We start from the raw sequence: 197,255 nt of genomic DNA, 5'->3' as shown, positions 1-197,255 counted from the left end.
GCTGGCCAACGGCACAGTGGTCAACGCCGTGGCCCATGACCCGGCCGGCAATGCCAGCGGGCCGAGCAGCGTCACCGTTGACGCTATCGCCCCGGGCGCGCCGACCATCGAGCCGAGCAATGGTGTGGTCCTCACGGGTACCGCTGAGCCCGGCGCCACCGTCATCCTCACCGATGGTGGCGGCAACCCGATCGGCGAGACGACCGCCGACGGCAGTGGCGACTGGAGCTTCACCCCGGCCACGCCGCTGGCCAATGGCACGGTGGTCAACGCGGTGGCCGAGGACGCCGCCGGTAACACCAGCGGTCCGGCCAGTACCACGGTCGACACGGTGGCACCGTCGGCGCCGCTGCTGAGCATCAGTGCCGATGGTGCGCTGCTGACTGGTACCGCCGAGCCGAACAGCCAGGTACGCCTCGTGATCGACGGCGATACCGCCAACCCGATCACGGTAAATGTCGACGGTAGTGGCAACTTCAGCCTGCCGTTCGCGCCACCGCTTATCACTGGCGAGTTGATCAGCGGGGTCACCGCTGACGCTGCCGGCAACCTCAGCGGCCCGGCGACGATCAATGCGCCGGACCTGGCGCCGCCGACGATCAGCGTGCCGGAGGCAGCCGATACCTGGATCAATGCTGCCGAGATCAGCGACGGCATCCAGGTCGACGTGACGATCCGCCCGACCATGCAGGTCGGCCAGGTGATCACGGTCGCCTTCGCCGGGCAGAACGGCTACGAGACGCAGGCAACGCACACCATCACCGCCGGCGATATCCTGGCCGGCAGCGTCACCGTGACCATTCCCCCGGGCAGTGGCATGGGGCCATTCCCGGAAGGCGCCTCCACCGTCACCGCAGACATCAATGGCGGTACTGCCTCGACCTCGGTGCCGTTCACTGTCGACACCATCCCGCCTGCGACCCCGGTGTTGTCGCTGGTGGGCAGCATCCTGACCATCTCCACCGATCCGGGAACCGAACTGACGGTCGAAGTGGACATCGGCGGCGTCACTGCCACCGCCACGGTGACTGCCGACAACAGCGGGCTGGCTTCGCTGAACCTGCTTACCGACCTGGACATTGACCTTACCCTGGACCAGTTGCTCAATGCCCAGGTCTCGGTGACCGGCGAGGACCCGGCCGGCAACCCGAGCAATGTGGCGACCATCGGCGTCGGCAGCAGCATCGAGCAGCCAGTGACCATCGGCAACTTCGGCGTCGATGTCAGCCTCAACCCGCTGAACCCGCGGTTCGGTTTCAGCGGCACCACCGAGCCGGACTCCAGCGTGGTGATCCGTGTCATCACCCCGGCGCTGAACGTCGAGCTGCTGCCGATTCAGGCGGACAGTTCCGGCAATTTCTCGCTGAACCTGCTGAGCCCGACCGTCCTCACCCAGTTGGGGTTGAACATCACCGATATCCTCAACCTGGGTTCGCAGATCTCGTTCAACGTTGTCTCCACCGACACCAACGGCAATGACAGCTCGGCCTACGGCATTACCCTTGCCCCTAACGGGCTGTCGCTGAATATCGGCCAGATCGACGTCAACGGCACCTCGGGGGACGATGTCATGTCCGGGGCGGACGGCAGTTCGGAGCACATCAATGGAGGCGATGGCAGCGACCTGATCTTCAACGTGGGGACCGGCGATCAGGTAGTGGCAGGCGATGGCAACGACGCCATCCAGATCACCTCGACCGACTTCACCAGCATCGACGGCGGTGCAGGCTTCGACACCCTGATCCTGGCCGACGGCATCGACCTTGACTACAACGCCGTCGGCGTCGGTACGCTCTCCAACATCGAGCGCATCGACCTCGGCAAGGGCGACTCGGGAAGCGTGCTGACATTGACGGCGGCGGAGGTCGACGCCATCACCGATGGCAACAACATCCTGCAGATCACTGGCGAGAGCAACGACACCCTCAACGTGGTGGGTGCCGTGAACACAGGAACCACCCAGCAGGTCAACGGCATTACCTACGACGTCTATAACTTTGGCAGCAGTACCCTGCTGATCGAGGACAACACGGTACAGGTCGTGGTCTGATGCGCGGCCTGTCCGTGCTCAAGGGAAGGCGCCGTGGCGCGGGAGCCCTTTGGCTCCTGTGCTTCGGGCTGCCGCTGTCCGCGCCGGCCATCCCTCTCGACCAGGCGGTGCGGGCGGGGTTGGCGATCCACCCGCAGGTGCGTTCGGCGATGGCCGAAGCGGACCGTGCGGGTACCGAAGTAGAGATCGCCAAGGGTGGTTACTACCCCTCCGTCACCATGTCCGGGGGGCCGCAGGAGTTCGACGTTGGCGAGGTCGTCTACGACGTCACCGTATCGCAGATGCTGTATGACTGGGGAAGGGTGACGAGCAAGGTCGACAGCGCCAGCGCCACCCGGCGCAAACTGTCCGAGGCGGTGCTGGTGGCGCGCGACGATGCTGCGCTGGATATCGTCGAGACCTACCTCGATGTGCTTGCCTCGGAGCGCCGGGTGGAGACGGTGCGCCAGCACATCCAGCGCCTCGACGGCATCCGCGAGATGACCCAGGCGCGCGGCAGCGATGGATACGCCGACCGCAGCGAACTGGACCGCGCCAACCTCGAACTGTCACGTGCCCAGGAACAGCTGTCGCTGGAGAAGGGCAACCTGCAGGACGCGCGCAACCAGTACGCGATCCTGGTTGGCCAGGACCCCTCCGAACTGGTGGAGCCAGAGCCGATGTCGCTGCAGCGCTACCTGGCTGCCAGCGACGTGGCGCGGGTGATCCGTGAGTCGCCGTTGCAGCGCAAGGCGCTGGAGGACGCCAATGTCGCCGAGGCGCAAGTCCGCGAGGCCAAGGCTTCGTTGCTGCCGCAGTTGAATCTGGAGGCCTCCGCGTTGCGCCGGGAGATCGGCGGTCGTCCGGAAAGCGACTCGGTGATGTCGCTGCGCTTTCGCATGGATACCTTCCAGGGGCTTTCCAACTTCCGTCGGCCGACTGCTGCGCAACAGCGTCTGGAGTCGGCGCAATGGACGGCCGATGCGATGCAGCGTGACATCCGCCGGCAGTTGCAGACGCTGTTCGACAACGGTGACACGCTACGGTGGCGGGAACAGTCCCTGAGCCAGCAGGTGACGGAGTCGGAGCAGGTTGGCGAGCTGTACCGCGAGCAATTCGAGGTCGGCCGGCGCGACGTGATCGACTTGCTCAACGTGCAGCGCGAACGCTTCGAGGCCGAGCGGCAGTTGATCAATCTGCACATAGAGCGCAAGCGTATCGAGTATCGAGCGGCCGCGCAGGTCGGGTTGTTGGGGGCATTACTGGAGAATCGGTTGAATCATGGAAGTTGAACAATCCCCGGATAATGTCGTGACCCTGAACCACGACGACCCGCTGCGCCAGGGCCTGTTGCTGCTGTGCCGGCAATTGGGCCGGCCGCTGGGCGACGCCGAGCTGGTCGACGGCTTGGCACTGGAGCACGGACGCCTGCCGCTGCGCTTGGTCGCCCGCGCCCTGCGTCGCGCCGACATCACTGCCAGGGTCGCGGAACTCCCGTTGCGGCAGATGGACGCCTACCTGCTGCCGGCCCTGCTGTTGCTTGACGATGGCCGCAGCCTGCTGCTGGTTGGCATCGAGGGTGAGCAGTACGAGGTGCTGGTGCCGCAGAGCGACGGCGGCCGTGAGTGCCTGGTGCTGCCCGCTCTGGAGGCGCTTTACAGCGGCACGGCGGTGTTCGCCAAGTGCCGCTACCGCCCCGATGGGCGGGTGGGCGACTACGCCAGCGGCCTGCCGGAGCACTGGTTCTTCGGGCCGCTAAAGCGGCTTTGGCGCTCCTATGCGGAAGTCACGGCGGCGGCCCTGGTGGCCAACGTCCTGGCCGTCGCCTCGGCGCTGTTCGCCATGCAGGTTTACGACCGAGTGGTGCCCAACGCAGCCTTCGATACCCTATGGATACTCGCCAGCGGCGTGGCCCTGGCGATCATCGTCGACGGGGTATTGCGGATCCTTCGCGGGCACCTGCTGAACGTTCTCGGCAAGCGCCTGGACCTGCAGTTGTCGAGCCTGCTGTTCGCGCGCGTGCTAAGTACCCGGATTGCCGCCAAACCGGCGTCGATGGGCGCGTTCAGCACCCAGGTGCGTGAGTTCGAGTCGGTCCGAGAGTTCTTCACTTCGTCCAGCGCCGCACTGATCAGCGACCTGCCGTTCGTGGCGATCTTCCTGTTGATCATTGCCGTGATCGGCGGCCATGTGGTCTGGGTGCCGCTGGTGGCCTGTGTGCTGATGCTGCTGCCAGGGCTTCTGACCCAGCGCCTGCTGGGGCACCTGTCGCGGCAGAACCTGCGCGAAGGGGCGCTGAAGAACAGCGTGCTGCTGGAAGCCTTCGAACACCTGGAGACGGTCAAGGCTGCGCGTGCCGAAGGCCGCTGCCAACAGCAGTGGGAGACGCTCACCGGGGAACTGGCCGGTACTGCAATGAAGACCCATGCGTTGGCCTCGACCCTCAGCTATTCGGCGAGTATCGTTCAGCAGCTGTGCTATGTCGGGGTGGTGGTGTTCGGCGTCTACCGGATAAGCGACGGCGCGATGACCGTCGGTGCCCTGGTGGCCTGTTCGATCCTGGCCTCGCGGGCCATCGCACCACTGTCCCAGGCTGCCGCCATCCTTGGCCGCTGGCAACATACCAAGGTGGCGCTGGAGGGGCTCGACCAGCTGATGTCCGCCGAGCAGGAGCGGCCCGCCGGCAAGCGCTTCGTGCACCGCGACCGGCTCCACGGGCATTACCGCCTGGAGGCGCTGCGCCTGGCCCATGGCGACAGCCCACCGGTGGTCGACGTGCAGGCGCTGAACATCCAGGCCGGCGAGCGGGTAGCGCTGCTCGGTGGCAACGGCGCCGGCAAGTCGACCCTGCTGCGGCTGCTCAGCGGCCTGCTCGAAGCGCAATCCGGCCGGCTGCTGCTGGACGACATCGCCCTGAGCCAGCTCGACCCGGCCGACCGCCAGCGCGGCATCGGCTACTTGCCGCAGGATGTGGCGCTGTTCCACGGCAGCCTGCGGGAAAACCTCAACCTGGCCAACGCCGCGCTGGGCGACGAGGAATTGCTGGAAGCCCTCGATGGCGTGGGGCTGGGCACTTTCGTGCGCGCCCACCCGTTGGGCCTGGACATGCCGATCCAGGGCAATGCCAGCCTCTCCGGCGGCCAGCGCCAGGCGGTGGGGTTGGCCCGCGTACTGTTGCAGGACCCGCCGATCCTGCTGCTTGACGAGCCGACCGCGGCCTTCGACCAGAACAGCGAGAAGCAGGTCATCGACTACCTGCAGAAATGGCTGGGCCGGCGCACCCTGATCATCACCACCCACAAGAAAAGCGTCTTGGCGCTGGTGGACCGTGCAGTGGTGCTGCGCAACGGCCAGGTGATCATGGACGGCCCGCTGAACCAGGTGGTGCTGGGCAACCAGGTACAGGCGCCGCAGGTCGCCGAAGGAGCCGGCCATGGCAACTGAAAAAAGTTCTGTAGTGCTGCGCCGGCAACTGGCCGATCCCTTGCTGGCGACCACTCACCCGGTCTATCGCCCGCTGCTCTGGACCCTGCTCGGCAGCGTCTTGCTGTTCGTTGCCTGGGCTGCCTGGGCGGAGCTCGATGAAGTGACGCGCGGCGATGGGCGTGTGGTGCCGTTCAGCCGCATCCAGAAGATCCAGAGCCTGGAAGGGGGCATTCTCGACCGCCTGCTGGTGCAGGAGGGTGACCTGGTGGAGGTCGGCCAGCCGCTGCTGCGCCTGGACGAGACGCGCTTTCTCACCAATTTCCAGGAGTCGGCCAACCAGGCCGGCGTGCTGCGCGCGGCCATCGCCCGGCTGGACGCCGAGGTGCTGGGCAAGGCGGCCATCGAGTTCCCGCCGGACATCGACCCGCAAGGGCCGCTGGCGCGTTCCGAGCGCGAGCTGTTCAAGTCGCGGCGGGACAAGCTGCTCGAAGGCAGCCAGGCGATCCAGAGGCAGATCAGCCTGGCCCAGAGCCAGCTCGACCTGGTCCGCCCGCTGGTGGCCAAGCGTGCGGTGAGCCAGATGGAGGCGCTGCGCCTGAGCCAGGACATCGCTACCCTCAACGGCAAGCTGACCGAGCTGAAGAGCAGCTACTTCCAGGATGCCTATACCGAACGCTCACAGCGCAAGGCCGACCTCAGTGCCCTGGAGCCGATCGTCCAGCAGCGCCAGGACCAGCTGCGCCGCACCGGGATCGTTTCGCCGGTGCGTGGGCGGGTGAACACCGTGCTGATCAACACCCGTGGCGGGGTGATCCAGCCCGGCGAAGCGATCATGGAGGTGATCCCGGTGGAGGACCGCCTGCTGGTAGAGGCCAGGATCAAGCCGCGCGACGTGGCCTTCCTGGTACCGGGCATGCCGGCCAAGGTGAAGATCACCGCCTACGATTTCAGCATCTATGGCGACCTCAAGGGCACCCTGGAGCAGATCAGCGCCGACACCATTGAGGAGGACACGCCCCACGGCAAGGAGTCGTACTATCAGGTGCTGATTCGCACTGACGGCAGCCAGCTCAAGCGCGGCGAGGAGGTGCTGCCGATCATCCCCGGCATGGTTGCCGAGGTGGATATCCTCAGCGGCAAGCGCAGCGTGCTCAATTACTTGCTGCGCCCACTGATCAAGGCCCGTCTGTACTGAGTCGGAGCGTCAGGCCATCAGTACGGATGCCAGCAGCTTGATTGCCGAGGTGCGGTGATGGCCGGCACTGTAGGCCAGCACTATGTCGCGGCAGTATCTTGGTTCTTCGCTCAGAATCCGGGCGTTTGGCGATTGCTCCAGCAATGACGGCCATTGCGGTACCAAGGAAACGCCTTGCCCCAGCGACACCAGCAGGCTGATGGCTTCGAGCGCATCAAGGTCGCAAGCCACGCTTGGCGCGAGGCCCAGATCGTCCAGATAGCGCTGGGTTATCAGGCCGCCCCAGGAATCGACGGCATATCGGATATAGGGCCCGGTGGCCAGCATTGCCTGCGCTTCAGCCCGGGAGGCCGCGGCAGGTGCCAACAAGCACAGCGGTTCGCTGCGCAACGTGAGCGTTCTCAACGATTTTGCGGTCTTGAAGGGGGGCGCGACCAGGATTCCCGCATCCAGTTCCTGATTGATCAGCTTGTCATGAAGCAGTTTCGAGTCACCGGGCGTGATGGTGAGCTTGAGGTCGGGCGCGGAGGAAGACAAATGCTCCAGTGCTGCCGGTACAAGGCCGGTGAGGGCGGTTGATATGGCGCCAATGCGCAGTTCCCCGGTCAGCGTGTCGGCGTTGAGGTCGTTCCTCAGCTGATTGGCATGCTCGATGATGCAACGTATCCGTGGAATCAATGCCAGCAGCTGTTCTGTCGGCCTTATCGCGTGTGCTTCTCTATTGAAGAGAGTGCAGCCCAAGTGTTTCTCCAAATTTCGAATACGCAAACTTATTGCAGCGGCTGAAACATTTGCTTTCTTTGCCGCACCCGCAATGGAGCCGCACTCCACAACAGATATGAGGCTTTCCAGATTTTGAATGTCCATAAGTAATGCTTATGCTCAGGCCAAGTGTCAGTTGGTGTACATGAGTGCCGGGCGGTGTGAGGATAGTGGCTCCGTTCGAGGAGTACCATCATGTTGACACCCTTTCATGTTGCTTATCATGTCAGCGATCTGGATGTGGCAAGAAAATTCTATAAAGAAGTTCTTGGTTGCGTCGAGGGACGTAGCACTGAGACCTGGGTAGACTTCGAGTTCTTTGGTCACCAGATATCTCTGCATGTGGGCAAGCCCTTTGAAACCAGCCGCACTGGCAAGGTGGGCCCGCACCTTGTACTGATGCCCCATATCGGGGTGATATTGCCTCTGGATCGCTGGCAAGCCTTGGCTGAGCGCCTTGGAGTTCTGGGCGTGCAGTTCGAAATCCCGCCGGTCGTTCGTTTCGAGGGTGAGCCTGGCGAGCAGAGGACGATGTTTTTCCTGGATCCCAGTGGTAACCCGATCGAGATCAAGGGGTTCAAGAATTTGAGTGCAGTATTTGCTTCCTAGTATTTTATAAAACAGAGATCAGTCCCGTGAGAATAAAAATAAATTTAATCACGCAAATTGCAATTGGTCTGGCTGTCGGTATATGCGTTGGCGTGTTGTTGAATCATTTTCCCGATTACAAGGGGTGGTGGATCGAACAAGTGCTACAGCCGGCGGGCGACGCGTTTATAAAACTGATGAAAATGATCATCGTGCCGCTGGTGTTTTCCTGCATGGTGGTAGGCATAGCCGGCTCTGGCAAACGCGCATTGGGGCGGGTGGGAACAAAAAGCCTTGTCTATTTCTTTGTTGTCACCGGGGTCGCAATCATTTTCGGTTTGTTGATCGGTAATGTGCTCCAGCCAGGCGCCGGTGCGGGCTTCGCCGTTTCATCGGCGAGTGAAGCAGTGCCACCGGTGCAAAATGGTTCGGCAGGGCTCGGCAAGGTACTGTTGGACATCATTCCTGATAACGTAGTGGCCGCAATGGCAGAGGCGAAGCTGTTGTCGGTACTGTTCTTCGCAATCTTGTTCGGGGTGGCACTGTCTACGCTGGATGAACCCAGGAAAAAGCCGTTGGTTGCGGTGCTGCAGACGGTGGTGGATACCATGTTCAAGGTCACTCATATGGTCATGGCCTACTCACCGATCGGCATCTTTGCCCTGATCGCCGTCACCGTGTCCACCTTCGGGATTGACTCACTGCTGCCGTTGGCAAAACTGATTGCCATCACTTATGTGGCGGTACTGTTCTTTGCAATTGTCGTGCTGGGGCTTGTTGCCAGGGCTGTTGGAGAGAATATCTTCGAGATCATCAAGGCCTTCAAGGGTGAACTGATACTGGCGTTCAGCAGCGCGAGTTCTGCCACCGTCATGCCGCAATTGATGGCCAAGACCGAAGCAAGGGGTATACCGCGTACGATCACTTCGCTGGTGATCCCATTGGGTTATTCATTCAACCTGGATGGCGCGTCGCTGTTTGCGGGCTTGGGTACACTGTTTATCGCGCAGGCCTACCATATTGAACTGGCCTTGGCAGACCAGGTCATGCTGGTATTCATCATGGTATTGACGTCCAAAGGGGCTGCCGGAGTGCCCGGGTTCATGTTCGTGATTCTCACTGCAACCCTGACGGCGGCAGGTTTGCCTTTGGAAGGCGTGGCCTTGATTGCAGGGGTATATCGATTGATGGACATGCCCGTTACGGCACTGAATGTGCTCGGCAATGCGCTGGCGCCGATCGTGATTGCAAAATGGGAAAGCCGTTCTGGCTCTCTACCGGCTGAATCGCGTGTTCATGGCGGTGATGTCGTGGTTATGGAGCAACCATCTCGATAAAAGAGGGGCAGGTTCGTTCAGCGAGGCGTCAGGAACGGGAATTGCAGTATCCCTGCAAACCTGCCTATTCGGGGATACGGCCATGCTTCCTGAAGATCTTTATTTCATGTTTCTCTTCGCCATTGGCGTGCTGGCCCTTGATGTGGCAGCCATCATGCTCTATCGGAGTGCCAAGCCTTGACCCGTGTTTGGGGACTTTCACCCTGAACCGGGTTTTGGTCTAAAGTGCAGGGACGTCTCTCGTGTAAGGAAACAGCTATGGCAAAGCGTCGATGGGCAGTTATCGCTACCTCGATCGCGCTGGCAGTGGGGCCGGCGCTCACTTATGCCGACCCGGGTAATGGTAAAGGGCAGGGCCACGGCAAGGACAAGGGCCAGCATGGTCAAGGTCACGGAGGCTCGTATGGTGGCCCGTCGATAAACCGTGGCGATGTGCTTGGCATTCTTGACGGGCACCGTGGCTACTGGAGCGCAGGGCCGGCGCTGCCCCCCGGCATTCAGAAGAACCTGGCCCGTGGCAAACCTCTACCGCCAGGTATCGCCAAGAAGCTGGATGGCAGGCTGTTGGGGCAACTCCCTCATTATGATGGCTATGAGTGGATGCAGGCGGGGGCGGACCTGATCCTGGTAGCAGTCGCTACGGGGATCATCTACGAGGTGTTGAACGGCGCACTGGATTGAAGCCTGGCGCTGGTGTCAGCCAGCGCCTTCATTCTTGTCATCCTTGCCGCTACTATTTTCCAGAACGTTAAGTACTGAGCCTTTGTCGTCCGTCACCAGCAGTTCGCTCGAGTGCGTGCCCTCTGTTTGTAGTTCGGCCAGTGGCATATCTGCATTACGAAAAATGCTGCGACCTTGTTCACCAACACTCAAGGTGATGAGTTTTCCATTCTGATAGAAGAAGTGCGTGCGGTTGGTGTTCTTTTGCATGGTGCGTGCTCCGAAGGCTATTGGCAGGGTTCACTTTCCCAGCCTTCACGCACCCAGGCTACTGGCAGAAATATCAGGTGGGCCTGTGCTGCGAGACTTTGGTTGATTGGTAAGCCAATACAACCCCCGTTAGAATGCAGCGTATCCTTGATGGCTAATTGCAAATGTCTATGTTTCGTATCTTTCTCTTCGCCGTGCTGGTCACCGGTGTTGCCGGCTGCGCAACCCCTGGCAAACCCACTGCCAGCAAACTGACTCACAAATCGCCCCAGCAATACGCCGCTTGCGTACTACCCAAATGGCAAGCACTGGCGCCTCAAGCCACGCAGAAATCGATCGCCCACGGCTACCGGCTGACGGCACCCAGCCCCGTGGCATCCGATGATGTGCTGGACGTAGTCGATTCCCACGAGGGCAGCCGCGCGACCTTCTACAAGGGCAGCTTCCTGTCTGGCGACAAATTGCGCCAGGCAGCCAGGGAATGCCTGGACTGACTCAGTAACCCGATCCGCTAGAGCCGCCCATGCTGGGCAGGCGGGCCCTGCGCTGAGCATTGCTCCACTCGGCGCAGGTCATGAAAGCGGTATTGTCCACTTTGCCGGTGCCGTCGAAACTTACGCTGTAGGGCTGCCGGTTGTCGGCCTTGGTCAGCATGTAGTCGAAACAGGTGCCGGGCACCACGGTGCGTTCGGTCTCGGCATCGGGCTTGCCGCCTACCTGCATGACCTGGTCTCTGCTCATGCCGTTGGTGACTTTCGCCACCAGCGGCTGATCGTGGTACAGCGTGGAATTGGACGAACAGGCAGACAGCGCTGCCAGTGCAAGGATCAGCGCGTGAAAGGGTTTGTTCATGGCAGTGCTCCGGTAGAGGACGCCGACCGGCGATATCAATTCGCTCGGCTTTCAATCATACGCCTGCACTGCCGCACCCGCAGTAACGTGCCCCCATGTGGGAGCGGCTTTAGCCGCGAACACCGGCGCAGCCGGTGCCATTTGGATTCTTCGCGGCTAAAGCCGCTCCCACAGATTACGCGGACTGCTTCCGAACTCAGTTCTCTACATGACAGCGCAACCCGAAAGGCTGGGCGATCTCCCACAGGGATCGAGCAAGGCTATTGCTTGCGCGATCAGCCTGCATCACCGCGCTTGTTCATCTGCTCACACTGCGTCTGCGCAGCCGTCCTGCTTGGATAACTGGGCTTGAGCCGCTCCTTCGCTTGGTTATCGTAGATGTCGAAACCTCCACATACGGTAGCGGCGTAATAGCGGCTACCCACGCGGAACGACTCCTTTTCGATCGGCACAGCGGGAACGATAACGAATCTTGGTTGCATTTTTCGTGCCTCCCCAGGCAGAGACTTAAGTATTAGTCTGACCATTGGCAAGCATCAAGGAGGCTCATGAATAAAACACAGTTTTCGTGATCGGCAGGTCGACGCTCGTACTGTCATCAAATGAAAACCCGCTGTCGTCCGATGCGAAGCACCCCACACACTAAGGGCATACAGTCCAATTACCCAGAACTGACGCCATGCGTCCAGATCGATGATTGGAGAGACAAGCATGTCCAAAGTCGTACGTTTCCATCAGACCGGTGGCCCCGAGGTGCTGCGCTACGAGGACGCCGAGGTCGGCGAGCCCGGCCCGGGGCAGGTGCGTTTGCGCCAGGTGGCTGTGGGCCTGAACTACGCCGATACCTATTTCCGCAACGGCACCTACCCGATCCCGCTGCCCAACGGCATTGGCGTGGAAGCGGCCGGGGTGGTCGAGGCACTGGGCGAGGGTGTGACCCAGGTGGCAGTCGGTGACCGGGTCACCTACACCGGTTTCCTTAACACCTTGGGCGCCTATTGCACCGAGCGCCTGATCCCCGCGGCCGCGCTGATCAAGCTGCCCGATACCATCGCCTTCGAAACCGCCGCTGCCATGACCATGCGCGGCCTGACCTCGGCCTATCTGCTGCGTCGGCTGCATGACTTCAAACCCGGCGACAGCGTGCTGCTGCATGCCGCTGCTGGCGGGGTCGGCCTGATCGTCGCGCAGTGGGCGCATCTGCTGGGGCTTAACGTGATCGGCACGGTGTCCACCGAGGCCAAGGCCGAAGTGGCTCGCGCCCATGGCTGCAACCACGTCATCAACTACAGCGTCGAGGACGTTGCCACGCGCGTGCGTGAGCTGACCGACGGGGTGGGGGTGAACGTGGTGTTCGACAGCGTTGGCAAGAACACCTTCATGGGCTCGCTCGATTCGCTCAAGCGCCGCGGCCTGATGGTTTGCGTCGGCACGGCGTCGGGCACCATTCCGCCGTTCGACCCGCAGTTGCTGGCGATCAAGGGCTCGCTGCAGCTCACCCGCCCGGCACTGGCCGACTTCATCGCCGACCCGGCGGAAAAGGCTGACCTGGCCGGTGAGCTGTTCGATCACGTCGGCAGCGGGCGCATCCGTATCGAGATCAACCAGCACTACGCACTGCAGGATGCCGTCCAGGCCCACCGTGACCTGGAAGCGCGCAAGACCACCGGCTCGTCGATCTTCGTCATCTGAAGAGGGCAACAGCATGCACATCGAACAACTGACCTGCGCGATTGGTGCCGAGGTAAGTGGGGTCAACCTGGCCGACGCGATCCACGACGACGACCTGTTCGCCCAGCTTCGCGCGCAGTTGCTCCGGCACCGTGTGCTGTTCCTGCGCGACCAGCACTTCAGCCGCGCCGAACACGTGGCGTTCGCCCGCCGCTTCGGCGACCTGGAGGATCACCCGGTGGCCGGTAGCGACCCGGAGCATCCGGGCCTGGTACAGATCTACAAGCGCCCGGACCAGCCCAACGACCGCTATGAAAATGCCTGGCACACCGACGCCACCTGGCGCGAGGCCCCGCCGATGGGCTGTGTGCTGCGCTGCATCGAATGCCCGCCCGTGGGCGGCGACACGATGTGGGCGAACATGGTGCTGGCCTATGAAAACCTGCCAGGCGATGTGAAGGCCAAGATCGAAGGCCTGCGCGCCCGCCACAGCATCGAGGCGAGCTTTGGCGCTGCCATGCCGCTAGAGAAGCGCCTGGCGCTGAAGGCGCAGTTCCCCGATGCCGAGCACCCGGTTGTGCGCACCCACCCGGAAACCGGCGAGCAGGTGCTGTTCGTCAATGCCTTCACCACCCATTTCAGCAACTACCACACCCCGCAGCGGGTGCGCTTCGGCCAGGACGCCAACCCCGGCGCCAGCGACCTGCTGCGCTACCTCATCAGCCAGGCCTACCTGCCGGAGTACCAGGTGCGCTGGCGCTGGAAGCCCAACAGCGTGGCGATCTGGGACAACCGCAGCACACAGCATTACGCCGTCATGGACTACCCGCCGTGCCATCGCAAGATGGAGCGCGCCGGGATCAAGGGCAGCCCCACGTTCTGAGTTCGTCGCCGTCGCTGGCGGCAACCGCACAATAACAATAGCGAGGACTACAGCATGCAATTCTTCGACGATTCGTTGCACCCGGAAAACATGGAAAAGGTGGTGATCACCGTGGCGCCCTATGGCCCGGAGTGGATGCCCGAAGACTTCCCTGAAGACATTCCCCTGACCATGGACGAGCAGGTGCAGAAGGCTGTCGACTGCTTTGATGCAGGTGCCACCGTACTGCACCTGCACGTGCGCGAACTGGACGGCAAGGGCTCCAAGCGCCTGTCCAAGTTCAACGAGCTGATCGCCGGGGTGCGCGAAGCGGTGCCGGACATGATCATCCAGGTTGGCGGATCGATTTCCTTTGCCCCGGAAAGCGAGGGCGAGGCGGCCAAGTGGCTGTCGGACGACACCCGGCACATGCTCGCCGAGCTGACGCCGCGCCCCGACCAGGTGACCGTGGCCATCAACACCACGCAGATGAACATCATGGAGTTGCTGTACCCCGAGTACCTGGAAGGCACCTCGCTGGCCAGCCCGGCGATTCATGCCGCCTACAGCGAAATGACCGTGCCGGCCGGCCCGGCCTGGGTCCGCGAGCACCTGCGCCGCCTGCAGGCCAGCAACATCCAGCCGCATTTCCAGCTGACCGGCATGCATGCCCTGGAGACGCTCGAGCGCATCGTGCGTCGCGGTGACTACATGGGCCCGCTGAACCTGACCTGGATCGGCATCGGCGGCGGTTTCGACGGCCCCAACCCGTTCAACTTCTTCAACTTCATCCACCGCGCGCCGGACGGCTGCACCCTGACCGCCGAATCGTTGCTGAAGAACGTGCTGCCGTTCAACACCATGGCCCTGGCCATGGGCTTGCACCCACGCTGCGGCAACGAAGACACCATCATCGACCAGCATGGCAAGCGCTTCACCTCGGTGCAGCAGATCCAGCAGACCGTGCGTGTGGCCCATGAGCTGGGCCGCGAGATTGCCAGCGGCAAGGAAGCACGCGCCATTTATCGCATCGGGCAGCAGTACGACAGCATCGAGCAGACCCTCGAGGCCAACGGCATGGCGCCGAATCGCCAGCCGGGCGTGAAGGGCGTGCCGCAGCGCTGACTTCACTGGCCTGCGCTGGCCTTTGTAGGAGCGGCCTTGTGTCGCGACAGGGCTGCACAGCAGCCCCGGCAATAGTTGAGTTGACGCTTCAATCGGGGGCCGCTTTGCGGCCCATCGCGACACAAGGCCGCTCCTACAGGGGGCGTGCCAATACATAAGAACAAGAAAAACCCACATCACCCCAAGGAGGCAACATGGCCACCTATCTCGCCAGTGCCGAAGATTCCGGCACCGACACCGCCCACAGCGTCCCCCGACGCTATGCCTGGGTGGTCTTCGCCCTGACCTTTGGCCTGTTGATCTCCGACTACATGTCGCGCCAGGTGCTCAATGCGGTTTTCCCGCTGCTCAAGGGCGAATGGGCATTGAGCGACAGCCAGCTCGGCCTGCTCAGCGGTATCGTCGCGCTGATGGTCGGCCTGCTGACCTTCCCGCTGTCGCTGCTGGCCGACCGCTTCGGCCGGGTGCGCAGCCTGGTGCTGATGGCAGTACTGTGGAGCCTGGCCACCCTCGGCTGCGCCCTGGCGGAAAACTACCCGCAAATGTTCGTCGCGCGTTTTCTGGTGGGGGTGGGCGAGGCTGCCTACGGCAGTGTCGGCATCGCCGTGGTGGTCGCCGTGTTCCCCCGCGACATGCGCTCGACCCTGGCCGGCGCGTTCATGGCCGGTGGCATGTTCGGCTCGGTGCTGGGCATGGCCCTGGGCGGTGTACTGGCCCAGCACCTGGGCTGGCGCTGGGCATTCGCTGGCATGGCGCTGTTCGGCCTGGTGCTGGCGACGCTGTACCCGCTGATCGTCAAGGAGGCACGTATTGCGCCTCGGTGCGCGCAGCAGTCGCAAGGCAGGGCCGGCCGCCCGCTGCGCACCCTGTACAGCAGCCGTTCGGTCATCGCGGCCTACGTCGGCAGCGGGCTGCAGCTGTTCGTCGGCGGCACCGTGATCGTGTGGATGCCAAGCTACCTGAACCGCTATTACGCCATGAGCACCGACCGCGCCGGGGCAATTGCCGCAGTCATCGTGCTGTGCAGCGGCATCGGCATGATCCTCTGCGCCATGCTCTGCGACCGCCTCGGGCGGCAGCGCCCGGACCGCAAGATCAGCCTTGCCATCGCCTACTGCCTGGGCAGTTGCGCGCTGTTGTCCATCGCCTTCGCACTGCCGGCCGGCACCGCCCAACTGGTACTGATCTGCCTGGGCATGATGATAGCCGCCGGCACCAACGGCCCGTCCAGTGCCATGGTCGCCAACCTCACCCACGCCTCGGTGCACGGCACCGCGTTTGCCACCCTGACCCTGGCCAACAACCTGTTGGGCCTGGCGACCGGGCCGCTGATCACTGGGCGCGTTTCCGACCTGATCGGCTTGCATGCCGCCTTCCAGCTGGTACCGCTGATGAGCATCGGCGCGGCGGCGGTGTTTTTCCTTGCCAAACGTCATTACCACCGCGACATGGAGCGTCTGCATGCACCGGCAGGCGACGCTGCCGCACCCCGGGAGTTGAAACCGTGAAACAGCTGTTGTCCGTCGAAGTGTTCTTCGATTTCGTCTGCCCCTGGTGCCTGATTGGCCAGCGACACCTGCAGGCCGCGCTCTTGCACTTGCAGCGTGAACAACCGCAAGTGCAGGTACAACTGCAATGGCGAGGTGTGCAGTTGTTGCCGGGCTTGCCAGCCAGTGGCGTGCCGTTCCATGCCTTCTATCTGCAACGCCTGGGCAGCGAGGAAGCGGTACGTGAGCGCCAGGCCCAGGTGCGCGCCGCTGCCCGCGTGGTGGGCGAGGACATCGACTTCTCGCGTATTCGCCGCATGCCCAACACCGGCAATGCCCATCGGCTGCTGCAACGGGCTGCTCAGTTGCTCGAAGCAGCGCAACTGGAAGCCTTGCTGGCACAGCTGTTCATCGCCTATTTCCACCAGGGGCGCGACCTGGGGGATAGCCGCACCTTGCTCGACATCGCCCAATGTTGTGGGCTGGAAGCCGTGCAGGTTGTCGACTGCCTGCGTGACGACGGCAGCCCGTTCCTCGATGGGGCAGGTCGCGCCGGCAGTGCAGTGCCGCGTTTCCGTTTCAATCAAGGGCCGCTCATTGCAGGTGCGCAGCCTGCCGAGGTCTTGTATGCGGCCATGACCGAAGCGCTGCAAGAGGTTGAGAGGGCATGACCCGGCGCATTGCATTGGCCCCCCATCAGGTGCCGGAACGTGACGGCCGTGTGCTGTTGGCCTGTGAAGGGCGCAGCGTGGCACTGTTCAACGTTGCCGACTCGCTCTATGCCATTGACGACAGCTGCCCGCACCAGGGCGCGTCGTTGTGTGGCGGCCGGCTGGAAGGCCGTGTCATCCAGTGCTGCGCGCACGGCCTGCGCTTTGACCTGGCCAGCGGCTACCTGGTCAATTCCAGGGCCTTGAAGGTTGCCAGCTACCCGGTCGAGCAGCAGGGCGGGCAGGTTTACATCGTGTTTGACTGTGAGGAAGCGGGGCAATGAATACACTGGCACTTGGCGCTACCCATCAGCGTATCCGCACCCTCGCCCCGGGGGTGGTGGTCAGCCTCATCGTCGGTGCGGCCGCCAGTTTCCTCAGTGAGCATTACGCAGCGCCGGTCATGCTGTTTGCCTTGTTACTCGGGATGGCGCTGAACTTTCTCGCGGTCGATGGCCCCTGCAAAGCCGGTATCGAGTTCACCGCCCGCACAGTACTGCGCCTGGGCGTGGCGCTACTTGGCATGCGCATCACCCTGGACCAGATCGCCAGCCTGGGCTGGAAGCCCGTGGCCCTGGTCGTGACCCTGGTGGTGGTGACCATCCTGGTTTCGGTGGTGGTGGCCAAGGCGCTGGGGTTTTCACGGCTGTTCGGCATGCTCACCGGCGGTGCCACGGCCATTTGCGGTGCCTCGGCGGCGCTGGCGCTGGCAGCTGCCTTGCCCCAGCACCCGCGCAAGGAGCATGCAACGCTGTTTACCGTGATCGGCGTGTCGGCGCTGTCGACCCTGGCGATGATCCTGTACCCGATGATTGCCCAGTGGCTGCACCTGTCCCCAGCCCAGGCCGGGGTGTTCCTCGGTGCGACCATCCACGATGTGGCGCAGGTGGTGGGCGCGGGCTACAGCATGTCTACCGAGACCGGCGACATCGCCACGGTGGTCAAGCTGATGCGGGTGGCCATGTTGTTGCCGGTCATTGTCTGCGCGGCCATGATCACCCGGCGCCAGGGCCTCGAGGCAGGCGGGCAGCGGCCGCCCTTGTTGCCATGGTTCGCGGTCGGCTTCCTGCTGCTGGCGTGCGTCAACAGCACAGGCTGGGTACCCGCCGCGGTGCAGGGCGGTATCAACGACCTGTCGCGCGGCTGCCTGGTGGTGGCGATCAGTGCCCTGGGCATGAAAACCCAACTCAAGGCGCTGGCCTCGGTCGGGGTGAAACCCATTGCGCTGATGGTGGGGGAGAGCGTGTTTCTTGTGCTTTTGGTTCTGGCGTTGATGCATTGGGTGGGTTCGGCTTGAGATGTGTGGCGCCTGTGAGATCGAGCGCCGCCCGCGCGGCGCTCGATCTCACAGGCACCGCAAATCCAAGCTCAGGCGCCTGGCGGCCCTGACGCGATCTGATCAAAATTCTGTGCCCGCCAACTGGCCGGCGGCATGCCGAACTGGGCGATGAACCAGCGGGTGAACGAGCTGGGCATCGAATAACCCAGCATGTCGGCGATACGCCCCAGCGAGTAGCCGGGGTTCTCCAGGTAGCGCATCACCAGGTCACGGCGCACGCTGTTGATCAGGTCCTTGAAGGTCAACCCGCTTTCTTCCAGGCGCCGCTGCAGGGTGCGCACGTTCATGCCCTGGGTCTGTGCCACCTGTTCGATGGTGGCGCGGCCCATGGGCAGCAGCAGGTAGATGGTCTTGCGCAACTCCAGCTCCAGGGACGGCGTGCCGCCCGCCGGCAGGCTGTCCAGATAGCGCTGCGCCAGGCGCGCCATGGCCTCGTTGGCCTGCGGGCTGGCGCTGTCGAGGTCGGCGGCTGGGCAGACGATACCGTTGAACTCGCTGCCGAACACCAGCGTGCAGCCGAAAATGCGCCGGTGGGTGGCCAGGTCGGCGGGAGGCGCGTGGGTGAAGTTGGCGCTGATCGGGTGCCAATGCGCACCTAGCAGCGCCGCGCACAGGCGCATCATCACGCCGATCGCCAGCTCGGTGGCCTGGCGGCTGCAGGGCGCGCGTTCGTTGATCACCTCCTCACGGATGACCACGGTCTTGCCGGCTTCCTCGATATGAATGGCCAGGGCGTCATTGAGCAGGTGACGGTACTGCACGATCACCTGCAGCGCATCACGTAGGGTGCGCTGGTGGCTGAGCAACAGGCTTATTTCGCCGAAGTCCGACAGTTGCCGCAACTCGGCCATGCGCAGGCCGAAGCTTTCGCAGCGGGTGGCGCTGGCGGAGGCTTCCAGCAAGGCGATGACGCTGGCAACCGGAATACGCCGATTGGGGTCTTCGAGCAACGCGGCGCTGAGGCCAACCTGTGCCAGCAGTGCATGGGGATTGAGGCCGAGGTGGCGGGACACCTCAAGGTAATTGGTCAAGCTGGCGGCACGGACTAGGGCAGGCATTTTTTGTTGTTATCCATGTTTTCCAGGCTAACTGCTGTTTTTTTGTAGGAGCAGCCTTGTGCTGCGAAGAGGCCGGTACGACGAACATTACTGTTATGGCCTTTACGGCCTCTTCGCAGCACAAGGCTGCTCCTACAAAAAGTGAGCGGCTGATTGGTTTTATAGCCTGCGTGTCATGAATTGAAAAGCAAAGCCCTGTCTTGGCCATTGTCATCAAATGAAAAGCCCCTGACGCCCAATGTGAAGCACCCGGTGGGTGGGCTGTTTACTGTGAACCTCAAGAGCAACACCGCACACGAGGTTCACCGTGGAAAAACTGCAAACCACCGCCACCGTGCTGATCGTCCCCGGCCTGCGCGACCATGTCGCCGAACACTGGCAGACCCTGCTCGCAGGCCGCCTGGCCAAGGTGCGCAGCGTACCGCCGCTGCAGGTCGACGGCCTGAGCTGCACAGCCCGGGTCGAGGCGATCCAGCGCGAACTGGACCAGATCGATGGTGAAGTGATCCTGGTGGCGCACAGCGCCGGCGTGCTGATGGTCGCCCACTGGGCGGCGCGCTACCGGCGGCCGATCAAGGGTGCATTGTTGGCGGCGCCGCCCGACCTGAACGCGCAATGGCCGGCCCACTACCCAAGCCCGGCCAGCCTGGCCGAGCACGGCTGGTCGCCATTGCCCCAGGCGCCGCTGCCGTTCCCCAGCATTGTCGCGGCCAGCAGCAACGACCACCTGGCCAGCTTTGCCGCAGCCAGCAGCCTGGCCCAAGGCTGGGGTAGCGAGCTGGTCGAGCTGGGGGCCGTCGGCCACCTCAACCCGGCCTCCGGCTTCGGCCCCTGGCCGCAGGCCGAGGCGTTCATCCAGCGACTGGACCAGCCCAACCTGCAATAGCGCATGGACGCCCCAGCCACGCTCGCAAAAGACGGGCGGCGAAAAAAACAATAACAATACGTGGAGCCATCGTAATGCCAGAACACCGCATTTACCGTGCTGTGAAACCACAGCGCTGCCTGCTCGCCTGCGCCATCGGCCTGCTCACGCTGCCCGCCGCCCAGGCGTTCGAAGTCGATACCGGCAATGAAAACTGGGCCGTGCGCTTCGACAACACCGTCAAGTACAACTATGGCGTGCGCACCGAAAGCGCCGACAAGCGCATGCTGGGCACGCCCAACAGCAACGACGGTGACTACAACTTCCGCAAGGCCGGCACCAACATCACCAACCGGGTCGACCTGCTGACCGAACTGGATGTGGTCTACCAGGGCAACACCGGGTTCCGCGTCAGCACCGCCAGCTGGTACGACAAGGCCTATGACAACACCGGCTCCAATAGCAACCCGTTCGTCAACGGCAACGGTGACCAGTCCGGCATCAACCCCAGCCTCAATGGCCTGCCCGGCACCGGTGTGCCGCTGGGCAGCCCGCACCTGAGCAACTACGCCCAGCGTTACTACAGCGGCCCGTCCGGTGAAGTGCTGGATGCCTTCGTGTTCTTCAGCCGTGAAGTCGGCGAGGCCTCGCAGGTCAGCGCCAAGCTGGGCCAGCACAACCTGTTCTGGGGTGAAACCCTGCTCAACCCGGTCCATTCGCTGAGCTACGGCCAGTCGGGCCTCGACCTGGCCAAGCTGGCCGCTTCGCCGGGCACCGAGGCCAAGGAGCTGTTCGTGCCGCGCAACCAGCTGTCGACCTCGTTCCTGGTCAACTCTGAACTGACCCTGGGCGCCCAGTACTTCTTCGACTGGGACGCCGCCCGCCTGCCCGAAGCCGGTACCTATTATGGCGGCTCGGACGTGGTAGGCGAGGGCGCCCAAAGCTTCCTGCTCGGCCACACTGGTACCCCCGGGTTGATCCCGGTGCGCGGTGCGCTGACCACCATCCGCCGTGGCCATGACCTGAACCCAGGCAAGAGCGGCGACTGGGGCATCATGGCCAAGTGGTCGCCGGAGTGGCTGGGCGGCACTCTCGGTTTCTACTACCGCAAGACCTCCGAGATCCTCCCGCAGGCCTGGCTCGACGCGCGCGGCATGACCGTCGCCAACGGCCCGTTCGGCAACCCGCCGGGCAGCCGCCAAGGTGCAGTCGGCAACCTGTACAACTCGCTGCAAAGCACTACCTACCAGTTTGCCTATTCCGACGACATCGACATCTATGGCCTGAGCCTGTCCAAGGATGTGGGCGGCATCAGTGTCGGCAGCGACCTGAACATCCGCCACAACATGCCGCTGGCGAGCATCCCGGCAATCGTCAGCGCCCCCGGCCAGGGTGGCCTGGGCGGCGGCTTCGGCCTGCTGCCGGCACGCCTGCCCAGCAGCGGGGTGATCTACGACGTGCCCAAGGATGGCGACGGCCTGAGCGCCACCGGCGACACCTTGCACTGGACCTTGAACGGCCTGATGACCATTGGCGATACGCCGCTGTTCGATTCGGCAACCCTGCTTGGCGAGCTGTTCTACAGCAACCTGCTCAAGCTCGATAGCCACAACGAGGCCTTGTACAAGGGCAAGAGCAGCTACCGCGGCATCGACAAGGCCACCCGCGACAACTGGGGCATCGCGGTCAACTTCACCCCTACCTGGTACCAGGTGCTGCCGGGCATGGACCTGAGCATGCCGCTGTCGGTCAACGTCGGCCTCGACGGCGTGTCGCCGGTGCAGGGCGGTGGCGCCGAGAACACCGGCAACTATGCGGTGGGCGTGAGCGCCGCGATCTACAACCAGTACTTCGTCGACCTCAAGTACGTCGACAGTTTCGGTGAGACCAAGGCCTGCAAGGACGGCCAGACCGACGGCAGCACCCCCAACGCCCTGGACGGCGAACAGGATTACACCTGCTACGGCGGCGGCTACGCCTCCTTCTCCGGCGGTGGTGCCACCACCGAGGACCGTGGCGCTCTGTACCTGACCGTCAAGACGACCTTCTGAGTCATGTTTCCTACAGCCTACACAGGAAGACAACCATCATGAATTTCGTACGTACCCTGCTGGCCTCGTGCCTGTCGCTGGCCGCCCTGAATGCTGCCCAGGCCGCCGTTTCCACTGACCAGGCCGCGCGCCTGGGCACCAGCCTGACCGCCATCGGCGCGGAAAAGGCCGGCAATGCCGATGGCTCCATCCCGGCCTACCAGGGCGGCCTGCTGACGCCGCCAGCCAGCTACCAGAGCGGCGCCAGCATGCGCCCCGACCCGTTCGCCAGCGACAAGCCGCTGCTGGTCATCGATGGCAAGAACGCCGAGCAGTACAAGGGCCAACTGACCGCCACCACCCTGGAACTGCTCAAACGCTACCCCAGCTACCGCGTCGATGTGTACCCGACCCACCGTAGCGTGGCGCTGCCGCAAGCGGTACTGGACAACACCCGCAAGAACGCCACTGCCGCCAACAGCAAGGAGGGCGGTACGGCAGTGGACAACGTGCTGCCGGGTATCCCGTTCCCCATTCCGCAGAACGGCGCCGAGGCCATGTGGAACTTCCTGCTGCGCTATCAGGGCGTGAGCATGACTGCCAAGTACGACTCGTGGAACGTCGACGCTGCCGGCAAGCCATCGCTGTCGACCACCGGCCAGGCCAATATCAGCTACCCGATCTACGAGGACATGACGAAGCCGATCGGTGCCAAGGACACCTACTACCAGATGAAACTGGTGTACACCGGGCCCGCACGCCGTGCCGGCGAAGCGATGATGCTGCGCGATGCCGCCAACCCGCTGGTGCAGCCACGCAGCGCCTGGCAGTACCTGCCGGGCCAGCGCCGGGTCAAGCTGGCACCGAACCTCGCCTACGACACGCCCAACCCGGGCACTTCGGGTTCGGGTACCTACGATGACGTGTTCGTCTTCAACGGTGCACTGGACCGCTACGACTGGACCCTGGTCGGCAAGCAGGAAATGTACGTGCCGTACAACACCTACCAGCTGACCTACAACACCGACGTCAAGCAGGTGATCACCCCCAACCACCTGGCGCCGCAGTTCGTGCGTTGGGAGAAGCACCGGGTGTGGGTGGTGGAAGGCAAGCTCAAGGACGGTGCGCGCCATATCTACCACAAGCGCCGCTTCTACCTCGACGAAGACAGCTGGATCGCCCTGGCCTCGGACCAGTACGACGCCCGTGGTCAGCTGTACCGCGGCTCGTTCGCCTTCCTCACCCAGAGCTATGACAAGCAGACCCCGGACGCCACGCCGTTCATGATCTACGACCTGATCGGCGGCACCTACAACCTCAATGGCGTGGTCGGTGCCTACGGCGGTATCCGCTATATCGACCCACTGTCGAAAACCCAGTGGTCGCCCGAGTCGCTGGCCGGCAACGGCATTCGCTGAACGCACGGAGCAGAGGTGGCAATGTCTGTCTTCAAACGATGCAGCGTGGTGGTTCTGGCTTTGGCCGCGCTGCAGGGCGCGGCCCAGGCTGCGCCCTTCACCGATGTGCTGGACCTGCCCGCCAGGCCCAGCGCCCTGGTCGCCAGCAGCGCCTTGCGCGATGTCACCCTGGCCGGCCAGCGCCTGGTCGCAGTGGGCCCGCGAGGGCACATCCTGTACTCCGACGATCACGGCGCGCACTGGCAGCAGGCCCAGGTGCCGGTCAGCGCCGACCTGAATGCCGTGAGCTTCGCCACGCCCGAGCTGGGCTGGGCGGTTGGCCACGATGGCGTGGTGCTGCACAGCCGCGATGGTGGCGTGCACTGGCAAAAGCAGCTGGATGGCCGGGCACTGGCCGAGCAACTGCCGGGCACGGGTAGCGACAATGCCTTGCTCGACGTGTGGTTCAGCGATGCCCGCAATGGCTATGCGGTCGGCGTGTTCAACCTGCTGTTGCGCACCGTTGATGGCGGCGAGCACTGGCAGCCCTGGCTCGACCACAGCGATAACCCGCAAGGCCTGCACCTGACCAGCCTCGCCGCGGTGGGTGACGAGCTGTACATCACCGGCGAGCAAGGCCTGCTGCTGAAGCAGGACGGTGAGCGCTTCAGCCGTGTCGAGACACCCTACGCCGGCACACTGTTCGGTGCTGTCGGCAAGCCTGGCGTACTGGTGGTCTACGGCCTGCGTGGGCATGCCTACCGCAGCACCGATGGCGGCCGGCAGTGGCAACCGGTCAGCACGGGTGTGAACACCAGCCTCACCGCCGCCGGTGTCGACCGTGACGGCCAGCTATGGCTGGCCAGCCAGGCTGGCGACCTGCTGCTCAGCCGGGATGATGGCGCCAGCTTCAGCCCGGTGCCGCAAAGCGCCCGTGGCCCGGTGACCGCGCTCGCCACCGATACCGGCAACGGCCTGGTACTGGTCGGCGAGCGGGGCGTGCGCAACCAGCCCGGCAACCCCACGCTGCACCCATAACAAGAGAAGACCCTGATGGCCGCTACCCGCCAAGACACCCTGCCGGTAATCCGCAACCTCGACGATTTCGACCCACGCTCGGGCAATTGCCTGGAGCGCCTGGTGTTCAACCATCGCCTGCCGTTCCTGCTGTGCATGCTATTGGCGACCCTGGTGCTGGGCTACATGGCGCTGACCCGCCTGGAGCTGCGCCCCAGTTTCGACAAGATGCTGCCGCAGAGCCACCCCTACATCCAGAACTACCTGGAAAACCGCCCATCACTGCGTGGCTTGGGCAACGCGGTGCGGGTGGTGGTGGAGAACACCCAGGGCGACATCTTCGACCCGGGCTACCTGCAGACCCTGCGCCACATCAACGACGAGCTGTTCCTCAGCCAGGGCGTGGACCGGGCCTGGGTGAAGTCGCTGTGGAGCCCGGCGGTGCGCTGGACCGAGGTGACCGAGGAGGGCTTCCAGGGCGGCCCGGTGATGCCCGACAGCTACCAGGGCGCTGCGGGTGACATCGAGCAGCTGCGGCAGAACATCGAGCGCGCCAACATTGTCGGCAGCCTGGTGGCGCGCGACTTCAAATCGAGCATGCTGGTCGTGCCGCTGCTCGACCAGGATTCGGCTACCGGCAAAGGCCTCGACTACCACGCCTTCTCGCAGAAGCTCGAACAACTGCGCAGCCAGTACCAGGCCAGCGGCCAGTACCGCATCCATGTGATCGGCTTCGCCAAGCTGATGGGCGACCTGATCGACGGGCTGATCCAGGTGATGGCGTTCTTCGCCCTGGCGGTGCTGACCAGCCTGCTGATCATCTACTGCTACACCCGTTGCGTGCGCAGCACCCTGCTGGTGGTGCTGTGTTCGCTGACCGCGGTGGTGTGGCAGCTGGGCATCGTCGCCTGGCTGGGCTATGCCATCGACCCGTATTCGATCCTGGTGCCATTCCTGATCTTTGCCATCGGCGTATCCCACGCGGCGCAGAAGATGAACGGCATCCTTCAGGACATCGGCCGTGGCACTCACCGCCAGGTGGCAGCGCGCTATACCTTCCGCCGCCTGTTCGTGGCCGGGGTGACTGCGTTGCTGGCGGATGCGGTGGGCTTTGCCGTGCTGATGCTGATCGACATCCCGGTGATCCAGGACCTGGCCATCACCGCCAGCATCGGCGTGGCGGTGCTGATCTTCACCTCGCTGCTGCTGATGCCGGTGGCGCTGTCTTATGTTGGTGTTGGCCGCAAGGCTGCCGAACGGGCCCTGCATATCGACGCCCGCGCAGCCCAACACCGAGGTTTCGGCCGGCTGTGGGACCTGCTCGACCGCTTCACCGAACGCAAATGTGCCAGCGCCGCATTGCTGGCGGCCCTGGCCCTGGGCGCCCTCGGCATCTGGGGCAGCCTGCAACTGAAAATCGGCGACCTCGACAGCGGAGCCCCCGAACTGCGCGCCGACTCCCGCTACAACCTCGACAACGCCTACATCACCCAGCACTACGCGCTGTCCAGCGACACCTTCGCGGTCATGGTCAAGACCGCGCCGGAAGGCTGCCTGCAATACCAGACGCTGGTGCTTGCCGACCGCCTGGCCTGGGAGCTGCAGCAATTGCCGGGTGTGCAGACCACCGTGTCGCTGGCCAACGCCGTGCGCCAGATCACCGCCGGCACCTATGAAGGCAACCCGCGCCTGAACAGCCTGCAGCGCAACCAGGACGTGCTCAACTACGCCGCCCAGCAGGCCTCGGTCAACGCCCCCGAGTTGTTCAACAACGACTGCTCGCTGATGCCGGTAATCGCCTACCTCAAGGACCACCGCGCCGACACCCTGGCCCAGGTGGCCGCCGTGGCCGAGCGTTTTGCCCAGGCCAACAGCAGCGCCGAACAGCAGTTCCTGCTGGCCGCCGGCAGTGCCGGCATCGAGGCTGCCACCAACGTGGTGGTCCGCGAGGCCAACCACCGCATGCTGTTGCTGGTGTACCTGGCGGTCACGCTGTTCTGCCTGTTCACCTTCCGTAGCTGGCGCGCCACGCTGGTGGCGATCCTGCCGCTGATGCTCACCTCGGTGCTGTGCGAAGCGCTGATGGTAGCCATGGGCATTGGCGTCAAGGTCGCCACCTTGCCGGTGATCGCCCTGGGCGTAGGTATTGGCGTGGATTACGCGCTGTATCTGCTCAGCGTGCAACTGCACTACCAGCGCGCCGGGTTGAGCCTGGCCCAGGCCTACCAGAAAGCCGTGGCTTTCACCGGCCGGGTGGTCGGGCTGGTCGGCATTACCCTGGCGGCCGGTGTGGTCGGCTGGGCCTGGTCGCCGATCAAGTTCCAGGCCGACATGGGCCTGCTGCTGACCTTCATGTTCCTGTGGAACATGCTCGGTGCGCTGGTGTTGATCCCCGCGTTGTCGCATTTCCTCCTGCGTGGCCAGGCCGCCCCGGCACCTGCCGAGGTCCAGGCCACGTCGCTTCCGCAAACCCAAGAAACCGAGTGTTCGCCTCATGTCTGATTACCTTCCGCCACTGCGCGACATGGATTTTCTGTTCAACGAAGTGTTCGACATCCCGGCCTGGTGGGCGCAAACGCCCGCGCTGGCCGAGCAGGTCGATGGCGACACAGCCCGGGCCGTGCTCGAACAGGCCGGCCGGCTGATTGCCGAGGTGGTGGCGCCGCTCAACCGCAGTGGCGACGAGCAGGGCTGCCGCTGGGAGGCCGGCCAGGTACACACCCCGGATGGCTTCGCCGACGCCTACCGGGCATTTGCCGCGGATGGCTGGGTGGGTGTGGCCGGTGCCCCGGAATATGGGGGCATGGGCATGCCGAAAGTGATCGGTGCCCAGCTCGAAGAAATGCTCAATGCCGCCAACCTGTCGTTCGGCCTGTACCCGATGCTGACTGCCGGGGCCTGCCTGGCGCTGCTCAACCATGCCAGCGAGCCGTTGAAGGCGCTGTACCTGCCGCCCATGTACCAAGGGCGCTGGACCGGTTCGATGTGCCTGACCGAGCCGCACGCTGGCACCGACCTTGGCCTGATTCGCACCCGCGCCGAGCCGGTTGCCGATGGCCGCTACCGCATCAGCGGGACCAAGATCTTCATCACTGGCGGTGAGCAGGACCTGACCGAGAACATCATCCACCTGGTGCTGGCGCGGCTGCCGGATGCGCCCGCCGGGCCCAAGGGCATATCGCTGTTCCTGGTGCCCAAGGTGCTGGTTGACGCCGACGGCGTGCTGGGCGAGGCCAATGCGGTGAGTTGCGGGTCGATCGAGCACAAGATGGGCATCAAGGCCTCTGCCACCTGTGTGATGAACTTCGACGGTGCAATCGGCTACCTGGTCGGCGAGCCGAACAAGGGCCTCAACGCGATGTTCACCATGATGAATTACGAGCGCCTTGGCGTAGGTATCCAGGGCCTGGCCCTGGGCGAACGCTCCTACCAGGGCGCCATTGCCTATGCCCGTGATCGCCAGCAGGGCCGTGCGCCGACGGGGGCCGAAGCGCCGGGGCAAGCCGCTGACCCGATCGTCGTCCACCCGGATGTGCGGCGCATGCTGCTGACCATGAAAGCGCTGAACGAAGGCGGGCGGGCCTTCTCTACCTATGTGGCACTGCAGCTGGACCTGGCCAGATACAGCGAGGCCCCGGTCGCACGCGCCCAGGCCGAGGCCAAGGTGGCATTGCTCACGCCAGTGGCCAAGGCCTTCCTAACCGACATGGGGCTGGAAACCACCGTGCACGGCCAGCAGGTGCTGGGCGGTCATGGCTATATCCGCGAATGGGGCCAGGAGCAGTTGATCCGCGACTGCCGCATTACCCAGATCTACGAAGGCACCAATGGCATCCAGGCCCTCGACCTGGTGGGGCGTAAACTGTTTGCCGATGGCGGCCAGGCCTATCGCAGCGTGTCCGATGAAATTACTGCCTTTGTCGAGACGCTGCCCGCGGCGTGCGCCGAGTTCGGCGCGCCGCTGCTGGCTGCCGTGCGCAACCTCGACGAGCTGACCGCCTGGTTGCTCGATCGGGCCCAGGGCAACCCGCGTGAGCTGGGCGCGGCGGCGGTGGAATACCTGCAGGTGTTTGGCTACACCTTCTACGCCTACCTGTGGGCACGCATGGCCGTGGTATGCCAGTGCCATGCGGCCCCCGAGCCGTTCCACCTGAGCAAGCTGGCCACCGCGCGGTTCTACTTTGCCCGCCTGCTGCCACGCATTCATTCGCTGAGCGCCAGCGTCAGGGCCGGTAGCGACAGCCTGTACCTGCTCGAGGCCGGGCAACTGTGAAGGCCGCCGACATGATCACCACTCGCATCATGCCTGCGGCAGAGCAGGCCTACGCCTATCCGCTGCTGATCAAGCGCCTGCTGCTGTCGGGCGTGCGCTACCAGCCCAACCAGGAAATCGTCTACGCCGACAAGCTGCGCTACACCTACACCACGCTGCTCGAACGCATCCAGCGGCTGGCCAATGTACTGACCGCCGCCGGGGTCAAGCCTGGCGACACCGTGGCCTTGCTCGACTGGGACAGCCATCGGGCCCTTGAATGCTTCTTCGCCGTACCGATGCTGGGTGCGGTGCTGCACACGGTAAACGTACGGCTGTCCACCGAGCAGGTGCGCTACACCATGAACCATGCCGAGGACCGCCTGGTACTGGTGCATGACGACTTCCTGCCGTTGATGGCGCAACTGCGCGATGACTTGCCGACGGTCGAGGGTTTCATTCGCCTCGGCGAAGGCGGCCCGGCAACGCAAGATGTGCCGTTGCTGGGTGAGTACGAAGCGCTGCTGGCGGCTGCCGAGCCACAGTTCGACTTCGCCGATTTCGACGAGCACTCGCTGGCCACGCTGTTCTACACCAGCGGTACCACCGGCAACCCCAAGGGCGTGTACTTCAGCCACCGGCAACTGGTGCTGCATACCCTGGTCGAGCAGGGCACCCTGGCTGCCTGTGGCGAGGTACCGCTGCTGCGCAGCGGCGACGTGTACATGCCCATTACGCCGATGTTCCATGTGCATGCCTGGGGCGTGCCCTATGTGGCCACGGCACTGGGCATCAAGCAGGTCTACCCGGGGCGCTACGAGCCCAACCGCCTGGTGCGCCTGTACCGCGACGAGGGCGTGACGTTCTCCCATTGCGTGCCCACGGTGCTGCAGATGATGCTCGACAGCGAGGAAGGGCGCCGCGCCGACCTGAGCGGTTGGAAGATGCTGCTGGGCGGCAGCGCCCTGACCCTGGGCCTGGCGCAGCGTGCCAGCGAGCGCGGCATCAGCGTGCATTGTGGCTACGGCATGTCGGAAAGCTGCCCGCTGCTCAGCATCACCCACCTGAGTGCCGAGCTGCTGGCATTGCCGATGGCGCAACAACTGCCGCTGCGTATCGATGCTGGCGTGCCGATCGCCCTGGTGGACCTGCGCATCGTCGACGCTGAAGGCATTGATGTGCCCCGCGACGGCGAGAGCCTGGGTGAAATCGTGGTGCGTGCCCCGTGGCTGACCCAGGGCTATCTGCATGAACCGGAGCAGGGTGCCGCGTTGTGGCTGGGGGGCTGGATGCATACTGGCGACCTGGCCTGCATCGACCCTGCGGGTGTGGTGCGCATTCGTGACCGGATCAAGGATGTGATCAAGACCGGAGGCGAGTGGGTCAGCTCGGTGGCGCTGGAAAACCTGATCAGCCAGCACCCGGCTGTCGCTTCGGTGGCAGTGATCGGCATCCCGGACCCGCAGTGGGGTGAGCAACCCTTGGCCTTGGTGGTCCGTTGTGACGGCATGCAGTTCGACCAGGCGGCATTGGCAGGGCATCTGCAGCCGTTTGTCGATAGCGGGCACCTGAACAAATGGGCGATACCGTGGCATTTGCGTTGCGTGGACGAGATCCCCAAGACCAGCGTTGGCAAGATCGACAAGAAGCGGATCCGCCAGACATTTCTCTGAATACTGGCGGGACCCGGCTGATGGCACCGGCTGCGCCGGTGTTCGCGGGTAAACCCGCTCCCACAGGTACAGCGTATTCCTTCAGTTGATGGGGTCCCTGTGGGAGCGGGCAGGCCCGCGAAGCAGGCGACGCGGAGGATGGCACCGGCTACGCCGGTGTTCGCGGGCGCGCCCGCTCCTACAGGTACGGCGCATTCCTTCAGCTGATGGGGTCCCTGTGGGAGCGGGCATGCCCGCGAAGCAGGCGACGCGGTGGATGGCACCGGCTACGCCGGTGTTCGCGGGCGCGCCCGCTCCTACAGGTATGGCGCATTCCTTCAGCTGGTGGGGGCCCTGTGGGAGCGGGTTCACCCGCGAAGCAGGCGACGCGGTGGAGGGCACTCTGGTCCGGGCAATATGCCGACGCCGATGTTCCGCTTGCGTGATTGCCTGAGCAAGAAAGCGGATGCAGGCAGAACTGGGGATGCGTACAGTAGGTTGATCGCAACCTGGCAGGGGCCTGCTTATGTCCAGCGCATTCACCTTCATGCAGTCACCCGTCGGCACCTTGACCCTGGTAGCCCGTGGCGAGTGCCTGGCAGCCGTACTGTGGGAAGAGGAGCGGGAAAACCGCGTGCGCCTTGGTGCCCTGCACCGTGATGACCAGTGCCCGGTACTGCTGGAAACCGCTCGCCAGCTCGGCGAGTACTTTGCCGGCAAGCGCCAGCGCTTCGACCTGGCGCTGGATTTTGCCGGTACCGAATTCCAGCGTCAGGTGTGGGCTGCGCTGCTGGCGATACCGTTCGGTGAAACCCGCAGCTACAGCGACATCGCCCGGCAGATCGGCAACCCTAGCGCGGTGCGCGCGGTAGGCGCCGCCAATGGCCGCAACCCGATTTCGATCATCGCCCCGTGTCATCGGGTAATCGGTGCATCTGGCAGCCTGACCGGCTTTGCCGGTGGCCTCGCGGCAAAGCAGTACCTGCTGGCGCTGGAAGGCCGGCAAAGCCTGGCACTGGACCTGTAGATGTCAGCAGAACCAGCTGGCGGCCAGACAGACCAGCAGGGCCAACGCCGAGCCGGCCATCAGGGTGTACTGACGATGGGCCCGGCGCGCATGCGGCTTGACTGCACGCAGATACTCGCCGGGTGTCGGCGCATCAGGCCGGTGGCGCAAGCCCTCGGCTATATCGGCCAGTTGCCCATGGATGAGCAGCCCCGTCAGGTAGTAGGTACAGGCGTAGCTCAGCAACGCCAGGAACAGATAGATCATGACGGGTGCGGGACCAAGGGCACCGCAATGGCACTGGCGCTGGCGGTGTCCAGCACGATCAGCCCTTCGCTGTGGTCGTCCAGGCTGGCCAGCAAGCGCCCCTGGCTGTCCCACGCCGCCGAGCCGCCAGCGCCGATGAAGGTGTCGGCCGGCCCCACGCAGTTGGCCAGCAACACTGCCATGCCCAGCTCTCGAGCCACCTCGGAGTAGTGCAGGTAACCCTCGCGAATGCCCTTGGCAGTTTTAGCCACACTGACCAGGTACAGGTCGGCGCCGTGTTCCCGCGCGGCTGCCGCATGCGCCATGAACATCGATTCGTAGCAGATCGCAGGCGCTACCCGGTGCACGCCCACCTGCAGCAGCAAGGCTTGATCGCCTGGGGTGAACCAGGGCAGTTCATCATCATGCAGGCGCCGCTTGGCATAGGCTTGGCGCGGTACACCGGGGCTGAGGATTGGCATGCCGATACGAATGCCATCAGGGGTCGGCAGTGGCAGGCCCGCTGCGACAGTGATACCAAACCGGTCGCAGGCTGCCTGCAGCGGGTCCAGCCGTGCCGAACTGACTGGCAGGGCGGCCTGGCGCGCGAGGGTTGGTTCATAGCCGGTCAGCGACAGTTCGGGAAATACCACCAGTTCGGCACCAACGGCCGCGGCCTGTTCGATGCAGACCAGGTGGCGTTCGAGGTTGGCTTGCACATCGCCCTTGAGCGACGCCAGTTGCACGGCGCACAACTTCATGAAAAACCCTTCCCTGGTACAGGTTGAAGGGCCGAGCATACTACCGTCACCAACGCCTGTACCAGTGAAGGGATTTTCAGGATGCCGGGTGGACGGCGAAACGCTGGCGGAACCAGTCGTCGAGCATGGCCTTTTCGGCATACAGGCGGTCGCTGCTGCTCGTGACCCGGCCCGGGCGGCTGAGGTACATCTTGTCGCTGACCCTTTCCTGCGCCTGCTGGTCGGGTTTGCCCGGTTGGCTGAGGGTGTAGCTGAGGTCGATGGTCGGCCAGGTGATTTCGCGCATGAAGCGTACATCGTAGGCCTGGCTGTGCCAGGGTTCGAAACGCCCGGCCAGGTCGATGTCGCGGATGTCGATGACCAGTTGCTGGCCAGGTTGCAGGTAGCGCTGGCCAAGCTTCTGCAGGTACTGGGTCAAGGTTTTCATCACATAGGCGTCGGCGCCACGCTCGTACCCGTGGCTGTCGAGGCTGGCATCGCGGAATTTTTCCGGATGCTCGAAACGTACCTCGACCTGCGCGGCCGGGGCACCTTGTGCCATGCTGTCCAGTGACAGCGCCATGAGCACGGCACACACGAGGGCGGTACGCATGATGCACCTCCGGGGGCAGACTGCATGTGCCTCCATTTTACCCCTGGCATGGCGGCACCAGCAGAGGAAGATTGTAATGGCACGGTTTCGGCGTCTGATTGCCAATCTGCGGGGGCGTGACCTGGCGGTGGGCGATATCCATGGTCACTTCCAGCGCCTGCAGGAATGCCTGGATGGGGTGGGGTTCGATCCGGCCGTGGACCGCCTGTTCAGCGTGGGGGACCTGGTCGACCGTGGCCCGGACAGCGAGGCGGCGCTGGATTGGCTGGCGCAGCCCTGGTTCCATGCCGTGCAAGGTAATCATGAGGCCCTGGCGATTACCCGCGTGCGCGGCGGGCGGCTCGATCTGGACATGTACCGCGCCGCCGGGGGGGGCTGGTTTCTGGACCTGCCGAGGGCTCGGCAGTTACGTTTCGTGGAGCGCTTCGAGCAGCTGCCGATCGCGATAGAGGTTGAAAGTGCGGCCGGCCTGGTAGGCCTGCTGCATGCCGACAGCCCGTACGCCGACTGGACGGTGTTGAGGACCTGGCTGGAACTGGATGACGACCCGCAGGTACGGGAAGTGTGCCAATGGTCGCGGCGGCGCCTGAAGGTAGGCGATACCGCGCCCGTGCAGGGCCTGCGTGCCTTGTTGGTGGGCCACACACCGGTGCTGGAGGCCAAGCTGCTTGGCAACGTCTGGCACCTGGACACTGGCGGCTGGGCCAGTGGCCATTTCACCTTGATGGACATGCGCACCCTGCAACTGGTCAGCCCCAGGCCAGGTGAAACAACAGTGCCATAGCCAATAGCACCAGCATGGCCCCGGAGGCCCGTTCCAGCCAGGGCAGGCTGCGGGCGAAGCGCCGCAGCACCAGCGGGTTGCCGATGGCCACGGCAACCAGCAAGTCCCACAGCAGCACGATGCTGAACATCCACAGGGCACAGGTTGCCTTCCAGGCAATGCTGGCGCTGGCGACCATGCTGACCAGGCTGGCATAGAACAGAGCATTCTTGGGATTGAGGATACCGGACAGGAACCCCATGCCCAATCCCCGCCACCACCCTTGGGCGGTCTGTTTGCCAGCGACTGTGCCCAGGCTGGTTTGCCCGGCATGGCGCAGGAACAGGGTGCCGATGTACAGCAGGTAGCTGGCGCCGGCCAGTTGCAGGGTTGTGAACAGGAGGCTGCCTTCCTGCAGTACCGACAGGCCGGTGAAAGCCATGGCGATGAACACGCCATTGGCGAGGGCGATACCCAGACAGGCGCCGCTCGCGACGCGCCAGCCGGCGCTGACCGAGGTGCGTGCGACCAGGAAGAAGTCCGGGCCGGGAGAGAGCAGGGCGAGGAAGTGGGCGAGGGCGATGATCAGAAACTGTTGCATTGGGTGAGGTTGCTCTGGCGTAAAGCCTGACTCTGCCCCTCGGCGCTCATGCCGTATTGAACAATATTGCAGGCCTGACCAGCAGGCGCGGTCCCTGTAGGAGCGGCCTTGTGTCGCGATGGGGCGCGAAGCGGCCCCAGGTTTTCAGCTCCGCGGCACAGATTGCCGGGGCTGCTGCGCAGCCCTTTCGCGACACAAGGCCGCTCCTACACAGACCGCGCAGGCCTTCAGTCTCCCCGATACTGCCCCGGTGTCACCCCCACATGGGCTTTGAACACCCGCTGGAAATGGCTTTGGTCGGCAAAACCGAGCCGATAGGCCACCTCCGCCAGGGCCTGCCCTTCACCCAGCAATTGCCGCCCACGGTTGACCCGGGCATTGAGCAGGTAGGCATGCGGCGTAAACCCGGTGGCCGCGCGAAATGCGCGAATCAACTGGTAGCGCCCAAGCCCGGCCTGCCGCGCGAGTACCGCCAGGCTCAACTGCGCCGGGTCCTGGCCTTCGATGTGCGCAATCAGCCCACTCAACGCGGTCGCCCCCAGGGCCGGTGCCGGTGCCAGCGGCGCGTGCCTGGCAAAGTCCAGGTCACCCAGAAAGGCAATCAGCGCGGCATCCTTCTCACCATTGCTGGCGTTGGAAAACAGCAGACTGTTCAGTTCGCAGAACTGCCGATACACCTCCGGCACCTGGCAGATACGTGCCGGCTCGCCGGGCCCGGCACCATCCAGCCCGGACTCCAGGTGCAGCTGTGCCAGCCAGTCGGCATCCACATGCAGCATCTGGTAGCTCCACGCCTGCCCGGGCTCGGGGTTGCAGGCATGTACCCGGCGGGCCGGGACCAGCACCAGAGTGCCAGGCGTCAGGCGTTGCTGGCCGTTGCCGGCACCGGTGAAATGACTGTGGCCGGCATCCACCACACCGATGGAAAACGTTGGGTGGCTGTGGGCCTTGTAGCAGGCGCGGCTATGGCAGGCGCGGCGGCTTTCGACATGCGGCAGGGCCGGGTCGCGCCACAGCGCGGCATGGGAACGGGGCATCACAGGGTCCTCGATATGCCCGGCAGCTTATCAGGCGCCGCGCACCCATACAGTTTTTTCCGCTGGCTGTAACTTGACCACCAGGCCAGCTAACCGCCGAAATAGGCGCCTGTTGCCAAAGGAAAACGATAATGGACCTTTCAAGCCTGCTGCTTTTCATCCCCGCCTGTTTCGCCCTGAACATGGCGCCGGGGCCGAACAACCTGCTGTCGTTGCACAATGCCAGCCGTTACGGCCTGCGTACGGCCTGCGTGGCCGGTGGCGGGCGCATCGTCGCCTTCAGCGGCATGATCGCCCTGGCGGCCATGGGCCTGGCAGTGGTGCTGCACACCAGCGAATACCTGTTCCTGGCCATCAAATTGGCGGGGGCGGCGTACCTGTTCTATATCGCCTGGCAACTGTGGCGGGCACCAGTGGGCGAGGCCGCGGTTGCAGGTGATCAGCCGCACGGCACCTGGCGTCTGGTACGCCAGGAGTTCTGGATGGCTGCTGGTAAACCTAACGATGGCCAATATATAAAGTAATGGCGGGAATTTATTGGCCAGCAGCAGTCATTCGAAGCGTCTTCGAACGCCGGTGCGGTTTCCTTCCCTGCTTTCACCTCCTTTGAGCTGATCGATGATCTGGAGTAGGCTGAATAGTTTGGCATTGCTATGATTACAGCCCTCTTCACGCGAGCAAGGAAGCAAAGATGGCGGCAGTAAGTAACTCTGTTGTTCACCTAACGATGCGGTTCGAAAAAACTACTCTCGCTATCGGGACGGGCGTAGTTTATGAACGTGATGGGAAGTACTATATCGTGACCGCTTGGCACAATTTGACAGGTCGCCATCCCGACAATCTGAAATTTCAGAGTATTCAGAATGCAGTACCTGATAACGTGGTTGTTAACCTTGTAGTGAGCCATCCCCCGCTTGGCGCGACTCGAATGTCAATCATCGTCCCCCTGGCGGATGAAGAAAAGTCGTTATTTCTTATTCACCCAACGAGATGGCCGCGTGTTGATGTCGCGGCCATTCCCTTCGATCCAATGGGTAATTTCAAGTTTGAGTACCGGCAATCTGATAATGAGATTGTAGAAGGGCTAATTTCGCCTCTTAATAATCCTATTCCTGCTGAGCTTTGCCCTATACAGCGCTATTTGGCTCCTAGCGAAGCTGTTATTGAAAAATGGATGGACGATGTTGAAGTTACTGAGGAGCTCTTTATTCCTGGTTACCCGCACAATGTTCAGGATGACTACTCACAGCCTATATGGAAACGGGCAACGATAGCTACATCTGTTCAGAATGGGTTTAATGGTCAGCCAAAGTTCCTCATAGATAGTGCCTCGAAGAGCGGTATGTCTGGCTCTCCGGTTCTTTACTACAGTCCTAAAGGTAGCGTCTCGATTAGAGGTGGGAGTTATCGATTTGGGACTGACGTTGCCATACTTGTAGGGATTTACGTAGGGCGAGAGGGAGTGACCGATAAAGCAGACCCGCAAATTGGTATTGTATGGCATCGCTCGGTGATTGACGAAATTATTGATGGCGGGTGTTTTGAGCGGCTTCCTTACGACATTGAGGTCAAGTCCAGTGAACTCGATGAAGCCATTAATGAAGAGCTTAAGACTTGCTCGAGGAAAGGGCTGGATAACATTATAAATCCGGATTTGCCATCTCGATTTTTTGTCCGCGACAGGGTGCTTCAGAAGTTGCAGGGGCGTGCAGTGCCTAAAGAGGTTGTTGACGCTACCGTTAGGTTGGCAAAGATTTATGAAGGACCACTTGTTCCTGATGACGATATTTAGAGGTTAGGCTTTCGAAGCTTCGGCCCGAACTGCTGTCTCTGGCTTGGTCGAACGACCATCATTGCCCGTTAACTACCGTAGAAAGTGAGGGGACATGGAAACGCAGCACTGTGAAACACTTGAAGAACTCAAAGTGGCTATCCAACAATACGGGCCGGGCGTTCTTTACAGAGGGCAAACCCAGCACTATCTTGATTCCAACGGCCACCCTTCGTTGTCAACCTCATTTCAGCGTCAGGGGTGCGTGCCCGACCTGATGATTAAGTGGACCTATTACGCAAAGAGAGCCTTGCAGCATTTAGTACGCGGTTGGAAGGAGACCGAAGATACAGCCACCAACCAAGCGATCCTGCAGCACTATGGGTTTCGCTCATTCTTCCTTGATGCTACCGGTGATCCGCGTGTTGCCGCTTGGTTCGCAAGTAATAGGTTTGAGTCAAAGATCGCAGTCAATTTGGTTGAGGATTGCTTTGAAGACCCGATCTGGCTGCGCACATGCAATGCGTGGTTTGTCCCGACTGAGGACGTAGGTCATCTTTACCTGATAAGCCAGAAGTCGCTCCGACGGTCTGGAATTCAAGCGGTTCACCTTTCAGAGATTGCTACACATCAAGGAGCGCCGCGATACGTACGACAAGACGCTTACATGGTTGGCCCTTTGATCCAGGGTGGCCTACGTAGTGATTGCATTCTTTGTCATATCACCGCGCCGGCAGAGGTTCTGCGAAACTTCGCGGGGGGATATAGCGCTGGCTGGCTATTCCCTGAGCCCTCGGATGACCCCGTGTATTACGAGCTGCTGGCGATGCCATGGGAAAAGATGCGGCACATCCCGGATGATGGTCTCGAAGCATTCTGGCGATCACTGGAGCTTCCAGAGTATTCCGGGCACCTTCAAAAGCATATGCCACCTCGGAGCGCGATGTATCGCCCATTCTGGACAAGAGATCTTCCGCCTCTGCCAAATTGCCAGACCGCGACCGCCAGACAAATCGCCCAGCTTTTATGCGGTAGCTCTTTGTATCACGGAGCTAGCACGCCTCGCTTCATCCTTCCGGAGATTAACAAGCTGCTCGAAGAGTACGACGAGATCTCTATCGAGCTTGATGGCCTTGTTTACCATGGGATGGACACAAAATATGGGAAGGGCGTGGGAATTGTGAAGGTTTCCGGAGGCATCGTCTGTGTTTTTGAGTATGGCGTCGACCATCCGGGGCTGCGCATCATGGGCATGGGACGCTTCTATGGATTGCATTACCGGATCGACAGCCTTGGGATCTGGGAGCGTGTTTTGCATGAAGACGATTGTACGTGCGGGTCGGATCACACCGAGAATTTCAGTTTACTTGGCCGTGTTGATCGTTCGTTGAAGGACGGTTTTTTGGAATGTGTTGAGCCTGGTTTGTACGTTCAGAGCGGTGTTGACCGTACCTCTGATCCACGGGCTACTTGGGGCGAGCCTTACTAGCGAGTTCGAGCGAACAAAGAGTGGCCGATTGCCCACTCAGCTCTACTCTTATGCCATCGGCGCTAAAAATCGAGGTTGATCCCGATGATTAAAGAAATTCCGACGAGCGAAGAATTCGCGTCGGCAGCATACGCGCAGTTTGATTTTGCCTGGGACATCGTCATTTCGTTTATAACGACCCTGGATGAAGCGGGTCAGTACGTCGAAGTGGACAAAGATGATGAGGCGCAGTTTTGGGAGGCTGCCCGGCAACGGATTCTGACCTCACTTATCATTGCCCAGCAGGGCGTCGAGCTCGCTATCAAGGGTAAGCTCGTAGCTTTCAGCCCATACTTGTTACTCGGATCTCCGTCAGACTGGCCTAAGGACAAGACAGGTCAGGGCGTCGAGTTCTCCGAATTCAAAACCATCGATGCTCATGATCTAATCAAAGCTTATAACATGGTGAGTCCTCAACCTTTCGATGCGAAATTTGTGGAGTTATTCGATCGAGTGCGAAAGGTTCGAAACTCAGCAATGCATTCAGTAAATGCGAAGCTTCGAATTTCGCCCAAAGAAGTAATTTTGATCATTCTCGAAGCACACGAGCACCTATTCCCTGATCAAAACTGGGTAAAGACTCGGAAGGAATTTCTATTTTCAGCGCCGGATGCTCAAGTTTATTTTGATAACGATCACATTGAAGGCGTTCTGGTCCGAGAGTGCTGGGCAGTTTACAAACTACTTTCCAAGTCTGAGCGACAGCGATTCTTCAAGGTTGCTGCAGGGGTCCGCAAATATATTTGCCCGGCTTGCAGCTACGAGTCTGTAAAGGTAGACGGTCCCGTACCTCGTTATGCTGTGCTAGAACCCAACAAGCCTACGTCCACTACGCTGTGGTGCTTTGTCTGTGACGACACCCACTTGGTAAGCCGCACGCATTGTTATGATGCTGCGTGTAAGGGCAACATCATCAGTGATGAATACGGCTCTTGCTGCACCTGTGGTGAGGAACAGTTTTAGAGCTGTTGGGCTAGCATGGATGGGGTCATCACCTAGGCGCTAGTGGTCTTAGGCACGCCGGGTGACGAGCAATACGGAGGCTGCGCCCGACAGCAGTACCGAGCAGATGCGGTTGAAGAGACGTTTTCCATCGGGGTTATTGAACCAGCGTCGCAAGTGCAGCCCGATTAAGGCATAGCCTGCCAGAGCGATCATCTCCAATACCAGGAATAGAACACCCAGCATTGCAAACTGCGGCGCGACATCATGCGCTGGGTCTACGAATTGCGGTAGGAATGCTGTGAATATCAATATTGCTTTTGGATTTCCAGCTGCAATAAGAAACTCTTGTTTCGCTAGGCCCACAAGGTTTCTTGATTTTGCATCATTCGAATCCTGATTCTGAATATTTGCTGTCCAAAGTTTAAAAGCTAAGTAGAATAGATAAGCAGCGCCAAGAAGCTTGATGCCAAGAAATACCAGTTCGGACGTTTCAAGTACAGCAGTTAACCCCGCTGCTGCGAGCGCTATCATTGCTGCAAAAGCAATTAGCCTTCCGGCGCCTGCAAGACATGAAGCCCAGAAGCCATAATGTGTGGCGTTATTAACTGAAAGCAAGTTATTTGGTCCGGGAGCCATGTTCAGTGCAAAGCAAGCCGGTATGAATATGAGAAGTGTGGAGATGTTCATGATTCCTCGTTATTTTTGTGAATGTTTGTGTGGGCATCATTGATGAAGTCGTTTCTTTTTTCAATCCCCTGCGTGCTGAGCGCGGACTAGCAGCGTCATCACAGCATGGTCATGTGTCCATTGGCGAGCCCTTTGAGTGGTAATATATACTTCAGGTTTTCACGGTTAGAGTGGAATCAAGGGTATGCAAGCGTCTCAAGGATTGGTCTACAGCTATCTGCGGTTCTCTGACCCGCGCCAAGCGGCAGGAAACAGTGCGGACAGGCAGGCTGAGTATGCGAAGTCATGGGCTGCGGCAAGGGGTCTCACACTAGACCAGTCGCTTTCCTTGAGGGATGAGGGCCTCTCCGCCTTTCACCAGCGGCACATAAAACAGGGCGCCTTGGGCGTCTTCCTGCAGGCTGTTGATGAGGGGCGTATCCCGGCCGGCTCTGTATTGGTCGTTGAGGGCCTGGACCGTCTCAGCCGGGCAGAACCAATACAAGCGCAAGCGCAGTTGGCCCAGATCATCAATGCGGGCATTACCGTGGTCACCGCGAGTGACGGCCGTGAGTACAACAGGGAAAGGTTGAAGGCGCAGCCAATGGACCTGGTCTATAGCCTTCTGGTCATGATCCGGGCTCATGAAGAGAGCGACACCAAAAGTAAGCGCGTGAAGGCCTCAATCAAGCGCTTGTGTGAAGACTGGATCGCTGGACACTACCGTGGTTTGATCCGCAATGGCAGCGACCCTCGCTGGGTCCGCTTCGTCGACGGTCGCTGGGAGTTGATTCCTGAACGTACCGAAGTTGTGCGATTTGCCATCGAGAAGTATCGCGAAGGATATGGCGCTGATCGAGCCTTCAGTATGATCCAGGAACGGGGCTTCGATACATCTTATCTCGGGATCTCTCCACAGCAGATTTATCGCCTGATCAAGTTAGTGGCTTTGAAAGGTGCGAAGCATATCTGTGTTGACGGTGAAGATTACCTGCTGGAGGACTATTATCCTCGGTTACTCTCGGATGTTGAGTTTGAGGAATTACAGCTATTGCGAGGTCAGCGAAGTCGTCGGCGAGGGAAGGGAGCCATTCCTGGGATAGTGACTGGTATCGGTATTACCTACTGTGGCTACTGCGGCACGGCAATGACCGCGCAGAATGTGATGCATAAGGTTCGACCTGATGGGACTTTGACGGATGGGCATAGGCGTATCATGTGCATGTCCTACATGAACAAAGGTGGGTGCGATGTGGGCGGAAGTTGTAGCGTTGCACCTGTCGAACGGGCTGTTATGTCGTTTTGCTCAGATCAGATGAACCTGCTGCGTTTACAGCAGCCAGCAGGACCGAGTGGCGACCTACAGCAAGGGGTTATGAGCTCGCGAAAGCAGGTGGCTGATCTCGAAGCCCAGCTCGGCCGGCTTACTGAAGCGTTGGCATTGGGGGAGGGTGATGGCGTTCTGCCGATTACGTTCCTGCGTAAAGCCCGTGATCTCGAAGAGCAGCTGACTAAGGCTAAAGCAAAGCTGCTCCAGGCTGAACGAGAGCTAGCCGGCATCGCCTCCAGGCAGAGGCCAGCAGATGCAAGGCTATGGTCGGATCTAACCGCCGGAGTTGAGGCGCAGGAGGTCGAGGCGCGGGATAAGGTTCGGCAATTGATGATCGATACTTTCGAGCGCATCGTGGTTTACATGCGTGGTGTATTGCCAGAGGGGCGCAGGGCTTGGTACATCGATGTCCTGCTGATTTCCAAGGCGGGGCAGCGCCGATGGCTTAGGGTCGAGAGGAAGTCTGGAAAGTGGGCGGCCGGTATCGACCGCCCAGGTTGAATCTTTAAGCTGACTTTTTGTTGTCCAGTGGGAGGCCAGGTGGGCTAGTGTGGACCACCAGGTGCCCTTGTCCCTCCCAGAAGTTTTCCTGTACCTCCACACATACGCGCCAGGCCGCCCATGCCACGTCTTGTCCGGCTGCAAGGATGTTGCCGTACTCATCAATGATCGCCAACTGGGCGGGGGCGCCTGACTCGCTCTTGGCGGTGAAGCCAGTGCTGATTGTCGCTGATAGCTTTGCACCCGCCAGTTTTGGGTTAGGTACTACTGTCTTCATTCAATATCTCCCCGGCGGGCGATGGCCCGTTTACCCAATGCGCGTTTAGCGGCCACGTTGGCCATGTAGGCTGCCCACTTGTCGCCTTCCCGCTGTTGGCGGATCTGGCTGCACTTCGTGTGTCGTCGTGTCGATCTGCCTTTACCGCAGACATCACAGATGGCGGGCAGGTCGAGGCTGTGTGAGGCCATGGGTGGGCGGATGCGCTCAGTCATGGTGTGCCTCGCCGGATAACGCGGTTTTGATGCGCTCGCGCAAGGGCTTCGAGTAACCACCTTTCAGCATGGCGGTGAAGCAATCGCGTAGTAGCCCATCACACTCAGCCAGCTGGGCGCGGAGGGACTTGATCAGATCGTCGGCCTTGATCTGAAGGTTGCGGTGCTGCAGATTTTCCTCCGCCAGCCGAGCAACCTCGACGCTGTCGACGGCAAGTCCCGCGAGATCCGATTCGTCGATCAGAATGGCCGATTCGATCCGTTGCTCGCCGTTTCCAACAGCCTCCATCTTGGATTGGTACAAACCGCCTTGGCCGCACCAAACTGTCACTGGGGTCAGTTGATAGGTAGCCAGTTCCGACAATTGCCGGAATACATCTCCAGCGATCAGATCAGTGCTCATGTTGTGAAGCCCGCAAACGGCGGAAAGTGCATGTTCCAGCGACATCTCGTTGAAAATGATGCGTTGAATGCGGCTCATGCTGCCTCCACACTGTCGACGCTCGCCGAAGTTTTTCGCAGTTGGACGTGCACGCGAATTGCGAGTGCCAAGATATCCTGCTGTTGCTGCATGGCTCGTTTCCGGCCTGGTTCGGTGCCTGGGAGGGCTTTCCAAGTCTTCTCGGCCAGGCGCAATGTCTCGGCCGCATTCATCAGCAGGTCATAGTCCGATCTTGTCACCGGCATGCTCTGGTAGGACTGATCAGCAGGCATCATGAACCCGGCTTGCTTCAGTGCGGCTTCAATTGCCTGTGCCATCTGCTCGGAGGTGGCGTACGTACCGTTCTGCTCGGCCAGTATCGCTTCGATCGCGGCCCCAATGCAGCTGGCGGCGGAAGGGTGCGTATACCCCATGGCAGGCTGCGCGTGCGGGCGATTTTTAGCGATTAGCGTTGCATCAGCGGGCGCTGCCTCGCGCAGCTTGTCGTGGGGTATCAGTCCCTCGGTGGGGTTGCTGAAAGGGGGAATAATGCCTGCTGCTTCGCAGCAGAGACTTTCTGTTTTTTGCGCGTCGACAACACGAACTTCGCGGAGCGAAGCGGGAGTGGCTTCGATTGATTCCTGTGCTCTCGCGTGCCCGCTTCCCTCCGGGGTCGAACCCTGTGGTGGTATCCCCATGATGGCGGTGCGACTGGCATCGCTCGGCAGGAGATCAAAAAGCAAGCCGCGTTGGTGGTGGGCGCGACCTGCTTTTCGGCCAAGGAAATAGGCGTAGGCATACAATCCGACTATGAACGCACTGATAACGATGAGGGCTATGACCTGTTGGCTGGTCATGGGTCTAACTCCTTGTGGTGTGCGGGCCGGTGGTGGCGGCCCTCGCTGGGGTGTTACTGCTTTTCTTGCTCAGGTTGTCGAGATTGCTTTTCGTCCGCCAGGTAAGCCCTGCTATCGATCAGAGCGGCGATATGGCGGATGTGGGCGAACTTCAGGGCTTTCTGACTGTTGTCCAGAGTGGTGATGGGCAAGCAGATCCGTCCTACCTTCAGTTGCTCGGCAAAGGTGTCTTCGTTGAGGTTGCGGAAGTACTGCACACGCACCTTGTCGAGTGGAATGAGCACATCGCCAAAGGTCCGGTACAGCAGCTCCACAGTGGTTGCATCAGGTGCGTGCGGCAGGCGCAGCGCGATTTGGTTTGTATTGCTCATCAGGCGTCGGGCTCTCCCTGAGCTTGTGGCGTGACGGATGGTTCCAGGTGATTTCGCAGTGTTTGCGGACCAGGTCCTGCAGCTCTTTTGGTACCTGCTGAAGCGCAGCGTTGCGCTCTGCGCGGGTCTTGAGCTGCATGATCTGATTCGCATACTCCCTAGGCCGCATGTCGCTTATCTTCTGGTGGTGTCGGAAGTTGCAGATTGAGCCGTTCCGCTAGCCAGGGGATCCCGGTCTGCTTCACCCGGGTCGACTCGCTGTACTGCATCCCGGCCTCTGGATGAAACCAGCTCCCCTCTTTTGTCCGCAGGTATTGGCGGTCGCGAGTGGGGTAACGGGGTAGATTGCGTTCGTTCAACAGCTCGCTTTCACGCATTCGGCGAATCAGCTCGTTGCGGCTAATACCGAAATGCTTCGCGGTTTGTGCAAGTGTGCGCTCCACATTCACCTCCTAAGCCACGTCAGCGAGCACGGACTCGATCTGTGGCATGTCGGCTGTATCCAGCTTGCCGTTGGCGATGGCTTCGAGGTGCGCCGCGACCTTTCTCGCGCTGGCGAGGTTGTTCGCTGGCAAGGTTAGGTTGTTCACCGTCGAGCCCATTCGGATTACCACGTTGACCTGGTCGAGATACACCTCGGTCTGTAACGTTGCCTTGGCGCGTGCGCCGTTCGACTCGTCGCGAAGGATGTGGGTGAATTGCCCAGTCAGGTTGGTCTGCGCCTTGAGGCAGACAAAAGCGTTGTGGCTAAGTGCGAAGCTCATGCGGACAGCTCCTCGAAGGCGACGTTTTGCTGCAGGGCGTAGCCCCACGGGCGGATGCCATTTGGTGTGCTGGCTGGCAGGCGGACGCGGCGATAACCGAGCAGGGGCAGGCACTGACCAACTGCCATCTGGTTGGCGCGGTCTTCAGTCAGTCCGAGCGCCTCAATCAGGCTTGGTCCGGTCACCATTAGGGGCCAGTCATTTTCGGCTAGGTGAGTGCGGAGCTGTTGCTGAAGCTGGTACTGGCGGCGATTCGGCGTAGGAGTATCGGCACTGTCTATCCAGTCGCTAGCGCCCAGCTCGGCAACCAGGTCGACCCCGGTGGAGCGATGAGTGGCTTGGTTGGCGCGGGACGCTGCCATGCGGCGGTTCATGCCGATGCTCCGGCCGGTGCGGAACATAGCATTGAAGACACGGCCTGCGCTGACGATGCGGTCGGCTTCGATGTGGTCGGCCATGGGCGCCGGTGGCTGTACGTAGGTGGTGCCGGTAATGGAGTACGAGCCATGTTTGCGGAGGCTCGGCAGCACTTCGCTAGTAACCCATTTCTTGAAACGCTTGGCTTCTGGCTTGCGGCTGGTGAGGATCAACGAGAACAGGCCGGACTCATTGATGATGCCCAGGTTTTGGGGCCCGCCAGGGGTGTTCATACTGTGAATACCCTTTTCGTCATCATCAAGGCGGCTCAAGGCACGAGCGGTATTGATAATGGCCAGCGCGTCGCAAGTATCAGCTGCCACGAACCACGGTTTGCCGTCGATCAACAGCAGGCGGATGTTGTGGTTTTCAAAGGTGCGATGGATTGGGTGGTTCACGCCGCGTGCCCTCCATCGTAAGGATTTATAGGGCGGGGTGCGGTGGCTACTGTCGGGCGTTTGGTGGTGGCGAACGTGCAGCCGTGTTGCTTAGCCAAGCGGCGGATTTTGAAGATCAGATCGGTGGATGCGGCGGCCGGATGTACGTGTAGTGATGCGGTGGTGTGCATGGTATTGCCTCACTCTGTGGTGAAAGAGTGAGGCAAGTAAACGTTATGTTTGCTTTTTGGTCAACACATTTTGTTTGGTTAGATGAGTGATGGTCCCTTGAGGGGGCGAATCGATGACCACCAGAATATCCGGCCTAGAATAACGATGCGCTGGGCGAGGATTTCATCGAAGTCATAGTCCTCATCTGCGTACTCTGCCGAGTTGAAGCTTCGCATGCGAATGCCGTTGGGCAGCCGCTGCAAGAATTTGATGCGAAAGTGCCCGTCGTGGTCAATCGCATAGATTTCCCCGTCGATGATGCGTGTCATGCCTTTATCAATCCCCACCGTGGCGCCGGACAGGATGAGGGGATGGTTACTGTTGCCGCTGTTGGTGGCGAAGACGGCATTGCATGGATCCACCCCGCATGTTCGCATTGTGGCTCTCGAAAACCGAAGCTTTGGTCCGGATACCTCTTGGACTTCCGTGCGGGCAACCATGCCAGGGCCGGAAGATAGCTCGACTTCCTTGTACAGCCTCAACTCAACCTCATCATCGTCTAGTGGGGTGTCAGAGTCCCACGGGGCCATTGGCTCTAGGACATAAAGCTGGGCGTCATTAGCGGCTGGGCGAGTGGGATTGCGCTCCGTGCTGTCGGTGCGCATGACCACATCCTTGCCTTCCAGCCACTCCCGTTCAACAACCAGGGTCGCTGCCACCTGGCCCACCATGTATGCGGGAACGCCTCTGGCTTTCCAGTTGGTGATGTTCTGTTCATTTTCCAGGTCTAGGAGACGAGCAAGCTCGGCGCCTGACAGTCCTGAGTCCTTCAGGGCCTCCCGGAACCGCTGGCCTTTTAAGGTGTTTGAGTGTTTGTTCATAAACAGGATGTTACAGGGCTTGCATTCGGATGATAACAAACGTAATGTTTGCTTATGTCACTCACATTGTTTGTATTGGTAACGGTATGAATACGCCTGATCAGGTCTTCGAATTGATTTTGCGAGCGGCCAAAGAGGCGGGCAAAACCCCTTCCCAGCTTGCGCGCGAATGTCAGGTAAGCCCTCAGCGGCTCTTCAATTGGCGCCGGCGGGGTGTTCCGGTGGCTCAGGTGCGTTTGCTTTCGAAAGCCCTGTCCGAAGTTCTTTTGCCGCATCAATTGCGTCCGGATCTACCTGATGTTTTTCCGGCTCCTGAGGCAATTCCTACTCATGATGCTGCTTAGAAAAAAGGCGACCCGAAGGTCGCCTCGTTTCCCCCAGTAGTACCACCACAGTGCTACCGGGCCGCATTCAAGGACGTGGCGCACACCACGAGACAACTGTCCTTGACCACGTAATGCCTGGCACGGATGCCAGGAGCCGCTTCTCCACCACAGAGGGGCGGCGTTACCGGAAGAGTCCATGGACAGTACCGGTAGTGACTCTCTCAAGACACGCGGCGAGTGTAACACCACCCCTCGTCGCTGGCACTGGCAGCCTTCAAGGTGTAATGCCATGTGCCACAACGGAGGCGAGTGATCGCCTCCAAAGCCCAGCAGTAGCACCACGATGCTGCCGGGCTGCGTGATAGGTAAGCGGGCACACCACATAGGTCCGTTTGCCTTGATCGCACCGCCCAGGCAGGGAGCCTGGGTGTCACCTCCTTCACCACGGGAGGTGGCTGTTTCGCTTGGGGCAGTCGATGGATAGACGCCCCGGCCTGAGGCCGTAACAGCCTCCGCGACCCGCTATTTACTCTCTCAACCGCTATGCGGCGCATGCACCACCACTGTATGCCGCAGGCACTGGCTACCGAAAAGGACCACGCCATGAGCCGAATTGCAATGAGTTGCACCGAGCGCGCCAAGCGCGAAGTGCTGCCTCTCGAACTCGCGCTGTACCACGCTGTGCGGGACTACACAGGCGGTGCTGCCGCCATTGCCGCCACCACCGGTCGTAATGCCACCACGCTCCAGCACAAACTGTCTCCCACCCACCCCACCCATATCGTCAACGTTCAAGAATTCTGTGAGATCTTGGAACTGACCAGGGACCCGCGCATCCTTGACTCGATTCACGCCCTTGTTGGCGACACCATCTGGCAAGAGCTGTCTGACGTATACACCCATGACATTCCTGAAACTCTGACGATGGGCCTTGCCGCTTTCTTCCGGCAGGTTGCCGATCTGTCCGAAACCTGGGCTCGGAGCATCGGTGACGGGAAGGTCGACGATCAGGAACTTGCCGAGATTCAGCACCAGGTGTTCCGAGGGATTCAGGGCTTATTGGGCATGTATCGCCGGGCCGAATACGTCAACCAGACTACTCGGGGGGCTCGCCGTGGCTGACATTGCTGACCTGGCGAATGATCGCGCCCAGTGGCACCTGGATCTGGTTCTGTCTGCTCGTGCGCCTGCGCCCGCGAGTGATTCACTCGAAGAGTGCCTTGGATGTGGTGACCCCATTCCGGAGCCGCGCCGGTTAGCTGCTAAAGGCTGCCAGCGCTGTATCGAGTGCCAGGGGCACTTCGAGAAGAAGGGGGCTCGCTATGCTGGATAAGGTACTAGACCAGTTGCTCGACTATGGCCTGCAGCCTGATCAGCCCTTGATCTTCGGCAAGCTGACTCGCTGCCGCACAAAGGACGACAAGGGTAAGGAGAAGAATGGCTGGTATGTCCTGCATGAGCATTTGGCCGAGAAGGGACAAACTCTGATCTTCGGCAGCTTTGGTGATTGGCGCCTAGGCGAAACGCAGAAGGTGAAGACTGATGGTCGAGGGCTAACCCCGGAAGAGCGTGAGGTGATGCGCGCCCGGCAGGCCGATGCCAAACGACGTGCTGCAGAGATCGCGGCCAACGCTGCGCGCCGTGCAGCCAAGCGGGCGGAAGCTCTGTTCAAGCGTATGCCTGAGAAGGGGCGTAGTGCTTACCTTGATCGAAAGCAGGTGGTCGGCTTTGGCGTTCGTTACGCACCCAAGTCTGGCGCGGTACTCGTCCCGATGCAGAATGCTCAGGGCGCCATTGTCGGCTTGCAGGTGATTTTCCCGGCTGTCCAAGAGGATACTGGGCGCGACAAGTCCTACTGGCCGCACGGCATGGCCAAGGATGGTGCGTTCCACATGATCGGTGGCCATCCTGAGCCAGGGGAGCCTGTACTAGTGTGTGAGGGTTACGCCACCGGCGCTAGCCTGCACATGGCAACCTCCCAAGCAGTCGCTATCGCATTCGATGCGGGCAACCTGATGGCGGTAGCCAAGCACATGCGTGAGCGCTTCCCTGGCCGGTCCATCATCATCTGCCGGGATGACGACTGGAAGACCAAGCGGCCAACGGGCGAGCCCTGGAACCCGGGTGAGGAAAAGGCCAATAACGCGGCTGTGGTGGTCGGCGGCCAGGTGGTAGGCCCGATCTTTTCGGGCGACCGCGAGGTCAAGTGGACTGACTTCAACGACCTGCACTGCGCGGAAGGTCTCGAGGCGGTTCGCCGGCAAGTCACGGCGGTGATCAAGCCACCGGCTACCGGTGGCTGGAAGGACATGCTGGCCAGGACCGAGAGCGGTGCCCTGATCGCGCACATGCAGAACGTCGAGCTGATCCTGGCCAACGATGAACGGTGGAGCGGGGTGATCGGCTACAACGCCTTCAGCTCGAAGATCATGCGCCGCCGGGCGGCGCCCTATGGTGGCGTGCCGGGGGAGTGGAGCGACATCGACGACATGCGTGTAATGAAGTGGCTTGCCCAGCAGGGCCTCCGCGTCAAGGCCTCGCATGTGGTCGAGGCTGTCAGTGTTGTGGCGCACGACAACGCCTTCCATCCGGTCTGCACCTACCTGGCCAAGCTGGAATGGGATCGCGTGCCACGCCTTGAGCGCTGGCTGCATGAAATCTTCGGTGTGCCCCGCAATGAGTACAGCGCCAAGGTCGGTAAGCGCTGGATGATCTCGGCGGTGGCCCGAGTGATGAAGCCCGGTTGCAAGGCGGATGCGGTGATGATCCTCGAGGGTGCGCAGGGCGCGGGTAAGTCCACAGCGCTGGGCATCCTTGGTGGCGAATGGTTCATGGACACGCCGTTTACCTTGGGCGACAAGGATGCGTTCCAGGCGATCCGGGGCAAATGGATCGTCGAGCTGGGCGAACTGGACAGCTTCAACAAGGCTGAGAGCACCAAGGCCAAGCAGTTCTTCTCGGCCTCCATCGACACCTACCGCGAAAGCTATGGGCGAAGAACGAGCGACGTGCCACGCCAGTGTGTTTTCGCGGGCACCACCAACCAAGATGAATACCTCAAGGACGCCACCGGTAACCGGCGTTATTGGCCGGTCGCCTGCGTCAAGGTCGACCTGGAGGCGTTGCGCCGGGTCCGTGACCAGCTGTGGGCCGAGGCCATGTTCTGCTACCAGGCCGGTGACATCTGGTGGGTCACCCGCGAAGAGGAAGAACTGTTCACTACAGAGCAGGAAGAGCGCTTCGTGGTGGATGAATGGGAAGGACCGATCCTCAAATGGCTGGAGGAATCGCAGGCCGGGGAGACGGTCACCGGGAGCGAGGTGTTGGGTCAGGCGCTCAACCTGGACCCCGGCCATTGGGGCAAGCCTGAGCAGATGCGTGTGGGGTCGATCATGCACCGCTTGGGTTGGCGGCGTCGACGGCTCGCCGCGCTTCCGAAGAGTGGCAAGCGGCCCTGGGCGTACCAGAAGCCCGAGGGCTGGGGCCGCACCAGCGCCCTGGAGCAACAACCGCCAGCGCCGAAGGAGGACTGCTTTTGATCAAGCATATCGATGAGATGCTGAAGCTGTGGGCGCAAGAGCTGCACACGCCAGATGTTCACGGTGGTGGTTCGGGTGGTGGTAGCATGCTCGGGCTCCTCATGGACTGCCGGGGTGATCTGATCCGAGGTACCAGAGGAAGTCGGGTACTGCTTGATGAGTCTGCGGACATCGAGATCATCGTGAACAAACATCTGGCCCCTCAGTTGTACGTCATTGTGAAAGAGCACTACTGCAATCAGGACAGCCTGCTCGAGCAGAAAATGGCGTATTGCAGGTGCAGTAGGAAGACGTACTATGAGCGCCTGCACCAAGCCCATGTGGCTATCCAGGGGTTTTTGAAAGGGAAGAAGGCTGCATGATCCGCCACCTTTGGTCCTACCGTCCCGCTGCGGTCCTGCCGTGTTTTTCGCAGGTTAGCCCAGCCCCAGCCCGCGCAGTTCGCGGGCTGTCCCACCGTCCCACTGCTCACACGAAGGCGCGCACATAGGGCGCATGCAACGCGTTACGCGCGCGTTGCGCGCAGCGTGCTTTTAATATTTCTCTTTACACGGGAAAAGGTTAATAACAGTTAGACAGTGGGACAGCCCTTAATTTTCGGGGGTTCCACAGGTCCCACTATCGCCTCCCCCTTTGGGACCTATGGGGCAGCACCAAAGTAAAGCTAAGCCGGGAAGGTGTATTCCCCCGAGATTCGCCAGACATTCCCTAGACGTTTACCCCTTATTGCCGGGTGGCATTAAAACCCTCTTGCTGCCAGGAAACTCGGCCTGCAAAATGTATCCATCTTCGAGACGTGCGGGCGCACAAAGCGGCCCGCCAAACACTGAAAACCCCGGCCTTGGTGCCGGGGTTTTTGCATTTGGGGGATTCGATGAACAGCGAGCAGCAAGCGTTAGTTGAGATGCCAATTTGGTTGGTGATCTTCCTGTCCTTGGTGGGCGGCGTCTCAGGCGAGATGTGGCGGGCCGACATGGCCGGCGTTAGCGGCTGGTTCATTTTCCGTCAGGTGCTGCTGCGCTCAGGCGCCTGTGTCGTATGCGGGCTGTCGACCATCATGCTGCTGTACTCGGCCGGTATGTCCATGTGGTCGGCAAGCGCCATTGGTTGCCTCACCGCTACTGCTGGTGCGGATGTCGCCATCGGCTTGTACAAGCGCTGGGTCGCCAAGCGTCTGGGCGTCTGCGATGTCCAGCCCCGGAGCGGTGAACCTGGTCAGTGATCCGACCGCCAGCCCCGGCGGGGCCGGGGACCCTGGTGATCTGGCCGGGGTACGGGGCAGGAAACCCGCGGCTTTTTGTTAGCGGGAGGTTCACCAGCTTAGTGAACTGCGGTGAACTGGTTAACCCCCTGAATTCATTGGGTGAACTGGACTTTTCGACATGACGTACCTGACGAAATCGGAGTTCGCTGCCCGTCACGGATGGTCGAAATCCTATGTCTCTAAACTGACCAAGCAGGAACGGCTGGTGCTGACCGACGACGGCAAGGTCGACGTCGAAGCCACTGAGCTGCTGCTGACTGAGTCCGCCGATCCGAGCAAGGCAGCTGTGGCTGCCCGACATGAAGAAAACCGCGTTGAGCGGGATGTCCGAAGCCAGCTCCAGCCCGGCCTCGGCCCACGAGCGGTGTTGCAGCCGGATCCAGCACCTGGCGGGGCTCACAATTTCCAGAAGGCGAAGGCGCACCGCGAGTACTACCTCGCCCAGTTGGCCGAGGCTGAGTTCAACAAAGTTCAAGGCAATCTGGTCGAGCGAAAAGCGGTGGAAGATGCTGCCTACACGGCAGGCCGGATGCTGCGCGACCAGTTATTTGGGCTCGCCCCGCAGCTCGCCGCCGAGCTGGTCGGTATGAGTGATCCGTGGGAGATCGAAAAGCATCTCGCGAGCGCCTTCCGCCGCGTTCTAACCGAGGTCAGCAAGATGAGCGATGCCGACCTCAACCTAGCCATCACAAAGAGCTGAGCCTATGCCCACCGGATACGCAGACGGTGCCGAGGTGTACCGCGAAGCGTATTGCCGAGGGCTGACGCCTGACCCCGAACTGTGGGTTGATGAATGGGCGGACGAGTACATGCGGATCCCGCGTGACACCGGCGCCGCCGAACCCGGCAAATACCGCACCGCGCGCACACCCTACGCACGTGAACCAATGCGCTGCCTTTCTCCCGCGCACCCGTGCAAACGGGTGGTGACCAAGGTCGCCTCGCAACTGATGAAAACGCAGATCGCCCTAAACTGGATAGGCGCCCTGATTCACATGGCCCCATCCAACATCCTGACACTGCTGCCCAGCCTGGGGCTGGCCAAGCGCGTGTCGTCCCGTATCGGCAAGACAATCGACGCAACGCCCGAACTCAAGGCGCGCGTGGCAGCTAACCGCTCCAGGGATGCCCGCAACACCATGGACACCAAAGAGTTCGAGGGTGGCACGTTGTACGCCACCACCGCTGGCTCGGCGGCGAACCTGTCTGAGCTGTCGGCGCGGTACATCTACGGCGATGAGGTTGACCGCTGGGACGTTGACGTAGACCAAGAGGGCGATGGCATCAAGCTGGCCGAAGCGCGCGGCAGTACCTTCGGCCGTAACGCAAAGTTCTATTTCTCCAGTTCCCCGCTCATCAAGGGGGCCTCGCGGATCGATGACCTCTTCATGATGGGGGATCAGCGGCACTACTACGTGCCATGTCCCACCTGTGGGCATATGCAGATCTTGAAGTGGGAGCGCCTGCTTTACTCGGCAGACTTCAGCACGGTGCATTACCAGTGCGAAGGAACTGAGTGTGATGTGCTGATTGATGAGCATCACAAGGCAGAGATGTTGGCCAAGGGTGAGTGGCGAGCCCATGCCCAGGGAGACGGCGAGACAGTGAGCTTCCACCTTAATGCGCTCTATGCGCCTCTTGGTTGGCATTCTTGGACCATGCTGGCCCGCGAGTTCGAGGGGGCAAAGCGCGCCCAGGATCGCGGCGACTTGGAGCCGATGCAGGTGTTCTACAACACCCGTTTGGCAGAGGTCTGGGACAGTGCAGTCGAGCAAACCAAGGCCGAGGTGCTTCAGGCCCGTGCGATTCAAGAGGACTACGTTCTTGGAACCTTGCCCGTGGGGGCGCTTGCCTTAACGGCCTCCGTCGATGTCCAGGCCAATCGCCTGGAGCTGATGGTGATGGCTTGGGGGATTGGTATGGAGCGCTGGGTGGTCGATCACCAGGTGATCCCCGGCGACCCGGCCGACGAGCGCACTTGGTCCCTGCTGGACGAGCGGTTGAAAGTCCGGTACCGGCATCCCTGCGGCGTGAACCTCGGCATCCTGGCTACCGGCATTGACTCCGGCGGTCACCACACCCACGAGGTCTACCAGTTCACCCGTGTCCGCCGTTGGCGCAACGTGTTCGCGCTTAAGGGCGCAAGCAAGCCGGGGCGGCCCGTAATCGCCCAGCGGCCGTCGCAGGTGGATGTCACTTGGAAAGGCCAAACCGAGCGCAATGGTGCGGAGCTTTGGATCGTCGGTACCGATACGGCCAAGGATTGGATCTACAACCGTTACAGCTTTGAGAAAGGTCCTGGTGCGTTGCACTTCGCCAAGGACTTGCCCGACGAGTTTTTCCAGCAGTGCGTGGCCGAGCGAAAGGTCGCTCGCTACGTGAAGGGCTATAAGCGGATTGAGTGGGTCAAGGGCAAGGCCGACCGCAACGAGGCGCTCGACCTGATGGTTTACAACCTGGCCATGGCCAACTTCCTTGGCCTTCACCGCTACGGCGAACAGGACTGGGACAAGCTGCGGCAGGCGCTCGCGCAGGCCAACTTGTTCGAGCAAAGCGAACCGGAGCCAGCCCGGCCCCAGGTCAGCGAGCCGGACGACGACCAGGGCGACGAGATCGATTCGCCGGCTCCTGTACCTGCTCCGGTCAAGCGAAACGATCCGCCACCACTGCCGGCTCCACGAGCCGCACCCCAACCCATGCAACGCCGCAGCTCCAGCAGCGGCTATCTCAAGAGACGCTGACATGGCATACACAAAGGCACACCTCGACGCTGTCGAGCGGGCGATTGCGCGTGGTGAAAAGACCGTCCGGTATACCGACCGCACCGTTGAATACCGGACGGTCGACGAGCTGATCAAGGCTCGTGACCTTATCCGCACTGAATTGACCGCTGCCGCAGGCCCCCGCTCGCGGGTGACCCGTATCTACCACGGGGGCAAGGGGCTGTGAGCGGACGCTACCTGTCCCTCGGTCGTTCAGGCATTTTGGTGCCCGAGCGGATCAAGGCCAGCTACGAGGGCGCCGCCGAGGGACGGCGCTCATCAGGATGGGATGCGCCTGACACTGGCGTGAACAGCTTGATTATGCCTGCCTTGCGTAACCTGCGCTCCCGCTCCCGCAGCGCGGTGCGCAATGACCCTTATGCTGCCAATGTCATCGACAAGCGCGTCAGCAACCTGATCGGTACCGGCATCACGCCGCACCCTCGGCTGCTCGACAAGGCGGTCCGCAAGGTGATGCAAGAGCTGTGGGAGGACTGGGTTGATGAGGCTGATGCCGATCAGCTCACCGACTTCTATGGCCTGCAGGCGCTGGTAGCCCGCACGGTAGAGCAGTCGGGCGAGTGCTTCATTCGTCTGCGTCCGCGCCGGCTGGAGGACGGCTACGCGGTACCGCTGCAGCTGCAGTGCCTATCGCCAGAGTTTGTCCCCCATGACAAGTTCGAGATTACCCGTTTCGGCAATGTCATTCGGGCAGGCATCGAGTTCAACGCCTTGGGCCGGCGCGTGGCGTATTGGTGCTACCGCAACCATCCCAGCGACAAGTCCTCTCTCAATGTCGGCTACAACCAGCTGGTGCGGATCCCGGCTGAGCAGATGCTGCATGTGTTTGAGCCCTTGGAACCCGGGCAACTGCGCGGCGTACCGCGCTTGGCGCCGGTTCTGAAGCGTCTGCGTAGCCTGGATAACTTCGACGACGCGGTGTTGTTCCGCCAAGAGGTTGCCAACCTGTTTGCCGGCTTCGTTCGCAAGCCAACCCCGGACGGCCCGCCGCAACTCGACCCGCTCACCGGGGCGCCTGTCAGGTACGACCGGGACGGCTTCACCCCAATGGTAGGGCTGGAACCCGGCACGATGCAGGAGCTGTTGCCTGGTGAGCAGGTCGAGTTCTCAGACCCGCCGGACGCCGGCAACAATTACCCAGACTTCATACGGCAGCAGCTGATGGCCGCTGCCGCCGGCTCGGGGCTGCCGTACGAACTCATGACCGGCGACATGCAAGGCGTGAATGACCGCGCGATCCGCGTCGTACTGACCGAGTTCCGTCGTCGGTTGGAGCAGCTCCAGTTCCAGGTGTACGTCCATCAATTGTGTCGGCCGGTGCGCAAAGCTTGGTTGGACATGGCCGTGCTTGCCGGGGCGCTAGACCTGCCGGACTACGCGCAGCGTCGCCGCGAGTACCAGCGTACCCGTTGGGTACCGCAGGGCTGGGCCTACATCCACCCGGTACAGGATGTTCAGTCACGCAGCATGGAGATCGCCGCGGGCTTCGCATCGCGCAGTGAGGTGTGCCTGCGTAACGGTACGGATGCGGAGGTGGTCGACGAAGAGAACGCCGCCGATATCGCCCGGGCGAAGGCTTTGGGCATCAACTACAGCAGCTTGCCGGCCGTCGAGGATGACCCTGATGAGTCCGGCGACAAGGGGAAGATATGAAAAAGCTGATGCCGTTTCGCATCTTTAACAAGGCGCCCTCGGGGCAGCAGATCGAAGACCAGCATTGGTACAAGATCAGCGCGGCGGCTGAGGGGCAGGGCGATGCTAAGGCCGATACCACTCCCATAGAGATCTACATCTACGGTGAGATCGGGGGCTGGGGCATCACCGCGAACGATTTCATTCAGGACCTGAAAGCGATCGATGATGGTGTTTCCCCGGTGGTTGTGGCGTTCAACACCATCGGCGGCGATCTGTTCGACGGCTTGGCCATTCACAACGCGCTGAATCGGCTGGGTGAGCGTTGTACCGCGCGTGTTGATGCTCTGGCGGCCAGCGCAGGGAGCGTCGCTGCGTGCGGCGCCCACCGTCTGGTGATGGCTTCGAATGCGATGCTGATGGTGCACAACCCGTGGACCTGGACCAGCGGTGATGCCGAGGACTTGCGCCGGGTTGCTGACGTCCTCGACCAGACCTTCGAGGCAATCATCGCGGCTTACAAGGCCAAGGCGCCGGGCATCGCCGATGCTGAGCTGCGCCGTATGGTCAATGATGAAACCTGGTTGACTGCCCAGGAAGCCCTCGCGCTGGGTCTGGCTGACGACGTGGGCAGCGGCGTCGAGGTCAAGGCGTGCCTTGGCCAGGGCGCGGCGATGCAGCGCTACCGCCAGACGCCCAAGGCGCTGCTGGATCAATTGGCCGACCAGCCGGAGGCAGCGGGTGGCCAGCCGGCAACACCCCCTGACCTGCCAGCCGATGACCCAGGCGACTCTACTGCGCTGGCTTTGATGATCGCCCAGTATTGCTCCAAGGCGGGAATCAGCAACCTGGTCGAGCCCTTGATTGCCTCCACCAAACTGGCCGACAAGGCCACTGTGCAGGCTGCCTTGACGCGTGCCAAGGGTGTCCGTGATCTCTGCGTAGCCGCTCGGCTGCCAGAGCTAACCGTTGAATTTGTGCAGGCCGGCTTGGAGCCTGATGCGGTGCGGGCGCGGCTATTCGAGAAGCTGGTCAGCTCCGGCAAGGGTTTTGAGATCGACAACAGCCTGCCGCCGGCCGATGACGAACCAGAGAAAGTCAAAGCGCAGTTACCCAATCCATCCAGCATCTGGGCTGCCCGCCGGCAGGCCGCCAATAAAGGAGCACGACCATGAGTAACATCCGCCAGGAGCCGGTGCATGCCGGTGAGTTCCTGCTTTCCGAGGGAGCAGGAAAGATTTCCCGCGAAGCCATCAACGTCGCTGCTGGTCCTGGTCTGGTCGCTGGCCAACTGCTTGGTCTGGTAACGGCCAGTGGCGAATTCACAGCCTACGACCCCGCTGCAGAAGACGGCAGCGAAAAAGCCGTGTGCATTCTCTATGCCTCTCTCGGCGAGTCCGAAACCGTTCGGCGTGGCCGCGCGGTGGTGCGGCTGGCCGAGGTCAGTGAGGCCCTGCTGACCGGCATCGACGCTGATGCGGAACAGGCATTGGCAGCGCATTTCATCATCCTGCGCTGACCCGACTCTCTTTCATCCTAACCCCGCCCTGAGCGGGGTTCTTACTTTTTGGAGTACCTCATGGCTGAGATTGCCATTTTCCAAGACGACGCTTTCGGCGTTGCAGCCCTGACCGCTGCTATCAACGAGCAGGAGTACGTACCAGGACGCCTTGCGGCTCTTGGCCTGTTCCAGGAGGAGGGTGTCGCGACCCTTACCGTGCAGATCGAGAAAGACGGTGACACGCTCGCTCTGGTGCCGGCAGGAGAGCGCGGCACCTCTGGCCTGGTGGTGGGTGGTAGCAAGCGCACGCTGATCCCGTTCAATACCGTTCACCTGCCGCAGCGCTTTGCGATCAAGGCGGACGAGATCCAGGGTATTCGCGCGTTCGGTACGCTGACGGAGCTGCAGGCCGTACAGGATGTGGTTAACAAGCGTCTGGCCAAGGCGAAACGCCAGCTGGATGCCACTCACGAGTTTCATCGGATGGGGGCCATCAACGGCAAGGTGCTCGACGCAGACGGCTCTTCAGTGCTGCTGGACATCTACAAGGTTTTCGGGGTGTCGCAGCAGAAGCAGTCGATGGGGCTGAATGACCCGAACGCCAACATTCAGGTGCAGTGCGTGGACGCCTTGGACATGCAAGAAGATGCGCTCGGCAACGTGACCACCACCGGCGCCCGCGCTTTCTGCGGCAAGACCTTCTGGAAGAAACTCATCGCCCACTCATCGGTTGTTGATACCTACAAGGGTAGCCAGCAGGCCGCAGCGCTTCGTGGCGACGGGCGTGAAACGTTCGAGTTCGGTGGTATCAGCTGGGAGCGTTACCGGGGCAAGGTAGCGGGTGTTCCATTCGTTCCTGACGATGAAGCGCGCTTGGTGCCAGAGGGGGTTTCTGAACTGTTCCTGTCGGTCTATGCGCCGGCAGACTACATGGAAACCGTCAACACCGAAGGCCTGCCGTATTACAGCAAGCTGGAGGAGATGCCCTTCGGTAAGGGTGTTGCGGGTGAAGCTCAGTCCAACCCGTTGCACATCTGCACGCGTCCCCGTGCAGTCATCCGCCTGACCGCTTGATCATGGCCTTCCGCGACCTGATCGATGATCTGGACGAGGTGGTGTTCGATGTCCTCGGCGATCTTGCGCATATCGAAGGTCGCGAGGTTCTCGGGATGTTCTCGGCGCCGTGGCTGCAGCCCAAGCTCGGCCAGATTAATACCGGCCTGCGTGAGCCGCACCTGGTCATCCGCGTTGGTGACACCGCGGGTGTCGATACGCGGCAGAGCGTGATGATCGATCTGCCGCCCGAGGACGGTGGTGGGAATTTCACCATCGCCCGAATTGAGCCTGGTGGCGACGGGCTTGTAACCCTGGTGCTGAGGAAATCGGTATGAGCGTAGGCAGTTACCAGAAACAGTCGTCTAGTTCAGGTCTCATTACACTCCAGGCGAACGCGCAGCAGGCTTCAAACTTCGCACAGTTCGCCGCTTTGATGCCGAAAGCTATCAAGGCGGCTGAAAGACGGGCAATCAATAAGACCATTCGTTGGTTGCGCACGCACATTGCCAGATCGGTGAGCCAACAAGAGCGAATCGCGGTTACGGCGGTCCGTCAGCGTTTGAGAGCTTTCCCAGTGGCCAGCAATGGCCAAGGCAAGCTGTGGTTCGGTTTGAATCCCATTGAAGCCAGTCGAGCGGGCCGCCCTCGGCAATCCCGCTCAGGTGTGTCCGTAGCCGGACGTTCGTACCAGGGTGCTTTTTTCCGGACAGTGTATGGCAGTAAGCCGGATATCTGGATCCGTACTGCCAGTAAGCACTTCAACGCTGATGATTATCCCACCAGCCAAGTCTCTGCTAGAGGCGGTGCGAGTTCAGGATGGGTCGGTGAGAACGGCAGCCGATTTCCATTAGCTAAGGCAAAGATCTCGCTGGAAGAGGTGAGGCCGCATTTCGAGTCATGGACGAGAAAGGCGCATCAGCGGTTGCTTGTGGTGATGGAGCAGGAGCTGAACTTCGAGCTGTTGAAGTATCTACGGAGATTGGGCAATGGGTGATGAACCGATACCACTCGAGCAGCTATATGCCGCTATCGAGCAACATATCAAAGACGCCATTCCAGGGCTGGCGTACGTCGGTACCATGCCTGACGGGATTGAGGTAGTTCCACCTCCTGCCGTTGTACTGGAGCTGGCCGGATTCGAGCGTGCAGACATGGATCCGGGGACTGGCGAGACCGCCGTGGAGGCGCGTTTTGAGGCCCGTGCAATTGTTCCGGTAGAGGAGAAAAACTGCCTTCACGTTGCTGCCTTTGTTGCCGCGCAGCTTGCGGTTCTACTTCGTGGGCAATCGTGGGGGCTCCCTATCGGCTTTGCTGACTTTGTCCGTGCAGAGCGTGACTGGAGCCGTCCTGAGCTGGATACCTTCGCGGTCTGGGTCGTCGAGTGGACTCAAGTCATCTATCTCGGGGAAGAGGAGTGGCCGTGGCCCACTGAGCTCGGCCCGGCCGCTGCAGGCACTACTGCAGATGGGGGACCGCTTTCCCAAGGTTATGTCGAGATTGGGAGGATTACGGATGAGCTACCCGCTGGCTGAGCATGACCGAATGATCGCCGGCATGATTCGCAAATGCCGGGTCGTCGCGCTTGACCTCGCCGCCGATCCGCCGGTGTGCCGGGTTTCGGATGGCGAATGGACCAGCGCCTGGGTGCGCTGGCATAGCTTGGGGGCCGCTCCTGGTGCGCGGCACTGGCTTGCCCCTGGCATGCATGAGCAGGGGGTGTTGATCAGTACCAGCGGTGATGTAAGCCAGGGCACATTCCTGCCGGGGCTGTACAGCGGCCCTGCGCCGGCGCCGGATGACCGCGACCATGTCCAGCGCTGGCTGTTCGAGGACGGCGGTTCACTGACCTATGACTGGCAGGCCAAGCGCTACAGCATCGAGCTGCCGGCCGGCCAGGTGGATATCAAGGTGGGCGGGTCGGTCGTTACCGTAACGGAGTCGGCCATTGAAGCGATGGCGCCCATGCTGCGCTTCATTGGACCGATGCTGATTCAGGGCGCGTTACGCGTAACGGGCGATATCTACGGTGACGCCCGAATCATCGACACGGCCGGCAACACCGCCAACCACAAGCACTGACTCACAGCGGGCGTGCGCTCATGCGCCGCAGCCCTGATAACTACCAGCCCGCCGCGCGCGGGCTTTTTCATGTCTGGAGGAAACCATGGCGCCTAAAAAGGACGCTGTCGCAGCCCAGGAGGCACCTGTGACCGACGAAACCCCTCAAGTGCTGTACCGAGACGCGGCGTTCCGCTCCCGCTCCATTTTCACCCCCAGCGGCGCCCAGTTCGATGTAGTCAATTTCGAGGTGCGCGTGCCGGCCTCGGACGACGAGGCGCTGGCCACCTTCGATGAGCATCCGGATTTCCAGCGCGTGCAGGAGTAACCCCCGATGATCGGAATGGACCGCCACACCGGCGCCGTGCTGTCCGGGGTCGATCACTTGCGGCAGTCCATCGTGGACATTCTGACCACCCCGGTAGGGTCACGGCTGATGCGGCCGGAGTACGGCAGCAAGCTGCGCCGGTTTGTCGACCAGCCAGTTAACGCAGGCTGGAAAAGCGCGGTGCAGGCCGAGGCGGCGCGGGCACTGCAGCGCTGGGAGCCGCGCCTGGTTCTGCAGAGCGTGCAGGTGGTTTCTGCGGTGGGTGGCCAGATCGGCTTTCGCATCACGGGCACCTATTCCGAGGACAGCGTGAACCTTGAGGTAAGCATATGAGCACCATCGACCTGGCCAGCCTGCCGGCGCCTACGGTGATCGAGGAACTGGACTTTGAGACGTTCTATCAGGAAGGCCTGACGGGCTTTCGCGCCCTGATGGGCAACAACTGGAACGCCGAGTTGCTATCGGATCCGGTGGTCAAGCTGCTGGAGCGTGCGGCCTATGAAAAGGTGATGACCCGCGCCCGTATCAACGATGCGGCCAAGTCGCAGTTCATTGCCTTCGCCCAGGGCGCCGACCTCGATCAGCTGGCCGCCAACTACAACGTCAAGCGCCTGGTGATCGTGGCGGAGGACCTGAGCGCGGTACCGCCGGTGGCCGAGCAGCTGGAAAGCGACGAATCTTTGGCCGAGCGCACCTTGCTGGCCTTCGAGGGCATGGCGGTGGCCGGGCCGGCCGGCGCGTATGAGTTTCACGCCCGATCCGCTGATGGGAGGGTGGCCGATGTGAAGGCCAGCAGCCCGTCGCCGGCCACCGTGCTGGTCAGCGTCCTTAGCCGGGTGAATGGCGGGGTGGCTACCCAGGACTTGCTCAACAAGGTTGCTCAGGCGCTGACGCCTGAGAATATCCGGCCGGTGGGCGACCGGGTACTGGTGAAGTCGGCCGAGCTGGTCGACTACGAGATCGAGGCGGTGCTGTACATGTTTCCGGGTGCCGAGAACGAGCTGGCCCTGGCGCAGGCCAAGATTTCCTTGGATACCTACATCAACGCGCAGCGCCGACTGGGCCGGGACATTCGCCGCTCGGCCATCCATGCCGCGCTGCATGTGTCACGCGTGCAGCGGGTGGAGCTGGTCAAGCCGGCGGCAGACTATGTGATCGAGGACCACCAGGCATCCAACTGCATCGGCTCCAGCGTCGTGATGGGCGGTACCGATGAGTGACACCAGCCTGCTGCCGATCAACCGCACCGCGCTGGAGGATGCCCTGGCGCAGGTGGGGCTGGAGCCGGCCGACCTGGCCAACGTGCTGCGCTCGATGAAGCGGCCAGAAACCTGCCCGACCGATATGCTGCCGTGGCTGGCGATTGAGCGCAGCGTGGACCGCTGGGACCCGGCATGGTCCGAGGAAATCAAACGCAAGACGGTGCGCGACTCGTTCGAGGTCCACCAGCGCAAAGGCACCATCGCCTCGCTGCGGCAGGTCATTTCGCCGTTTGCCGACATTATCGACATTGTCGAGTGGTTTGACCTCACCCCCATGGGGCCGCCCGGCACTTTCAGCCTGAGCCTGGCGCTACTGAATACCGGCCTCAGTGACCGTGGGATTGCCGAGCTGGAGCGCATGATTCTGTCGACCAAGCCGGTTAGCCGGCACCTGGTCGGTTTGAGCATCACCTACAGCCCCAACGGCCAGTTCTACCTCGGCGCGGCCGTGTCCTCGGGTGACGAAACCGAGATTCTGTCGGCCGAACTGCAGGCCGAGGCCTTTGCTGACTTGGAGCTGATGATGCTGGCCAATGACCTGCATTACTTCGCCAACCACCGAATGCCTGAACTACTGGAAAAGCCATGAGCGAACTATCCGACCGCCAGGCGGCCGCCATCGCCCTGATGGAAGCCGCCGCAAAGACGGCCCATGACATTGTGCATGGGCCTGCTGACGCCACGGTCGAGACGGCTTCGGGGCCGTCTCCGACCTACCTGGCGCTGGCCAAAATGATCACCGACCTGACCGGCGGGTTGCTGCTGCCGCGCCGCAAGGCCATTACCGCTGCTGGCAGCGCTTTGGCGCTGGATGTGGCCTATACCGCCGGGGTGTCCTTTTTCGATGTGACGCTAGACCAGCCGCAGTGCGCGCTGACCTTCACCAACTCGGCAGTGCCACCGGGCTACACCTGGTCGTTCTCGGTGCGCCTGCAGCAGGGCACCGGAGCGAACCGGGTGACATTCCCGAGCAACGTCCGCTGGCCGGCCAACCGTCCGCCGGTGCTGTCGTTTGAAAAGGGCTCGGCCGACCTGCTGACGTTCCTGTGGGACGGGGTGCGCTGGTCCGGGTTCTATGACGGGGGATGGCTCAATGTTTCTTAATCCGCTCAACAGCCGGCGGCCGGTCAGCCAGCGCACGGCGCTGGCCAATGCCGTCAGCCTGATCGAGGGCCATCACCGTTTTCTGCGCAACAACACCGGCGACACCGTCGATGCGACGGTGCAGCACTTTGTGCAAAACAATCAGGGCGTCCTCTCGAACAACCGGCATTTCATCGCCCATTCGCAGATGGAGTACCAGCCCAACGGCGACGGCACCACCGAGGGCCAGGCGCTGCATATCCTGGGCTATGCCCATGCCTACCTGGCCACTCAGGACCCGCGCTATCTGGAGGCCGCCATATGGCACTGGGAGGCCTACGAGCAGTATTTCTATGCGGGCCAGCCGATCCCTGACACGCCGCAGCGGCGTATCTGTAACTGGATCATCAATTCAAAGGAGCCGGTGCTGGCCAACTGGCCGGTGGACCCTGTCGAGCCGACGCACAGCGGATTCAAGGGTGTGCCCTTCGCCTTCACCAATGGCGCCCTGTCGATTCCGCACGGTGCGCCGCACTGGGGCGAATACCTGGACAAGGCGACGTTTGCCTTTGACGGGGCGCTGGCCTGGGGGGCGATCAATGCCGGCGTGCGTGCGCTGCGTGAAGACGGATCGACCGACTGGGACAAGGACGGCACGGTGTATGAGGTGGATTGGATCATTGCCCATACCGGCCAGAAAATTACCGATGACGGCCGTGTGTTGTCAGAGGGGCACACCGGCGCTGATATCGGCCGGGTGCAACTCAAGGACACCAGTCTGAACGGTACCCACCTGTTCAACTATGCCACCCGGCAACCGGTCGAGCATGGCGGCTACCTGATCCCGCGCAACGCCGTGCAGCACAATCGCCCGCTGCATGTGCCCCTGCTGGGCGGCGTCAACCAGATGGGCAACGCTGCAGACGGCGAGCTGTGGTACATGGACGCCTGTTATCTGCTGTGGCGTATCACCGGCGAGGAACGCTACAAGAAAGCCATGGACGCCTGCCTGTTCACGGCCCATGAGTACACCCTGATCGACTCGACCGACCGCTTTTTCCGGCAGAGCACGGTGGCCGCCACGCCGTTTACAGACGGCATTTCCTACGAGTTCGCCTACCCCAGCGAGGCGAAACGGGAGTACGGCCGCGACTCGCAGGGCTACATCACGCTGCAGACCGATATGGGCGCCCAGGTGTCCATCGAGCAGCAATCGGTGTGGTTCCGGGTTAGCAAAGACTCCAAGGTGCGGACCAGTTTCGGCGGGGTCGACCAGGCAAACGGCGCTCTGACAGCCAAGGTCGAGGTCACGATTGCCCCGGAGAAAGTCGAAAACACCGGCACCCGTTACTGCTACATGCTGCCGGAGTCGACCTCCAGCTGGCAGGTGCTGCAGCACGATATCCCGCTGTCGCAGTTCTACCGGGTGGCCAAGGATGATGGGGCCGAATACATCATGGCGGACCTGCGCGCGGTGGTGCACTCGGCCGACATTACGTCGCAAGAGCGGCATGTGCCGGTGATCTTTCCCGGTCGGGCGGGCAACGTGGTGCGCTCGTTCTTCCCGGGCGGCGGTAATGGCGGCTGGTATGTGATCGGCAATTACCTGCAGCCGAGCAAAAAGGCGCCGCTCAAAAGCATCACCTACCGGGCGGACGGCAATTTCAACGTCCGTATTCAGGACAAGGACGGTTGGCGGTGGTGGTGGATGCTGCCGGCCACGGATGGCGCGTTTTCCACTGTGCAGATTCGCCCCCAGGACGGTACGCTGTCAGGCTACCAGCCCAACGCGGCCGGCCGGCCGAACCCGTCAGCGCCGAACTACGACGAGCTGGCGGAAATGGACATTCTGTTGGACAACGATGCCGACACGAACCTGACGTTTGAGTATTACTGCATCAACGAGCTGCCCGACCTGTACGACGGGGTCGACGGCTACACGATGCTGTACCGGCTGACCCTCAACGGTCAGCAGGCGTTTCGCGGCCTGGTGGGCGATTGCACGGTGGTTGGCTATCGCAACGACTCGTTGGCCTACAGTCCTGGGGTGATTCCGTTTTCCAATATCTACTCGGACGGCACCGAGCAGATTGGCGCGTGGCACGGCATGCCCTATCCCGGTTATCAATACCCGCTGATCTTCTGCCTGGACCCTGACACTTACAGCGTCGAGCTGGGGAACATGGTTGATTTCCTGTACGACTCCCAGCAGTGGTACCAGCAGAAATTCGGTGTCCTCGGACCTGGTGCGGCGGCGTACATCTGGAACCGCTGGGACAACTACCGCTACGGCCCGGCCGACACCTGGACCCAGTATCACTGGGGCGATGGCAACGCCTGGGCCGGCTACCAGCCCAGGGCGATGATGGGCGCCTGCAGGGCGTGGTACGAGCTGGTGCACCGGGGCAAGCCCGTGCCGCCCAAGCTGGTCGCCTACGCCGAGAACTGGCTGCGCTGGCTGGTGCAGTTCGTCAAGGACTCCAAGGGCATCTTGCCGACCGACTTCCCGACCAACAGCGTGCCCAAACCGGTGGAGGATGACTTCACCGGGCACATGACCGGGCTGTGGCTGGCCGGCGCCTGCCTGGCGGCGATGGCCGGCAGTCAGGTGGCTGACCTGGATGTGCTGATCGAGGCGTGCATGGACGAGCTGCAGGCGAACTACACGGTAACGCCCATTCCTGGTCATGCCATGAACGGCAGTTGGACCCCCGACCCGCGCCTGGGTACCGATAACGGCATGTTCTTTGGCTTCTGGGCCGGGGAAATCCTGCGCGGCCTGGGCCTGTACATCCAGTACCGGACCTTGGGCGTCGGGGCCAACATCTACGGCGGGCCTGTGCCCGCTTAGCGCTTCACGGCCTGCCGCGAGGGCAGGCCCCTTACTTCAAGAGCGAACCAATGGCAGATACAGACGCGATTTACGTCGCCATGCTGACTGACGCGGGCGCGGCTGCGCTGGCGAAAGCCATCGCCACCAAGACCACCCTCAAGATCACCCGCATGGCGGTAGGGGATGGCAACGGCAGTACGCCGCTACCCTCCAAGCTGCAGAAAAAGCTGATTCATGAGGTGTTCCGGGTCAACCTCAACCGCCTCTCGGTGGAGAGCGGCAGGCCGGTTATCGTGGCCGAGGGCATCCTGCAGCCGGAGGTCGGCGGCTGGTGGGTGCGCGAGGTCGGCCTGTACGACGACACCGGCGTGCTGATTGCGGTGGCCAGCTACCCGGCGACCTTCAAGCCGCTGCAGGAGCAGGGCAGCGGCCGCACCCAGGTGATCCGCCTGCTGATACAGGTGAGCAGCACCGCCAATGTGCAGATTCTGCAGGACCCCAACACGGTAACGGCCACCCTGGCGGTGGTGCAGGAGGCCATCAGCCAGGGCGAGGCCGCTACGGCCCGCGCACTGGCCACCGAGCGCACCATTTCGCTCAAGGGTGATGCCACCGGTGCGGCCAAGTTTAACGGCGCCGGTGACGCGGCGATCAATGTCACCCTGGCCAACTCGGGGGTGCAGGCTGGGACCTATTCCAAGGTGCGGGTCAGCGCCAAGGGTCTGGTACTGGAGGGGGCGGAGCTGACAGCCGCTGATATTCCCAGCCTGGACGCGACCAAGATCACCACCGGCACCCTGAGCCGGCCGACCACCGGCAACGCCGGCAGTGCGACCAAGCTGCAGACACCGCGCCTGTTCACCTTTGACGGTGATGTGGGCGGGCAGGCTCAATTTGACGGCGCCAAGGATGTGGCCATTACCCTCAGCCTGGGCAGCACCGGTGTGCAGGCCGGTACCTATTCCAAGGTGCGGGTCAGCGCCAAGGGCTTGGTGCTGGAGGGCGCGGCGCTGACGGCTGCGGATATCCCCAGTCTGGACGCGACCAAGATCACCACCGGCACCCTGAGCCGGCCGACCACTGGCAACGCCGGTACCGCGACCAAGCTGCAGACGGGGCGTACGTTGAGTTTCACCGGTGACGCAACCGGGCAGGGGGTGTTTGACGGCTCGCAGAATCTGTCGATTGCCCTGTCTCTGGCAGGCCTGAACGCGGGCAAGATCAATAGCGGCATCCTGCCTATTGTCCGGGGCGGTACCGGTGGCGGCACAGCCGCAGATGCGCGACAGGCGCTGAATGCGGCGATTCGTTCGCAGTTCTCGGGAGCGCCTAACGGCTTCTATTGGGACACGGACAACGGTTTTATGGCCCAGTGGGGGCGCGTGGGGATAGGGGATTTGCCCACCCAGTTTTATGAGTACCAAATCTGGTTCCACTCGGGTGGATTCTCGGCCGCGCCGTTCATTGTCATTCCGGTGATCTACCACAACAGCAATCCGGGGGTGCCGGCGGCAACCCTGACGCCGGCCATCATGGCGGGCAAAACCACGGGGGAAAGCTTCAACATCATGATTGGTGAATGGGCGGGTTCACAGCAGGATTTCAGCCTGTACTGGTTCGCCATCGGCTTCCGAGCGGGCTAGCGCTCAATACATTTCACGCTGTTCAACACGACCGCCCACTGGCGGTTTTTTCGTTTCTATAGGGAGCATTTATGGCTAACTTTTTTCATGGCGTGACGACCTCGCTGGTCAATTTGGGGGGGCGCACCATCAGCGTGCCCTCGTCGTCGGTGATCGGCATTGTCGACATTTACACCCCTGGGGTGGGCTTGGCTGAGCCCAATACGCCGGTGATGGTCGTTAGCGACCGAGAGGCCAAAGCGGCGTTCGGACCTAACTCGCCGCTGACCAAGGCCTGCCTGCAGATTTTCGACCAAGCCAAGGCCGTGATCATCGCCGTGGGTGTTACGTCTGCCGGCACGCCGGCCAGCATCACCAGCGCCGTGATTGGCGGTGTGGCGGCCGATGGCAAGCGCAGCGGCCTGCAGGCCTTGCTCGATGCCAAAAGCCTGTTCAACCAGCACCCACGGCTGTTGTTGGCTCCCAAGCACTCGGCCACCAAGGCGGTGGCCACCGCCATGGATACCTTGGCAGACAAGCTGGAAGCCTTGGGCCTGATCGACGGGCCGGGTACTACTGACGAGGCGGCCATTGCCTATGCCACCGGGTTTGGCAGCAAGCGGCTGTACATGGTCGACCCCGGCGTCAAAAAGTGGAGCGTTACCAGTAACGGCGACGAGGACCTGGCGGCGTCGCCAGTGGCGGCCGGCCTGTTCGCGCAGACCGATGCCAACATCGGTTTCTGGGCTTCGCCGTCCAACAAGGAAATCAAGAACATTACCGGCACCGTGCGGGCGGTCGAGTACCTGGACAACGACCCGACTTGCCGGGCCAACCTGCTCAACAACGCCAATATCACCACCATCATTCGCGACGGCGGTTATCGCCTGTGGGGCAACCGCACGCTGTCCAGCGATAGCAAGTGGGCATTCGTCACGCGGGTGCGCACCGTGGACATGGTGATGGCGGCCGTGCGTGCCGGCATGAAATGGGCCGTCGACCTCGGGATCACCAAAAGCTATGTCAAGGATGTGACCGAGACGGTGCAGGCCTTCATGCGCGACCTCAAGGCCGCCGGGGCGGTGATCGACTTCGAGGTCTACGCCGACGCCGAGCGCAACACGGCCAGCCAGCTGGCCCAAGGCAAAATCATCTGGGTGATCCGCTTCACCGATGTGCCGCCTGCCGAGAACCCGATTTTTGAAATCGAGGTGACCGATGAATACCTCACCCAAGTTCTCGACGTAGCCTAAGGAGGCGCGCAATGGCTGTTATTCCAGAAGTTCTGTTCAACATGAGTGCCTCGGTGGGCGGTGTCAGCCTGCAGGGCGATGTGCCGTCACTGACCTTGCCCAAGCTCACGATGAAGACCGACGAATATCGCGGCGGCGGCATGGACGCGCCGATTGAGATGGACATGGGCCTGGAGAAGCTGGAGGCCAGCTTTACCTCCAACGGCATGCGCCGGGAAACCCTCAAGTATTTCGGTGACTTTGACCTGTCCGGCTTCAACTGCGTGTTCCGGGGCAGTTTCAAAGGGCGTGGAGGGGCCACCAAGGCGGTGGTCGCCACCTTGCGCGGTGCGCTCAAGGAAGTCGATCCGGGGGACTGGAAGGTTGGCGAGAAGGCCGAAATGAAGCACAGCATCGCGGTGAGCTACTACAAGCTGGAAGTCGGCGGCCGCGTCATCTACGAAATCGATCCTGTGAACTGCATCCGCGTTATCGACGGTGTCGACCAACTGGCCAGCGTTCGCGCTGACCTCGCCATTTAAGGAGCCTGAGCATGTCCATTACCAACACTACCCCTTCCTGGCTCAACATCGAGGGCGGTCGCGCCGTGGTATCCCTGAGCGTGCCCCTGGACGTTTACGGCGAGGTGCGCCAAGCGCTGACCATGCGCTGTCCAACCGTGCGCGAAGACCTCATGGTGGCGCATCAGGCCGGGGACAACGACGAGCAGCGCGAATTACTCATGCTGGGGTCGCTGTGCGAGCTGACCGAGGATCAATTGACGGCCCTGCAGGTGCGCGACTACCGCCGCCTGCAGCGGGCCTACAAGGAATTGCTGGGCGATGACAGCGGCGAGAATCCGGCATGGCTCAAGCTGACCCTGGAGCATGCGGTGGTGCGCCTGATGGAGCCTATCGAGCGCGATGGCGTGAAGGTCGACCACCTGACGCTGCAATCGCCCTCGATCCGTCTGAGCCGCGAGGTGGAGGCCGAGGCCGGCGACGACAACAGCAAGCTGGAAATGCTGCTGTTCCAGCGCCTGACCGAAACCACCCCGGCCGAGCTGCATTCGCTGACCATCCGCGATTACAACCGTGTGCGCGCGGCCTACTTTCGCCTGGTCCACCAAGACGGGGTTTAACACCCCCGGATTCCAAAAGTCGCTTGCCAAGCGCCTGGCGCGAGAACTGGGGTTCTCGGCCAGCGAGCTGGAGCAAATGCCATTCGCGCGCATGGTCTGGTGGCTCTCTGAGTGAGCCGCCGGGCTGTGCCTGCGTGGGAGTGAGAAACCATGGCCAACAACAAGTTTTCCATTGGCCTTGTGATCGGCGGGGTGGTCAGCGCGACGGTCGGCGCCGCGTTCAAGGACGTTGAGGGCCGCATCGGCAAACTCAAGAAGCGCGGCGAAGACGCCAAGGTGCTGCAGGGCGTCATTGGCGAAACCATGCGCCTGCGCGATGAGTGGAAGAAAGCCAGCGAGGCGGGAGAGGCCAGCGCTCGCGGCTTGCGCAACCAGCTGGACCGCAACCTTGATGCATTGCGAAAACAAGGCGTTGAGGTCGGCCGGCTGGAGGATCACTACCGCACGCTGGGTCGCACGGCTCAAACCGCTGCCCGTCAGGCCAAGGGGCTGCAGCAGATCGAGGCGGGCAAAGCCAGCCTGCGGTCCACCGTTGTGCAGGCCACGGTGGGCACCGCGGCCTTGGCTGTGCCCACCAAGGTCAGTGCTGATTATCAGGCGATAGTGCGTGATATCGCGATCAAGGCAGGGGTGGCCAACAAGGCCGAGGAAGTCGAGCTAAACCGGGGCATCATCACCACGGCCAAGGACACGGGCCTGGCGCGCAACGAGGTGGCCGGTGTCCTCAACAACCTGGTGGGTGCCGGTATGGACCTGCAGGAGGCGGCGCGTTATTCCAGCGTGGCCGCCAAGTTTGTGGTGGGTCAGGGCGCGGACGGTAACGACACCGCGCGAATGATCAATGCCCTGGGGCAGAACGCCAAGATTACCGACCCGCAGGAGATGCAGCGGGCACTGGAGGCCATTGCCTACCAGGGGCAGGCCGGTAGTTTCGAGGCCAGCGACATGGCCAAGTGGTTCCCTGAGCTGCTGGCCGGTATGGCGAAGCAGGGTATCTACGGCATGGACGCCGTCACCCAGCTGGGTTCGATGCTGCAGGTGCAGATCAAATCCGCCGGCAGCGCCGACGAGGCGGCCAACAACCTCAAGAACTGGATGGAAAAGATCGGCTCAAGCGAGACGGTCAAGGCGTACAAGGACGCCGGTATCGACTACCAGAAGTCGCTCAACACCGGGCTACAGAATGGCATGTCGACACTGGAGTCGAGCTTTGCGCTTGCCCAGCAGTACATCCAGAAGACCGACCCCAAAAAGGCCGCAGCCATGGCCGAGGCGGCGGCCAAGATCAACCAGGAGACGGACCCCGAGAAAGCAAAGCGCATGATGCAGGCGCTGGAAGAGTCCATGCGTACCGGCGACCTGTTCGCGGATATGCAGGTCAAATCCGCGCTCATGGCTTACATGCAAAACAAAGCGCTGTATGAGGACCTGAAAACCAAGTCTGCAGACGCGGCGGGCATTCTCGACCAGAACCTGGCCGAGCGCCGCGAAACGTCATCGCAGAAGTGGAAAGAAGCCGCCAACGCGATTGACGACGCATTCCGTGCCATCGGTGACGGTCTGCGGCCGCTGACAGATGGCGCCGCCGATGTACTGCGGACGACGGCCAACGGCATCGGCTGGATTGCTGAAAAAGTACCTTCGTTGGCTCTTGGGGCTACAGCGCTGGCTGCAGGTGGCTTTGCCATCACCAAGGCCGTGGCAGCTATCCGGGTGGCCCGAGGCTTGTACAACGTCGCCAAAGGGGCTGCAGGTGCTGCCGGGGTGCAGCGTGTGTTCGTCACCAATCCCCAGGCAGGCGGCGGTAAGGGCAGCGGTCCGGTTGAGAGCGGCGTGGGCGACACCGCACGACGCAACCCACGGCGCAGTCGGTGGGGGCGTGTCGGCGGCTTCGTGGGGCGCGCTGGACGCCTGGCCAGTCTTGGCAAGGGGGTGCCGGTGCTGGGCACTGCGTTGGCAGCGCTACAGGTTGGTAGCGCTATGGCCAGCGATCAGCCGCCTGAGCAAAAGGCCGAAAGTGTCGGCGGAGCGGTAGGAGGTTTGGCCGGAGGTATCGCCGGCGCAGCCACGGGCGCTGCCCTGGGCTCGATCATTCCTGTGGTCGGCACGGCCATTGGCGGCCTGGTGGGCGGCATCCTTGGGAGCTTGGGCGGTGACGCGCTGGGCGCCAAGGTCGGCAGTCTGTTTGCCAGCAAGGTGCAGCCTGACCCAGCGGCAGCGCCGGCGGAGCAGGGGGAACCTGCAGAAGGGCGAGAAGGGAATGGGCAGGTTGAGCCAGTTTCTTCTGATTCGCCTGTTACGCGTAACGACCCTGAGGCGCTGCGGGTGGTGCCGGCGCCTGCCGGGTCGGCGGTTTCCTACGATCCGAAGGACCCCAATTCCAAGGACCCGTTCCTGGTGCCGGCGCTGGCCGTCAACCAGGTGCGGTTCCCTGGCGCGCCGCTCACCCGGCCGTCGGCTGACCCGGTCGTTACGCGTAACGACTCTGAGTCGCTGCGAGTGGTGCCGGCTCCTGCAGCACCGACGGTTTCCTACGCCCCGAAGGAGCCCGAATCCAAGGACCCGCTCCTGGTGCCGGCGCTGACCGTCGACCAGGTGCGTTTCCCCGGTGCGCCCCTCACGCAGCTGCCGGCCGGCGTTTCTGCGGCCTTGCTGGGCAACCTGCAGTCAGCTGGCGTCGTTGCGCCAGGTCTGGCTCAGGCGGGGCAAATGCTGGGCGACTACCAGCGTGCAGCGGATAAGCCGGCACCGGCTAAGGCTGAGCCGGTATCACTCAAGCTCGACCAGCGGTTTGAGCTGAACATGCCGGTGACGGTGAAAGGCGATGTGTCAGACCGCCAAGCGCTGGCCTATGAGCTGCGGCCTTATTTTATGCAAATGATCGAGGACGCGACCCGCGACCTCAACGCGCGTCAGCTGTACGACGCACCGCACCTGTAGGGAGGATAACCAATGGCTTACATGGAGCAGCTGCAGGGCAGCTTAAAGTCGCTTGCCGCTGCGGGAGAGGCTGGCCGCCGCACGGTGGACGGCATGATTGGCCCCATGAATGGGGCCGTTACTCAAATGAAAGGCGCGGTTTCCGAACTGGAAACCCTGCCTGTGGTGGGGGAGCTGATCGGCGGCCAGCTCAATCGGGTCATGGGCGGTATCGCTCAGGCTCAAGCCAAGGTCGGCAAGGTGTTGGCCGTTTACAACCAGGCCAGCAACGCGGTCACGCAAGTGCAGGAGCGAGTGGCCGAGTTTGGCGAGCAGGCGGAGAGGGCCAAGAAGGCCATTTCCAACATTGCGGACAAGTACAACCAGGCCGGCGGTATCAGCGGCATGCTGTCCAATTTTTCGCTGTCGGAAATGTTCTCCAGCGCCTCGATCCGCCCCAAGGAAGACCCGCCCAAAGAAGCTATTAAGGCGTTTCCCCACCTGCTTATCCTGCAGCCTCAGAGCGTCAAGGCGGAGCCGTTCTACTTCAACCTGGACACGGCGGCATTTGAGGAGCTGCGGCGCAAAACCTCGTTCCGCTGGGCTGCTCAGGAGCGCCTGACCCGACGCTCTGCGCAGCAGGCGGTAGGCATTGGCGATGAGCGCCTGACGCTCAAGGGGGTTATTTTCCCCTCGTTCCGTGGAGGCCTCGGCCAGCTCGACACCTTGCGCAGCATCGGCGGCCAGCTGCAGCCGCTGGGGCTGACCACCGGTTACGGCCAGGTGCTGGGTAATTGGTGCCTGACCGATATCGAGGAAGAACAACCTACGCTCCTGCAGGGCGGAATCCCGCGCAAGCAGGCATTCACCTTGGAGTTCACACGCTATGGCGATGATCTGTCGAACGTCTGATGGCGATGTTCTCGACGCTATCTGTTTCCACTACTACGGGCACCTGAGTGGCACGGTGGAGGCGGTGCTGAGCGCCAATCCGGGGCTTGCTGTCGAGTCTCAGCCCTACCGTGCCGGGGTTCTGATCACCCTTCCCGAACTGGCTAAAACTGACCAGCTGACCGTCCAGCTGTGGGACTAGCATCCCGCCTAACTGGAGCTATCCATGAAACCGCAATTTCGTATCGTCGCTGACGGTACCGATATCACGCGCCTGATCAATGACCGCCTGCTGATGCTGCGCACACTCGACAAGCCCGGCATGGAGTCGGACGAGTTCGAGCTGCGTATTGATGACCGGGACCAGGTTGTTTCGCTGCCGTCGCGGGGCGCCAAGATCGAGGTGTTTTTAGGCTATGGCGGCGCGCAACTGACCCGCATCAACAGCTATACGGTTGATGAGGTTGAGCTGACCGGACCGCCGGATACGCTGGTGATCCGAGGTAAGGCCAGCGACATGCGCGGCAGCGGCAAGACCACCCGCAACGGCAGTTTCGAGGGCAAGACCTTGGCCGAGATTGTCGCCACGGTGGCTCGCCGCAATGGCTGGGTACCGGCCTGCGATGTGCAGACTGTTGTGCCGCGAGCGGACCAGCTGGGCGAGTCGGACTACAACTTCATTACCCGCATTGCCCGGTTGCATGACTGTACCGCCAAGGTGGCCAACGGCAAGCTGCTGGTCCTCAAGCGGCAGGCGGGTGTCACTGCCAGCGGTAAAACGTTGCCGGCGGTCACCATTCGCCGCTCGGACGTTAGCCGCTACTCGTTCCGCCTCGGGGACCGCTCGACCCACAAGAGCGTCAAGGCCACCCACCACAATGCAAAGACCGGCACCCTGGACGTTATCGAACTGAAAAACGACGACGCCCCGGACGGCCTGCCGCCGGTGCATACGGACCGCCATATACACCCGAACAAGACCGCTGCCGAGCAGGCCGCCAAGGCGCGCCTGGCGGCGTTCAATCGCTCGACCGCGGGGGTGCGCCTGGAAATGCCGGGCCGTGTCGACCTGTTCGCAGAACGCCAGATCAACGCCCAAGGCTTCAAGGATGGCTTTGATGGCGAGTACCTGGTGGATTCCCTGGAGCAGGTATTCACCCAGTCCGGGTGGTCGACCACCGTTGAATGCAATGGCGGCAAGAAGGGCAAGGCCAAGGCTGCTGGCAAGAACAAGAAAACCTCAACACCTCTCGAAGTCGTGCAGCTTTAACCGCACAGACAAACAGACCATCACTGGAGACTTAAATGGCTATCTCTGTACATCAGCTGCAACAGATCCTCCCCAACGCCGGCCGAAAAGCCGGCGTTTTTGTTCCCGGCCTCAACGCAACAATGGGTAAGTACTCGATCATCACACCTCGGCGTATGGCTGCGTTCCTTGCGCAAGTTGGCCATGAGTCGGGCCAGCTGCTGTATGTGCGAGAGCTCGGTAACGATGCCTACCTGGCCAAGTACGATACTGGGCGTCTGGCGCAGCGTCTCGGCAATACCCCGGAGGCTGACGGTGATGGTCAGCGGTACCGTGGCCGCGGGCTTATCCAGATCACCGGCCGTGACAACTACGAGGCCTGCAGCGAAGCGCTGTTCGGTGACAGCCGCTTGCTCAACACTCCCGACCTGCTCGAGCAGCCGGTCTACGCGTCGCTGTCGGCCGGCTGGTACTGGCAACGGGCGGGGCTCAATAGCCTCGCTGACAAGGTGCTGCAGGCCGATGACTCGGTGTTCGAGCTGATCACCCGTCGTATCAATGGTGGCCTGAATGGCTTGAAGGATCGCCAGGCGCTCTACAAGCGTGCGCTTGAGGTGCTGCAGTAATGCCGTTGAATTGGCGTATCGCACTTCTGGCGGTGGCGGTCGGGCTCTATGTCGGCGGGCGTGGGGCTTGGGTGTGGCAGGCTAGTGATTACGGAAAGCAGTTGGCTGAACAGGCTGCAGGTTATGTCCAGCAGTTGGCGGCCAAAGATCGGGCTTACGGTCGTGAGCGTGAGGAAGCTGCAGTTGCAGCCCTGGAGCAGTTGGCTGAACAGAAAAGTCAGCGCAAAGACCTGGAAGATCGCCTGCAGGAGCAGGGCAAAACACATTGGAAGGAGATGAACGATGCACAACAGACTCAAGCTCGCCTGCGTGACAGGCTGGCTACTGCTGACTTACGGCTGTCAGTCCTTGTCGACGTCGGAGCCTTTGCCGCCACGGGTTGTGACGGTGGGATGCGAGAAACCGCCGGCACCGGAGGCGTGGTTCATGGAGCCGTTCGCGCCCGACTTGACCCAGCGCATGCTCAACGAGTTATCGGCATCACCGACGACGGTGACCGAGGACTGATCGCACTGCAGGCCTGCCAGGCCTACGTCCGCGAAGTGACCAAATGAAAAGAGGCGAGCCGGGTGGATGCGCCAACATCCAGCCCGGCCCGCCGAACCCGCAGACCCTTCCTGCAAGTCCAGCCGTGGCCTCTGCCTTGTGCACAAAGCGCGGCGAGCCTATCACCTGTTTATCCATACAGTAAAGACTTGCATACCTATGACCTCTCCAATCATTCCCTGGATGGGTGGCAAACGCCGCCTGGCCGACCGCTTGATCCCTCTCTTTCCCCCTCATGAGTGCTACGTCGAAGTCTTCGCCGGCGGTGCCGCGTTGTTCTTCATGCGTCCCCAGCCAGCCCCAGTGGAGGTGCTGAACGATCTGAATGGTGACCTGGTCACCCTTTATCGTGTTGTACAGAACCACCTGGAGGAGTTCGTGCGCCAGTTCAAATGGGCGCTGAGCTCCCGGCAGATCTTCGAGTGGCAGAAAATGACACGGCCGGAGACGCTAACCGACATCCAGCGTGCTGCCCGGTTCTTCTACCTGCAGCAGCACGCTTTCGGTGGGAAGGTCACTGGCCAGACATTCGGCACCGCCACCACGGGACCGGCTATCAATCTGTTGCGTATCGAGGAGAATCTTTCCGCTGCGTGGCAGCGCCTCGCTGGTACCTACGTCGAGAATCTTTCCTGGCTCGACTGTGCTGAACGGTACGACCGGGCGCATACGTTCTTCTACATGGATCCACCTTACTGGCAGACAGCCGGCTACGGCGTAGACTTCTCCTTCGAGGAGTACGAGTGCATGGCCGACTTTATGCGTCGTTGCAAGGGTAGGGTGATGGTCAGCATTAACGACCACCCGGATATCCGCCGAGCGTTTGAGGGTTTCCATTTCGAGTACCTGGATATCCGTTACAGCAACACGAACCAGCGGCAGGGCAAGGCTGAAGTGACCGCTGAGCTGGTGATCACGAATTGGGAGCCGGCATCACTAGGCGGCTTGTTCTGAGCCCGTTTTAGGATCGTTTACAGCGCGCGTCGCCAGCCAAGTTGGCCAGTCGGTCGCTGGCGACCTTGTTGGGTAGATATCCAATAATTCATGGGAGGCTCCTTTTTCCAGAACCAATTTTTCTCTAGCTGACGAATTTTAAAACGGATTTGAGTTTTTTAATTTGGCTCTGAATATTTTCTGCTTCGGTGTTTAGTGAGATAAAAGCGATTGCGTCCTCTGCTGTTTTGTATCGAAATGGGTTGCTGATGAAGAACTGAAGTGCGTGTTCAAAGAATCGACATAGTTGAAATAATTTCAGTTCGATGTTTGTGGGGCGTTTTCCTCCATGGATATGGTGGTTTCTAGCGAGGCGTAATGAGCGCAGTATAGATCTTTGCAGATGTGTTTCTCGATAAAAGAACGACAGTCTTCTAATTAGGGTTTCAGTGTCATCTGTTGCCAGAAGCTGCTCGATGGCAACCCATAGCTTTAAAAAGCGAAGTTCGGTATCTTTTGAAGCTAACGCGTTGCTGTAGTTGAGAAGAGCTTTCTCTACGTGGTCGCTGAAAGTAAGTCTTGCGATTTGTCTAAATCTTTTTTGTGTGTGGGAAATGGTGTTTTTATAATTCTTTAAGCTTGTCGGTTGTCTTGGTTCGTAGTCTGTATTTATCCATATGGCCTCCTGATGGCAGCTGCCTGACCTGAGGTGCAATGTCTGAAGTTTTCCTTGGTCTATGGCTAATTTCGAAGGGTATTTTCCCTCGTTGCTTATAGCGAAAAAGTTAATGTTTTTTTTAAAGCCCAACTGCATGAGTCCAGATAGTATGGCTAGTGCATCGTTGGCTTTCGCGACAGCGGACTCTGGGCTCTTAGCGTTGGTGAATATGATGGCGTAGGCCAGGTCTGTATGGTCTTCTATTGTTTCTTGCTGTTCTTGAAGAGCTCGAGCCCTACTTTTTAAGTATTTCTTTGGAAGGCTGTTTGTGATTTTTATTCGGCATTCGTTTGTGTGAAACTGCGGGAAGGTATAGATGTTTTTCAGTTGAATTGTAGTGACAAGTGTGAATTGCTTGTCGTTTAATTGGGTGTGGCATAGTTTATCGAATTCGGTGAGAATTCGATTGTGCTCGTTTGATTTTTTTGCGGCGTACACGTTTAGGATGGACTGCCTGAAAAGTCTGAATGCAGTATTGTTATCGAGCAAGTGATGGTGTTCGATTAAGCCGAAAAGACCATCGAAGAAAAACTCTGCAGCTATCTGATAGCCAACCCTTCCGTCAGAATTGATGGACAATAGTTGCATGGTTTCGGCTATCAGTTCGGCTGGTGTGCCTTTAATCCATTTTGATTTCATTAGGGGCTCGCGTGAGTCATTTACAGGTGCGGTCTGTTACTTCCGGAGGCGTGCTATTCCAGATGATATCGCCTCAGCATGGATGTCGAGGGTCGTTAGGGCGGCCATCACGTTTTCATGAATGTTGACTGAGCCGCGATGGCTCACCCACAGCGAAAGCTCCTCCAGCGCTGCTCTAATGGCGACCTGGTTCAGAAACAACAGCTCAAAGGTGTCGGCTGTGGTCGAGGCTTGTTCATCCATGAGCGTGCTCCAGATTCGAGAATTCTTAGGGCAAATTTAGGGCAAATTCTAGGGCGTTTCAGGCCTAAACGGGCCATCTGCCAATGCCATAGTAGCCGGTCATGCTGGCCTGCGGCGGCCTATTGAGAGCGTCGGGCGGGTTCAAATCCCTATGTCGAAAGCTCGTGGGTGTGTAGAGATTAAATGGCCCTGCAATTCGTTTGGTATCCAAAAAGGCGTGTCGAGTTACAGGATTACTGATTTGTCAACAAGGGTGGGGGCTGCTGCCCCCAGCTACCGTATTATGAGAATCGTACACAATCACCCGAGAATTCAAGTGTCTCGGTAGAGGTCCCTACACCGAATGCCTCCAAAAACCTCCTGGCGAAAACATCTTTTGGACCTTCCTTGCCTTCCTCTTTGTTCATAATTCGGGATATGGAGCTGACAAAAAGGTCTGCAACTTGCATGAGCGGTGATATAGCTGAGTCTTCGGACTCAACAAGGTCGATGTAGACATTGTCATTAAATAGGCTTTTGGCTGCGCTCTTTAGTTGGAGCTCTATCTCGAACATGGTGATCTTATCTTTAGACTCTTCTTCCGAGTCTTTTCTGAACTGCAGGTTTCGAGGCAGCACAGCTCGGCCTGACTTGTTCTCATCCTTAATACCTTGAATGGTCATGTGATAAAACATTTTCACTAAGGTGTCATCGACGCTCTTGAGACCTTTGCGCTCCACCGCCAGTCCCTTAAAAGAGACTGCTTCTGAATTTCTAACAATTGCCCCGAGGAGCTCCAAGTAATCATTTAAATTGTGATTGTTGATTTCCTTGAAGTGCATCTCTCCTTTGAATTCTAAGTCTTGTTTCTTTTGATTGATGGCACGTGTGATTTTCATCGTGTCATAACTGCGCAGAACCCAAAGACTACCAACAAGTAAGTATTTGCTGGTTTTTCCGCTTTCATCAGCGTAAATACAATACACTGGATGAGCAGGTCTAGCGTCTAGAATTTTTTGCTTTTCCTCTTCTTCCAGTTTGCCTCTGGTCCGCCGGACCTCAGGGGATGCTATGAACAGCCCATGTGTGTTCTGGATAAAAGCACGCGAGCGAGCGATTGAATGGAGTCGCTCAAGTTTTGGGTAGTTCTCTATTAAAATATTTCCACCGCTGTATAAGTCGGCTTGGAAGGTTTTCCAATATTGCAATTGGCAGTTGATATCAGAGTCACGTGCTTTCGGGTAGTGGTTCAAAATCCACGCCACCCGATCAATAACGCGGGTAGGGCTGTTGCCGGCTATAGCAGAAATGATTCGGTTCTTCTCGGCCTCATTCTTGGCTTTGACTGCAAGGTCCTTCAGATCCTGCTCTTCATCGGGGTCTAACTCTACCTGCTGGTTCATCGATCCACTTCCTTGGTTGATGGCTGAGTGCTATCAGAACGAAGTTGGAGGGTGCTCGTCAATAGCGGGTTCGAGCTTGTATATATTAATAATCATTGGGAAATCCGAAGGCTATCCTGATCTTCACCGCGTTCCTGCCGCAGTTCGTTTCGGTCGGCAGTACCACTCCGGTGAGCGAGCAGTTCCTCTGGCTGGGTGCGTTGTTCCTGTTGCTGGAATGGGCCGCCATCGCCATCTACGCCGGCCTGGGGACGTACATGCAGCGTTGGTTCAGCCAGCCCGGCCCACGCCGGCTGTTCAACCGGGTCAGCGCCTCATTGCTGGGCTGCGCCGGCCTCGGGCTGCTGGCTGCGCGGCGCTAGAACTGCCAGCGCAGGCCCAGGTTCACGCCGCTGGCTTCCTGCTGGCGGCTGTCCAGGTTGGCGGTGTACTGCACGCCGCCATGCAGGCTCAGCGCTTCGTTGACCTGCGCTACCACGCCGCTTTCAAGTTGCACCGAGGTATAGCGGTAATCGGTCTTGATCTTGTCGACGCCATCGAAGGTCAAGGTATCGCGGCCACCGTCGCCGTGCCACAGGTTGACTTGCGCATAGGGTTGCAACAGGCGGTCGCTGCTGCCTTTGAAGGCCCCCTCGAGCCGAACGCCCAGTCGGCCGGTCAGCTCGACCTGGGCGTCGTGGCTGATGTGCGAGACGCTATCGCTGGCGCTGTCGAGCGAGACTTTTTGCGCGATCACCTGAGCCTGCGGCTCCAGTACCCAGCGTTCGGACAGGGCGATGGGATAGCCGGACTCCAGTGAAGCGGTCCAGGCGTGGCCGTCGATGTTCAGCTTGTCACCACGGTCCGAACGCGCCCGGCCATCCAGGTTGGTGTACTGCAGCACGGCGTCGAGGTAGCCGCCTTGCGGTCCGACCAGCGTCCAGTAGGCGCCGACGCTGTCGCCATCAAGCTCCAGGTCACCGACGCTGCGGTTCTCCACGGCGAGGGCGAAGCCTTTGACGTCGGCGTCCAGACGGCTATGGCTGACGTAGATACCGATGTGCTGGCGATAACCGCTGTCGCCAACCTTGGCATACAGGTCCTGGCCCACCTTGAAGCCGTACAGGTCGCCATCCAGGCTCGGGCTGACCGTGCCGCTCCATTGCTGACGTAACGCGCCGCCGTAGGCCTGGCCCCAACTGGCGGGTAGGGCGCCGTCACCCTGCAGCAGCTGCTGGTCGCCCTGACGCTGGTGGAACGTGCCCAAGGCCTGGCGGGCGATGATCGCGGCGCCCCGTGGCGCTGCAGCATACACCGCAACTTCCGGGCGATACAGCGGCAGGCCTTCGCCTTGCACCGGTGCTGGCAGGTCGACCTGGCCGGGCGCCGGGGCCGCGACAGGCGGGGTAGCGGCGGGTGCGATCACCACTGGCTCGCCAGGTTGCGTTGGCTGTGTCGGCTCGCCCGGTTCCGGCGCAGGGGCCGGAGCGGGTGGCGCAACCAGGGTGGAGCGCAGGTACCAGCTGTTTTCACTGCCTGCAGTCACGCCGCCCTTGAACAACCGGTAGTCGTAGGCGCCGGCTGAAAGGGTCTGGGTCTGGACAAATGCGGTGGCCGTGCTGACCGCGCCGTCACGCGCTTCAACGACTTGAATGCCGTTCTGCGCGGTGGTTGCACCGGCGCCATCGAGGTTGTTGATGAGCAACTGGGTAGAGCCGCCAATCGCACCACGGCTGACCACCAGGCGATCGGAGGCAGCGCCGTCGCCGGCCAGCACGCTGTTCAGACGCAGGGTGCCGTTGTTGCCGGTGTAGTTGCCCTGGATGGTCAGGCGACCCTGAGCGTCGTTGCCACTGCTCAGGTCTATGGTGCCGGCGTTTACCACGGATGCCTTGCTGCCATTCTGGATGCTGACGATGCTGACGATGCTGACGATGCTGCCGTGGCGACTTGTCAGTGTGCTGGTCGCGTCGATTTGCAGGGTACCGGTGCCCGTGGCTGCGGCTATTGGTGGCTGATCGGAGCCCAGGTCACCCAGGGCCAAGCTGTCGTTCAGGGTCAGCTGGCTGCCCTGGTTCAGGTTGATGGACTCCCAGTTGACATACAAGGCACCCTGACCGACCTTGGCTTGCTGAAACGTCAGGGTATCCGTGCCCGTACCGCCGTCCAACAGCACTGTTGAACTGCTCAAGTCGAGTGTGCTGACGGTGGCCGTGTCATTGTCGGCGCCCATGTCGACTTTCTTGCCGATCTTGCCGCTCGTCCAGTTGAAGTTATCGTCGCCCTGGCCGGCACGTATCTCGCCTTTGAGATTGACGCCTTCGACATTGATCTTGTCTTTGCCGCTGCTGGTACTGAGATCTCTACCGATGGTGCCGCCAGCCAGGATGTAAGTATCGTTGCCAAGGCCGCTGACCACGTTGCCAACAACGATGGTTTCCACACCAAGGTTTTCGGACATTTCAAGGAAGTTATCAGCCATCTTGAGGTCGATGCGGCCAATGCTGCCACCCTTGAATCGGGCCGTGTCGCCATCTTCGAAGGCACCCCTGATGGCCCCCTCGGTCATGAGGAAAACGTCCATGGCACCGCCTTGATTGAGCGACCCGAGTTCGCCACCAGACATGTTGAACGTGTCCTGCCCCTCGCCTTGTTGCAACGATGTGACCTTGCCGCCGGTGATGATGAACTGATCTGCAGCTGGCGTCTGAACGATGGCGCCCAGGTCGTCGCCTGCTGCAACGGTCAGGGATTGGGCGTGAGACAGCAAAGGCAAAGTGAGCAGAGGGAGTGCGGCAGGCAAAAGCAGGCGAGGGCAGCGCATAGGCAGGTCTCCATTAGAGGGGCCACTGCCTGAGTTGTATGTTTTGTACGGTAGGGGGACAACTGGCAAAAATGTCAGGTGGCCCGGGGCTATCAGTCGCGGTAGAACGTCTGCACCAGGTGGTAGCCGAACTTGCTCTTGATCGGCCCGTGCACCACGCGCAGGGGCTTCTTGAAGATCACCTGGTCGATGGCGCCGACCATCTGCCCGGGGCGGATTTCACCCAGGTCGCCGCCACGTTTGCCCGAAGGGCAGGTGGAGAACTTTTTTGCGAGCACGTCGAAAGCCTCGCCATTGGCGATGCGCTGCTTGAGCTTTTCGGCTTCGTCAGCGGTCTTGACCAGGATGTGGCGGGCTTGGGCTTTCATGGGGTACCTGTGCTTCGGGGGCGAAAAAGGTCAGCATTATGCCTGATCGAGTCGAGTGGAGGCCATTGTGGGAGCGGCCTTGCGTCGCGAAAGGGCCGCAAAGCGGTGCCAGAAATCTATGCTTCGCTGCTGAAATCCCGGGGCTGCTTTGCAGCCCTTTCGCGACGCAAGGCCGCTCCCACAATGACGGTGAATACCTTCATTACGGGGTGCGCAACTCCTCCCGATCCCGGAACTGCTCCAGCGCCTCGGGGTTGGCCAGGGCGTCGGTGTTCTTCACCGGCAAGCCATGCACCACATTGCGAATCGCCAACTCCACCAGCTTGCCGCTGATGGTACGCGGGATGTCATCGACCTGGGCGATCACCGCCGGTACATGGCGGGGCGTGGTGAACTGGCGGATCACCTGGCGGATGTGCTGGCGCAGGGCCTCATCCAGCTGCAGGCCGTCCCGCAGGCGAACGAACAGCACCACCCGCACATCGCCTTGCCAGTCCTGACCGATGGCCACGCTTTCCAGCACCTGCTCGACCTTTTCCACCTGGCGGTAGATCTCCGCCGTGCCAATGCGCACGCCACCGGGGTTGAGCACGGCATCGGAGCGGCCATGAATCACCAGCCCGCCGTCGGCACGCTGTTCGGCGTAGTCGCCCTGAGCCCACACTCCCGGAAACTGGCTGAAGTAGGCGTCGTGATAGCGGCTGCCGTCCGTGTCCTTCCAGAACCCCAGCGGCATGGACGGGAAGTTGCGCGTGCACACCAGCTCGCCTTTTTCGCCCAGCACCGGCTGGCCATGCTCGTTCCACACCTCCACCGCCATGCCCAGGCCCTTGCACTGGATCTCGCCACGGCGCACTGGAAGGGTCGGGTTGCCCAGCACGAAGCAAGAGACGATATCGGTACCGCCGGACATCGACGCCAGGCACAGGTCGGCCTTGATCTTGCGGTACACGTAGTCGTAGCTGTGTGGCGACAGTGGCGAGCCGGTGGACAGTAGCAGGCGCAAGCGCGCCAGGCGGTGGCTTGCCGCAGGCTCCAGGCCCGCCTGCTCCAGCGCCGCCAGGTACTTGGCGCTGGTACCGAAGGCCTGGATATCCTCGGCGTCGATCAGGTCCAGCAGCCGCTCGGGGCCGGGATGGAAGGGCGAGCCGTCATACAGCACCAGCGTGGCACCCACCGCCAGGCCGCTGGCCAGCCAGTTCCACATCATCCAGCCGCAGGTGGTGTAGTAGAACAGTACGTCATCGGCTTTCAGGTCATTGTGCAGGCCATGTTCCTTCAGGTGCTGCAACAACACGCCGCCAGCGCGGTGGACAATGCACTTGGGCACGCCGGTGGTGCCGCTGGAATACAGGATGTACAGCGGGTGGTCGAAGGGCAGCGGGGTGAAGCGGGGCTCGCCGCCGGGCTGATAGAACTCGTCCCACAGGCTGACATTGGCGGCCTGGAATTCGTCGACACGCGTTCCGCTACGGGTGTGGGGGACCACGATCAGCTGTTCCAGCCCGGGCAGCTGCGCGCACACCTGGTTGACCTTGTCCACCTGGTCGATGGCTTTGCCGGCGTACTGGTACCCGGCGCAGGCGATCAGCAGCTTGGGCTCGATCTGACCGAAGCGGTCGATGATGCCGTGCACGCCAAACTCGGGCGAGGAGCTGGACCACACCGCACCGAGGCTGGTGCAGGCAAGCATGGCGACCAGTGTCTGCCAGGTATTGGGCATGATGGCGGCTACGCGGTCGCCGGGGACGATGCCGGTGGCCTTCAAGGCTGTTTGCAGGCCGGCCACCTGGGCGGCCAGCTGGGCATGGGTGAACAGCTGACGCTGGCCGTCTTCGCGCACGGCGACCAGGGCCGGGCGGTCGTCACGGCGGCGCAGCAGGTGTTCGGCAAAGTTGAGGGTGGCGTTGGCGAACCACTGGGCATCGGGCATCTGCGGCCCTTCGCTGAGCACCTGGCTTGGCGGGTTATGCCAGTGAACGTGGAAGTAGTCGGCAACGGTTTGCCAGAAGGCAGGGCGCTGCTCGATGCTCCAGCGGTGCAGCGCGTGGTAGTCGTCGAGTTGCAAGTTGTAACGCAGGTTGACCCGGCGGCGGAAGGCATCCATCCGGCTGGCCTCGATCTGCGCCGTGGAGGGGCGCCAGAGCACATCGTTCATGCCGAACCTCCAGATGATCATTTGGATTCGAGGGCGCCTTCGCGGGCTCGCCCGCTCCCACAGGTACAGCGTAGATGTCCAGCCTGGTGATAGCCTGTGGGAGCGGGCGTGCCCGCGAAGAAGCCCCTTGGCAGCAGGGGCTTGCGCGTTACTCTACTTTAGCCTTTTGCACGTCCTGCGACGCGGTCCACACGCGGTAGCGCACTTCGACGTCCTTGGGCACATACACCACCACCGGCAGCTTGCTGTTGTAGCGCAGCATGAAGCCTTCACCGACCACTGGCACGAAGGCCTCGGTCTTCTTGCCATCGGGGCAGGCCATCAGTGTGCTGGCCGGGCCGCTGACCTTGTCCAGGCGGTAGTAGCTGTAGCCCCAACCTTCCAGGGTACGTTCCTCCAGGCTGCCGCCCAGGCGCTGGCGATTGCAGTCCACCTTCAGGGTCTTGCCGGCGAGGATTTCCAGTTGATAGGCCGACTCATCAGCCTGGGCCGGCAGGTGGATGACCTGCCGGGTGAAGCCTTTTTCCGCCTCGGGGTAGGGCGCGACGTCCTTCAGGCTGGCTGCCATCGCGGGTGCGGCGGCAGCCAGGGTCAGGGCCAGAATCGCAGTCATCGGGGTTGGGCGCATAGGGCCTCCTTGCAGATAAACGAATGCAAGACCGCCGCCAGGCCCAGGCCGCCCGTCACTGGGCCAACCAGCCACCATCGACGTTCCAGGCGGCACCGCGAACCTGGCTACCGGCCTCGCTGCACAGGAATAGTACCAGCTCACCCAGGTGCTCGGGGGTGACGAAGGCCAGCGATGGCTGTTTTTCTGCCAGCAGATCGTGCTGCGCTTGCAGCGGATCGCCACCGTTGGCAGCACGATCGTCGATCTGCTTCTGCACCAGCGGGGTCAACACCCAGCCAGGGCAGATGGCATTGCAGGTGACGTTGCTTGTGGCGGTTTCCAGGCCCACCACTTTGGTCAGGCCGACCACGCCGTGCTTGGCTGCCACATAGGCCGCCTTGCCGGTGGAGCCGACCAGGCCGTGCACCGAGGCGATGTTGATGATGCGCCCCCAGTTGCGTGTGCGCATGCCGGGCAGGGCCAGGCGCGTACCATGGAACACGGCCGACAGGTTGAGGGCGATGATCTTGTCCCAACTTTCCAGCGGGAACTGCTCCACCGGCGCCACGTGCTGGATACCGGCGTTGTTGACCAGGATGTCGACACCGCCGAACTCGCGCTCGGCCAGGGCGAACAGCGCTTCGATCTGGGCTACGTCCGAGAGGTCGGCCGGGTGATGGACTACCTTCACCCCGTGCCGGGCGATCTCCGCCAGCGCCGGGGCAGGGTCGCCGAAGCCGTTGAGCACGATGTTGGCGCCTGCGCGGGCCAGTACCTGGGCAATGCCCAGGCCGATGCCGCTGGTGGAACCGGTGACGAGTGCGGTCTTGCCTTCGATGGTCATGCAAAGCTCCTTAGACGATGCCGGTGGCGTAGAACGTGGCGATGACCACGAACACCGCCAGGGTCTTGATCAGGGTAATACCGAAAATGTCCTTGTAGGCCTCGCGGTGGGTCAGCCCGGTCACGGCCAGCAGGGTGATGACCGCACCGTTGTGCGGCAGGGTGTCCATGCCACCGCTGGCCATGGCGGCCACGCGGTGCAGTACTTCGAGCGGGATGTTGGCGGCATTGGCGGCGGCGATGAAGGTGTCGCCCATGGCCGCCAGGGCGATGCTCATGCCGCCCGAGGCAGAGCCGGTGATGCCGGCCAGCAAGGTCACGGTAATCGCTTCGTTGACCAGTGGGTTGGGGATGCCGCGCAGGGCGTCGGCCAATACCAGGAAGCCCGGCAGCGAGGCGATCACCGCACCAAAGCCGTATTCCGAGGCGGTGTTCATGGCCGCCAGCAAGGCGCCGCCCACGGCGCTTTTGGTGCCTTCGGCCAGGCGGGCACGGATGGCGCCGAAGGCACACACCAGCACCATCAGGATGCCCACCAGCAACGCTGCCTGCACCGCCCAGATGGCCGTGAGCTTGGCCACATCGCTTTGCACCGGTGCGCTCATGCCGGGCAGTTGCAGGCTGTGACTTGGGCCGTACCACTGCGGGATCCAGTGGGTGAACAGCAGGTTCATCACCCCCACCAGCAGCAGCGGCGACAGGGCCAGCCAAGGGTTGGGCAGCGCCAGGTCGGCAGCGGTCTCCGGTTCGTTGCGCAAATCGCTGCCATAGCCTTCACCGGCGCGCTGGGCCTTGTTGCGCTGGCGCTGCAGGTAGGCCATGCCGGCGCAGAACACGAACAATGTGCCGATCAGGCCCAGCCATGGCGCGGCCCAGGCGGTGGTGTTGAAGAAGGTGCTGGGGATGATGTTCTGGATCTGCGGGGTGCCGGGCAGGGCATCCATGGTGAACGAGAACGCGCCCAGGGCGATGGTTGCCGGAATCAGGCGTTTGGGGATATTGCTCTGGCGGAACATCTCGGCGGCGAACGGGTACACCGCGAACACCACCACGAACAGCGAAACGCCGCCGTAGGTGAGCAGCGCGCAGACCAGCACGATCACCAGCATCGCCTGGCGGGTGCCGAGCACGCGGATGGCGGCGGCGACGATCGAGCGCGAGAAACCGGACAGCTCGATCAGCTTGCCGAACACGGCGCCCAGCAGGAACACCGGGAAGTAGAGCTTGATGAAGCCGACCATTTTCTCCATGAATACCCCGGTGAATGCGGGGGCCACGGCGGACGGGTCGGTGAGCAGTACCGCACCGAGGGCGGCGATGGGGGCGAAGAGGATTACGCTGTAGCCGCGGTAGGCAGCCAGCATCAGCAGGGCCAGAGCGGCGAGGGCGATGAGCACGGTCATCGGGGTGGGTCTCCTGGGTGAGTCTTGTTTTTATCGGTGAGCAGGAGATAGCGGGAATCGTGCCAGTTTTTAACTTATTGATTTATATGAGTATTTTGTTTTCTTCTGAATTTTTGTCTCTGTCTTGAGATTTTGGGGCCGCTTTGCGGCCCATCGCGACACAAGGCCGCTCCTACATGTGCACCGCGATCTCCTGCAGGAGCGGCCTTGTGTCGCGATCGAGGGCAAAGCCCTCGCGACAGTCTCTAAATGGAAACAAAAGTCTCCACTCAGAGACCGAGCGCTACCATCTTCTTATATAGCGTTGACCGCCCCAGTCCTAACGCCGACGCAGCTTCCGGCACATTTCCCCCATGTTCGGCCAGTGCCCCAACAATCAGCTCGCGCTCAAATGCCTCACAGGCCTCACGGTAAGTCTGCCGCATAGGTTCACCCGCCACCGGGCTCAACGGCCCCAATGCCGCCCGCAGATCCGCCACCCCCAGCCGCGGCTGATCTGCCAGCAGCGTGGCCCGCTCCAGCACATTGCGCAGCTCGCGAATGTTCCCCGGCCATGCATGCCGCGCCAGTAGCTGCTGCGCTTCGGCCTCCAGCTCATACTGGCTGCCCAGTTCGCCCAGGATGGCCTCGCACAGCGCCGGCAGATCCTCCAGCCGTTGCCGCAGTGGTGGCACCTCGATCGGCAGCACATTCAGCCGGTAATACAGATCGGCGCGGAATGCCCCGCGGGCGATGGCGGCCTGCAGGTCGATGGAGGTGGCGGCAATGATGCGCACATCACTGCGCAGCATCTGGTTCGAGCCTACCGGCTCGTACTCTTTCTCCTGCAACACCCGCAGCAGCTTGCTCTGCAGGGCCAGCGGCATGTCGCCGATCTCGTCGAGGAACAGTGTGCCGCCTTCGGCCAGTTGCAGCTTGCCGCTGCGGCCCTTGCGGTCGGCGCCGGTAAAGGCGCCGGGGGCGGTGCCGAAAAATTCGGCTTCCAGCAGTGTTTCGGGGATTGCCGCACTGTTGATGCTGACAAACGCCTTGTGCGCCCGCGCCGACGCCGCATGGATGGCATGGGCCAGCAGTTCCTTGCCGGTGCCGGTTTCGCCCAGCAGCAACACCGGCGAATCACTGCTCGCGCCACGCCGGGCGCGGCGCTTGGCCTCCAGGCTGGCGGCGCTGCTGCCGACGAACTGGGCGAAGCTGTACTTGGCCTGGCGAGCGCGCAACTGCGAGCGGGTCGAGGCCAGTTCCTGCTGCATGCTGGAGTAGCGTTTGAGCAGCGGCGACAGGCTGCGCAACTCATCGAACAGGGCAAAGCCGATGGCGCCGATCAGTGCGCCCTGGTCGTCGTGGATGGGCAGGCGCATTACCACCAGCGGCTCGTTCGGGGTGTCGAGCATGTCCAGCAGGATTGGCCGGCCATTGCTCACTACTTCGCGCATCAGGCTGCCCGGGATCACCGCCTCGCATGGCTGGCCGATGGCACTGGCGGCGTTGGCCAGGCCAAAGCGCCGGGCGTAGCGCTCGTTCATCCAGACGATGCGCGCCTGGCGGTCGACGATTACCGTGCCCTCGCTGGACTGCTCGATGATCTCGAACAACGAGCGGATCGCCAGTTGCCGTACCTGGGGGTAGTCCTTGAGGCTGTCGCTGTCGTGCATGGGTAGAAATCCTGAAATCTGTGTAAGCAGGGCTGGCCTCTTCGCGGGTAAACCCGCTCCTACAGGGTCACCACAAACCTTGAGGCGGGTTTACCCGCGAATGGGCCAGACCTGAAAACCTATCCCCTGGGGTCGAACGCCTCGCGCAAGGCATCCCCGATAAACACCAGCAGCGACAGGATCACCGCCAGGGCAAAGAACGCGGTAAAGCCCAGCCACGGCGCCTCCAGGTGCTGTTTGCCCTGGGTCACCAGCTCTCCCAGTGAAGCACTCCCTGCCGGCATGCCGAAACCGAGAAAATCCAGTGCAGTCAGGGTGGTGATCGCCCCGGTCAGCATGAACGGCACATAGGTCAACGTTGCGTTCATGGCATTGGGCAGGATGTGCCGCAGCATCACCTGGCTGTCTGGCAACCCCAGTGCCCTTGCGGCCTTCACGTACTCCAGGTTACGACCGCGCAGGAACTCTGCGCGCACCACGTCGACCAGCGTCAGCCAGGAGAACAGCGCCATGATCCCCAGCAGCCACCAGAAGTCCGGCTCGACGAACCCGCTGAGGATGATCAGCAGGTACAGCACCGGCAACCCCGACCACACCTCCAGCAGGCGCTGGCCGACCAGGTCGACCCAGCCGCCGTGGTAGCCCTGCAAAGCACCGGCCGCCACCCCGATCAGCACGCTGACTACGGTCAGGGCGAAAGCGAACAGCAAGGATACCCGGGTGCCATACAGCACCCGGGCCAGCACGTCGCGGCCTTGGTCGTCGGTACCCAGCCAGTTGCTCGCGCTCGGCGGGCTGGGGGTGGGCACCTGCAGGTCGTAGTTGGGGGTATCGGCGCTGAACGGGATGGGGGCGAACAGCATCCAGCCACCTTGCTGCTCGATCAGCTGGCGTACATAGGCGCTGCGGTAGTCTGGCTGGAACGGCAGCTGGCCGCCGAACTGCTGCTCGGTGTAACGCTTGAGCGCCGGCACGTAGAGGTCGCCCTTGTAGCCCAGCAGCAGCGGTTTGTCGTTGGCCACCAGCTCGGCGCACAGGCTCAGCAGCAGAAGGGCGGCGAACAGCCACAGCGAAACCCAGCCGAGGCGGTTGCGGCGAAAGCGTTGCAGGCGACGACGCGAGATCGGTGAAAGCATCAGCGCGCCCTCGCGTCGAAGTCGATACGCGGGTCGAGCAGGGTGTACGACAGGTCACCGATCAGGCGGATCAGCAGGCCCGCCAGGGTAAAGATGAACAGCGTGCCGAACACCACCGGGTAATCCCGCGACACGGCCGCCTCGTAACTCATGCGGCCCAGGCCATCGAGCGAGAAGATCACCTCGATCAGCAAAGAGCCGGCGAAGAACACCGTGATCAATGCCTGCGGCAACCCCGCTACCACCAGCAGCATGGCATTGCGCAGCACGTGGCCATACAGCACCCGGCGTTCGCTCAGGCCCTTGGCTCGGGCGGTAACCACGTATTGCCGGGAAATCTCGTCCAGGAAGGCGTTCTTGGTCAGCAGCGTCAGGGTGGCGAAGCCGCCGATCACCAGGGCGCCGACCGGCAGCACCAGGTGCCAGAAGTAGTCGGCGACCTTGCCCAGCAGGCTGAGCTCGTCGAAGTTGTCCGAGACCAGGCCGCGCACCGGGAACCAGCTGAGCGAGGTGCCGCCGGCGAACAGCACGATCAGCAACAGGGCGAACAGGAACGAGGGCAGGGCATAGCCGACCACGATCAGTGCACTGCTCCAGGCATCGAAGCGGCTGCCATGGCGCACCGCCTTGCGGATGCCCAGCGGGATCGACACCAGGTAGGTGATCAGCGTGGCCCAGAAGCCCAGCGACAGGGTGACCGGCAACTTGTCGAGGATCAGGTCGGTGACCTTGGCGCCGCGGAAGAAGCTGTTGCCGAAGTCCAGCCGGGCGTACTGGCCCAGCATCAGCCACAGGCGCTCGGGGGCGGACTTGTCGAAGCCGTACTGGCGTTTGATCTCCTCGATCAGTTTCGGGTCCAGGCCACGGGTGGCACGTGACTCGCCGTGCACCACCTCGGCCCGGGCACCGGGAGCGCCACCGCCGATACCTTGCAGGCGTGCCACCGCCTGCTCCACCGGGCCTCCCGGTGCGGCCTGGACGATCAGGAAGTTGACCAACAGGATCGCCAGCAGGGTCGGGACGATCAGCAGCAGGCGGCGCAGTATGTAAGTGGTCATGGCGAGAATTTCCGGCGTTCGGCCATTTGCGCGTTGGTCAGCGCGGCAGGGCTGACTTCCCACCAGGTGTCCAGGCCTTCGTCATAGGCAGCCTGGACCTTGGGCAGGCCGAAGCGGTTCCACCAGACAGTGGAGCTGCCCGGTGGGTAGTAGTTGGGGATCCAGTAGTAGTTCCATTGCAGCACCCGGTCCAGGGCATGGGCGTGGTACAGCATGTCGGCCTGGGTGTCGGCGCGCACCAGGCCGTCGATCAGGCGGTCCACGGCAGGGTCCTGCAGCACCATCAGGTTGTTCGACCCAGGGTCGTTGGCCGCCGCCGAACCGAAATAGTTGTACAGCTCGGCGCCAGGCGACAGGGTGACCGGGTAGCCAGTGACGATCATGTCGTAGTCACGTGCCATCAGGCGGTTGACGTACTGGGCCGAATCGACGTTGCGGATGTCCAGGGTCACGCCAATCTGGGCCAGGTTGCGCTTCCACGGCAGCAGCAGGCGCTCCATGCCTGCCTGGCCGTTGAGGAAGGTGAACGCCAGCGGCGTGCCCTGGCTGTTCACCAGGTGGTCGCCTTCGGGGCGCCAGCCGGCTTGTTCGAGCAGCGCCAGTGCCTGCAGCTGCTGCTTGCGGATTATCCCCGAACCATCGGTGACCGGGGCGGTGAACACGGTGCTGAACACTTCGTCCGGCACCTTGCCGCGCAACGGTTCGAGCAGTTTCAACTCGCCGGCATCCGGCAGTTGGCGGGCGGCCAGCGGGGTATTGGAGAACACGCTCTGCTGGCGGATGTACATGTTGCGCATCATCTGCCGGTTGCTCCACTCGTAGTCCCACAGCATGCCCAGCGCCTGGCGCACGCGACGGTCCTTGAACTGCGGCCGGTCGAGGTTGAACACGAAGCCTTGGGCCACCTGCGGTTTGGCCGGGCCCAAGTGGGCGCGCTGCAGGCGGCCGTCGTCCAGTTGCGCGCCGTTGTAGCCCAGGGTGTAGGCGGTGGCGGAGAATTCGCGGTTGTAGTCGTAGCCGCCGCCTTTGAGCACCTGCCGCGCCACTTCGGTATCACCGAAGTACTCGATGCGCAGCTTGTCGAAATTGTAGCGGCCACGGCTGACCGGCAGATCGCGCGCCCACCAGTTGGCGTCGCGCTGGAAGGTGATGCTGCGGCCGTTGTCGATGCTCCCGATACGGTACGGCCCGCTGCCGACCGGCTTGTCGAAGCCGGCGCCGTTGGCAAAATCGCGCTGCTGCCAGTCGTGTTCGGGCAGAACCGGCAGGCTGGCGAGGTCCAGTGGCAGGGTGCGGCCGTGGTCAGGCTTGAAGTCGAAACGCACGCTGTGTGGGCTTTCCACCACGACGGCAGCAACATCGGCGAACTGGGTGCGATACCTCAGGCTGCCCTTGCTCATCAGCAGCTCGAAGGTAAAGCGTACGTCCTCGGCGCGCACCGGCTTGCCATCGGCGAAGGTGGCGCGCGGGTCGATCTCGAACCGCAGCCAGGCATCCTCCGGGCCGCGCTCCATGCGCCGGGCGATCAGGCCGTAGACGGTGTAGGGTTCATCGAACGAGCGCACGGCCAGTGGCGCGTACAGCAGGCCATCGACCTCGCTGACACCGATGCCTTTGTCGATGTACGGCAGGATATGGTCGAACTGGCCAATCTCGATGGCCGAGCGGCGCAGGATGCCGCCTTTGGGGGCGTCGGGGTTGACGTAGTCGAAATGCTGGAAGCTGGCGCTGTAACGGGGGGCTTCGCCGTAGACGGTGAGGGCGTGGGTGGGTGCAGCCTGGCTATTGAAGGAAAAACAAAGCAGAAAAAGGTAACACAGGGCCTGTGGGAGCGGGTTCACCCGCGAATGCGTCCGTTCACGCAACGTCGTTGCCTGATCTGGCGCTTTCGCGGGTGAACCCGCTCCCACAGGGGACATGAGCAGCTACTGGCTACTTAGTCCTGGCGGCTGGTCACTTCCAGCAGGTGGTAGCCGAACTGGGTCTTGACCGGGCCTTGCACGGTATTGACCGGCGCGCTGAACACCACGGTGTCGAACTCCTTGACCATCTGGCCCGGGCCGAACGAGCCCAGGTCACCGCCCTGGCGGCTGGACGGGCAGGTGGAGTTGGCTTTGGCGATTTCAGCGAAGTCGGCGCCTGCTTCGATCTGGGCTTTCAGTTCGTTGCATTTCTCTTCGCTGCTGACCAGGATGTGGCGGGCGGTTGCACGGGCCATGGGTACTGCTCCTTGGGGTAAAAAAGGCAAGCCTAGCGCACTTGTCCGGGGTATGTCTCGCCAGGCTTGCGTCCCGCTACCTAGAGTTTTTGTGCCGCCTCGCGCAACAGGGTTTCGGTCGAGGCCCAACCCAGGCAACCGTCGGTGATCGACACGCCGTATTTCAGCGCGCCCTTGCCCAGCGCCTGGCAGCCGTCGAACAGGTGCCCTTCGATCATCACGCCGACGATAGAGCGGTCGCCGGCCAGGCGCTGCTCCAGCACATCGTTGAAAACGGCCGGCTGACGCGCCGGGTCCTTGCCGCTGTTGGCATGGCTGCAATCGACCATGATCCGCGCCTGCAGCCCGGCCTTGGCCAGCGCCTGGCGGGCCATGGCGATGCTGTTGGCGTCGAAGTTCGGGCCCTTGTGGCCGCCGCGCAGCACCAGGTGGGTGTCCGGGTTGCCCAAGGTCTCGATGATGGCCGGGTAGCCCTGCGCATCCATGCCGAAGTGGCGGTGCGAGTGGGCGGCGCTACGCATGGCGTCGCTGGCGATGGCGATGCCGCCGTCGGTGCCGTTCTTGAAGCCGACCGGCAGCTCCAGGCCACTGACCATTTCGCGGTGGATCTGCGACTCGGTGGTGCGCGCGCCAATCGCGGCCCAGGCCAGAAGGTCATCGAAGTAGCCGGCGGCCATTGGCTGCAGCAGTTCGGTGGCAACCGGCAGGCCGCGTTCGATCATGTTCAGCATCAGCCCGCGGGACAGGGCGATGCCGGCGTGCATGTCGTCGCTGCCATCGAGGTGCGGGTCGTAGGCCAGGCCCTTCCAGCCGACCGTGGTGCGGGGTTTTTCGACGTAGGCGCGCATCACCAGCAGCAGCTTGTCGTCGACTTCGCGGCTGAGGGCTGCCAGGCGGTCGGCGTATTCCAGGGCCGAGCGCGGGTCGTGGATCGAGCACGGGCCAACGATCACCAGCAGGCGCTGGTCGCGGCCTTCGAGGATGTCGCGGATGGCCTGGCGGTGGGCATGGACTTGCTGGGTAAGTTCGCTGGACAGCGGCATTTGCTGCTTGAGCAGGTGCGGGCTGGGCAGGCGCTGGCTGACGGTGGTGTTGGCTGCTTGCGGCTGGGTCAGGGCGAGGCTGGAAGCGTGCATGGCGTTTTTTCCCTGGGCGGACGGCGGGTTCTGGCCCGCGTCGTCGGCCCTATCGAGGTGTTCGACAAGTCGTTGAATTCGTATTGGCTGCTGCATTGCCACCTGTGGAAGACCGAACGGAGGCGGCAGGCTGGCCCGAACGGGATTGGCTAAATCGCCAGGCGTAGGTGTTTGCGTAGTAATAAGTGGCGTAGTTCATGAATCTGTCCTCAATGTGAATCGGTGTTGTTCAAAGGCCTGAAAAGCAAAACCCCCGGTCGGGAAGCCGACCGGGGGTTTGAGTATTCTCATGTTCGGCGGCCCCTCGAAGGTGGGCGCCGTGTGGGTATCGGCGCCTAGTGGCTAAACCAATACCCAAAGTAATAGCTGGCAGGTGCCACGCAGCCGACAACGGCCAGCACAGGGCGCAGGGTGCGACCGGTGTGGTTGGCGTGGTTGCGGGTGTGTTTCGGCATGTTGCTCTCCAGTGAATGAGCCCGAGCTTACTTCAGTTCGACTGGGCCATTCAATGGATAAATGCTATGGGGGTGTTTAATTGTTCCGGTACGGCCAGGCTCAGTGGCCATAGCGCCCGACCAGGCTCTGCGCCCCCAGCGCGTGGCCTTGCAGCAGTTGCAGCAGGCCGCTGCGGTCCAGGCCTTCGGGCAGGGTGCCCAATGGCAGGTCGGTGGCGATCAGCGTCAGCGCGTAGTGGTGCGGGTTGTCGCCGGCGGGTGGGCAGGGGCCGCGGTAGCTGAGCGTGCCCCGCGAGTTGCGCCCCACGGTCACGCCTTGCCCGGTCAGCCCGGCGACGCCTTCCTTCAGCCCATCCTGGGCCGGGTCGATGTTGTAGGCGATCCAGTGGACCACGCCAATACCCTTGCCGCCGTCCGGATCGAACATGATCAGTGCCAGCGACTGAGTGCCTGCGGGGAGGTTGTCCCAGCTCAGTTGCGGGGTGCGCTCTTCGCCAGCACCACAGGCCGGGTCCGGGCCAACCTGCTGCAAGGCGATCACGCCGCCATCGGTGAAGGACGATGAGCTGATCGACAGCGCGCCCTGGCTGCCAGCGACGGCCAAGGCGCTGCAAGGCAGCAGGGCGGCGAGCAGCCAGGGTTTGAGGTTCATGGTGAATCCTTGGCAGGGCGTTCCGGCGCAGTGTAGCCCAGGCCGGCCTCAATGGCTGTCCTGGTCCTCGGCGGTGCCACCGGTGTGCCCGGCGCCGGAGCCGGTGGCTTCGCCGGTGCTGTTCGAGCCGCCAGCGGCGCCGTCGGCGGCATCGCTGTTGCTGCCGGTGTCGCTGCTGTCATTGGTTTTGCTGCTGCCTGGGCTGTTTACGCTGCTGTCTTCACCGGCGGTCTTGCCACCGTGCTGGTCGGTTTGCGGGCGGCTGTCGGTGTCTGTGTCAGTGGCGGCGAAGCTGGTGCCAGTGACGCTGACCAGGGCGAGGGCAAGGCACAGTGAAAGTGGGCGAATGCGGATCATGGAACCTCTCCTTTACGGATGATCTGTCATTCGTTGGGCTGGGGGCGGGGAGTGGGGTGCCGTCTGGGCGACGGATGGTCATTGTTGCGGGCTGCCGTGCAGCCCGCTCGATTGCAAGGGGGCCGCGCAGGCCCCTAGGAAGGCGATCAGCGGCAGTTGCCCGCCTTTCGATAACCCGCTGCCTGCGCCTCACCCTCTGTGGCGAAGGTGACCTGGTTCTTCGCGGTAACCTGGGTATAGCCCGGGCAACCAACGGAAAGGTGATAGACATGGCTGTTGCGGTTGCCAAGCACCGCGCCCACCGACCCGGCACTGGCCAGGCTCGGCTTGGATTCGGGCTTGGCGGCCTTTTCCGGCACCGCCTGCACCACGCCACTGCCGACCGGCTTGTAGTTGGCGGTCCATTTGCGTTCCCCGGTCACGAAGGGGTTGGCATGCCCCATGATCGCGGCAATGCGCCGGTCACGCTCTTTCTCCCAGGCCGACACCGGGTGCTGTTTGTCCCAGGCCATCAGCAACTGCTGCTGTTGGCGCGACATGCTCAGCTTGTAACGGTCGTACATGTAGAAGGTGGTGCGGGCGACCAGGCCTTTCACTTCGTCGCGTGGTTCGGCAGCACGCTGCACGAAGTCCACCTTGGTGGTGCACTGCCCGTATTGCCCTGCATTGCCAGCAACCATGCCGTAGTTGAAATTGCTGCGATCACCGTTTACCTCGCCCACTGCCGGGTACAGGTTGAACAGGTCGGCCTCCATGGCGCGGAACACCGGGTCGTCATCCACGCAATGCTCGCGGCCGCCATTCTTCCAGCACTGGCGCTGGTTGCCGAAGGTGTAGGCCGGCACGATGTGTTCCCATTCGGTGCGTTCGGCGCGGTTCTGCTGCTTGCGGGTCTGGTAGCCGCACGAGGCGGCATCGATACGCCCGCCAGACTTGCCCACCCAGGCCCATTTGCAACCGCAGTACAGGTCGCCCATGGCACTGCTGGCCTGGTCCATGTACACCTTCTGCTTGGCCACCACCTTGGCCTCGGTGAAGGTCGCCGGCGGGTTGGCCAGGGCAGGGAGGGTGAAGGAAAACAGTAAGGATACGGCGTAAAGCAGTGATTTCATGGGAAAAACATATTTCAGGTTGGGGCATGCATTGTAATCATTTCCTTGGGGCTGGCCAGCTCGCTGATCCACACCAGTGGGCGGCGCGGGTCGTCGCTGCCCATGCTGCTGAACGTGGCCGAGTCGAGCATCGCCTTGAGCTGGGTGGCCATGCGCAGCAGGCGCTCGATGAAGCCGGTACCGACGGCGCCGGTGTCCTCCATGGAAACACCGCTCTGGTTGTGCTGGATTGCCAGGTGGTAGTGGCTGACCCCGGCACCGTTGCCACTGCCGCCCAGTACCACGGTGAAGCGAGGGCCGAGCAGCCCGGCCAGGCGCTGCTGGACCAGGTCGAGTAGCGCGAGCGGGACTTCGTCGGGGCGCAGTGAAGTGGGGAAGCATGGCGTGAAGGGGGGCATGGGCATGTCCTGCTGGGCGGGGTACGAGTCCTGGCCAGCTTAAGCAAGGTCACTGTCAACTTGGGTTAAGCAGGGGTAAAAGCGGGTAATGCTCAACGCCAGGCCGTTACGGAGTCAGGCATCAGAAGGTCTGCCCCAGCGAGAACTGGAAGATCTGGGTTTCTGCCCCATCCGGCTTCTTCAGCGGTGCCGCCAGGCTGAAACTCAACGGCCCCATTGGGCTGTACCAGGTCACGCCAACCCCCAGCGACACGGCCATCTGTGCCAGGTCCACGCTGCCGCAGCCCTGGGTGGTCGACAGGTAGCAGGTGTCGGCGTACACGTTGCCGGCATCGACGAACACCGAGCTGCGCAGCTGGCTCTGGTCCTTCACGAACGGCAACGGGAAAATGTACTCGGCGCCGCCGGCAATCAGGATGTTGCCGCCCAGCACGTCGGTGTCACGGTCGGAGTAATAGGCCTGTCCGGCGCTGGCGTAGGTGCCGGTGGCCGGGGTATTGCGCGGGCCGAGGCTGCCGTCCTTGAACCCGCGCACCGAACCCAGCCCACCTGCGGTGTAGCTTTCATAGAACGGCAGCCCGTCGGTGGAACCGTAGCCGTTGCCGTAGCCCAGGCTGGTATGCAGGCGCAGCGAGGTTTTGCTGGTTAGCGGCAGGTAGGTCTGGCCGCTGTAGTCCAGCTTGTAGAACGACAGGTCGCTGCCAGGGGTGGTGGCCATCAGCGTCAGGCTCTGCGAGTGGCCGCGGGTAGCCAGCACGCCTTTGTTCAAGGTCGATTCCGACCAGCCGATCGAGGCCTTGAGGTTGTTGAAGCTCTTGCCTTCGCGGGCGATGAAGTCGTAGATCTCGTCGGCGCTGTAGGTGCCGGGCGAGATATTGTCGTGCTGCAGGGTCAGGCCATAGGTCAGGCGCGAGGTTTCGTTGATCGGGTAGCCAAAGCTGACCCCGGCACCGTAGCTGTCGATCGCGTAATAGGAAACGCCGTCGTCGTAGTAATCGCTGTAGTCGGTGCTGTTGTAGAACAGGTTGTAGCCCAGGCTGACGCCATCGGCGGTGAAGTAGGGGTCGGTGAAGCCGAAGTTGTACTTGGTCTGGTACTCGCTGCGGGTCAGTCCGATGGACACCTTGTTACCAGTACCGAGGAAGTTGCTCTGGCTGATCGAGCCACCGAGGATCAAGCCGGCGCTCTGGGCGAAACCGACGCTGGCGGTGATCGAGCCGGAGGCCTGCTCCTCGACGCTGTAGTTGACGTCGACCTGGTCGTCGGTGCCCGGCACCGGCGGGGTCTCGACGTTCACTTCCTTGAAGAAGCCCAGACGCTCCAGACGGGTCTTGGACTGGTCGATCAGGTAGGTCGAGGCCCAGCCGCCTTCCATCTGGCGCATTTCGCGACGCAGCACTTCGTCTTCGGTCTTGGTGTTGCCGCGGTAGTTGATGCGGTTGACGTAGGCACGCTTGCCCGGGTCGACCACGAACATGATGTCGACGGTGTGGTCTTCATCGTTCGGCTGCGGCACGCCGTTGACGTTGGCGAAGGTATAGCCTTCGTTACCCAGGCGGCGGGTGATCAGCTCGGAGGTGCTGGTCATCACCTTGCGCGAGAACACCTGGCCAGGCTGCACCAGCAGCAGCGACTTGACCTGGTCTTCCGGCACCTTCAGGTCACCGGACAGCTTCACGTCACGGACGGTGTACTTCTCGCCTTCGTTGATATTGACGGTGATGTAGACGTGTTTCTTGTCCGGCGTGATGGACACCTGGGTGGAGGCGATGTCCATGTTGATGTAGCCGCGGTCCAGGTAGTAGGAACGCAGGCGCTCCAGGTCACCGGAGAGCTTTTCGCGGGCGTATTTGTCGTCGTTCTTGAAGAACGACAGCCAGTTGGTGGTCTTCAGCTCGAACAGCTGCGCCAGGGTCTCGTCGTCGAACACGTTGTTGCCAACGATGTTGATGTGCTGGATGGCGGCGACGGTGCCTTCGTTGATCTTGATCTTCAGCGCCACGCGGTTGCGCGGCTGCGGCACCACCTCGGCGTCAACCTCGGCCGAATAGCGGCCCTGGGCCACGTACTGGCGCTGCAGCTCGTTACGCACACCTTCGAGGGTGGCACGCTGGAAGATCTCGCCTTCGGCCAGGCCGGATTGCTTCAGGCCTTTCATCAGGTCGTCGGTGCTGATCGCCTTGTTGCCTTCGATCTCGATGCTCGACACCGACGGGCGTTCGACCACGTTGATGATCAGGACATTGCCATCGCGGTTCAGCTGAATGTCCTGGAAGAAGCCGGTCTTGAACAGGGAACGGGTCGACTCCACCAGTCGGCGGTCATCGGCCTGGTCGCCGACGTTCAGCGGCAAGGCACCGAAGACACTGCCGGCGGAAACCCGCTGCAGGCCGTTGACGCGGATATCGGCGATCCTGAAGGGGGAGGCCTGGGCCAGCGTGGCGTTCAGCAGCAGGACGGAGAGCAACAGGCGCGGGTAGTTCATCGAGGGTTCCAGACAAGCGGATTCGGAGGGAGCAAGCGCGGGCAACCCGCATGCAGCGGGCGATGAGGATACGGGCGGGCTGTGTTCGGCGCGGTTAGCCGAGGGTAAAGATGTGTAAAGTCCGACCGGCCCGCGGTGACAGTGCCGGCCTCCGGGGCGATCATTGCAACCCCTGCAATCACGATTCCTGGCCCTGATGATCCCTGTGCTGCTGGTCGACGATGACCGCGAACTCACCGAAATGCTCTCTTTGTACCTGGCCCGCGAAGGCTTCCAGGCCACCGCCGTAGGTACTGGCGAGGAGGGCGAAGCCCAGGCATTGACCGGCAACTATCAGGTGGTGGTGCTGGACGTGATGTTGCCGGGCATTTCGGGCATCGAAGTGCTGCGGCGCGTGCGCGCGCGCAGCCAGGTACCGGTGCTGTTGCTAACTGCCCGTGGCGACAACATCGACCGCATCGCCGGCCTGGAGCTGGGTGCCGATGACTATGTGCCCAAGCCCAGTTCCCCCGGCGAACTGGTGGCGCGCCTGCGGGCGATCCTGCGCCGTGTTCAGCCGCAACTGATGGGCGAAGCCATGGTGCCCGAGGCGCCCGAACAGGTGCGCAGTGGTGCCCTGAAAATGTGGCCCGGTCGACGCGAGGCGCATTGGAACGCTGCCATCCTCGAGCTGACCGGCTCCGAGTTCAGCCTGCTCGAAGCGTTGGCCCGCCAGGCCGGCCAGCTGGTCAGCAAGCAGGACCTGTCGCTCAATGCCCTGGGTCGGCCGCTGACCCGTTACGACCGGCGCATCGACGTGCACATCAGCAGCATCCGGCAAAAGCTCGGGCCGCGCGCCGATGGCAGCAGCTGGATCCAGAGCGTGCGCGGCATGGGCTACATGCTGATCGTCGAATGATGCGCCGGCGCCTGTTCTGGAAGCTGTTCCTGGCCTTCTGGCTGGCCAACATTCTGACCTTCCTGGTGGGCGCGGGCGCCTTCATGCTCAATGACCTGCGTGGTGACACCCCGGCGCTGCGCTCGCTGCTGGCCACCGAACTGCAGCTGTTGCAACGTTACGGCGAGCAGGCTGGCCGACAGTTGCTCGAGGTCTCGCCACAGCCGCCGGATGTGCAGGTGGGCCTTTACGATAGCCAGGGCCGGTTGCTGGCCGGCAGGGCGGTGCCAGTGGCCCGGTTCGAGCAGGCGCTGAGCGACCACGACGGCCGCCCGCTGGTGCTGCGCGCTTCGGTGGCCACGACCATTGGCGAGCCACCACGCCCGCGCGGCATGGTCCCGCTGTTTACCGGCACGCTGATGAGTGCGCTGTTCGCCTTCCTGTGCAGCCTGTACCTGACCCGCCCGCTTGCCTGGCTGCGCGAAGCCATGGGCCAGGTCGCCCAAGGGCGTTTCGAGGTGCGGGTCAAACCCAGGCTGGGCAAACGCCGTGACGAAATCGTCGAACTGGCCGAAGACTGCGACCGCATGGCCGGTCAGCTCAAGGCGTTGGTGCAGGCGCAGCAGAACCTGCTGCACGACATTTCCCACGAACTGCGCTCGCCTCTGACCCGCATGCATGCCGCCATCGGTCTGATGCGCCAGCAACCGGACCGGCTTGACATGCTTGAACGGGTGGAGCGCGAATCGCGGCGCATGGACGACCTGATCGAGCAACTGCTGACCTTGGCCCGCGCCCAGTCCCGGCAGGGCGACGACTTCGCCACCCTCGATGTGGTCGAACTGCTGGCGCAGATCGTCGAAGACGCCCGCTTCGAGGCTGGCATGAAGCAGTGCCAGGTTTGCTTGCAGGCCCAGGGCACGTTTATCACTCATGGGCATGAAGAACTGCTGTACCGGGCGTTCGAGAACATCATCCGTAATGCAGTGCGCTACACCGCAGCGGGCACCGAGGTGTTGGTCGAGGCCGCGCTGGCGCCGGGCGGGCAATGGTTGCAGGTCAGCGTCAGCGACCATGGCCCGGGCGTCGAACCGGCGCGCCTGCAGCGCATCTTCGAGCCATTCGACCGCGGCACCGACAGTAACGGTGACGGCTTTGGCCTGGGCCTGGCGATAGCCCAGCGGGCCGTTGCCTTGCACGGCGGCAGCATCACTGCATTGGCCGCCGCGAGTGGCGGGTTGCGGGTGCGCATCGAGCTGCCGCAGGCAAACCCTGCCTGAGCAAGGCCGACTTCATGGAACTGCACTTATTGAATTTGCAGGGACCCTGTGGGAGCGGCTTTAGCCGCGAACACCGGCGCAGCCGGTGCCATGCGCCGCGTTGGATTCTTCGCGGCTAAAGCCGCTTCTATAGTGGACCGCAACAGGCTTCAAGGCGTGAGGGTCGGCACGAACATGCCCGTCTTCACATTGCTCATCGACACCAGCGTCTTGAAGCGCTTGACGTTGTTGTTCTCAAAGAACAGTTCACGGGTCAGCTGGGTGTACTGCTCCATGTGCCGCACCAGCATGATCAGCACGAAATCGCACTCCCCGGCCACGTAGTAGCACTGCTGCACCTGCGGGCAGGCGAGGAAGGTGCGTTTCATCTCGTCCAGCAGGTCCAGCCGCTCGTTCTCCACTTCAACCTCGGTGATCACCGTCAGCGTGTACCCAAGCTGCTCCGGGTTCACCTGTGCCACCGTGCCACGGATCACACCGTCGGCCGCCAGCTTCTTCAACCGCCGATTGACCGCTGCCGAGGACAGGTTGACCTGCGCACCGAGGTCCAGCTGTGAAGTACCAGCGTCGCGCTGCACGGCATCGAGCAAGGCCAGGTCGAAGTGATCGAGGGGCATGAAGGGGCCTCTGTAGGTAAACAGCGGTAAACGCCGGTAATGCGTAATAAAAGTGCGCGCAAAGGCTAAAAATCAAGCTTTTCGTACATGGCGAGCGAATAGAATTCTCCCATGAACAAGAACGGCGGTGTAGAGCCAGGGCTTTGCACCCAGGGAGAAACGGTTGATGAATGCGAGTACGCCAATGCAACTGAACGGCGCTTTGCTGCTGCAGCAGATCCGTGCACTCGGCCAGGTAGGCGCTGACGCCATCCACGGCGGGCGCACCCGGATCGCCCTGAGCGATGCCGAAAAGGCCGGGCGCGACCTGCTGGTCGGCTGGATGCGCGAACTTGACCTCGACGTGCAGGTCGACCGCATCGGCAACATTTTCGGTACTTTGCGCGCTGCCGCCGACAGCGGTGAGCAACGCCCACTGATGATGGGTTCGCACATCGATACCGTCACCAACGCTGGAGCCCTGGATGGCTGCTATGGCGTGCTGGCCGGGTTGGCGGTGATTCGGGCCTACCGTGATGCCGGGCGCTTGCCTGAGCGTTCGATCACGGTCGGCGCATTCACCAATGAAGAGGGTGTGCGCTACCAGCCCGACATGATGGGCTCACTGGTGTATGCCGGCGGCCTGCCCTTGCAGCAGGCGCTGGACACCCTTGGCACCGACGGTACGCGGCTTGGCGATGAACTGGCGCGCATCGGCTATGCCGGCACGCTGGAGCCTGGCGCCATCGTGCCGCACGAATATCTCGAACTGCATATCGAGCAAGGGCCGATCCTCGAAGCCGAGAACACCCTGATTGGCGTGGTCGAGAACCTGCAGGGCATTTCCTGGCAGCAGGTAGAGGTGAAAGGGCACGCCAACCATGCCGGCACCACGCCGACCCACCTGCGCCATGATGCAGGCTTCGTCGCCAGTGCCATCGTTGCCGAGTTGCGCGCCATGGCCGTGGATTCCGGCACGACCCTGGCCACGGTGGGCTGCATGCAGTTCGAGCCGAACGTGATCAACGTCATCCCGCGCAAGGCCACCTTCACCGTCGACCTGCGCGACCCCGACGAAACTTGCCTGGCTTACGCCGAAAACCGCCTGAGCCAATACCTGGAGGCGCTTGCCGAGCGTGAAGGGGTGACCATTACCACCGAGCGCCTGGTGCGTTTCGAACCAGTGATCTTCGACGCAGGCCTGGCCGATGCCATAGAAGCCTCGGCGCAGCGTTTCGGCTTCAGCCACCGGCGCATGACCTCCGGTGCTGGCCACGACGCGCAAATGATCGCCCGCATCGCCCCCGCCGCGATGATCTTCGTGCCCAGCCAGGGCGGCATCAGCCACAACCCGCGCGAGCATACCGACGACGAGCAACTGATCCAGGGCGCCCAGGTGCTTCTGGATGTTGTCAGCCGTCGCCTGACCCACCCCTGATCCCCACTGTAATGCCCCGCCCGCTGAAGCCTGGTTTCAGCGGCATGGGCTTCCTGTTGCCTGCAGAAAGGAGTACCGCATGTTTGTTTCCAACCCCAAGGCCGGTCGCCAGCCTTACCCGCAAGCGTTGCAAGAGGTGATGAGCATTGCCAGGGCTGAAGAAAGCCGCCAGTGGCTGGCCGGCTGGGCGCGCTTGAGCGCTGGCGCTACGCCGCTGTACAGCCTGCCTGACCTGGCCGCCGAGCTGGGTGTTGCCCAGGCGTGGGTGAAGGACGAATCGGTGCGCTCGGAACTGGGCAGTTTCAAGGCCCTGGGCGCGCCGATTGCCCTGGTCCGGCTGATCCGGCGTACCTTCCCCGCGCAGCAGTTCGACCCGCGTGGTTTGCTGCAAGGCCAACACGCCGACCTGCTGGCGCAGTTCACCGTGGTCAGCGCCACCGATGGCAACCATGGCAAGGGCCTGGCGGCCGCCGCACAAAGCATCGGCTGCCGCTGCGTGATCGTGCTGCATGCCAACGTCAGCATCGAGCGCGAACAGGCGATTGCGGCCTATGGCGCGCAGATCGTGCGCATTGCCGGCAATTACGACGAGTCGGTCGAGCACGCTGCGGAGCTGGCGACCAGCAATGGCTGGACCGTGGTTTCCGATACCTCCTACGAAGGATACGAAGTGATCCCGCGTGACGTGATGCAGGGCTACGGCACCATCGCTGCGGAAATCATCGAAGCCACTGCTGGGCAACCGCCGTTCACCCACGTGTTCCTGCAGGGTGGGGTGGGTGGCCTGGCGGCCGGTGTCGTCAGCTACCTGTGGGAGCACTACGGCGCACAGCGCCCGCTGTTGGTCATGGTCGAACCGGAGCAGGCGGACTGCCTGTACCAGAGCGCCTTGCTCGGCAAACCGGCCAGGGCGACCGGCTCGGTGGACTCGGTAATGGCAGGCCTGGCGTGCGGCGAGACATCGCCGCTGGCCTGGCGCTTCCTGGAGCCGAGCGTCGATTACTTCATGACCATCAGCGATGACCAAGCTGTGGCCGCCATGCGCCGCCTGGCGGCTGGCAGCGCTCGCGACATTCCGCTGGTGGCCGGTGAGTCCGGCGTCGCCGGCCTGGCCGGGCTTGCCCGCCTGGTAACGGATGCTGGCGCAGCTGCCGACCTGGGTATCGACGGCAACGCCCGCATCCTCTTCATCAGTACCGAAGGCGCCACTGCGCCTGGCATATATGCCGACCTGCTGGGTGAGACAGCCAGCTCGGTACTGGCCCGCCAGCAAGCCTGGCGCGTTGAAGTTTGATTCGGGGGCCGCTTTGCGGCCCTTTCGCGACGCAAGGCCGCTCCCACAAAGATGGCATCGTCCTAGAGGGCAATGCAGAACCTGTAGGAGCGGCCTTGTGTCGCGATAGGGCTGCGCAGCAGCCCCAAAGTTCAGAACCGCATTCGGTCCTAATGCCCGCCCTTCATCCGCCGTGCCACCAGGTAGATCCCCAGCCCGACCAGCGCCGTAGCCGCGCCGATGTAACCGGTGCTGGTCCAGCCCATGCCTGCGGTAATCGCCATGCCACCCAGCCACGGCCCCAGCGCATTGGCCAGGTTGAACGCCGCATGGTTGGACGCCGCCGCCAGGCTTGGCGCTTCATGGGCAATGTCCATCAGGCGGATCTGCAACGGCGCCGCCAGGGCAATCATGGTGCCGACCAGGCCAATGCCCAGCAGCAGGCTCCACAGCGCCTGGGCGGCAAAGCTGAAGAACAGCAGCACGGCAATCGACCACACCAGCACCAGCCCGACGGCGCGGAACTGCAGGCGGTCGAACAGCTTGCCACCGGCGATGTTGCCGACGATGCCGCCGACGCCGAATGCCGCCAGGCCGAATGGAATCCACTGCGGCGACACCTGGGTCACCTGCAACATGGTCGGCGCCAGGTAGCTGAATACACAGAACATGCCGGCAAAGCCGATCGAGGCGATGCCCAGCGCCATCCACACTTGCGGCAGGGTGAAGGCTTGCAGTTCCTTGCGCGGGTCGCTGCGCACTTCATCGTGGCGCTGGGGCACGAAGCGCCAGACCAGGGCGATGGTGCACAGGGCGATCACGCCGACCAGTACGAATGCCGAGCGCCAGCCGAAGTACTGGCCCAGCAAGGTGGCAACCGGGTTGCCGAGCAACATGGCCACGGTCAGCCCCATCATCACCCGGGCCACGGCCCCCGCCCGCTGGTCCTTGGCCACCATGCTCGACGCCACTACCGCCGCGATGCCGAAGTAGGCGCCATGGGGCAGGCCGCTGATGAAGCGGAAGGCGACCAGGCCTCCGAACGAGGGGGCAAAGGCGGTAGCCAGGTTGCCTATCGCATACAGCGCCATCAACAACAGCAGCATGTGCTTGCGCAACAGCCGGGCACCGATGATCGCCAGTGTCGGGGCGCCGACCATCACGCCCAGTGCATAAGCGCTGATGGCATGGCCCACCTGGGGCTCGCTCAATTGCAGGTTGCTGGCGATATCGGGCATCAGGCCCATGATGGCGAACTCGCCGGTGCCAATGGCAAAGCTGCCCAGCGCCATGGCGGCTTCCATCTTCGCGACGGTACTTTTGCTAGGGAGAGGGGGTAATTCCTGAACTGACATCTGGATCCTTGTTGAAACATGCTGAAACGTTCAAGGCGGGATCATAGTCAATCCGTGCTGGTGACGTCGAGGAAGCTGGCCAGCTTCCTGAACCTGCGGCATAAGCAGCACCTGTGGGAGCGGGCATGCCCGCGAAGAATCCAGCGCGGAGGATGGCACCGGCTGCGCCGGTGTTCGCGGGCGCGCCCGCTCCCACAGCAGATCTGCGTAATGACTGTGGCAGCGGAGCAGGGTGGAGTCAGCGCTCCAGGTAATGAGTCTGCGCGGCAAAATCGATGAAGCGCTTGCTGGCCAGCGACAGGTATTCCCCCGAGCGCCAGCACAAGCGGAAGCTCATCTGCTGCGCTGGCTGAAAAGGTACGCCGACGATGCCCGGTGTGCGCTGTTGCACCGAGCGCAGCAGGGTCGCCACGCCCATGTTGTCCAGCGCGGCCTGTACCACCAGCGATACGAAGTTGCTTTGCAGCGCTACCCGGTAGGTGATGCCATGTTCGGCAAAGAACGCATCCAGCAGGTGACGTTGCACGAAGGTGCGGTCGAACACCACCATGTCGGTATTGCGCAGATCCTCGGCTGTGAGGAAGGCCTTGCCAGCATAGGGATGGTCAGGGTGCATGCACGCCAGCATCTCATCGCTGCCCAAGAGGATCGATTCCTTGTCGGGCGGCACGCGCCGGGACTCCAGCAGCGCCAGGTCGATCTCCCGTTGTTCCAGGCGATGGCCAATGTCCTCGGCACTGCCTTCGAACACGGTCATGCCAATACCCGGGTACAGCTGGCGGAAGGCGTTCATCAGGCCGGGCACATAGTGCAGGCCGAACATCGGCGGGATACCCAGGCGCACTTCGCCGCGCTTCAGGTCGGCCATGTCACGCAGTTCTTGCCGCGCCACATCCATTTCGCGCAGGGCCGCTGCGATACGTGGCAGGAAGCGTTCGCCCTCGGCCGTCAGTATCACTTTGCGCGTGGTGCGGTTGAACAGGGTGACGCCCAGTTCTTCTTCCAGGCGGGTAACGGCCATGCTCAGTGCCGGCTGGGCGATATGCAGGTGCTGCGCGGCTTTGGTGAAGCTGCCTTGGCGCACGATCTCGACGCAGCAGCGCAATGCCTTGAGGTTCATTGAGGGGGGTTACCGTTCATAACAAACTGTGATGCCAAGCATCATAACAATATATTTATTATTATTAACCAGAGGGCCTACGATGCGCGCCACTGAGACATCCTGCAACATCTCAGTCACGCAGCTTAATAAATCTGCAATCCCACAAAGATTTTGAGGTAGTACCCCAAATGGCCAAGGCCGCCGATGTCGTTGTGCAATGCCTGGAAAACGAAGGTGTCGAGTATGTGTTCGGCATTCCTGGTGAGGAAAACCTCGACCTGCTCGAATCCCTGCGCAAGTCGAAGATCAAGCTGGTACTTACCCGTCACGAGCAGTCCGCAGGTTTCATGGCTGCCACCTATGGTCGCCTGACCGGCAAGACCGGCGTCAGCCTGTCGACCCTCGGCCCTGGCGCCACCAACCTGGTCACCGCCAGCGCCTACGCCTACCTGGGCGGCATGCCGATGATGATGATCACCGGCCAGAAGCCGATCAAGAAGTCCAAGCAGGGCCGTTTCCAGATCATCGACGTGTGCGGCATGATGGACCCCATCACCAAGTACACCCACCAGTTCGCCTCCGCCGACAACATCCCTTCGCGCATGCGCGAAGCCTTCCGCCTGGCTGAAGAAGAAAAGCCGGGTGCCGTGCACCTGGAGCTGCCGGAAGACATCGCCGCCGAGCAGACCGACGCACTGCCGATCCCGCCAAGCCTGCACCGCCGCCCGTTGGCCGAGCACGTGGCGATCGACGCCGCCGTACAAAAGCTGCTGAACGCCCGTAACCCGATCCTGGTGATCGGCGCCGGCGCCAACCGCAAGATGACCGCCAAGGTCCTCAAGCAGCTGATCGACAAGACCGGTATCCCGTTCATCACCACCCAGATGGGCAAAGGTGTGGTCGACGAGCGCCACCCGCGCTTCCTGGGCAACGCCGCACTGTCGTCGGGTGACTTCGTGCACCGCGCCGTCGAAGCCGCCGACCTGATCGTCAACATCGGCCACGACGTGATCGAGAAGCCGCCGTTCTTCATGGTCCGTGGCGGCACCGAGGTCATCCACATCAACTTCCGCTCCGCCGAAGTCGATGCCGTGTACTTCCCGCAGGTTGAAGTGATCGGCGACATCGCCAACGCCGTATGGCAGATCAGCGAAGCGCTGAACGACACTTCGCACTGGGACTTCACCCGCCTGATGGCGATCCGTGAAGCCAACGAAGCACAGATCGCCGAAGGTGCTGACGACAACCGCTTCCCGGTCTACCCGCAGCGCATGGTCGCCGACATCCGTCGCGTGCTGCCGTCCGAAGGCATCGTTGCCCTGGACAACGGCATCTACAAGATCTGGTTCGCCCGCAACTACAAGGCGCACAAGCCGAACACCGTGCTGCTGGACAACGCCCTGGCGACCATGGGTGCCGGCCTGCCATCGGCCATGGCCGCGCACCTGGTGCACCCGGACCGCCCGGTGATCTCGGTTTGCGGCGACGGCGGCTTCATGATGAACAGCCAGGAGCTGGAGACTGCGGTACGCCTGGGCATGCACATCACCGTGGTGATCCTGCGTGACGACGGCTACGGCATGATCCGCTGGAAGCAGGCGAACATGGGCTTCACCGATTTCGGCCTGGACTACGGCAACCCGGACTTCGTCAAATACGCCGAAGCCTACGGTGCCAACGGCCACCGCGTGGAAAGCGCCGAAGGCCTGCTGCCGCTGCTGGAGCACTGCATCAAGACCCCGGGCGTGCACGTGATCGACTGCCCGGTCGATTACAGCGAGAACGACCGCATCCTCAACAGCGAGCTGCGTGAGCGCGCGCTGGCGGTGTAAGGCCTGACAGGATCGGCGCCACCTCAAGGCTGGCGCCGATCCGACCTGCCTCAGAATCCGCAACCGCAAACACCGGCGCCGCCGGTGCCATCCAGAACATCACTCAAAGCGTCTTACTGACCTGAGTGGACAGCTCAGGCTTCCTCGAAGTGCATCTCCGGGGGCTTGCGCTTGAAACCACGGGTAATCACCGTCAGGTAGAGCACGCCGAGGCAGAGCCAGCCTGCCCCCAGGTAGATCGCCAGGTGATCAAGACTTGCCATCAGCCACAACGTGGATGCAAAGCCCACCAGGGGGAACGCGAGGTACATCAGTAGCGCGTTGGCACCACGCTGCTGCATGGCGACCCAGTAGTGGAAGATCACCGCCAGGTTGACCAGGCTGAACGCGAGAAATGCACCGAAGTTGATGAACGAGGTGGAGGTCGTCACGTCCATGCGCAAGGCAAGCAGGGCGACCACCCCGCACAGGATGATGCTGGGCACCGGCGTGCTGAAGCGTTCGCTCAACCTTCCGAAGAATGACCTGGGCAGCACTCCGTCACGCCCCATCGCATACAGCAGCCGGGAGGCGCTGGCTTGCGCCGACAGGCCAGAAGTGAACTGGCCGACGATCAGCCCCAGCAGGAAGATGCTGACGAAGATGTCGCCACCGATGTTCTGGGCGATTTCATAAGCCGCCGCGTCGGCGTTGGCAAAGTCGGTGGACGGGTGAGCGAGCTGAACGAAGTAGCTGCAGGCGATGAACAGCCCGCCACCGATCAGGGTGATCAGCAGGATGGCTTTCGGGATGTTCTTGCGTGGTTCTCTGGTTTCTTCAGTCAGGGTACTGACCGCGTCGAAGCCCAGGAATGAATAGCAGGCAATCGCCGCACCGCTCATGATCAGCGGCAACTGGGTACCTTCCTTGTAGAACGGCTCGAGTGTCCACAGCGGTACCGTGGGGTCGCCCCAGACATAGTGCACAGCCAGTGCAACGAACGCCGCCAGCACCAGCAGCTGAATGAACATCAACAGGCCATTGACGGTCTTGGCCAGCCGCAGGCCGATCACATTGATCGTTGTGGTGATGCCGATGAATGCCAGCACCCAAATGGCTTGTGGCACGCCCGGGAACGCCGAGTGCAGATAGGCCGCGCCAATGAGCCAGATCGCCATGGGCAGGAACAGGTAGTCGAGCAACACCGCCCAACCGGTGATGAAGCCCAGCTGCGGGCTGATCGATTTGCGCACATAGGTATAGGCGGACCCGGCGACCGGGAAGGCGCGCGCCATGTGGCCGTAGCTCAAGGCGGTAAAGAGCATGGCGATGGCTGCAGCGAGGTAGGCTGCAGGTACCCTCCCTCCCGTGGTCTCGGCCAGGATACCGAATGTGCCCAGGACGATGATGGGGGTCATGTAGGCGATGCCGAAAAGCACCACCGAGCCCAGCGAAAGCGTTCGCTTGAGTGTGGCCATTACTGCTTGCTCCAGCTTGTGATTGTTATTCAGAGTCGAACACGCTGCCGTCCCTGGCGGCCTTGCATTCCAGTAATAGAGCCTGGAAGGGTGGAATTTTCAGGAGGGGATGATCAGTTCGCGAAGACCGTTGGCGTGCTCGACCTGTTCACCCGGCAGCTGGATGCGGCGCTGGGCGATGTAGGTGTAATCGCGCCGTGACTGCTGCAGTTGGTCCATGGCCAGCTCGACGGTTATCCGGCACTCGCCACGGCCGGCTTCGCACAGCAACTGGCCGTACGGGTCGACGACGGCACTGCCGCCGGCGAAGACCAGGCCGCCATCACCATCACCCACGCGGTTGACCATGACCGCAAAGGCCTGGTTTTCCATGGCGCGTGCGGTGATGGCGGTTCTGTGGGTGGGCCCGTACGGGTCCATGTTGCCATTGGTGATGATGATCAGTTCTGCGCCCAGCTGCCCCAGGGCACGGGCGGTTTCCGGGAACTCGATGTCAAAGCAGATCAGCAGGCCGACACGGATGCCTTTGAACAGGGCTGTCGCAAAACGGTCGCCTGGGGTGAAAACCCCGCAGTCCGATGCCCAAAGGTGGGTTTTGCGATAGGTGAGCGCTACGCCTTCAGGCGTGACCAGCACGGTGGTGTTGTAGAAACGACCGTCGTCTGCGGCTTCGGCCATCCCGACGACCACGGCAACATTCCGCGCTTGTGCGGCCTGTTGGACTGCCGTGATGCTCGGGCCACCCAGTGGCTCGGCGATGCGGCCGATGTTTTCTTCGGTTGGGAAGCCCATCAGCTGGGTTTCCGGGAAGACCAGCAGATCGGTATCGGCGCCGCAGTTGCCGATCGCCTCGATGGTACGCTGCAGGTTGTACGCGGTATCGCCATCGCGACCGGCCAGTTGGACAAGCTCTACCTTCATTTCCAATCCTCGACTAACAGCTTCGACCGCCATGCCCTGGCGGCATGAGGTGTAAAAAACGATCCCGGTACAGGTTCGCTCAGCGTAAGCTAGCCCGGATTATGGGGTGGTCATCATGGCGGGGGGTATTACGCCCACGTGGTAACCCAACAGGGGTAGAGGATGAATTTTACGCTGCACGACATCGCCTGGCACCGATCGGTAGGCCAATTGATCGAAACCCTCGACAAGGACCACTTCTGGACAGCCTTGGTGCGGTTGCTGAACGAGTACGTTGCCTGCGACAGCTGGGTTGCGCTGCTGTTTTCCGCAGGGCGCCCGCAGGTGTTCGCCGAATGCCCCAGTGCAGACGGCAACCCTGACCCGCTGTTCCAGGACTACCTGAAGGGCTTGTACCTGCTGGACCCTTTCTACGTGGCCAGCCGAGAATCCGGGGGAACTGGCCTGGTACGCCTGTCGGATGTGGCCCCTGAGTGTTTCGAGCAGACGGACTACTACCAGCGCTATTTCCGACTTAACGTGGTTGCCGATGAAATTCAGTTCAACGTGCAGCTGGATGCGCAGCGCACGCTGTGCCTGTCGTTGGGTAGCAAGCGCCGGTTCAGCATCGAACAGGTCACCCTGCTTGAACTGTTGCGGCCGTGGGTCACTGCGCTGATGCGCCAGCGGATGACGTTCGAGCGGGAGTTGCTGGAAGAGGCCACCAAGCCTGCGCCGCACTGGCAAAGCCGCATGGAGGACAGGGTCGAGCAGATGGAGTCGCCGCTGACCGGGCGTGAGCTGGAGGTGGGGCGGCTGATGCTGAGCGGGTGTTCCAGCAAAGAAATTGCGCGCAAGCTTGAAATCTCCGTGGAGACAGTGAAAGTGCACCGCAAGCATATGTACAGCAAGTTGGGTATCAAATCGCAGTCGGAGCTTTTTTCGCTGTTTCTTCAGGCCCAGCTGGGTTGATTCCAGCCAACTGCATGCCCCCTCACATGGGACTGCACATGACTTGTTGCCTTGGCAGGGATTCTGTGGGAGCGGGTTTACCCGCGAACACCGGCATAGCCGGTGCCATCCACCGCGTCGCCTGCTTCGCGGGCATGCCCGCTCCCACAAAGACCGTGGCTGGCACACAGGCCAGCGCTGCATCTTCAGATTCGACTGGTAATGAAAAATGACCCGCCCGCTGTTTGTTTCCATCGATGGGCCCAAGGGCACCGGCAAGACCACGCTTCTGGAGGCGGTTACCAAGGCCTTGCGGGCTGACAACAAGAAAGTGATCCGGCTTTGCGAGAAAAAAAGCGACCCCTACCGGGGGGAAACCATGGCCCTTGTCAATCAACTGGTCAGAAACCCCTCCCGGGACCTGGAGTTGAGGGTATGCGAGCGCTTCGCCGAAAGCCGTGCCTGGATTTCCCGAAACGTGCTGCCCAGGCAGCCAGCGGGCAGCATCATCCTGATCGATCGCTGGTACCCGTCTGATGCCGCATTTCGCCGCAGCGTGGCGTTCGACGAGATCCTGCGCCTGAACCTCGAGCGAAATGTACAAGTGCCCGATTTGCATGTCGGGGTCGTCACGGCCCCCGATACTTCATGGGCAAGAGCCGCGGCTCGGACGCGCGGGCTGGGCAGTACGGTGATCCATAGCCTGGACGAGCAGGTTGCCTGTACCGAGGCGTTCGAGCGTGCGGTTGCGGAACACGGCTGGGTATTGTGCCGTAATGAAGGGGCCATCGAGGATGCAACGCGTCAGATAGTGGCCGAGATCGATGGCGTGCTTCGACCACGCCATCGACCGCAGTGCGATCAGTGCTGAAACAACAGCAAGTACTGGTTACTGCTTCATGGGCATATTCATCATCGACGACTGCTGATCCATCATCTTCATCATCATGTCCATCATTCCGTCGCCCATACCCATGCCACCCTTGGCTCCCGACATTCCCATGCCCGAACCCATGCAGCCCGCAGCATGTTGCTGGTGCAGCATGGCCATGCTCTCCTTCATTGTCTTCATGCCCTCGCGCATGGCGGCCTGGCGCTCGGCAGGGGTCTTCGCGGCTGCGGCTTTGTCATGAGCAACCTGCATCTTGTGCATTTGCTCGCTCATCGCCTTGTGCATGGGCGACTCGGAAGTTGTACTGGCGGCTGGGGCGCTGGTGGAGGCGTCGCCAGCCTGATTTTTGTCTTCGGCATGCGCCATGAGTGCACTACCGGCCAGAACAACAGCAAGAACCAACTTCAATTGCGTTTGCATGGCGAACTCCACTTTTATGGATATATACGACGTGCCTTGAGGCCTTGGTATGCCTGGATGATTGCAGTGTAGGCAGCCATCTGGTCGCGAATTTGACCTGCATCAAACAAATGCAGCTTCATGCACTTTGAATAGGCTGGCTAATCTCATTGAAATTGTCGGCATAGGGTCGTGATATTCTTCAACTTTCTTACTGAACCGTTAATTGTTCTCTTGTTCCTGTTCCGGGAGAAATACGATGGCAATTGATTGGCTGGCCTTTACACCATGGTCCGCGCTGGCCGGTGGTGTGTTGATCGGGCTGGGGGCTGGGCTGTTCGCCGTGGTGAATGGCCGTATTGCAGGAATCAGTGGTTTGCTCGGTTCGATGCTGCAGCGAGGCGGGGAAGGGCGCAGAGAAAAGCTTGCCTTTCTTTTGGGGCTGCTGGCAGCCCCGTTGCTTTGGGGGATATTTGCCACGCTGCCGTCAGCCCGTTTCACCACGGCATCCTGGACACTTATCGCGGCGGGCCTTCTGGTAGGGCTGGGGACGCGCTACGGCAGCGGTTGTACCAGCGGCCACGGCGTCTGTGGCCTGTCGCGCCTGTCACCCCGTTCGGCGGTGGCAACGCTGTGCTTCATGGCTACCGGTTTTGCCACGGTGTATGTGGTCCGCCATCTCGTACAAGGGGCCTGACATGCCAGTGTTCAGTGGTTTCATCGCCGGGCTGCTGTTCGGCGTGGGGTTGTTGCTTGCAGGCATGGCCGACCCTGCCAAGGTGCTCGGTTTCCTCGACATTGCCGGGCAATGGGACCCTTCATTGGCGCTGGTGATGATCGGGGCGATTGCCGCAGCATGGATACCGATGCGCTGGGCGAGCGGTCATCCAACGGCCCTGCTGGGTGGGGCGATGCAATTGCCTGGCCGACGTGATGTGGACCGCCGCCTTATCGGCGGCAGCCTGGTATTCGGCATTGGCTGGGGGCTTGCGGGCATCTGCCCGGGGCCGGCCCTGGTGCTGCTGCCTGCAGGGTACTGGCAGGCCTGGCTGTTCGTAGCTGCGATGCTGGTTGGCATGGGGTTGTTCCAGTGGCTTGAGGCGCGTCGTGGTAGCTGACATCCAGCTTTCCAGCCCAGACCGCTGTATGTACGCACCTTGGTGGATGCTGCATCATGCCAGGCCATTTACCGCCCCACGGAGAAAACGATGATCAAGACCGGCGATACACTGCCCGACGTAACGCTTTACCAGTACAGCAACGGCGAGGGCGGCTGTGCAATCGGCCCGAACGCGTTTTCCCTGCACGAGCGCTGCAAGCAGAAAAAAGTGGTGATCTTCGGCTTGCCTGGTGCCTTCACGCCTACCTGTTCGCAGCGGCATGTACCGGGCTACGTGGCCGCGGCCCAGGACCTGTTCGCTGCCGGGGTTGCCGAAATTCTCTGTGTTTCGGTCAATGATGCATTCGTCATGAATGCCTGGGGCGCGAGCCTGCAGGTGGGCGAGGCGGTCAGGATGATTGGCGATGGCAATGGTGAATTCAGCGAGGCGCTGGGCCTGATCCAGGACCTATCGGCACGCGGCATGGGTCGGCGTTCGCAACGCTATGCCATGTTGGTCGACGACTTGGTGGTCAGGCACATTGCGGTCGAAGCACCCGGCAAGTTCGAGTGCAGCGACGCTGCGAGCATGTTGGCCTTGCTGCGTTAGTTCGTGAGCACTGAAGGCATGCGCTGTCTCGCTGAAAACTGAGCATGCGGGTGTTTCGCGTACCGCTGTGGGAGCGGGTTTACCCGCGAAGAATCCAATGCGGTGCTTGGCACCGGCTTCGCCGGTGTTCGCGGGTGAACCCGCTCCCACAGGGCCCTGCTAAATCAATGATTCATGTGTTGTTCTATGAGAACGGGTACTAAATAGGCCCATCAACCTCCGCTGGGCGCCTCACTCCGGGATGGCTTCAACTGAACCCCCTCCCAACGGGCAATCACCAGTGGTGCGATTGCATTGCCTAGCACGTTCAGCGTGGTAGTCCCGCTTTCAATCACTCGGAAGATGCCTGCGCTACGATCGCTCGTCATTTGGTGGGCGCCAGGTCGACCGCTTCATTGGCCTGGTTCACCCTGCAAACGTTGCCTTGAGCGTGCAGGTTACGCTCTTGGTCCAGCTGATTGTCGAGGCGGCTGTTCAATGCCACTGACAACCTGAACCGGCGCCCCCGGTTCAGGTTTGGCACGCCAGCGACGGCTACGCGGCAAAGTCGGTAGAGAGCGACAGGTCCCGCCACTGGGCCAGCTCTTGCTCTACCGCGCTGTTCTTGGCCTCGATGCGCGCGACGGCGTCGCTGCCCAGCGCCAGGCGCAGTGGTGGGTTTGTTGCATTGGCCAGGGCCAGCAGGGCTTCGGCCAGCTTCGCAGGGTTGCCGGGCTGGGCATGGTTGGCCGCCTCGGCGTGGTGGCGCATGACGCCGACGGTGGCTGCGTAGTCAGGCAGCTCCAAGGCTGTCTTCACCAGCGATTGGTCATCCAGGAAGTCGGTACGGAAGAAGCCCGGCTCGACCACGGTCACCTTGATCCCCAAGGGGGCCAGCTCCTGATGCATCGCTTCGCTGATGCCTTCGACCGCGAACTTGGTCGAACCGTACACCCCCCAGCCCATGTAGGCCTGGTAGCCGCCGAGCGACGAGATGTTGATCACGTGGCCGCTGCGTTGGCGACGCATGTGGGGCAGTACGGCGCGGGTTACGTTGAGCAGCCCGAAAACGTTGGTGGCGAACAGCCGTTCGGTTTCGCTGGCGCTGGTTTCTTCTACCGCGCCGAGCACGCCATAACCGGCATTGTTGACCAGCACGTCGATTTGCCCGAAATGCTTGATGCCAGCAGCGACCGCCGCATGGGCGTCCTCTTCGCGGGTCACATCCAGGCGCACGGCCAACAGGTTCGGGTGCCGGCCAAGGCGAGCCTCGATGTCTTCCGGGTTACGCGCCGTTGCGATGACGGCGTCACCCGCTGCCAGGGCCTGTTGGGCGATCAGGGTGCCGAAACCGCGGGAAGCGCCAGTAATGAGCCAGGTACGCATGTCAACTCCTCCTGTATCCGACCCTGCACCATGCGGGCCTTCTCGATGAGTTGAGCGAACTTTAAAATCTGCGGATTGCTGTGATAATCCCATGAATATTACATAGGCCTTTGAGTAGATTTCAGTAATGAAGCCAACCAGCACCGCCGACCTGTCCCTGTTCCTGTACATTGCCCGCCACCTGAACTTCAGCCGCGCGGCAGTCGAGCTGGGCCTTACGCCCTCGGCCCTGAGCCATGCGCTGCGGGCTCTGGAAACCCGTCTTGATGTTCGCCTGTTCAACCGCACCACGCGCAGTGTGGCGCTTACCGAGGCCGGGGAGCGTCTTTACCAGAGGCTGCAACCGGCCTTTCGGGACATCGCCGACGCGCTGGAGGACCTCAACAACTTCCGCGACAAACCGTCAGGCAACCTGCGTATCACTGCCGGGCGCGCCGCAGTAGAGCTCGCGCTACTGCCACTGGCCAATCGCTTTCTGCTGGCGTATCCGGATATACGCCTGGAAATCGTCAGTGACGATGCGCTGGTGGACATGGTGGGCACCGGCTTTGACGCTGGCGTGCGCCTGGGGGAGCGACTCCAGGCGGACATGGTTTCGCTGCCCATCGGCCCTTACCTTCGTTCGGTGGTGGTAGCGGCGCCCGCGTTTTTTGATCGATATCCTGTTCCACAGCACCCGCAAGACTTGAAGCAACTACCTTGCATCGGGCACCGCTTCCCTGGTGGCGCACTTTATCGATGGGAGTTCGAGCGCGGGGGTGTGCAACTGGAGGTCGATGTCCAGGGGCCCTTGGTATTGGGTGACGTCAGCCTGATGCTGGCGCCTGCCTTGCAAGGGCTCGGCCTGGCCTACGTGTTCGAAGACATGGCCAAGGAGCACCTGGAGCGTGGCCATTTGCAGCAGGTGCTGGAGGACTGGTGTCACTACTACCCGGGGCTGTATCTGTACTACCCGAGCCGCCGCCAGGTGCCTGCGGCGTTGAGGGCCTTCATCGAGTTCGTACGGGAGCAGCGCTAGCGTGAGCGTGGCTTTTGGAGGCAGGTAGGGAAGGGCTAAACTGGCGCCAGTTCCAGACGTTCGCTTTGCCGTTGCTGCCTGCATACCCCGGAGGTAACTCATGGCTTCTGCACCTGAAAGGCTCTTTTTCGAGGACTTGCAAGTAGGTGAGTCCTTCATGAGCGGCTCGTATGAAATGACCCAGGAGCGGATCCTGAGTTTCGCCTCGGAGTTCGACCCCCAGCCATTCCATACGGACCCCGATGCTGCCCAGGAAACCTTTTTTGCTGGGCTGGCTGCTAGCGGCTGGCATACCTGCGCAGTCACGATGCGGTTGTTGGTAGAGAGTGTTCCAGTGGCTGGAGGGCTCATCGGCGCCGGCAGCGAAATCAGCTGGCCAAGGGCCGTGCGACCAGGTGACCTGTTGCGAGTGACCACAACCATAAGGGAGCTTGCCGCGTCGAAGTCGAAGCCTGACCGGGGCTTCGCTGTCCTTGAGAGCATCACGCTCAATCAGGACGATGCCGTATGCCAAACCACTGTTTCAAGGGTATTGGTGTTTCGCCGGGCAGATGCGTAAGGCCCCGAACTGTCCACATCATTCAATACTCATGGGCATGCGAGTGAACGGTCAGGGCACCCGGCACCTTGGTCCGTTCGAGCCCGCCGTGGTCCAGCCACCGAAGCGTCTGCTCATAGGCCCGCTCCAGCAATGACTCGGTCTGGTCGAAGTTGAATACCGAGACATCGACCGGGCACAAGGGCGGGACGATATGCAGGCTGGTGAGCGTGCGGAAGTGTTCGATGTCACTCACAAGCTGGCGCATGCTCATCAGGTTGACAGTGTGCAAGGCCAAGGCGACAAGGCCGCGGGGCGGTTGAGTCAAGGCGCAGCTGAGCCCGGTGGGGATTACCACGACATTGCTGGCGCCCAGCGCTACGGCTGTCGAAATAGGCGTGTTGCTTGCCACACCGCCATCCACCAGGAACTGGCCGCCGATCTGCACGCAAGGGAACACCAGCGGGATCGCGGCGCTGGCCAGTAGCGCCTGCTCGAGTTCGCCATTGCACAGCACTGTCTCGGCACCACTTAGCAGGTCGGTGGTGACGATATGCAGGGGCAGTTTCGCATCCTCGATGCGATGGATCGGTAGCGCCTTGCCAAGCAATCGGTGCAAGGCCGCTGGCTGCAGAAGGAAACCACGCCGTTTGAGCAGGCCTCGGCAGGTATCGAGCCAGGACAGGGGGAAGATGTCGGTTCTGCTCAGGCCTCGCCAGAATTCGGCGAGTGTCTCGACACCCTGAGCGTTGGGCCTCGCTGCAAAGTAGGCACCGTTGATGGCGCCTACCGAGGCGCCAACCACCATGTCGAACTGGACTTCGGCTTCGACGAGGGCCCGCAGCATCCCCACCTGGACCGCACCCAGACTGCCGCCGCCAGCGAACACGATTGCGGTTTGCGTAGGCATGATTGCTGTCTCTGCGCAGACGTGTGTCGACTGAGTGTAGTTGGCCGGGTGCCGGCGGGGCTTGTTGCTGCCAGTGCCGCCCACCTATCATTTCTTGCCCGGCAATACCGAACCGAGAACTTGCCTGGCCGTCTGCACGATGACCCCAGCCTGGTCCGGGTCGCCCTTGATCAGGCTGCTGGCGAACTTCTTTGCCTGTTCAAGCTTGATGTGCGGCGGCAAGGGAGGAACGTCCGGATCGGTCTTGAACTCGATCAACACCGGTCGGTCAGCCGCCAGGGCTCGCTCCCAGGCGCCAGCAATGTCTTCTTCGCGTTCCACATAGATGCCTTGCAAGCCGATGGAGATGGCGAACAGATGGTAGGGAACATCAGGAATCGCCTGTGAGGCCTCGAACTTGGGGTCGCCCTCCATTACCCGTTGTTCCCAGGTCACCTGGTTGAGGTCTTCGTTGTTGAACACCGCGCAGATCCACTGGGGGTTTTCCCACTGGCGCCAGTACTTGGCGACGGTGATCAGCTCGGCCAGATTGTTCATCTGCATCGCCCCGTCACCCACCAATGCCACCACGCTGCGCTGCGGATGGGCGAACTTGGCGGCGATGGCATAGGGTACCGCCGCGCCCATGCTGGCCAGGCCGCCGGACAACGAGCACTGCATGCCCTGGCGTATCTGCAGGTCGCGGGCAAACCAGTTGGCGCAGGACCCGGAGTCGCTGGTGACGATGGCGTGGTCGGGCAGGCGAGGGGAGAGTTCGTGCACCACGCGCTGGGGGTTGATCGGGTCGGCCTTGACCAAGGCGCGTTTCTGCAGGGTCTTGTCCCAGTCTGCGCGCCAGCCTTCGACCTTGTTGCGCCAACGGCGCTCGGTCTTGTGTTCGAGCAATGGCAGCAGTGCCCGCAGCGTTTCGCTGGCGTCGCCGACCAGGTTGACCTCCATGGGGTAGCGCAGACTGAGCATGTCTGGCTGCAAATCGATCTGCACGCCACGGGCCTGGCCTTCCTCAGGCAGGAATTCGGCGTAGGGGAAACCAGAGCCGATCATTAGCAAGGTGTCGCATTCGCTCATCAACCGATAACTCGGTTCGGTACCTAGCAGCCCGATGGCGCCGGTGACCCAGGGCAGGTCGTCTGGCACTACGGCCTTGCCCAGCAGCGCCTTGGCCACGCCTGCACCAAGCGTTTCAGCTACCGCGATCACCTGTTCGGTGGCTTGCAGTGCACCGGCACCGACCAGGATCGCCACTTTTCGTCCGGCGTTGAGTACCTCGGCGGCACGTTGCAGGTCCTGCTCGAAAGGCACCACCCTGGGCCTGCTGTAGCCGATGCCGGAATGCACCGTGCCATGGGCTTTCGGTGGTTCGTGGTAGGGCAGGTCCTGCAGGTCGTTGGGCAGGATGATGGCGGTGACCCGGCGTTCGCCGACGGCGGTACGTACAGCGCGATCGAGCAAGTGGCGCACCTGTTCCGGGGTCGAAGCCTGCTGGACGAAGGCACCTGCGACGTCCTTGAACATCGACAGCAGGTCCAGCTCCTGCTGGTAATGCCCGCCAAGCGCTGCTCGCGCCTGCTGACCGACGATGGCCAGCACCGGCTGGTGATCCATGCGCGCGTCATACAGGCCGGTAAGCAGATGTGAAGCGCCGGGGCCGGAGGTGGCAATGCACACGCCCAATTCGCCGGTGAACTTGGCATGGGCGCTGGCCATGAAGGCTGCCATTTCCTCGTGGCGTGTCTGGATGAACTGGATCTTGCCCTCGGCCCGGCTCAACGCCCCGAATACTCCGTTGATGCCGTCGCCGGGGTAACCGAAGATGCGCCGCACCCCCCATTGATACAAGCGTTCCACCAGAAAGTCGCCTACCGTGCTGGTCATTGCCTTCTCCCGTCCTGTGACCGATAGGGGTCTGGACTTGGCTCGGATCGGGAAAGTTTCAAGCGTGTGCGCACTGGTCTACCGACTGGAACCTTGCATGAGCCATCGGGTTCGCAAGTGAACGGACAACAGGATCAGGATGCTCGACATGAATGCCACAGACACTGCGGGTGCCACCGTGCAGACCTTGTATTTCAAGGACGACGGTGCAACACCGAACAGCCGTTTCCCGGTATTGCTGTACCGTTTGCAACTCAACCCGTCGCAAGACTGCGCCAGTGCCTTCGAGGCGCTGTTTACCGCACACCAGTGGGTGCCGCTGTGGCGCGGCGGGATCTTCGATTACCATCACTTTCACCCCAATGCTCATGAAGTTCTGGGCATCGCATGCGGCCGGGCGCGGGTGACGCTGGGCGGCGAAGCGGGGCAGACCATAAGCGTGAAATGCGGCGACGTACTGGTACTGCCGGCAGGAACTGGCCATCGCTGCGTCGAGAGCAGCGATGATTTTCTGGTGGTCGGCGCCTATCCCAAGGGGCAGGAAAACTACGATATCCAGCGGCCAGAAAGCGCAGCGCACCAGCAGGCGCTGGCGCGAATCGCTTCCGTGCCCGCCCCCGCACAAGACCCGGTCAACGGCACGCGTGGTGTCCTGATGGCGGCCTGGCGCTGAGTGCCTGAGCCGGTCGTCGTCGCTGCTGAACGGCTGCACTCAAGCCGGGATCAATCGAGCTGAGTCGCCCGATTTCACTCAGCCAGCAGGAGTTACAGCGATGGCCAAGTACCTGTACCTGATCAGCTACATCCTCGACAACCAACCCGGCACCTGCGAGTTGCGCAGCGACCAGGAGGATCTGAGCCGCGAAGCGGCGCGCGATTACCTGCAAGGCATGCACCGCAACGAAGCGTCATCTTTCACTGACGTGCAGGTGCAGCGTCTGGAGCACGACCATGAGCCAGGCACATCGCCGGGGCATTATCAGCAGCCATGAAAAGGTGAGGGCTGGCAGATGAAAAGAAGAGGTGAAACCTATAGAAAGTGGTGCGACCCGATCCTGCACCATCAAATCCATGAGGAAACGCTGGGCACCGGCACTTGCCTGGAAGTGCAGACGCGCTTGTCACGCACAGGCGCCACGCAGTTGTTCATTGGTGTCTATCGCACCGACGGTTCGGTGCTATACGAACGGATCTACGACCAGCGCGCAGGGGAAACCATGAGGCGGGCGCTGCTGTGGGGTGTTGGGTATGCCCGGCGCGTCGCGGGTGAGGGCGAGGCGTTGCGTGGCGAACCAGCAGGTAGTTGAATGATTCATCTGGGTTGCGCTGGCTGGAGCCTGTCGAGCCGTTACGTCGAGGCATTTGCGCAGCCCGGCAGCCACCTGCAACGCTACGCCAGCCGCTTCAATGCGGTGGAAATCAACAGCTCCTTCTACCGACCCCATCGCCCCGAAACCTACGCCCGTTGGGCTGCGTCCGTACCAGAGCATTTCCGCTTTGCGGTGAAGGTGCCAAAGGCCATCAGCCATGAGCAGCGGCTCTGCGGGTGCGAGGAGGCGCTGGACAGGTTTCTTGCTCAATGCGGGCAGTTGGGCGACCGCCTGGGTTGCCTGCTGGTACAACTGCCGCCATCGCTTGGCCATGACCCCCAGCATGCGCGACGTTTCTTCGAAAGCCTGCGGCAACGGTATGACGGGCCGGTAGCGCTGGAGCCCAGGCACGCCAGCTGGCAATCGGCGCAGCCGATGCTGGTCGATTTGCGTATCGCCCAGGTTGCCGCGAGCCCGTCGCGCTTCGTTACCGATGCGCAACCGGGAGGTTGGCCGGGGCTGGTCTACTGGCGCCTGCATGGTGAACCGAGGATCTACCACAGCGAGTATCCCGACGAATATCTGCAGCGTCTGGCTGAACGCTTGCAGCACAGCCTTGCCGCCGGCGTGCCCACCTGGTGCATTTTCGACAACACCGCCTCCGGTGCTGCGATAGCCAATGCACTGGCTCTGGAGCGGCATTTGCGCTGAGGAAGTGATGGAAGCATGGCGATGGAAAAGAGCGATGACCAACCAGTCAAAATTAATGAATCTTTTTACACGTTGCTCGCTCCATTAGTCTGAATTGGTGAAGGAGAGTGCAATGGCTGGACAGCAGTTGTATGTGATCGAGTACGAGCTACATGGGGAATTTCGCACCTTCATCATCCGGCTCGAGCGTATGGACAACGCCGAAGCCTGGCACTGGGCAAGTTGCGATGCCGGCGTGGGTATCATTCCACGGTTCGGCCAGCACAAGATCAAGAAGGTCAGCCGGCCGATGGCTGAGCGCTACGGCATCAACAATGTGCGCTGGCGGGTATCGGGCGACGGGCCGGAGTTCGTCGCACCGACCATTGATGTAAAGAAGTTCTCCAATAGCGGTACCGGCAATACCTGAAGCTTGTTGTGCGCAAGCCCTGCCTGAAATCTTCAGGCAGGCTTGCGCTCATGGGTTCGCTTCTCAAGTTTCGAGACACGATCATCCTCACTTTCTTTCAGGAGCCAGCACGTGCCGCGAATCATCACTCCCGCCACCCCTGAACACGAAATCAGTGAGCAGAACGCCCGCATGTTCGGTTCGCCGAAAGAGCGCCTGGATTTCTACCGCTGTGAAATCCAGTACGAGACCAGCATCCTCGCCAACCGCACAGACGCCTATCTTGCCGCGCAGTCGTTTCTGGTGATCGCCTTCGTATCGTCGATGGGTAACCTCAACCAGAGCTGGGGCGAGATGTTCACGCTGGTGGTTCCGCCGTTTCTTGCCTTGCTGGGCGTATTGAGTTCACTCAATGCCTGGCCGGGTATTCGCGCGGCCTACAAGATCATCGAGCATTGGCAAGTGAAACAGAGCCACCTGCTGCGCAGCGAGCCGTTGATGGGGCTGGCGTATGACGAATCGCCATTGTTCAGTGAGGCGGAAATTTCAGAGGCCGGGCACCGCAAGTCGTTGTTGTTTTCGCTGCGTACGCCTTGGATATTCCTGGTCTTCTGGATGATTCTCGGTATCTACGCGGTCTTCATCCAGCTGGCGTGAGCAGCACAGCCGCACCCCGTTACAAGGCGGTGCTGCGATGGTTGTCAACGCTGATTACCGCCACATGCAAAGCCTTTGCTCCGGTACCAGCAACCAAGATTGATTGCGCTATTTTCTTTGGTCCTCCGGACAAATGTCATAGATCACAAACGCTGAACTCCTGCCGCCTCACCTGCGTCCCTCGAATGAATGCCCCAATAAAAGTGGCACTCACCCAACATTCAGCTTCGAGGGCGAAACGATGGACAAGACCAATCAAAGTTCGACATCTCCACCCGGTAGCACCCAGGAGCATGCCTTTATCGATGACGCCGGTGCGCTGCTTGGCGAGGCCAGGCACAAAGGCAGCGAGCAGTTCGAACATTACCGCGATAACGCAGCCGATCAGCTTGATTCGCTCGAGGAAGGTGCGCGTTCGGCGGCAGCTGCACTGCAAGGCAAGGAGAGTCTCGGGCTGTCGCAGTACCTGAACCAGGCAGCAGAGTGCGTGGGTGAGTTTGCCGAACAGGTACGCCATGAAAGTGCCGAAAGCCTGCTGCAGCGTGGTGCTCAGTTGGCCAGGAGCAACCCGGCGCTATTCCTGGCCGGTAGCGTCGCCATCGGGTTTGCCGTATCGCGTTTCATGCGAGCCAGCACCAGCCATGAGTCCACCACCCCTACGTCGTCCGGTGATTGGCAACAGTCCCACCCCGCGCAGCCAGTGCCTGATCGTGGTAGCGACGTATCCACCCGTGAACCTTTCACCCCAGTCGACCCAGTCGGCCCTGGTGCAGGCACGCCGGTCAGTGGCAGCCCGTTCGAACGCGATCCACTCAAAGGAGGTGAATGATGAACAAAGAACCCTTGCATACCACCCCGAGCTTGCATACGGCGGAAGACGACGCCGTCGGTGTTGGCGGTTTGTTGCGCCAGCTGATGCGGGAAGTACCAGACCTGTTCACCAAGGAGCTGGCGCTGGCCAAGGCAGAGCTGCAGCAGAACCTCGCCACCCTCAAGGCCGGCACGGCTGCGGTGGCAGCGGGTGCGATCGTGATGCTGGCGGGCTTCGTCATCCTGTTGCTGGCGGCAGTCTACGCCTTGGCGATGGTGCTCGAACCCTGGCTGGCAGCCCTGATCGTGGGCGCGGTCACCTTGGTAATCGGGTTCATCATGTTGCAGTCGGGCAAGAAACGGTTCGAACCCACGCATCTGGCCCCTGATCGCACCTTGCATGCCATGCAGCAGGACAAGGACACGCTGAAGAGGAAACTGCCATGACCACTTCCTTCGAACATGAAGCGCACAAAGACCCGGACTTGCTCGAGCAGGAAATCAACGCCAAGCGCGAGCACATCAGCGATCTGGTGGACGCCCTCGAACAGCGCCTGAGCCCGGGCCAGATGGTCGACCGGGTCCTGGCCTATGCCAAGGGCAATGGCGGCGAGTTCTTCGAGAACCTTGGCACCACCCTCAAGAACAACCCCGTACCCGCAACCCTGACGGTATTGGGCCTGGCCTGGCTGGGCCTGAACCAGAACCGCCCCTTCAACCCCGGGCCTGCGCACCACGGGCCTGGGTTGGGCGAAAAGCTCGGCGACGCGGTGGACACGGTGAAGGGCGCTTTCGCGCAGGCGGGGGAGGCAGTGCACGACGCCAGCCAGAAGGTGCGCATGAAAGCCCATGACATGCGCGATCGGGCCAGCGACCTTGGCAGCGGCGCCCGCGACTCCGTGGGGGCTTCGGCGGATACCTTGCGCCATTCGGCACATAAGGCCGCAGATCAGGCCACGGCACTGAAGGGCCAGTTCGATCACCTGCTTCAGGAGCAACCTCTGGTATTGGCCGCTTTGGGCATAGCGCTGGGTGCGGCATTGGGGGCCGCATTACCCACTACCCGCAAGGAAGACCAGCTGATGGGCGCCAGCAGTGATCGTTTGACCGACACACTCAAGGCCAAGGGCCGCGAGGTGAAGGCGTCGGTCGAAGAGTCGTTCGATCAGGTGGGTGGTAAAGCGTCTACACAGGCAGAGCGCAAGCCCGGAAACTCCGACCTTTCCTCAGGGTTGGGCTTCAATTCCTGATCCCGTGGGATGTGCGTCGCCGGCCCCTCTGCCTGCGCAGAGGGCTGGCGGCTCATCACGAATGTTGTAGACCCAGGCTGGGAATGGCTGCGCAATGTCGCTACGCTTTGGCCCACGCGCCAGGTCAAGAATTCGCCACAGTGAAGAAAACAGTTCGGTTTGATGATCTTCAGGTCTTCGTCACAACAGCCTTTGCCGGCAGCTTCTCGGCAGCGGCCAGGTTGTTGGATATTTCACCGGCCTTGGCCAGCGGGGCTGTCCAGCGACTGGAAAGCAGCCTGGGTGCCAGGTTGTTCGTGCGCTCCACGAGGCGTTTGCGGCTCTCGGATGATGGCGAGCGATATCTGCCCCATGCCCGTCAGGCCTTGGACGCACTGGACGCCGGTGAGGTGGCGCTGACCGAAGGGCGAGATGAGATCGCGGGTACACTTCGCCTGTCCATCCCTTCGGATATTGGCAGGAATCTGCTGCTGCCCTGGCTCGACGATTTCCAGCGGTTGTACCCCAAGGTGACGCTGCAACTGCGGGTCAGCGATCAGGTGGCCGACCTTGTCGGCCAGCAACTGGATGCGAGTATCAGGTATGGGCAACTGGCAGACTCCAGCCTCGTTGCACTGATGCTCGCCCCAGGGAATCGCAGAACGGTCTGCGCCTCACCTCAATACTTGTCACGACATGGGGCGCCAGACGCTCTGGAAGACCTGGGCAGGCATAATTGCCTGCGCTATGTGATGGGCGAGCAGACTTACGAGCGATGGAGCTTCCATTTGCCCGATGGAATCAAGACCGTCCAGGTTACAGGCGACCGCTTGAGCGATGACGCCGATGTCGTTCGGCGCTGGGGTGTTGAAGGATTGGGGATCGTTTACAAATCCAGGCTGGACGTTCTGGCGGACATACGCGCTGGGCGGCTGGTCGAGTTGTTTCCTCGGGATTACGGCCAACCTGCGCCGTTGCAACTGGTGTGCGCTCATCGAACCTCGCTCACACCTGCTGTGCAGGTGCTCAGAGCGTTTCTGGCGGAGCGTTTCGAGCAGCTCATCGCTGCTGATGGATAAGCTGACGGGGCTCATGGCCCCGCCTTGGTTACCTTGACTGGATGAATGCTCAGAAGCCTTCCAGGACAATCTTGCCTTTTGCCTTGCCGCTTTCGATCAGGGCATGGGCGCGTTTGAGGTTGCTGGCATTGATGCTGCCGAAGTGCTCGCCAACGGTGGTCTTGATGACCCCTTCGTCGACCAGCGTCGAGACTTTTTCCAGCAGATGGTGCTGCTTGATCATGTCCTCGGTCTGGTACAGCGAGCGTGTGAACATGAGCTCCCAGTGCACCGACAGCGATTTGCGCTTGAACGGCACGACATCAAGATGCTCAGGGTCATCGATCAGCGCGAGCTTGCCCTGTGGGCGCAGGACTTCGACGATCTGCGCGAGGTACGCATCGGTGTGAGTCAGGCTGATCACGTAATCCACTGGGTTGAGCTGGAGTTGCTCCAGTTGCAGGGCAAAGGATGCCGAATGGTCGATGACGTGATGTGCCCCGAGTTCGCTGACCCAGGCCTGGGTTTCAGGCCGCGACGCGGTACCGATCACCTTGAGCTGGGTACGCTTGCGTGCAAGCTGTACCAGGATCGAACCAACCCCGCCGCCGGCACCGATGATCAGCAGGCTCTTGCCAGCGCCGCCATTTTCCTCAACACCCAGGCGGTCGAACAGCAGCTCCCAGGCGGTGATGGACGTCAGCGGCAAGGCTGCGGCACTGGCATTGTCCAGAGTACGAGGCTTGTGCCCGACGATGCGTTCGTCGACCAGGTGAAACTCGCTGTAAGTGCCCGGGCGGTCGATCGCGCCGGCGTAGAACACTTCGTCGCCAGGCTGGAACAACGACACCTCGGCGCCGACCTCGCGAACGACGCCCACGGCATCCCATCCCAACACCTGGGGATGGGCGCCGCCGCGGCTGGCTCTGACCTTGGTATCGACCGGGTTTACTGCGATAGCTTTGACTTCCACCAACAGGTCCCTGGCGCCGGGCGTGGGTTTGGGCAGTTCGTGCTCGTACAACGATCGGGAATCCTGGATCGGGAGGCCGGGGGTGTCGTAGACGATTGCTTTCATTGGGATGTGACCTTTCAGGTAAACAGTGGTAACAGGCTAATCGTGTCGGCCCCCCTGAAAAACCGGGCTATTGCCGGAACACTTTCCGCGTTTCGCTGAAAATCGGCTAGCTGCCGCCCGGGTTGAAAGGGCTCCCTTGGACCGGGCGGCAGCAATCGGCAGCCTTGTGGTGGAACGTTGCCAACAGACTGCGCAACGTTGTCGGGATTCGGGAATTGGGTTCAGGCAACAGGGATCGGGTTCTCAACCAGCGCCAGGTTGAACTGGTGAATCAGTTCGTGTTCGTTCAGGCCCTGGTTGGCTCGCAGCGGGACGACACGATCCACCAGGACTTCCGTGGTTGCGGATTCGAGCTTGACCAAGGTTTCCTGGATAAAATCATCCAGCGGCATGGCACGCTCATCACCGCTCTTGTGAATCAGATCGGTGTCCACCCAAGGTGGCGCAATTTCCAGTACCTTGACGCTGGTGTCACGCAGGCTGAACCGCTGCGACAGTGAGTAGGAGTGGATGGCAGCCTTGGTCGCCGAATACAAAGCGGTGGCCGCCAGCGGCAGGTAGGCCAGAACCGAACTGTTGTTGATGATGCAAGCATCCGGTTGGCGCTTGAGGTGCTCGACGAAGGCTGCGCTGACGCGCACCGGGCCGAGCAGGTTGGTCTGCAGCAAGCTCACTGCTTGTTCGTCGTCGAGGTCCCCGGAAGCCGGATTGTCGAACGGCATGACGCCGGCATTGTTGATGATCACGTTCAATGCAGGATGGCGGCGGATCACATCCTGGGCCACCTCCTTGATCTGCTGCGGATCATTGATGTCCAGGCGCACTGTATCGATCCCCGGGTTGGCCTGGGCGATTTCATCCAACAGTGCCTGACGGCGCCCCGCAACGATCACTTTATTGCCACGTTGGTGGAATGCCTCGGCCAGGGCGCGGCCGATGCCTGAGGTACCGCCGGTAATGAAAATGGTGTTTGCGCTAAGTTTCATGATCCGTCTCCTTGCATTGTTCAGTTGGCGTTGTAGCGAGGGGCAAGCTGATTGCTGGACAACTGGCCGAACAGGGCTTGCCGGCTGGCCTCGTAGCGTTCGAAGGACTTCAGGTCATGCATCGAGGGGATAGAGATCAGTACCTCGTCGTCAAAGTCCTGCAGGGCACCGTCCACCAGGTCCTGGGCTGACATCACGATGCCCGGATCGAGGTTTTCGACCGGCAAGCCGCCGATCTGCCAGAAGTCGGTGGCGGTGGCTCCTGGCAGCACTGCCTGGATCCTTATGCCTTTGTCCGCAAGCTCTTTGTGCAGGGACTGGGTAAAGGCGGTGACATACGCCTTGCTGCCCCCGTACACACCATTGAGCAGCTCCGGCGCCAGGCTGACAACGGACGAGATGTTGATCACGGCGCCTTGTGCACGGGCGACAAATCCGGGGATGGCCGCGTAGGTGAGGCGGGTGAGGGCGGTGACGTTGAGGGTGATCATTTCAGCCATGCGCTCGACATCACTTTCCAGCAGGCTGGTGTGGGTGCCTATGCCTGCGTTGTTCACCAACAGGCTGATACTGGCGTCCTCGCGCAATTTGCGTTCTACCTTGGCCAGGTCATCCGTGTTTGCCAGGTCTGCCGGAAACACCTCCACGTTCTGCCGGGTTTCCGTAGTCAGCCGGCTGGCCAACGTATTGAGGCGCTCCCGGTTGCGGGCCACCAGCACCAGGTCGTAACCCCGACGCGCCAAGCGTTCTGCGTAGATCGAACCGATGCCGGTAGAGGCGCCAGTGATGAGGGCAGTGCCTTTGAATTGCTGCTTCATGGTCATGCTCCGTTGTTGGATGTGGAGCCCATGATGCAGAAGGTCGCCTTTGTCTTAAACGACACATATGGTACGTTTTCAGGACATCCAATGTGGAGCTCCAACCATGCACCGGGTCGGCTATCTCATCACCGAAGGTTTCCAGATCATGTCGCTGGCGACGCAGGCCGTGTTCGAGTTCGCGAACATTGTCGCGGGCGAAACGGTTTACAAGATCCAGAATTTTTCCATCGGCGGCGGCACGGTGCGTTCTTCCCTGGGCATGTACATGGACACGCTGCCGTTGGGCGCTCCTGGTCTGGCTGATACCTGGATGATCACGGGAACCCTGACGCCGCTGACTCCGCCAGGCGAGGAAGTGCTGGCAAGCGTCAGAGGCTTTGTCGATGGCGCTCGACGCACTGCCGGTCTGTGCACCGGCTGTTTCGTGTTGGCCCAGGCAGGCGTGCTGGACAACCGGCGGGCCACGACACATTGGGCCTATGCGAAAAAGTTGCGGGAACTGCACCCGAAGATCGAAGTGGAAGAAGACCGAATCTTCATTGTGGACGGGCAGATCTGGACGTCCGCCGGGATGACCGCCGCCCTGGACATGGCACTGGGTATGGTGGAAAAAGACCTGGGAACCGAGATGGCCAGGTCAGTGGCACGCAAGCTGGTGATGCATCAGCGCCGCTCCGGAGGGCAATCGCAGCATTCCGAGTTGCTGGCGCTTTCGCCGAAGTCTGATCGGATACAAAGCGCCCTGGATTACGCGCGCAAGCATTTGAGCCGTCCATTGAGTGTCGAAGAGCTCGCCGAGTCCGTGCATTTGAGCCCCCGACAATTTACCCGCGTTTTCACTGCCGAGACAGGTCAGTCACCCGCCAAGGCTGTGGAAAGCCTGCGTCTTGAGGCTGCCCGCCTGATGATCGAGCAGAGTCGCCACAGCCTGGATGTGGTGGCGAAGGAAACCGGGTTCAGGGACCGTCGGCACATGCGGGAGGTGTTCATTCGTGGTTTTGGTGTCCCGCCTCAAGCCGTGCGAAGAGATGCCCGGCGGGTCGTATTGGTTGAATGACAACGCACGCAGCCCGGTGGATGTGCGCTTTCTTGCTCTGATCCACTACACAGGAAGCAGGTGCTCTCGTTCAAGCAACTCGATGTTGGACGGCTTGACCCGAACTTCGTGAAGCTCTGGGGCAGTGAACCAGCGGCACTCGACTATCTCGTGATCTGCAGCAGGCTTTGCTCCCGCTTCCACAGGCAGCTGATAGAGGTAGTGCTCCTCACCTGCGAGCACGTAATGGTTGAGGAATCGAGCACCATTGAAGGGTAGGCAAGTTTCCTCCATCAGCTCGCGCTGCGCTGTATCCAGGTGATGCTCGCCTGGGTCAATTTTCCCGCCTGGCAACGCCCATTCAGCGCCTTGCTTGCGCACGAAAAGGATGCGTCCTGCTTGCAGGCAAATGACAGTCGAGTGTCGTTCTCGGGCGTTGTTCATCATGCCCCTCCCGGACCATGGAGGTGGCATCAGGGCAGCAATCACCCTGATGCCAGCTGCTGATTATCAGCGCTCTTTATCCCACTTCTGCTGATCATCTGCCTGGTTTTGCTGACCACCCATGCGGTCCTTGTCTTGCATGTTCTGGTTCTGCTTGTCGGTTGTACCCTGGCCGCCCTGGCTGCCCGTATCACGGGAACGTTCCCAGTCCTTGTTCATCTTGTCCTCAGGTTTTTGGCCGGATTGGCTGCCACCTTGCTGCTGACCGGGCATCCGCCCCCCCGAACCTTGGCCGCCTTGCTGGCCAGCTCCGGCAGTATTGTTGCCCATGCTGGTGTCAGCATTGCCCTGGTTGCCACCTTTGTCTTGATTGTTTGCCATGATCGCTTACCTCGGGTCAGACACAGGAAGATCTGTGTGTACTGTTATGACCGAGGCCCGTTCGCGCGGTATGCAAGGAATATCTGGCTAGCTGACTAAACGCATGAATTTCAGGGGTACGAGATTTTGGTGTGTGAACAGGAAGGTGCCTGAAGGGCAGCGCCATCTGTGAATCCCTGTTCGGGGCGATCGGTGATCGCCCCTTTTACGGTTCAGGGGCGGTCCTTGAGGGTTTCGAAGGCTTTGACGCTTTTGATCAGGCTTTTGTTGCTGGCGGAGCCGGCACTGTTGAACAGGAAAGAGAAATCCGAGGCCAATGACGGGCTGCCGGCAATCGTCGCGTACTGATGGCACTGATTGCAGTCATCACCCTGCACGTAGGTCTCCATGGTGGTGTTGGCCACCGGCACGTTGCCCTGGCTGATGAACGGCCCGTACGACAGCGGCACTTGCGCGTTGGCGCCCGGTTCCGGGCTGGGCGGATTGGGGGCGAGGGTCCAGAGTACGTTGATCAGCTTGTAGTACTGAAACACCGACTTGCCTTGGCTGTGCTGCGCGAAGTTGGCTTGTACCGCGCTGTTGAGGGCTTGCAGGTCGCCGGGCACGGGGTGTACGCGGGTGGTCTGTACCGGCTGGTCGCGTGGGAAGAGATCGGTGCAGTCCTTGTCGGGATGCGTTTGCTTGCACTGGATACGGGCTTGGTTCGGTGTGCACTCGGGGCCGTCGCCACAGTCAGGGTTGTTGAAGGCGAACCCGTTCGGCGGGGTTTGTTGCGGCGGGACCTGGGCCGGTTCGGGCACGTTGTCCACCTGCTCGAAGGTGGTCCAGATGAAGTTGGGCGAAGCCTGGGTCTTGTTGATGATATGCAGGCCCACCAGCCCCACCACCTCCTGGGTGCACTCCAGCGTGTCGGGGCGTTTGAGCCAGGCGACGGTAGTCAGGTAGCGCCCGAACAGCTCGGGTTTGCCGGTCAGCACCCGCCAGGCGGCCTTGAGCTCGATCGCGCCCAGTTGCTCCTGTGGCACTGGGGAGGTCGGCAGTGAGCGCATCGGTTCGCCGATGGGCAGCGACAGGCCCTCCGGTGTCTGGCCGTCGAGGTTTTGCGCGACCTTCAACTGGTTGGCAGCATCGTAGAGCCCCTTGTCGACGATGTAGTCGAACTCGGCCTTGCCCACCTTGCGTTCGAAAAACACCAGCTTGCCCGCCTGGTCCGTCAGCCAGCCGCCGGACGCCTCCATGACCGGGTCGGGAATGGACGCAAGTGTCCCGGTCGACAGGTGGAAACCGTGCAAGGCATTGATCGCGCCTTCGGAGGTGGCGTTCATGAACTTGCGTGCGCCCACCTTGAGCGCCTCGAGGCTACCCTGGGTGCTGCAGCCGGAAGGCACCAGGGTTTGCACGCCCCAGCCGGTAGGCGTGGGTGCGCCGGGCAGGAAAATGTCGTTGGCGTCCTTGTAGCTGGCCCATACCGGGGCCACGCTCATGGGTTGACCCGGTGCGGAGGGGACCCCGAACTGCGCCAGCGTGCTTTGCATGTCGGGTTCACCCGCCAGGCTGGCGGTGGCTGGCCAACCGGGGTTCACCGGCCAGTTCAAGGCAATGAACAACTGCCAGCCAAAGCAGTTCATGAACGCCTGGCTGGTGGCATTGAAGTTGTTGACCGGCAGGAATCCCCCGCTGGCCGGGTTGAACACCAATTGCTGCTGTACACAGGTATCGGCGTCCGACAGCGTGGCCGCCGTGGCGGGTAGCGGGGTCGACAGGCACAGTAGAATGCCGCACAGCAGCGACAGAAGACTCAAGCGTGACCTGGACATCATTGCGCTCCTTGCAAGCTGTGAAGCCGCACCCGAAGGTGCGGCGGTAGAAGGGCGTAAGTGGCGTAAGTGGCGTGGCTCAGGCGCCAGGCACCAGTGCCAGGCCAGACTCCCAAGGGTGGTCTGTCGCGCTCACGTTAACGTCTTCACCCGGGTTGAGGGCACGCACTGCCACCAGGCCGGGTGCTGCGGAGGGGCTGACCGTGATGGTCAGAATGTAGGCCTGGGTGCCGCCCGAGTTGGTCTGGCCAGGAATGGCCGATGCGTCGGGCAGGTACTGGGTGACCTGCGCCGTCACCCCGGGGTTGGAGAATTGCACCCTTGCATTCTGCGCCGTGGTAGTCGGGTCGGCACCTTGCACCACCAGCACGAACTGGTTGCTGCTACCCGGTGCAAGCCAGGCGGGCAGGTCGGTGGGGGATTGCCCGTAGAACAGGTCCAGCGGCAGCAGTTGCACTGGCCAGGGTTGCAGGCCGGCCACCCGGTCCTGCACGCATGGGAATGCTTGTGGCGTGGCGCTGAGCGGCTTGACGGTGACGCTCAGGCCGACCAGCAGTTGTTGGGCGATGACCCACACATAGTTGACCTTCTGGTTGTTGATGGTGATGTCATTGATCGAGAAGCCGGCGCTTTCCGGCACCTCGAACACCGCCTGCAGGATCTGGTCGGAACCGTTGGCAGCCGACTTGGCCGTACCACGCGTGATGCGCCAGTACTGGCTCACGTCCTGGCCTTGCGGGCCCTTCCAGGCGCTGAAATCGGTGGGCTGCTGCAAGTACAGGCCAATGGGGTTGGTCAGCGACAGTCGGTTGTTCACCGCCGTGGTATTGGCCATGAAACCGATGTGCGGATCAGAGTTGCGATAGTTTTGCCCGTACTGCGCGCAGCAGATCAACGACTGGGCGTTCTGGCTGCTGCTCACCGGGCGCAGGATGGTGGCGGCGGCGGCCAGGTACACCTCGGCGCTGAGGGTATTGGGGCCGGAGGTCAGGTGCATCGCACCGCCGTACTGGCCGGGCACACAGGCCGTTCCGGCGTTCCATTTGTTGACGGTGTCATAGGCCGGCTTGCCGGTGGTGGGGTCGATGACCGGGTCGCCGGCTTTGCCGGTCGGGCAGTCGACGGTGTAGCGCAGGTACAGGTCTTCGAGTTGCACGTTCGGGTCGATGTAGTCGCGGTACAGGCCCAGTACTGCGTTCGGGTCGATGCGCCACATGGTCAGGAAGTACGCGGGGTTTTCGCAGGTGAAGGTGATCTTGCGCATGTTGCCGTTGGCATCGCGTACGATCGACCACTCGCAGTACTCGTCGAGCCAGCCCCGCGGGCCGGAAGGCGAGAACGCCGTGTACTTGCCGTTCCAGTCGATGCTCGGGCAGCGCTTGGCCGGCAGTTGCAGCACGGTACCTTGTTTGTTGGGGTCGTAGAGCATGTAGAGGGTGTTGTCGAGGGTGATCTGGCCGTGGTCGGTCAACTCCATCACCTGGTCCAGGGTCATGGCCTTGCCACCCAGCTGGGGAATGACCGCCGCACCGTTGTTGTAGAAGAACGTCCAGAGCCGGTTGGGGAAGGGCGCCCAGGTGATCGCCGGGGCGGTCACGTCGCCGAAACCTTCCACCAGCGGGTTGTAGTAACCCGAGCGGGGGGCGTCGTTCAGGCCCGACCAGGGGTTGCCGATGATCGACGATTCGGTCCAGCCGGTGAGGTTGTTGTTCCAGTCGGTTTCAAACTGCGGCAACTGGTCTTCCAGGCCCAGCTTGTTGTAATCCTTGGGGGCTTGGCCGGCGGGAGAGGTGAACTGCTTGAAGGGCGTGCTCATGTCGGTTCTCCTGATGTGCGTGAGGTGGAAGCAGAGCAGCAGCCGGCGACCGGGGGCGGGCCGGCGAGGGTCTGGCGCGGGTCGTCCCACACCAGTTGGGCGATGAAACCGGGCAAGGTCATGTATTCGTCAGGCGTCAGCACGCGGCCGCTGTCGAGGTGGGTCACCACCAGCGACAACTGCACCGCGTCGCCGCGGGCAAGGCCCAGCGCAGCGGCGTTGCGGGCCGCATTCAGTGCGCGGGACACGCCGTGGGTGATGCATCGGCCCTTGTCGTCCACCAGCCCCATGCCGATACGGCTGAAGCGCCCCACGTAATGGGGGTTGTCGGCGCTGATGTGCTGCGTGGCAGCGTCGGGCTGGTCGAGAAAGACATCGATCAGATAGGTGTCATGGGTGCAGCGCACATGATCGAACACCACCCACGGCCCGGGCCCTGCGGCGTTGCCCGCGGCAGGCCCGGCTGTTGCGCTGTGCTTGCAGCAGGCGCCGGTGGCCGCCTTGGGCGCACCGAACTGTGGGGCCACCGGCACTCCGTAGTCGTAGCCGATGTGCCGGCTGTCCTGGGCCATGTCGCCGATGGTGGTGTAGCGCCAGGCGTCGGCGCTGGTGAATGTGAGCTGCGTGGCATCGTGACCGGAGAACGGCTGGAGCAGGCACTGCGTGGTGAATTGCGCCCCGGGGTTGGCTCTGATCCAGACTTCGAGCATGCGGTCGATGTTGGCGTGGTAGGAGCAGAACACCGGGTCGAAGGCGGTGTAGGCGTTGTCGGCCATGTCGCCGCCGATCCAGCCGTGATAGTTGTCGTGGGGTTGCTCGTACAGGCCGTCGAAGTTGAGGGCACGATTGGGGTACAGGCTGTCCTTCTGGGGCGGGTCGAACACCGGGATGTTGGCCCACGGATAACCGGGCACACCCTGTGGTTGGCTGAAGGTGGTGAACTTCAGGGCATCTACCACCTGTTGCTGGAAAATCCGGCTCATGCCGAACAAACGGGTGCGCTCCGAACGCGAGTCGTCACCGTGGGTGTAGAACAACCGGTCGCGCTGCACATACCGGCAGTCCACCCCTTTGACCGCACCGCTGGCGCACACTTTCGAACAACCATCCTTGGCGGCCGCGTAGCGCAAGGGGTTGGGCCGGGTTTCGCCGGTGTGCGGGTGCACATAGGTTTCATCGAGAAAAGCCTGGGGCAGGCCGGCCTGTGGGCTGCCGTCGACGCTGGCGTCTTCGGCCATCCAGTCCCAATAGGGAATGGCACAGTCGATCAGTTGTTCCAGATACAACAGGTAGGCCCGGTGCCAGAGGGCAAACGCCTCCTGATAATGCAGGCACCAGTTGGTGTGGATGTAGGCGTAACGTTGCCAGGGCGAACCACTGTCGGGGTCGCCCACCTGCATTACATCGTCCAGGCGGGCGCGGTACAGGTTCAGTTCCTCAAGGGTCAGGGCGCGGATGTCCTTTCTCACCCGCCTGACCGATTGGGGCAGGTCCGGTGGTGGGATGCGTTCGGCCAGGTCGAAGGGAGAATCGGCGTTCAGGCGCCAGCCCTGGTTGACCCACAACCTGAAGGTTTCCAGCGCATCGATCGGCCAGAACTGTTGCTGGTCGAGGGTCAGCGGCATGTTGCGCGAGGCCAGGTGCTGGTAGATGGTTTCTGACCAGGTTTTGACCGAGTCCGGGTCGTCCAGGTAGACGAAATAGGCGTTCATGCACCCGGTCCAGGAGGCTGCCACGGCCGCGCGCTGCGCAGCAGGAATCCAGTAGGGAGCGGTAAAAAGGCCGTGGATGTCCGCGGTCCATGTCGGTTTCGCGATGATCATAAGGTCCCTCTCATGCGCCCCGCAGGCCATATTCGGCCGGGCTGCTAAGCTCAGTTGATGGTAAAGAGCTGGCGCGCAGGGAATCGTGCAAATTGGCGCGTCCTTGCGGCGGATTCATTGCAGTTTTTCAGGGAAGACACGTGAAAAATGACAGACGCCATGGATCTGAAGATTCTGGGAAAGCTGCAAAAGGATTGCAGCCAGAATCTGGAGTTGCTCAGCGACAGCGTTGGGCTGTCTTCCACCAGTTGCTACCGGCGTATCAGGCGCCTGGAGAGCGCAGGCATCATCAAGGCCAAGGTCGCGATACTGGACGAGCGCAAGCTTGGCATTCAGGTGACTGCCTTCTTTTTGGTGAAGCTGGACCGCGACAGCAACGACATCGACCGCAAGATGCAGCACATCCTGGCCAGCCACCCGGAGATTCAGGACTGCTACCTGATGACGGGCGAGTTCGACTTCGTGATGGTTGCCAAGTTTCGCGATGCCACCGAGTACACCGACTATATCTACCGGTTTCTCGACACCTACCGAGATATTCCGATTCGCACTTATTCCTCGACGTTGGTGGTGCGCACGGTAAAGAAATCGTACGAATTGCCGCTGGGAGGAGGGCTGCAGCAGGCTGTCGATGCCTGACAAAGCTAGCGCGGTACCTTGAACCGCTCGTGATACTCAGCATTTATTCAGAGGTAGATTGGTGCCGTAGCGTCGGAAGAGTACAGATGTGCTCCTTGATTGAGCAAAGGCTCAGTTTGAATGGACGCTTGTCGCTGCCAGGCCTGCGGCGACATCCCCTCGGCCTTCACGAATGTGCGACAAAAGTGGGACTGATCGCAGAAACCGCACTCCAGTGCGATCTCAGCGAGCATCATTCCCGAGCCCCCCAGTAGTTCCTTGCTTTTGCGCAACCGTTGTTCACGCATCCACTGCTGCGGGGGCACGTGCATGGTATCCCTGAACATTCGTGTGAAATGGCTACGCGACAGCGAGCAGGCTTGGGCGAGTTCCGTAACAGTTATGCCAGTGTCCAGGTTCTCCAGCATCAACCTCTTGGCAGTCGTGACCTGCCAGGGCTTGAGGAGCCCGGTCGTTTTCAGTGCGACAGTCGCCAGCACAGTGCAGTGATCGCTGTTCATACAAATCCATTAATCAATGAAGTGGGCACGCACGTATCGAGTGGGCAGAGCAGGCCACTGCAGCCTCGGGCGGGCTACAGACGATAACGCTCGATTCGATGGCCTGGCTCAGCCAGCCGGCGTACCCATCAGCGGGTCAATGAACAGCCCCTGGATGCAGGGGCTGGCAATGGTCAGACAGCGGCAGCAACCGGGGCCAGGGTTGGGCCGTGCTGAACGCGCTCTGGTGCTTTGTGCACCATGGTGTAGGCATAGTCGACACCCATGCCGTAGGCGCCGGAGTGTTCTTTCACCAGTGCCATGACGGCATCGTAGGTATCGCGGTTTTTCCAGTCGCGCTGCCACTCCAGCAGCACTTGTTGCCAGGTCACCGGAACCACGCCTGCCTGAATCATGCGCTGCATGGCGTAGTCGTGGGCTTCCTTGGTGGTGCCACCGGAGGCGTCGGCAACCATGTAGATTTCATAGCCGGCATCGTTCATCGCCGACAGCGCGAAGGTGGTGTTGCACACCTCCGTCCACAGGCCGGAAACGATGATCTTGTTGCGCCCGTTTTTCTTCAGCGCGTCACGCACCTTCTGGTCATCCCAGGAGTTCATGGAGGTTCGCTCCAGCAGCGGAGCGTCGGGGAAGACGGCGAGCAGCTCGGGGTAGGTGTGCCCAGAGAAGCTTTCAGTCTCGACCGTCGTGATGGTGGTGGGCACATTGAAAATCCTGGCTGCCTTGGCCAGGCCCACGGTGTTGTTCTTCAGCGTCTGGCGGTCGATGCTCTGGACGCCGAAGGCCATCTGTGGCTGCTGATCGATGAAGATCAGCTGGCTGTTGAATGGGGTCAGTACTTCAGTTTTCGGATTGTTCATTTGTGTTCCCTGTCAGCTGGATGATGGTCATCGCACAAGTCACGGCGCCTGCTTTCTGCAGGCTGTGCTGAGGCACTGGATGACGTCCTCAGTGATGCCCGTTGCTTGAGTCCGAGAACAAGATAGCCAATCGCAGAGCGAAGCGGTGGCGCACTTTTGCGCTCTCAAAGGCGCATTAATGCGCCCTTCGTTTGTTCATCCTGTTGCTAGTATTCGCACGCAAACGCGGGTCTACCTGATCCGGTTTACGCCAGGAGAAAGCGATGGCAGCTTCACAACCACTCAACAAACAAACCGCCTATTGGGGCGTCCCGTGGGAGAGTTCTTACGGGTATCCGCAGGCACGGCGGGTAGGGGGTGAGATCTACGTATCGGGCCAGTTCAATCATGACGAAGAAGGGAACCTGGTCGCGCCGGCACCCTTGGATCGTGACGGCAGGCCCTGTGATTTCTCTTCGATGGGGGATCAGATGCGCGCCGCCTACGACAATATTGCCAAGCTGCTCGCGCTATACGGAGCGACGCTTGAAGATGTCGTGGAAGAGACGCTCTACGTACTGGACATGGACGCGGCCTTTGCCGTGGTCGGCAAGGTGCGCAAGGCCGCCTACGGCACGGAACGGCCTCAATGCGCCAGCAACATCATCGGCGTATCGAGGCTTGCCCAGCGCCCACAGCTGATCGAAATCGCCTGCAAAGCGGTACTTGGCTCACACGCAGAGTGACCCGCACTCCCGGTTTCGCTCTACGTGACCGGGAGTACCAGTTGGCCCTCGATCAACGGCTTCTGGTTGGCAACGGCAGCTGCACAGAACGTCATGAATGCTTTGACCCGCCACGATTTACGGATGTCCTGGTGCGTCAGCAGCCACAGCTCATCCTGCAGCTCCGGCACCACCGGGCCGACGCGTTCAAGCCCAGGCGTGATATCACCCAACATGCAGGGCAAAAAACCCACTCCCAGGCCTGCCGCGATTGCAGCACTTGCCGCAGCAACCGAATCAGTGCGGTACGAGATGCACTCGGCAGCGACCCTGTCTTCGACATAGCTCGTTGCCTTGAGGCCGCGTAGCGCTGCGGAATAGGAAACCCATGCCTGGCCTTCAGTGAACAGAGGAGTAGGCAATGTGTGGTTGCTGCTGCCGTAGGGAGCCCAGGCGATTGTGGCCAGTTTGCGGCCCACCAGGCTTTCGGCGGGTTTCCTGGTCGCCCGAACCGCTATATCCGATTCGTCTCGCGCAAGGCTCAGTGATTCGTTGCCCACCAGCACCTCAATCGTGATGCCTTCATTGAGGGCCTTGAAGTCCGCGATGATGGGGGTGAGGAAGTAAAGCAGCAGTGAGTCGCTGGTAGTGATACGAAGCTTTCCGAGTGGCCCCTGGCCGGCGCGCGAAACGCGTCGCGTCACGCTGACGATGTCCAGCTCCACGCGCTCGGCGAGGGCACGCAATTCCGCGCCCTCGATGGTGAGCAGATAGCCCGATTTGCGGTGATCGAACAAGGCTACGCCAAGTGTTTTTTCAACCTGGGAGACCCTGCGGGAGACGGTGGACACGTTGATGCCGAGCTTCTTGGCTGTGGCAGCGCGATTGCCACACTCACTGAGCGTTTTGATGATCCGCAGGTCGTCCCAGGAGAGCTGGTTGGCAGCCTCGCCCACGTTCCATTTCACGTCCTTGGGGGTAGCCGGGGCAGTTGGGGCATTTCCAGGTAACGACTTCACGAAATCCGTTCCAGATCAGATTGCAGCGATCATACGAGAAGGGGCTGCGTGAACCAAGTATCAGCATGAAGGCGAAGGAGGGGGCTTCGGTCGTCCCTTCATGCACACTCAACACTTGTCGGCGTTATCCTGTCTGTTGAGCCGAGAGCCTTTGGGAAACTAATAATGCGCAAGTTGACACTGTTGTTGGCGATCGCTGCATTTGCGGGTTGCCAGGCGCCGATGCCAACTGCCAACCCACAGATGGCTTGGGTCGATCTCTCGACGCCATTCCCGAATGACCGTGTGCTGTTGGCCGAACGCCTGGATAAACAACGCCTGCGTGATGGGCGCTTCTTTGAGGTCAGCCCCGGCAGCCATGAATTGGTCGTCAGGTTCGACTACGAAGTAAATGGTGGCGGTGGCATCAGCCTGATGGGAGGTACCACGGTAAGGCAATGCTACCTGACCATCGACTACGAGCATTTCAAGGCTGGGCAGCGCTACGTGCTCGAGGCCCGCTCCATGGCCATGACGCCAGAGGCGAGGCTTTATGATGCGAAGGGAGAGATTGTGGCAGAGGTTACGGAATTCTATTGCCTGATGTGATGGTGAATCGTTCATAGTTCATTGATTACAACTAGCCTCGAAAAATCAGATTTTTTCGCTTTCTTGTAGGGCATTTCCCAAAGATACTGTTGCCGCCTATTTTCCGTTGCGGGTGCTCTGGCACGGCTCTAGTCTGGGCCTGTCGCTGCTCATCAGTGACACGGCTTTGACAGGCCGTAACGGTTTAAGCATTCGGCTTTCCCTTTATGGTGGCTGTGCGTGGGGCACGCTTGCGTGCGCCGGAACTTGCTTATTCCGCCGGTCTGTCAACCTACGTACAGCTGCCACCCTTCTGTTTGACAGCAGTCAGGTGGCGCACTCATAAAGGTAATAAGCAATGCAAGAGCGCTCGGGAGCAGTCTTCGGAATTGATGGGGTACGTGCGGGAACTGACGATTGTCGGGTTGATGGATGAAAAGCCGATGATGATCTGGGCTGCGCATTACCTGAGCGCGTTGGCCAAGGCGCTTATGGACGATGCCGAACTGGGTATGATGTGCTGACTTCATTCCACCCGCGGCGGTACGCGAAACGCGGCCGCCTTCACATCAGTGTATGTCTTACGTCCGCCCCGGATGTAGGCATACGCTCAAACGGCGATGAGCTTCCGGTTCGGATCTTGCTGCATGAAGAGCAGGATGTCGAAGACCCGACCAGGCTCGAATTGAAGGGCAGGGTGATCGCTCTTCAAAACGGCTTCAGTCAGTAGCTCCTTGTTTTGCTCCCAGCATTGACCAAGCGAGAAAGGCAGCCTGCAGAGCTTTTGTCCGGCAGCTTTTTGGGTGTCGCTGGGGAGCAGGTAGCGAGAACTGCTGAATCCTTGAAAACCCGCGTGCTGCAATCCTTTTCTTACCTGGCTATCCAATGCAGGCATGAATCCCGTTATCAGCAGTAATGCTTTCATGGGGTAAGTGACATTGGTGTTATTAACGAACAGAGCCTCGGCCAGCATCTTCAAGACCCCGAGCAGATCTGCATCAAAATGAGCCGCTGACGGATAAAGCCCCTCGGTGGTGAAGATCCGTTTATCTGCGGATGACAGCGCGAATCCACGCAGTTGGTGACTGTCAAAACGGACAAGCTTGGCGTGTAGGTTCGGGTCGCAAAGCCTTGCTGCGGCTTGAGAAGGCAGGTGCAGCATCGGGGCCTTTCTCGCGCCTGCGCCCCAGTTCATCAAAGCACTTCGAAGCGCGTCGGCCAGCGCTGTGGCGTTTTGCGTCGTGAGAGCAGTCAGGTAGGCTGCTGAAATTTTCCTCACCCGAGAAAAGTCTTCATGGTAAGAGGAATTGAATCTGTTGATCGCGGAACGGATGTCTATCTCTTCACCAACCACTCTAAGCATGTTCGATCCATTGGGTAAGGCGGCTAGGCACCCGGACGTGAGTCTGACCAGCGGTGCCAGATTGTATTAGCGGCCAGAATACCATCAAATGGCCATCTTTGAGCTTCGGTCTCTCGGATCGAGCAGACTTCCCGGATTGCTTGGCGAGCCTGGATAATGGAGGGAATCACAAGGGCCATGCCATGCTGACCATCTCTAATAACGTGCATCTGCCAGATGCCGACATCGAACTGACATACATCCGCGCGCAAGGCGCAGGTGGGCAGAATGTCAACAAGGTGTCCAGCGCCGTGCACCTGCGCTTCGACATTCCCGCCTCGTCGCTGCCCGAGTTTTACAAGGAGCGGCTGTTGGCGCTGCGTGACAGTCGCATTACCGGCGACGGCGTGTTGATCATCAAGGCACAACAATACCGCACACAAGAGCAGAACCGTGCTGACGCACTGGCGCGACTTGCCGAGTTGATCATCAATGCCGGCAAGACCGAGAAGAAACGCCGTCCCACCAAGCCAACCCTCGGCTCGAAGACCCGTCGTCTCGAAGGAAAAGCCAGGCGCAGCACTGTCAAGGCGGGTCGGGGTAAGGTGGAGTTCTAGGCTCTGTACAAAATGAGATGTCTCAAGCCAGTGAGATCATGGCGGCGTGGTTTTGCGAGCTTGTGGAAGCGTGGGGGCTTGATAGACGAATGGGGACAGAATACGGACGGGCACTTCCAAATACGTCATTTAACATAATACTCATTATGCGCTAGTCTATATTTGGTCACCGGACCACGAGTGAGGCACTTTGGGACCAGGGAAAGCTCCCTGGTCTAGATAATCCGTCCTGATCCATCGCCCGCTTCGCCGACTTTGGTGCTGGATGCGTTAGCCTTGCCTTTTGACTGCTGGCTACCGCGACTTGGACATCAGGCCAGCCATTTGCACCTGTACCCTGAGTGCTTGAAAGAAACCTGGTACGGTCACCCTCGACCTTGTTTACCAAGACAAATCCGGCGCATGCATGACCACACTGACGACTAGCACCTGTCAGCCAGCGCCATCGAGGTTGCCACGCTGCCCATCGCCGGCAACCCAACTCCCGGTCGATCGGTTAACGCGGTCAATTGTAGGAGCGGCCTTGTGTCGCGATGGGCTGCAAGGCAGCCCCAGCAATTCATGCGTTTGCTTTGAAACCTTGGGGTGCTGCGCAGCCCATCGCGACGCAAGGCCGCTCCTACAAGGGCCAGCAGGATTGGGAAGACAGTTGTTTACATCTCACGCAGACCTCAAACCACGAACCATCCCTGTGGGTGCTGGCCTGCAAGCGATGTGACCAATACAAGCGACAAAAAATACATGAGGACCGCGCGATACCTGAGGGCCAGGCATACCCCCCATTTGCCATGCTGTATATGCAAATAAGGTATAACTACACTAAATACTCATTTAGCGTAGTTATATAGAACCCGCCTCTGCACCCAATCCTCAAACAAGCCCGCCAAAACGCCTGTAAAAGCCTTCATTCACATCCGGCAACGGCCCATCAGCCGTCTCCAGCGCTGCATTCAGCCATTCTTCCGCCTTGGCAAACACCAGCCGATAGAGGTTACGGCACAACTGTCGCGCGGCCCTTCCCTCCCAATCCCCAGGCAGCAGCTCGTCCGGCAGTTGCGGGTCGCGCAGCAGCAGCCGGCGGTATTCGTGAATCAGCAGCGTACGTGCCAGGAAACAATCCTGCGCATCGAGCTGTTGCTGCTCTTTCAAACCTTGCCACAGCGGCCTGAACAGCTGGATGAACTCGCTGTACTGCTGCCCCAGTTCGTCGATGCGCCAGCTTTCCCGCACCTGGGCACGCATGGCCTTGGATGCCAGCACTTCCTGGGTGTGGGTTTCGAAGACGATGCTGTCGTCGCTCGCCTCCAGGTCACGCAAGGTGGCGGCCAGGTCGGCGCGGTCTGCCCGTGGGCAGCCCAGCAGGTTCGGCGCAATGGTCCCGAAGCCCTGCCACTCCAACTCTTCCCGCAAAGCCTTGCGCTTGCCGGCCTCCAGTTGCGAGAGCAAAACCAGTGTCCAGGCACCGTCCCAGGCTGGCTGGCTGGGGCTGTAGACCCGCTTGAAGGCCTTCTCGAAACGCCGGCGGCCGGTACCTGTCAGGCTGTAGTAGCTGCGGCGGCCAACCTTTTCGGCAGTGAGCCAGCCTTCCTTGGTAAGGCGGAAGATCGATGTGCGGATCAGGCGCTCGTTGATGCCGATCGGTTCCAGCAGGTTGATCAGGCTACCCAGCCAGACGGTTCCGCCGTGGGGCTCGATGGCGTCGCCGTACAAAGTGATGATCAGGGAACTGGCGCGGATCGGCGTCTGTTCCTGGAAGCGGGTGATCAGGTTGTTCAGTGGGGCGAGATTGCTCATGGGCGAACTGTGCGCGGTTAAAGCACCGACTATACCTGCGCGGCAGGCCGCCTGACCATTGCGTGACGCTGCCAGGCTCATGCCGATGCCTGGCCTTTGGGCCTGACGCCGGTGTCTTCCATGCGTGGGCGCTCGGGCTCGACCTCGGTCAGTGGCGAGCATTCGACCATGCTGTTCATGCAGCGTTGCGCCAGGTGCTGGTACTCCGCCGTGCCGCGTTGCTTCCAGACCAGTTCCTGTTCGGTCAGTGGGCGCTTGACCTGAGCTGGCGAGCCCATCACCAGGCTTTGTGCCGCACATTCGAAACCCGCCTTGACGAATGCCGTGGCCGCGACGATGCAGCGCGGTGCCACATGGGCGCCATCCATCACCACCGCGTTCATGCCGATCAAGGCGTCTTCACCGACGCGGCAGCCGTGCAGCACGGCGCCATGCCCGACATGCCCGTTGCGTTCGACCACCGTATCGCCGCCCGGAAAACCATGCATCACGCAGGTGTCCTGCAGGTTGGCACCCTCCTCCAGCACGATACGGCCGAAATCCCCCCTTAGTGACGCCAGTGGGCCGACGTAGCAACGAGGGCCGACGATGACATCACCAATCAGCACGGCGCTGGGGTGCACGTAGGCTGTCGGATGAACCACGGGCGTCAGGCCGTCCAGTCGATAGCAAGGCATGGCAAAGCTCCTGAAATGATTTCAAATGCGCCTTGATCTTGTATCACAATCTTGTGATGCGTCAATCGCCATGGTCGTGTATCGCTTTTGCTGGGGTCATCGCGCTCCATTAAAATCAGCGTAATTCGTTGATTAAAATATGATGAAGCGATTCAACATCATAAAACCCTTTGCTGAGGCAGGTGTCACCCCTGCAAAAAGAGATACATGAAACAATTTTGAATGTTGCATTATTGTATCGCGTAATGCATATACTGGTTCCACCTGGACGTGACCCCCGCATCACGCCCCTGCAAACAATTCCAAGAAATGCCGGCCCCACGATGTGCCGTGCGTGCAGCCAGAGGAACCCGACATGCCGCGATATCTCGATGTGCAGGCGCCTGAACACGGCGTCCAGCTCATTACCCTGCAACGGCCCGAGGCGCTCAACGCCCTGTGCACCGAGCTACTGGCAGAGCTGGCCGCTGCGCTGGAAGCGGCCGGGCAAGACGAACAGACCCGCGCGGTGGTCATCACCGGCAGCCGCAAGGCATTCGCCGCAGGCGCCGATATCCGCGAGATGGCCGAGCGCGACCTGGTCGGCATCCTCAACGACCCCCGGGTGGCCCACTGGCAAAGCATCGCCGCCTTCGCCAAGCCACTCATCGCCGCCGTCAACGGCTACGCCCTGGGTGGCGGCTGCGAACTGGTGATGTGTGCCGACATCGTCATCGCCGGCAGCGACGCCCGTTTCGGCCAGCCGGAAATCAACCTCGGCATCATCCCCGGTGCCGGTGGCACCCAACGCCTGCTGCGGGCAGTAGGCAAGCCGCTGGCCATGCAAATGGTGCTGACCGGTGAAGCCATCACCGCCCCTCATGCATTGCAGGCCGGGCTGGTCAGCGAAATCACCCAGCCGGAACTCACCGTAGAACGCGCCCTGCACATCGCCCGCAGCATCGCCGCCAAGGCCCCGCTGGCAGTGCGCCTGGCCAAGGAAGCGTTGCTCAAGGCCGGCGATACCGACCTGGCCAGCGGCCTGCGTTTCGAACGCCATGCCTTCACCTTGCTGGCCGGCACCGCCGACCGCGACGAAGGTATCCGTGCCTTCCAGGAAAAACGCCAGGCCCGCTTCCAGGGCCGCTGATCATCTTTCCCTCGACTGACGGAGCGAGTCTGTCATGACTTTCCAGCACATCCTGTTTTCCATCGAGGACGGCGTCGCCCTCCTCTCGTTGAATCGCCCCGAGCAGCTGAACAGCTTCAATACCGCCATGCACCTGGAAGTGCGCGAGGCGCTCAAGCAAGTACGCCAGAGCAGCGAAGCCCGGGTGTTGTTGCTGACTGCCGAAGGCCGGGGTTTCTGCGCCGGCCAGGACCTGTCCGATCGCAACGTCGCCCCGGGTGCCGAGATGCCGGACCTGGGCGAATCGATCGACAAGTTCTACAACCCGCTGGTGCGCACCCTGCGCGACCTGCCGCTGCCGGTGATCTGTGCGGTGAACGGCGTGGCAGCCGGCGCCGGTGCCAACATCCCGCTGGCCTGCGACCTGGTGCTGGCGGCCCGCTCGGCCAGCTTCATCCAGGCCTTCTGCAAGATCGGCCTGGTACCCGACTCCGGCGGCACCTGGCTGCTGCCGCGCCTGGTCGGCATGGCACGGGCCAAGGCCCTGGCCATGCTGGGCGAGCGCCTGGGCGCCGAACAGGCTCAGCAATGGGGGCTGATCCACCGCGTGGTGGACGATGCCGCGCTGCGTGACGAAGCCCTCACCCTCGCCCGCCAGCTCGCCACCCAGCCCACTTACGGCCTGGCCCTGATCAAGCGCAGCCTGAACGCCAGTTTCGACAACGGTTTCGATGAACAGCTGGAGCTGGAGCGCGACCTGCAGCGCCTGGCCGGGCGCAGCGAGGACTATCGCGAAGGCGTTAGTGCCTTCATGAACAAGCGCACGCCGGCATTCAAGGGGCGTTGATCATGAGCGCACTCGCAAGCAATGCCCAGGTGGCGGTGATCGGTGCAGGTGCCATGGGCGCAGGCATTGCCCAAGTTGCGGCCCAGGCCGGCCACCCGGTAAAGCTCTACGACAACCGCCCGGGCGCTGCCGCCCAGGCGGTGGCCGGCATAGACCGGCAACTTGCCCGCCTGGTGGAAAAAGGCAAGTTGCAGGCTGCCGAGCGGGAAGCCATAAGCGCCCGGCTGTGCCCGGTAGACGCCCTCGAAGCCCTGGCCGATGCTCGCCTGGTGATCGAGGCCATCGTCGAGAGCCTACAGGTCAAGCAGACGCTGTTCAGTCAGCTGGAAGCCTTGTGCGCCACCGACTGCATCCTCGCCAGCAATACTTCGTCGCTGTCCATCACCAGCCTCGCCGCCGGGCTGCAACGCCCGCACCAGGTGGTTGGCATGCACTTCTTCAACCCGGCGCCGCTGATGGCCCTGGTCGAAGTGGTCTCGGGCCTGGCCACCGCCCCGGCCGTTGCCGCGTGCATTCATGCCACCGCCCAGGCCTGGGGCAAGCAGCCGGTGCACACGCGCTCCACGCCGGGCTTCATCGTCAACCGCGTGGCGCGGCCGTTCTACGCCGAAAGCCTGCGCCTGCTGCAGGAAGGCGCAGCCGATTGCGCCAGCCTCGATGCGCTGCTGCGTGATGCCGGTGGCTTCCGCATGGGCGCGTTCGAACTCACCGACCTGATCGGCCATGATGTCAATTACGCGGTTACCTGTTCGGTCTTCGATGCGTTCTATGGCGACTTCCGCTTCCAGCCTTCGCTGGTGCAAAAAGAACTGGTGGACGCGGGCCGCCTCGGGCGCAAGACCGGCCAAGGCTTCTATAGCTATGCCGAAGGCGCCGAACGCCCGCAGCCAGCCGAACTGCATAGCCCCGCCAGCGTCGATGCTTGCGTCGTCGAAGGAGACCTGGGGGTGATGCAGCCTCTGGCCGAACGCCTGCGCCAAAGCGGCGTCGCCGTGACCCAACGCGCCGGCAGCGGCCTGATCCAGGTGGGCGATGCCACCCTGGCGTTGTCCGATGGCCGCCTGGCCAGCCAGCGCGCCCGGGAAGACGGCCTGCGCAATCTGGTGCTGCTCGACCTGGCCCTGGACTACGGCACCGCCACCCGCCTCGCCATCAGTTGGTCGGCCGACACCAGCGACAACGCTCGCGACCAGGCGGTGGCCTTGCTGCGGCGTGCCGGCCTGAAGGTAACGGCGGTCGCCGACCTGCCCGGCCTGGTGGTGCTGCGTACCGTGGTGATGCTGGCCAACGAGGCCGCCGATGCCGTGCTGCAAGGTGTCGGCAGCGCCGCCGACATCGACCTGGCCATGCGCGCCGGCGTCAACTACCCCTGCGGCCCGCTGGCCTGGGCCGCGAACCTCGGCATCCCCCACACCCTGCGCGTGCTCGACAACCTGCAGCGCAGCTACGGCGAGAGCCGCTACCGCCCTTCCCTGCTGTTACGCCGCTGCGAAGCCAAAGGAGGCACCCTGCATGACTGAAGTCGAACTGGCACAAGCCTGTGCCGAGGCCATGTACGCCCGCGACCAGGCCACCCAGGGCCTGGGCATCCGCCTGCTGGAAGCCGGCCCGGGCCAGGCATGCCTGCGCATGCCGGTACGCGCCGACATGATCCAGGGGCATGGCACCTGCCATGGCGGCTTCCTGTTCGCCCTGGCCGACTCGGCGTTTGCCTTCGCCTGCAACAGTCACGACCAGGCCACCGTCGCCCTGGGCTGCAGCATCGACTATCTGGCCCCGGCGCTGCGCGATGACGTGCTTACCGCTCGCGCCAGCGAGGTCAGCCGCAAGGGCCGCACCGGCCTGTACCACGTCCGCATCGAGAACCAGCGCGGTGAGCTGGTGGCGATGTTCCATGGCAAATCCTACAAAGTGCGCGGCACCGTGCTGGCGCAGGAGACGCAAGATGACTGAACACACCCTGGCCGATGCCTTGATCATCGACGCCGTGCGCACCCCCATCGGCCGTTATGCCGGCGCCTTGAGCGGCGTGCGCGCCGATGACCTGGCCGCCATCCCGCTCAAGGCCCTGATCCAGCGCCACCCCGAACTGGACTGGAAAGCCATCGACGACGTCATCCTCGGCTGCGCCAACCAGGCTGGCGAGGACAACCGCAACGTCGCGCACATGGCCAGCTTGCTGGCCGGGCTGCCGATCGAAGTGCCGGGCACCACCATCAACCGCCTGTGTGGCTCCGGCCTGGACGCCATCGGCAATGCGGCCCGCGCCCTGCGCTGCGGCGAAGCCGGGCTGATGCTGGCCGGCGGCGTGGAGTCGATGTCACGCGCGCCGTTCGTCATGGGCAAGTCGGAGCAGGCGTTCGGCCGTGCGGCCGAACTGTTCGACACCACCATCGGCTGGCGTTTCGTCAACCCACTGATGAAGGCGGCCTTCGGCACCGATTCGATGCCGGAAACGGCCGAGAACGTTGCGCAGCAGTTCGGTATTTCTCGCGCCGATCAGGACGCCTTCGCCCTACGCAGCCAGCACAAGGCCGCCGCTGCACAGGCACGCGGGCGCCTGGCACAGGAAATCGTGCCGGTCGAGATCCCGCAGCGCAAAGGGCCGGCCAAAGTGGTCGAGCACGACGAACATCCCCGCGGCGACACCACCCTGGAGCAACTGGCCAGGCTGGGTACCCCGTTCCGCGACGGCGGCAGCGTCACCGCCGGCAATGCCTCCGGGGTCAACGATGGTGCCTGCGCCCTGCTGCTCGCCAGCAGCGCCGCCGCCCGCCGTCATGGCCTGAAGGCTCGCGGCCGCATCGTCGGCATGGCGGTGGCCGGGGTCGAACCACGGCTGATGGGCATCGGCCCGGTACCGGCTACCCGCAAGGTGCTGGAGCTTGTCGGGCTGTCGCTGGCCGACATGGACGTCATCGAGCTCAACGAGGCCTTTGCCGCCCAAGGCCTTGCGGTACTGCGCGAGCTCGGCCTGGCCGACGACGACGCGCGGGTCAACCGCAACGGCGGTGCCATCGCCCTTGGCCACCCGTTGGGCATGAGCGGTGCACGCCTGGTCACCACCGCGTTGCACGAGCTGGAAGAAACCGCCGGACGCTACGCCCTGTGCACCATGTGCATCGGCGTTGGCCAAGGCATCGCGATGGTCATCGAACGCCTCTGAGCGGTTCAGACCATCGGCTTGTTACCGAACCGAACGCAGCCGTATATGCTGCTTCCATGACACTCACCACGCGGCCTGCAACCGGTACCGCGCGGCGTACAAGAACAATTCGAGTGAAGCCATGAACATGTACCATGATGCCGATCGTGCCCTGCTGGACCCGATGGAAACCGCCAGTGTCGACGCCCTGCGCCAGCACCAGCTGGAGCGCCTGCGCTGGAGCCTGAAGCACGCCTACGACAACGTACCGCTGTACCGCCAGCGCTTTGCCGAGTGCGGTGCCCACCCCGACGACCTCAAGTGCCTGGAAGACCTGGCGAAGTTCCCCTTCACCGGCAAGAACGACCTGCGCGACAACTACCCCTACGGCATGTTCGCCGTGCCCCAGCAAGAGGTGGTGCGCCTGCACGCCTCCAGTGGCACCACCGGCAAGCCGACGGTGGTGGGCTACACCCAGAACGACATCGATACCTGGGCCAATGTGGTCGCCCGCTCGATCCGTGCCGCGGGTGGGCGCAAGGGCGACAAGGTGCATGTCTCCTACGGCTACGGCCTGTTCACCGGCGGGCTTGGCGCGCATTACGGTGCCGAGCGCCTGGGCTGCACGGTGATCCCCATGTCCGGTGGCCAGACCGAGAAGCAGGTGCAGCTGATTCGCGACTTCCAGCCCGACATCATCATGGTCACCCCCTCCTACATGCTCAACCTGGCCGACGAGATCGAGCGCCAGGGCATCGACCCGCAAGACCTCAAGCTGCGCCTGGGCATATTCGGCGCAGAGCCGTGGACCGACGAGCTGCGCCGCTCGATCGAGCAAAGGCTGGGCATCGATGCCCTCGACATTTATGGCCTGTCGGAAATCATGGGGCCTGGGGTGGCGATGGAGTGCCTTGAAACCAAGGATGGCCCGACCATCTGGGAGGACCATTTCTACCCCGAGATCATCGACCCGGTCACCGGCGCGGTGCTGCCGGACGGCCAACTGGGCGAACTGGTGTTCACCTCGCTGAGCAAGGAAGCGTTGCCCATGGTGCGCTACCGCACCCGCGACCTCACCCGCCTGCTGCCCGGTACCGCCAGGCCAATGCGGCGGATCGGCAAGATCACCGGCCGCAGCGATGACATGCTGATCATTCGCGGGGTCAACGTGTTCCCGACCCAGATCGAGGAACAGGTGCTAAAAATAAAACAGCTTTCCGAGCTTTATGAGATTCATCTGTATCGCAATGGCAACCTGGATAGCGTCGAGGTGCATGTGGAACTGCGTGCGGAGTGTCAGCACCTCGATGAAGGCCAGCGCAAGCTGTTGACCGGGGAGCTGACCAAGCAGATCAAGACCTATATCGGCATCAGCACCCAGGTGCGCCTGCAGCCCTGCGGCACGCTCAAGCGTTCCGAGGGCAAGGCCTGCCACGTGTTCGACAAACGGTTGGCCAGCTGATTCATTCGGCTGCCTTTTCGGCCCCGGCATCGTCCGGGGCTTTTTTTGCTTTTTTTCGGCTGGCCTCTTCGCGGGTAAACCCGCTCCTACAGGAATTGCATGATGCCTGGGGGCTGCACATGACCTGTGGGAGCGGGTTTACCCGCGAAAGTGATACACAAATCTCATGCGATACACATAAAACCGTTTGACGTTATGTTTTGTATCGCTTACAAATGACTCATGCCTTAGCAGGAGTCGGAACACATGTACGCACAGCTAGTGGAAACCGGAGTCAAGCGCGTCAAGTCGCTGGAAGAGATGTCGCCCGAGGAGCGCAACTTCCAGGAAAAGATCGACGCCGAAATCAAGATCGAAGCCAAGAACTGGATGCCCGAGGCCTACCGCCAGACCCTGATCCGGCAGATCTCCCAGCACGCCCACTCGGAAATCGTCGGCATGCTGCCCGAAGGCAACTGGGTCACCCGTGCCCCCAGCCTCAAGCGCAAGCTGCAGCTGATGGCCAAGATCCAGGACGAAGCCGGCCACGGCCTGTACCTGTACAGCGCCATGGAAACCCTGGGCGCCGACCGTGATGAGGAAATCGCCAAGCTGCACAGCGGCAAGGCCAAGTACTCGAGCATCTTCAACTACCCCACCCTCAGCTGGGCCGACATGGGCGCAGTGGGCTGGCTGGTGGACGGCGCCGCCATCGTCAACCAGGTGGTGCTGCAGCGCACCTCCTACGGCCCGTATTCGCGCGCGATGATCCGTATCTGCAAGGAAGAGAGCTTCCACCAGCGCCAAGGCTACGAAATCCTCCTGACCATGATGCGCCACGGCACCCAGGCCCAGCGCGACATGGTCCAGGACGCGATCAACCGCCTGTGGTGGCCGGCACTGATGATGTTCGGCCCTAGCGACGAGCACTCCCCCAACAGCGCCCAGTCCATGGCCTGGAAGATCAAGCGCCAGACCAACGATGAACTGCGCCAGCGCTTCATCGACCAGACCGTGCCGCAGCTCGAACTGCTCGGCTGCACCGCCCCCGACCCCGAACTGAAGTGGAATGCCGAGCGCGGTCACTACGACTTCGGCGAAATCCAGTGGGACGAGTTCTACGAAGTGATCAAGGGCAATGGCCCGTGCAACCAGGAACGCGTCGCCACCCGGCGCAAGGCCATCGAGGACGGCGCCTGGGTACGCGAGGCCGCCGTGGCCTACGCGCGCAAGCAACAGAACAAGAACGCCGCCTGAGCGGCGATTGATGCGGAGATCGAAAATGTCTGTCTGGACCCTCTACGAAGTGTTCGTGCGCAGCAAGCACGGCCTCAACCACAAGCATGTTGGCAGCGTGCACGCCGCCGATGCCGCCATGGCCATCGAAAACGCCCGCGAGCTGTACACCCGCCGCAGCGAAGGCGTGAGCCTGTGGGTGGTGCCCTCGGCACTGATCACCGCCTCTTCCCCGGACGAGAAAGACCCGCTGTTCGCCCCTGCGGACGACAAGGTCTACCGCCATGCCAGCTTCTACGAACTGCCCGACGAAGTCGGACACATGTGAGGTTGGCCATGCACAACGAAACCCTTGTCCCTTACCTGCTGCTGCTCGGCGACAGTGCCCTGGTGCAGGGCCAGCGCCTCTGCGAATGGTGTGGCCGCGCCCCGGCCATCGAAGAAGAGCTGGCCCTGATGAACGTCGGCCTCGACCTGGTAGGCCAGGCGCGCAACTGGCTGGAGTACGCCGCCGAGCTGCTCGATGATGGCCGTGACGCCGACGCCCTGGCCTTCCGCCGTGACGAGCGCGCCTATCGCAACCTGTTGCTGGTCGAGCAGCCCAACGGCGATTTCGCCGTGACCATGACCAAGCAGTTCTTCTATGACGCCTGGCATTTCGCCGTGCTTCAGGGCCTGGCCGGCTCGAACGACGAGCGTATCGCCGGTATCGCCGCCAAGGCCCTGAAGGAAGTCACCTACCACCTGCGCCGCTCCAGCGAGTGGGTGCAACGCCTGGGCGGTGGCACCGAAGAAAGCCGCCAACGCATGCTCGCGGCCATCCCGGCACTGTGGCGCTTCACCGTCGAACTGGCCGCAGGTAGCGACAATGAAGTGCACCTGGCGCAAGCGGGTATCGCCGCCGACCCCGCTGCCGTCGGCGCGGCCTGGCTCAAGCAGGTTGGCGAGACCTTCGCTTCGGTCGAACTGCCGTTGCCCAAGGCCGCCAGCCACTTCTACCTGGACGGCCGCAAAGGCCTGCACACCGAGCACCTGGGCCTGCTGCTGGCCGAGATGCAGTTCCTGCCAAGGGCGTACCCCGATGCAACCTGGTGAGCTGATTGCCGGCGACCGTGGCGCCCGCGCGCCACGCGGCGATGACCTGGCCCGGGCCTGGGCGGTACTGGCCCAGGTCATGGACCCGGAAGTGCCCGTGGTCAGCGTGGTCGACCTGGGCATCGTGCGCGACCTCGACTGGCGCGCCGGGCACCTGCATCTGGTCGTCACACCGACCTACTCCGGCTGCCCTGCCACCGAGGTGATCGAAGGGGATATCCGCCAGGCGCTGGAGCAGGCCGGCTTCCCCGCGCCGCTGCTCGAGCGCCGACTGACCCCGGCCTGGAGCACCGACTGGATCAGCGAACTGGGCCGCGAGCGCCTGCGCGCCTACGGCATCGCCCCGCCACAGGGCAGCACCAGCAAACGCAGCCTGCTCGGCGAGGCGCCGCAGGTGTGCTGCCCGCAGTGCGGCAGCGCCCATACCGAATTGCTCAGCCAGTTCGGCTCCACGGCTTGCAAGGCGCTTTACCGCTGCCGCGAGTGCCTGGAGCCGTTCGACTATTTCAAATGCATTTGAGCCGTGGAGAACGCCATGAGCCAGTTTCACAGCCTGACCATCAAGCAAGTGCGCAACGAGACCCGCGATGCGGTGTCGATTGCCTTCGACGTGCCCGAGCACCTGCAGGCGCAGTTCCGTTTCACCCAGGGCCAGTACCTGGTCATGCGCACCCAACTGGATAACGAAGAAGTCCGCCGTTCCTATTCCATCTGCAGCGCCGTGCAGGATGGCGAACTGCGTGTGGCGGTGAAGCGCGTGCCAGGCGGGCGCTTCTCGGCCTTTGCCAACGACGTGCTCAAGGCAGGCCAGCAACTGGAAGTGATGCCGCCGTCGGGCAGCTTCTTCGTGCCACTGGAGCCGGCCCGCCAGGGCAACTACCTGGGCGTGGCTGCCGGCAGCGGCATCACGCCGATCCTGTCGATCATCGCCACTACTTTGGCCAGCGAGCCGCACAGCCGCTTCACCCTGCTGTACGGCAACCGTTCCAGCTCTGGCGCACTGTTCCGCGACAGGCTGGAAGACCTGAAGAACCGTTACCTCGACCGCCTGAACCTGATTTTCGTGTTCAGCCGCGAGCAGCAGGATGTCGACCTGTACAACGGCCGCATCGACGCCGACAAGTGCGCGCAGCTGTTCTCCCGCTGGATGGACGTTGCCAACCTGGACGCTGCATTCATCTGCGGCCCACAGGCGATGACCGAGACGGTGCGCGACAGCCTGCAGGCCAATGGCCTGGCCAAGGACCGTATCCATTTCGAGCTGTTCGCTGCAGCCGGCAGCGAAGCCCGCCGGGAGGCCCGCGAGGCGGCGCGTCAGGTGGACTCGGCGCTCAGCCACATCACCGTGATCAGCGACGGCCGCGCCCTCACCTTCGACCTGCCACGCAACACCCAGAACGTGCTGGACGCCGGCAATGCAATCGGCGCCGAGCTGCCGTACTCGTGCAAGGCCGGCGTGTGCTCGACCTGCAAGTGCCGGGTAATCGAGGGCGAAGTGGAGATGGACAGCAACCATGCCCTGGAGGATTACGAAGTGGCGGCCGGGTATGTGCTGTCGTGCCAGACCTACCCGGTGAGCGACAAGGTGGTGCTCGATTTCGACCAACTCTGAGACCGCGTCGCCTGCTTCGCGGGCGCGCCCGCTCCCACAGGGATAGCACAAGTCTCAAGCACGCCGCCGCACCTGTGGGAGCGGGCATGCCCGCGAAGAGGCCCTAAGCAACACCGCAACACCCGCGTGACCTCAACAAAACAATTACAACACCCAGAGATCGCAACCCATGACACCCGAACGCATCGAAAGCATCGCCAACCACCCCGACTTCCAGCACCTGGTGCAGCGCAAACGCCGCCTCAACGGCAGCCTGACCCTGGCCATGCTGGTGATCTACTACGGCTTCGTCCTGCTTGTGGCGTTTTCCCCCAGCACCCTCGGCCAGTCCCTCAGCGGTGGCGTGACCACCGTTGGCATGCTGGTGGGCGTGCTGATGGTACTGCTGTCCTTCGCCTTGACCGGCATCTACGTGCACCGCGCCAACAACGTGCTCGACCCGCTCAACGACAAGGTCAAGCAGGAGTGCGCACAATGAACTGGACTGCCATCTCGATGTTCATGGTGTTCGTCTGCTTCACCCTGCTGGTCACCCGCTGGGCTGCCATGCGCACCCGCTCGGCCAGCGATTTCTACACCGCCGGCGGGGGCCTGACCGGCATGCAGAACGGCTTGGCGATCGCCGGCGACATGATCAGCGCCGCCTCGTTCCTGGGCATTTCGGCAATGATGTTCATGAACGGCTATGACGGCCTGCTGTATGCCCTGGGCGTACTGGCCGGCTGGCCTATCATCCTGTTCCTGATCGCCGAGCGCCTGCGCAACCTGGGCAAGTACACCTTCGCCGACGTGGTCAGCTACCGCCTGGCGCAAACCCCGGTGCGCCTGACATCGGCCTTCGGCACCCTGGTGGTGGCGCTGATGTACCTGGTGGCACAGATGGTCGGTGCCGGCAAGCTGATCGAACTGCTGTTCGGCATCAGCTACCTGTACGCGGTGATGCTGGTCGGTGTGCTGATGGTCGCCTACGTCACCTTCGGCGGCATGCTCGCCACCACCTGGGTGCAGATCATCAAGGCGGTGATGCTGCTTTCAGGTACCAGCTTCATGGCCTTCATGGTGCTAAAGCATTTCGGCTTCAGCACCGAAGCGATGTTCGCCAGCGCCGTGGCCGTGCATGCCAAGGGCCAGGCGATCATGGCCCCGGGCGGCCTGCTGTCCAACCCGGTGGATGCCATTTCCCTGGGCCTGGGCATGATGTTCGGTACTGCCGGCCTGCCGCATATCCTGATGCGCTTCTTCACCGTCAGCGACGCCAAGGAAGCGCGCAAGAGCGTGTTCTATGCGACCGGGTTCATCGGTTACTTCTACCTGCTGCTGATCGTCATCGGCTTTGGTGCGATCGTCATGGTCGGCACCGAACCGTCCTACCGTGATGCCACCGGCGCCATTATCGGCGGCGGCAACATGGTCGCCGTGCACCTTGCCCAGGCCGTAGGTGGCAATCTGTTCCTCGGCTTCATCTCCGCCGTGGCCTTCGCCACCATCCTGGCAGTGGTCGCGGGCCTGGCGCTGTCCGGTGCATCGGCGGTTTCCCACGACCTGTATGCCTGCGTGGTGCGCCAGGGCAAGGCCAGTGAACAGGAGGAAATGCGCGTGTCGCGTATCGCCACGCTGCTGATCGGCCTGCTGGCGGTAATCCTCGGCCTGATGTTCGAGTCGCAGAACATCGCCTTCCTCTCGGGGCTGGTGCTGGCCGTGGCCGCCTCGGTCAACTTCCCGGTGCTGCTGCTTTCGATGTTCTGGAAAGGCCTGACCACCCGCGGCGCAGTGTGCGGCAGCATGGCCGGCCTGGTTTCGGCGGTGCTGCTGGTGGTACTGGGCCCGGCGGTGTGGGTCAACGTGCTGCATCACGAAACGGCGCTGTTCCCCTACAGCAACCCGGCACTGTTCTCCATGAGCCTGGCCTTCCTCGGCGCCTGGGTGTTCTCGGTTACTGACAGCTCCGAACGCGCCAACCAGGAACGTGGCCGCTACCTGGCCCAGTTCATCCGTTCCATGACCGGAATCGGCGCCGCCGGCGCCAGCAAGCACTGACTCTCAGGGAAGAACAACCATGTCGGGTAAAACAACAACAATGAACCGCACGCACTTCATTTCGGCCGCCTGGCTGGCGACCCTCGCCCTGCCGATGCCGGCGATGGCAGACTTCATCGGCGACAGCCACGCCCGGTTGGAGCTGCGCAACCATTACCTCAACCGCGACTTCCGCCAAAGCAATGCACCGCAGGCCAAGGCCGAGGAATGGGGCCAGGGCTTTACCGCCAAGCTGGAGTCGGGCTTCACCGAAGGCCCGGTCGGCTTTGGTGTCGACGCCATGGGCCAACTGGGAATCAAGCTCGACTCCAGCCGCGACCGGCGCAATACCGGCCTGCTGCCTTTCGGCCCGAACAGCCATGAACCGGTCGACGACTACAGCGAACTGGGCCTGACCGGCAAGGTGCGGGTGGCCAAGAGCACCCTGCGCCTGGGGACCTTGCAACCGATCCTGCCGGTGGTGGTGTACAACGACACCCGCCTGCTGGCCTCCACCTTCCAGGGTGGCCTGCTCACCAGCCAGGACCTGGCCGGCCTGACCTTCAACGCCGGCCGCCTGACCAAGGCCAACCTGCGTGATTCCTCGGGCCGCGACGACATCGGCTACGGCGCCGCCAGCAGCGACCACCTGGACTTCGGCGGCGGCAGCTACGCCATCACCCCGCAAACCAGCGTCAGTTACTACTACGCCAAGCTCGAGGACATCTACCGCCAGCAGTTCGTCGGCCTGATCGATACCCGCCCGCTGGGCGAAGGCCTGAGCCTGCGCACCGACCTGCGCTACTTCGACAGCCGCAACGACGGCGTCGAGCGTGCCGGCAACATCGACAACCGCAACTTCAACGCCATGTTCACCCTTGGCGTACGGGCCCACAAGTTCACCGCCGCCTGGCAGCAGATGTCCGGCGACAGTGCCTTCCCGTTCGTGAACGGCGGCGACCCGTTCACCGTCAACCTGGTCACCTACAACACCTTCACCCGCGCCGGGCTGGACTCGTGGCAGGTGCGCTACGACTACGACTTCGTAGCCATGGGTATCCCCGGCCTGAGCTTCATGACCCGCTACACCGATGGCCGCCACGCCGAAACCGCCACGGTCAGCAACGGCCGTGAGCGTGAGCGCGACACCGACATCACCTATGTCATCCAGAGCGGCCCGTTCAAGGACGTCAGCCTGCGCTGGCGCAACGTCACCTTCCGTTCCGGCAATGGCCTGACCAACGCCGTGGACGAAAACCGCCTGATCATCGGCTACACCGTGGCGCTGTGGTAACAGCGCCCCCCTCTACATTGGAGAACAGCATGTCTGCCGCCCCTACCCTGCAAAGCTTCATCGCCGGCCGCTGGCTTGGCCAGCACGGCGCCCAGGCCCTGCGTAGCGCCCTGGATGGCCACGTCCTGGCCTACAGCCACGAAGAGCGCCCGGATTTTGCCGAGGCCGTGGACTTTGCCCGCGCCCGTGGCCTGGCCACGCTGATGGCCATGGACTTCCAACAACGCGCTGCCCGCCTTAAGGCACTGGCCCTGTACCTGGCCGAGCGCAAGGAGCAGCTCTACTCCCTGTCCCACCACAGCGGTGCTACCCGTGCCGACAGCTGGATCGACATCGAAGGCGGCAACGCCACGCTGTTCTCCTATGCGGGCATCGGCAGCCGTGAACTGCCGTCGGGCAACCTGGTGCACGAAGGCCCGGCCATCCCGCTGGGCAAGCAAGGCCATTTCGCCGGCAGCCACATCCTGGTGCCGCGCGCCGGCGTGGCGGTGCACATCAACGCCTTCAACTTCCCCATCTGGGGCATGCTGGAGAAGTTCGCCCCGACCTTCCTGGCCGGCATGCCGTGCATCGTCAAGCCGGCGACCTCGACCAGCTACCTGACCGAGGCTGTGGTGCGGCTGATGAATGCATCCGGGCTGTTGCCCGAAGGCAGCCTGCAACTGGTGATCGGCAGCACCGGCGACCTGCTCGACCGCCTGCAAGGCCAGGACGTGGTGACCTTCACCGGCTCCGCCGACACCGCCGCCAAGTTGCGCGTCACGCCGAACCTGGTGCGCAACTCGGTGCCGTTCACCGCCGAAGCCGATTCGCTCAACTGCGCCATCCTCGGCCCGGACGTGACCCCGGACAGCGAAGAGTTCGACCTGTATATCAAAGAGGTGGTCCGCGAAATGACCACCAAGGCCGGGCAGAAGTGCACCGCCATCCGCCGCGCCATCGTACCGGCCAAACACATCGACGCGGTTGCCACGCGCCTGCGCGAGCGGCTGGCCAAGGTGGTGGTCGGTGACCCGTCGCTGGAAGGCGTGCGCATGGGCGCCCTGGCCTCCCACGACCAGCAGCACGATGTGGCCGAGCGAGTGCGCAGCCTGCTGCAGAGCTGCGACCAGCTGTTCGGTGCCAGCGATGGCTTTGCGCCGCGTGGCGAGGGCGTGGCCGAGGGCGCGTTCTTTGCTCCGACCTTGCTGCAGGCCCGTGACCCGCATGCCGAAGGCGGTGCCCACGATATCGAAGCGTTCGGCCCGGTCAGCACGCTGATGGCCTATGACGACCTCGATGAAGCCCTGGCGCTGGCCGCGCGGGGCAAAGGCAGCCTGGTGGCGACCCTGGTCACCGCCGACCGCAGCGTGGCAGCCAAGGCCATTCCAGTGGCTGCCGCCTGGCACGGCCGCCTGCTGGTACTCGACAGCGAGGCGGCCAAGGAATCCACCGGGCATGGCTCGCCATTGCCGCAACTCAAGCACGGCGGCCCGGGCCGCGCTGGTGGTGGTGAAGAGCTGGGTGGCCTGCGTGCCGTCAAGCACTACCTGCAGCGTGCCGCTGTACAGGGTTCGCCAAGCATGCTCACGGCGGTAACCGGCGAATACGTGCGCGGTGGCGAAGTGATCGAAACCGAAGTACACCCGTTCCGCCGCTATTTCGAGCAGTTGCGCATCGGCGAGTCGCTGCTCACCCACCGGCGCACCGTGACCGAAGCCGACCTGGTCAACTTCGGTTGCCTGTCGGGTGACCATTTCTACATGCACTTCGACGAGATCGCCGCCAAGGAATCGCAGTTCGGCAAGCGCATCGCCCACGGCTATTTCGTGTTGTCGGCAGCAGCCGGGCTGTTCGTCTCCCCAGGTGCAGGCCCGGTACTGGCCAACTACGGCCTGGATACCCTGCGTTTCATCAACCCGGTCGGCATCGGCGACACCATCCAGGCGCGCCTGACCTGCAAGCGCAAGATCGACCAGGGCAAGACCAGCCCGCTGGGCCAGCCCCAAGGCGTGGTGGCGTGGGATGTGGAGGTGACCAACCAACTGGGCGAGCTGGTCGCCAGCTACGACATTCTCACCCTGATGCTGAAACAGCCCTGACAGTGCCGTTGGTCAGGGGCGGTGGATATCCAACCGACCTCCCCTGGCTGTTGCCGCTCTCATTCAATGAGGGGTGGTCAATGGCTTCGCCTCTCACTCCTGTATTGGGCCCGCCTGATCGCGGGCCTTTTTTTCATCGAGAGCGAGGGTTGCGAGATGAAAGAGTTTACTGCGATGGGTGGCGGCAGCGCACAGGATGACTGGCCGGAGCTCGAGCCGGACCGGCGCAATGACCGGGCAGATGACCCGGATACCGACCCCAATGTGACTGATGACGAAGAAAACCGCCCGGGCGTACCGGCCAGCGACCCCGAGTCCGGTGCCTGACCGTCATGCAGACGGTCTGCGCGATCCCCTGTGGGAGATTGCCCAGCCCTTTGGGCCGCGCTTTCGCACAGATAACTGAATTCGCAAGCGATCCTCGTACCCTGTGGGAGCGGCTTTAGCCGCGAAGAATCCAACGCGGTGCATGGCACCGGCTGCGCCGGTGTTCGCGGCTAAAGCCGCTCCCACAGAGGATCGTGCCAACTTTTAGAATTTGAGCAGGACCTTTGTTCCCGCACGGATTGTGCAGTCGGGGAATCACATTGTCGCCGCAGACTGGTTCGGCTTGCCGCCGGATAACCGCCAGCTCACCGCGGTAATCCCGTAGCGCTCGGCCATCGGCCTGCTGACTTTCCTGATTTTTTCGCGCCCGAACTTCGGAATGATGCCGATGCCCGCATCACAACTTGCCCAATGCCAGGCCTCGGCGTTGTCCAGCGTCTCCAGACGGATGATGAAACTGCGCGGCTTGCCATGCAGTTGGTAATCGATGATGTATAGCTGTGGGCCAGGCATCGCAGGGGCCTCCTCTTCTCCATGGATGACACCCTGATTGATCGGGGTACGGCCAGAAGATTCAAAAAAATGTCGAGCAACAGGTACTAAAGGCCATTGCAGCCCCGGTACACAGGAGGTAGCCGGCACCCGGCATTGTGGGTACCGGGTGCCCAGAAGCACTCAACTCACTGTTGGCGGCCCCCGCCGTGGCTGTTCTGGCCGCCCTTGCGACCGGCCTCCGATGCCCGTTGGCGGTCGTTGGCGAAGTTGCCGCCAGAAGCCTGCCCACCCTTGTGCCCCGCGCGGGAGGCCCGTTCCCGGTCATTGGCAAAATTGCCAGGGTTGGTTTCCTTGGTGCCGCCGCGCTGGCTGGTTCGCTCTTGATCCTGCGCCATGTGGTATCTCCTTGCGATGGATTGGCTGCTCGCATGGATGTTTGCCATGCCTTGGTTCCGAGCCGCCGATCACAGACTTTGCTCAATGGTTTTGCCAGCAACTGACCAACGGCACCAAACGTGTGTCGGCAAAAGGTTTGGGCGGCGGATGCAGGCGGGTCGCACTTTACTTCGCAAGCAGAGGTCTCAATAACATGGCGACGGCCTATAATCCCGCCACACACACGCCCGATGATGCTGCTGAGGGCTGAACGTTCCGGTCTGCACAAGGCTCCGTCCATGAAGTCGTCCCCCAAGCAACCTGCCTCGCCCCAAAACCCGGCACTCAGCACCAGCCACCTGGATTTCCCGGTGGTGGGCATCGGTGCATCGGCAGGCGGCCTGGAAGCGATCTGTACGCTGTTCCGGCAAATGCCCAGCGATTGCGGCATGGCCTTCGTCGTGGTCCTGCACCTGTCCCCCGACCACCAGAGCGTCGCCGACCGCATCATCCAGGACACCACGCAAATGCCGGTGCGCCAGGTGACCGAGCCGGTGCCGATCGAGCGTAACCATATCTACGTGATTTCACCGGCCAATCGCCTGTCCACCAACGACGGCTACCTGCGGGTGACCCCGGCCAACCGGCGCCGTGGCGACCACGTGGCCATCGACCTGTTCTTCCGTGACCTGGCTGACGTGCACAAGGACCACGCCTTCTGCGTGGTGTTGTCCGGTACCGGTGCCGATGGCGCCGTGGGCCTGTCGCGGATCAAGGAGCAAGGCGGTGTGACCCTGGCGCAGACACCGGACGACGCCCAGTACGACAGCATGCCCCGTGCTGCCATCGAGACCGGCATGGTCGACCTGGTGCTGCCGGCGGCAGAAATGCCGCAGAAGCTGCTGGAGCTGTGGCGCAATGCCCGCCAGGTCCGGCTCCCGGAAATCGAAGACGATACCCTGCCTCCGGCCTTGGGCACCCGTGTCGGCGATGCCCAGGCCAGCGAGCCGATGCTCGAAGAGATCCTGCTGCAGTTGCGCAGCAATACCGGCCACGACTTCCAGCACTACAAGCGCGCCACGGTACTGCGACGCATCGAGCGCCGCCTGCATGTGACCGGCCAGGCAGACCTTGCGGCCTACCTGCATTACCTGGAACAGCATCCAGCGGAATCCCGGGCGTTGCTGGCCGACATGCTGATTGGCGTGACCAATTTCTTCCGCGACCGCGAAGCCTTCGAAGCCCTGGAGCGCCATGTGCTGCCGCAGCTGGTCTGCGAACGCGACCCGGCCGAGGGCGCAGACGAGATACGCGTGTGGTCGGCCGGCTGCTCCACCGGAGAAGAGGCGTACAGCCTCGCCATGCTGGTTTGCGAGCAGCTGGCACTGGAGCAGCGCTCGCACAAGGTGCAGGTTTTCGCCACCGACCTGGACGAACGCGCCATCGGCATCGCCCGCAGTGGCTCATACCCCGAGGCGATCGTCACCGACGTGCCGCCAAGCCGGCTGCGCCAGTTCTTCCTCAAGGAAGACCAGCATTACCGGGTGCGCAAAGAGGTTCGCGAAAAGGTGCTGTTCGCCCGGCACAACCTGCTGTCGGACCCACCGTTCTCGCAGATCGACCTGATTGTCTGCCGTAACCTGCTGATCTACCTGGACCGCGAGGTGCAGCGTGACATCCTGCAGATGTTCCACTTTGCCCTGCGCCCGGGTGGCTACCTGTTCCTCGGTTCGTCGGAGTCGGCCGACGTGGCCAATGAACTGTTCGCCCCGGTGGACAAGCGCAATCGCATTTTCCGCGCACTCGATGCCAGCAATACCGGCCGCCGTTCCGGCCGTCAGCTGCCCGGCACTTCTGCCGCCGGCAGGCCCCAGGAAGCGCTGGCCAAGGCCAAGCCGGGGCGCAAGCCATCGTTCGCCGACCTGCACTACCGCGCCCTGGCGCGTCGCATGCCGCCCAGCCTGATCATCGATATCGATGGCAATATCCTGCACATGAGCGAAGGCGTGGGGCGTTTCCTGCAAGTGGCCGGTGGCGAACCGAGCCGCAGCTTGCTCAACCTGGTGCTGCCGCCCCTGCGCCTGGCCCTGCGCAGCACCTTGTTCCAGGCGCGCCAGGGGACCGAGGCGGTCACCTCGCGCCCTGTCGACCTGGCGGAAACCATGGGCAAGCTGCAGGTGGAAATCACCGTGCAGCCATACAGAGACGACCTCAGCGGTAGCGATTGCCTGCTGGTGGTATTCGAGGAGCGCGCGCCTGATCCGTCCCTGCCGATGCCTGGTGTCATCCGCCAGACCGACAGCATGGTCTTGCACAACCTCGAGCGCGAACTGCAGCGTACCCGCCTGCAACTGCAGGAAACCATCGAGCAGTCAGAGGTCTCCAGCGAGGAACTGACGGCTTCCAACGAAGAGATGCAGGCCATCAACGAGGAGTTGCGGTCGGCCAGCGAAGAGCTGGAAACCAGCAAGGAAGAGCTGCAGTCGATCAACGAGGAGTTGCTCACGGTCAACTACGAGCTGAAGAACAAGGTCGAGGAAACCGACAAGGTCAACGACTACCTCAGCAACCTGATCGCCTGCACCGAGATCGCCACGGTGTTCGTCGACCGCAACTTGCATATCCGTTGGTTCACGCCGCGCGCCACCGACCTGTTCAACATGCTGCCGGTCGATACCGGCCGTTCCCTGCTCGACATCACCCACCGCCTGGATTACCCGGCACTTGCCGACGATGCCCGCGCCGTGGCTCAGGGCGAGGCCATCATCGAGCGTGAAATCGGCGGCCAGGGCGATCACTGGTACCTGGCACGCCTGCTGCCCTACCGCTCCAGCGAGCAGAAAATCGACGGCACGGTGCTGACCTTCATCGACATCAGTAGCAGCCATGCCGCCGAAGAGCGCGTGCGCCTGGGCGAAGAGCGCCTGAGCAAGCAGCTGGCCGAGACGCAGAGCACCAGCCACATGAAGGACGAGTTCTTCGCCGTCATGTCCCATGAACTCAAGCACCCGCTCAACCTGATTCAGCTCAATGCCGAAATCCTGCGCCGCCTGCCGTCGCTGCGGAACATCAGTGCAGCGAGCAAAGCCGTGGGTACCATCTGCGACGCGGTAACCAGCCAGGCGCGGATCATCGACGACCTGCTGGATGTGGCGCGCATTCGGACCGGCAAGCTTAAGCTCAAGACCGGACCTGTGGATCTGCTCGCCCTCCTGCAGGGCATCCACGATGTGGTGGTGAGCGAGCAACACCCCTGCCCGGTTCGCCTGGAACTGCCCGCCGACACCCTGCCGGTGATGATCGAAGGTGACGTGACCCGCCTGGAGCAGATCATCTGGAACCTGCTCAACAACGCGCTGAAGTTCAGCCCGGCGGGCAATGAGATACGCCTGGTGCTGAGCCACGACGAAGACCACGCGCGGCTGAAGGTGATCGACCATGGCGTAGGCCTGAGCCACGACAGCCTCGAGCACATCTTCGACCTGTTCAGCCAGGCTACGCCGCAACAGGCCAGCCACAGCCGCGAGGGCCTGGGCATCGGCCTGTCGCTGGTACGGCAACTGGTCGAGGCCCATGGCGGTACCGTACGCGCCAAGTCACCGGGGCTTGGCCTGGGCTGCACCTTTGAGGTCACCCTGCCACTTTGCGATACGCAACTCCCGCAGCGTGAGCAAGGCTCGGAGCCACTGAGCGAGGGCCGCCTTAATGGAATTCGCGTGTTGCTGGTGGACGATTCCGTAGAAGTGCTGGCGGTAATGCAGGAGCTGCTGGAAATGGAGAGCGCCACTGTCAATGCCTTCAGCAAGCCACGTGAGGCCCTGGACGCCGCTGCGGGTGAGGAATACGACATCATCCTGTCCGATATCGGCATGCCGGTGATGGACGGCCATGCGTTGATCAAGGCCCTGCGTGGTTACGTGCACCTGCGCCATACCCCGGCCATCGCCCTGACCGGTTATGGCGCCAGTGCCGACCAGTACAAGTCGCGCCAGTCGGGCTTCGATCGGCACCTGAGCAAGCCGGTGGGCTATGACGAGCTGGTGGAGGCCATTGAGGCGCTAAGCGGCTCGGTGCCCTACTGACCGTTGGTCGCTTTCAACGCAACGTTCATTGCCACCGGGGGCCGAATATACATGGAATGAGGGATTCGCCCGGGAGCCTGAATGAAACCAGTCAAGCATCGCGCAACGATCATCTGCCGGCATGGCAAACAAACCCATAAATGGCTGTGGGTGAGAAAGCCCAACGCCGCCTGGACTCTGCCCGGCGGCAAGATCGAGCCCGGCGAGACGCCAATACAGGCAGCGGAGCGTGAATTGCTTGAGGAAACCGGGTTGCAGGCAGAATCGCTGACCTTGTTGATGCGCCATGAGGCGGCAGAGCGCATGCATTATGTGTTCGAGGCGGAGTTCTCCGACGCCCCACATCCCAAGGCCCTGCATGAAATTGCTGATTGCCGGTTCGCCCACCCGGACCAGGTGCCCATGCTCAAGGACGAGATCAAGCTGCTGATCCGCTCGTTGCTGGCGTGTGACCGGGCAATGGCAGCGTCGGTCAGATAGATCTTCTTGACCTGTGCCGGCCCTTTCGCGGGTGAACCCGCTCCCACAGGTTGGACTGCCCCCGAAAAGTTGGACAGTTTTAGCCAGTGGCCTGAGTCCTGTAGCTGACAGGGCTCAGGCCATTGAGTTTCAGCCTGATGCGGTCATGGTTGTAGTAATGGATGTACTCCTCCAGGCCCGCCTTCAGCTGTTCGACGCTTTCAAAGCGCTTCAGGTAGAAGAACTCTGACTTCAGTGTGCCGAAGAAGCTTTCCATCGCTGCATTATCCAGACAATTGCCCTTGCGAGACATGCTCTGCTTCACACCGCGCGCTGCGAGTTTATGGCGGTATTGGGGCTGCTGGTAATGCCATCCCTGGTCTGAGTGGATCACTAGCTTGGGCTTTTCACCCAACCCATCGAGCGCCTTTTCCAGCATGTTCCCGACCAAGCCATAGGTAGGCCTGCAAGCTGTTTCATAGGCGATGATCTCACCGTTGTACAAGTCCATCACGGGCGACAGGTAGAGCTTTTGTTGGGCCACTTTGAACTCAGTGACATCGGTCACCCACTTCTGGTTGGGGCGTTGCGCGACGAAATTACGCTCCAGCAAATTCATTGCCACCTTGCCGACAATGCCGCGATAGGATCGATATTTCTTCGGGCGTACAACGGACTGCAAACCAAGCTCAGCCATCAATCGTTCAATGACCTTCTTGTTGACCAAGGTCCCCTGATTCCTGATGGCAAGGGCAATGCGGCGGTAGCCATACAGCCCTTTCTCCTCGTGATAGACACGCTGCACCAACTCCTTGAGCGAGGCGTGCCTGTCCGGCTTTTGCTGGCACTTGATCTGGTAATAAAAGGTACTGCGTGCCAACCCCACCATCTGCAAGAGGTCAGGCAGCGGATATTTATGTCTGAACTTGCAGACGATCAGGGCTTTTTCGTCCGTGTTCGCTCCTTCTCCTCTCGCAGAGCCTTTAACTCCTTTAGGACATCATTCTCCATGCGCAGATACTCGAGCTCGCTCAACAACTGCTCACGAGATTTCTCTGCGTCATTGGTATCTGTCGGCTTGATGGGCTTAATTTTCTTCGGCACGGCTGATTTTCTTTGTTTGGCGAGAGTGGCTACAGGACTGCCACTGTAGTGCTGCCGCAGCCAAATGCCTATCTGTGAGGACTGTCCAAGGTCAAAGTGCGCCGCTGTTTGGCGCAGGGACAGGCGATGCTCAAGCATGTACTTGAGCACCCGCCGCTTGAATTCCTCGGTGTAGCGGCGACCATGCGAGCGAGGGCTGAGGCTGGCATCGACTTGGTAGCCAGCAACCCAGCGCCGAAGCAGGCTGAAATCGATGCCAAAGTGTTGTGCCACCTTGCGAAAGCCTTGGCTGCCCTCTAGGTAAGCGGTGATAGCCGTGAGCTTGAACTGCTCTGTGTATTTACCCATAGATCCCCCAACGGTTGGATTGGTGTCCAACTTCTTGGGGGCAGTCCAGGTTCGGTGGAATGCCTGTGGGAGCGGGTTCACCCGCGAAAGGGCCGGCACAGGAATCAGCTAGGCATGCACACTCCACTGACACGCCTCCACCTCGATCGGCATCTCGTCTATGGCATGGATCATCCCGTTCGCCAAGGCCTCCCGGGGCCCGAGTATCCGCGGGTACGCCATCAGGTACCGTGGTACATCCAGCACCTCGTCTGCCCCTTCGGTCCGCTCGGCGACGATTTGCGCGTACAGCCGCAGGTCATAATCCAGGCTCATCGCATATTCAGCCATGCGTGAGTGGTCGACCGAGCCATGCAAGGTCCAGTGGAAAGGATGAAACAGGAACTTGCTGTAACTGCATGCCGTGCGCCGTTCCCCGGCCAGGAAGATGATGTTGCCCATGGATTCCACCGTGCCCAGGTTGTGGGTATGCACCTCGACCGGTAACGCCCGCAGAAAGTTGTACAAGGTAAACCCGTAGCTGCACTCGCCGCCCATGGTGGCGATGTTCAGTTGCAGGACTTCGGCCCCCTGCTGCAACGCCCGCGAACAGGTGTTGATCAAATTGCCGCAGGTGGATGAATTGATAGGCCCGGTGAAGTGGACGATATGTCTGGCCATGCTTGCCTCCAGGGTTGGCAGGTCATTCCTTGGTTGAATGCGCATCGTCACCCTGCCCGGCCATCTGCCGGTATTGCTTGCGCAGGGCATGCAGCTCGGCCGGATCCATGTCTTCAAGGTCCAGCAGCGCCTTGTGCGCCTTTTGGGTGGTGCGCAACAGCTCATCGATCTTGATGTGCAGTTCGTCGTTGTCGCGGTTCTGGGTGTTCTGGATCAGGAACACCATGAGGAAGGTGATGATGGTGGTCGAGGTGTTGATCACCAGTTGCCAGGTGTCGTTGAAGCCGAACAGCGGCCCGGTCACTGCCCAGATCAGGATCAGCAGGCAGGCGATGCCAAAGGTCAGCGGGCGGCCGGCCCAATTGGCCAGCCATTGGGCGAAACGGTCGAATTTCATCCTGGTGCCCTTCCTCGTAGCAGGTATGCGGTGGAAACGCCGCGGGCCGCAAAGTTCCGCGCCGCATCAGCCTTTTCCGTTGGTCAACCGTGCTGAACCCTGGCCGCTGTTCACCAGTCGCACCTTCAGAGTGACCGAACAAGGACTGGCAATGAGGAAGGCAGCGTGAGCGATATCCGCATCGGCATCTCCGGTTGGCGCTACGGCCCGTGGCGCAAGGATTTTTACCCGAAGGGCCTACCCCAGGACGACGAACTGGCGTTCGCTTCGCGGGCGGTCAACAGCATTGAAATCAACGGCTCGTTCTACAGCCTGCAAACACCCGAACGCTACCAGGGCTGGCATGACCAGACGCCGCCCGGCTTCGTGTTCGCGGTAAAAGCCCCGCGCTACATCACCCATGTACGCCGGCTCAATAACATCGAAGAAGCAGTGGCCAATTTTTTCGCTTCCGGGCCGCTGCTGCTCGGCAAGAAGCTCGGGCCATTCCTCTGGCAGTTTCCACCCAACATGAAGTTCGACGAGGCCCGCTTCGCCCGTTTTCTCGAACTGTTGCCGCACAGTCGCAAGGCTGCCCGCGAATGCGCGCAGGGGTGTGCGCAACAACTGCGGGACAACGGCAGCACCGATATCAAGGGCAACGCTCGGCTGCGCCACGCTGTGGAGATTCGCAACGAAAGCTTTTTGTGCGAAGCCTTCATCAAGCTGCTGCGCAAGCACCGGGTAGCGCTGGTCGTGGCCGACAGCGCCGGGAAATGGCCGTATGTCGAAGACCTTACCGCCGACTTCGTGTACATGCGCCTGCATGGCGATGTCGAGCTGTACAGCAGTGGCTATACCGCCCAAGCGCTGCGGCGCTGGAAGCAGCGCATCCAGCACTGGAGCCAGGGCCGCCAGGCCGACGATGCCCAGCTGGTGGTGCAAGGCCCGCCACCACGGCGCGCTGCCCGGGACGTCTACTGCTATTTCGACAACGACCAGAAAGTCCATGCGCCTTATGACGCCCGGCGCCTGTTGCAGAAGCTGTCGCTGGACCATGAACTGATGACCGAGCCTGGCGTGGTGCCGGAGGTGCCCCTGTGAACAGGACCCTGCCTGCGCCGCACGGCATCATCGACAAGATCACCGCCGTGCGTCGGCTGAATGTGCTGACGTTGAACGTGCACAAGGGTTTCACCTTCTTCAACCGGCGCTTCATCCTGCCCGAGTTGCGCGAAGCCGTGCGCGCCACCGGCGCCGACCTGGTGTTCCTGCAGGAAGTGCACGGCAGCCACCAGCAACATGCCCTGCGCCACCCGGCCTGGCCAGATACGCCGCAGTACGAGTTCCTGGCCGACAGCATGTGGCCGCAGTTCGCCTACGGCCGCAATGCGGTGTACCCCCATGGGGACCACGGCAATGCGCTGCTGTCGAAATTCCCCATCAGCCGCTTCGACAACCTGGATGTCTCGGTGCAGGGCAACGAGCAGCGCGGGCTGCTGCATTGCCAGCTGGAGGTGCCGGGCCATGACCAGGTGCATGCGGTGTGCGTGCACCTCGGCCTGCGCGAGGCCCATCGGCAACGCCAGGTAAAGCTGCTGCTGGACCTGCTCGACAGCCTGCCGCCCAAGGCGCCGGTAATCATCGCCGGCGATTTCAACGATTGGCGGCTGAAGGCCGATGCCGTGCTGAGCGAACACCTGGTAGAGGCTTTCGGCGAACATTTCGGCACCCCGGCGCGCAGTTTTCCGGCGCGTCTGCCGCTGTTGCGCCTGGACCGCATCTACCTGCGCAATGCCATGCCCGGCACGGCCCAGGTGCTGTCGAAGTACCCGTGGTCGCACCTTTCCGACCACGCCCCTCTGGCTGCGGAGATCAAACTGTGAACCGACCCTGGGTAGACGGCAACAGCGTGCAGTTGCTGATCAATGGCGAGCAATACTACCCCCGCGTGTTCGAGGCCATGGCCCAGGCACGGGAGGAAATCCTGCTGGAGACCTTCATCATTTTCGATGACAAGGTTGGCCAGCAATTGCAGCAGGTGCTGATCGATGCCGCCCAACGCGGCGTACGTGTCGAAGTGGCCGTGGATGGCTATGGCACGGCCGACCTGCCCGACTCCTTCATTGCGGCCATGACCGATGCCGGGGTCAGTTTCCACGCCTTCGACCCTCAGCCGAGGCTGGTGGGCATGCGCACCAACCTGTTCCGGCGCCTGCACCGCAAGATCGTGGTCGTCGATGGCGAGCGGGCCTTCATTGGCGGCATCAACTACAGCGCCGACCACCTGGGCGACTTTGGTGCCATGGCCAAGCAGGACTATGCCGTGGAAGTCGCCGGCCCCGTGGTGGCGCAGGTGCATGCCGCCAGCAAGCGCCTGATGTCGCCGGTACTGCAGCCGCCCAGCGCGGTACGGCCGCTGACCGAGCCTGCCGGTACCTGCAGCGCCGTGCTGGTCGAGCGCGACAACGGGGTGCGCAGCACCGATATCGAAGCCCACTACCTGCAGGCGTTTCGCAGCGCCCGGCAGCGCATCGTGGTGGCCAACGCGTATTTCTTCCCGGGCTACCGGTTGATGCGTGAACTGCGCAATGCGTCCCGGCGTGGCGTGGAGGTGCGGCTGATCCTGCAGGGCCAGCCAGACATGCGCTGGGTGCGGGCGCTGTCGCGGCTGTTGTACAACTACCTGCTGCGCGATGGTGTGGCCATTCACGAGTATTGCCAGCGGCCGCTGCACGGCAAGGTGGCGCTGGTGGACGATGAGTGGGCCACGGTCGGCTCCAGCAACCTGGACCCGCTCAGCCTGTCGTTCAACCTGGAAGCCAACCTGTTCATCCGTGACCGCGCCTTCAACCAGCAGCTCAACCAGCACCTGCAGCAGCTGGCCCGCGAACAATGCAAGCCGGTCACCCTGGAACGCATGGTTCGCGGCTACTGGTGGCGGGCGCCGCTGATATTCGTGTGCTTCCACGTGATCCGCCATTTCCCGCGGATTGCCGGCTGGTTCCCGGCGCACCGCCAGCAGCTGCGCTCGGTGCAGCCGGAGGCCGAGGCACAGGGTGACTACCACGAGGGCCAAACCTGATGGCGCGTAAGAACTGGCAAACCTGGGGCAAGCGGCTGTTCACCCTGGCATTCCTGATCCTGATCCCTGCGCTGTTGTACCTGCTGGCGCGCAACCTGGACTGGAACGAGGTGCGCCAGTCGTTGCTGGCCTACAAGCCCGGCACCCTGGCCATAGGCCTGGCGCTGGCCGGGTGCAGTTACCTGACGTTCGCCAGCTACGACCTGCTGGCCCGAGCCTACACCGGCCACCACCTGCCGGCACGCCAGGTGTTGCCAGTGGCCTTCGTGTGCTATGCCTTCAACCTCAACTTCACCACCTGGGTGGGTGGCGTTGCCTTGCGCTACCGGCTGTACAGCCGCCTGGGCCTGGACACGGCTACCATCACCCGCATCCTCACCCTGGGCCTGCTGACCAACTGGATGGGCTACATGCTGCTGGCTGGCACCGTGTTCGCCTTGCGCCTGGTCGAGCTGCCCGCCAACTGGGCGGTCGGTGCCAGCGGCCTGCAGCTGATCGGCGTGTTGTTGCTGGCGATTGCCGCTGGCTACCTGCTGGCCTGTGGCTTCGCCAAAAAGCGCACCTGGCGCTGGCGCGACCATGAGGTAACGCTGCCGTCGCTGCGCCTGGCGCTGTGCCAGGTTGTACTGGGTGCCAGCAACTGGGCGCTGATGGCGCTGCTGATCTTCTGGTTGCTGCCTGGCGAAGCCTTTTACCCGTCGATTCTCGGCATCCTGCTGATCAGCTGCGTTGCTGGTGTGGTTGCGCATATCCCGGCCGGGCTGGGTGTGCTGGAAACGGTGTTCCTGGCCCTGCTGCATGGGCAGCTTGCCCAGGGCACGCTGGTGGCGGCCCTGCTGGGCTACCGCACGCTGTACTACCTGGTGCCGCTGTTGCTGGCGGTGCTTGTCTACCTGATCCTCGAGAAACGCGCCAAGGCCATGCGCCGGCGCGACAAGCCTGCCTAGACCTGACAAGGGCCATTGGCCCGGGAGGTGGCAAATGCGTGGCGCTGTCTTGAAGCCGATGTTGATACTGATGATGGCCAGCCTGCTCAGCGGCCAGGCCCTGGCCGAAGCCTGCAACGTACTCACTCGCTCCTCCAGCGAGGCGGTAACGCCGGTGGAGCGACACAGCTGCTACAGCTACAGCAACCTACCCGCCGAAGCGATCAACTGGTCGTGCAGCAATGAGAGCAAGGACATGCTCAACAGCGAAAAGCACAAGGTCGCGCGCTGTGCCGATGGCAGCGTTGGCAGTTGCATCGCGCCATTGACCCAGGAGGCATTGGCCAACCCCAAGGCAACTGGCGGTGACAAGCCGTCGTTGCCCAAGGATGCGCGGGTGATCACCTACTACTACGACACTCCCAGCCTGGGCCAGGCCCGCACCGATTGCGAGCGTAGCAACGGCATCTGGCAGACTCACTGATTCTGCCGGCTTGGCGCGTGTTTTGTAGGAGCGGCCTTGTGTCGCGAAAGGGCCGCAAAGCGGCCCCGGCAATTTTCCGTGCGAAGCTGAAATTCTGGGGCCGCCTCGCGGCCCGTTCGCGACACAAGGCCGCTCCTACAGGATCATCACCGCCCCATAGACCTATGCAGAACCTATGGGACGGCGATGTTTCAGGGCGAAATCGGGTCACTCGCCGGGAAAGTCTCGTCCAGCGCATTGTCCACGGCGCTTTCCTTGGTTTTTTCCCCGCAGTGGCAATCCGGCATCCGGCACGGCTCGCCATTGCGATGCCCGTTGGCACAGGCCTCGCAGCAATACACCTTGCCTTCGAGCCGCAAGGCATTGGCATCCACGGTGCAGGAACAATCTGCACAGGCACAACGCAACTCGTTCATGGCTTGCTCTCCTCGTCATCGATCACATCATCGGTCCACGGTTCGCCATCAAGCGGTGCGGAGCGGGCCAGTTCGGCTTCGTCCAGGCCTATGCCGCCGCCAATCTCATTGGCCTCTACCCGCCTAAGGGTCTTGTCTGCAGGGCCACCGCTGCCACCGGGTTCGTGCGGGTCACGGGCACCGGTCTCGTCCAGCAAGGTGTCCGGGCTCAGGTCGTCGTAGGTGACGTTGTCCTCGTGCAGGCTGTCGCTCAACGCCTCGCCGCCAGTCATGCCGCTTTCGGCCACGCGACGAGGCGGGAACTCGCGGGCCACGTCCGCGGCCGGTCGCTCGTCACCCGCACGCCCCTCGCGCTCGTCCAGGCGCTCGTCGAAGTCCAGTTCATGCACGCTGCCCATGCGGTCTTCGGTGTCGTCGATTTCAGTGGGGGTATAGGGCTTCGGTTTATCTGTTTGGGCCATGTGCGTTCTCCGTCAGGTGGCTTCATTCGGTCGACTGCACTTGCTGTTTGAAGATTCAGAGTTTTTTTGAACTACCGCCCGGGCCGTTGCCTCCCAGATTAGAGACTGCGAACCGCCCGGAGCCCGCCATGGCCAAGCCCCTGCAGGAATATGCGCGCAAGCGCGACTTCAATGCCACGCCCGAGCCCAGCGGCAAGCGCAGCCGTGGCAAGCGGGCCCACGCGCTGCAGTTCTGCATCCAGAAGCACGATGCCAGCCACCTGCACTACGACTTCCGCCTGGAACTCGATGGCACGCTGAAAAGCTGGGCCATCCCCAAAGGGCCGTCGCTGGACCCCAAGGTGCGCCGCCTGGCCGTGCACGTAGAGGACCACCCGCTGGACTACGCCGACTTCGAAGGCCATATCCCCGAAGGCCATTACGGCGCGGGCGACGTGATCGTCTGGGACCGGGGCATCTGGGAGCCCGAAGGTGATGCGCGTGAGGCCTATGCCAAGGGCAAACTGCGTTTCCGCCTGCAAGGCGAAAAGCTCGGCGGTGTATGGAACCTGTTCCGCACCCACCTGGCCGGCAAGAAGGAGCAGTGGATGCTGGTCAAGTCGCACGACGGCCAGGCGCGTAGCGAAGCCGACTACAGCATCGTCGACGCCCAGCCCGACAGCGTGCTCAGCGACCGCACGCTGGTGCCGCGCAAGCCGACAGCAAAAAAGGCCGCCGCGCCACGTCGCAAAGCCGCCAGCAAAGGCCGGAAGGTGCCGTTGCCGGCGCAGCTGCAGCCACAACTGGCGACCTTGGTCGACTCCCCGCCCAGTGGCGACTGGCGCTACGAGGTCAAGTTCGACGGTTACCGCATCCTTGCCCGCATCGACGGTGATGACGTGCGCCTGTTCACCCGCAATGGCCATGACTGGAGCGGCAAGATGCCCAGGCAGGTTGCCGCTTTGCGTGCGCTGGGCCTCGATTCGGCCTGGCTCGATGGCGAGGTGGTGGTGGCTGGCGAAAACGGCGCGGCGGACTTCCAGGCGCTGCAGAACGCTTTCGACACCGAGCATGACGACCACATCACCTATTACCTGTTCGACCTGCCCTTCCTGGGCGGCCAGGACCTGCGCCAGTTACCGCTGCAGGCCCGGCGCGACACCTTGCAGCGCTTGCTGGAACACAACGAATCGGACGTGCTCAAGTACTCCGACGATTTTGACCAGCCGGTCGAGTCCCTGCTCGACAGCGCCTGCAGGCTGCAACTCGAAGGCCTGATCGGCAAGCGCGTCAACAGCCCCTACAGCGGCCGCCGCAGCCCCGACTGGATCAAGCTCAAGTGCAAGCAGCGCCAGGAGTTCGTGATCGTCGGCTACACCGACCCCAAAGGCAGCCGCAGCGGCTTTGGTGCCCTGCTGCTGGCCTTGCACGACAACGACAGCGGCGAGTTGCGCTATGCCGGCAAGGTCGGCACCGGCTTCAGTACAACCACGCTGGCCAGCATCCATGCCCGGCTCAAACCATTGGAAACCGCCAAGCCGGCCCTGCCCAACCCGCCCACCGGGGCCGAAGCCCGGGGCGTGCACTGGCTGAAACCGCAACTGCTGGCCGAAGTCGCCTATGCCCAGATGACCCGTGACGGCATCGTGCGCCACTCGGAGTTCCACGGCCTGCGCGATGACAAACCGGCTACCGCCATCGACCTGGAGCGCAGCATGCCCGCCAAGACCCTGCCCAAGCGCAAGCAGGCCAAGGCCCCCGAGGCTTTGGGCGAGCTGCGCCTGACCCACCCCGAGCGGGTGGTCGACGCCACCAGCGGCGTTACCAAGCGCGAGGTCGCCGAGTACTACGCCGCTGTCAGCCAATGGATACTGCCCCAGCTCAAGAATCGCCCGGTGGCACTGGTACGTGCTCCGGACGGGCTGGCCGGAGAGCTGTTCTTCCAGAAGAACGCCGGCCAGTTGCATCTGCCCAACGTGCTCAGCTATGACAAGGCCGAGGCCGGCCAGGCGGCGATGGTCATCAATCGCGCCGACACCTTGATCGGCGCAGTGCAGATGAACATGCTCGAACTGCACACCTGGAACGCCACCGACAAGGACTTCGACAAGCCCGACCGCTTCGTCCTCGACCTTGACCCGGACCCGGCACTGCCGTGGAAGGCCATGCTGGAAGCCACCCAACTGGCCCTCACCTTGCTGGATGAGCTGGGCCTGAAGGTGTTTCTCAAGACCAGTGGCGGCAAAGGCATGCACCTGGTAGTGCCCCTGACCCGGCGTGCCAGCTGGGATGAAGTCAAGGCATTCAGCCACGGCATCGTCGATTACCTGGCCAGGTTGTTCCCCGACAGGCTCAGTGCCGTGTCCGGGCCCAAAAATCGCATCGGGCGCATCTTCATCGACTACCTGCGCAACGGCAAGGGGGCTACCACCGCCTGCGCGTATACCCTGCGCGCCCGCGAAGGTCTGCCGGTATCCGTGCCGATCTGGCGCGAGGAACTGCCGCAACTCAAGGGCGCCAACCAGTGGCACATCGGCAACGTGCTTGAACGCCTGGGTGATGTCGACGACCCCTGGGCCGATTATGGCAAGACCAGGCAATCGATCACCGTGGGCATGCGCAAGCAGCTGGGGCTGGCCTGATGACGACTTGCCTTCAGCGCTACGCCCGCAATGCCTGACCAAGGAGCCGAGCCCATGAGCATTGTCCAGGATTTTGACCTGACCAACCTCGATCGCCTGTTGCGAGCCTTCGGCGAGCGGCAGCAACCGCTCAACCTCGATACCCAGTTGCCGCAGCTGATTCAGGCACTGCAAGCCGACCACCTCGACCTGCTGCCCCTGCCCGGCCAGGGCAATACGCTACGGCGCTGGCAAACCCTCGCCCGGGTGGCAGGCTGTGACCTGGCCTTGGCCAAGCTGTACGAGGGCCACACCGACGCGTTGGCGATCCTTGCCGAATGCGCGGCTGCACACCACGCTGCCGAGGGTATATGGGGCGTGTGGGCCGCCGAACCGCCGGATGCCCGCGCCTGCATTGTCGCCCGTGACGGCGACCAGGTCCGCCTGGAGGGTCGCAAGGCCTGGTGTTCGGGCGCACTGCAGATCGATCGGGCGCTGGTCACGGCCTGGGACCAGCATGACCAACCCCAGCTGGTGGCCATCGAACTGTCCCATCCCAGCCAGGGCCTTGCCATAGACCGCTGGCAGGCCATTGGCATGGCCACCACCGCCAGTGTCGAAGTCGAGTTCAACCACACCCCTGGCATCGCCATCGGCCGCCCCGGGCAATACCTGTCACGCCCCGGCTTCTGGCATGGCGGTGCTGGCATTGCAGCCTGCTGGTACGGCGCCGCCGAGGCGTTGGCCGATTACCTGCGCGAACACTGCCGCAACCCCCGCCCCGACCCACATGCCGACGCTCACCTGGGCGCAGTCGACGCCGCCTTGTACGGCGCCAGGGCGGCACTGCGCGAATGCGCGGCATGGATCGACCGCCAGCCAGGCGCAGACGCCAGCTTCGAAGTGCGCCGCACCCGCGCCCAGGTGGAACAGGCCGTTGAACAGGTGATCCACCACGTTGGCCGGGCGCTGGGCGCCACTCCTTTCTGCCGTGACAACCACTTTGCCCGGCTGAGTGCCGACTTGCCGGTGTTCCTGCGCCAGAGCCATGCCGAGCGCGACCTGGCGGCGCTCGGGGAGCAGTTGGCAAAACAGCCGGCGGGAGTCTGGCAACTATGAGCGAGAACCTGATCCAGGCGAACAGCGGTACACCGTGGGCGGACTGGCAGCAGGCCGCGCACCTGGCCAGGGCCACCTGGATCACCCCTCAGCAATTGTGCCCACCGGGCCGCCGCCTGGTGCTGCTGGCACCGCACCCCGATGACGAGATTCTCATGGCCGGCGGGCTGCTGGCGGGCTTTCATGGCCGGGAAGACGACCTGATATTGATCTCCGCCACCGATGGTGAAGCCAGCCACCCTGGCTCTACCCACTGGAGCGAACACCGCCTGCGCCGGCAAAGGCCACTGGAGAGCCGCCATGCCCTGCAACAGCTTGACCTCGACCTCGGTCGCCTGGACTGGCGGCGGCTCCACCTCAAGGACGGCGCGTTGCCACGTGACGAGGCGTTTCTGCTCAACCACCTGAGCCAGTTGCTCAGGCCTGACGACCTGCTGATGGCTACCTGGAGCGGCGATGGCCACTGTGACCACGAAGCCGTAGGCCGAGCTGCCGCGCAGGCGGCCCGGATGCGCAAGGCGCAATGCCTGGAAGTACCCGTGTGGGCGTGGCACTGGGCACGACCGGACGACCCGCGTCTGCCGTGGCCGCGTGCCCACCGTATTCAGCTGGACGAGGCCAGCCTGGCCCGCAAGCGCAAGGCCCTGGCCGCCCATGTCAGCCAACTCGAACCGGACGGCCAGCGCCCGCCCGTACTGCCGCCGAACTTGCTGGATTGTCTGCTGCAACCTTTCGAACTGGTGTTCCTGTAAAAGGAGTTGTCATGAGCCTCGACCCACAGTATTTCGCCGACCTGTACGCCACCAGTGAAGACCCTTGGGCCTTTCGCACCCGCTGGTACGAAAAGCGCAAGCGCGAGCTGGTCATGGCCTGCCTGCCGCGCCAGTGCTACCAACGCGTGTTCGAGCCCGCTTGCGCCAATGGCGAGCTCAGCGCCTTGCTGGCCGAGCGTTGTGCCAACCTGGTGTGCCAGGACCTGGACCCTACTGCGGTAGCGCTGGCCGGTGAACGCTTGGCTGGGCTGCGCAATGTCTCGGTGGAACTGGCGCGGCTGCCGGCGGACTGGCCAGGTGGGCGTTTCGACCTGATCGTGCTGAGCGAGGTGGGTTACTACCTCGACCCGACCGACTGGTTGCAGGTGATCGAACAGTCGGTGGCCAGCCTGACCTACGACGGCGGGCTGCTGGCCTGCCACTGGAAGCATCCCATCGCCGGCTGCCCGCAGGACGGGCGTGAAGTGCACCGCATGCTGGCCCGGCACCTTCCGCTGTATCTGCAGTTCCAGCATGACGAGGCGGACTTCTTGCTGGAGTACTGGTCCTCTCAGCCCAGCGTGGTCGACCTCGATGAGACCTGCCCATGATTGCCGTGGTGATCCCGGCCCACAACGAGGCCCGGCGCCTTGGGCGCTGCCTGCGGGCAGTACTGGCTGCCGCCCTGCAGGCGCAGCAGGCGGGGCACCAGGTGGAGGTGCTGGTGGTGCTGGACCGCTGCAGCGATGGCAGCGCCGCCGTGGCAAGGCGGTTCGGTGTACAGGTGCTGACCGTGGATGCCGGCAACGTCGGTATGGCCCGCCGGGTGGGCGCGGCATACATGCTCGAGCGCGGCGCGCAGTGGCTGGCGTGCACCGATGCCGACAGCCGGGTGCCGGCGCACTGGCTGCTGTCGCAACTGGCCTGCAGGGCCGAGGTAGTGTGCGGCACGGTGCACGTCGAGTACTGGCAACCCTGGCAGACAGCGGCATTGCGCAAGCTGTACCACAGCCGCTACCAGGCACATGAGGGGCATCGGCATGTGCATGGGGCCAATCTGGGGGTGTGTGCCGACGCCTATGATCGTGTGGGCGGCTTCCAGCCACTGGCGGCGCATGAGGATGTGCAACTGGTCAGCGACCTGCAGGCCAGTGGTGCGCAGATCGTATGGACCGCCAGGCACAGCGTGGCCACCAGCAGCCGGCGCGACAGCCGCGCCCGCGAAGGGTTTGGTGATTATCTGGCGGGGTTGCAGACACAGATCTGATGCTGATTCGCAAGCGGCGCGTACCCTGTGGGAGCAACTGTCTTGCTCAAATTCTAAAAGTTGGCGCGATCCCTGTGGGAGCGGCTTTAGCCGCGAAGAATTCAACGCGGTGCATGGCACCGGCTGCGCCGGTGTTCGCGGCTAAAGCCGCTCCCACAGGGGCCCGAGTTATGAACAGTTCCATGCGAGCTGGCTTGCGGGGACGATCCCTTTCACGACGCCTTGCGTGTCTTCTTCGCCGGCTTCTTGCCACCGAGGCTGCGCTTGAGCAGTTCGGTGAGGTCGAGGATGTCTGCGCCTTTCCCTGCTTCCGTCGCCTCGCCCTTCTCCACGGTCTCGATCTTGCCCTTGCTGGCCTTTTCTTCCACCAGGTCCATGATGGTCTGGCGGAAGGCATCGTGGTAATCCGCAGGCTTCCACTGCCCGCTCATGTCCTCGACCAACCGCTTGGCCATGTCCAGTTCGCGCTTGTCCACTTTGGCCTCGGTGACGCTGCTGTCCAGCTCCAGCGTTTCCAGCCCACGCACTTCTTCGGGCCAGCGCAAGGTGATCATCACCAGCGCATCATCCAGCGGCCGCAACAACGCCAGGTGCTGGCGGGTGTGCAGCACTACCGTGGCCAGCGCCACCTTGCCGGTCTTCGCCAGGGTTTCGCGCAGCAAGGCGTATACCTTGCCGCCACGGCGGTCGGGGGTAAGGTAATACGGCGTGTCGAAGTGCTGCAGCGGGATCTCGCCAGCCTCCACGAAGGAGAAGATATCGATCGTCTGGGTCGCCTCGGGCCGGGCCTTGCGGATTTCCTCCTCGCTGATCACCACATAGCGGCCCTTCTCGAACTCGACGCCCTTGACGATGTTGTCCTTGTCGATTTCCTTGCCAGTGACCTTGTTCACCCGCTTGTAGCCGACCGGCTCCATGCTGCGCTTGTCGAGCCAGTCGAAATCGACCCGCTCGGTGCGCACCGCGGTATTGAGGGCCACGGGGATATGCACGAGACCGAAACTGATGGCGCCTTTCCAGATTGCCCTAGCCATTGAAGGTGCTCCCAGGGTTGCCTGCCAATACCTGAATCGACTGCAACGGGCGGCGAAGGTTTAGCCGCCCCGCCCTACGGCAGCGGGTTGCCGCCGGTCACGCCGAACACCTCGCCGGTGATGTAGCTGGACTCCTGGCTGGCCAGCAACACATACACCGGCGCACACTCGGCGGGTTGCCCCGGTCGCTTCATCGGCGTTTGTGCGCCGAACTCGGGAATTTTCTCCGGCGGTTGGCCGCCACTGGGCTGCAACACGGTCCAGATGGGCCCCGGGGCCACGGCATTGACCCTGATGCCGCGCTCGATCACCTGCTTGGCCAAGGCCTTGGTGAAGGCGACGATCGCTGCCTTGGTGGTGGCATAGTCGAGCAAGGTGGCCGAAGGCTGGTAGGACTGGATCGAGGCGGTATTGATGATGGTCGCCCCCGCCGGCATCAGCGGAACAGCTGCCTGGCACAGCCAGAACAGCGCGTAGACGTTGGTTTTCAGGGTGTGATCGAACTGTTCGTGGCTGATCTGGCTGATGTCCTTGCGCGCTTCCTGCTTGCCGGCGACGTTGACCAGGATGTCCAGCCCGCCAAGTTGCTCATGGGCCTGGTCGACCAGCTCCTTGCAGAACTGCTCATCCTTCAGGTCACCGGCAATTGCCACCACCTTGCGGCCTTCGGCTTCAATCAGCTTGATGACTTCGCGGGCATCGGGTTGCTCGATGGGCATGTAGTTGAGGGCAATGTCGGCACCCTCACGGGCAAAGGCGATCGCCACTGCACGGCCGATGCCCGAATCCGCACCGGTGATCAGCGCCTTGCGCCCTGCCAGGCGGCCAAAACCCTTGTAGGTGGTTTCGCCGTGGTCTGGCTCGGGCTGCATGTTGGCATCCAGCCCCGGTGCTGGTTGGCCTTGGGCCGGGAATGGTGGGTGCGGGTACTGGGTCAGCGGGTTCTGCATGCTGAACTGGTCGTGGGGTTTGTTAGGCATGGGGGCCTCTCCTCTGGTGTACCGGTGTTGGCCCATTCGCGGGCTTGCCCGCGAAGGCCGTCCTACCGTTTTCGAGGAGAGCCCTCATCGATGGTTTTTTTCGACTGGCCCAAACACCGACCAGCGGTCACACCGGGCTAAACAGCACCCGCCTGAAGGCCTCGGCAGCCAGGTGCACCTGTACCGCCCAGTCCTGCGCAGCGTCACTGCCGGCATCATCGGAGATATACTTCAGGCACACGAACGGGATGCCTTCGCTGCGTGCGATCAGCGCCAGCACGTAGGCTTCCATGTCGACCACGTCATAGGGTGCATCGCCATGGTTGATCTCGAAGCTATCGCCACTGCCGCAGGTCTCCAGGGCCAAGCCTGGGATCTGCGCCCCATGCTCCAGCATCACCGGGATGTCCGACAAAGGTGTCTGGTAACGGGCGAAGCCCAGTGGGGTCACGTCCATGTCGCGCTGCACGAATCGGGTACAGCACACCACCTCGCCCTTGCCATGGCGCTGGCTGCCGGCCGAGCCGAGGTTGACGATCAGCCTGGGCCGGCGCGCGGCAATGGCCTTGGTCAGGGCGATGGCGGCATTGACCTTGCCGATGCCGGTGAACACGGTGTTGACGTCAGCGAATACATCGCCGGCCTCGGCTTCGAGGGCGAAGACAAACAACGTGTCGTCCAGGGAAATGTCGGGGAATTGCTTGATCAGCATCATGGCGCAGGTGGTTCCGGGTGGCTGCGAAAGGCGCGGCCATTTTCGGTCAACCCCGGCTAATTGCAAGCCCCGGCGGCCACCACGGCTCGTAATGCCTGCGCCCTGCCCAAGCCTGCAGCGCTGGCCTGGGCCAGGCATTGCAGCTGCTGGTCGGCATGGGTGCCATCGCGCAGCAGGCGTTGTGCATGCAGGAAGGCGCGTTCGGCGTCTACAGTGTCGATCGGCAACTGTTCCTGCAACTGGGCCAACCAACCTGCGGCCGTGACCGGCTGCTGCTCATGCAGGCCAATGAACTCGCCCTGGCGCCCATGGCGCATGGCGCGCCAGTAATTTTCCTGGGTGATCCAGCGCTGCTCGCGGTTGCAGGCGGACGAGTCGTGCCGGTACACGATGCTGTGCTCGACCAGGTGACGAAATAGCGCGGCGATGCACAGCGCGTCCTCCAGCCGCGGGCAGCCATCGCAGATGCGCAGTTCGACCGTCGGGAAGCGCCGTGAAGGCCGGATCGCCCACCAGAAGTCGCCATCCGCGGCCATCGACCCTGTGCGTTGCAGCAATGCGCGGTAGCGCTCGTAGGCAGCCCAGTCCGGCAACGGCTCGGGCAAACCCATGTGCGGCCACTCCCCGCAAATTACCCGCCGGTAGCTCATGTAGCCGGTGCACTGGCCTGCCCACAGCGGGGATGACGTGCTCAGCACCAGCAACAGAGGCAGCCAGCCCACAACACGGTTGATCAATTGGATGCGGTCGCAACCTGGCGGTACGCCCACGTGAACATGTAGGCCGTTGAGCAGGCTGCGCCGCGCCACATGCCGGTAGTCAGCGAACAGTTGCTGGTAATGCGCAGGGGTTGCAGGTTTCTGACGCAGCCAGGCGGCATTGGGGTGGCTTGCCGCGCCGTACAGGCCCATGCCCTCTTCGGCCAGCGCTGTGTTCAGCCGCTGGCGGCTGTGCTGGAAGAACTCGCGTGCCTCGAACAGGTTGGCGAACACCGGCGAGGCCACCTCGATCTGGCTGCGGAACATTTCCTGGGCAAAGTGCTGGCCCAGCGCCTTGCGACAACGCCCGAGCACGGCTGGCGAAGGTGTGGCTGGCACCTGCCCCGTGTCCAGGTTCACCAGCAGGTATTCTTCCTCGATGCCGAACGTGCAGGGTCGGGCCATGCTGCCTCAGCTGTTGCGGGTGACTGTGAGCACCACCGCGGCGATGCGCTCGACCTGCTCGTAACCGGGTTCGTTCAGTTGCTCGCCAAACACGTCCGGGTCGATTTCCCGATACACCCAGGACCATTCCGGGCCTGCCAGGCGCAGGCGAATGGCTTCGAGCAAGGCATCACGGCCTTCGCTTATCGCCACGCCGGTATACAACAATAGCGAGCCCCCCGAGCCGAGCCGCTCGCAAGCTTGCTCGACGATACGCAGCGAAAGCTCCGCGCCGAGCGAACCACCGCCATGCCGATAGGTACGTTGGCAGGCATCCAGCATGTACGGCGGGTTGGCAACGATAAGGTCGAACAGCCCGGTAATGCCGTCGAGCACGTCACTGGGTTCCACGGAAACATTGCTCAAGCCCGCCAATGCCGCGTTGATCGCGGTGTAACGCAGCGCGAGCGGGTTGATATCCACGGCGCTGACATGGGCATGGGGCGCCGCGCGGGCGATCAGCAAGGCGCCGACACCCGTGCCGCACCCGATATCCACGGCATGCTCGACACGCTTGGGGGTGCGTTGCAGGTGATCGTGAATCACTTGGGCGAAACGGTAACTGTCGGGGCCGAGAAACACTGCGTCGGTTTCCTCGGTGGGGTAAGCAGAGTGCAGCAGCAGCAGGTCGTCGATCGTGGACCAACGCACGGTGCTGATCAGCAGTTCTCCGTGCTGCTTGAGCACCTGAGCCCGCCGCATCTGGTCCAGCTCATCGGCAGAAACCAATGACGAACGGAACGGGCGGCTCCAGCCGAACACATCGCGCACTGTCCTGGCTTGCCCGGCTTCCGGGCGCGCATTCACGCGAGCATGGGTTGCCGGGGTGACGCAGGTGAAGCGGTAGCCGTCGGCGCGCAGGCGCCTGCCCAATTGCAGCATTGCCTGGTCAGCCTGGATTTGTTGTGGATCGAGCAGCATCAGCGGGTTACCTCCTGATTCAGGCCGGTAGCACGCAAGTAGCGCCGGGTGGCCAGCAACCCTTCCGGTGTCGCATGACGGTTACCGGACATCGTGTCGATCAACGTTTGGATATCGGCGTCCGGGGCAGGAGTCGCGAGCGTATCATCCGATTCCACCTGCACCTCCCAGCTGCCAGGCAGCACGCGACGCCCGCGGGCTTGCAAGCCTGCAGCGATCCAGTCGTGCCATAGCTGTTTTTCATACGCCGTGAACACGCCATACATCGGTGCCGAGGGGCCATCGATGAGTCCCCACCAGCGGCTGTTGGCGGGTGCTTCACCACGGCGCACCCAGCCCTGTGCCTGCAAGGCTTGCAGAAACGCGGGCATGGCACCGGGCTCGGCCAGCCATTGGTTGACGGTGCGTTTTTGCAAGCGGCAATGGTCGGAATGCATGAATTGGCCAAAATTGCGCTTGCGCTCCAGTGCCGACAGCAGCTCGGATTCAAGATCGAAGCTGCTGATCAGGCTGGGTGTATCAAGCCCCAGGTCATTCAAGCGGTACCCGCTGCGCACCCGCTGGTAGAACTGGCCAGCGTCGTCGACCGGGCAGAATTGGCGTAGCGCCTGGATGGACAGATGCGCATGCCCGCTGGCCGCGTTGTCGATGGTCACATGAAGCTGGAAATAATGGCCATCGATGCCCACTTCCGCCAGTTCGTAAGTGCTAATCAGCAAATGCAACGGTGGTTGTTCATAGCCCAGGTTGTAGCCGATCAGCTCGGGAAGAAAATCATCGCCATGGCGCCCCAATGCCAACTGCAAGGCACCTTGCAGGTAACGCTGGTCGTCCAGTTCTGTCAGGCCCAGGCAACCCAGCCGGCTCAACAGCCGTTGGTAGATCAGCACATGGTTGCAGCGCGGATCACCGCCACCCAGTTCTTCCAGGTAGGTGCGAATCAGGCCGTGATAGCGCGGATCGCCCCAGTGGCGCAAGGTGCTGTGCAGCCATGCCCCGTCCACTGCCTTGGTTGGCGCCACTTGTTGCAGGAACCACAACGCCTGGGCGCGGTTGGCAAAGTAGCGCCGAGGTGCGCCTTGGCGGCGTTGTTCGAGGTAACTGGAATAGGCTTCGGCCACCTGGCTTGCATTGCCGGCGCTCCAGGCTTCCAGCTGGGCAGGATCGGCAGGCAGGTCATCCGGCAAACGCTGCGCGCGTGCCAATTGTTCGCTCAGCCAGGCTGTGCTCGTGGTGTCGTGGCTCACGAGCAGCTTGTGGTAACGCTCCTTCAGGCTTGGCCCAGTTGCCGAAGCCGGTATCACCGCGCCGGTCTTGCGGGTCATTACCGTCATGCCGTAGTCCTTGTCCGCGTTTTATTGGCTGGGTTTCTGCCCGGGCATCGGTTCAGGGTCCGGCGCCGGTTGGGTAGCGGGTTTGTCGCCGGGTTGCTGCATCTGCAGCGAAGGTTTGCTTTGGTCGGCATCCTTTGCCGGGTGGTCGTTGTCCCGGTCGAAACAGCCACCCAGCAAGCCAAGCGTGCCCACAAGTGCTATCAGAGGGATCAATCGCATGGGGTTCTCCTCATGTGCAGAATCGCAGTGCCCGATCACCCGGGCACTGCGTAGGCTCACTTACGAACGGCCGCCCTTGCGGCCCGATTCGCTGGTACGGCCACCACCGGATTGCTGGCCGCCCTTGCGCCCAGCTTCGGAGGCTTTTTCACGGTCATTGGCAAAGTTGCCCGGGTTCTTGTTGCCACCCTGGCTGCCTTGCTGGTTGCCGGTGCGGCTGTTCTCTTTGTTGGCCATGGTCTTAAACCTCGTATGACTTCGGAATGCACGGCATTACCCGCCGTACACCTGTTGGGAGTTCGGTCATTTCGGTGGATTCGGTTTAATGCGAAGCGTTCGGACCAGCGGCATTAAATAAGCGGCATCAGCATATTTGGCGCGCCTGTCAGTCGCGCGATGCGCTTTCCAGGCGTACCTGTCGCCTTCCCAGCACCCCGCCGGTCAGCGCCCAGCCCAAGGCAATCAACGTACCGATCAACATCGCCAGTTGCGGATACTCGCCCATCACGTCCAGCGCGCGTTTGAGCCAACCACTCAACGCATCACCGCCGCGGTAAACCACGGTGTCGATGAAGTTCTTGGCCTTGTACTTGTCCTCGACGGGCAGCACGGTAAACAGCATCTCCCGCCCCGGCCGCACCAGCGCGTACTCACCGGCCCGACGCACCACCATCACCACCACGAACACGGCGAACACCGGGGCCAGTGCCAGCCACAGGAAGCCCGCAGCCATCACCAGCGGCACCGCCACCAGCAGCACGCCCACCCCCAGCCGGCGGGCCAGGCGACCGGTGAGGAATACCTGGGTGAGGATGGCCAGGGCCTGTACCACGCTGTCGATCAGGCCGAACACCTGGGTTTGCCGGGTACGGTCGGTGAAAGTTTCGCTGACGATGCGTGCCTGCTCGAAATACAGGAAGGTGCTGACACTGGCGAGCAACACCACGAACAGGGCAATGCCCAACAGGTAGGGCGAGCGCAGTACGGCAGTGGCACCGGCAAACGGGTTGCCGCCCAGTGGCCGGGAATCCGCCCGCTCGGCTTGCGCCGGTAGAGGGTTGAGCTTTCGCCAGCGTTGCAAGTACCACGTAGCGCCAATGCTGCCCAAGAGAAGCGCTGCGGCCAGCACCAGCAAGCCGGCATGGCCCAGCGGCGCTACCAGCAGCGTGCCCAGGATGGGGCCGCTTAGCCCACCCAGGCTGGCCCCGGCCGCCAGCAGGCCGAACAGGCGCTTGCCTTGTGCGGTGGAAAACAGGTCGGCGAGCACGCTCCAGGCCAGCGAGATGCTCAGCAGGTTGAACACCGACAACCAGATGTAGAAGGCCCGCGCCGCCCATGAAGCTTCCGGATTACGGGCGAACAGCACGGCGAACAGCAGCAGGTTGCTGGCAAAAAAGCCGTAAGTCCAGGGCAGGATGTACCGGCGCTGCACCTTGGAGGCCAGCAAGCCAAACAGCGGCAGGCACGCCAGGGTGGCGACGAAAGTGCCGGTGAACAGCCATTGCAGGTTGTCCACGCCACCGGCGACGCCCATGGTTTCGCGCACCGGGCGCAGCATGAAAACAGGTAGAACAGCAGCAAACCGGCGATCACCGCTGGCCCTTCGCCGGGCTGGATGTTCAGCCCCTGGTCCAGGCGCCGCCGCCAGGCTGCCATGGTGTCAGGCAAACTGCTTGATCAGCGCCTGTTGCTGCGCCTGGGTCAGCAACGGCCCGTGCCCGGCCTTGAGCTGGTCAAGTTGGCGCTCGGGCCGGCTGGTCGCGGGGATGACCGTGGTCACCGCCGGGTGACTGATGGCGAACTTGAGAAACAGCTGCGCCCAGCTGCCGACACCCGCCTCTGCGGCCCAGCCGGGCAAGGCCTGGTCCTTCACCCGGGCGAACAGGCGGCCATCGTCGAACGCCCGGTTGACCAACACGGCGACGCCCTTGTCCTGGCACAGCGGCAGCAGTTCGCGGGCGGCGTCGGGGGCATTGACCGAGTAGTTGATCTGGATGAAATCCAGCGGCTCGCTGCGCACGATGCGGGCTACCTCGTCCTGGCCACTGTTCAGGTAATGGGTGATGCCGACATAGCGGGTCTTGCCCTGCTGCTTCAATTCGCGGGCATAAGGCAGCTGGGTCTGCCAGTCGCGCAGGTTGTGGATCTGCAGCAAGTCGACCTTGTCGGTGCGCAGGCTCGCGAGGCTGCCGGCCCATTGCGCTTCGGCGTCTGCCCGGCTGTCGGCGGCAATCTTGGTAGCGATGAAGCATTGCCGGTGCCAGCCGCCCTCTTCCAGCAGCTGGCCGAGAATGCTGTCGGCGCCGCCGTAGTTGGGCGAGGTGTCGATGACCCGGCCACCGCCGTCGAAGAACGCCTGCAGTACAACTTTCAGCTGCTGGTACTGGGCGGAACCGGCTTGCACTTCGAAACTGCCGGAGGTACCGGCGCCGATCACCGGCAGCGCTTCACCGGTGCTCGGCACTTGGCGGGTCAGCAAACCCGCCGGGGCAGCGGCGTGCAACCAGGGGCTGGCGGCCAGCAAGCCCAAGGTGGCACCCGCACGTAGGACATCACGACGTGCGTACATGGAAAAGCTCCCGTCATGAAGCGGAAACTTTCAAGGCTAGCCGCTGCCCCCGGCTGCGTCCGGTGTTTCTGTATCTGGATGTTTAGCGATCAGGCTTGCAGCAACAGGCTCAGGTCGACACCCGTCTCGCTCATCGGCGGACACCAGTAGTATCCACCGGTCAGTGGCCGGCTGAAGCGGTACAGGCCGTCGATGATGCCGTCCTCCAGGCCGCTCATGCGCCGCAGCTGCACCTCGAACGCATCGAAGCTGTGGCCCAGGGCCACGAAGGCCAGGCCAGCGCCGCGTTGGTCTGCCCAGGCCACCGAACGACGGACCATGAACGCTTCTGGTTCGAAACTTTCCTGGGCCGTGCGCTTGACGTGGGCGGACTCGGGGGCGTCGTCGAGCTCTTCGTTGTCGCTAAGGCGCCGGCCGATGATGTTGTCCTGGTCAGCCTGGGGCAGCGACTTGAAGTACTCCAGGTCGTGCTTCCACAGCTGGAACGCGGCAAAGCTGGAGCCATCGGCGCCAATTGCCGCCTGCACGGCCTCTTCGTCCACCGGGTTTTCGGTGCCGTCCTCATAGCCGGTCAGGTCATGGCCGCCACGGTGCAGGAAGCCATCGACGCTGTCGGCCAGGCGCAGGGCCGGAGCCAATGCCAGCTCAAGGGCTTGGGCCCGCAGCAGCAGGTCACCGCGCTCGTCGCCACGCAGCCACAGCCACAGGGCGTGTTGGGTGCTGGGGTTCTCCACGGCAGCATCCAGCTGGGGGAAGGCGCGCAAGCCAGGTACGTCACGGCCCAGGGCCTTGGCCAGCGGGGCACCGACACCCAGAATCAACTGTTCGCCATCGACCTGCGGCAGCAAGGCATCCAGGGCGGCAGGCAGGGCCTCGGGCGACTGCAGGGAGAAGAACAGGTGACGGGCGTGGGCCGGCACCGGGGTGGCAAGCAGACCTTGCTGGAACGGCATGACAGGCTAATCCTCGGTAAAAACAGGAATGCTACTGCGCCTGCAGGCCTGCTGCAACGCGGCATACAGCCTCGCTGGGCGCTGCGCTCGGTAACAAACGGTTACCAAGGGCTGGCGTTTTGCGATTAGCTATCAATCAGGGCCGACCTACACTCCACCGGATCCTTCGCCCGAGAGACCGCCCATGACCGCCTCCCCTTTGCTCACCGCTTTTCTGCCGCTGGCCCTGGGCATCATCATGCTCGGTCTCGGGTTATCGCTGACCCTGGCCGACTTCGCCCGCGTAGTGAAGTACCCCAAGCCGGTGGTGGTAGGCCTGGTTTGCCAGATCCTGCTGCTGCCGCTGGTGTGCTTCCTGATCGCCAACGGTTTTGGCCTGGAGTCGGCGCTGGCGGTGGGGCTGATGCTGCTGGCCGCCTCGCCGGGCGGCACCACGGCCAACCTGTTCAGCCACCTGGCCCATGGCGATGTGGCATTGAATATCACCCTGACGGCAGTCAACTCGCTGATCGCGATCCTGACCATGCCACTGCTGGTGAACCTGTCGCTGAGCTGGTTCATGGCATCGGACCAGGCCATACCGCTGCAGTTTGCCAAGGTGATGCAGGTGTTTGCCATCGTCCTGCTGCCGGTGGCGCTGGGCATGCTGGTTCGCCGCTTTGCACCCGCCTTCGCCGCGCGCATGGAGAAGCCGATGAAGCTGGTGGCTGCGTTGTTCCTGGCGTTCACCATCGTCCTGGCGCTGGCCAAGGACTGGCAGACCGTGGTTGCCTACGCGCCGGTGGTGGGCCTGGCCGCGCTGCTGTTCAACCTGCTGAGCCTGGGCGTGGGCTACTGGGTACCGCGCCTGCTGAACATTCCCAAGCGCCAGGCGATTGCGATCGGCATGGAGATCGGCATCCATAACGGCACCTTGGCGATTGCCCTGGCATTGAGCCCTTCGCTGCTGAACAACGCCACCATGGCGGTGCCGGCGGCGCTGTACAGCCTGATCATGTTCTTCACCGCGGCGGCGTTTGGCTGGTGGGTGAGCCGCGGGCATGTGGCGGCGCAGCCCAAGGGTGAAACGGTGAATTGAGGGCCTTTCCACGTACCCTGTGGGAGCGGGTTTACCCGCGAAGAATCCAACTCGGTGCATGGCACCGGCTGCGCCGGTGTTCGCGGCTGAAGTCGCTCCCACAGGGTCCCTGCTGACTCAATGAGTCATGTGCAGTCGCATCATCGTGGGCTGCTCTGCCAGTCCCTGTCACAACTGGCTGCGCTTGTGCCGCAACTGCTGCTTCAACACCTTCAACGGCGGTGCATAGAAGAACCCGAACGACACACTCCCCGTTCTCCCCTTCACCGCATGATGCAACCGGTGTGCGCGGTGCAGGCGCTTGAGGTAGCGATTGACCGGCCGTGGCTTGCGTGGCCAATGCCGATGAAAGAACCCGTCGTGGGCCACGACATACAGCACGCCGTACCCCGCCACGCCGCCACCCACCCACTGCAAGGGCGCAAAACCACCCTTGCCCAGGGCCACCAGCAGCGTGGCGATCAGCCCCAGGGCCACCAGGTACAGGTCATTGGTTTCGAGCATGCCCAGTTGCGGCTCATGGTGCGAGCGGTGCAGCCACCAGCCCCAGCCATGCATGATGTACTTGTGAGCCAGCGTGCCAACGCCCTCCATGGCCACCAGGGTGCCGAACAGTACGGCGAGATTGAACAACATGGAACGGTCCGGGGGATGGCAAGGGAAGGCGCAAGGGTACCGATTGCCCGCGTTTTTTTCCATGCAGGCGTGACCGGTTGCGGGCCCTTGCGGATGAAGCCATTGTCATGTTTTTGCCCTTGACCTGGCCTGCCACGGGGCGTAACGTCCGCCGCGCAATTTTGCATCCCTGAACAGGAGACCTGCATTGGACAGTAGCCCCAGTCGCATGCGACAGGCCCACGTGGCGCGCTAGTCCGGCAGTGTCCTGCACTGTCTGGCCGGCCTGGCAAGACGGTGGTTTCTTGTAATCCCCCTCTTCTTCCTCCCCCTTCGTGTTCCTGCGCATTTTCTGGTTTTTCAACCGCGCCAGCTGATGGCGTTCTTGCGGGCGTGTGCCCGTGGAAGAGGTTTGCTATGGATTGGAAAGTATTTCTGCTGCGTGTCAGCATCGCCCTGCTGCTGGGGGCGCTGATCGGTGCCGAACGTCAACTGCGCCAGCGACTGACCGGGCTGCGCACCAATGCACTGGTCAGCACCGGTGCCTGCCTGTTCGTGCTGATGACCCAGGCGGTGCCGGGCATGGCGCCCACCGATGCGTCGCGTATCGCCGCGTACGTGGTATCGGGCATCGGTTTTCTGGGTGGCGGCGTGATCATGCGTGACGGGTTCAACGTACGTGGCCTGAACACTGCCGCCACGTTGTGGTGCACGGCCGCAGTCGGCGTGCTGTGCAGCCTCGGGCTGCTGCTGGAAGCGACGCTGGGTAGCCTGGTGGTGCTGTGTGCCAACATCCTGTTGCGCGACATTGCCCAGCGCCTGGACCGCCAGGAAGTGGTGCCGGCCAGCGAGGTGGAGCAGCACTTCGAGGTGCGCATCGTCTGCCGCGCCGAGGACGAGATCCAGGTCCGCAGCCTGATGTTGCACAGCCTGGGCGACCCGCAGCTGCGCCTGCAGTCACTGCACAGCGAAGACCTGGCGAACCCCGCACGCCTGGAAGTACGCGCCGAACTGCTCGGCACCGCGCAGGCGCCAGCGCAACTGGAACGGTTGGTCAGCCGGGTGAGCCTGGAGAAAGGTGTAAGCTCGGTGCGCTGGCAATTGCAGCCGCAGGTGCTGGCGGCAGACTAGAACGAAAGGACTTCTTCATGCGCATTCGCCCTACCCTCGTGCAAGACATTCAATGGCTCCCGGACGTCGAGCGCTCGGCGGCCCAGGCTTTTGCCGCCCGGCCGGCGCTGGCATGGCTGGCGCAAGGAGATGTGATGGACTGCGGCGCCCATCAGGCATTTGTCGAAGCTGGCGGGAGCTGGGTGGCCGAGGGGCCAGATGGGCGCATTCTGGGGTTTGCCTGTGCCCGGTTCGAGGATCAGGCGCTGCATCTTCATGAAATTTCGGTGCGCCGGGAGGCCCAGGGGCAAGGTGTCGGGCGCAAGCTGTTGCAGCAGGTGGTCGATGCGGCGCGCCATGCGGGGGCGCGGGAGCTGACCTTGACCACCTTTACCGATGTGCCATGGAATGCGCCATTCTATGCGCGGTTAGGGTTCGAGGTGATCGATGAGGGGCTGCTGGATGCACGCTTGCAGCAAATTCTAGCCGAAGAGCGTGCCCATGGGCTTGCGGGCCGTTGTGCGATGCGCCTTGGCGTGGATCACTAGACTCCGGGGCCGCTTTGCAGCCCATCGCCGGCAAGCCAGCTCTCATAGAACAACACATGACTCATTGGTTCGGCGAGGCTCTGTAGGAGCAGCCTTGTGCTGCGAAGAGGCCAGTACTGACAAAGCCTGTCTATTGCTTGTACCGGCCTCTTCGCAGCACAAGGCTGCTCCTACAAAGGACGC

200 protein-coding genes and 5 pseudogenes are annotated in these 197,255 nt (G+C 62.2%); 123 read left to right on the top strand and 82 right to left on the bottom strand.

The window, feature by feature from the left end; all coding sequences use genetic code 11:
- The 4 genes from RR51_RS10895 to RR51_RS10880 all read left to right on the top strand — a co-directional run.
- On the top strand, positions 1 to 2,050 hold a 2,050-nt coding region (locus RR51_RS10895), incomplete at its 5' end, for an Ig-like domain-containing protein (protein ID WP_039613507.1).
- A complete protein-coding gene (locus tag RR51_RS10890) occupies positions 2,050 to 3,321 on the top strand; it encodes a TolC family protein (RefSeq protein WP_039613506.1) in 1,272 nt (423 codons plus the stop codon). The genes RR51_RS10895 and RR51_RS10890, both read left to right, overlap by 1 nt.
- Positions 3,311 to 5,473, top strand: coding sequence for a type I secretion system permease/ATPase (locus tag RR51_RS10885; protein ID WP_039613505.1), 2,163 nt, complete (start codon positions 3,311 to 3,313; stop codon positions 5,471 to 5,473). The genes RR51_RS10890 and RR51_RS10885 overlap by 11 nt, the downstream gene beginning before the upstream one ends.
- The gene (locus RR51_RS10880) at positions 5,463 to 6,650 is read left to right on the top strand and encodes an HlyD family efflux transporter periplasmic adaptor subunit (RefSeq protein WP_052261048.1); all 1,188 of its coding nucleotides are present in this window, start codon (positions 5,463 to 5,465) and stop codon (positions 6,648 to 6,650) included. Before RR51_RS10885 ends, RR51_RS10880 begins: the two co-directional genes overlap by 11 nt.
- Before the next feature lie 9 nt (positions 6,651 to 6,659).
- On the opposite strand, the gene RR51_RS10875 is transcribed toward RR51_RS10880, so the two are convergent.
- The gene (locus RR51_RS10875; RefSeq protein WP_039613504.1) at positions 6,660 to 7,517 is read right to left on the bottom strand and encodes a LysR family transcriptional regulator; all 858 of its coding nucleotides are present in this window, start codon (positions 7,515 to 7,517) and stop codon (positions 6,660 to 6,662) included.
- 90 nt (positions 7,518 to 7,607) lie between these two features.
- On the opposite strand from RR51_RS10875, the gene RR51_RS10870 reads away from it, so the two are divergent.
- The 3 genes from RR51_RS10870 to RR51_RS10860 all read left to right on the top strand — a co-directional run bounded on the left by RR51_RS10870 (position 7,608) and on the right by RR51_RS10860 (position 10,018).
- Positions 7,608 to 8,021: a VOC family protein gene (locus RR51_RS10870; protein WP_039613503.1), complete on the top strand. Its 414-nt coding sequence runs from the start codon at positions 7,608 to 7,610 to the stop codon at positions 8,019 to 8,021.
- Between the two features lie 26 nt (positions 8,022 to 8,047).
- Complete coding sequence (locus RR51_RS10865; RefSeq protein WP_039613502.1) at positions 8,048 to 9,337, top strand: cation:dicarboxylate symporter family transporter; 1,290 nt, start codon at positions 8,048 to 8,050, stop codon at positions 9,335 to 9,337.
- Between the two features lie 258 nt (positions 9,338 to 9,595).
- Positions 9,596 to 10,018 carry an anti-virulence regulator CigR family protein gene (locus RR51_RS10860; RefSeq protein ID WP_015270222.1) on the top strand — a complete coding sequence of 141 codons (423 nt, stop codon included), beginning with the start codon at positions 9,596 to 9,598 and terminating at the stop codon, positions 10,016 to 10,018.
- A 15-nt stretch (positions 10,019 to 10,033) separates the two neighbouring features.
- Here RR51_RS10860 and RR51_RS10855 read toward each other — a convergent pair whose 3' ends face one another.
- Entirely contained in the window at positions 10,034 to 10,267 is a 234-nt protein-coding gene (locus RR51_RS10855; RefSeq protein ID WP_039613501.1) for a hypothetical protein, read from the bottom strand.
- 164 nt (positions 10,268 to 10,431) lie between these two features.
- Between RR51_RS10855 and RR51_RS10850 the strand changes: the two genes are divergently transcribed.
- Positions 10,432 to 10,761, top strand: a complete 330-nt coding sequence (locus RR51_RS10850) for a hypothetical protein (protein WP_038409613.1) — start codon at positions 10,432 to 10,434, stop codon at positions 10,759 to 10,761.
- A 1-nt stretch (position 10,762) separates the two neighbouring features.
- On the opposite strand, the gene osmE is transcribed toward RR51_RS10850, so the two are convergent.
- Both osmE and RR51_RS10840 read right to left on the bottom strand, forming a co-directional pair.
- The gene (osmE, locus tag RR51_RS10845; protein WP_003258803.1) at positions 10,763 to 11,119 is read right to left on the bottom strand and encodes an osmotically-inducible lipoprotein OsmE; all 357 of its coding nucleotides are present in this window, start codon (positions 11,117 to 11,119) and stop codon (positions 10,763 to 10,765) included.
- 275 nt (positions 11,120 to 11,394) lie between these two features.
- On the bottom strand, positions 11,395 to 11,601 hold the full coding sequence (locus tag RR51_RS10840) for a hypothetical protein (RefSeq protein WP_003258802.1): 207 nt from the start codon (positions 11,599 to 11,601) through the stop codon (positions 11,395 to 11,397).
- A 229-nt stretch (positions 11,602 to 11,830) separates the two neighbouring features.
- Here RR51_RS10840 and RR51_RS10835 point away from each other — a divergent pair, with 229 nt between their 5' ends.
- From RR51_RS10835 to RR51_RS10805, 7 genes are all read left to right on the top strand, one after another.
- Positions 11,831 to 12,811, top strand: a complete 981-nt coding sequence (locus RR51_RS10835) for a quinone oxidoreductase family protein (RefSeq protein WP_039613500.1) — start codon at positions 11,831 to 11,833, stop codon at positions 12,809 to 12,811.
- 13 nt (positions 12,812 to 12,824) lie between these two features.
- The gene (locus RR51_RS10830; RefSeq protein WP_013972530.1) at positions 12,825 to 13,673 is read left to right on the top strand and encodes a TauD/TfdA dioxygenase family protein; all 849 of its coding nucleotides are present in this window, start codon (positions 12,825 to 12,827) and stop codon (positions 13,671 to 13,673) included.
- A 54-nt stretch (positions 13,674 to 13,727) separates the two neighbouring features.
- Positions 13,728 to 14,777 carry a 3-keto-5-aminohexanoate cleavage protein gene (locus RR51_RS10825; protein WP_039613499.1) on the top strand — a complete coding sequence of 350 codons (1,050 nt, stop codon included), beginning with the start codon at positions 13,728 to 13,730 and terminating at the stop codon, positions 14,775 to 14,777.
- A gap of 194 nt (positions 14,778 to 14,971) precedes the next feature.
- A complete protein-coding gene (locus RR51_RS10820) occupies positions 14,972 to 16,285 on the top strand; it encodes an MFS transporter (RefSeq protein ID WP_039613498.1) in 1,314 nt (437 codons plus the stop codon).
- Positions 16,282 to 16,935 carry a DsbA family oxidoreductase gene (locus RR51_RS10815; protein ID WP_039613497.1) on the top strand — a complete coding sequence of 218 codons (654 nt, stop codon included), beginning with the start codon at positions 16,282 to 16,284 and terminating at the stop codon, positions 16,933 to 16,935. Before RR51_RS10820 ends, RR51_RS10815 begins: the two co-directional genes overlap by 4 nt.
- Entirely contained in the window at positions 16,932 to 17,258 is a 327-nt protein-coding gene (locus RR51_RS10810) for a Rieske (2Fe-2S) protein (RefSeq protein ID WP_039613496.1), read from the top strand. Before RR51_RS10815 ends, RR51_RS10810 begins: the two co-directional genes overlap by 4 nt.
- Positions 17,255 to 18,271: a YeiH family protein gene (locus tag RR51_RS10805; RefSeq protein ID WP_039613495.1), complete on the top strand. Its 1,017-nt coding sequence runs from the start codon at positions 17,255 to 17,257 to the stop codon at positions 18,269 to 18,271. The genes RR51_RS10810 and RR51_RS10805 overlap by 4 nt, the downstream gene beginning before the upstream one ends.
- 71 nt (positions 18,272 to 18,342) lie before the next feature.
- On the opposite strand, the gene RR51_RS10800 is transcribed toward RR51_RS10805, so the two are convergent.
- Entirely contained in the window at positions 18,343 to 19,371 is a 1,029-nt protein-coding gene (locus tag RR51_RS10800) for an AraC family transcriptional regulator (RefSeq protein WP_039613494.1), read from the bottom strand.
- Positions 19,372 to 19,678: 307 nt separating this feature from the next.
- Between RR51_RS10800 and RR51_RS10795 the strand changes: the two genes are divergently transcribed.
- From RR51_RS10795 to RR51_RS10760, 8 genes are all read left to right on the top strand, one after another.
- Positions 19,679 to 20,257 (top strand): RBBP9/YdeN family alpha/beta hydrolase, encoded by a 579-nt coding sequence (locus tag RR51_RS10795; RefSeq protein ID WP_039613493.1) that lies wholly within the window; start codon positions 19,679 to 19,681, stop codon positions 20,255 to 20,257.
- Positions 20,258 to 20,331: 74 nt separating this feature from the next.
- Positions 20,332 to 22,287, top strand: coding sequence for a DUF1302 domain-containing protein (locus RR51_RS10790; protein WP_025338999.1), 1,956 nt, complete (start codon positions 20,332 to 20,334; stop codon positions 22,285 to 22,287).
- Positions 22,288 to 22,325: 38 nt separating this feature from the next.
- Entirely contained in the window at positions 22,326 to 23,684 is a 1,359-nt protein-coding gene (locus RR51_RS10785; RefSeq protein ID WP_039613492.1) for a DUF1329 domain-containing protein, read from the top strand.
- A 21-nt stretch (positions 23,685 to 23,705) separates the two neighbouring features.
- Positions 23,706 to 24,701, top strand: coding sequence for a WD40/YVTN/BNR-like repeat-containing protein (locus tag RR51_RS10780; RefSeq protein ID WP_024087052.1), 996 nt, complete (start codon positions 23,706 to 23,708; stop codon positions 24,699 to 24,701).
- A 15-nt stretch (positions 24,702 to 24,716) separates the two neighbouring features.
- Positions 24,717 to 27,182, top strand: a complete 2,466-nt coding sequence (locus RR51_RS10775; RefSeq protein WP_039613491.1) for an efflux RND transporter permease subunit — start codon at positions 24,717 to 24,719, stop codon at positions 27,180 to 27,182.
- Positions 27,175 to 28,953 carry an acyl-CoA dehydrogenase C-terminal domain-containing protein gene (locus RR51_RS10770; protein ID WP_039613490.1) on the top strand — a complete coding sequence of 593 codons (1,779 nt, stop codon included), beginning with the start codon at positions 27,175 to 27,177 and terminating at the stop codon, positions 28,951 to 28,953. The genes RR51_RS10775 and RR51_RS10770 overlap by 8 nt, the downstream gene beginning before the upstream one ends.
- A gap of 11 nt (positions 28,954 to 28,964) precedes the next feature.
- The gene (locus RR51_RS10765; RefSeq protein WP_039613519.1) at positions 28,965 to 30,605 is read left to right on the top strand and encodes a fatty acid--CoA ligase; all 1,641 of its coding nucleotides are present in this window, start codon (positions 28,965 to 28,967) and stop codon (positions 30,603 to 30,605) included.
- A gap of 505 nt (positions 30,606 to 31,110) precedes the next feature.
- Entirely contained in the window at positions 31,111 to 31,611 is a 501-nt protein-coding gene (locus RR51_RS10760; protein WP_039613489.1) for a methylated-DNA--[protein]-cysteine S-methyltransferase, read from the top strand.
- A gap of 3 nt (positions 31,612 to 31,614) precedes the next feature.
- Here RR51_RS10760 and RR51_RS10755 read toward each other — a convergent pair whose 3' ends face one another.
- From RR51_RS10755 to RR51_RS10745, 3 genes are all read right to left on the bottom strand, one after another.
- The gene (locus tag RR51_RS10755) at positions 31,615 to 31,857 is read right to left on the bottom strand and encodes a hypothetical protein (protein WP_003258792.1); all 243 of its coding nucleotides are present in this window, start codon (positions 31,855 to 31,857) and stop codon (positions 31,615 to 31,617) included.
- Positions 31,854 to 32,597: a carbon-nitrogen hydrolase family protein gene (locus tag RR51_RS10750; RefSeq protein WP_039613488.1), complete on the bottom strand. Its 744-nt coding sequence runs from the start codon at positions 32,595 to 32,597 to the stop codon at positions 31,854 to 31,856. The genes RR51_RS10755 and RR51_RS10750 overlap by 4 nt, the downstream gene beginning before the upstream one ends.
- A 76-nt stretch (positions 32,598 to 32,673) precedes the next feature.
- A complete protein-coding gene (locus RR51_RS10745) occupies positions 32,674 to 33,189 on the bottom strand; it encodes a DUF3016 domain-containing protein (RefSeq protein WP_038409621.1) in 516 nt (171 codons plus the stop codon).
- Positions 33,190 to 33,265: 76 nt separating this feature from the next.
- Between RR51_RS10745 and RR51_RS10740 the strand changes: the two genes are divergently transcribed.
- The gene (locus RR51_RS10740; protein ID WP_039613487.1) at positions 33,266 to 33,973 is read left to right on the top strand and encodes a metallophosphoesterase; all 708 of its coding nucleotides are present in this window, start codon (positions 33,266 to 33,268) and stop codon (positions 33,971 to 33,973) included.
- Here RR51_RS10740 and RR51_RS10735 read toward each other — a convergent pair.
- Entirely contained in the window at positions 33,939 to 34,553 is a 615-nt protein-coding gene (locus RR51_RS10735; protein WP_039613486.1) for a LysE family translocator, read from the bottom strand. The genes RR51_RS10740 and RR51_RS10735 overlap by 35 nt on opposite strands.
- Before the next feature lie 227 nt (positions 34,554 to 34,780).
- The gene (locus RR51_RS10730) at positions 34,781 to 35,590 is read right to left on the bottom strand and encodes an AraC family transcriptional regulator (protein WP_039613485.1); all 810 of its coding nucleotides are present in this window, start codon (positions 35,588 to 35,590) and stop codon (positions 34,781 to 34,783) included.
- Positions 35,591 to 35,721: 131 nt separating this feature from the next.
- On the opposite strand from RR51_RS10730, the pseudogene RR51_RS10725 reads away from it, so the two are divergent.
- The 4 genes and pseudogenes from RR51_RS10725 to RR51_RS10710 form a co-directional block, all read left to right on the top strand.
- Positions 35,722 to 36,090, top strand: a pseudogene (locus tag RR51_RS10725) (LysE family translocator); the annotation flags it as partial.
- 191 nt (positions 36,091 to 36,281) lie between these two features.
- On the top strand, positions 36,282 to 37,382 hold the full coding sequence (locus RR51_RS10720; RefSeq protein ID WP_039613484.1) for a hypothetical protein: 1,101 nt from the start codon (positions 36,282 to 36,284) through the stop codon (positions 37,380 to 37,382).
- A gap of 94 nt (positions 37,383 to 37,476) precedes the next feature.
- The gene (locus RR51_RS10715) at positions 37,477 to 38,850 is read left to right on the top strand and encodes an FRG domain-containing protein (RefSeq protein WP_039613483.1); all 1,374 of its coding nucleotides are present in this window, start codon (positions 37,477 to 37,479) and stop codon (positions 38,848 to 38,850) included.
- 84 nt (positions 38,851 to 38,934) lie between these two features.
- Positions 38,935 to 39,852 carry a hypothetical protein gene (locus RR51_RS10710; protein WP_039613482.1) on the top strand — a complete coding sequence of 306 codons (918 nt, stop codon included), beginning with the start codon at positions 38,935 to 38,937 and terminating at the stop codon, positions 39,850 to 39,852.
- Positions 39,853 to 39,900: 48 nt separating this feature from the next.
- On the opposite strand, the gene RR51_RS10705 is transcribed toward RR51_RS10710, so the two are convergent.
- Entirely contained in the window at positions 39,901 to 40,521 is a 621-nt protein-coding gene (locus RR51_RS10705; protein ID WP_039613481.1) for a LysE family translocator, read from the bottom strand.
- Between the two features lie 184 nt (positions 40,522 to 40,705).
- Here RR51_RS10705 and RR51_RS10700 point away from each other — a divergent pair, with 184 nt between their 5' ends.
- The gene (locus RR51_RS10700) at positions 40,706 to 42,331 is read left to right on the top strand and encodes a recombinase family protein (RefSeq protein ID WP_039613480.1); all 1,626 of its coding nucleotides are present in this window, start codon (positions 40,706 to 40,708) and stop codon (positions 42,329 to 42,331) included.
- Between the two features lie 4 nt (positions 42,332 to 42,335).
- Here the strand turns inward: RR51_RS10700 and RR51_RS10695 are convergent, their stop codons facing one another.
- The 9 genes from RR51_RS10695 to RR51_RS10660 form a co-directional block, all read right to left on the bottom strand.
- A complete protein-coding gene (locus RR51_RS10695) occupies positions 42,336 to 42,608 on the bottom strand; it encodes a hypothetical protein (RefSeq protein WP_039613479.1) in 273 nt (90 codons plus the stop codon).
- A complete protein-coding gene (locus RR51_RS29130; protein WP_033730801.1) occupies positions 42,605 to 42,823 on the bottom strand; it encodes a hypothetical protein in 219 nt (72 codons plus the stop codon). Before RR51_RS29130 ends, RR51_RS10695 begins: the two co-directional genes overlap by 4 nt.
- A complete protein-coding gene (locus RR51_RS10685) occupies positions 42,816 to 43,304 on the bottom strand; it encodes a hypothetical protein (RefSeq protein ID WP_039613478.1) in 489 nt (162 codons plus the stop codon). Before RR51_RS10685 ends, RR51_RS29130 begins: the two co-directional genes overlap by 8 nt.
- Positions 43,301 to 44,101 carry a hypothetical protein gene (locus RR51_RS10680; protein ID WP_039613477.1) on the bottom strand — a complete coding sequence of 267 codons (801 nt, stop codon included), beginning with the start codon at positions 44,099 to 44,101 and terminating at the stop codon, positions 43,301 to 43,303. The genes RR51_RS10685 and RR51_RS10680 overlap by 4 nt, the downstream gene beginning before the upstream one ends.
- Before the next feature lie 53 nt (positions 44,102 to 44,154).
- Entirely contained in the window at positions 44,155 to 44,472 is a 318-nt protein-coding gene (locus RR51_RS10675; protein ID WP_021785562.1) for a pyocin activator PrtN family protein, read from the bottom strand.
- A 158-nt stretch (positions 44,473 to 44,630) separates the two neighbouring features.
- Positions 44,631 to 44,915, bottom strand: a complete 285-nt coding sequence (locus tag RR51_RS29120) for a phage antirepressor KilAC domain-containing protein (protein ID WP_080671179.1) — start codon at positions 44,913 to 44,915, stop codon at positions 44,631 to 44,633.
- 9 nt (positions 44,916 to 44,924) lie between these two features.
- Positions 44,925 to 45,236: a hypothetical protein gene (locus tag RR51_RS10670; protein WP_052261047.1), complete on the bottom strand. Its 312-nt coding sequence runs from the start codon at positions 45,234 to 45,236 to the stop codon at positions 44,925 to 44,927.
- Positions 45,233 to 46,051 carry a BRO-N domain-containing protein gene (locus RR51_RS10665; protein ID WP_039613476.1) on the bottom strand — a complete coding sequence of 273 codons (819 nt, stop codon included), beginning with the start codon at positions 46,049 to 46,051 and terminating at the stop codon, positions 45,233 to 45,235. The genes RR51_RS10670 and RR51_RS10665 overlap by 4 nt, the downstream gene beginning before the upstream one ends.
- A 248-nt stretch (positions 46,052 to 46,299) precedes the next feature.
- The gene (locus RR51_RS10660; RefSeq protein WP_039613475.1) at positions 46,300 to 47,082 is read right to left on the bottom strand and encodes a S24 family peptidase; all 783 of its coding nucleotides are present in this window, start codon (positions 47,080 to 47,082) and stop codon (positions 46,300 to 46,302) included.
- A 44-nt stretch (positions 47,083 to 47,126) separates the two neighbouring features.
- On the opposite strand from RR51_RS10660, the gene RR51_RS29115 reads away from it, so the two are divergent.
- From RR51_RS29115 to RR51_RS10490, 34 genes are all read left to right on the top strand, one after another.
- Positions 47,127 to 47,426 carry a YdaS family helix-turn-helix protein gene (locus RR51_RS29115; RefSeq protein WP_161795737.1) on the top strand — a complete coding sequence of 100 codons (300 nt, stop codon included), beginning with the start codon at positions 47,127 to 47,129 and terminating at the stop codon, positions 47,424 to 47,426.
- Between the two features lie 585 nt (positions 47,427 to 48,011).
- Positions 48,012 to 48,530: a phage regulatory CII family protein gene (locus tag RR51_RS10655; RefSeq protein ID WP_021785556.1), complete on the top strand. Its 519-nt coding sequence runs from the start codon at positions 48,012 to 48,014 to the stop codon at positions 48,528 to 48,530.
- On the top strand, positions 48,523 to 48,741 hold the full coding sequence (locus RR51_RS29110) for a TraR/DksA C4-type zinc finger protein (protein ID WP_021785555.1): 219 nt from the start codon (positions 48,523 to 48,525) through the stop codon (positions 48,739 to 48,741). The genes RR51_RS10655 and RR51_RS29110 overlap by 8 nt, the downstream gene beginning before the upstream one ends.
- On the top strand, positions 48,731 to 50,947 hold the full coding sequence (locus RR51_RS10645) for a VapE domain-containing protein (RefSeq protein WP_039613474.1): 2,217 nt from the start codon (positions 48,731 to 48,733) through the stop codon (positions 50,945 to 50,947). The genes RR51_RS29110 and RR51_RS10645 overlap by 11 nt, the downstream gene beginning before the upstream one ends.
- Positions 50,944 to 51,309, top strand: a complete 366-nt coding sequence (locus RR51_RS10640; RefSeq protein WP_039613473.1) for a PA0613 family protein — start codon at positions 50,944 to 50,946, stop codon at positions 51,307 to 51,309. Before RR51_RS10645 ends, RR51_RS10640 begins: the two co-directional genes overlap by 4 nt.
- A gap of 512 nt (positions 51,310 to 51,821) precedes the next feature.
- Positions 51,822 to 52,169 carry a phage holin family protein gene (locus tag RR51_RS10635; protein WP_039613516.1) on the top strand — a complete coding sequence of 116 codons (348 nt, stop codon included), beginning with the start codon at positions 51,822 to 51,824 and terminating at the stop codon, positions 52,167 to 52,169.
- Positions 52,170 to 52,329: 160 nt separating this feature from the next.
- Complete coding sequence (locus tag RR51_RS10630) at positions 52,330 to 52,911, top strand: hypothetical protein (protein ID WP_039613472.1); 582 nt, start codon at positions 52,330 to 52,332, stop codon at positions 52,909 to 52,911.
- Between the two features lie 4 nt (positions 52,912 to 52,915).
- The gene (locus tag RR51_RS10625) at positions 52,916 to 54,952 is read left to right on the top strand and encodes a phage terminase large subunit family protein (RefSeq protein ID WP_039613471.1); all 2,037 of its coding nucleotides are present in this window, start codon (positions 52,916 to 52,918) and stop codon (positions 54,950 to 54,952) included.
- Between the two features lies 1 nt (position 54,953).
- Positions 54,954 to 55,160 (top strand): phage head-tail joining protein, encoded by a 207-nt coding sequence (locus tag RR51_RS10620; RefSeq protein ID WP_039613470.1) that lies wholly within the window; start codon positions 54,954 to 54,956, stop codon positions 55,158 to 55,160.
- Complete coding sequence (locus RR51_RS10615) at positions 55,157 to 56,647, top strand: phage portal protein (protein ID WP_039613469.1); 1,491 nt, start codon at positions 55,157 to 55,159, stop codon at positions 56,645 to 56,647. The genes RR51_RS10620 and RR51_RS10615 overlap by 4 nt, the downstream gene beginning before the upstream one ends.
- Positions 56,644 to 57,801 carry a head maturation protease, ClpP-related gene (locus tag RR51_RS10610; RefSeq protein WP_039613468.1) on the top strand — a complete coding sequence of 386 codons (1,158 nt, stop codon included), beginning with the start codon at positions 56,644 to 56,646 and terminating at the stop codon, positions 57,799 to 57,801. The genes RR51_RS10615 and RR51_RS10610 overlap by 4 nt, the downstream gene beginning before the upstream one ends.
- Positions 57,798 to 58,145 (top strand): head decoration protein, encoded by a 348-nt coding sequence (locus tag RR51_RS10605; protein WP_039613467.1) that lies wholly within the window; start codon positions 57,798 to 57,800, stop codon positions 58,143 to 58,145. The genes RR51_RS10610 and RR51_RS10605 overlap by 4 nt, the downstream gene beginning before the upstream one ends.
- 60 nt (positions 58,146 to 58,205) lie before the next feature.
- Entirely contained in the window at positions 58,206 to 59,201 is a 996-nt protein-coding gene (locus RR51_RS10600) for a major capsid protein (protein ID WP_039613466.1), read from the top strand.
- 2 nt (positions 59,202 to 59,203) lie between these two features.
- Positions 59,204 to 59,518: a head-tail joining protein gene (locus RR51_RS10595; RefSeq protein ID WP_039613465.1), complete on the top strand. Its 315-nt coding sequence runs from the start codon at positions 59,204 to 59,206 to the stop codon at positions 59,516 to 59,518.
- The gene (locus tag RR51_RS10590) at positions 59,515 to 60,177 is read left to right on the top strand and encodes a hypothetical protein (protein ID WP_039613464.1); all 663 of its coding nucleotides are present in this window, start codon (positions 59,515 to 59,517) and stop codon (positions 60,175 to 60,177) included. Before RR51_RS10595 ends, RR51_RS10590 begins: the two co-directional genes overlap by 4 nt.
- Complete coding sequence (locus tag RR51_RS10585) at positions 60,170 to 60,715, top strand: hypothetical protein (protein ID WP_039613463.1); 546 nt, start codon at positions 60,170 to 60,172, stop codon at positions 60,713 to 60,715. Before RR51_RS10590 ends, RR51_RS10585 begins: the two co-directional genes overlap by 8 nt.
- The gene (locus tag RR51_RS10580) at positions 60,696 to 61,262 is read left to right on the top strand and encodes a phage baseplate assembly protein V (RefSeq protein WP_039613462.1); all 567 of its coding nucleotides are present in this window, start codon (positions 60,696 to 60,698) and stop codon (positions 61,260 to 61,262) included. The genes RR51_RS10585 and RR51_RS10580 overlap by 20 nt, the downstream gene beginning before the upstream one ends.
- Before the next feature lie 85 nt (positions 61,263 to 61,347).
- Positions 61,348 to 61,569 carry a hypothetical protein gene (locus RR51_RS10575; protein WP_152619876.1) on the top strand — a complete coding sequence of 74 codons (222 nt, stop codon included), beginning with the start codon at positions 61,348 to 61,350 and terminating at the stop codon, positions 61,567 to 61,569.
- Between the two features lie 6 nt (positions 61,570 to 61,575).
- Positions 61,576 to 61,902, top strand: a complete 327-nt coding sequence (locus RR51_RS10570) for a GPW/gp25 family protein (RefSeq protein WP_020192057.1) — start codon at positions 61,576 to 61,578, stop codon at positions 61,900 to 61,902.
- Positions 61,899 to 62,789 carry a baseplate assembly protein gene (locus RR51_RS10565; protein ID WP_039613460.1) on the top strand — a complete coding sequence of 297 codons (891 nt, stop codon included), beginning with the start codon at positions 61,899 to 61,901 and terminating at the stop codon, positions 62,787 to 62,789. The genes RR51_RS10570 and RR51_RS10565 overlap by 4 nt, the downstream gene beginning before the upstream one ends.
- Positions 62,782 to 63,420, top strand: coding sequence for a phage tail protein I (locus tag RR51_RS10560; protein WP_039613459.1), 639 nt, complete (start codon positions 62,782 to 62,784; stop codon positions 63,418 to 63,420). The genes RR51_RS10565 and RR51_RS10560 overlap by 8 nt, the downstream gene beginning before the upstream one ends.
- On the top strand, positions 63,417 to 63,935 hold the full coding sequence (locus RR51_RS10555; RefSeq protein WP_039613458.1) for a hypothetical protein: 519 nt from the start codon (positions 63,417 to 63,419) through the stop codon (positions 63,933 to 63,935). The genes RR51_RS10560 and RR51_RS10555 overlap by 4 nt, the downstream gene beginning before the upstream one ends.
- Positions 63,925 to 66,765, top strand: a complete 2,841-nt coding sequence (locus RR51_RS10550; RefSeq protein WP_039613457.1) for a hypothetical protein — start codon at positions 63,925 to 63,927, stop codon at positions 66,763 to 66,765. Before RR51_RS10555 ends, RR51_RS10550 begins: the two co-directional genes overlap by 11 nt.
- Before the next feature lie 50 nt (positions 66,766 to 66,815).
- Positions 66,816 to 68,390, top strand: a complete 1,575-nt coding sequence (locus RR51_RS28510) for a phage tail protein (protein WP_052261046.1) — start codon at positions 66,816 to 66,818, stop codon at positions 68,388 to 68,390.
- A 71-nt stretch (positions 68,391 to 68,461) separates the two neighbouring features.
- Positions 68,462 to 69,622: a phage tail sheath subtilisin-like domain-containing protein gene (locus RR51_RS10540; RefSeq protein WP_039613456.1), complete on the top strand. Its 1,161-nt coding sequence runs from the start codon at positions 68,462 to 68,464 to the stop codon at positions 69,620 to 69,622.
- 11 nt (positions 69,623 to 69,633) lie between these two features.
- On the top strand, positions 69,634 to 70,143 hold the full coding sequence (locus RR51_RS10535) for a phage major tail tube protein (RefSeq protein WP_039613455.1): 510 nt from the start codon (positions 69,634 to 69,636) through the stop codon (positions 70,141 to 70,143).
- An 11-nt stretch (positions 70,144 to 70,154) separates the two neighbouring features.
- Positions 70,155 to 70,742 (top strand): phage tail assembly protein, encoded by a 588-nt coding sequence (locus RR51_RS29105; protein ID WP_052261045.1) that lies wholly within the window; start codon positions 70,155 to 70,157, stop codon positions 70,740 to 70,742.
- A gap of 150 nt (positions 70,743 to 70,892) precedes the next feature.
- Positions 70,893 to 73,682, top strand: a complete 2,790-nt coding sequence (locus RR51_RS10520; RefSeq protein WP_039613454.1) for a phage tail tape measure protein — start codon at positions 70,893 to 70,895, stop codon at positions 73,680 to 73,682.
- A 12-nt stretch (positions 73,683 to 73,694) separates the two neighbouring features.
- Positions 73,695 to 74,573: a phage tail protein gene (locus RR51_RS10515; protein ID WP_039613453.1), complete on the top strand. Its 879-nt coding sequence runs from the start codon at positions 73,695 to 73,697 to the stop codon at positions 74,571 to 74,573.
- A complete protein-coding gene (locus tag RR51_RS10510; RefSeq protein WP_039613452.1) occupies positions 74,548 to 74,754 on the top strand; it encodes a tail protein X in 207 nt (68 codons plus the stop codon). The genes RR51_RS10515 and RR51_RS10510 overlap by 26 nt, the downstream gene beginning before the upstream one ends.
- A gap of 24 nt (positions 74,755 to 74,778) precedes the next feature.
- Entirely contained in the window at positions 74,779 to 75,822 is a 1,044-nt protein-coding gene (locus RR51_RS10505) for a phage late control D family protein (protein ID WP_039613451.1), read from the top strand.
- A 35-nt stretch (positions 75,823 to 75,857) separates the two neighbouring features.
- The gene (locus RR51_RS10500) at positions 75,858 to 76,427 is read left to right on the top strand and encodes a glycoside hydrolase family 19 protein (protein WP_039613450.1); all 570 of its coding nucleotides are present in this window, start codon (positions 75,858 to 75,860) and stop codon (positions 76,425 to 76,427) included.
- Positions 76,427 to 76,981: a lysis system i-spanin subunit Rz gene (locus RR51_RS10495; RefSeq protein ID WP_039613449.1), complete on the top strand. Its 555-nt coding sequence runs from the start codon at positions 76,427 to 76,429 to the stop codon at positions 76,979 to 76,981. The genes RR51_RS10500 and RR51_RS10495 overlap by 1 nt, the downstream gene beginning before the upstream one ends.
- Positions 76,982 to 77,132: 151 nt before the next feature.
- A complete protein-coding gene (locus RR51_RS10490) occupies positions 77,133 to 77,927 on the top strand; it encodes a DNA adenine methylase (protein ID WP_039613448.1) in 795 nt (264 codons plus the stop codon).
- Between the two features lie 124 nt (positions 77,928 to 78,051).
- Here RR51_RS10490 and RR51_RS10485 read toward each other — a convergent pair whose 3' ends face one another.
- The 3 genes from RR51_RS10485 to RR51_RS10475 all read right to left on the bottom strand — a co-directional run bounded on the left by RR51_RS10485 (position 78,052) and on the right by RR51_RS10475 (position 80,888).
- Positions 78,052 to 79,263 carry a hypothetical protein gene (locus RR51_RS10485; protein ID WP_152619875.1) on the bottom strand — a complete coding sequence of 404 codons (1,212 nt, stop codon included), beginning with the start codon at positions 79,261 to 79,263 and terminating at the stop codon, positions 78,052 to 78,054.
- 36 nt (positions 79,264 to 79,299) lie between these two features.
- Positions 79,300 to 79,506: a hypothetical protein gene (locus RR51_RS10480; protein WP_039613446.1), complete on the bottom strand. Its 207-nt coding sequence runs from the start codon at positions 79,504 to 79,506 to the stop codon at positions 79,300 to 79,302.
- Positions 79,507 to 79,787: 281 nt separating this feature from the next.
- Positions 79,788 to 80,888 (bottom strand): DUF3800 domain-containing protein, encoded by a 1,101-nt coding sequence (locus tag RR51_RS10475; RefSeq protein WP_039613445.1) that lies wholly within the window; start codon positions 80,886 to 80,888, stop codon positions 79,788 to 79,790.
- A 98-nt stretch (positions 80,889 to 80,986) separates the two neighbouring features.
- On the opposite strand from RR51_RS10475, the pseudogene RR51_RS10470 reads away from it, so the two are divergent.
- A pseudogene (locus tag RR51_RS10470) lies at positions 80,987 to 81,250 on the top strand (LysE family transporter); the annotation flags it as partial.
- Here RR51_RS10470 and RR51_RS10465 read toward each other — a convergent pair.
- The 17 genes from RR51_RS10465 to bamA all read right to left on the bottom strand — a co-directional run bounded on the left by RR51_RS10465 (position 81,247) and on the right by bamA (position 101,732).
- Positions 81,247 to 83,691 carry an autotransporter family protein gene (locus RR51_RS10465; protein ID WP_039613444.1) on the bottom strand — a complete coding sequence of 815 codons (2,445 nt, stop codon included), beginning with the start codon at positions 83,689 to 83,691 and terminating at the stop codon, positions 81,247 to 81,249. The pseudogene RR51_RS10470 and the gene RR51_RS10465 sit on opposite strands and share 4 nt — an antisense overlap.
- A 92-nt stretch (positions 83,692 to 83,783) precedes the next feature.
- Entirely contained in the window at positions 83,784 to 84,059 is a 276-nt protein-coding gene (locus tag RR51_RS10460; protein WP_013972552.1) for a peptidylprolyl isomerase, read from the bottom strand.
- A gap of 202 nt (positions 84,060 to 84,261) precedes the next feature.
- The gene (locus RR51_RS10455; RefSeq protein ID WP_039613443.1) at positions 84,262 to 86,217 is read right to left on the bottom strand and encodes an acetoacetate--CoA ligase; all 1,956 of its coding nucleotides are present in this window, start codon (positions 86,215 to 86,217) and stop codon (positions 84,262 to 84,264) included.
- Between the two features lie 148 nt (positions 86,218 to 86,365).
- On the bottom strand, positions 86,366 to 86,845 hold the full coding sequence (gene eco / locus RR51_RS10450) for a serine protease inhibitor ecotin (protein WP_015270251.1): 480 nt from the start codon (positions 86,843 to 86,845) through the stop codon (positions 86,366 to 86,368).
- Positions 86,846 to 86,900: 55 nt separating this feature from the next.
- Positions 86,901 to 87,671: a 3-hydroxybutyrate dehydrogenase gene (gene hbdH / locus RR51_RS10445; protein ID WP_039613442.1), complete on the bottom strand. Its 771-nt coding sequence runs from the start codon at positions 87,669 to 87,671 to the stop codon at positions 86,901 to 86,903.
- A gap of 10 nt (positions 87,672 to 87,681) precedes the next feature.
- Positions 87,682 to 89,073, bottom strand: coding sequence for a GntP family permease (locus tag RR51_RS10440; protein ID WP_039613441.1), 1,392 nt, complete (start codon positions 89,071 to 89,073; stop codon positions 87,682 to 87,684).
- A gap of 269 nt (positions 89,074 to 89,342) precedes the next feature.
- On the bottom strand, positions 89,343 to 90,725 hold the full coding sequence (locus RR51_RS10435) for a sigma-54 interaction domain-containing protein (protein ID WP_039613440.1): 1,383 nt from the start codon (positions 90,723 to 90,725) through the stop codon (positions 89,343 to 89,345).
- Positions 90,726 to 90,844: 119 nt separating this feature from the next.
- Complete coding sequence (locus RR51_RS10430; protein ID WP_025339234.1) at positions 90,845 to 91,861, bottom strand: ABC transporter permease; 1,017 nt, start codon at positions 91,859 to 91,861, stop codon at positions 90,845 to 90,847.
- Positions 91,861 to 92,919, bottom strand: a complete 1,059-nt coding sequence (locus RR51_RS10425; protein ID WP_039613439.1) for a microcin C ABC transporter permease YejB — start codon at positions 92,917 to 92,919, stop codon at positions 91,861 to 91,863. Before RR51_RS10425 ends, RR51_RS10430 begins: the two co-directional genes overlap by 1 nt.
- On the bottom strand, positions 92,916 to 94,844 hold the full coding sequence (locus RR51_RS10420) for an extracellular solute-binding protein (protein WP_039613438.1): 1,929 nt from the start codon (positions 94,842 to 94,844) through the stop codon (positions 92,916 to 92,918). Before RR51_RS10420 ends, RR51_RS10425 begins: the two co-directional genes overlap by 4 nt.
- Positions 94,845 to 94,855: 11 nt before the next feature.
- On the bottom strand, positions 94,856 to 95,137 hold the full coding sequence (locus RR51_RS10415) for a peptidylprolyl isomerase (protein ID WP_003258780.1): 282 nt from the start codon (positions 95,135 to 95,137) through the stop codon (positions 94,856 to 94,858).
- Between the two features lie 80 nt (positions 95,138 to 95,217).
- Entirely contained in the window at positions 95,218 to 96,273 is a 1,056-nt protein-coding gene (locus RR51_RS10410) for a 3-deoxy-7-phosphoheptulonate synthase (RefSeq protein WP_015270260.1), read from the bottom strand.
- 555 nt (positions 96,274 to 96,828) lie between these two features.
- Positions 96,829 to 97,380 carry a YbhB/YbcL family Raf kinase inhibitor-like protein gene (locus RR51_RS10405; RefSeq protein WP_013972562.1) on the bottom strand — a complete coding sequence of 184 codons (552 nt, stop codon included), beginning with the start codon at positions 97,378 to 97,380 and terminating at the stop codon, positions 96,829 to 96,831.
- 48 nt (positions 97,381 to 97,428) lie between these two features.
- Positions 97,429 to 97,737, bottom strand: a complete 309-nt coding sequence (locus RR51_RS10400; RefSeq protein WP_039613437.1) for a hypothetical protein — start codon at positions 97,735 to 97,737, stop codon at positions 97,429 to 97,431.
- Positions 97,738 to 97,883: 146 nt separating this feature from the next.
- A complete protein-coding gene (locus RR51_RS10395; protein ID WP_039613436.1) occupies positions 97,884 to 98,849 on the bottom strand; it encodes an endonuclease in 966 nt (321 codons plus the stop codon).
- 14 nt (positions 98,850 to 98,863) lie between these two features.
- Positions 98,864 to 99,247 carry a hypothetical protein gene (locus RR51_RS10390; RefSeq protein ID WP_039613435.1) on the bottom strand — a complete coding sequence of 128 codons (384 nt, stop codon included), beginning with the start codon at positions 99,245 to 99,247 and terminating at the stop codon, positions 98,864 to 98,866.
- 121 nt (positions 99,248 to 99,368) lie between these two features.
- The gene (gene bamA / locus RR51_RS10385; protein ID WP_039613434.1) at positions 99,369 to 101,732 is read right to left on the bottom strand and encodes an outer membrane protein assembly factor BamA; all 2,364 of its coding nucleotides are present in this window, start codon (positions 101,730 to 101,732) and stop codon (positions 99,369 to 99,371) included.
- Positions 101,733 to 101,928: 196 nt separating this feature from the next.
- Here bamA and RR51_RS10380 point away from each other — a divergent pair, with 196 nt between their 5' ends.
- A complete protein-coding gene (locus RR51_RS10380) occupies positions 101,929 to 102,630 on the top strand; it encodes a response regulator transcription factor (protein ID WP_039613433.1) in 702 nt (233 codons plus the stop codon).
- On the top strand, positions 102,627 to 103,889 hold the full coding sequence (locus RR51_RS10375) for a HAMP domain-containing sensor histidine kinase (protein WP_039613432.1): 1,263 nt from the start codon (positions 102,627 to 102,629) through the stop codon (positions 103,887 to 103,889). Before RR51_RS10380 ends, RR51_RS10375 begins: the two co-directional genes overlap by 4 nt.
- A 149-nt stretch (positions 103,890 to 104,038) precedes the next feature.
- On the opposite strand, the gene RR51_RS10370 is transcribed toward RR51_RS10375, so the two are convergent.
- The gene (locus RR51_RS10370; protein ID WP_025339219.1) at positions 104,039 to 104,506 is read right to left on the bottom strand and encodes an Lrp/AsnC family transcriptional regulator; all 468 of its coding nucleotides are present in this window, start codon (positions 104,504 to 104,506) and stop codon (positions 104,039 to 104,041) included.
- A gap of 166 nt (positions 104,507 to 104,672) precedes the next feature.
- Between RR51_RS10370 and RR51_RS10365 the strand changes: the two genes are divergently transcribed.
- Both RR51_RS10365 and RR51_RS10360 read left to right on the top strand, forming a co-directional pair.
- Positions 104,673 to 105,923: a Zn-dependent hydrolase gene (locus RR51_RS10365; RefSeq protein ID WP_039613431.1), complete on the top strand. Its 1,251-nt coding sequence runs from the start codon at positions 104,673 to 104,675 to the stop codon at positions 105,921 to 105,923.
- A gap of 79 nt (positions 105,924 to 106,002) precedes the next feature.
- Complete coding sequence (locus RR51_RS10360; protein ID WP_039613430.1) at positions 106,003 to 107,217, top strand: diaminopropionate ammonia-lyase; 1,215 nt, start codon at positions 106,003 to 106,005, stop codon at positions 107,215 to 107,217.
- A 149-nt stretch (positions 107,218 to 107,366) separates the two neighbouring features.
- Here the strand turns inward: RR51_RS10360 and RR51_RS10355 are convergent, their stop codons facing one another.
- Together RR51_RS10355 and RR51_RS10350 are read right to left on the bottom strand one after the other, a co-directional pair.
- Positions 107,367 to 108,551, bottom strand: coding sequence for an MFS transporter (locus RR51_RS10355; RefSeq protein ID WP_039613429.1), 1,185 nt, complete (start codon positions 108,549 to 108,551; stop codon positions 107,367 to 107,369).
- A gap of 238 nt (positions 108,552 to 108,789) precedes the next feature.
- Positions 108,790 to 109,671: a LysR family transcriptional regulator gene (locus tag RR51_RS10350; RefSeq protein WP_039613428.1), complete on the bottom strand. Its 882-nt coding sequence runs from the start codon at positions 109,669 to 109,671 to the stop codon at positions 108,790 to 108,792.
- Positions 109,672 to 109,841: 170 nt separating this feature from the next.
- Here RR51_RS10350 and RR51_RS10345 point away from each other — a divergent pair, with 170 nt between their 5' ends.
- The gene (locus RR51_RS10345; RefSeq protein ID WP_013972567.1) at positions 109,842 to 111,485 is read left to right on the top strand and encodes an acetolactate synthase large subunit; all 1,644 of its coding nucleotides are present in this window, start codon (positions 109,842 to 109,844) and stop codon (positions 111,483 to 111,485) included.
- A 134-nt stretch (positions 111,486 to 111,619) separates the two neighbouring features.
- Here RR51_RS10345 and RR51_RS10340 read toward each other — a convergent pair whose 3' ends face one another.
- Entirely contained in the window at positions 111,620 to 112,942 is a 1,323-nt protein-coding gene (locus tag RR51_RS10340; RefSeq protein WP_039613427.1) for an APC family permease, read from the bottom strand.
- Positions 112,943 to 113,041: 99 nt separating this feature from the next.
- Positions 113,042 to 113,863, bottom strand: coding sequence for a carbon-nitrogen hydrolase family protein (locus RR51_RS10335; RefSeq protein ID WP_039613426.1), 822 nt, complete (start codon positions 113,861 to 113,863; stop codon positions 113,042 to 113,044).
- Positions 113,864 to 114,025: 162 nt separating this feature from the next.
- On the opposite strand from RR51_RS10335, the gene RR51_RS10330 reads away from it, so the two are divergent.
- A complete protein-coding gene (locus tag RR51_RS10330; protein WP_015270268.1) occupies positions 114,026 to 114,814 on the top strand; it encodes a helix-turn-helix transcriptional regulator in 789 nt (262 codons plus the stop codon).
- A 208-nt stretch (positions 114,815 to 115,022) separates the two neighbouring features.
- Complete coding sequence (locus RR51_RS10325; RefSeq protein WP_039613425.1) at positions 115,023 to 115,664, top strand: dTMP kinase; 642 nt, start codon at positions 115,023 to 115,025, stop codon at positions 115,662 to 115,664.
- Between the two features lie 18 nt (positions 115,665 to 115,682).
- Here the strand turns inward: RR51_RS10325 and RR51_RS10320 are convergent, their stop codons facing one another.
- On the bottom strand, positions 115,683 to 116,105 hold the full coding sequence (locus RR51_RS10320; protein ID WP_039613424.1) for a hypothetical protein: 423 nt from the start codon (positions 116,103 to 116,105) through the stop codon (positions 115,683 to 115,685).
- Positions 116,106 to 116,343: 238 nt separating this feature from the next.
- On the opposite strand from RR51_RS10320, the gene RR51_RS10315 reads away from it, so the two are divergent.
- The 3 genes from RR51_RS10315 to RR51_RS10305 all read left to right on the top strand — a co-directional run bounded on the left by RR51_RS10315 (position 116,344) and on the right by RR51_RS10305 (position 117,793).
- Positions 116,344 to 116,781, top strand: a complete 438-nt coding sequence (locus tag RR51_RS10315; RefSeq protein WP_003258763.1) for a YeeE/YedE family protein — start codon at positions 116,344 to 116,346, stop codon at positions 116,779 to 116,781.
- A 1-nt stretch (position 116,782) separates the two neighbouring features.
- Complete coding sequence (locus RR51_RS10310; protein WP_024087109.1) at positions 116,783 to 117,202, top strand: DUF6691 family protein; 420 nt, start codon at positions 116,783 to 116,785, stop codon at positions 117,200 to 117,202.
- A gap of 90 nt (positions 117,203 to 117,292) precedes the next feature.
- Positions 117,293 to 117,793, top strand: coding sequence for a peroxiredoxin (locus RR51_RS10305; protein WP_039613423.1), 501 nt, complete (start codon positions 117,293 to 117,295; stop codon positions 117,791 to 117,793).
- A 534-nt stretch (positions 117,794 to 118,327) separates the two neighbouring features.
- On the opposite strand, the gene RR51_RS10300 is transcribed toward RR51_RS10305, so the two are convergent.
- Positions 118,328 to 119,158 (bottom strand): oxidoreductase, encoded by an 831-nt coding sequence (locus RR51_RS10300; protein WP_039613422.1) that lies wholly within the window; start codon positions 119,156 to 119,158, stop codon positions 118,328 to 118,330.
- A 127-nt stretch (positions 119,159 to 119,285) separates the two neighbouring features.
- Between RR51_RS10300 and RR51_RS10295 the strand changes: the two genes are divergently transcribed.
- On the top strand, positions 119,286 to 120,176 hold the full coding sequence (locus RR51_RS10295; RefSeq protein WP_039613421.1) for a LysR family transcriptional regulator: 891 nt from the start codon (positions 119,286 to 119,288) through the stop codon (positions 120,174 to 120,176).
- A 100-nt stretch (positions 120,177 to 120,276) separates the two neighbouring features.
- Positions 120,277 to 120,735, top strand: a complete 459-nt coding sequence (locus RR51_RS10290; protein WP_039613420.1) for a MaoC family dehydratase — start codon at positions 120,277 to 120,279, stop codon at positions 120,733 to 120,735.
- Positions 120,736 to 120,757: 22 nt separating this feature from the next.
- On the opposite strand, the gene RR51_RS10285 is transcribed toward RR51_RS10290, so the two are convergent.
- Both RR51_RS10285 and RR51_RS10280 read right to left on the bottom strand, forming a co-directional pair.
- A complete protein-coding gene (locus RR51_RS10285) occupies positions 120,758 to 121,624 on the bottom strand; it encodes a patatin-like phospholipase family protein (protein WP_039613511.1) in 867 nt (288 codons plus the stop codon).
- Between the two features lie 87 nt (positions 121,625 to 121,711).
- Positions 121,712 to 123,499 (bottom strand): thiamine pyrophosphate-requiring protein, encoded by a 1,788-nt coding sequence (locus RR51_RS10280; RefSeq protein WP_039613419.1) that lies wholly within the window; start codon positions 123,497 to 123,499, stop codon positions 121,712 to 121,714.
- Positions 123,500 to 123,638: 139 nt separating this feature from the next.
- On the opposite strand from RR51_RS10280, the gene RR51_RS10275 reads away from it, so the two are divergent.
- The 10 genes from RR51_RS10275 to RR51_RS10230 all read left to right on the top strand — a co-directional run bounded on the left by RR51_RS10275 (position 123,639) and on the right by RR51_RS10230 (position 129,683).
- Positions 123,639 to 124,172, top strand: a complete 534-nt coding sequence (locus RR51_RS10275; protein ID WP_039613418.1) for a cupin domain-containing protein — start codon at positions 123,639 to 123,641, stop codon at positions 124,170 to 124,172.
- Positions 124,173 to 124,272: 100 nt separating this feature from the next.
- The gene (locus RR51_RS10270; protein ID WP_003258752.1) at positions 124,273 to 124,491 is read left to right on the top strand and encodes a hypothetical protein; all 219 of its coding nucleotides are present in this window, start codon (positions 124,273 to 124,275) and stop codon (positions 124,489 to 124,491) included.
- Positions 124,492 to 124,509: 18 nt separating this feature from the next.
- Entirely contained in the window at positions 124,510 to 124,806 is a 297-nt protein-coding gene (locus tag RR51_RS10265; protein ID WP_039613417.1) for a hypothetical protein, read from the top strand.
- Positions 124,807 to 125,520: a DUF72 domain-containing protein gene (locus tag RR51_RS10260; protein WP_039613416.1), complete on the top strand. Its 714-nt coding sequence runs from the start codon at positions 124,807 to 124,809 to the stop codon at positions 125,518 to 125,520.
- Between the two features lie 112 nt (positions 125,521 to 125,632).
- Positions 125,633 to 125,929, top strand: a complete 297-nt coding sequence (locus RR51_RS10255; RefSeq protein ID WP_024087113.1) for a DUF6555 family protein — start codon at positions 125,633 to 125,635, stop codon at positions 125,927 to 125,929.
- A gap of 111 nt (positions 125,930 to 126,040) precedes the next feature.
- Entirely contained in the window at positions 126,041 to 126,565 is a 525-nt protein-coding gene (locus RR51_RS10250; protein ID WP_039613415.1) for a hypothetical protein, read from the top strand.
- A gap of 241 nt (positions 126,566 to 126,806) precedes the next feature.
- On the top strand, positions 126,807 to 127,394 hold the full coding sequence (locus RR51_RS10245; protein WP_039613414.1) for a hypothetical protein: 588 nt from the start codon (positions 126,807 to 126,809) through the stop codon (positions 127,392 to 127,394).
- A complete protein-coding gene (locus RR51_RS10240) occupies positions 127,394 to 127,822 on the top strand; it encodes a phage holin family protein (protein ID WP_003258743.1) in 429 nt (142 codons plus the stop codon). The genes RR51_RS10245 and RR51_RS10240 overlap by 1 nt, the downstream gene beginning before the upstream one ends.
- Complete coding sequence (locus RR51_RS10235; protein ID WP_023663296.1) at positions 127,819 to 128,625, top strand: DUF3618 domain-containing protein; 807 nt, start codon at positions 127,819 to 127,821, stop codon at positions 128,623 to 128,625. The genes RR51_RS10240 and RR51_RS10235 overlap by 4 nt, the downstream gene beginning before the upstream one ends.
- An 83-nt stretch (positions 128,626 to 128,708) precedes the next feature.
- The gene (locus RR51_RS10230) at positions 128,709 to 129,683 is read left to right on the top strand and encodes a LysR family transcriptional regulator (protein WP_082044680.1); all 975 of its coding nucleotides are present in this window, start codon (positions 128,709 to 128,711) and stop codon (positions 129,681 to 129,683) included.
- A 49-nt stretch (positions 129,684 to 129,732) separates the two neighbouring features.
- Here RR51_RS10230 and RR51_RS10225 read toward each other — a convergent pair whose 3' ends face one another.
- From RR51_RS10225 to RR51_RS10215, 3 genes are all read right to left on the bottom strand, one after another.
- On the bottom strand, positions 129,733 to 130,740 hold the full coding sequence (locus tag RR51_RS10225; protein WP_039613412.1) for a zinc-binding alcohol dehydrogenase family protein: 1,008 nt from the start codon (positions 130,738 to 130,740) through the stop codon (positions 129,733 to 129,735).
- A gap of 221 nt (positions 130,741 to 130,961) precedes the next feature.
- Complete coding sequence (locus tag RR51_RS10220; RefSeq protein ID WP_015270282.1) at positions 130,962 to 131,726, bottom strand: SDR family oxidoreductase; 765 nt, start codon at positions 131,724 to 131,726, stop codon at positions 130,962 to 130,964.
- 20 nt (positions 131,727 to 131,746) lie between these two features.
- Positions 131,747 to 132,544 (bottom strand): SDR family NAD(P)-dependent oxidoreductase, encoded by a 798-nt coding sequence (locus RR51_RS10215; RefSeq protein WP_015270283.1) that lies wholly within the window; start codon positions 132,542 to 132,544, stop codon positions 131,747 to 131,749.
- 106 nt (positions 132,545 to 132,650) lie between these two features.
- Between RR51_RS10215 and RR51_RS10210 the strand changes: the two genes are divergently transcribed.
- Positions 132,651 to 133,604, top strand: a complete 954-nt coding sequence (locus tag RR51_RS10210; protein WP_039613411.1) for a GlxA family transcriptional regulator — start codon at positions 132,651 to 132,653, stop codon at positions 133,602 to 133,604.
- A 45-nt stretch (positions 133,605 to 133,649) separates the two neighbouring features.
- Here the strand turns inward: RR51_RS10210 and RR51_RS10205 are convergent, their stop codons facing one another.
- The 5 genes from RR51_RS10205 to RR51_RS10185 form a co-directional block, all read right to left on the bottom strand.
- Positions 133,650 to 134,027: an NUDIX domain-containing protein gene (locus RR51_RS10205; RefSeq protein WP_024087115.1), complete on the bottom strand. Its 378-nt coding sequence runs from the start codon at positions 134,025 to 134,027 to the stop codon at positions 133,650 to 133,652.
- Positions 134,028 to 134,093: 66 nt separating this feature from the next.
- Entirely contained in the window at positions 134,094 to 134,408 is a 315-nt protein-coding gene (locus RR51_RS10200; RefSeq protein ID WP_039613410.1) for a hypothetical protein, read from the bottom strand.
- A gap of 212 nt (positions 134,409 to 134,620) precedes the next feature.
- Positions 134,621 to 136,225, bottom strand: a complete 1,605-nt coding sequence (locus RR51_RS10195) for a hypothetical protein (RefSeq protein WP_039613409.1) — start codon at positions 136,223 to 136,225, stop codon at positions 134,621 to 134,623.
- A gap of 79 nt (positions 136,226 to 136,304) precedes the next feature.
- A complete protein-coding gene (locus RR51_RS10190; RefSeq protein WP_039613408.1) occupies positions 136,305 to 138,041 on the bottom strand; it encodes a hypothetical protein in 1,737 nt (578 codons plus the stop codon).
- Positions 138,038 to 139,864, bottom strand: a complete 1,827-nt coding sequence (locus RR51_RS10185; RefSeq protein ID WP_177328653.1) for a tyrosinase family protein — start codon at positions 139,862 to 139,864, stop codon at positions 138,038 to 138,040. Before RR51_RS10185 ends, RR51_RS10190 begins: the two co-directional genes overlap by 4 nt.
- A gap of 159 nt (positions 139,865 to 140,023) precedes the next feature.
- Between RR51_RS10185 and RR51_RS10180 the strand changes: the two genes are divergently transcribed.
- On the top strand, positions 140,024 to 140,503 hold the full coding sequence (locus RR51_RS10180) for an Lrp/AsnC family transcriptional regulator (RefSeq protein ID WP_003258733.1): 480 nt from the start codon (positions 140,024 to 140,026) through the stop codon (positions 140,501 to 140,503).
- Between the two features lie 47 nt (positions 140,504 to 140,550).
- On the opposite strand, the gene RR51_RS10175 is transcribed toward RR51_RS10180, so the two are convergent.
- A complete protein-coding gene (locus RR51_RS10175; RefSeq protein ID WP_039613406.1) occupies positions 140,551 to 141,003 on the bottom strand; it encodes a helix-turn-helix domain-containing protein in 453 nt (150 codons plus the stop codon).
- 173 nt (positions 141,004 to 141,176) lie between these two features.
- The gene (locus RR51_RS10170; RefSeq protein ID WP_013972601.1) at positions 141,177 to 141,863 is read right to left on the bottom strand and encodes a hydrolase; all 687 of its coding nucleotides are present in this window, start codon (positions 141,861 to 141,863) and stop codon (positions 141,177 to 141,179) included.
- Between the two features lie 263 nt (positions 141,864 to 142,126).
- Between RR51_RS10170 and RR51_RS10165 the strand changes: the two genes are divergently transcribed.
- On the top strand, positions 142,127 to 142,588 hold the full coding sequence (locus tag RR51_RS10165; RefSeq protein WP_039613405.1) for a Rid family hydrolase: 462 nt from the start codon (positions 142,127 to 142,129) through the stop codon (positions 142,586 to 142,588).
- Positions 142,589 to 142,608: 20 nt separating this feature from the next.
- Here RR51_RS10165 and RR51_RS10160 read toward each other — a convergent pair whose 3' ends face one another.
- Positions 142,609 to 143,586 (bottom strand): LysR family transcriptional regulator, encoded by a 978-nt coding sequence (locus RR51_RS10160; RefSeq protein WP_236693262.1) that lies wholly within the window; start codon positions 143,584 to 143,586, stop codon positions 142,609 to 142,611.
- A gap of 165 nt (positions 143,587 to 143,751) precedes the next feature.
- Here RR51_RS10160 and RR51_RS10155 point away from each other — a divergent pair, with 165 nt between their 5' ends.
- On the top strand, positions 143,752 to 144,174 hold the full coding sequence (locus tag RR51_RS10155) for a PA0061/PA0062 family lipoprotein (RefSeq protein ID WP_039613404.1): 423 nt from the start codon (positions 143,752 to 143,754) through the stop codon (positions 144,172 to 144,174).
- Between the two features lie 281 nt (positions 144,175 to 144,455).
- On the top strand, positions 144,456 to 144,677 hold the full coding sequence (locus RR51_RS10150) for a DUF3077 domain-containing protein (RefSeq protein ID WP_052261049.1): 222 nt from the start codon (positions 144,456 to 144,458) through the stop codon (positions 144,675 to 144,677).
- Between the two features lie 86 nt (positions 144,678 to 144,763).
- Here the strand turns inward: RR51_RS10150 and RR51_RS10145 are convergent, their stop codons facing one another.
- Positions 144,764 to 145,516, bottom strand: a complete 753-nt coding sequence (locus RR51_RS10145) for a hypothetical protein (RefSeq protein WP_039613403.1) — start codon at positions 145,514 to 145,516, stop codon at positions 144,764 to 144,766.
- A gap of 182 nt (positions 145,517 to 145,698) precedes the next feature.
- On the opposite strand from RR51_RS10145, the gene arfB reads away from it, so the two are divergent.
- A complete protein-coding gene (gene arfB, locus RR51_RS10140; protein WP_039613402.1) occupies positions 145,699 to 146,112 on the top strand; it encodes an alternative ribosome rescue aminoacyl-tRNA hydrolase ArfB in 414 nt (137 codons plus the stop codon).
- Between the two features lie 870 nt (positions 146,113 to 146,982).
- Here the strand turns inward: arfB and paaX are convergent.
- Positions 146,983 to 147,906, bottom strand: coding sequence for a phenylacetic acid degradation operon negative regulatory protein PaaX (gene paaX, locus RR51_RS10135; RefSeq protein ID WP_177328652.1), 924 nt, complete (start codon positions 147,904 to 147,906; stop codon positions 146,983 to 146,985).
- A 77-nt stretch (positions 147,907 to 147,983) separates the two neighbouring features.
- Positions 147,984 to 148,583, bottom strand: coding sequence for a phenylacetic acid degradation protein PaaY (paaY, locus tag RR51_RS10130; RefSeq protein ID WP_039613400.1), 600 nt, complete (start codon positions 148,581 to 148,583; stop codon positions 147,984 to 147,986).
- Positions 148,584 to 148,938: 355 nt separating this feature from the next.
- Between paaY and paaF the strand changes: the two genes are divergently transcribed.
- The 16 genes and pseudogenes from paaF to RR51_RS31200 all read left to right on the top strand — a co-directional run bounded on the left by paaF (position 148,939) and on the right by RR51_RS31200 (position 164,785).
- Entirely contained in the window at positions 148,939 to 149,712 is a 774-nt protein-coding gene (paaF, locus tag RR51_RS10125) for a 2,3-dehydroadipyl-CoA hydratase PaaF (RefSeq protein ID WP_039613399.1), read from the top strand.
- A 34-nt stretch (positions 149,713 to 149,746) separates the two neighbouring features.
- Positions 149,747 to 150,538 carry a 2-(1,2-epoxy-1,2-dihydrophenyl)acetyl-CoA isomerase PaaG gene (gene paaG / locus RR51_RS10120; RefSeq protein ID WP_015270321.1) on the top strand — a complete coding sequence of 264 codons (792 nt, stop codon included), beginning with the start codon at positions 149,747 to 149,749 and terminating at the stop codon, positions 150,536 to 150,538.
- Positions 150,539 to 150,540: 2 nt separating this feature from the next.
- Positions 150,541 to 152,058: a 3-hydroxyacyl-CoA dehydrogenase PaaH gene (paaH, locus tag RR51_RS10115; protein ID WP_039613398.1), complete on the top strand. Its 1,518-nt coding sequence runs from the start codon at positions 150,541 to 150,543 to the stop codon at positions 152,056 to 152,058.
- Entirely contained in the window at positions 152,051 to 152,491 is a 441-nt protein-coding gene (gene paaI, locus RR51_RS10110) for a hydroxyphenylacetyl-CoA thioesterase PaaI (RefSeq protein ID WP_013972610.1), read from the top strand. The genes paaH and paaI overlap by 8 nt, the downstream gene beginning before the upstream one ends.
- Positions 152,484 to 153,704, top strand: a complete 1,221-nt coding sequence (gene pcaF / locus RR51_RS10105) for a 3-oxoadipyl-CoA thiolase (protein WP_039613397.1) — start codon at positions 152,484 to 152,486, stop codon at positions 153,702 to 153,704. Before paaI ends, pcaF begins: the two co-directional genes overlap by 8 nt.
- A 121-nt stretch (positions 153,705 to 153,825) precedes the next feature.
- Complete coding sequence (paaK, locus tag RR51_RS10100) at positions 153,826 to 155,145, top strand: phenylacetate--CoA ligase PaaK (protein WP_039613396.1); 1,320 nt, start codon at positions 153,826 to 153,828, stop codon at positions 155,143 to 155,145.
- A 246-nt stretch (positions 155,146 to 155,391) separates the two neighbouring features.
- Entirely contained in the window at positions 155,392 to 156,381 is a 990-nt protein-coding gene (gene paaA / locus RR51_RS10095; RefSeq protein ID WP_015270325.1) for a 1,2-phenylacetyl-CoA epoxidase subunit PaaA, read from the top strand.
- Positions 156,382 to 156,406: 25 nt separating this feature from the next.
- Entirely contained in the window at positions 156,407 to 156,688 is a 282-nt protein-coding gene (gene paaB, locus RR51_RS10090) for a 1,2-phenylacetyl-CoA epoxidase subunit PaaB (protein ID WP_013972614.1), read from the top strand.
- Between the two features lie 8 nt (positions 156,689 to 156,696).
- On the top strand, positions 156,697 to 157,455 hold the full coding sequence (gene paaC / locus RR51_RS10085; protein WP_039613395.1) for a 1,2-phenylacetyl-CoA epoxidase subunit PaaC: 759 nt from the start codon (positions 156,697 to 156,699) through the stop codon (positions 157,453 to 157,455).
- Entirely contained in the window at positions 157,442 to 157,975 is a 534-nt protein-coding gene (paaD, locus tag RR51_RS10080) for a 1,2-phenylacetyl-CoA epoxidase subunit PaaD (protein ID WP_013972616.1), read from the top strand. Before paaC ends, paaD begins: the two co-directional genes overlap by 14 nt.
- Before the next feature lie 15 nt (positions 157,976 to 157,990).
- Positions 157,991 to 159,067, top strand: a complete 1,077-nt coding sequence (gene paaE / locus RR51_RS10075) for a 1,2-phenylacetyl-CoA epoxidase subunit PaaE (RefSeq protein ID WP_039613394.1) — start codon at positions 157,991 to 157,993, stop codon at positions 159,065 to 159,067.
- Between the two features lie 169 nt (positions 159,068 to 159,236).
- Positions 159,237 to 159,545, top strand: a complete 309-nt coding sequence (locus RR51_RS10070) for a DUF485 domain-containing protein (RefSeq protein ID WP_004376242.1) — start codon at positions 159,237 to 159,239, stop codon at positions 159,543 to 159,545.
- Positions 159,536 to 161,104, top strand: a pseudogene (locus RR51_RS10065) (cation acetate symporter); the annotation flags it as partial. The gene RR51_RS10070 and the pseudogene RR51_RS10065, both read left to right, overlap by 10 nt.
- A gap of 40 nt (positions 161,105 to 161,144) precedes the next feature.
- Positions 161,145 to 162,377 (top strand): OprD family porin, encoded by a 1,233-nt coding sequence (locus RR51_RS10060; protein ID WP_039613393.1) that lies wholly within the window; start codon positions 161,145 to 161,147, stop codon positions 162,375 to 162,377.
- A 29-nt stretch (positions 162,378 to 162,406) separates the two neighbouring features.
- The gene (gene paaZ, locus RR51_RS10055; protein ID WP_039613392.1) at positions 162,407 to 164,458 is read left to right on the top strand and encodes a phenylacetic acid degradation bifunctional protein PaaZ; all 2,052 of its coding nucleotides are present in this window, start codon (positions 162,407 to 162,409) and stop codon (positions 164,456 to 164,458) included.
- 156 nt (positions 164,459 to 164,614) lie between these two features.
- The gene (locus RR51_RS31200) at positions 164,615 to 164,785 is read left to right on the top strand and encodes a hypothetical protein (protein ID WP_177328651.1); all 171 of its coding nucleotides are present in this window, start codon (positions 164,615 to 164,617) and stop codon (positions 164,783 to 164,785) included.
- A gap of 255 nt (positions 164,786 to 165,040) precedes the next feature.
- Here the strand turns inward: RR51_RS31200 and RR51_RS10050 are convergent, their stop codons facing one another.
- Entirely contained in the window at positions 165,041 to 165,298 is a 258-nt protein-coding gene (locus tag RR51_RS10050; RefSeq protein WP_039613391.1) for a DUF6555 family protein, read from the bottom strand.
- 167 nt (positions 165,299 to 165,465) lie between these two features.
- Positions 165,466 to 165,675 (bottom strand): general stress protein, encoded by a 210-nt coding sequence (locus RR51_RS10045; RefSeq protein WP_003259459.1) that lies wholly within the window; start codon positions 165,673 to 165,675, stop codon positions 165,466 to 165,468.
- A 279-nt stretch (positions 165,676 to 165,954) separates the two neighbouring features.
- Between RR51_RS10045 and RR51_RS10040 the strand changes: the two genes are divergently transcribed.
- Entirely contained in the window at positions 165,955 to 169,737 is a 3,783-nt protein-coding gene (locus RR51_RS10040; RefSeq protein ID WP_039613390.1) for a CheR family methyltransferase, read from the top strand.
- A gap of 81 nt (positions 169,738 to 169,818) precedes the next feature.
- Complete coding sequence (locus RR51_RS10035) at positions 169,819 to 170,217, top strand: NUDIX hydrolase (protein ID WP_039613389.1); 399 nt, start codon at positions 169,819 to 169,821, stop codon at positions 170,215 to 170,217.
- 79 nt (positions 170,218 to 170,296) lie between these two features.
- Here the strand turns inward: RR51_RS10035 and RR51_RS30260 are convergent.
- The 3 genes from RR51_RS30260 to RR51_RS10015 form a co-directional block, all read right to left on the bottom strand.
- Positions 170,297 to 171,648 (bottom strand): IS3 family transposase gene (locus tag RR51_RS30260; RefSeq protein ID WP_409202105.1). Its coding sequence is split into 2 segments (ribosomal slippage): positions 170,297 to 171,177 and positions 171,177 to 171,648, totalling 1,353 coding nucleotides; the frame shifts between segments, so codons are not numbered across the junction.
- Positions 171,649 to 171,756: 108 nt separating this feature from the next.
- The gene (locus RR51_RS10020; protein WP_039613387.1) at positions 171,757 to 172,308 is read right to left on the bottom strand and encodes an ATP-dependent Clp protease proteolytic subunit; all 552 of its coding nucleotides are present in this window, start codon (positions 172,306 to 172,308) and stop codon (positions 171,757 to 171,759) included.
- Between the two features lie 22 nt (positions 172,309 to 172,330).
- Positions 172,331 to 172,705 carry a low affinity iron permease family protein gene (locus tag RR51_RS10015; RefSeq protein ID WP_003259456.1) on the bottom strand — a complete coding sequence of 125 codons (375 nt, stop codon included), beginning with the start codon at positions 172,703 to 172,705 and terminating at the stop codon, positions 172,331 to 172,333.
- Positions 172,706 to 172,870: 165 nt separating this feature from the next.
- On the opposite strand from RR51_RS10015, the gene RR51_RS10010 reads away from it, so the two are divergent.
- From RR51_RS10010 to RR51_RS09990, 5 genes are read left to right on the top strand one after another with little or no spacing between them, the layout of a single operon-like run.
- Positions 172,871 to 173,788, top strand: coding sequence for a DUF72 domain-containing protein (locus RR51_RS10010; protein ID WP_039613386.1), 918 nt, complete (start codon positions 172,871 to 172,873; stop codon positions 173,786 to 173,788).
- On the top strand, positions 173,785 to 174,570 hold the full coding sequence (locus RR51_RS10005) for an endonuclease/exonuclease/phosphatase family protein (protein ID WP_024087135.1): 786 nt from the start codon (positions 173,785 to 173,787) through the stop codon (positions 174,568 to 174,570). The genes RR51_RS10010 and RR51_RS10005 overlap by 4 nt, the downstream gene beginning before the upstream one ends.
- Complete coding sequence (gene clsB, locus RR51_RS10000) at positions 174,567 to 175,769, top strand: cardiolipin synthase ClsB (RefSeq protein WP_039613385.1); 1,203 nt, start codon at positions 174,567 to 174,569, stop codon at positions 175,767 to 175,769. The genes RR51_RS10005 and clsB overlap by 4 nt, the downstream gene beginning before the upstream one ends.
- Positions 175,769 to 176,716, top strand: coding sequence for a lysylphosphatidylglycerol synthase domain-containing protein (locus tag RR51_RS09995; RefSeq protein WP_039613384.1), 948 nt, complete (start codon positions 175,769 to 175,771; stop codon positions 176,714 to 176,716). Before clsB ends, RR51_RS09995 begins: the two co-directional genes overlap by 1 nt.
- Positions 176,717 to 176,750: 34 nt before the next feature.
- Positions 176,751 to 177,179, top strand: a complete 429-nt coding sequence (locus RR51_RS09990) for a hypothetical protein (protein ID WP_023661124.1) — start codon at positions 176,751 to 176,753, stop codon at positions 177,177 to 177,179.
- A gap of 191 nt (positions 177,180 to 177,370) precedes the next feature.
- Here RR51_RS09990 and RR51_RS09985 read toward each other — a convergent pair whose 3' ends face one another.
- Both RR51_RS09985 and RR51_RS09980 read right to left on the bottom strand, forming a co-directional pair.
- Positions 177,371 to 177,595 carry a metallothionein gene (locus tag RR51_RS09985; protein ID WP_023661123.1) on the bottom strand — a complete coding sequence of 75 codons (225 nt, stop codon included), beginning with the start codon at positions 177,593 to 177,595 and terminating at the stop codon, positions 177,371 to 177,373.
- A complete protein-coding gene (locus tag RR51_RS09980; RefSeq protein WP_039613383.1) occupies positions 177,592 to 178,056 on the bottom strand; it encodes a hypothetical protein in 465 nt (154 codons plus the stop codon). The genes RR51_RS09985 and RR51_RS09980 overlap by 4 nt, the downstream gene beginning before the upstream one ends.
- Positions 178,057 to 178,184: 128 nt before the next feature.
- Here RR51_RS09980 and ligD point away from each other — a divergent pair, with 128 nt between their 5' ends.
- Genes ligD through RR51_RS09955 form a run of 5 tightly spaced genes read left to right on the top strand, consistent with a single transcriptional unit; the run spans position 178,185 to position 183,794 of the window.
- Positions 178,185 to 180,677, top strand: coding sequence for a DNA ligase D (gene ligD / locus RR51_RS09975; protein WP_039613382.1), 2,493 nt, complete (start codon positions 178,185 to 178,187; stop codon positions 180,675 to 180,677).
- A gap of 54 nt (positions 180,678 to 180,731) precedes the next feature.
- Complete coding sequence (locus RR51_RS09970) at positions 180,732 to 181,775, top strand: acyl-CoA dehydrogenase family protein (RefSeq protein WP_039613381.1); 1,044 nt, start codon at positions 180,732 to 180,734, stop codon at positions 181,773 to 181,775.
- Positions 181,772 to 182,527 (top strand): PIG-L deacetylase family protein, encoded by a 756-nt coding sequence (locus RR51_RS09965; RefSeq protein WP_039613380.1) that lies wholly within the window; start codon positions 181,772 to 181,774, stop codon positions 182,525 to 182,527. The genes RR51_RS09970 and RR51_RS09965 overlap by 4 nt, the downstream gene beginning before the upstream one ends.
- An 11-nt stretch (positions 182,528 to 182,538) precedes the next feature.
- Positions 182,539 to 183,138, top strand: a complete 600-nt coding sequence (locus RR51_RS09960; protein WP_013972635.1) for a class I SAM-dependent methyltransferase — start codon at positions 182,539 to 182,541, stop codon at positions 183,136 to 183,138.
- On the top strand, positions 183,135 to 183,794 hold the full coding sequence (locus RR51_RS09955; protein ID WP_038409649.1) for a glycosyltransferase: 660 nt from the start codon (positions 183,135 to 183,137) through the stop codon (positions 183,792 to 183,794). Before RR51_RS09960 ends, RR51_RS09955 begins: the two co-directional genes overlap by 4 nt.
- Positions 183,795 to 184,006: 212 nt before the next feature.
- On the opposite strand, the gene ku is transcribed toward RR51_RS09955, so the two are convergent.
- The 11 genes and pseudogenes from ku to RR51_RS09900 all read right to left on the bottom strand — a co-directional run bounded on the left by ku (position 184,007) and on the right by RR51_RS09900 (position 193,721).
- Positions 184,007 to 184,828: a non-homologous end joining protein Ku gene (gene ku / locus RR51_RS09950; protein ID WP_015270347.1), complete on the bottom strand. Its 822-nt coding sequence runs from the start codon at positions 184,826 to 184,828 to the stop codon at positions 184,007 to 184,009.
- A gap of 74 nt (positions 184,829 to 184,902) precedes the next feature.
- Positions 184,903 to 185,808, bottom strand: coding sequence for an SDR family oxidoreductase (locus RR51_RS09945; RefSeq protein WP_013972638.1), 906 nt, complete (start codon positions 185,806 to 185,808; stop codon positions 184,903 to 184,905).
- Between the two features lie 127 nt (positions 185,809 to 185,935).
- Complete coding sequence (locus tag RR51_RS09940) at positions 185,936 to 186,523, bottom strand: 5'-methylthioadenosine/S-adenosylhomocysteine nucleosidase family protein (protein WP_039613379.1); 588 nt, start codon at positions 186,521 to 186,523, stop codon at positions 185,936 to 185,938.
- 56 nt (positions 186,524 to 186,579) lie between these two features.
- Entirely contained in the window at positions 186,580 to 187,686 is a 1,107-nt protein-coding gene (locus RR51_RS09935; protein WP_039613378.1) for a carboxylate-amine ligase, read from the bottom strand.
- 6 nt (positions 187,687 to 187,692) lie between these two features.
- The gene (locus RR51_RS09930) at positions 187,693 to 188,646 is read right to left on the bottom strand and encodes a N5-glutamine methyltransferase family protein (protein WP_039613377.1); all 954 of its coding nucleotides are present in this window, start codon (positions 188,644 to 188,646) and stop codon (positions 187,693 to 187,695) included.
- The gene (locus RR51_RS09925; RefSeq protein WP_039613376.1) at positions 188,646 to 189,980 is read right to left on the bottom strand and encodes an iron-containing redox enzyme family protein; all 1,335 of its coding nucleotides are present in this window, start codon (positions 189,978 to 189,980) and stop codon (positions 188,646 to 188,648) included. Before RR51_RS09925 ends, RR51_RS09930 begins: the two co-directional genes overlap by 1 nt.
- A gap of 21 nt (positions 189,981 to 190,001) precedes the next feature.
- A complete protein-coding gene (locus tag RR51_RS09920; RefSeq protein ID WP_039613375.1) occupies positions 190,002 to 190,199 on the bottom strand; it encodes a hypothetical protein in 198 nt (65 codons plus the stop codon).
- Positions 190,200 to 190,259: 60 nt separating this feature from the next.
- Positions 190,260 to 190,379: pseudogene (locus RR51_RS09915) on the bottom strand (general stress protein); the annotation flags it as partial.
- A 205-nt stretch (positions 190,380 to 190,584) separates the two neighbouring features.
- Positions 190,585 to 191,855 (bottom strand): annotated as a pseudogene (locus RR51_RS09910) (NTP/NDP exchange transporter).
- A gap of 4 nt (positions 191,856 to 191,859) precedes the next feature.
- Positions 191,860 to 192,768 (bottom strand): aldo/keto reductase, encoded by a 909-nt coding sequence (locus RR51_RS09905; protein WP_039613374.1) that lies wholly within the window; start codon positions 192,766 to 192,768, stop codon positions 191,860 to 191,862.
- A gap of 89 nt (positions 192,769 to 192,857) precedes the next feature.
- Positions 192,858 to 193,721, bottom strand: coding sequence for a Dyp-type peroxidase (locus RR51_RS09900; protein ID WP_013972645.1), 864 nt, complete (start codon positions 193,719 to 193,721; stop codon positions 192,858 to 192,860).
- Positions 193,722 to 193,905: 184 nt separating this feature from the next.
- On the opposite strand from RR51_RS09900, the gene RR51_RS09895 reads away from it, so the two are divergent.
- The gene (locus RR51_RS09895; protein WP_039613373.1) at positions 193,906 to 194,799 is read left to right on the top strand and encodes a bile acid:sodium symporter family protein; all 894 of its coding nucleotides are present in this window, start codon (positions 193,906 to 193,908) and stop codon (positions 194,797 to 194,799) included.
- Positions 194,800 to 194,967: 168 nt separating this feature from the next.
- On the opposite strand, the gene RR51_RS09890 is transcribed toward RR51_RS09895, so the two are convergent.
- A complete protein-coding gene (locus RR51_RS09890; RefSeq protein ID WP_015270356.1) occupies positions 194,968 to 195,435 on the bottom strand; it encodes a sterol desaturase family protein in 468 nt (155 codons plus the stop codon).
- 396 nt (positions 195,436 to 195,831) lie between these two features.
- Here RR51_RS09890 and RR51_RS09885 point away from each other — a divergent pair, with 396 nt between their 5' ends.
- Together RR51_RS09885 and RR51_RS09880 are read left to right on the top strand one after the other, a co-directional pair.
- Positions 195,832 to 196,545: an MgtC/SapB family protein gene (locus RR51_RS09885; protein ID WP_013972648.1), complete on the top strand. Its 714-nt coding sequence runs from the start codon at positions 195,832 to 195,834 to the stop codon at positions 196,543 to 196,545.
- 17 nt (positions 196,546 to 196,562) lie between these two features.
- Positions 196,563 to 197,072: a GNAT family N-acetyltransferase gene (locus RR51_RS09880; RefSeq protein WP_039613372.1), complete on the top strand. Its 510-nt coding sequence runs from the start codon at positions 196,563 to 196,565 to the stop codon at positions 197,070 to 197,072.
- Positions 197,073 to 197,255: the final 183 nt, after the last annotated feature.

The sequence above is a fragment of the Pseudomonas sp. C5pp genome (genome assembly GCF_000814065.1).
GTDB lineage: Bacteria > Pseudomonadota > Gammaproteobacteria > Pseudomonadales > Pseudomonadaceae > Aquipseudomonas > Aquipseudomonas asiatica.
The sequence above is the reverse complement of the archived record's forward strand: the minus strand, read 5'-3'. Positions and strand labels throughout refer to the sequence as shown.

What these genes read in the sequence shown, in the direction of transcription:
- RR51_RS10425 (WP_039613439.1), bottom strand. Translation starts at nt 92,919, where the DNA reads ATGACCACTTACATACTGCGCCGCCTGCTGCTGATCGTCCCGACCCTG.
- RR51_RS09925 (WP_039613376.1), bottom strand. Translation starts at nt 189,980, where the DNA reads ATGACGGTAATGACCCGCAAGACCGGCGCGGTGATACCGGCTTCGGCA.
- RR51_RS09945 (WP_013972638.1), bottom strand. Translation starts at nt 185,808, where the DNA reads ATGCCTAACAAACCCCACGACCAGTTCAGCATGCAGAACCCGCTGACC.
- RR51_RS10790 (WP_025338999.1), top strand. Translation starts at nt 20,332, where the DNA reads ATGCCAGAACACCGCATTTACCGTGCTGTGAAACCACAGCGCTGCCTG.
- RR51_RS10405 (WP_013972562.1), bottom strand. Translation starts at nt 97,380, where the DNA reads ATGAACCTCAAACCCTGGCTGCTCGCCGCCCTGCTGCCTTGCAGCGCC.
- RR51_RS10330 (WP_015270268.1), top strand. Translation starts at nt 114,026, where the DNA reads ATGAATTTTACGCTGCACGACATCGCCTGGCACCGATCGGTAGGCCAA.
- RR51_RS10270 (WP_003258752.1), top strand. Translation starts at nt 124,273, where the DNA reads ATGGCCAAGTACCTGTACCTGATCAGCTACATCCTCGACAACCAACCC.
- RR51_RS10785 (WP_039613492.1), top strand. Translation starts at nt 22,326, where the DNA reads ATGAATTTCGTACGTACCCTGCTGGCCTCGTGCCTGTCGCTGGCCGCC.
- RR51_RS10340 (WP_039613427.1), bottom strand. Translation starts at nt 112,942, where the DNA reads ATGGCCACACTCAAGCGAACGCTTTCGCTGGGCTCGGTGGTGCTTTTC.
- RR51_RS09920 (WP_039613375.1), bottom strand. Translation starts at nt 190,199, where the DNA reads ATGCGATTGATCCCTCTGATAGCACTTGTGGGCACGCTTGGCTTGCTG.
- RR51_RS10800 (WP_039613494.1), bottom strand. Translation starts at nt 19,371, where the DNA reads ATGCCTGCCCTAGTCCGTGCCGCCAGCTTGACCAATTACCTTGAGGTG.
- RR51_RS10610 (WP_039613468.1), top strand. Translation starts at nt 56,644, where the DNA reads ATGAAAAAGCTGATGCCGTTTCGCATCTTTAACAAGGCGCCCTCGGGG.
- RR51_RS10655 (WP_021785556.1), top strand. Translation starts at nt 48,012, where the DNA reads ATGAGCCGAATTGCAATGAGTTGCACCGAGCGCGCCAAGCGCGAAGTG.
- RR51_RS10435 (WP_039613440.1), bottom strand. Translation starts at nt 90,725, where the DNA reads ATGCACGACAGCGACAGCCTCAAGGACTACCCCCAGGTACGGCAACTG.
- RR51_RS10240 (WP_003258743.1), top strand. Translation starts at nt 127,394, where the DNA reads ATGAACAAAGAACCCTTGCATACCACCCCGAGCTTGCATACGGCGGAA.
- RR51_RS10775 (WP_039613491.1), top strand. Translation starts at nt 24,717, where the DNA reads ATGGCCGCTACCCGCCAAGACACCCTGCCGGTAATCCGCAACCTCGAC.
- RR51_RS09965 (WP_039613380.1), top strand. Translation starts at nt 181,772, where the DNA reads ATGAGCGAGAACCTGATCCAGGCGAACAGCGGTACACCGTGGGCGGAC.
- RR51_RS09930 (WP_039613377.1), bottom strand. Translation starts at nt 188,646, where the DNA reads ATGCTGCTCGATCCACAACAAATCCAGGCTGACCAGGCAATGCTGCAA.
- RR51_RS09895 (WP_039613373.1), top strand. Translation starts at nt 193,906, where the DNA reads ATGACCGCCTCCCCTTTGCTCACCGCTTTTCTGCCGCTGGCCCTGGGC.
- RR51_RS10515 (WP_039613453.1), top strand. Translation starts at nt 73,695, where the DNA reads ATGGCTTACATGGAGCAGCTGCAGGGCAGCTTAAAGTCGCTTGCCGCT.
- RR51_RS10820 (WP_039613498.1), top strand. Translation starts at nt 14,972, where the DNA reads ATGGCCACCTATCTCGCCAGTGCCGAAGATTCCGGCACCGACACCGCC.
- paaA (WP_015270325.1), top strand. Translation starts at nt 155,392, where the DNA reads ATGTACGCACAGCTAGTGGAAACCGGAGTCAAGCGCGTCAAGTCGCTG.
- RR51_RS10305 (WP_039613423.1), top strand. Translation starts at nt 117,293, where the DNA reads ATGATCAAGACCGGCGATACACTGCCCGACGTAACGCTTTACCAGTAC.
- RR51_RS29105 (WP_052261045.1), top strand. Translation starts at nt 70,155, where the DNA reads ATGTCCATTACCAACACTACCCCTTCCTGGCTCAACATCGAGGGCGGT.
- RR51_RS10155 (WP_039613404.1), top strand. Translation starts at nt 143,752, where the DNA reads ATGCGCAAGTTGACACTGTTGTTGGCGATCGCTGCATTTGCGGGTTGC.
- RR51_RS10675 (WP_021785562.1), bottom strand. Translation starts at nt 44,472, where the DNA reads ATGAGCAATACAAACCAAATCGCGCTGCGCCTGCCGCACGCACCTGAT.
- RR51_RS10255 (WP_024087113.1), top strand. Translation starts at nt 125,633, where the DNA reads ATGGCTGGACAGCAGTTGTATGTGATCGAGTACGAGCTACATGGGGAA.
- RR51_RS10300 (WP_039613422.1), bottom strand. Translation starts at nt 119,158, where the DNA reads ATGCGTACCTGGCTCATTACTGGCGCTTCCCGCGGTTTCGGCACCCTG.
- RR51_RS10180 (WP_003258733.1), top strand. Translation starts at nt 140,024, where the DNA reads ATGGATCTGAAGATTCTGGGAAAGCTGCAAAAGGATTGCAGCCAGAAT.
- RR51_RS10560 (WP_039613459.1), top strand. Translation starts at nt 62,782, where the DNA reads ATGAGTGACACCAGCCTGCTGCCGATCAACCGCACCGCGCTGGAGGAT.
- paaD (WP_013972616.1), top strand. Translation starts at nt 157,442, where the DNA reads ATGCAACCTGGTGAGCTGATTGCCGGCGACCGTGGCGCCCGCGCGCCA.
- RR51_RS10700 (WP_039613480.1), top strand. Translation starts at nt 40,706, where the DNA reads ATGCAAGCGTCTCAAGGATTGGTCTACAGCTATCTGCGGTTCTCTGAC.
- RR51_RS10635 (WP_039613516.1), top strand. Translation starts at nt 51,822, where the DNA reads ATGAACAGCGAGCAGCAAGCGTTAGTTGAGATGCCAATTTGGTTGGTG.
- RR51_RS10235 (WP_023663296.1), top strand. Translation starts at nt 127,819, where the DNA reads ATGACCACTTCCTTCGAACATGAAGCGCACAAAGACCCGGACTTGCTC.
- RR51_RS10750 (WP_039613488.1), bottom strand. Translation starts at nt 32,597, where the DNA reads ATGAAGTTGTGCGCCGTGCAACTGGCGTCGCTCAAGGGCGATGTGCAA.
- RR51_RS10685 (WP_039613478.1), bottom strand. Translation starts at nt 43,304, where the DNA reads ATGAGCCGCATTCAACGCATCATTTTCAACGAGATGTCGCTGGAACAT.
- RR51_RS10535 (WP_039613455.1), top strand. Translation starts at nt 69,634, where the DNA reads ATGGCTGTTATTCCAGAAGTTCTGTTCAACATGAGTGCCTCGGTGGGC.
- paaK (WP_039613396.1), top strand. Translation starts at nt 153,826, where the DNA reads ATGAACATGTACCATGATGCCGATCGTGCCCTGCTGGACCCGATGGAA.
- RR51_RS10540 (WP_039613456.1), top strand. Translation starts at nt 68,462, where the DNA reads ATGGCTAACTTTTTTCATGGCGTGACGACCTCGCTGGTCAATTTGGGG.
- RR51_RS10580 (WP_039613462.1), top strand. Translation starts at nt 60,696, where the DNA reads ATGAGCTACCCGCTGGCTGAGCATGACCGAATGATCGCCGGCATGATT.
- RR51_RS10310 (WP_024087109.1), top strand. Translation starts at nt 116,783, where the DNA reads ATGCCAGTGTTCAGTGGTTTCATCGCCGGGCTGCTGTTCGGCGTGGGG.
- RR51_RS10465 (WP_039613444.1), bottom strand. Translation starts at nt 83,691, where the DNA reads ATGCGCTGCCCTCGCCTGCTTTTGCCTGCCGCACTCCCTCTGCTCACT.
- RR51_RS10285 (WP_039613511.1), bottom strand. Translation starts at nt 121,624, where the DNA reads ATGCCTACGCAAACCGCAATCGTGTTCGCTGGCGGCGGCAGTCTGGGT.
- RR51_RS09985 (WP_023661123.1), bottom strand. Translation starts at nt 177,595, where the DNA reads ATGAACGAGTTGCGTTGTGCCTGTGCAGATTGTTCCTGCACCGTGGAT.
- RR51_RS10735 (WP_039613486.1), bottom strand. Translation starts at nt 34,553, where the DNA reads ATGCAACAGTTTCTGATCATCGCCCTCGCCCACTTCCTCGCCCTGCTC.
- RR51_RS10485 (WP_152619875.1), bottom strand. Translation starts at nt 79,263, where the DNA reads ATGAAATCAAAATGGATTAAAGGCACACCAGCCGAACTGATAGCCGAA.
- RR51_RS10220 (WP_015270282.1), bottom strand. Translation starts at nt 131,726, where the DNA reads ATGAAACTTAGCGCAAACACCATTTTCATTACCGGCGGTACCTCAGGC.
- RR51_RS10040 (WP_039613390.1), top strand. Translation starts at nt 165,955, where the DNA reads ATGAAGTCGTCCCCCAAGCAACCTGCCTCGCCCCAAAACCCGGCACTC.
- RR51_RS10230 (WP_082044680.1), top strand. Translation starts at nt 128,709, where the DNA reads ATGGCTGCGCAATGTCGCTACGCTTTGGCCCACGCGCCAGGTCAAGAA.
- RR51_RS10860 (WP_015270222.1), top strand. Translation starts at nt 9,596, where the DNA reads ATGGCAAAGCGTCGATGGGCAGTTATCGCTACCTCGATCGCGCTGGCA.
- RR51_RS29115 (WP_161795737.1), top strand. Translation starts at nt 47,127, where the DNA reads ATGTTTGCTTATGTCACTCACATTGTTTGTATTGGTAACGGTATGAAT.
- RR51_RS10015 (WP_003259456.1), bottom strand. Translation starts at nt 172,705, where the DNA reads ATGAAATTCGACCGTTTCGCCCAATGGCTGGCCAATTGGGCCGGCCGC.
- RR51_RS10890 (WP_039613506.1), top strand. Translation starts at nt 2,050, where the DNA reads ATGCGCGGCCTGTCCGTGCTCAAGGGAAGGCGCCGTGGCGCGGGAGCC.
- RR51_RS09935 (WP_039613378.1), bottom strand. Translation starts at nt 187,686, where the DNA reads ATGGCCCGACCCTGCACGTTCGGCATCGAGGAAGAATACCTGCTGGTG.
- RR51_RS10740 (WP_039613487.1), top strand. Translation starts at nt 33,266, where the DNA reads ATGGCACGGTTTCGGCGTCTGATTGCCAATCTGCGGGGGCGTGACCTG.
- RR51_RS10625 (WP_039613471.1), top strand. Translation starts at nt 52,916, where the DNA reads ATGCCCACCGGATACGCAGACGGTGCCGAGGTGTACCGCGAAGCGTAT.
- RR51_RS10505 (WP_039613451.1), top strand. Translation starts at nt 74,779, where the DNA reads ATGAAACCGCAATTTCGTATCGTCGCTGACGGTACCGATATCACGCGC.
- RR51_RS09905 (WP_039613374.1), bottom strand. Translation starts at nt 192,768, where the DNA reads ATGTACGCACGTCGTGATGTCCTACGTGCGGGTGCCACCTTGGGCTTG.
- RR51_RS09995 (WP_039613384.1), top strand. Translation starts at nt 175,769, where the DNA reads ATGGCGCGTAAGAACTGGCAAACCTGGGGCAAGCGGCTGTTCACCCTG.
- RR51_RS10060 (WP_039613393.1), top strand. Translation starts at nt 161,145, where the DNA reads ATGAACCGCACGCACTTCATTTCGGCCGCCTGGCTGGCGACCCTCGCC.
- RR51_RS09990 (WP_023661124.1), top strand. Translation starts at nt 176,751, where the DNA reads ATGCGTGGCGCTGTCTTGAAGCCGATGTTGATACTGATGATGGCCAGC.
- RR51_RS10780 (WP_024087052.1), top strand. Translation starts at nt 23,706, where the DNA reads ATGTCTGTCTTCAAACGATGCAGCGTGGTGGTTCTGGCTTTGGCCGCG.
- RR51_RS10455 (WP_039613443.1), bottom strand. Translation starts at nt 86,217, where the DNA reads ATGAACGATGTGCTCTGGCGCCCCTCCACGGCGCAGATCGAGGCCAGC.
- RR51_RS10645 (WP_039613474.1), top strand. Translation starts at nt 48,731, where the DNA reads ATGCTGGATAAGGTACTAGACCAGTTGCTCGACTATGGCCTGCAGCCT.
- RR51_RS10460 (WP_013972552.1), bottom strand. Translation starts at nt 84,059, where the DNA reads ATGAAAGCCCAAGCCCGCCACATCCTGGTCAAGACCGCTGACGAAGCC.
- RR51_RS09885 (WP_013972648.1), top strand. Translation starts at nt 195,832, where the DNA reads ATGGATTGGAAAGTATTTCTGCTGCGTGTCAGCATCGCCCTGCTGCTG.
- RR51_RS10500 (WP_039613450.1), top strand. Translation starts at nt 75,858, where the DNA reads ATGGCTATCTCTGTACATCAGCTGCAACAGATCCTCCCCAACGCCGGC.
- paaY (WP_039613400.1), bottom strand. Translation starts at nt 148,583, where the DNA reads ATGCCTTGCTATCGACTGGACGGCCTGACGCCCGTGGTTCATCCGACA.
- RR51_RS10850 (WP_038409613.1), top strand. Translation starts at nt 10,432, where the DNA reads ATGTCTATGTTTCGTATCTTTCTCTTCGCCGTGCTGGTCACCGGTGTT.
- RR51_RS10590 (WP_039613464.1), top strand. Translation starts at nt 59,515, where the DNA reads ATGAGCGTAGGCAGTTACCAGAAACAGTCGTCTAGTTCAGGTCTCATT.
- RR51_RS10550 (WP_039613457.1), top strand. Translation starts at nt 63,925, where the DNA reads ATGTTTCTTAATCCGCTCAACAGCCGGCGGCCGGTCAGCCAGCGCACG.
- RR51_RS10375 (WP_039613432.1), top strand. Translation starts at nt 102,627, where the DNA reads ATGATGCGCCGGCGCCTGTTCTGGAAGCTGTTCCTGGCCTTCTGGCTG.
- paaG (WP_015270321.1), top strand. Translation starts at nt 149,747, where the DNA reads ATGACTTTCCAGCACATCCTGTTTTCCATCGAGGACGGCGTCGCCCTC.
- RR51_RS09900 (WP_013972645.1), bottom strand. Translation starts at nt 193,721, where the DNA reads ATGCCGTTCCAGCAAGGTCTGCTTGCCACCCCGGTGCCGGCCCACGCC.
- RR51_RS10290 (WP_039613420.1), top strand. Translation starts at nt 120,277, where the DNA reads ATGGCTTCTGCACCTGAAAGGCTCTTTTTCGAGGACTTGCAAGTAGGT.
- RR51_RS10205 (WP_024087115.1), bottom strand. Translation starts at nt 134,027, where the DNA reads ATGAACAACGCCCGAGAACGACACTCGACTGTCATTTGCCTGCAAGCA.
- RR51_RS10400 (WP_039613437.1), bottom strand. Translation starts at nt 97,737, where the DNA reads ATGATCCGCATTCGCCCACTTTCACTGTGCCTTGCCCTCGCCCTGGTC.
- RR51_RS10165 (WP_039613405.1), top strand. Translation starts at nt 142,127, where the DNA reads ATGGCAGCTTCACAACCACTCAACAAACAAACCGCCTATTGGGGCGTC.
- RR51_RS09955 (WP_038409649.1), top strand. Translation starts at nt 183,135, where the DNA reads ATGATTGCCGTGGTGATCCCGGCCCACAACGAGGCCCGGCGCCTTGGG.
- RR51_RS10840 (WP_003258802.1), bottom strand. Translation starts at nt 11,601, where the DNA reads ATGCAACCAAGATTCGTTATCGTTCCCGCTGTGCCGATCGAAAAGGAG.
- RR51_RS10045 (WP_003259459.1), bottom strand. Translation starts at nt 165,675, where the DNA reads ATGGCGCAGGATCAAGAGCGAACCAGCCAGCGCGGCGGCACCAAGGAA.
- RR51_RS10200 (WP_039613410.1), bottom strand. Translation starts at nt 134,408, where the DNA reads ATGGCAAACAATCAAGACAAAGGTGGCAACCAGGGCAATGCTGACACC.
- ligD (WP_039613382.1), top strand. Translation starts at nt 178,185, where the DNA reads ATGGCCAAGCCCCTGCAGGAATATGCGCGCAAGCGCGACTTCAATGCC.
- arfB (WP_039613402.1), top strand. Translation starts at nt 145,699, where the DNA reads ATGCTGACCATCTCTAATAACGTGCATCTGCCAGATGCCGACATCGAA.
- RR51_RS10190 (WP_039613408.1), bottom strand. Translation starts at nt 138,041, where the DNA reads ATGAGCACGCCCTTCAAGCAGTTCACCTCTCCCGCCGGCCAAGCCCCC.
- RR51_RS10745 (WP_038409621.1), bottom strand. Translation starts at nt 33,189, where the DNA reads ATGCGTACCGCCCTCGTGTGTGCCGTGCTCATGGCGCTGTCACTGGAC.
- RR51_RS10145 (WP_039613403.1), bottom strand. Translation starts at nt 145,516, where the DNA reads ATGCTTAGAGTGGTTGGTGAAGAGATAGACATCCGTTCCGCGATCAAC.
- RR51_RS10315 (WP_003258763.1), top strand. Translation starts at nt 116,344, where the DNA reads ATGGCAATTGATTGGCTGGCCTTTACACCATGGTCCGCGCTGGCCGGT.
- RR51_RS10495 (WP_039613449.1), top strand. Translation starts at nt 76,427, where the DNA reads ATGCCGTTGAATTGGCGTATCGCACTTCTGGCGGTGGCGGTCGGGCTC.
- RR51_RS10410 (WP_015270260.1), bottom strand. Translation starts at nt 96,273, where the DNA reads ATGCACGCTTCCAGCCTCGCCCTGACCCAGCCGCAAGCAGCCAACACC.
- RR51_RS10575 (WP_152619876.1), top strand. Translation starts at nt 61,348, where the DNA reads ATGGCGCCTAAAAAGGACGCTGTCGCAGCCCAGGAGGCACCTGTGACC.
- RR51_RS10710 (WP_039613482.1), top strand. Translation starts at nt 38,935, where the DNA reads ATGATTAAAGAAATTCCGACGAGCGAAGAATTCGCGTCGGCAGCATAC.
- RR51_RS10430 (WP_025339234.1), bottom strand. Translation starts at nt 91,861, where the DNA reads ATGCTTTCACCGATCTCGCGTCGTCGCCTGCAACGCTTTCGCCGCAAC.
- RR51_RS10325 (WP_039613425.1), top strand. Translation starts at nt 115,023, where the DNA reads ATGACCCGCCCGCTGTTTGTTTCCATCGATGGGCCCAAGGGCACCGGC.
- RR51_RS09980 (WP_039613383.1), bottom strand. Translation starts at nt 178,056, where the DNA reads ATGGCCCAAACAGATAAACCGAAGCCCTATACCCCCACTGAAATCGAC.
- RR51_RS10660 (WP_039613475.1), bottom strand. Translation starts at nt 47,082, where the DNA reads ATGAACAAACACTCAAACACCTTAAAAGGCCAGCGGTTCCGGGAGGCC.
- RR51_RS10570 (WP_020192057.1), top strand. Translation starts at nt 61,576, where the DNA reads ATGATCGGAATGGACCGCCACACCGGCGCCGTGCTGTCCGGGGTCGAT.
- RR51_RS10870 (WP_039613503.1), top strand. Translation starts at nt 7,608, where the DNA reads ATGTTGACACCCTTTCATGTTGCTTATCATGTCAGCGATCTGGATGTG.
- RR51_RS09880 (WP_039613372.1), top strand. Translation starts at nt 196,563, where the DNA reads ATGCGCATTCGCCCTACCCTCGTGCAAGACATTCAATGGCTCCCGGAC.
- paaI (WP_013972610.1), top strand. Translation starts at nt 152,051, where the DNA reads ATGACTGAAGTCGAACTGGCACAAGCCTGTGCCGAGGCCATGTACGCC.
- RR51_RS10175 (WP_039613406.1), bottom strand. Translation starts at nt 141,003, where the DNA reads ATGAACAGCGATCACTGCACTGTGCTGGCGACTGTCGCACTGAAAACG.
- RR51_RS10380 (WP_039613433.1), top strand. Translation starts at nt 101,929, where the DNA reads ATGATCCCTGTGCTGCTGGTCGACGATGACCGCGAACTCACCGAAATG.
- paaH (WP_039613398.1), top strand. Translation starts at nt 150,541, where the DNA reads ATGAGCGCACTCGCAAGCAATGCCCAGGTGGCGGTGATCGGTGCAGGT.
- bamA (WP_039613434.1), bottom strand. Translation starts at nt 101,732, where the DNA reads ATGAACTACCCGCGCCTGTTGCTCTCCGTCCTGCTGCTGAACGCCACG.
- RR51_RS10585 (WP_039613463.1), top strand. Translation starts at nt 60,170, where the DNA reads ATGGGTGATGAACCGATACCACTCGAGCAGCTATATGCCGCTATCGAG.
- RR51_RS10855 (WP_039613501.1), bottom strand. Translation starts at nt 10,267, where the DNA reads ATGCAAAAGAACACCAACCGCACGCACTTCTTCTATCAGAATGGAAAA.
- paaE (WP_039613394.1), top strand. Translation starts at nt 157,991, where the DNA reads ATGAGCCAGTTTCACAGCCTGACCATCAAGCAAGTGCGCAACGAGACC.
- RR51_RS10600 (WP_039613466.1), top strand. Translation starts at nt 58,206, where the DNA reads ATGGCTGAGATTGCCATTTTCCAAGACGACGCTTTCGGCGTTGCAGCC.
- RR51_RS10215 (WP_015270283.1), bottom strand. Translation starts at nt 132,544, where the DNA reads ATGAAGCAGCAATTCAAAGGCACTGCCCTCATCACTGGCGCCTCTACC.
- RR51_RS10875 (WP_039613504.1), bottom strand. Translation starts at nt 7,517, where the DNA reads ATGGACATTCAAAATCTGGAAAGCCTCATATCTGTTGTGGAGTGCGGC.
- RR51_RS10280 (WP_039613419.1), bottom strand. Translation starts at nt 123,499, where the DNA reads ATGACCAGCACGGTAGGCGACTTTCTGGTGGAACGCTTGTATCAATGG.
- paaZ (WP_039613392.1), top strand. Translation starts at nt 162,407, where the DNA reads ATGTCTGCCGCCCCTACCCTGCAAAGCTTCATCGCCGGCCGCTGGCTT.
- RR51_RS10595 (WP_039613465.1), top strand. Translation starts at nt 59,204, where the DNA reads ATGGCCTTCCGCGACCTGATCGATGATCTGGACGAGGTGGTGTTCGAT.
- RR51_RS10755 (WP_003258792.1), bottom strand. Translation starts at nt 31,857, where the DNA reads ATGATCTATCTGTTCCTGGCGTTGCTGAGCTACGCCTGTACCTACTAC.
- RR51_RS10170 (WP_013972601.1), bottom strand. Translation starts at nt 141,863, where the DNA reads ATGAACAATCCGAAAACTGAAGTACTGACCCCATTCAACAGCCAGCTG.
- RR51_RS29130 (WP_033730801.1), bottom strand. Translation starts at nt 42,823, where the DNA reads ATGACTGAGCGCATCCGCCCACCCATGGCCTCACACAGCCTCGACCTG.
- paaB (WP_013972614.1), top strand. Translation starts at nt 156,407, where the DNA reads ATGTCTGTCTGGACCCTCTACGAAGTGTTCGTGCGCAGCAAGCACGGC.
- RR51_RS10880 (WP_052261048.1), top strand. Translation starts at nt 5,463, where the DNA reads ATGGCAACTGAAAAAAGTTCTGTAGTGCTGCGCCGGCAACTGGCCGAT.
- RR51_RS10275 (WP_039613418.1), top strand. Translation starts at nt 123,639, where the DNA reads ATGCTCGACATGAATGCCACAGACACTGCGGGTGCCACCGTGCAGACC.
- RR51_RS10835 (WP_039613500.1), top strand. Translation starts at nt 11,831, where the DNA reads ATGTCCAAAGTCGTACGTTTCCATCAGACCGGTGGCCCCGAGGTGCTG.
- RR51_RS09940 (WP_039613379.1), bottom strand. Translation starts at nt 186,523, where the DNA reads ATGATGCTGATCAAGCAATTCCCCGACATTTCCCTGGACGACACGTTG.
- RR51_RS10335 (WP_039613426.1), bottom strand. Translation starts at nt 113,863, where the DNA reads ATGAAGGTAGAGCTTGTCCAACTGGCCGGTCGCGATGGCGATACCGCG.
- RR51_RS10365 (WP_039613431.1), top strand. Translation starts at nt 104,673, where the DNA reads ATGAATGCGAGTACGCCAATGCAACTGAACGGCGCTTTGCTGCTGCAG.
- RR51_RS10730 (WP_039613485.1), bottom strand. Translation starts at nt 35,590, where the DNA reads ATGCCCCGTTCCCATGCCGCGCTGTGGCGCGACCCGGCCCTGCCGCAT.
- RR51_RS10605 (WP_039613467.1), top strand. Translation starts at nt 57,798, where the DNA reads ATGAGTAACATCCGCCAGGAGCCGGTGCATGCCGGTGAGTTCCTGCTT.
- RR51_RS10480 (WP_039613446.1), bottom strand. Translation starts at nt 79,506, where the DNA reads ATGGATGAACAAGCCTCGACCACAGCCGACACCTTTGAGCTGTTGTTT.
- RR51_RS10805 (WP_039613495.1), top strand. Translation starts at nt 17,255, where the DNA reads ATGAATACACTGGCACTTGGCGCTACCCATCAGCGTATCCGCACCCTC.
- RR51_RS10070 (WP_004376242.1), top strand. Translation starts at nt 159,237, where the DNA reads ATGACACCCGAACGCATCGAAAGCATCGCCAACCACCCCGACTTCCAG.
- osmE (WP_003258803.1), bottom strand. Translation starts at nt 11,119, where the DNA reads ATGAACAAACCCTTTCACGCGCTGATCCTTGCACTGGCAGCGCTGTCT.
- RR51_RS10715 (WP_039613483.1), top strand. Translation starts at nt 37,477, where the DNA reads ATGGAAACGCAGCACTGTGAAACACTTGAAGAACTCAAAGTGGCTATC.
- RR51_RS10885 (WP_039613505.1), top strand. Translation starts at nt 3,311, where the DNA reads ATGGAAGTTGAACAATCCCCGGATAATGTCGTGACCCTGAACCACGAC.
- RR51_RS10195 (WP_039613409.1), bottom strand. Translation starts at nt 136,225, where the DNA reads ATGTCCAGGTCACGCTTGAGTCTTCTGTCGCTGCTGTGCGGCATTCTA.
- RR51_RS10210 (WP_039613411.1), top strand. Translation starts at nt 132,651, where the DNA reads ATGCACCGGGTCGGCTATCTCATCACCGAAGGTTTCCAGATCATGTCG.
- RR51_RS10670 (WP_052261047.1), bottom strand. Translation starts at nt 45,236, where the DNA reads ATGAGCTTCGCACTTAGCCACAACGCTTTTGTCTGCCTCAAGGCGCAG.
- RR51_RS28510 (WP_052261046.1), top strand. Translation starts at nt 66,816, where the DNA reads ATGGCAGATACAGACGCGATTTACGTCGCCATGCTGACTGACGCGGGC.
- RR51_RS10520 (WP_039613454.1), top strand. Translation starts at nt 70,893, where the DNA reads ATGGCCAACAACAAGTTTTCCATTGGCCTTGTGATCGGCGGGGTGGTC.
- RR51_RS10510 (WP_039613452.1), top strand. Translation starts at nt 74,548, where the DNA reads ATGGCGATGATCTGTCGAACGTCTGATGGCGATGTTCTCGACGCTATC.
- RR51_RS10810 (WP_039613496.1), top strand. Translation starts at nt 16,932, where the DNA reads ATGACCCGGCGCATTGCATTGGCCCCCCATCAGGTGCCGGAACGTGAC.
- RR51_RS10440 (WP_039613441.1), bottom strand. Translation starts at nt 89,073, where the DNA reads ATGACCGTGCTCATCGCCCTCGCCGCTCTGGCCCTGCTGATGCTGGCT.
- RR51_RS10630 (WP_039613472.1), top strand. Translation starts at nt 52,330, where the DNA reads ATGACGTACCTGACGAAATCGGAGTTCGCTGCCCGTCACGGATGGTCG.
- RR51_RS10050 (WP_039613391.1), bottom strand. Translation starts at nt 165,298, where the DNA reads ATGCCTGGCCCACAGCTATACATCATCGATTACCAACTGCATGGCAAG.
- pcaF (WP_039613397.1), top strand. Translation starts at nt 152,484, where the DNA reads ATGACTGAACACACCCTGGCCGATGCCTTGATCATCGACGCCGTGCGC.
- RR51_RS09960 (WP_013972635.1), top strand. Translation starts at nt 182,539, where the DNA reads ATGAGCCTCGACCCACAGTATTTCGCCGACCTGTACGCCACCAGTGAA.
- RR51_RS10415 (WP_003258780.1), bottom strand. Translation starts at nt 95,137, where the DNA reads ATGGCCCGTGCAACCGCCCGCCACATCCTGGTCAGCAGCGAAGAGAAA.
- RR51_RS10390 (WP_039613435.1), bottom strand. Translation starts at nt 99,247, where the DNA reads ATGCCCCCCTTCACGCCATGCTTCCCCACTTCACTGCGCCCCGACGAA.
- RR51_RS10760 (WP_039613489.1), top strand. Translation starts at nt 31,111, where the DNA reads ATGTCCAGCGCATTCACCTTCATGCAGTCACCCGTCGGCACCTTGACC.
- ku (WP_015270347.1), bottom strand. Translation starts at nt 184,828, where the DNA reads ATGGCTAGGGCAATCTGGAAAGGCGCCATCAGTTTCGGTCTCGTGCAT.
- RR51_RS10355 (WP_039613429.1), bottom strand. Translation starts at nt 108,551, where the DNA reads ATGTCAGTTCAGGAATTACCCCCTCTCCCTAGCAAAAGTACCGTCGCG.
- RR51_RS10475 (WP_039613445.1), bottom strand. Translation starts at nt 80,888, where the DNA reads ATGAACCAGCAGGTAGAGTTAGACCCCGATGAAGAGCAGGATCTGAAG.
- RR51_RS10830 (WP_013972530.1), top strand. Translation starts at nt 12,825, where the DNA reads ATGCACATCGAACAACTGACCTGCGCGATTGGTGCCGAGGTAAGTGGG.
- RR51_RS10265 (WP_039613417.1), top strand. Translation starts at nt 124,510, where the DNA reads ATGAAAAGAAGAGGTGAAACCTATAGAAAGTGGTGCGACCCGATCCTG.
- RR51_RS10245 (WP_039613414.1), top strand. Translation starts at nt 126,807, where the DNA reads ATGGACAAGACCAATCAAAGTTCGACATCTCCACCCGGTAGCACCCAG.
- paaF (WP_039613399.1), top strand. Translation starts at nt 148,939, where the DNA reads ATGCCGCGATATCTCGATGTGCAGGCGCCTGAACACGGCGTCCAGCTC.
- paaC (WP_039613395.1), top strand. Translation starts at nt 156,697, where the DNA reads ATGCACAACGAAACCCTTGTCCCTTACCTGCTGCTGCTCGGCGACAGT.
- RR51_RS10705 (WP_039613481.1), bottom strand. Translation starts at nt 40,521, where the DNA reads ATGAACATCTCCACACTTCTCATATTCATACCGGCTTGCTTTGCACTG.
- RR51_RS10765 (WP_039613519.1), top strand. Translation starts at nt 28,965, where the DNA reads ATGATCACCACTCGCATCATGCCTGCGGCAGAGCAGGCCTACGCCTAT.
- RR51_RS31200 (WP_177328651.1), top strand. Translation starts at nt 164,615, where the DNA reads ATGAAAGAGTTTACTGCGATGGGTGGCGGCAGCGCACAGGATGACTGG.
- RR51_RS10565 (WP_039613460.1), top strand. Translation starts at nt 61,899, where the DNA reads ATGAGCACCATCGACCTGGCCAGCCTGCCGGCGCCTACGGTGATCGAG.
- RR51_RS10225 (WP_039613412.1), bottom strand. Translation starts at nt 130,740, where the DNA reads ATGAAAGCAATCGTCTACGACACCCCCGGCCTCCCGATCCAGGATTCC.
- eco (WP_015270251.1), bottom strand. Translation starts at nt 86,845, where the DNA reads ATGCGCCCAACCCCGATGACTGCGATTCTGGCCCTGACCCTGGCTGCC.
- RR51_RS10395 (WP_039613436.1), bottom strand. Translation starts at nt 98,849, where the DNA reads ATGAAATCACTGCTTTACGCCGTATCCTTACTGTTTTCCTTCACCCTC.
- RR51_RS10680 (WP_039613477.1), bottom strand. Translation starts at nt 44,101, where the DNA reads ATGACCAGCCAACAGGTCATAGCCCTCATCGTTATCAGTGCGTTCATA.
- RR51_RS10320 (WP_039613424.1), bottom strand. Translation starts at nt 116,105, where the DNA reads ATGCAAACGCAATTGAAGTTGGTTCTTGCTGTTGTTCTGGCCGGTAGT.
- RR51_RS09890 (WP_015270356.1), bottom strand. Translation starts at nt 195,435, where the DNA reads ATGTTGTTCAATCTCGCCGTACTGTTCGGCACCCTGGTGGCCATGGAG.
- RR51_RS10350 (WP_039613428.1), bottom strand. Translation starts at nt 109,671, where the DNA reads ATGAACCTCAAGGCATTGCGCTGCTGCGTCGAGATCGTGCGCCAAGGC.
- RR51_RS10825 (WP_039613499.1), top strand. Translation starts at nt 13,728, where the DNA reads ATGCAATTCTTCGACGATTCGTTGCACCCGGAAAACATGGAAAAGGTG.
- RR51_RS10260 (WP_039613416.1), top strand. Translation starts at nt 124,807, where the DNA reads ATGATTCATCTGGGTTGCGCTGGCTGGAGCCTGTCGAGCCGTTACGTC.
- hbdH (WP_039613442.1), bottom strand. Translation starts at nt 87,671, where the DNA reads ATGACCATCGAAGGCAAGACCGCACTCGTCACCGGTTCCACCAGCGGC.
- paaX (WP_177328652.1), bottom strand. Translation starts at nt 147,906, where the DNA reads ATGAGCAATCTCGCCCCACTGAACAACCTGATCACCCGCTTCCAGGAA.
- RR51_RS10360 (WP_039613430.1), top strand. Translation starts at nt 106,003, where the DNA reads ATGTTTGTTTCCAACCCCAAGGCCGGTCGCCAGCCTTACCCGCAAGCG.
- RR51_RS10720 (WP_039613484.1), top strand. Translation starts at nt 36,282, where the DNA reads ATGGCGGCAGTAAGTAACTCTGTTGTTCACCTAACGATGCGGTTCGAA.
- RR51_RS10345 (WP_013972567.1), top strand. Translation starts at nt 109,842, where the DNA reads ATGGCCAAGGCCGCCGATGTCGTTGTGCAATGCCTGGAAAACGAAGGT.
- RR51_RS10035 (WP_039613389.1), top strand. Translation starts at nt 169,819, where the DNA reads ATGAAACCAGTCAAGCATCGCGCAACGATCATCTGCCGGCATGGCAAA.
- RR51_RS10490 (WP_039613448.1), top strand. Translation starts at nt 77,133, where the DNA reads ATGACCTCTCCAATCATTCCCTGGATGGGTGGCAAACGCCGCCTGGCC.
- RR51_RS10370 (WP_025339219.1), bottom strand. Translation starts at nt 104,506, where the DNA reads ATGCCCCTCGATCACTTCGACCTGGCCTTGCTCGATGCCGTGCAGCGC.
- RR51_RS10555 (WP_039613458.1), top strand. Translation starts at nt 63,417, where the DNA reads ATGAGCGAACTATCCGACCGCCAGGCGGCCGCCATCGCCCTGATGGAA.
- RR51_RS10620 (WP_039613470.1), top strand. Translation starts at nt 54,954, where the DNA reads ATGGCATACACAAAGGCACACCTCGACGCTGTCGAGCGGGCGATTGCG.
- RR51_RS10770 (WP_039613490.1), top strand. Translation starts at nt 27,175, where the DNA reads ATGTCTGATTACCTTCCGCCACTGCGCGACATGGATTTTCTGTTCAAC.
- RR51_RS10020 (WP_039613387.1), bottom strand. Translation starts at nt 172,308, where the DNA reads ATGGCCAGACATATCGTCCACTTCACCGGGCCTATCAATTCATCCACC.
- RR51_RS09970 (WP_039613381.1), top strand. Translation starts at nt 180,732, where the DNA reads ATGAGCATTGTCCAGGATTTTGACCTGACCAACCTCGATCGCCTGTTG.
- RR51_RS10185 (WP_177328653.1), bottom strand. Translation starts at nt 139,864, where the DNA reads ATGATCATCGCGAAACCGACATGGACCGCGGACATCCACGGCCTTTTT.
- RR51_RS10695 (WP_039613479.1), bottom strand. Translation starts at nt 42,608, where the DNA reads ATGAAGACAGTAGTACCTAACCCAAAACTGGCGGGTGCAAAGCTATCA.
- RR51_RS10295 (WP_039613421.1), top strand. Translation starts at nt 119,286, where the DNA reads ATGAAGCCAACCAGCACCGCCGACCTGTCCCTGTTCCTGTACATTGCC.